Below are 230,686 nucleotides of genomic sequence, written 5' to 3' on the forward strand. Positions count from 1 at the left end.
TGCGGGAACTCGAACGGCAGCTCGTGGCCGTGGATCGCGGTTTCCACCACCAGCGAGGCAGTCAGCTTGTCGCCGAGCACGGCGATGATGCGGCCGATCGGCGGACGGCGGCTGTCCGGTGCCTGGGTCAGTTCGCAGACGACCAGCTGGCCATCGCCCGCGCCGCCGGTCTGGTCCGGCGGTACCTGCACGTTGCGCTGGATGCGCTTGTCATCGGGCACTACGTAATTGATGCCCATCTCGACGCTGAAGCGGCCGATCAGGCGCGTCATGCCGCGCTCGAGCACGCGGGCGATGCTGCCTTCGCGACGGCCGCGGTGGTCAATGCCGGTGACACGTGCCAGCACCTTGTCGCCGTGCATCACCTTGCGCATTTCATACGGCGGCAGGAACAGATCGTCACCGCCCTCGACCGGGCGCAGGAAGCCGAACCCTTCCGGATTGGCAATCACCACGCCGGTGACCAGGTTCAACGTCTGGATGGGCGCGAAGCCGCCGCGGCGGTTCTGCACCAGCTGGCCGTCGCGGACCATGGCGCCGAGCCGGCGCGACAGTGCTTCGGCACGGTCCGGTGCGGTCAGGCCCAGGCGCGCGCCGAGTTCCTCAGCCGTCTGCGGCCCTTCGCAGCGTTCCAGCAGGGCCAGGATGGCCTCGCGGCTGGCAATGGGTTGTTCGTACTTTTCCGCTTCGCGGGACGCATAGGGATCGTCGATCACCTTGCCCGTCGGCGGCAGCTTGCGGCCCGGCGCCGGACCCGGCGGCTCGGCGTTGCGGCGGCCACGTCCTGGAGGCGGTGCACCGCCTTCGGCCAGTGCGGGGAGCCAGCCCGGCAACGGCTTGCCCGGCTTGTTGTTGCGGGCAGTGCCCTGCTTGGTGCCCTTGTTGGGGGCTTCACTGCGGGACTTGCTCCCGCCCTTGCTTGGTTTTTTGGTAGTCATCGCCCTCCATGGTAGCCGCTGTGGGCGTGCAGAACGGGTCAGCGCCCGTCTTTGAACAATCGGGTGAAAAACGTTCACAAAATCGTTGACAGCCTGCGTGTTCATCTTCACAATTGCGCCTCTGGAACGCCCAGATGGCGGAATTGGTAGACGCACTAGTTTCAGGTACTAGCGGGTAAAACCGTGGAGGTTCGAGTCCTCTTCTGGGCACCAACGAAAAAACTCCTCGCTCCGGCGGGGATTTTTTTTGCCTGAAATCCGGCTGCCGCACCCATCCACGCATGGCGTGGATCTACTGAGCACGTTGGACGCAGGAATTTCAGAAGAGTGTTGACACCTCCATCACGGCACCCCATAATTCTCCTCCTCGACGCCCAGGTGGCGGAATTGGTAGACGCACTAGCTTCAGGTGCTAGCGGGGGCAACTTCGTGGAGGTTCGAGTCCTCTCCTGGGCACCATGTCGAGAATGAAAAACACCCGCGAAAGCGGGTTTTTTCTTGTCTGGCGTCCGGCCGGCATCACCACCACGAACGCAGCATCAGCTCCAGGCCCAGCAACAGCAGGAAGCCGAGGAAGCAGGCGCGGAACACCCGCGCGCTGATGCGCTGGCGGATCACCTGCCCCAGCCACATGCCCAGCAGCGCCGGCAGCACCGCCAGCGCACTCAACCCCAGCTGCTGCACGCCAAACGCACCGTTGAGCACCAGTCCGGTGGTCAGCGAGATCGTCGATACGGTGAATGCCAGGCCCAGCGCCTGCACCAGCTCCTCGCGCTGCAACCCCAGCGACTGCAGGTACGGCACCGCCGGCATGACGAACACGCCGGTGGCGCCAGTGACCACGCCGGACACCGCCCCGACCAGCGGCCCCAGCCAGCGCTCGCGCCGCTGCGGTACGCGGAACACCGGCGCCACCAGTGCGTACAGCGCATACACCACCAGCGCCACGCCCAACGCGGCGCGCGAGGCATCACGATCCACCCGTACCAGCAGCGCGGCCGAGCCCAGCGTCACCACCACCACGGCCAGCATCATCGGCCACAGCCGCCGCAGGGTGCGGCCCAGTGATGGCCCGGACAGCAACTGCCAGGCATTGGTGACGAAGGTGGGAATGAACAGCATCGAGGCCGCCGCCACCGGCGACAACGCCCCGCCCAGCAGTCCCATCGCCACCGTCGGCAGGCCCATGCCGGTCACGCCCTTGACCACCCCGGCCAGCACGAACACCACCACCAGCAATCCATAGAAGTATGTCGTCTCGTTCATGCCGCCATTGGAGCCGGCGCCGCAGGCGCGCACAATGCGGTCTTCCCGCCTGCACCTTCGGACCAGCCGAAGGCAGGGCCGAGCGGAGCAAACGACATGCGTCTGGACATTGCCGATCTGCGCCTGTTCCTGGCGGTGGCCGAAGCCGGCAGCATCACCGCCGGCGCGGTGGAGGCGAATCTGGCACTGGGATCGGCCAGCGAACGCCTGCGCGCCATCGAAACCGACGCTGGCACGGCGCTGCTGACCCGTCACCCGCGCGGCATCAGCCTCACCGAAGCGGGTGCCGCACTGGCCCATCACGCGCGATTGATCCTGCAGCAGCAGGCGCAGCTGCGCGGCGAACTGCAGGCGTTCGCCCACGGTGCGCGCGGCACGCTGCACCTGTACGCCAACACCGCGGCATTGACCAACTATCTGCCCGCGCGACTGGCCCCATGGCTGGCAGAGCGCCCTCGCCTGCGCGTGGAACTGCACGAACGCACCAGCAATGAAGTCGTGCGCGCGATCCGTGCCGGCCAGGCAGAGGCCGGCATCATCAGTGATGCCGTTCCCGCCGATGGACTGCGTCGTCATGTCGTAGCCGAAGATCCGCTGATGATGCTGCTGCCGGCCGGCCACCGCTTCGCCGCGCGGCGCTCGCTCGACTTCAGCGATGTGCTGGGCGAGACCTTCGTTGCCCTGGCCGACGGCAATGCGCTGCAGACCTATATTGAAGAGCTGGCGGCAGAGGCCGGACGCACGCTCGACGTGCGCATTCGCATGAAGACCTTTGAAGGCCTGTGCACGATGGTGGGCCATGGCATCGGCGTGGGCATCGCGCCGCGCACGATCGCGCGGCAACATCGGCGGGCCACCGGCATCGTCGCCGTTGCACTCGGCAACGCATGGGCACAACGCCGGCTGTGCGCCGCGTTCGCCGACTGGACATCGCTCTCGCCACCGATGCGCAGCCTGCTGCTGCATCTGGATGTGCACGCGGAAGCCGGTGCAGAAAAAAATGTGTGAAATGGTGTTGACACATATCCAGCCTTCCTGCAAAATTCTCCTCCTGAGTCGCCCAGGTGGCGGAATTGGTAGACGCACTAGCTTCAGGTGCTAGCGGGGGCAACTTCGTGGAGGTTCGAGTCCTCTCCTGGGCACCATGACTCAGACAATGATCAAACCCGCGCAAGCGGGTTTTTTCATGTCCGGCGTTTGCCGGGATCACGCGATTGTGGCGTCCATCCACGCATGGCGTGGATCTACTGGAATTCGCATGCATGCGTGGATGCACTGCAAACAAAAACCCCGCCTTCCGGCGGGGTTTTGTTTTTCAGCGACAGCGATCAATCAGTGCCCGCCACCGGCGGCGGCACCCGCGCCCGCACCGAAGGGCGGCTTGGCCAGCCACAGGAACGAGATGATCGCCAGGAAGATCCAGCCCAGCAGGAAGAAGATGTCGTTGAAGCCCATCTGCGATGCCTGGTGGTTGATCATGTTGTTCAGCACCGCCGCGCCATGTTGCAGGTCGCCCTGCCCCATCGCCGCCACCTGGTCCTGCATGCCCGGCTGATAGGCCGAAATGTGTTCGGTCAGGTCCGCGTGATGCACCTGCGTGCGACGTGCCCACAGCCAGGTGGTCAGCGACGCCGCGAAGCTGCCGCCCAGCGTACGCAGGAAGGTGGCCAGGCCCGAGCCGGCCGCGATCTCACGACCATCCAGGTCCGACAGCAGGATCTGCAGCACCGGCATGAAGAACAGCGCTACGCCGATGCCCATGATCAGCTGCACGCCTGCCACATGGTGGAAGTCCACCTGCAGGTTGAAACCCGAGCGCAGGAAGCTGGTCATCGACAGCACCACGAACGCGATGGTGGCCAGCATGCGCATGTCGAAACGCGATGCGTACTTGCCCACGAACGGGGTCATGATCACCGGCAGGACACCGATCGGGGCTGTTGCCAGACCGGCCCAGATCGCGGTGTAGCCCATGTCGCGCTGCAGCCACTGCGGGATCAGCAGGGCCACGCTGAAGAACGCTGCATAGGCCACCACCATCGCCAGCGTACCAGCGCGGAAGTTGCGGTGCCGGAACAGCTTCAGGTCGACGATCGGGTCCTTGTCGGTCAGCTCCCAGATCAGGAACACGGTCAGCGCCACCACGGCCACGCAGGCCAGTACCACGATCTTCATCGACGAGAACCAGTCTTCGTCGTTGCCCAGGTCGAGTACCAGCTGCAATGCGCCCACGCCGATCACCAGGGTGACCAGGCCGACGTAGTCCATCTTCGGCTTCTCGACGTGCTCGGGGCGACCCTTCAACTGGTTGCCCACTACCAGCGCAGCGAAGATGCCCAGCGGCACGTTGATCAGGAAGATCCATTCCCAGCTGTAGTTGTCGGTGATCCAGCCACCGAGGATCGGCCCGCAGATCGGCGCCACCACGGTGATCATCGCCAGCAGCGCCAGCGCCTGCCCGCGTTTCTCCCGTGGATAGATCGAGACCAGCAGCGACTGGGTGATCGGGTACATCGGGCCGGCGACGAAGCCCTGCAGTGCACGCGACAGCACCAGCATGCCCATGCTCTGGGCCAGGCCGCACAGCAGCGAGGTGATCACAAAGGCCAGCGTGGCCCACACGAACAGCTTGCGCTCGCCGAAGCGACGGCTGAGCCAGCCGGTCAGCGGCAGCGCGATCGCGGTGCTGACCGCGAACGAGGTGATGACCCACGTCGCCTGCTGCGAACTGGCGCCAAGATTACCGGCGATGGTCGGCAGCGAGACGTTGGCGATGGTGGTGTCGAGCACCTGCATGAACGAGGCCATCGCCAGGCCCACGGTGCACAGGGCCACGCTGGGTGGCAGGAAGCCAGCGGCCGCACCCGGCGCCGCCGGTGCGCCCGGAGAGCCGGGCGCAGCTGGAGCTTGTGCGGACATGGCCGACCTCAGCTCGCCTTGGACTGCTGCGGCAGGTTGCCCTGGATGATCGTGTGGATCACCTCATCGGCATCGTGCAGCTGCTTGGCATACACGTCGGTGTCAAACACCGTGCCCTTGGCGGCTGCGCTCGGCAGCACTTCGCCCTTCTGGTCGCGCAGGCTCACCTCGGCCTTCATCGACAGGCCGATGCGCAGCGGGTGTTCGGCCAGCTGCTTGGCATCGATGGCGATGCGCACCGGCACGCGCTGCACGATCTTGATCCAGTTGCCGCTGGCGTTCTGCGCCGGCAGCAGCGAGAACGCCGAGCCGGTGCCCAGGCCCAGGCTGTCGATGCGGCCCTTGTACTTGACGTCGCCGGCATACAGGTCCGACTTCAGCTCCACTTCCTGGCCCAGGCGCATGTGCCGCAGCTGGGTTTCCTTGAAGTTGGCTTCGACCCACATCTGCTCGGTCGGCACCACCGCCATCAGCGCATTGCCCGGCTGCACGCGCTGGCCAACCTGCACCGAACGACGGGCAACATAGCCAGTGACCGGCGCGACGATGCCCGAACGTGCATTGTTGAGGAAGGCCTGGCGCAGCTGCGCGGCGGCAGCCTGCACATCCGGCTGGGTCGCGATCACGGTGTCATCAACCAGTGCGCGGTTGCGCTCGACGGTCTCGCGCGAACCGGCCACGGCCACTTCGGCAGCTGCCAGCTCGTCGCGGGCGTGGGCCAGTTCTTCGTTGGAGATGGCGCCGGTGGCGGCCAGGCCCTTGCGGCGTGCGAAGTCGTCGCGCACGCGCTTCAGGGTCACCTGGCGTGCGTTCAAGTCCGCCTGCGCACCTTCGACGCTGCGGTACAGGCCGCGGGTCTGGCGCACGGTCTTGGCCAGGTTGGCTTCGGCTTGCTGCAGGGCCACCGAGGTATCGGCCGGGTCCAGCTGCACCAGCAGCTGGCCGCGCTCCACGCGCATGCCGTCGTCGGCGTTGATGGCGACCACGGTACCGGCCACCAGCGGGGTGATCTGCACCTGGTTGCCCTGCACGTAGGCGTCGTCGGTCTCTTCGAACCAACGGCCGAACATGAAGTACCACAGCGCCAGTGCCGCCAGCAGCAGCACGACGATCACGAACAGGCCGCGCAACAGCTTGCCGCGGCGGTTGGGGGCGGCAGGGGCCGCAGTGTCTTGGGTCTGGCTCATGGCAGGGGTCTTCAGGAATGCGGGGAATCGGAATGGGAAGCAAGCGGTGCGGCATCAGCGTCACTGGGCTGGAAACCACCGCCGAGCGCCTTGCTCAGGCGCACCGAGGTCTGCAGCTGCTGCGACTGCAGGCCGGCCAGCTGCTGCTGCGACTGCAGCAGGGTGGACTGCGCGGTCAGCACGTCCAGGTAGCTGCCGATGCCGGCGCGATAGCGCTGCTGGGCCAGGTCGAACGCCGCGCGTGCGGTATCCACCGCCTGCTGCTGCGACTGCGCCTGCTGCGCCAGTGAGCGCACCGCGTTGACCTGGTCGGCCACGTCGCGCAGTGCATCGAGCACCGCCTGGTTGTAGTTCGCCACGGCCAGGTCGTACTGCGCATCGGTGTTGGCCAGGTTGGCCCGCAGCTTGCCGCCTTCGAAGATCGGCAGGCTCAGCGCCGGGCCGATGTAGGCGAAGCTGGAACTGCTCTGCAGCAGGTCGCCGACATTCGGTGCGACCACGCCGGCCAGCGCGGTCAGGTTGAGGCTCGGGTAGAACCGGGTCTTGGCGACCTTGATCTGCTTGTCGGCCGCTTCCACCCGCCAGCGCGCGGCGACGATGTCGGGGCGACGGCCGAGCAGTTCACTGGGCACCACGCCCGGCAGCTGCAGAGCCAGCGGGTTCATCGCCCGCGGGCGTTCGATCGACAAGCCGCGGTCCGGGCCCTTGCCGACCAGCGCGGCCAGCGCCGTGCGCCCGGCATCGATGCGCTGCTGCGCCGCCAGCAACTGCTGCTGTGCGGCCGGCACGCGGGCTTCGGCCTGGCGCACCTGCAGGTCGCTGTCGATTCCGGCACTACGACGCTGCCGGGTCAGCTGCAGCGACTTCTGCGAGCGCGCCAGTTCTTCTTCGGCCACGTCGTTGAGCTGCCAGGCGTAGGCCAAGTCGGTATAGGCCTGGGCGATGCCGGTGGACAGGTTCAGGCGCGCGGCCTGGGCCTCGACGGTGGCGGCGTGGGCGCCATCCACGGCAGCCTCCCAGGCGGCGCGCTTGCCGCCCCACAGGTCGATGCCGTAGCTGAAGTCGAACGCGATCTGGCTGCTGCCAGCGTAGTGGCCGCCGATTTCATCGCCAGCCATCGATTCGGGCAGGCGCAGGCCGGTGTAGCCACCGGACACGGAGAGGCTGGGCAGGCGATCGGCGCGCGCGGTGCCGACCTGCGACTGTGCCTGGCGCAGGCGCGCGTCGGCGGCGTCCAGGCTCGGATGGCCGGCCAGGCCTTCGGCGATCAGCGCATCCAGTTGCGCATCGCCCAGTGCCTTCCACCAGTCCTGCGCAGGAAAACCGGCGGCGCTCAGGTCGCTGTCGGCCAGGGTACGTTCGCTGTGCAGGCTGTCCACGTCGAGCACGTGGCCCTGCGGGTCAAGGCCACGGCTGCTTGCGCAGGCGGCCAGCGCCAGGGCCAGCGCCGACAGCAGCAGCGCGCGCGCGGAGCGGCGGAGAGTGGGATGCGGGATCGGGTTCATGGGGTTGTCAGGGAATCGCGGATTCGGGTCAGGAGGGACAGCAGCTGCGTGCGTTCGTCGGCGGACAGATCGCGCAGGGCGTAATCCATCACCGCGTCGCCGCGCAGCTTCAACCGCGCCCACAGCGCGCGGCCTTCATCGGTCAATACGATCTGCAGTGCACGCCGGTCCTGCGCATGCGGCTCACGGCGCACGCAACCGAGCGCTTCCAGCTTGTCCAGCAGGCGGGTGACCGCGCTGGGCACCTGGTCGATGGCCTGGGCCAGCTCGTTGGCCGTGCACGGCGCCATGTTCGAGAGCACCTTCAGCCCGATGTAGTGGGTGAAGCCGATGCCGAGGTCTTCTTCGGCCATGGACGCGTCGAGCTGGCGGACCAGGCCGTCGCGCACCTGGCGCAGCAGCAGGCCGAAGCTGGGGGGAGTGGTTGCAGGACAGATCATGGGGGAGCATTCTCTTCCAAAAAAAATATTTCTCAATGGAAATATTCGATCTGACATCGAATGCTGTGTTGCAGCAGTGGGCTGGATCAGGTGAAGGCGCCACCTTAATGGCGCTCCCAACTGGCCCGGTAGTACAATCCAGCCAATGAATGTCACATTCAAGCCACCCCCAGCCCACATGACGGCGGGCGAACCCGGACCGGCCACCCTGCTGCGTGAAGAAGCGCTGGACTGGTTCGAGCGCAATGACGGCCCGCCGGTCATCGCCTTCCGCTTCGACAGCCCGCAGGGGCTGGCCCGCGAAGTGGACTGGCATCACCACGTTCGCGCGCAGCTGATCTGCGTCGAGCGCGGCCTGCTGACCACCCGCACCTCGCATGGCACCTGGTCGCTGGCGCCCGGTTCGGCGGGCTGGATGCCGCCGGCCGAGCCGCATACGGTCCACATCGATGGCCCCCTGCGCGGCTGGGGCATGGTGCTGGCCGCACCGCTGTGCGCCGAACTGCCCGCCGACCCATGCGTACTGGGCATCTCGCGGTTGGCGCAGGCAGTGGCCGAACGCATCTGCGACTGGCCGCAGGACTACGAAAGCACCAGCGAGCGGCAGCACATCATCAACGTGCTGCTGGACGAGATACGCGCCGCGCCGCGCCAGCGCATGCACCTGCCGATGCCGCGCGACCGGCGCCTGCTGAAGATCGCCTCGCAGCTGCTGGCCGACCCGGCCGATGAGCGCGGCCTGGCGCAGTGGGCGCATTGGGCCGGCCTGTCGCCGCGCAGCCTGACCCGCCATTTCCGCGACGAGACCACCCTCAGCTTCGCGCAATGGCGCCAGCAGGCGCGGTTGGCCGAGGCGCTGCGGCAGCTCAGCGAGGGCCGCAGCGTGGCCGATATCGCCCACGCACTGGGCTTCAGCAGCGCCAGCGCCTTCGTCACCGTGTTCCGGCGACACTTCGGGCTACCGCCCGGACGCTACCTGGCACGGGCCGGCCACGGCCTGGAACCGGGCCTTGACCCTGCACGCGGCTTGGCATCCCCCGCCGCATCCGGATAATCACTGGATTGAGAGCGGCGACCGCCGTCACCGCCTCCCGACATAGGTAACAACGCCGCATGACCGATCTTGCCCGCCCCGTGTTCCACGGTTTCGAACAACTGCCGCTGCGCGAGTACGCCGAACGCGCCTACCTCGACTACTCGATGTACGTGGTCCTGGATCGCGCCCTGCCGTTCATTGGCGACGGCCTGAAGCCCGTGCAGCGCCGCATCATCTATTCGATGAGCGAGCTGGGCCTGAATGCCGCGTCCAAGCCGAAGAAGTCCGCGCGCACCGTCGGTGACGTCATCGGTAAGTACCACCCGCATGGCGACAGCGCGTGCTACGAAGCACTGGTGCTGATGGCACAGCCGTTCTCGTACCGTTATCCGCTGATCGAAGGCCAGGGCAACTTCGGTTCCAGCGACGACCCGAAGTCGTTCGCGGCGATGCGTTACACCGAATCCAAGCTGACCCCGATCGCCGAAGTGCTGCTGGGCGAACTGGGCCAGGGCACCACCGACTGGGCACCGAACTTCGACGGCACCCTGCAGGAACCGACCTGGATGCCGGCACGCCTGCCGCATCTGCTGCTGAACGGCACCACCGGCATCGCCGTGGGCATGGCCACCGATGTGCCGCCGCACAACCTCAACGAGATCGTCAGCGCGCTGCTGCACCTGCTGGACGATCCGGATGCCAGCGTGCGCGACCTGTGCGAGCACGTGAAGGGTCCGGATTATCCGTCCAACGCCGAGATCATCACCCCGGCCAACGACCTGCGGAACATGTACGAGACCGGCAACGGCAGCGTGCGTGCGCGTGCCACCTACATCAAGGAAGCGCACAACGTGGTGGTCACCGCGTTGCCGTTCCAGGTGTCGCCGTCGAAGGTGATCGAGCAGATCGCCGCGCAGATGCGCGCCAAGAAGCTGCCGTGGCTGGAAGACATCCGCGATGAGTCCGACCACGCCAACCCGGTGCGCGTGGTACTGGTGCCGCGCTCGAACCGCGTCGACCCCGAGCAGTTGATGGGGCACCTGTTCGCCACCACCGACATGGAGCGCAGCTACCGCGTCAACCTCAACGTGATCGGGCTGGACGGCCGTCCGCAGGTGAAGAACCTGAAGACGCTGCTCAGCGAATGGCTGGCATTCCGCAGCAGCACCGTCACCCGCCGCCTGCAGCACCGCCTGCAGAAGGTCGAGCGTCGCCTGCACCTGTTGGAAGGCCTGCTGGTGGCGTTCCTCAACCTGGACGAGGTGATCCACATCATCCGTACCGAGGACGAACCGAAGGCGGCGCTGATCGCACGCTTCGGCCTGTCCGAAGACCAGGCCGAGTACATCCTGGAAACCAAGCTGAAGCAGCTGGCCCGCCTGGAAGAAATGAAGATCCGCGGCGAGCAGGACGAACTGGCCAAGGAGCGCGACAAGATCCTCAGCATCCTCGACAGCAAGGCCAAACTGAAGAAGCTGATCCGCGACGAGTTGCAGGCCGATGCCAAGAAGTTCGGTGACGAACGCCGCTCGCCGCTGGTGCAGCGCCAGGCCGCGCAGGCCATCGACGAGACCGAGCTGGTACCGAGCGAGCCGATGACCGTGGTGCTGTCGGAGAAGGGCTGGATCCGTGCCGCCAAGGGCCACGACGTCGATGCGTCCGCCCTGTCCTACCGCGACGGCGACGCCCTGCAGGGCGCAGTGCGTGCGCGCAGCACCCAGCAGGTCGCGTTCCTGGACAGCGAAGGCCGCGCCTACTCCACGCCGGTGCATACCCTTCCCTCGGCACGCGGCAACGGTGAACCGCTGACCGGCCGCTTCTCGCCGGCCTCAGGCACCAGCTTCGTGACCCTGGCCAGCGCCGAACCGGATACCCGCTTCGTGCTGGCCTCGACCCACGGCTATGGCTTCGTCACCCGCTTCGAGAACCTGATCGGTCGCAACAAGGCCGGCAAGGCGATGCTGAACCTGTCGGCGGGTTCGTCGGTACTGACCCCATCGGTGGTGGCCAACGTCGCTACCGACCGCATCGTCGCGGTGACCAGTTCGGGCAACCTGCTGGCGATCGCCGCCAACGACCTGCCGGAACTGGACAAGGGCAAGGGCAACAAGATCATCGAGATCCCCAAGGCCAAGCTCGCCACCGAACGCGTGGTCGCCATCGTGGCAATCAGCCCGGGCCAGACCCTGCAGGTCCGCAGCGGCCAGCGCACCATGGGCCTGAAGTTCAACGAACTCGACGCCTATCTGGGCGCCCGCGCCACCCGTGGCCATCTGCTGCCGCGTGGCTGGCAGAAGGTGGAAGGGTTGTCGGTCGAATGACGGTAGGTGTCAACCTTGGTTGACACGCCTTGCCCGGCAACCGGGAACCCGCCGGGCATGGCCCGGCGCTACCGGGAACGGAGCATCAGACACAAAAAAGCCGGGGCATTCCCCGGCTTCTTTGTTTGTCGGCTGGCGGGCGGTGGAGCAGCTGGCGGGCGAAGGCTGGCTGGCGGTGCTCCGGTGCTGGCGGGCGACGTTGCTTTGCAATCCTGGTAGAGCCGGGCATGACCCGGCGCTACGACAATCGGGGTCAGTGCGCCGGGGCGCCGCTGCCGTCAATCTTGCTCAGCTGGTACAGCTCCAGGCCGATGCGCTTGATCAGGCCCAGCTGCTGCTCCAGCCACCAGGCGTGGTCTTCCTCGGTGTCCTTCAACTGCGCCAGCAGCATGTCGCGGCTCACGTAGTCGCCCTTCTCCTCGCACAGCTTCATGCCGGCGGCGAGGTTGTTGCGCACCGCGTATTCGGTGTCCAGGTCCTTGCGCAGCATCTCCTCCACGGTCTTGCCGGGCTCGGTGGCATGCGGGCGCATGTCCGGGTCGCCGCCCAGGAACAGGATCCGGCGCAGCAGCGCGTCGGCATGCTGGGTCTCCTCTTCCATCTCGTGGTTCAGGCGTTCGTACAGCGCGAACAGGCCCTGGTCCTCGTAGCGGCGGGAGTGGATGAAGTACTGGTCGCGGGCGGCGAGTTCGCCGCGCAGCAGTTCCTTCAGGCAGGCGATGACGTCCGGGTTGCCTTTCATGGGGGGCGCTCCTGTGAATCGATGGCGCCCATGGTGCCCGATCTGGAACTACGGTGATCTAATCGGAATCAGTCGCAGTTGCGCCTGCGGCTACAATCGGCCGACCTGCTCGGAAAGGACCTGCAATGCGTCGTACGTGGCGGTGGATTCTGGGTGCGCTGGTAGCGATCATGCTGCTGGCGGTGCTGGCCCTGTGGTTGCTGCTGCGCGGCAGCCTGGCCGAGCTGGATGGCGAGCACCCGTTGCCCGGGCTGGCCACCCAGCTCACCGTAGAGCGCGATGCGCTGGGGGTGGTCACCATCACCGCCGGCAACAAGGCCGATGCCCTGCGGGCGCTCGGCCGTGTTCACGCGCAGGAACGTTATTTCGAAATGGACCTGATGCGGCGCAGTGCCGCGGGTGAACTGTCCGCGTTGTTCGGGGCGAAGGCGATCGAAGCCGACAAGCGCATGCGCGTGCACCGCCTGCGCGCGCGCACCGAGGCCCATCTGCAGGACGCACTGGGCAGCGACCCTGCGGCCGTGCGCGCCTACGTGGACGGGGTCAACCAGGGCCTGGGCAGCCTGGCGGTGCGGCCATGGGCCTACCTGCTGCTGCGGCAGGCGCCCCGACCGTGGCAGGCCAGCGACAGCGTGCTGGCAGGCTTGGCCATGTACGCCGACCTGCAGGACCCCAGCAACCAGTCCGAACTCGCCTTGGATCGCATCCGCGCGGTGGTGCCACCGGCACTGTATGCGCTGCTGGCGCATGACGGCAGCGAGTGGGATGCGCCGCTGGCCGGCGCTGCCCGTGGCAACGCCCCCCTGCCCGATGCCAGCCAGCTGGACCTGCGCACGCTGAAGGCGGCGACCGGCGCGGCTGCCGAAGATGCTGACGCGGTCGGCAGCAACAATTTCGCCGTGGCCGGCGCGCTGACCGCCGATGGCCGTGCGATCGTCGCCGACGACATGCACCTGGGCCTGCGCGCCCCCAGCCTGTGGTTCCGTGTGCGCCTGCGCTACCCCGATCCACAGGCCGCGGGTGGCCAGGTCGACGTCAGCGGATTCTCGCTGCCGGGCGTGCCGGCGGTGATTGTCGGCAGCAACGGCCACGTGGCCTGGGGCTTCACCAACAGCTACATCGACACTGCCGACTTCCGCACCGAGCCAGCGGACGCTGCAGTGACCGTGCACGAGGAACGGATCGTCGTGGCCGGCGGTGCCGACGTGCGTTTCCCGGTACGCGAAACCGCGTGGGGACCGATCCTGCACACCCACGCCGATGGCAGCGGCGACGCCTTGCGCTGGGTCGCGCAGTTGCCGGGCGCGGTGCGCATGGACTTCGCCGACATGGCACGGGCCGCCGATCTGGACCAGGCCCTGCAGATTGCCGACCACGCCCGCATTCCCGCGCAGAACCTGGTGATCGGCGACCGCAGCGGGCGCATCGCGTGGCGCCTGATCGGCGCGCGGCCTGACCGTGGCCCGGGCTGCACACCGCTGGGCTTCAATGACAATCACCGCAACCCGGGCTGCGCGCCGTGGCCGATCCGCAGCGACGCCGCGCCGAGCCTGGTCGACCCCGCCTCGCATCGGCTGTGGACGGCCAACAGCCGCGTGGTGGACGAGGCGACCCTGGCCACGGTCGGCAATGGTGGCTACGACCTCGGCGCACGCGGACGGCAGATCCGCGACCTGTTGGCCACGCAGGCGCATTTCGACGAGCACGACCTGCTGGCGATCCAGCTCGACGACCGCGCGGTGTTCCTGCAGCGCTGGTGGGTGCTGCTGCACCAGGTGGTCGAGCACAGCGACGATCCGGCACTGAAGCGGTTGGGCACGGCCAGCAGCCATTGGGAGGGTCGCGCCGCGATCGGTTCGGTCAGCTACCGGGTGGTGCGCGAATTCCGCACACAGGTACTCAACACGTTGACCGATGCGCTGCTGGCACCGGCCCGGGCACCGCTGGGCGAGGATTTCCTGGCACCGCGCCTGGCGCAGCTGGAAGGCGTGGCCTGGCCGATGCTGCAGCAGCGCCCCGCCAACCTGCTGCCGCCCGCCTACACGAGCTGGGATGCGCTGCTGGCCGATGCGGCGCGCCGTACCGAAGCGGAGTTGTCGGCGCAGGGGCCGCTGGCGCACCGCAGCTGGGGCGAGCGCAATACTGCAGCAATCTGTCATCCGGTCGCGCGCGCCCTGCCCGCCTTCGCCAGCCGCTGGTTGTGCATGCCGACCGATCCCCTGCCCGGCGACCGTGACATGCCGCGTGTACAGACGCCGGCGTTCGGCGCCTCGCAGCGCATGGTGGTCTCGCCCGGACACGAGGCCGATGGCATCGTGCACATGCCGGGTGGGCAGAGCGGCCATCCGCTGTCGCCGTACTGGGGCGCCGGACATGAGGACTGGGTGCACGGCCGTCCCACCCCGTTCCTGCCCGGCAAGGCGCAGCACACGTTGACGCTGCTACCGGCCAGGTAATTGCTCGCCGGGCATGGCCCGGCGCTACCAGAGCAACGAGCCCGCGCACAGTGGATCCGAACGATATGGTAGCGCCGGGCCATGCCCGGCGGGATTCACCGGGTCAGGCCTTGCGGCGCTCGATCAGGTTCAACAGCGGCCCGGTCATCGCAGTGGTCACCAGTGCCATGATCACCAGCACCGCAAACAGGCGGTCGCCCAGCAGGCCCAGCTCGTAGCCCAGGTTGAGCACGATCAGCTCCATCAACCCGCGGGTGTTCATCAGCGCACCCAACCGCCACGCTTCGCGCGAGGCCATGCCGGTACTGCGCGCCGCGCTCCAGGTGCCCAACAGCTTGCCCACCGTGGCCACGGCGATCACCACCACGCACAACGCGATGTCACTGGTCTGCAACGCGTCGGCGCGCATGCGCAGGCCGGTCATGGCGAAGAACAGCGGCAGCAGCAGCGTCACCGCGAACGGTTCGACCCTGGCCACCAGCAGGTGCCGCAGCTGCGCGTTGGACGACACCGCCACGCCTGCAGCGAAGGCGCCGAACAGCGCATGGATGCCGAGTATTTCGGTGACCAGCGCACTGGCCAGCGACAGCAGCAGGATGCCCAGCAGCCAGCGCCCTTCGCGACCGGGCGCGATGGCCTGGCGGGCGAACCACGGCTTCACCAGGCCCAGCATCAGCGCGATGAACGCCACCACGCACAGCAGGTTGAGGCTGGCTGGCAGCCAGCCGGTGGCCTGCGCTGCCGCCACGATCAACGCCAGCAGGCACCACGCGGTCGCATCGCCCAGCGCCGCGCAGGCGATGGCGGTCTGCCCCAGCGGGGTGTGGGTGATGCCGCGATCAGCGAGGATGCGCAGCAGCACCGGGAAAGCGGTGATGCTCATCGAAATACCGACGAACAGCGCGAACGCGGTAAAGCTCACGCCCTGCGGGCCATGCTGCGGGTACAGCCAGATGGCCAGTGCCACACCGAGTACGAACGGCACCGCGATGCCGGCGTGGCTGACGGTGAAGGCGAAGCGACGACGCCCACGCAGCGCGCCCAGATCCAGTTCGGCGCCGGCCACCAGCAGGAACATCAGCACACCCAGCTGGCTGAGCATGCCCAGCGGCCCGAGCGAAGCGGCCGGGAACAGCGCACCGTGCACCTGCGGCAGCAGGCTGCCCAGCAACAGCGGCCCCATCATCAGGCCGGCGGCCATTTCGCCGATCACGGCCGGCTGGCCGAAACGCTTCAACAGCGCACCGGCGCCCTTGGCGACCAGCAACAGCACCAGCAGCTGCAGCAGGAACAGGCCGAGCGGCGAGGCCAGGTGATGTGCCCAGTCACTGCCGACCACGGCTTCGGCCTTGCTGGCCACCGTCGGCAGCCCGGGGCCCGCATAGCGCGCCAGCAGCAGGCCGGCCAGCAGCGGCACGCCGGCCCACACCAGGTAGCGCCAAGCCCATTTCGTCGGCCTCACGGGACCTCCGGTCTGTACGTCCATGAACATTCCCCAATGTGCAGGGCGCCGATGATACGTCCCTCGCCGCCCATGCGCTGCAGGGCTCGCCGGGCAGGGCCCGGCGCTACCCGTGTGGCTGCCGCTCGGCGTGGCCGATCAGGCCAACGCCTGTTCGTGCACGCCGGCGATGGCGCGGCCCGACGGGTCGGCGGCGGCGGCGAAGCTGGCATCCCAGGCGATCGCTGCCGGCGAGGAACAGGCGATCGACTTGCCGCCCGGCACGGTTTCAGCCGCCGCATGGCTGGGGAAGAACTGCTCGAACAGGTGACGGTAGTAGTACGCCTCCTTGGTCTGCGGCGGGTTGTGCGGGAAGCGCTTGTCGGCCGCAGCCAACACGCGGTCGCTGACCTGTGCTTCGGCGTGCGCCTTCAGGCCATCGATCCAGCCGTAGCCGACGCCATCGCTGAACTGCTCTTTCTGCCGCCACAGGATGCTGTCCGGCAGGTAGCCCTGGAAGGCTTCGCGCAGTACCGCCTTCTCGATGCGGCGACCACCAGAACCGGCGCCGACCATCTTGTGCGCGGCATCGAATCGCATCGCCACGTCGAGGAACTCGCGGTCCAGGAACGGCACGCGCGGCTCCACGCCCCAGGCCATCATCGACTTGTTGGCGCGCAGGCAATCGTAGTTGTGCAGGGCGTCGAGCTTGCGCACCAGTTCCTGGTGGAATTCGCGCGCGTCCGGTGCCTTGTGGAAGTACAGATAGCCGCCGAAGATCTCGTCGCTGCCTTCGCCGGACAGCACCATCTTCACCCCCATCGCCTTGATCCGGCGCGCCAGCAGGAACATCGGCGTGGAGGCGCGGATGGTGGTGACGTCGTAGGTTTCAATATGGCGGATCACCTCCGGCAGCACGTCCAGGCCTTCTTCGAAGGTGTATTCGAAGCCGTGGTGGACCGTGCCCAGTGCTTCGGCGGCCACCGCAGCAGCGGCCAGATCCGGCGAGCCCTTCAGGCCGATGGCGAACGAATGCAGGCGCGGCCACCATGCTTCGCTCTGCCCGCCATCTTCGATGCGACGACGCGCATAACGTGCTGCCACGGCCGCAACCAGCGATGAATCCAGCCCGCCCGACAGCAGCACGCCGTACGGCACGTCACTCATCAACTGGCGTTCGACCGCATGTTCGAAGGCCTGGCGCAGCTCGGCGAGATCGGCCGGACGGCCCTGCACGTCGTCGTACGCGCGCCACGGCTGCTGGTAGTAGCGCACCAGCTCACCGCTGGCGCTGTCGTAGTAATGGCCGGGCGGGAACTGGGCGACGTCGGCGCAGGTATCGACCAACGCCTTCATTTCAGAGGCGACGCGCAACCGCCCCTGCGCATCATGGCCCCAGTACAGCGGCACCACGCCGACCGGGTCGCGCGCGACCAGCACACGACCCGCACTGCGATCCCACAAAGCGAAAGCAAAGATGCCGTTGAGCTGCTCCAGCCACTGCGCCGGCGACCCGCCCTGGCAGTACAGCGCGTTGATCACCTCGCAATCCGAGCCGGTCTGGAAGGCATAGGCCTGGGCAAGTCCGCCCTTGAGCTGCTGGTGGTTGTAGATCTCGCCGTTGACCGCCAGCGCCAGCTGCCCGTCTTCGGACAGCAACGGCTGCGAGCCGCCTGCCGGATCGACGATGGCCAGGCGCTCGTGCACCAGCAGCGCGCCTTCGTCCAGGTACACGCCGCTCCAGTCCGGGCCACGATGACGCTGGCGCTGCGACAGCTCCAGCGCATGGCGGCGCAGGGAAGGAAGATCGTCACCGGCCTGCAGGCCGAAAATACCGAAGATCGAACACATGGGTGGAACTCCTGTTGTGGGGAAGTACACGGGGGGAAGGTGTTCGACCGGCCATCCAGGCCCGGGTGGGGCTGCGCCCGGGCACAAAAAAACCCGCATCGGCCGATGCGGGTTTTCTGGTGTCCGGGCGTATGTTGCTGTCTATCTACCCAGGGCGCAGTCCCGCATCGGCCGCGCACGATTATTCGCACGCAGATTATTGCGGTTGGTGTTGTTGACGGCGGTGGCCAGGCGGATCGACATGGCATCGACCCTACCCCGCTTTCCGGCACGGCGCAACCGTTGCGTTGGCAACCACTCCGCAGAGCGCATAATGGCCCGCCGTGAAACGTGCAATGGAAATGCAACACCGCAACGGACGCAACGCGGCTCTGGCCGCCCTGATCTGCCTGGGCCTGGCCGCCTGCCAGACCCTGCCCCCACCCTCGCTCCTTCCGCCGGCTCAGCAGCAGAGCCTGGAACAACGCGGAACCGACGGCAGCTTCAAGGGGGCCTTTGATACCGCCGAAACCTTCGAGCGCTTCAACGATCCGCGCGCCATTGCCTATTACGAGCGTGCCGCAGCGGTCACCCCCTGGACCTTCCACAACACCAGGGCGGAAGAAGCCCTGGGCCGGATCTGGATCTCCGGCACGCTGCAGTATGCCGACAGCCCCCGCATCAACCCTGCGCCGGTGCTGCGCGCGTCCTGGCGACGGGGCGAACGCGCCTATCTGGCGGCGGCCTACCACGGCAATCCCTATGCGTTCTACGAACTCGCCAAGGCCTATCGCCAGCGTGGCGACGCGCAACAGGCGCTGCGCTGGGACCTGCGCGGAATGATCCATCAGCGCTACCCGAGTTCATCGTCGCGACTGCCGGATGCGGTGGCCGCGCAGGGCGACAGCGTGCATCCGCTGGTTGCGCAGATCCAGCGTCGCGCCGAGCGCGGCGATGCCGAAGCGCAGGTGGACCTGGGCGCGCTGCTGGAGAAGGGCGTGGGACTGCCGTGCGATCCGGCGCGTGCGCTGCAGCTGTACCAGCGCGCCGGCGAGAAGGGCAATGTGTTCGGCCAGTACTTCGCCGGGCTGCTGCTGGGCCGCAGTGCGCCGGGCGTGGAGAAGGACACCGACGCGGCAGCGCGCTGGTTCGCCCGGGCCGACGCGCAGCGCTTCTACATGGCCGCGCCGAGCTACTGGAAAAAAGCAGTCGAACCGCCGTTCTTCATTTTTTCGGAATGACGCGCGCCGCTGCACTCGCCGGGCATGGCCCGGCGCTACCCACGATCATCCGCACGCTCACCCCGGTAGCGCCGGGCCATGCCCGGCGACGCGGATCACACCAGCATCCGCACGCTCACCCCGGTAGCGCCGGGCCATGCCCGGCGACGCGGATCACACCATCATCCGCACGCTCACCCCGGTAGCGCCGGGCCATGCCCGGCGACGCGGATCACACCAGCATCCGCACGCTCACCCGGTAGCGCCGGGCCATGCCCGGCGACGCGGATCACACCAGCATCCGCACGCTCACCCGGTAGCGCCGGGCCATGCCCGGCGACGCGGATCACACCAGCATCCGCACGCTCCCCCCGGTAGCGCCGGGCCATGCCCGGCGACGCGGATCACACCAGCAGGCGTTCGACCAGTCGCTGGTACAGCCCCGGCAGTGCTTCCAGCTCGTCCACGCGCACGTTCTCATCCACCTGGTGGATGCTGGCGTTGACCGGGCCGACTTCGATGCACTGCGCGCCCAGGGGTGCGATGAAGCGCGCATCGGAGGTGCCACCACCGGTGCTCTCTTCCGGTGCGCGACCGGTGTGCTCGGCCAGTACCGCGCGCGCCGCTGCACGCAACGTACCTTCCGGGGTGTAGAACGGCTCGCCACTGCGGTGCCACTTCAGCGTGTACTGCAGGCCATGGCGGTCCAGCAGCGCGGTGATGTCCGCTTCCAGCTTCGCTGCATCCCAGTGCGGGTTGTAGCGGATGTTGAAATCCACCTCCAGTTCACCGGGAATCACGTTGTTGGCACCGGTGCCGGCATGGATGTTGGAGATCTGCAGGCTGGTCGACGGGAAGCTCTCATAGCCCTCGTCCCAGCGCCGTGCGGTCAGTTCAGCGAGCATCGGCGCGGCAAGATGAATCGGATTGCGCGCCTTGTCCGGGTAGGCCACGTGGCCTTGCACGCCCTGCACGCGCAGCTTGGCCGACAGGCTGCCGCGACGTCCCACGCGCAGCAGGTCACCCAGCGTGGCGGTGGAGGACGGCTCGCCGGTGATGCACCAGTCGATGCGCTGGCCACGCTCGGCGAACAGCCGCGCGACATGGCGCACGCCATCGATCGCATCGCCTTCCTCATCGCTGGTCAGCAGCACCGCCAGCGTGCCGGTGTGCTGCGGATGGGCCGCAACGAACTGTTCGGCAGCGATCACGAACGCGGCCACGCTGCCCTTCATGTCGGCGGTGCCGCGACCGTACAGCACGCCATCGCGGATCTGTGGCGCGAACGGATCGCTCTGCCACGCCTCGCGCGGGCCCGGCGGCACCACGTCGGTATGGCCCAGCAGGACCAGCACCGGCGCGCCGCTGCCGTGCGTGGCCCACAGGTTGTCGACCTCGCCCAGCCGCAGGTGCTCACAGGTGAAACCGGCCGCCTGCAGACGCTGGCCGATCAGTTCCTGGCAACCGGCATCGTCCGGGGTCACCGATGGCCGTGCAATCAGATCGCAGGCCAGGTCGAGGACGGCGCTCACGCGCCGCCCACGCCGAAGCGCGCCTTGAAACCGTTGTCGCTGAAACCCTGGCTGACCTTGCCGTCGGCAGTCACCACCAGCGGCCGCTTGATCAACTGCGGGTACTCGCGCAGCAGCAGCTTCCACTCCGCCTCCGAATCGGCGGCCTTGCGGTTGTCGGGCAGCTGCCGCCAGGTGGTGGAGGACCGGTTGACCATCGCTGCCAGGCCACCCAGCTGGGCGGCCCATTCCAGCAGCGTTTCCGGGCTGGGTTTGTTGTCGCGGTAGTCGACGAAGGTGTACGGCACGCCGAAGCGGTCCAGCCACTTGGTCGCCTTCTTGCAGGTATCGCAGTTCTTCAGACCATGGACGGTGGTGCTCATGCGTGCGGCCCCGTCAGTCGGCCAGGCCGCGCAGCAGGTCGTTGACGCTGGTCTTGCTGCGGGTGCGGGCATCGACCTGCTTGACGATCACCGCGCAGTACAGCGAGTGGGTACCGTCCTTGCTCGGCAGCGAGCCGGACACCACCACGCTGTACGGCGGAATGTAGCCGTAGCTGATTTCGCCGGTGGCGCGGTTGTAGATGCGGGTGCTCTGGCTGAGGAACACGCCCATGCCGATCACGCTGTGATGGCCGACGACCACGCCTTCCACCACTTCCGAACGCGCGCCGATGAAGCAATGGTCTTCGATGATGGTCGGGCTGGCCTGCAGCGGCTCGAGCACGCCACCGATGCCGGCACCACCGGACAGGTGGCAATGCTGGCCGATCTGCGCGCAGGAACCGACGGTGGCCCAGGTGTCGACCATGGTGCCTTCGCCGACGTAGGCACCGATGTTGGTGAAGCTCGGCATCAGCACCACGTCCTTGCCGAAATACGTGCCGCGACGGGCGATCGCACCCGGCACCACGCGCACGCCGCCACGGCGGAACTTCGCCTCGTCATAGCCGGCAAAGCGCGATTCGACCTTGTCCCAGAACGGTGCCGGGCGTGCATCGACCACGGCCATGTCGTTGACGCGGAAATACAGCAGCACTGCCTTCTTCAGCCATTCGTTGACCTTCCAGCCACCATGGCCATCGGGTTCGGCGACGCGGAACTCACCGCTTTCCAGGCCGTCGATCACGCGGTTGACCAGCGGCCGGGTCGAGCCTTCCAGTTCGTGCAGGGTCAGCGTGGCGCGGCGCTCGAAGGCGCTTTCGATGCCGAACTTCAGTTCTTCCACGCCCGGCCCGGCCGGCTTGCGCAGCGACTTGCGTGCGATGTTCTCGGCGCGCGCCGCTTCGGCGGTCTTGGCCGGCGCCTTCTTCGCTGCAGCCTTCGGTGCGGCGGCCTTCTTCACCGCTGCGGTCTGGCCCGCCTTCGGCTGTCGCGCAGCCTTCTTCGCAGCCGGGGCGGCGGCAGGGGTCTTTCTGGCCGCTGCGCTCTTGGCGGTCGCGTCAGTCTTCTTTGCGGGCTTGGTGGCCATCAGGTGGGGTCTCCGGCGTTTCGATCAGGGTCCAGGCAGGCCAGCATTGCGTCATGCAGCTGCTGCCGGGCGGATTCAGTCAGGGGGAGGTCGTGTTCGTCACTGATCACGAAGGTGTCTTCGGCGCGTTCGCCGAATGTGGCAATGCGCGCGTCCTGCACGCGCAGTCCCTGGTTGCGCAGCACGAACGCCACGTCGGCCAGCAGGCCGGGGCGATCGGGGGCGACCAGGGCAAAACGGGTCGCGCCGGGTTCATCGCGGAACTCGATGCGCGGGGCGAAACGGAAGTGGCGCAGCTGGCGTGGCACCACCCGGCGCGAGGGACGCAGCCGCGCAAGGTCGCCACTGAGCGCCTCGCGCAGTGCCGCTTCCAGGTTGGCGCTGCTGCCATCGGCAAAGGTGTCGGCCGGGCTCACTTCAAAATTATCGAAAATCGTGTCGGCCGGACCATCCAGCACGCGCGCGCGGTGGATGCCGTAGCCCTTGCGGTCCAGGGTCATCACGATCGCGGCGAACAAGCCGTCACGGTCCGGCGAATGCACGAACACTTCCAGCGCTGGGTCGTCAACGCTGATCCGGCGTACCTTCACCAGCGTCTGGCCCTGCTTGATCGGCACCAGTGCGGCAGCCTGCCAGGCCAACTGTTCCGGGCGCAGGCGGATGAAACCTTCGTCGGGCATCACCGCGAACTGGCGATCGATGGTGGCATCGTCGTAGCCCTGCTCGCGCACCAGTGCTCGCACGCTGTCGCGCGCTTCGGCCACGCGCTCGGCGGCCGGCACCGGATGCTCCAGGCCCTCGCGCAGCGCGCGGCGGGTAGCGAAATACAGATCGGCCAGCAGCCGGTCCTTCCACGCGTTCCACAGCTTCGGGCTGGTGCCGGCGATGTCGGCGCAGGTCAGCAGATACAGGTAATCCAGGCGGTCGCGGCTGCCGACCAGGGTCGCGAAACGATGGATCACCTCCGCATCGGCGATGTCCTGCTTCTGCGCGGTCACCGACATCCGCAGGTGCTGTTCGACCAGCCAGGCCACCAGTTCGGTGTCCGAGCCACTCAGCCCCTGCGCGTGGCAGAACGCCCGTGCGTCGACCGCGCCCAGTTCGGAATGATCGCCGCCGCGCCCCTTGGCGATGTCGTGGAACAGGCCGGCCAGCAGCAGCAGTTCCGGCTTGCGCAGGCGCGGCCAGACTTCGTGGGCTATCGAGAAACGTTCATCGGCGCGACTGCTGGCGAACAGCCCCATGTTGCGCAGGACCATCAGCGTGTGCTGGTCGACGGTGTAGACATGGAACAGGTCGAACTGCATGCGCCCGCTGACCTGGGCGAATGCGGGAATCCACTGCCCGAGCACGCCCAGCCGCGCCATGCGCGAAAGCGTGTCGACCGGGCGCTGGCCACGCAGCAGGGCCATGAACTGTTCGCGCGCATCAGGGTCTGCCTGGTCATAGGCAGGCAGCAACGGCAGCGATTCGGCCAGCGCGCGCGCGGTCAACGAATGCAGGCCACGGATCTGCGGATTGTTCGCCCAGCTGGCGAACAGCGCGAAGACCTGGCCGATGTCAGCATTCGGCCAGTCGGCATCGTTGGCCGCCAGATAGCCACGCCGCAGCGCGAACCCCACCGTCAGCGGCTCAGGCTGTGCCTCGCCATCGAACTGTTCCTCGAAACGCTGCAGCAGACGATCGCTGATCCGCCGCACCACCGAAGCGGCGCGGTAGAAGCCCTGCATCATCTTCTCGACGCCCAGGCTCTCGGCGTCGTCTTCAAAGCCCAGGCGCGCGGCCAGGGTCTTCTGGTAATCGAAGCGCAGGCGCTCTTCCGGGCGTCGCGCCACCAGGTGCAGGCCGAAGCGCAGTCGCGCCAGCACCGCACGTTCGCGCTTGAGTGCCGCCGCCTCGTCAGCGCCCAGGTGGCCCAGGCCGACCAGCGCTTCCAGATCGCGCACGCCAAACGCACGCAGCGCCATCCAGCCCAGCGTGTTGAGATCGCGCAGGCCGCCGGGGCCATCCTTCAGGTCCGGCTCCAGGTTGTCGGCGGTGTCGCCGAAACGCTGGTGGCGGTTGCGCAGCTCCTCCAGCTTGGCCAGGAAGAACGCACGCGGCGGCCACAGTTCGCGGTCATCCACCGCCGCACGCAGCGCGCGCCGCGCCGCCTCATCGGCCATCAGCGGGCGCGCTTCGATCAACGCCGTCAGCACGGTCTGGTCGGCTGCAGCCTCGCTGCACTGCCCGGCCGAACGCACCGCGTGGCTGACCGCCAGGCCACAATCCCACAGCAGCGCGAACAGGCGCGCGAGCGCCTCCTCATGGGCCACCTGCGCCTGCGGATCGCCGAACACCAGCAGGTCGATGTCCGAGCGTGGGAACAGTTCACCACGCCCATAGCCACCGACCGCAAACAGCGACAGGCCACTGTCGGCCGGCAGGCAGCGCTGCCACGCATGGCGGATCAGGTGATCGGCCGCGCGCGCGCGCAATGCCAGCAGGCGCTCGATGTTGTCGCCCTGGTCGAAGCGGCGGTACAGGCGCGTATCGGCCTGCTGCAGCGCATCGCGCGCGGCAGCAGCCCAGTCCGGGTCGTTGAGCGACGCGGCCGGCGTGTCCAGCAGCGAACTCGCCGGCAGCATCGTCAGGAAACCTGCGACTCGCCCGGCGACAGGGTCAGCACGTCCACGCCGGTCTCGGTGACGGCGATCATGTGCTCCCACTGTGCCGACAGCTTGCGGTCCTTGGTCACCACCGTCCAGCCATCGGGCAGCACCTTGTTGTAGCGGGTGCCCTCGTTGATCATCGGCTCGATGGTGAAGGTCATGCCCGGCTGCAGCACCAGGCCCTGGCCCGGACGGCCGTAATGCACCACCTGCGGTTCATCGTGGTAGACCTTGCCGATGCCGTGGCCGCAGTATTCGCGCACCACGCTGAAACGCTCGCTCTCGGCATAGCTCTGGATCGCATGGCCGACGTCGCCCAGGGTTGCGCCCGGACGCACCGCGCGGATGCCGCGCCACATCGCTTCATAGGTGGCGTCGACCAGGCGCTTGGCCATCACCGACGGGGTGCCGACGAAGTACATGCGGCTGGTGTCGCCATGCCAGCCGTCCTTGATGACGGTGACGTCGATATTGATGATGTCGCCATCCTTGAGGACCTTCCCTTCACTGGGAATGCCATGGCAGATGACATTGTTGACCGAGGTGCACACGGTCTTGGGGAAGCCGCGGTAGCCGACGTTGGCCGGAATGGCGCCCTGCACGTTCACGATGTGGTCGTGACAGATGCGGTCCAGTTCCTCGGTCGTGACACCGGGCTTGACGTGGGGGGTGACGATGTCGAGCACTTCGCTGGCCAGGCGGCCGGCGATGCGCATCATCTCGATTTCCTGCGGGGTTTTGATATTCACGCTCATGGCTCCCATTATCGCCGATCCGGCCGCAATCTGAACGAACGCCACCCAACTGGCGATCCGGGCCATGCACGGATCCGGCAAGGAACGTGAAAGCGTGATGACCCACACCCTTTCGATCGCCTGTTTCTCACGGAATACAGACACTTGCGGTGCCTACGCTGGCCCCACTGTCGTCCATATCGGCGCCAAACGCGCCGACTTCGCGCTGTTCAACGGACCTTCGGGTCAGGGAGGTTGTCCATGCGATCCACCGTTCGTCCCCCTTTGGCCTGGGCCCTGGCCCTGCTGGTGGCAGGCCCGGCCGCCGCCGCCGACACCACCACCTTCAACGTCACCCTGGTGGTCACCAAGGCCTGCACCATCACTGCGGCCGCCGCCACCAACGTCGACTTCGGCACCGCCGCCTCCACCACGGCCACCCCCACCCTGGGCCAGGGCACCGTAACCGCACAGTGTTCGGCGCTGACCCCGTACACCATCTCGCTCAACGCCGGTGCCAATGCCGGCACGGCCAATGACGTCACCACGCGGCGGATGAAGAACACCAACGCGGCAGTGACGGCCAACAACTACGTGGGCTACCAGCTCTACCAGGATGCCGCGCATACCCTGGTCTGGGGCGCCACCACAGGCACCAACACCCAGGCCGGTATCGGCACCGGCCTGGCGGTGCCCTACATCGTCTACGGCCAGATCCTCAACCTGAGCACGGCCAACGCTGCGACCGGCAACTACCTGGATACCGTCACCGCCACGATCACCTATTGATGGAGCACGCCCGCATGGCCGGATCCCGCCCGTGGCGCGCCACCGGCGTGGCGCTGCTCGCCTTCAGCCTGCTGCTCGGGGTCACCGGGGTTTCGGCGACCAGCCTGCAGGTCGCACCCACCAGCCTGCAGCTGGAGGCACGCCAGCGCGCCGGCGAACTGTGGTTGACCAACAGCGGCACCTCGCCGGTGAAGCTGCAGGTGCGGGTATTCCGTTGGCTACAGCAGGACGGCAGCGAACAGCTGCTGCCCACCGAGGATCTGCTGGCCACGCCACCGATGCAGGAGCTGGCCGCCGGCCAGCAGCAGCTGGTGCGGGTCATCCGCGCCGTCGCCGAAGCACCGGCTGTGCAGCAGCACTACCGGCTGATCGTTGATGAGGTGCCCGACCTGGCCACGCGCAGCGAAGGCATGCAGTTCGTGCTGCGCTATTCGATCCCGGTGTTCGTGCAGCCCGATCCAGGCAGCCGGCTGGCACCGCAGCTGCATGCCCGCCTGGTCCGGCTGGATGATGGCCGCAACGGCGTGGAAGTAGGCAATTCCGGCAACAGTTACGCGCAGATCGCCGACCTTGCCCTCGGCAGCAGGGAGCGCCCGCGCATCGTCCACCCGGGCCTGCTGGGCTACGTGCTGCCCGGCCAGGTGATGCGCTGGCCACTGGAGCGCACGGCGATCGACGCCGGCAACGACCAGATCACGGCAAAGCTCAATGGCGAGTCGGAACAGACGCCGCTGCCGCCGCCGGCTCGCTGAGGCGCTGATGAGCGCAGCGCTCGGTGCAGCGCTGTACCCGGCGGCTCACGCGGCCGATGTCTCCGGGGTCTCCGCCGATGCCCTGCTGCCGCCACCCACCTCGCTCATGGCCAACCAGACGCTGTACCTGGACGTGACCCTCAACAGCACGCCACGTGGCCTGCTGCCCTTCACCGACAATCGAGGTCGCCTGCAGGCCAGCCCCGAGATCCTGCGCCAGCTCGGCTTCAACGCCAGCGGTGAGGCCCCGGTCTATCTGGACCAGATCAGCGGCGCGGTGGTGCGCTATGACGCGCAGCTGCAGACCCTCGCCCTGGACGTGCCACTGGACCAGTTGACCCTGCCCACCACCGTGATCAGCCGTCCGCAGGTCCACGCTCCCCGCGGCAGCGCCTCGCCCGGCCTCCTGCTCAATTACGACCTGTATGGCAGCCGCGTCGACAGCCTCGGGAACCTGACGCTGAGCTCTGAGCTGCGGGTGTTCGGCGTGGGCGCCGGCACCTTCGAGAACACCGCGGTCAGCCGTCGCTACCAGACCGGCCAGCGCCACTGGCGCAGCGAAAGCGTACGCCTCGATACGCGCTGGACGCTGGACTTCCCGGACAAGGCGCTGACCCTGGAGGTGGGCGATTTCTACAGCGGCTTTGTCGACTGGAGCCGGCCGGTCCGCCTGGGCGGCATCCAGATCGGCCGCAATTACGGGCTGCAGCCGTATCGCGTTCTTACCCCGACCCCCGCCTTTCTCGGCCAGGCGGTGGTGCCATCGACGGTCGAGCTGTATGTGGATGGCCTGCGCCAGTACAGCGGGCAGGTACCGGTCGGGCCGTTCCAGCTGGCGGCGCAACCGGGCATCAGCGGTACCGGCAGCGCACAGGTGGTGGTCACCGACGCCTTCGGCCGCATGCAGACCCTGGATTTCAGCTTCTACGGCACCCAGCAGCTGCTGGCCAACGGCCTGTCGGACTGGTCACTGGGTATTGGCCAGCTGCGCGAGGACTTCGGCGAGCGCTCCTTTGCCTACGACGACCGTACCGTGGCAAGCGCCAGCTGGCGTGGCGGGGTCAGCGACACATTCACCGGCGAAGCACATGCCGAGGGCGGCGGCGGCCTGGCCCAGGCCGGCGTGGGTGGCTGGTGGCTGCTGGGCGGCGCCGGCGTGCTCAATGCCGCCTATGCCCACAGCCGCTACCAGGGCCTGCAGGGCGGACAGTGGGCGCTGGGGTACAGCTGGAACAACCGGCGCTTCAATTTCAACCTGCGCAGCGTGCGCAGCCACGGTGACTACCGCGACCTGGGCGCGCTGCAGGCCAACCTGCCGCCCAGCATCAGCGAGCAGGCTACGGTCGGCCTGGACCTGCTGCGGCTGGGCACGCTCAGCGCCAGCTATCTGCGCCTGCGCTACCCCGATGGCGAGGACAACCGCTATGCCAGCCTGTTCTGGTCCCGCAGCTGGAGCCAGCGCTGGTCGGCCTACCTGTCGGTCAACCAGAACCTGGACAACAGCGATGACCGCAGTGTCTACCTGTCGCTGACCGCGAGCCTGGGCAACAACCGCCAGGCCAGCCTGTCCAGCCAGCGCAACGGTGACAGCCAGAGCTGGGTCGCCGATGTCACCCAGCCGGTGCCGGGTGATGGCAGCGCCGGCGGTATCGGTTGGCGCGCGCAGGTCCGCCACGGCGACGGCGGCAGCGGCGGCCTGGCCGAAGTCGGCATCCTCAACGATGTCGGCCGCTACGCCTTCGGTGCCTCCCGCCAGGCGGGCCTCAACCATGCCTATGGCAGCGCCAGCGGCAGCCTGGTGTGGATGGCCGGGCACACCTTCGCCGCCCGCGAAGTCTCCGATGCCTTCGCGGTGGTCAGCACCAATGGCATCGGCGGTGTGCCGGTGCGGCTTGAGAACCGCCTGATCGGTGCCACCGACGAACGGGGCCTGCTGCTGATCAGCCCGCTGCTGTCCTGGCAGCGCAACCGCGTCTCCATCGACACCCTGGACCTGCCGGCGGACATGCGCGCCGATCGCATCGAGGACTGGGTGACACCCCGCCAGCGCGCCGGTACCCGGTTGACCTTCAACCTGCGCTCGCGGCCTTCGCTGACCCTCACCGTGCAGGACATGGCCGGCCAGCCGCTGGAAGCCGGCAGCGAGGTGCAGCTGGTGGATGGCCGCCAGGCGTCGATTGGTTACGACGGCCTGCTGTACCTGGAAGACGTGGGCGCTGGCACTGTGCTGTACATCACCACCAGCCGTGGCCAGTGCCGCGCGCGGGTACCGGCGTCGCCACAGGTGGTCGCTGCGGGAGCAAGGCCGCGCCCGGCCCCGCTGCAATGCGTGCCGGAGGTGGCGCCATGAGCCTGCGCCTGCTGCTGGCGGGCATGCTGCTGCTTGCCGGGCTGGTGGCCAGCCTGCCGGTCCGCGCCGCGGCCGTATGCACGGCAACCGCAGACGCCCTGCTGCCGTTCGGCAACGTCAACAGCGGCGCGGCCGGCCCGACCTCGGGCACCCTGAACATCACCGTGACCTGCACCACCGCCGCGCTGAGCCTGCTCGCCACCACCGGCGTGCGCGTCTGCGTGGGCATCGGCAGCGGCACTGGCGGCAGCACCACCACGCCGTGGCGAACGATGGTCAACGGCAGCGGCGATACACTCAACTTCCAGCTCTACAACACCTCCAACTACAGCCAGGTGACCGGCCTGGTGCCGCGCGGCGTGCCGCCGGCGCAGGAGCTGACCATGTCCTACAGCGTGCCTTTGCTGACCGGCGGCAGCGGCGCCCAGAGCGTGCAGCTGTTCGCGCAGATCCCGGCCAACCAGGTGCTGGCGTCGGGCAGCTACGGCAGCACCTTCAGTGGCGCCAACGTGGTGCTGACCTGGGCCTGGAACGAGGTGCTGCTGGGCACCGCCAGCGTGCCGGCCACCTGCAACGGCGGCGCGACCGGCACCAACAGCAGCAGTGCCGCCTTCGCCTTCAACACGACCGCCACCGTGCTGCCGCAGTGCGGCAGCTACCTGACCACGGACCTGAACTTCGGCACGGTCACCGGCGGCATTCCCGGCAACATCGACCAGACCGCCACCCTGGCCCTGACCTGCCTGAAGCGCACTGCCTACCAGGTCGGCCTGGACAATGGCCAGAACAATCCGGCCCTGACCACCACCCGGCGCATGCGCACCACCATCGGCGGCAACAACTATTACCTGCCCTATGAGCTGTATCGCGATGCTGCGCGCAGCCAGCGCTGGGGCAACACGCTTGCGCTGGACACGGTCAGCGGCACCGGCACCGGCGGCGCGCAGACGCTGAACATATTCGGGCGCGTGCCCCCTGTGGCCGGACAGCCACCGGCAGGCACCTACAACGACCTGGTACAGGTGACGATCACCTACTGAGGGGAGTCCGCTCTACAGAATCCCCCCTCTCGGCCGATACCGCGCATCAAGTCGACAACACGGTGGATCGCAGGTGGTTCGGGGAGTACTGATCGGGGCGACGGCGATGGCCATTGCCAGCACGGCAGCCTGGGCAGAACCGGTACCTGCTCCGCTGCAGATCCGCTTGGTCGTGGTTGAAGGCTGCGCCGGTCCTGGCGGCGCCCCACGTTGCCCGGTGCCGCAGCAGCACACCGACGGCGGCCACCTGCCGCCCCAGGTCCGTGAGCTGGCTCCGCCAGCGCAGGACGAACAAGGGCATTCACTGCCCGAACCGCGCACCACCTTCTACTGATGCGCCGGCTGCTGCTTCTGCTGGCCGCCGCGCTGCCCCTTCCCGCGCAGGCGCAGGCGCTGGAGCTGGTGCCGACCACCCTGCACCTGCCGGCCGCGCAGGGGCGGACCGAGCTATGGCTGCGCAATCCTGGCCCCGGGCATTGGCGTGGGCAGCTGCAGGTCTGGGCGTGGGACCAGCAGCAGGATGCCGAACACCTGCAGCGCAGCGGGCAGGTACTGGCCAGCCCTACCCTGCTGGACCTGCCGGCCGGCGCCCGCCAGCGCGTCTGGTTGCTGCCGGCCTCACCGGTACCCGTGGTCACCGAACGGGCGTTCCGTATCATCCTGGCACCAGCCGAAGCCGGCATGCCGCGCTATTCGCTGCCACTGTTCCTTGGCGAACAGGCCTCCCCGGCGCGGCCCCGGCTGCAGGTCGAGGTGATGGCCAGCGGATCGCAGCCGATGCTGCGACTGCACAACAGCGGTGCCCGGCACGCACGCCTGAGCGAGCTGAGCTTTGAGAGGGCCGACGGCCGGCGCAGGCTGCTGCTGCCCGGCCTTGCCGGCTACGTGCTGGCGGCCAAGCGACGCCAGTGGCCATTGCCGCCGCGCGCCGATGGCTATGCCGGTGGCCGCTTCCACGCCCGCCTGCAGGACGGCACAGACGTGATTCTGATCCCATCGGTGCCCGCAATTGCGGCGAGCCAGCCAAGCGGGCTATAATTGCCCGGATGTCCTGCCGCCCTGTGTGCGCGGGACGCCGTCCACACCGGACGTCACCGGTGAATCCACACCTGCTGCCCCCATCCGTGCCGGGGTGCTCCGCAAGGAGTTCGGCCACGAAGGCAACAGGGAAGCCCAACCCCGGAACCATCAGCGCTTCCACGCGTCCCGCATACCTATCCCGCGGGCGGAATCGCCGGTTCCCCATCAGGAGTTCTGCAATGCCCCAGGTCACCATGCGTCAGATGCTGGAAGCCGGCGTCCACTTCGGCCACCAGACCCGCTACTGGAACCCGAAAATGGCTCCGTACATCTTCGGCGCCCGCGGCAAGATCCACATCATCAACCTGGAAAAGACCGTCCCGCTGTTCAACGACGCGATGAACTTCATCTCGTCGGTTGCCCAGAAGCGCGGCACCATCCTGTTCCTGGGCACCAAGCGCAGCGCGCGCGAGTCGATCCGCGAAGAAGCCGAGCGTTGCGGCATGCCGTTCATGAACCAGCGCTGGCTGGGCGGCACCCTGACCAACTTCCGTACCGTCAAGCAGTCGGTTGCCCGCCTGAAGGAACTGGAAGCCGGTGAAACCGACGGCACCTTCGAGAAGCTGGTCAAGCACGAAGTGCTGGGCCTGCGTCGCGAGCGCGACAAGCTGGAAGCTTCGCTGGGCGGCATCAAGGACATGAACCGTCTGCCGGACGCGATCTTCGTCATCGACATCGGCCACGAAGACATCGCCATCAAGGAAGCCAAGAAGCTCGGCATCCCGGTGATCGCTGTCGTCGATACCAACTACAACCCGGAACTGGTGGATTACGCGATCCCGGGCAACGACGACGCCATCCGTGCCGTGCAGCTGTACGCGCGCGCCGCTGCTGACGCCGTGCTGGAAGGCAAGGCTGCTGCACCGCACGCTGCCACCGTCCGTGAAGAAGAGTTCGCCGACGCTCCGGCCGAAGAAGGCAAGCCGGCTCGCCGTGCTCCGGCCAAGAAGGCTGCTGCCGACAAGGGCGAAGCCCAGGCCTGATCCAGGCCCTGGTGGGCGCCACGCGCCCACCTTTCCTGTCCGCTGCCGATGGCGCGACGACAGGACACTGTCACACGGGCCGGCCACCATGCCGGCCCAACCCCTTTCTTTCGTGAGGTAATCCCGTGGAAATCACTGCTTCCCTGGTCAAGGAACTGCGCGAGCGCACCGGCGCCGGCATGATGGAATGCAAGAAGGCGCTCACCGAGGCCGGCGGCAACATCGACGCCGCTGCTGAAGCGCTGCGCAAGTCCGGCGCTGCCAAGGCCGACAAGAAGGCTGACCGCGTCGCCGCCGAAGGTCGTCTGGGCCTGGCCCAGGACGGCGGCAAGGCCGTGCTGGTCGAGATCAACTCGGAAACCGACTTCGTCGCCAACGACATCAACTTCAAGAACTTCGTCGATTCCGTCGCTGCCGCTGCCCTGGCATCGGGCGCCGCCGACGTGGAAGCCCTGAAGTCGGCCACCCTGCCGAGCGGCCAGACCGTCGAAGAAACCCGCGCGACTGCCGTGCAGACCCTGGGTGAGAACATCCAGATCCGTCGCCTGGTCAAGCTGGACACCACCGGCAACGTCGGTTCCTACGTCCACACCAACGGCAAGGTCGGCGTGCTGGTCGACCTGATCGGCGGCGACGCCGAACTGGCTCGCGGCCTGGCCATGCACGTGGCTGCGCTGAAGCCGCCGCACAACAAGGCTGCCGATGTGCCGGCCGAGTTCGTGGAAAAGGAAAAGGAAATCGAACTGGCCAAGATGTCCGAGAAGGACAAGTCCAAGCCGGCCGACATCCTGGAAAAGATCATCAGCGGCAAGATCAACAAGATCGTCAGCGAAGTGACCCTGTACGGCCAGAGCTACGTGCTGGACGGCGACAAGACCGTCGAGCAGGTGGTCAAGGCTGCCGGCGCCGACGTCGCAGGCTTCCAGCTGCTGGTCGTTGGCGAAGGCATCGAGAAGGTGGTGGAAGACTACGCCGCCGAAGTTGCCAAGGCGATGCAGGTCTGATTCCAGCCTCACGGCTGCAATGAAACCAGAAGGAGCCGCGGGAAACCGCGGCTCTTTTTTTATGCCGGCGGGCCTGTGGGTGCCCTTCACCTGTGGGTGGCCGAATCTGTGGGTGGCGGAATTTGTGGGTGGCGGAATCTGTGGGTGCGCACCGTTGGTGCGCACACCGTCACCTTTGCGTTGCAGCCGAATCAAGCCGATACTCGGCAAAGGGAAGCTGCAGTCGCATAACAGGAACGAAAGTCGCAGACTGTGATGCATTCCTAGGTATTCTTGTCCTAATGGAATTGAACGACCCGACATGCCTCCCGAGCTGACAGCTGCCCTGGCGCTTTGCCGCAACCTCCCCTCGCCGCCCGGTATTGCCCTGCGCATCATCGAACTGGCCCAGGATCCGGAAGCGGACATCGCAACCGCTGCGGACATCATCGCCATCGACATGGCGTTGAGTGCGCGCATGCTGCGTATCGCCAATTCACCGCTGTATGCCAGCCGGCGCCGGATCGAGAACCTCGGCCAGGCTCTGACCATGCTCGGGCTGAACGCCACGATCAGCCTCGCCCTGGGCTTCACTGTCACCCAGGGCCTGACCGGCAACGGCGGCGCCGACCACGACCTGCGCCAACGCGCCTGGAAGCGCAGCATCCTCAGCGCACTGGCCGCCAGCCAGCTCGGCCAGGCGCGCGGCCTGCGCCGGCTGGAAGAACTGATGCTGGCCGGGCTGCTGCAGGACATGGGAGTGCTGTGCCTGGCCCAGGCCGAATCCGAACGCTACCTGCCGCTGCTGCGCGAGGCGCGCGACAATCCCGACCTGATCGCGCGCGAGCGCCAGGAACTGGGCTGCAGCCACGCCGACGTCGGTGCATGGGTGGCCGAGCAGTGGGGCCTGCCGCGCTACCTGGTGGACAGCATCCGCCACAGCGAAGACGAGGGCACCGCCGAGAATCCGTTCCAGGCCTGCGTGCAGCTGTCTGGCGCGGTCGCCGACATCTGGCTGGATGAAGACGCCGATGCCGCCCGCGAACGCGCCCTGCAGCAGGTCCATGACCGCCTGCAGATGGACAGCGCCCGCTTCGACCAAGTGCTGGCGCGGATCAGCGACGCGTTGCCCGACATCGCCAGCCTGTTCGAGAACGGCCTGAACTCGCCGGCACGCGTGCGCGAGTTGATCGACCACGCCCAGGAGCTGGCCACCCTGCGCAACCTGCGCGAACTGCAGGATGCCGACCAGGCCCGCCGTCGCGCCGATGAATTCGAGGCCCGCGCCAAGCGCCTGGCCGACCAGGCCCATCGCGATGCCCTGACCGGTGTCCTCAACCGCCGCCAGCTCGAAGCCGTGCTGGAACAGGAATTCCTGCGTGCCGGCCGCCATGGCTGGCCATTGTCGGTGGCCTTCATCGACCTGGACGATTTCAAGAAGATCAACGACGCGCACGGCCACCTGACCGGCGACGAGGTGCTGCGGGCCTTTGCCGGCAAACTGCAGGGGCAGCTGCGCAACAGCGACACCGTGGCCCGCTTCGGCGGCGAGGAGTTCGTCGCGCTGCTGCCCAATACCAGCGAATCGGTGGCCCTGGACGTGATCCGCCGGGTGTTGGCGAACATCGTCGCCACCCCGATGGCGGAACTGGAAGGCGGCCCGCTGTTCATCACCTTCTCGGCCGGCGTGGCCACCCAAGGGGGCTACGAGCGCTTTGCCGGCGTGCAGGACCTGCTGCGCGCCGCCGATGACGTGCTCTACCGCTCCAAGAACCTGGGCCGCAACCGGGTCATCGCACGCTCTCCCGGCGAGCTGGGGCATGATGAACTGTCTGCCACGGCTGGCGCCGAGCTGGGCTGAATGGTGCGCCCCGGATGCACGGGGCACGCCGGTATTTTGCGCCGCAGTGCACAAAACGCTTTGGCCGCGCGCCGCTTGCGCGTAGAATCGCCCGCGATTTCCACGCACCCGAGGTCCCTATGTCCAAGCTCGCCTATCGCCGCATCCTGTTGAAACTTTCCGGGGAGGCGCTGATGGGAGATGAGGACTACGGCATCGACCCCAAGATCATCAACCGCCTGGCCCGTGAAGTCGTCGAGGCCCAGCAGGCCGGCGCCGAAGTCGCCCTGGTCATCGGCGGTGGCAACATCTTCCGCGGTGCGGGCCTGGCCGCTGGCGGCATGGACCGCGTCACCGGCGACCAGATGGGCATGCTGGCCACGGTCATCAACGCGCTGGCCATGCAGGATGCACTGGAAAAAGTGGGCGCCAAGGCCCGCGTGATGAGCGCGATCAAGATCAACGACGTGTGCGAGGACTACATCCGTCGACGCGCCATCCGCCATCTGGAAAAGGGCCGCCTGGTGATTTTCGCCGCTGGCGTCGGCAGCCCGTTCTTCACCACCGATTCCGGCGCGGCCCTGCGCGCGATCGAGATCGGCGCCGACCTGCTGCTGAAGGCAACCAAGGTCGATGGCGTGTACGACAAGGATCCGAACAAGTACAGCGACGCTGTCCGCTTCGACAGCCTGAGCTACGACGAAGTGATCCGCCGCGGCCTGGAAGTGATGGATACCGCCGCCTTCGCCCTGGCGCGCGACAGCGACCTGCCGATGCGCGTGTTCGACATGGGCCAGCCGGGCGAGCTGCTGAAGATCCTGCACGGCGAGAACATCGGCACCCTCGTCCAGGGCCGCGACCCGGCCTGAGGCTGAGCGCAAGGCGACCTCCGGGCCGATTCAGGCCCGGCGGCGTCCCGTATTCGCCTATAATCGCCCGATTCCAGTTACATCCAGGACCCTGGCGATGCTCAACGACATCAAGAACAACGCGCAGACGCGCATGGCCAAGAGCATCGACGCTCTTAAGCACACCCTCACTTCGATCCGCACCGGTCGCGCCACACCGGCCCTGCTGGACCGCGTCACGGTCAATGCTTACGGCAACGCCAGCACCCCGCTGAACCAGGTTGCGTCGATCTCCAACGCCGATGCCCACTCCCTGCTGGTCACGCCCTTCGACAAGAGCATGATCAAGGAGATCGAAAAGGGCCTGTACAACATCGAGCTGACCCCGAACACCATCGGCACCTCGATCCGCGTCAACCTGCCGCCGCCGACCGAAGAGCGCCGCAAGGAACTGGCCAAGCAGGTACAGAAGGAAGGCGAAGGCGCCAAGATCGCCATCCGCAACATCCGCCAGGACGCGAACAAGGAAATCGCCAAGCTGCTGAAGGACAAGGCGATCAGCGAAGACGACAAGAAGCGCGGCGAAGACGATATCCAGAAGCTGACCGACAGCAACATCAAGGATGTGGATAAAGTCGTCGCCGACAAGGAAAAGGAACTGATGTCGGTCTGAAGTCGATGCCTTCAGCCCCGCCTCCCCTGCCGGCCGCCCTGCCGCGCCATGTTGCCATCATCATGGATGGCAACGGGCGCTGGGCACAGCTGCGCCGTCGCCCCCGCGTGATCGGCCATCGTGCCGGCGCGCGCGCGGTCAACCGCACCATCGAACGCTGCCTGGAACTGGGCATTCCGGCGCTGACCCTGTTCGCGTTCTCCAGCGAGAACTGGGGCCGGCCGCAGGAAGAAGTCGATGCGTTGATGAAGCTGTTCCTCGGCGCGCTCGACCGCGAAGTGGACGAGCTGCATCGGCGCGGCGTGCGCGTGCGCTTCATCGGCGAACGCGAGCGCTTCGGTGCTGCCCTGGTCAGCCGCATGCAGCTGGCCGAACAGCGCACCGCCGACAACAGGACACTGACCCTGTCGATCGCCGCCAGCTATGGTGGCCGCCAGGACATCGCCCGTGCCGCACGCGCACTGGCCGCTGAAGTGGCCGCCGGCCGCCTGCTGCCCGAGCAGATCGACGAATCCCTGCTGGGGCGACAGGTGGCCCTGGCCGATCTGCCGCCACCGGACCTGTTCATCCGCACCGGCGGCGATACCCGCATCAGCAACTTCCTGCTGTGGCAGCTGGCGTATACCGAGCTGTGGTTCACCGAAGCGCTGTGGCCGGATTTCGACGCCGCGCAGCTGCAGCTGGCGCTGGATGCCTACGCCAGCCGTGAGCGCCGCTTCGGCCTGACCAGCGCCCAGATCGCCGCCCTGGCCACCGAGACGTCCAGCCCATGACCAAGACCCGAGTCCTCGCCGCGCTGATCATGGCGCCGGTCGCCATTGCGGCGATCCTGTTGCTGCCGACGCAATGGCTGGCCGCCGCCGCCGCCGCCGTGCTGCTGATCGGCCTGTGGGAATGGCTGAAGCTGGCCGACATCGAAGACACCCTCGCCCGCACCGTGCTGCTGGTCCTCAACCTGGTGCTGATGGTGCTGCTGGTGTGGGCCGATGCCGGCACCCTTGTGCTGTTCCAGATCGCGACCCTGGTAGGCGTGGCCTGGTGGCTGGGCGCGCTGGTGTGGCTGCGCTTCTTCAACTTCGGCGCACAGCCCGGCAGCCCGGCGCGCATCCTCAAGCTGCTGGCCGGCACCCTGGCCATCGTGCCTGCGTGGGCCGCACTGGTACTGATCCATGCCGGCGGCGACCCGCCCGGGCATCAGGGCCACCTGTGGCTGCTGGCCGCGCTGGCGCTGGTCTGGGCCGCTGATTCGGGCGCCTACTTTGCCGGGCGTCACTTCGGCAAGCACAAGCTGGCACCGCGGATCAGCCCGAACAAGACCTGGGAAGGCCTCGTCGGCGGGCTGATCGCCGGCGTTGCGGTGGCCGTCGGCCTGGGCTGGCTGGCCGGCATCGATGCCGCGCACCTGCCCGGCCTGCTGCTCACTTCGGTGGTGGCGGTATTCGCCTCCGTACTGGGCGACCTGTTCGAAAGCCTGATCAAGCGCCATGCCGGCGCCAAGGATTCAGGCCACCTGATCCCCGGCCACGGCGGCGTGCTCGACCGCGTCGACGGCGTGCTGGCGGCCATCCCGGTGTTCGCACTGGGCAAGGAAATCTTCGGGTTCTGACCATGGATGCTGCTGCAGACCTGCGCCGGGTCGCCGTATTCGGCGCCACCGGCTCGATTGGTGCCTCCACGCTTGACGTGATCGCCCGCCATCCACTGCGGTACCAGGCCACCGTGCTTGCCGCCGGCCGCCAGGTACAGGCGCTGCTGGCCCTGTGCCGGCAGCACCGGCCCGCGCATGCGGTGATCGCCGATGAAACCCTGTATGCCGAACTGCGCGACGGCCTGCGCGACGCCGGCCTGGCCACCCAGGCCCACGCCGGCCATGCCGCGCTGGACCAGCTGGCGGCCAGCGACGCCTGCGACACCGTGGTTGCCGCGATCGTCGGCGCCGCCGGCCTGTCCTCGACCCTGGCCGCCGCTGCGGCCGGCAAGCGCATCCTGCTGGCCAACAAGGAATCGCTGGTACTGGCCGGTGAACTGCTGACCCGCACCGCCGAACGCGCCGGCGCCGAGATCATCCCGATCGACAGCGAACACAGCGCGATCTTCCAGTGCCTGCGCTCACGTGATGCCAGCCTCGACGGTGCCGGGGTGCGCCGCATCCTGCTGACCGCCTCGGGCGGCCCCTTCCGCGGGCGCAGCCGCGCCGAACTGCAGCAGGTCACCCCGGCCCAGGCCGTGGCGCATCCGAAGTGGTCGATGGGGCCGAAGATCTCGGTCGATTCGGCGACGTTGATGAACAAGGGCCTGGAAGTGATCGAGGCCCACCATCTGTTCGGCATCCCCGGCGAGCGCATCGAGGTGCTGGTGCATCCGCAGAGCCTGGTGCATTCGCTGGTGGAGTTCGTTGACGGCTCCACGCTGGCGCAGATGGGCCTGCCGGACATGCGCACCACCCTGGCCGTAGGCCTGGGCTGGCCGCAACGGATCGAATCGGGCGTGTCCGGGCTGGACCTGCTCACCCAGGGCCGGCTGGATTTCGAGGCCCCCGACACCGACGCCTTCCCCTGCCTGGCCCTGGCATGGCAGGCGATGCGCGCCGGCGGCACCGCCCCGGCGGTGCTGAACGCTGCCAATGAAGAGGCTGTTTCAGCGTTTCTTCAGGGCCGCATAGGCTTCCTGACCATTCCGACGCTGGTTGCTAACGCTCTTTCAACACTGCCGACCGAACCAGCCGATACACTTGAGGTTCTGTTGTCCGCCGACGAGCGGGCCCGCCAGCTGACCCTGAACGCCATCGCCGCCACCTGAACAGCGCACCCATCCCGTATGACGCCGCCGCCCGTGTCCGCCAATGTGAACCTGCATGACTGACTTCATCGGATCGGTCTGGTGGATGATCGTCAGCCTTGGGCTGCTGGTCACCTTCCACGAATTCGGGCACTACTGGGTTGGGCGCCTGTGCGGGGTCAAGGTGCTGCGCTTCTCGGTCGGCTTCGGCCGTCCGCTGTGGTCGCGCCGCGACCGCCATGGCACCGAGTTCGCCATCGCCGCCATCCCGCTGGGCGGTTATGTGAAATTCCTCGACGAACGCGAAGTCGAGGTCCATCCGCACGAGCGCGGCCAGGCCTTCAACCACAAGACCGTGTGGCAGCGCATCGCCATCGTCGCGGCCGGCCCGATCGCCAACCTGCTGCTGTGCATCCTGCTGCTGTGGGCGATGTTCGTGATCGGCAAGCAGGACTATTCGGCAACCGTCGGCCGCGCTACCGGCATGGCTGCCACGGCCGGGCTCGGCAGTGGTGACCGCCTGCTGCGCGTGGACGGCCGCGATGTGATCACCCTGGGCGAGGCCAGCATGGCCCTGACCGCGGCGGCGATGGACCGTCGCGATGTGACCCTGGAGGTGCTCGACCCCGCCGACCAGCTGCGCTCGCGCACCCTGCCGCTGTCGCAGCTGCCGGCCGGTTTCGATGAACGCCGGGTTCCGATCCTGGCCGGCGTGTACTGGCGTGCGTGGCTGCAGCCGCCGCTGGTGGACACCATCGTGAAGGGTTCGGCCGCAGAGGGCCACCTGCAGACCGGCGATCTGATCGTGGCGATCGACGGCCAGCGCATCGACAGCGTCGAACAGGCCATCAGCGAAGTGGGCAGCCTCGGCCGCCGCGGTGGCCCGGCGATGATCGAGGTGCTGCGTGGTGGCGAGCGCCTGGCGCTGGAGATCACCCCACGCCAGGGCAAGGACGGCAAGGGCCAGCCCACCTGGCAGATCGGCGCGGGCTTTGCCCAGAGCTACAGCCCCGCCTACGACACCCTGCTCAAGTTCGGCCCGCTGCAGTCGGTCACGGTCGCGGTGCGTGAAACCGGCAGGATGGCCGCCGATTCATTGGCCATGATGGGCCGGATCGTGACCGGCAAAGCCTCGCTGCAGAACGTTTCCGGCCCGGTCACCATTGCCCGGGTCGCCAATATTTCGGCCAAACGTGGCGTGGACTGGTTCATCCAGTTCCTCGCCCTGCTGTCGCTGAGCCTGTGCATCATCAACCTGCTGCCGATCCCCATCTTGGACGGCGGCCACCTGCTGTATTACCTTATCGAGTTGGTCAAGGGCAGCCCGCTGAGCGAGCGTGCCGTCGCCGCCGGCCAATACATCGGCCTGGCGTTGCTGGCCGGGCTGATGGGATTGGCGTTCTACAACGACATCCTCGGCCTGGTCCCGCGATGAACTTTTCCATGTTTTTGCCGTCTACAGCGTCGGCATCCCTTACCAATGAAATCGACCTTCCTACCGGACGTGACATGACGCGACTCCCCAATCGCCGCCTGCTGGCCCTCGCCCTCGCCGCCGTCACCGGCGCTCCCGCCCTGGCCCAGGCAGCCGAGCCCTTCACTGTCAGCGACATCCGCGTCGACGGCCTGCAGCGCATCAGTTCCGGTACGGTGTTCACCTACCTGCCGGTCGAGCGTGGCGAGACGGTTACCGACAGCAAGGTCGGCGAGACCATCCGCGCCCTGTACAAGACCGGCTTCTTCGAAGACGTGCAGCTGGATCGCCAGGGCAGCATCCTGGTGGTGACCGTCAAGGAGCGTCCGGCGATCAACAAGCTGACCGTCACCGGCAATAAGGACATCAAGTCCGACCAGCTGCTCAAGGGCCTGTCCGACATCGGCCTGACCGAGGGCGGCACCTTCGATCGCCTGAGCCTGGATCGCGTGACCCAGGAACTTCGCCGCCAGTACAACGATCGTGGCAAGTACACCGTCGACATCACCCCGACCGTGAGCCCGCTGGACCGCAACCGTGTCGACATCGCCATCGCGATCAAGGAAGGCAAGGCGGCCAAGATCCGCCACGTCAACATCGTCGGCACCGAGAAGTACGACAGCAAGGACATCCTGGAATACTGGGAGTCCAAGGAGCACAACTGGGCGTCGTGGTACCGCCGTGACGACCAGTACTCCAAGGAAAAGCTGTCCGGCGACCTGGAAAAGCTCAACTCCTGGTACCTGGACCGCGGCTATGTCGACTTCAGCATCGACTCGACGCAGGTGTCGATCAGCCCCGACAAGCGCGACATGTTCATCACCGCCGGCGTGACCGAAGGCGACCAGTACAAGATCTCCGAGATCAAGGTCAGCGGCGATACGATCCTGCCGCAGGAAGACGTCGAGCGCATGGTCGTGCAGAAGTCCGGCGACACGTTCTCGCGTGCCCTGCTGGAATTCAGCTCCGACTCGATCACCAACTCGCTGTCCAACATCGGTTATGCCTTCGCCAAGGTGAACCCGATTCCGACCACCAACCGCGCCGAGCAGACCGTGGCGGTCAACATGCAGGTCGTGCCGGGCCCGCGCGTGACGGTCCGCCGCATCATCTTCAAGGGCAATACCCGAACCTCCGATGAGGTGATGCGCCGCGAAATGCGCCAGTTCGAGAACAGCTGGTACTCGCAGGCCGCGATCGACCGTTCCAAGATCCGCCTGCAGCGCCTGGGCTACTTCGAAGCGGTGGACGTGGAAACCCCGCCGGTCAGCGGCAGCAACGACCAGGTCGACGTCGTCTACAACGTCAAGGAAACCACCTCGGGCAGCTTCGTGTTCGGCCTGGGCTATTCGCAGTCCTACGGCATGACCACCTCGGTGCAGCTGTCGCAGAACAACTTCCTGGGCGGCGGCAACCGCGTGTCGGTCGAAGCCTCGCGCAGCAGCTACCTGCAGCGCTACGGCTTCAGCTACACCAACCCGTACTTCACCGATGACGGCGTTTCGCTGGGCTACAACCTGTCCTGGCGCGAACTGGACTACTCCGACTTCAACACCGCGCAGTACAACAGCACCAATGGTTCGGCGCAGGTGGTGTTCGGCGTGCCGATCACCGAGACCGACACCGTCTCGCTGATGTTCGGCATCGACAGCAACCAGATCACCACGTACCCGGGCTCGACCCCGAAGTCGATCATCGATTACATCGATGCCGTCGGCAGCCGCACCTTCCATGCGTGGCGCACCGAGCTGGGCTGGGCCCGCGACTCGCGCAACGACTACTTCATGCCGACCCGCGGTACCTACCAGCGCGTGGGCCTGGAAACCACCCTGCCGGGTTCGACCATCGAGTACTACAAGCTGAACTACCAGATCAGCAAGTACTGGCCGATCATCCCCTCGCTGGTGATCAACACCCGCGCCGAAATCGGCTACGGCGATGCCTACGGCAACGACAAGACCCGCGTGATCGATAATGGCGACGGCACCACCCGCACCGTCACCGCCTCGGGCCTGCCGTTCTACGAGAACTTCTACGCCGGTGGTACCAACTCGGTTCGTGGCTTCGAGGACAACACCCTCGGCCCGCGCGAAGTCACCAGCGGTTACCCGAACGGCCAGCCGCTGGGTGGTTCGCTGAAGACCGTCGGTTCGGTCGAAGCCTACTTCCCGCGCCTGTTCGACAGCCCGTCGGCCCGTGTATCGGCATTCGTCGACTTCGGCAACGTCTACAACGGCACCGACAACTTCAAGGCCAACGAGCTGCGCGTGTCCACCGGTGTAGCCCTGCTGTGGCGCGCCCCGGTCGGCCCGATCTCGATCAGCTATGCGTTCCCGCTGAAGAAGAAGGACGGCGACGAGATCGAGCGTCTGCAATTCACGTTCGGTGGCCAGTTCTGAGGAACGACGTTCCTCAGAACTGATCCACCTCCGGTGAATTGCCCGCGCATTTCACCTATCCCCCGCGCCGTTGGCGCGCCCCCCTTAACAAAGGGGGGCTTTCCACCAGACGGGTCTCAAATCGCCGGGCATTGCCCGGCGTTTTCGTTATTGAAGCGCACGCTGACGCGCGGTGAGCCGAGTATGGCCCGGTTCTGCAGGCGACTGTGGAGGTTGGATCCGCTCGCGCGCGGAAGACTATCCGGCGATGGCGCAGGGGGCTGACCAGGACCGTTGGCGCCATGGATGGCGCCATCGAGCCCCCAGGGATGGGTTTACGGCGTGTCCTGGGCAGCCCCCTGCGCCATCGCCCCACGGATCAGCCAGGCGCCGGCTTTTGCTCCCGCATGACCGCAATGGCGTCACACGTTAAACTCCCGCCGTGAATACTCCTACCTACATCGCCCAGCAACTCGCCGATCAGTTCGGCCTGCAGGTCCATGGCGACCCGAGCACCGCCATCCATGGCGTGGCCACCCTCGCCCATGCCGGTGCCGGCCAGCTGACCTTCCTTGCCAATCCGCGCTACCGCGCCCAGCTGGCCGACAGCCAGGCCGGCATCGTGGTGCTGCGCGCCGAGGATGCCGATGCAGCACCCGGTACGGCCCTGGTTGCCAAGGATCCTTACACCACCTTTGCCAAGATCGGCGCGCTGTTCGACATCGCCCCGACCCGCCCGCCCGGCATCCATCCCAGCGCTGTGATCGATCCGCAGGCGCAGGTCGCCGCCAGCGCCCACGTCGGTCCGTTCGTCACCATCGGCGCACGCAGCGTCATCGGCGAGAACTGCATCATCGGCGCCGGCAGCATCATCGGCGAAGACTGCACCCTCGACAGCGGCTGCGAACTGATCGCCCGCGTCACCCTGGTCACCCGCGTCAAGCTGGGCAAGCGCGTGCGCATCCATCCCGGCGCCGTGCTGGGCGCCGATGGCTTCGGCCTGGCCATGGACGCTGGCAAATGGATCAAGGTGCCGCAGCTTGGCGGCGTGCGCATCGGCGACGACTGCGAGATCGGCGCCAACACCTGTGTCGACCGTGGCGCGCTGGAAGACACCGTGCTGGCCGAGGACGTCCGCCTGGACAACCTGGTGCAGATCGCACACAACGTGCAGATCGGCGCCCACTCGGCCATCGCGGGCTGCACCGGCATCGCCGGCAGCGCCAAGATCGGCCGTTACTGCCTGCTCGGCGGCGCCGTTGGCGTCGTCGGTCATCTTGAAATCTGCGACAAGGTCGTGATCACCGGCAAATCGGTGGTCCGCAACTCCATCACCGAGCCGGGCGAGTATTCCTCCGGCACGCCCCTGACCGACAACCGCACGTGGCGCAAGAATGCCGCGCGCTTCAAGCAGCTCGATGCACTGGCCCGTCGCATCCTGTCTGTGAGCAAGGAGAAAGAATGAGCCACACCCAGACCCTGCCGGACATGGCGCAGATCCAGACGCTGCTTCCGCACCGCTACCCGTTCCTGCTGGTGGACAAGGTGGTGTCGATCGACTACGAGAAGCGCACGATCGTCGCGACCAAGAACGTCAGCATCAACGAGCCGTTCTTCCAGGGCCACTTCCCGGGCCAGCCGATCATGCCCGGCGTGCTGATCATCGAAGCCATGGCCCAGGCCGGCGGCGTGCTGACCCAGTTGACGCTGGGCCGCGATGCACAGTCCAAGCTGTTCTACATGGTCAAGGTCGACAAGGCCCGCTTCACCAAGCAGGTGGTGCCCGGTGATGTGCTGGAGATGCACGTGGAGATCAAGCGCGTGATCCGCAACATGGCCGTGTACGACTGTGTGGCCAAGGTCGACGGCGAAGTCGTCGCCTGCGCCGAGGTGCTGTGCGCCGGCACCCGCGAATGACCCTGGCTGGAGGTCCGAGATGAGCGACAACGCCCCCCTGATCCACCCCACTGCCGTGATCGATCCGTCGGCGCGCCTGGCCGACGATGTGCGCGTGGGCGCGTTCACGATCATCGGGCCGGACGTCGAGATCGGTGCCGGCACCGAGGTCGGTTCGCACTGCAGCATCCACGGCCCGACCCGGATCGGCCGAGACAACCGTTTCATCGGCCATGTCGCGGTCGGTGGCGAACCGCAGGACAAGAAGTACGGCGGTGAACGCACCGAACTGGTGATCGGCGACCGCAACGTGTTCCGCGAATTCGTCACCCTCAACCGTGGCACTGGCGGCGGCGGTGGCATCACCACCATCGGCGATGACAACTGGATGCTGGCCTACACGCACGTGGCCCACGATTGCCACGTCGGCAACTTCTGCGTGTTCTCCAACAACACCACGCTGGCCGGGCACGTGACCGTGGGTGACTACGTGATCATCAGCGGCTTCGCCGGTGCGCATCAGTTCTGCCGCATCGGTGCGCACGCCTTCCTCGGCATGGGCGCGCTGACCAATGGCGACGTCCCGCCGTTCACCATGGTCGGCACCGACTCGCTGGGCCGCCCGCGCGGCATCAACAGCGAGGGCCTGAAGCGTCGCGGCTTCGATCCCGAGCGCATCACCGCCATCAAGCGTGCCTACCGCACGCTGTATGTGGCTGGCCTGCCGCTGGCCGAAGCCAAGGCACAGCTGGCCGAGCAGGCGCGCGACAGTGATGACGTCAAGTCGATGCTGGACTTCATCGAGCACACCGAGAGGCACCTGCTGCGATGAGCAGCGCGACCGGCCAGGCGCCGGCCGGCGCCGAGGTGATTCCGCTGGCCTCGATGGCCGGCAGCGTGCCTGCACACCGGGTGCTCAGCGAGCGCCCGTTACGGATCGCGCTGGTCGCCGGTGAAGCCTCCGGCGACCTGCTCGGCGCAGGCCTGGTGCGCGAACTGAAGGCCCGCTTCCCGCATGCCGAATTCGCCGGCATCGGCGGCGATGCCATGCGCAGCGCCGGCTGCCAGACCTGGCACGATGCCAGCGAACTGGCGGTGATGGGCCTGACCGAAGTCCTGCGCCATCTGCCGCGGCTGCTCAAGCTGCGTTCGGCCTTCCGCCAGCGTGCGCTGGAGTGGCAACCGGACGTATTCATCGGCATCGACGCACCGGACTTCAATCTGGGCATCGAACGCTGGCTGAAACAGCGTGGCGTGCGCACCGTGCACTACGTCAGCCCCTCGGTGTGGGCATGGCGCGAGAAGCGTGCCGAGAAGATCGGCAGCAGCGCCGACCTGGTGCTGTGCCTGTTCCCGATGGAACCGCCGATCTACGCCAAGCACGGCATCGACGCACGCTTCGTCGGCCATCCGATGGCCGATGACATCCCGCTGCACGTCGACCGGGAAGCGGCCCGGATCGAGCTCGGCCTGCCCGCCTCCGCCAAGGTGCTGGCCGTGCTTCCCGGCAGCCGCCTGGGCGAGATATCCAAGCTCGGCGAAGCCTTCTTCGAGGCCGCCTGGCAGGTATCCGAGCGCATTCCCGGCCTGCACGTGGTGGTGCCGGCGGCCAATGCGGCCTGCCGGCGCCTGATTGAAGAGCAGTTGTCACGCTCGGCGCTGCCGGTGGCCTATTCGCACGTGCTGGACGGCCAGGCGCGCAACGCGATGATCGCCGCCGACGTGGTGGTGCTGGCCTCCGGTACCGCCACCCTGGAGGCGATGCTGGTGAAGCGTCCGATGGTGGTCGGCTACCGGGTCAACGAACTGACGTACCGCCTGGTGAAGGCGCTGGGGTTGATCAAGGTCGACCGCTTCGCCCTGCCCAACATCCTGGCCGGCCAGGACCTGGCGCCAGAGCTGATGCAGCACGACTGCACGCCGGAAAAACTGGCCGCCGCCATCCAGCAGTGGTTCGACCACCCGCAGCGGATCGCCGACCTGCAGGGCACCTACGCGCGCCTGCATGAACGGCTGCGCCGCAATGCATCGGCGCGCGCAGCCGATGCCGTTGGCGAGCTGCTGGTGCGCGGCCAGGAAAAGGCATGAGCCGCCGCCACGCGGCAGCCGCCAGCCTGGCCTTGTTCGATGGTGCCGCGGTGATCGACCCCGGCCACCGCATCGCCGGTGTCGACGAAGCCGGACGCGGACCGCTGGCCGGCCCCGTCGCAGTGGCAGCGGTGGTGTTCGACCCGCAGCGGCCACGACTGAACGGCCTGGATGATTCCAAGCAGCTGACCGCGGCCCGCCGCGAGCAGCTGCATGACCGCATCCTCGACCGCGCCCTGGCCTGGCACGTGGTGCTGGTGGACGTGGAAGCCATCGATCGCCTGAACATCTATCAAGCCACCCTGCAGGGCATGCGCGATGTGGTCGCGGCGGTGGCCCACGTGGCCGGCTTCGCCCGCATCGACGGCAACGTGGTGCCCAAGGGGCTGGTGCTGCCGGCGCAGGCGCTGGTCGGCGGCGATGGCATCGACCGCGCGATCATGGCGGCCTCGATCCTGGCCAAGGTTTCGCGCGACCGCTACATGCTGGACCTGCACGCACGCCACCCGCAGTACGGTTTCGACCAGCACAAGGGCTACGGCACCCCGGCGCATCTGGCCGCCCTGCGTGAACACGGCCCGTGCGCGGAGCACCGGCGCAGCTTCGCCCCGGTGCGCGAGTGCCTGGAAGTACCGGCCACCACCGCGATCGCCTGAACGTCCGCCGGGCATGGCCCGGCGCTACCACGGCAACATGAACGCCCCCGGTAACGCCGTGCCATGCCCGGCGGCACTCGCGATATCGCGCACCGTCAAGTCCTTGTCGCAACCCCCTGCCCTCGCTACCCTGACCGGGCACTCCAGCGCTTCCCGACCCCGGCGACGATTCCCGCGTCTGCACCCGGGGCCTGCGCGCTCCAACCTGGTCCGGCATGTCCAACTCCCGCTTCGTACATCTCCACGTCCACACCGAGTTCTCGCTGGCGGACTCCACCATCCGCGTGCCGGCCAAGCCGGACCAGGCTGACCCGAAGAAGGCCAAGCAGGCCAACCTGCTGTCGCGCTCGGTCGAACTGGGCCTGCCTGCGCTGGCGGTGACCGACCTCAACAACCTGTTCGCCCTGGTCAAGTTCTACAAGGCCGCCGAAGGCGTGGGCATCAAGCCCATCGCCGGCGCCGACGTGATGATCGCCGAAGAAGGCCAGGACCCGTGGCGGATGACCCTGCTGTGCCGCGACCGCGAGGGCTACCTGAGCCTGTCGCGGCTGCTGACCCGTGCATGGATGGAAGGCCATCGCCCCGAGGGCGGCGTGGCGGTGCATCCGGACTGGCTGAAGGCCGGCAACGCCAACCTGTTCGCTCTGGCCGGCCGTGAGAGCCTGGCCGGGCGCCTGGCCCTGGACGGCAAGCATGATCTGGCAGAGCAGCAACTGGCCGACTGGCAGCGCGTGTTCGGTGACGGCCTGCACCTGGAGCTGACCCGCACCGGCCGCGATGGCGAAGAGAGCTTCAACCAGTTCGCGCTGATGGCCGCCGGCCAGCGTGGCCTGCCGGTGATCGCCAGCAACGACGTACGCTTCCTGTCACCGTCCGATTTCAGCGCGCACGAAGCACGCGTTTGCATCTCCACCGGCCGCGTGCTGGATGACCCCAAGCGCCCGCGCGAGTACAGCGACCAGCAGTACCTGAAGTCGGCCGAAGAGATGTGCGCGTTGTTCGCCGACATTCCCGATGCGATCGACAACACGCTGGCGCTGGCCGAGCGCTGCAACATCGAGATGCGCCTGGGCACCTACTTCCTGCCCGACTATCCGGTGCCCGACGAGGAGACGCTGGACAGCTGGATCCGCAGCGAGTCGCGCAAGGGCCTGGCCGCACGCCTGGAAAAGAATCCCATCGCGCCCGGCATGACCGCGCAGGATTACAGCGACCGCCTCGAGTTCGAGCTGGACACCATCATCAAGATGGGCTTCCCCGGCTACTTCCTGATCGTGGCCGACTTCATCCAGTGGGGCAAGGCACAGGGCATTCCGATCGGCCCGGGCCGTGGTTCGGGTGCGGGTTCGCTGGTGGCCTGGGCACTGCAGATCACCGATCTGGACCCGCTGCCGTACAACCTGCTGTTCGAGCGCTTCCTCAACCCCGAACGCGTGTCGATGCCCGACTTCGACATCGACTTCTGCATGGACCGCCGCGACGAGGTCATCGACTACGTTGCGCGCAAATATGGCCGCGAGCGGGTCAGCCAGATCATCACCTACGGCACCATGGCGGCCAAGGCGGTGGTGCGCGACTCCGGTCGCGTGCTCGGCTTCCCCTACGGCCTGGTCGACGGCGTCGCCAAGCTGATCCCGAACATCCTCGGCATCTCGCTGAAGGATGCGATGGGTGAGGGCAAGGACAGCGAGATGGCTTCGCCCGAGCTGATCCAGCGCTACCAGAGCGAGGACGACGTCCGCGACCTGATCGACCTGGCACGGCAGCTGGAAGACCTCACCCGCAACGCCGGCAAGCACGCCGGTGGCGTGGTGATCGCGCCCGAGCCGTTGAGCGAGTTCTGCCCGCTGTTCGCCGAACACGATGAAGACGGCCGCGGCAAGAATCCGGTCACCCAGTTCGACAAGAACGACGTTGAAGAAGTCGGCCTGGTGAAGTTCGACTTCCTCGGCCTGCGCACGCTGACGATCATCGACTGGGCGGTGAAGGCGATCAACAAGCGCCACGAGCGCGCCGGCATTCCGCCGGTGGACATCACCCAGCTGCCGCTGGACGATGCGCCCACCTACAAGGACATCTTCGCCTCGGGCAATACCGGTGCGGTGTTCCAGTTCGAATCCTCGGGCATGCGCCGCCTGCTGAAGGACGCCAAGCCCGACCGTTTCGAAGACCTGATCGCGCTGGTGTCGCTGTACCGACCCGGCCCGATGGACCTGATTCCCTCCTTCGTCGACCGCAAGCACGGGCGCGAAGACGTGGAGTATCCCGATCCGCGCACCGAGCGCATCCTGCGCGACACCTACGGCATCATGGTGTACCAGGAGCAGGTGATGCAGATGGCGCAGATCGTCGGCGGCTACTCGCTGGGCGGCGCCGACCTGCTGCGCCGTGCGATGGGCAAGAAGGTGCCGGCGGAAATGGCCAAGCACCGCGAGATCTTCCGCGAAGGTGCGGCCAAGGACGGCGTCGGCGAAGCCAAGGCCGATGCGATCTTCGACCTGATGGAGAAGTTCGCCGGCTACGGCTTCAACAAGTCGCACGCCGCCGCCTACGCGCTGGTGAGTTACCAGACGGCCTGGCTCAAGCGCCATTATCCGGCCGAGTTCATGGCCGCGACGCTGTCTTCGGACATGGACAACACCGAGAAGGTGGTCGGTTTCCTGGACGAGGTGCGCAACCTTGGCCTGACCGTGCTGCCGCCGAAGGTGAACCAGTCCGCCTTCATGTTCGAAGCGGCCACGCCGGACACCATCCAGTACGGCCTGGGAGCGATCAAGGGCGTCGGCCAGGGTGCCTGCGAAGCGGTGGTGGAGGAACGCCTGCGCGGCGGTGACTACACCGATCTGCTCGACTTCTGCACCCGCATCGGTTCGGCCAAGCTCAACCGGCGCACCCTGGAAGCAATGATCAACTGCGGCGCGCTGGATGAGCTGGGCCACAACCGGGCCTCGCTGATGCTGCAGCTGCCGGAAGTGATCAAGGCCACCGAGCAGATGGCGCGCGAGCGTGCGTCCGGCCAGAACTCGCTGTTCGGCGGCCCCGAGCCGGGCGTGCGGGCCATCCACCTGGAGCTGCAGGAAACCGACGAATGGCCGTTGCTGCAGCGCCTCAACGGCGAGCGCGACACGCTGGGCTTCTACCTCAGTGGCCACCCGTTCGACCCGTGGCGCGATGATGTGCGCGATCTGGTCGGTACCGACCTCGGCTCGGTGGAGAAGATCTGGAGCGCCAACAGCAACAGTGGTGGCGGCGAGAAGCGCTGGCGTCCGGAAGTGCAGACCGTGCTTGCCGGCCAGGTGGTCGGCGTGCGCCGCAAGGGCGAGAGCCAGATCTTCATCCAATTGGAAGATGGCCGTGGCCGCGTCGAATGCAGTGCGTTCTCCGATGCCATGGCCGAGTTCGGCCACCTGATGACCAAGGACCGTATCCTGGTAGTCAAGGGCGGCCTGCGCGAAGACGAATTCAATGGCGGCTTCGCACTGCGCATCCGCCAGTGCTGGGACTTCGACGAGGTCTGTGCGAACTACGCCACGCGCCTGTCGCTGCGGCTGGACCTGCGCCATCAGCGGCCGGTGTGGGAGCGCATCGACGCCCTGCTGGACCGCCATCGCCCCGGCCGCACGCCCCTGCGCCTGGACCTGCTGCTGAAGGGCCCCGATGGCGGCATCGCCGGCATGCTCGATGTTTCCGGGCAGAGCGCGGTGCGCGTCGATTCCAGGCTGATGGAGGCGCTGCGCGCCGAACCGGCAGTGCGCACGCTGAAGGTGCGCTACAGCCCGCCATGGGCCAGCTGAGGCTCGCCCCACCCCGTTTCCGCTTTCCCGCTGCATACGTCAAGGACGATTGCCCGTAATGAAGAACCTGCTGTTGCCGATGATGGCCGCGCTCGCGCTGGCCGGCTGCTCCTCCAAGGTCGATTTCGAGATCGACAACCCGACCGATGCGCCGCTGGCGATCAGCATCGATGGCAAGGACCTGCCGGTGGCTGCGCACGCCTCGCGACCGATCAGCCTGGCTGCCGGTGAGCATCACCTGCACACCGACCGCCTGGGCGAGGTGCGCTTCATCGTCTATGCCGACGGCCGCGGCGGCCTGATCAATCCCAGCCTCAGCGAGTACGTGACAGCGCGCGAGATCTATGTGACCGGCGAGGACAAGCTGAAGAACTTCGGTGTCAGCGGCCTGGGCATCGAGCTGGGCGGTGTCGAGTTCAAGGGACCGTTCGAAAAGCACCACGGCCTGTTCATCGACAAGACCTGGACCTTCGGCGTGCGCGAGCCGTTCCCCGAGGAACAGGTGGTTGCGCACGTGGATTCGACCGGTGGCAGGATCAGCACCAAGATCTTCACCGCGCCGGAATTCATCACCTACATCGAGGCCAGCATGGGCGAACCCGGTGCCTACAAGCGCGAGCAGCCCGCCGGCTACGTGGCCCCGGCCTACACGCTGGAACCGGCTCCGGCGCTGCCCGCGCTGGACCCGGCCTTCGAGGCCCATGCCGGTCCGGTGCGCGACCTCTATGCCCGCTGGCTGAAGGCCACCACGGCCAGCGAGCAGAAGGCCCTGCGCAAGGAAGACTTCCAGGCGCAGATGGCCTTCACCCAGGCCACCATGACGCTGGGTGCGAAGCTGCCGGTGGCGGCCAACCAGGCCTACAACGACTTCGTGACGATCCGCAGCACCGAAATGGCCCGCAGCGCGCTGGTCCTGCCCTGAACCGGCGGCCAGCGGCTCGACTGGCGCCGCCGGCCCCCACTGCGCTACCGTCGGCTTCCAGACGAAGGCGTACGGGCCGTTCCTGCGCATTCGGCTAGAATTCCCCTCTTCTTTACACGACGGCTTCCGATGAATCCGAACTACCTCGACTTCGAGCAACCCATCGCCGACCTGGAAGCCAAGATCCAGGAACTGCGCAACGCCAGTGCCGGGCCGGCGGTCAATGTCGAGGCCGAAGTGCATGCGCTGCAGGACAAGCTGCGCGTGCGTACCGCACAGATCTTCCGCAACCTGACCTCGTGGCAGGTGCTGCAGCTGGCCCGCCATCCGTCGCGCCCGTACACCGCCGACTACATCCGCATCATCTGCGATGAGTTCCAGGAACTGGCCGGCGACCGTGCCTTCGCCGACGACAAGGCGATCATGGGCGGCCTGGCCCGCATCAATGGCCGCTCGGTGATGGTCATCGGCCACCAGAAGGGCCGCGACACCAAGGAAAAGATCAAGCGCAACTTCGGCATGCCCAAGCCGGAGGGCTACCGCAAGGCGCTGCGCCTGATGAAGATGGCCGAGCGTTTCGGCCTGCCGGTACTGACCCTGATCGACACCGCCGGCGCCTGGCCAGGCATCGATGCCGAGTCGCGCGGCCAGTCCGAAGCGATCGCGCGCAACCTGATCGAAATGGCCGAGCTGAAGGTGCCGATCATCTGCACCGTGATCGGTGAAGGCGGCTCGGGCGGCGCACTGGCGCTGGGCGTGGGCGATCGTACCGTGATGCTGGAATACGCGGTGTACTCGACCATCACCCCGGAAGGCTGTGCTTCGATCCTGTGGAAGGATGCCGGCAAGGCCAAGGATGCCGCCGAGCAGCTGGGCCTGACCGCCCCGCGCCTGAAGGACCTGGGCCTGGTCGACAAGGTCGTGCGCGAGCCGACCGGCGGCGCCCACCGCAACCCGACGCAGATGGCCAAGCGGTTGAAGGCCGTGCTGCTGAACGAGCTGGACGCGCTGGATGCGCTGTCCACCGAAGAACTGCTGGACCAGCGCTACAAGCGCCTGCGCAGCTACGGCACTTACGAAGCGGCCTGAGCCTCTGCTCGAGGCGTTACTTTTCTTTTTGCGAAAAGAAAAGTAACCAAAAGAAACGCTCCGCCAGCCGCGAGCCGGTGTGCTCTGCACACCGGTTCCCTGCGCTCCTCAGTCCGCCAAGGGGCGGCGCGGAACTCGCTGCGCTCAAACATCCGCGCCTCTACGCCCTTGCCGGACCTCCGGTACTCGGCTCGCTTGAAGGCGGATTGGGAAAGCAGAGCGAAAAGCATCCACGCATGGCGTGGATCTACTGGGTGCAGGTGTGGCGTTTGACGTTGGGTCCGCCTTTTAGCGAGCCGAGCATCGCAGGGGAATCAGGGGCGTAGAGGCGCCGATGTCTGAGCGCAGCGAGTTCGGCGCCGTCCCCTGATTCACCGAGAAGCACAGGGCACCGGTGCGTAGCACCGGCTCGCGACCTGGCGGCGTGTTCTTTGGTTACTTTCTTGCACGAGCAAGAAAGTAACATGTTCGAGAGCTCCAGATCTCAGAACGGCTTGGCCAGCACCAGCCAGACGATCGGGATGAAGGCCAGCAGCGGGATCTCGTTGATCCAGCGCAGCGCGCGCGACGACGGCAGCGCCCTGCCCCTGGCCACGCCCTTCAGCAGCCGCCCGATCCAGATGAAGTACGCCAGCAGCACCACCACCAGGCCCAGCTTGGCGTGCAGCCACCCTGCGCCACCCGGGGCGACCATGGTCGGGAAATCCGGAATCACCTTGTAGCCCAGCCACAGCACCAGGCCGAGCACGAACGCCAGGCCGAACATCGAATGGCCGAAGCGGTACAAGCGCATGCCCATCAGCTGCAGGCGCTCGACCACCGCCGGCTGCCCCGCCGTCTCGGACAGGTTCACCAGGATGCGCGGCAGGTAGAACACCGTGGCCATCCACGCCACCACGAACACGATGTGGAAGGTCTTGACCCAGTAGTAGCTCTGCATGCGCTCGCTCCGGCGGCTGGCGTGGATGTGCGCGTATTGTCGCAGTAGAGCCAGCCCATGGGTGGCTGGCGCGACACATCGACGCATGGCGTGCTGCAACGCCGTACGATAGGCGCCGATTTCACGACTGCACCCAAACGCCATGGACAAGACCTACGATGCCGCCTACTTCCAGCACTGGTACCGGCACGCCGACATCGGCGGCAGCGCGCGCCTGGCGCGCAAGGTCGCCCTCGCCGTGGCGACGGCCGAGTACTACCTGGAACGACCGATCCGCAGCGTGCTGGACATCGGCTGCGGCGAAGGCGCCTGGCGCGCGCCGCTGCTGAAACTGCGTCCGAAGGTCGAATACCTCGGTTTCGACAGCAGCGAATACGCTGTGCGCCGCTACGGCCGGACCCGCAACCTGCACCTGGCCAGCTTCGGCGATTTCGCCTGGCTGCGGCCCTGCGCCCCGGTCGACCTGCTGATCTGTTCGGACGTGATGCATTACGTGCCCAACCGCGAACTGCGCGCGGGCCTGGCCGGGCTGGCCGAGCTGACCGCAGGGGTGGCCTTCCTGGAGACCTTCGCCGCCGAAGATGAATTCGAGGGCGACCACGACGGCTTCCAGTCGCGCCCGGCCCGCTGGTACCGGCGCGAGCTGGCCCGCCAAGGCCTGCAGGCAGTCGGGTCCCACCTCTGGCTGGGGCCAGCACTTGCCACCGAAGCGACTGCGCTGGAACAGGCGGCCCGCTGAATACGGGCAGTGCGTCTGCTTAACGTCCGGGACAGCCGGATGCGCTATGCTGCGCGGCAACATAAGACCATACATATTCGGTCGGCATGCTCTATCAACTGCACGAACTGACCCGCAACCTGCTCGCCCCCTGGGTGCACCAGGCCCAGGCCAACGCCAAGTTCTTCGCCAACCAGGGACACTGGTGGTCGCAGATGCCCGGCGCTGATCGCCTGGCCGCGGTCAATGAGCTGTTCCATCGCATCGGCAAGGATTACGAGAAGCCCGAATGGGGCATCAACGAAATCGAGGTCGAGGGCGAGCGCGTGCCGATCGTGGTGCACGAGGAACTCAGCAAGCCGTTCTGCAAGCTGCTGCGCTTCAAGCGCCACAGCAATGAAGCCGACCAGCTGCACACCATGCTCAACCAGCCGTTCGTGCTGGTGGTGGCGCCGTTGTCGGGCCATCACGCCACGCTGCTGCGCGACACCGTGCGCACGCTGCTGCGCGACCATCGTGTCTATGTGACCGACTGGGTGGACGCGCGCATGGTGCCCGGCAGCGAGGGCGAGTTCGGGCTGGACGACTACATCGCCTACATCCAGGAGTTCATCCGCCATCTCGGCGTGGAGCGCCTGCACGTGGTCAGCGTCTGCCAGCCGACCGTACCGGTGCTGGCCGCGGTTTCATTGATGGCCAGCCGCGGCGAAGCGACACCGCGCACGCTGGTGATGATGGGAGGCCCGATCGATGCGCGCTGCAGCCCGACCGCAGTCAACAACCTGGCCACGCAGAACCCGTTGTCGTGGTTCGAGAACAACGTCATCCACACCGTGCCGGCCAGTTATCCTGGTGCCGGCCGCCGCGTGTATCCCGGTTTCCTGCAGCACGCCGGCTTCCTGTCGATGAATCCCAGCCGCCACTTCAGCTCGCACTGGGATTTCTACACCGACCTGGTGAAGGGCGACCTGGAAGATGCCGACGCGCACCGTCGCTTCTACGACGAGTACAACGCGGTGCTGGACATGCCGGCCAAGTACTACCTGGACACCATCTCCGTGGTGTTCCAGGACTTCCTGCTGCCGCGTGGCGAGTGGGTGGTCAACGGCGAAAAGGTCGACCCGTCGGCAATCCGCGATACCGCGCTGCTGAGCATCGAAGGCGAGCTGGACGATATCGCCGGCCTCGGCCAGACCGAAGCGGCGCAGGCACTGTGCAGCGGTATACCGGCCGAACGCCGTGAACACTTCATCGTAGATGGTGCAGGCCATTACGGCATCTTCAGCGGCCGCCGCTGGCGCGAAGTGGTGTACCCGAAGGTGCGTGACTTCTTCGCCGCGCATGCCGAAGCCCCGGCAGCGAAGGCCACGAAGAAGAAGAGCAACGTCACCCCGCTGCGCCGCAAGGCAGGGTAGCACCATCGCATTCGCGCTGTCGCTCCCACGATGCGCTGCGCGCATCGTGGGCCCCCGCCGCACCATTCATCCAATCCCCCGCCGCTTCGCGGCCGCCCCCTGACTCAGGGGGCTCTGCTCCAGCACGCGTCCGCGCCAAGCGTTCTGGGCCCATGCCCTTACAGGCGCACCAGCAGGTTCTTGGCCAGCATGCCGTGCAGCTTGCCGATGCCGCGTGCCAGGTGCATCGTCAGCAGCAGCAGCAACACGCCCACCGCTGCTACCCCGATCGCCACCAGCGGCGAGGCTGCCATCGGCAGTACGTTCACGTCGTTGATGTAGATGCCGGGGATGTCGCCGCTGAAGATCGCCGCCACCGGTGCCCAGATCAAGCCCAGCGACAGCGACAGCAGGGTCACCGCGATGGTGAAGTAGATGATGCCCAGCGGCAGCATCAGCACGAAATACAGCAGGGTCAGCCAAGTGCGACCATCGGTGAACATGTCGCCGATACGCTGCAGCCAGCTGCGGCTGCGGTCGGTGTACTGCGGCCGGCGCGGCATGCGCTCGCCCAGCAGCGCTTCCACCAGCCGCCCTTCCAGCAACGCCAGTCCACGCACCGAGCCGAAGAACAGCACGGTCAGCGGGACGCCGATGATCAGGATCAACAGGCCCAGCGACAGCGACAGGCCGGTGACCACCCAGGTGAAGAAGAAGATGCCGGTGGCCAGCGACAACAGCATGTAGAACAGCGCGCCGTAGGTGTGCGGATCCGTCACCACACCGAAGAAGCGCGCCAGCAACGAGCGTTGCATGGGTGCTGCCGGCTGCGCCGCCGGTGCAGCACCGCTGGCCTCGGCCGCTGCACGCAGCACTGGGCCGGTGTCGGCCCGCGGCGTGCGCAGCGCGCGGTTCACCGTGAGCTCGGTTTCGCGATAGATCTCCGCCACCTCGTCCGGTGCACCGTAGCTGCCGGCGACGTCGGCGATCACCTCGGCTTCGCTGCGGCCGGGTTGCGCCGCCAGTTCCGAGCGCAGGTATTCCTCGGCGTCGTACAGGGCGTCCTGCACCATCGCCGGATCGGCACCGTCCAGCGCCGCACGCAGCTGCGCCAGGTACTGCGGGATGGTGCTGGGCAGACGGATGCCTGCCAGGTCCAGGTCGTTCATTGCGGTACCCCCTCCAACACGGAATCGACGGAATCACGGGTGTCGCGCCAAGCCTGGCGCCATTGCTGCAGCACCTCCCGGCCACGCGCGTTGATGCGGTAGTAGCGGCGCGGCGGCCCGCTGCTGGACGGCTCCACATGGCTCTCCAGCAGGCCGGCGCCCTCCAGGTTGCGCAGCACCGGGTACAGCGCGCTCTGCTTGCCACTGAGCACGCCCTCGCCCACCCGTTCCAGCTCCTTGGCGATCAGATAGCCGTACAGCGGCTCACCTGCGCGGGCCAGCACTGCCAGCAGGGCCAGTGACACGGTTCCGGCGCTGAGCTCCTTCTGGAACTTCTTCAGGTGGACATCGTCCTCGGACATGACCGGCCCTCCACTACGTTGAAGTCCACAGTAGTGCGAAGTTCGGTATAGCGAATGTGTCGTTAGTCATCCTGCCGGTTGGCGTGGCCGTGCCGCTCGCGCAGAATCGAGGCCTCGTTCATGTTCCGGGGATCCCATGCCGCACCGTCGACGCCTTGCCCTGACCGCCCTCGCCCTGGCCTGCCTGCTGCCTGCAATGGCAAGCGCAGCCACGCCCTACCGCAGCCCGCAGCAGATCCTCGATGCCTCGGCCGCCAGCGACTGGCGCACGCCGGACCCGGCCAACCTGCTGTACATGGACCTGCCTGCCGGGCGGGTGATCATCGAGCTGGCGCCGCAGTTCGCCCCACACCATGTCGCCAACATCCAGACCTTCGCCCACGAGCACTTCTGGGACGGCACCAGCATCTACCGTTCGCAGGACAACTTCGTGGTGCAGTTCGGCGATGCCGACGCCGACGATGCCGCCAAGGCCAAGCCGTTCGGCAGCGCGCAGCGCAAGCTGCCGGCCGAGTTCGACCGCGCCAGCGCCGGCCTGAAGGTGAGCGTGCTGCCCGACCGCGATGGCTGGGCAGCACAGACCGGCTTCGTCGACGGCTTCCCGGTCGGCCAGGACCCGCAGGCCGGCAAGGCTTGGCTGGCGCATTGCTACGGCATGCTGGGTGCGGGCCGCAGCAACGAGGAAGACAGCAGTATCGGTGCAGAACTCTACGTGGTGACTGGCCAGTCGCCGCGCCAGCTGGACCGCAACATCACCCTGGTCGGCCGCGTGCTGAAGGGCATGGAACTGCTCAGTGCGATCCAGCGTGGACCGGCACCGATGGGTTTCTACACCGACCCGAAGCTGCGCACACCGATCGTGTCGATCCGCAGCGCCAGTGACGTGCCCGCGGCCGAGCGCACGCCGATCCAGGTGCTGCGCACGGATTCAAAGACCTTCGCCGATACGGTGGAAGCGCGGCGCAACCGCGTGGATGATTTCTACAAGCGCCCTGCGGGGCATATCGACCTGTGCAATATTCCGGTGCCGGTGCGGTAGGAGGCTGGCTTCCTGCGCGTGGCGCGTGCTGAAGGCGCTTCATCGTTCATGGGCGTCACTTTTCTTTTCGCGCGAAAAGAAAAGTAACCAAAAGAAACGCGCCGCCGGTCGCGAGCCGCCGTGCTTCGCACGTCGGTCCCCTGCGCTTCTCGGCGAATCAGGGGACGGCGCCGAACTCGCTGCGCTCAGACATCGGCACCTCTTCGCCCCTGATTCCCCTGCGATGCTCGGCTCGCTCAAGGCGGACCCAACGTCACAAGCCGCAGCTGCACCCAGTAGATCCACGCCATGCGTGGATGCCTTTGCCGTTGATCGTGACCTTCCATTCCGCCTTGAGCGAGCCGAGCACCGCAGGTCCGGCGAGGGCGAAGAGGCGCCGATGTCCTGTAGAGCCGACTGTTAGTCGGCTGACTTCTGCGCGCCGTCCCTCGACGGACCGAGAAGCGCAGGGTACCGGTGCGCAGCACCGGCTCGCGGCCGGCGGCGTGTTTCTTTGGTTACTTTCTTTGCACGAGCAAAGAAAGTGACGCCTCCCCGCAGGCGCGGGAAAAGGCTGCCGGGCAGCGCCCGGCACTACCCGTGTGTCGGACGACGCTGCGTCGGCGCCCTCAGCCCTTCTGACTCACCGCCACGCTACCCAGAATCAACGCACCGGCAATCAGCATCTGCAGCGTCACCGGCTCGCCCAGGAACAACCAGGCGAACGCAGCACCGAACAACGGAACAAGGTAGGTCACCGTTGACGCACGCGACGGGCCGATGCGGCCGATCAGGCGATAGAACATCAGGAAGGCGAATCCGGTGCAGACCACGCCCAGCGCGATCGCCGCGCCCCAGGCCTTGCCTGGGATCGGACCCTGCGGCAGATGAGTGAGCGCCATCGGCAACAACCACAATGAGGCGCACGACAACGTGGCAGCGGCGGCAGCAGCCGAAGGCAGACCGGTCATGTGCCGCTTCACCAGGTTCACGCCCAAGCCGTACAGCAGCGAGGCGGCGGCACCGGCCAGTACGGCCGTGCCGATGCTCAGCCCCGAGATCTTGGCCGTGGCCAGCACCACCACGCCGGCAAAACCGACCAGCAGCGCGCCGGCACGGCGTACACCGATCTTCTCGCCGAAGAACAGGAAGGCGATCAGTGCGGCAAACAGCACCGTCATCGCATTGCAGATCGCACCGATGGCCGCCGGCGCACGCTCTGCGGCGTAAGCGAACAGCACGAACGGCAACGCCGAATTGACCAGGCCGATCGGCGCCAACCACAACCAGCGGCGCGGTGGGAACTGCGCGCGTGCGCGCCACAGGAACGGCAGCAACACCAGTGCGCCCAGCACCAGCCGTACCTCGACCAGGGCGAACGGCCCGAATGAAGGCACTGCCACCCGCATGAACAGGAACGAGCAGCCCCAGATCGCGCCGAGCAGGGTCAATTCCAGCGGTGTTCGCCAATCACGCTCGGTCGCTTGGGGTATCGCATTCATGTGCTGTGTCCGTTCGTCATCGTGGCGCTGTTCCGGCCACACAGGATCAGCCGCAGACGCCCGCTGCACAAGCGCGTAGTATCGCTGCCAGCCACAAATATGGTTTGAGGCTGGACATGCTGCTACGCCCTTCCCTGCTTCCCGCCCTGGCCGTTTTCGCGGTCGCTGCGCGCCATCAGAACTTCGCCCAGGCCGCGCAGGAACTGCATCTGACCGCCAGCGCGGTCAGCCACCATGTGCGACGCCTGGAAGAGGTGCTGGCCACGCGCCTGTTCCTGCGCCATGCACGCGGGGTACGCCTGACCGCCGAAGGCCGGCAGTTGGCCGATGCCGCCAGCGCCGCGTTCACCGATGTCGCCGCCGTCGCCCACCATCTGCAGCCGGACGCGGACAGCGTGCCGCTGCGGATCGCGACGCTGCGCTCGCTGTCGTACTGCTGGCTGCTGCCACGGCTACCGCGTTTCACCCAGGCCCATCCACACATCCGCATCGAGCTGCACACCGGCAGTGGCCTGGACCGTTACGACGAGAACGGCCCGGAGGTCGGCATCCGCTACGGACTGGGCCAATGGCCCGGACTGCATGCGCAGCACCTGATGGACGACAACCTGTTTCCCGTCGCGTCCCCGGCGCTGCCGGGAGTCGAAGCGCTGCTGGACCCGGCACGCATCGCCGAGCTGCCGCTGCTGAGCGATCTGTCACCACAAGGCTGGCGCGATTGGTTCCGCCATGCCGGCGTGCGTCCGCCGTCACCGTTGCCGGCGATGCACACCTTTGCCGACAGTACCGACGCGATGCGCGCGGCGGTGTACGGCATGGGCGCGGTGCTGGCGCGTACCCACGTCGCCCAGCCGTACCTGCAGCGCCATGAGCTGGTACGCCTGCCTGGCCCTGCACTGAAGGCACGCTATGCCTATTACGTGGTGCATGCCGAAGGGCGGCCGCCCAGCCCCGCCGCACGGCTGTTCATCGACTGGCTGCTGGGCCAGGCAGCGGATGAGCGCACGCCGGTACCGGCGTTGCCGGACAGCCTGCTCGGCCGCCCGAGCACACCCGGCTGACTGCGCCCTCACCCGATCTTTGCCCAGCGCTGGCTAGGCTGCAGGCGAACCCCACAACGTGCTTCCGCCATGGCCCTGCTGCGACTGCGAATTACCGGAACCGAAGATGATGCCCGCGCGATCAGCGACCTGCTGCTCGGCCTGGAAGGCATCGAACACGTCGAAGAGACCGACGACCTGATGCCGCACATGGATGACGATGATTCCAGCTCGGCCGGCCTGTCCGACGACATCGGCCCGGGCACCCACGAACTGGAAGTGGAAGTAGGCAACGAGAGCACCGCGCAGAAAGTGCGCGATGCGGTGCAGGAACTGGCACTGGAACTGGATGTGTTCGTCGAATACGAGACCGACGAAGGCTGAGCGTTCGCCGGGCATGGCCCGGCGCTACCGGAACAGACGGCGCATGGCCGACGCTACCGACGTGCCTCGAGCATCGGGTAGCGCCGGGCCATGCCCGGCGAATACGCGGCGCGGTTCGATCAGGGCTTGCGGCGTCGGCGACGCCACCACGCCCGTACGCCCCAGGCCGCGATCAACGCCAGCACCGCTACCGGCAACAACGCGGCGGCGGCACGGATCAAAAATGCCACGCTGGTGCTGAGGATGCTGCCCGACTCGCTCAACGCTTCGCCGATCTCGCTGCGGCTGCGCTGGCCCGAGGTGGTGTCGAAATGCATCGTCACCAGCTGGGTATCGATGCGCCTGCGCTGCTGGGCGGCATCCCTGGTGGCCTGCTCCACCCCCGCTTCGATCTCCGACAGGCGCGTGGTGATCGCCATCAGATCCTCGATCTTCAGATCGCCGCGGTCCTGGTAGGACAGCAACCGCGCGTGCTCCTTCTCCAGCCGTGCCTTGGTCAGCGCAGTGTCGGCCACCTGCTGGGCCAGGTCCTCGGCACGCGTGTTGCGCGCCTGCAGCGTGCCGCCCTCGCCGGCCAGGCCGATCAACGATTCCACGCCCTTCGGCGCAATGCGTACCTTGACCTCGCCACTGGGCTGTTCGCCACTACGCTGATCCACCTGCAGCACCGCGCACTCACCGAACTTCGCGTTCTGGCACGCCTGCGCGACCTGCTGGATGCGCGGGGCGATCTGCGCTGCTTCCAGCTGCACCTGTACATCGTGCTCATAGGCCAGGAACGCGCCTTCCGGCGAGGCCACGCCCGCTTCGGCGGCACCACCGGCATCGGCGGCCCTTTCACCCTGCTTGGCGCAGGCAGCCAGCGCGAGCAGTAATGCCGGCACGATCATCACGCGCGTCCACACGCGAGGAGCCGTCATCGCGAGGCTCCGTCGAACGAGGTGATCGACAATCCACCCAGCTCGACCTGCGGCAGGCAGCGCACGTTGATCGCCACCATCGGCAGGCCGCTGCGCGGATCCACTGCCTCGCTGTACGGCGCGGTGCCGCACTCACGGCAGTGATGGTGATCGATGTTATGGGTGTTGAACTGGTAGGTCGCCACGTCGGCGATATCGGTGCCCAGCTGGAAGGCCTCGCGCGGGGCGAACCAGAGCAGGCTGCCGCGGCGGCGGCACATCGAGCAGTTGCAGTCGATGACGTCCTTGATGGGGGCGTCGGCCTGCACGGTGAATGCGATCCTGCCGCAATGGCAGCTTCCCTGGTATTCCATGTCCCGCGCTCCGCTGGAGAGTCCTTGTATGCGCCCATGGTAATCCTATGGCACGGGGACAAAGCAGCCCCGGGGGCCTATGCTCGAGGATTGACCCCGTACAGGAATGCCGATGCGCCCGCATCTTCTTGCCCTCGCCCTCGTCGCCGCCCTCGCCGGTTGCCAGCCGGCCGATGCCCCGACCAACGGTTCCACCCCGGCCGCCAGCCAGCAGGCCGGAGATGCGGCGGTCGACGCCGCCTTCGCCGACCTGTCCAAGCGTGCCCTGGATACCTGGATGCAGCTGTCCCCGGTCAGTGCCACCCAGATCGGCGACCACCGCTATGACAGCGAGATCGACGACCTGAGCGCGGCCGGCCAGCAGAAGACCGTGGACGCCTACAAGGGACTGCTGGGCGAGCTGGACAAGATCGAGGTGGCCAAGCTGGGCCGCGAAAACCAGGTGGATGCAGCGATCCTGCGCAACCAGCTGCAGTCGGAAATCTGGAATGCCGAGGTCATGCAGTCCGGCAAGTGGGATCCGCAGCTGTACAACGGCGTTGCCGGCAGCGCGATCTACGGCCTGATGGCACGCGAGTTCGCGCCGCTGCCCGAGCGCCTGAAGGCCGCCACCGCGCGCATGGAGAAACTGCCGGCGATCTTCGCCCAGGCCCGCGAAAACCTGGATCCGGCACGCGTGCCGAAGATCCATGCCGAGACGGTGGCCAAGCAGAACAAGGGCATCCTCAGCATCGTCGATACCTTCATCACCCCGCACATCGGCGAGCTGCCGCAGGCCGACCAGCAGCGCCTGCAGGCCGCCATCGACGGCCTGAAGAAGGCCGTGGACGAACAGCAGACCTGGCTGGACAAGACCCTGGTGCCGAACGCCAAGGGAGACTTCCGCATCGGTGCGGAAAAGTACGACCAGAAGCTCAAGTTCGCGCTGAATTCCTCGCTGTCGCGGCAGGAGATCGGCGAGCGTGCACGCGCCGAACTCAAGCGCGTGCGCGAGGACATGTACGGCATCGCGCAGACCGTGCTGAAGGACAAGCCGGGCGCACCGGAAATGCCGGCGCAGCCGACCGACGAACAGCAGCAGAAGGCGATCGAGGCCGCGCTGGAGCTGGCCTACGCTGACAAGCCGGCGCGCGACAAGGTGGTCGACGACGCCAAGGCCGCACTGGAGCAGTCCACTGCGTTCGTCCGCGAGCACGACCTGATGACCCTGCCCGACGCGCCGGTGGACATCATCCTGATGCCGGAATTCCAGCGTGGCGTGGCCGTGGCCTATTGCGATTCGCCGGGCCCGCTGGACAAGAACCTGAAGACCTTCTATGCGGTTTCGCCGATTCCGGACGACTGGAACGACAAGCAGGTCGATTCGTTCCTGCGCGAATACAACTCGCGCATGATCCACCTGCTGAGTATCCACGAGGGCACCCCGGGCCACTATCTGGAAGGCTGGCATTCGGCCAAGTTCCCCTCCACCCTGCGCGCGGTGCTGCGCTCGGGCCTGTTCGCCGAAGGCTGGGCGGTCTACACCGAGCGCATGATGCAGGAGCAGGGGTACCTCAACAACGACCCGTTGTTCCACCTGGTGCAGCTGAAGTTCTACCTGCGCACGATCTCCAACGCGATCCTCGACCAGGGCGTGCACGTGGACAACTGGGATCGCGAGAAGGCGATGCACCTGATGACCCACGACGCCTTCCAGCAGGAAAGCGAAGCCTCGGGCAAGTGGGTGCGTGCGCAGCTGACCTCGGCTCAGCTGCCGACCTACTTCGTCGGTGCGCAGGAACACTTCGACACCCGCAAGGCCATGCAGGACAAGCTGGGTGACAAGTTCAACCTGAAGGCGTACCACGACCAGATGCTGTCCTACGGCGCACCGCCGGTGCGCTTCGCACGCCAGCTGATGCTGGACCAGCCGATCGAGTGATGGATCGGCTGTGAGGTGAAGGAAAACGGCCCGGGGAGACCCGGGCCGTTTCTTTATCCGTGTGGCACGGCATCCGCGCATGGCGTGGATCTACTGTTGCGCATCCACCATGCGGCGTTTGTCATCGCTCCGCGGCGACAAAGCCACCGGTCTGCCGTGCCCACAAGCGCGCGTACAGTCCACCGGCCTCGATCAGCTCGGCATGGCTGCCGGTCTCGACAATGCGGCCCTGGTCCATCACCACCAGCCGGTCCATGCGCGCGATGGTCGACAGGCGATGGGCGATCGCGATCACCGTCTTGCCGCCCATCAGCTCGTCCAGGTTGTCCTGGATGGCCGCTTCCACTTCCGAGTCCAGTGCCGAGGTCGCCTCGTCCAGCACCAGGATCGGGGCGTCCTTCAGCAGCACACGGGCAATGGCGATGCGCTGGCGCTGGCCACCGGACAGCTTCACCCCGCGCTCGCCGACATGCGCGTCGTAGCCACGACGCCCTTCGCCGTCGACCAGCGTGTCGATGAAGGCCTCCGCGCGCGCCTTGGCCACGGCCGCGCGCAGCTGCGCGTCGGTCGCATCGGGACGGCCGTACAGCAGGTTGTCGCGGATCGAACGGTGCAGCAGCGAGGTGTCCTGGGTGACCACGCCGATCTGCTGGCGCAGGCTTTCCTGGGTGACGTAGGCGATGTCCTGATCATCGATCAGGATGCGACCGCTTTCCAGGTCATACAGCCGCAGCAGTACGTTCACCAGCGTCGACTTGCCGGCACCGGAGGGGCCGACCAGGCCGATCTTCTCGCCCGGCTTCACCACCAGGTCCAGGCCGGCAATCACGCCGCCCTTCTTGCCGTAATGGAAATGGACATCCTGGAAGTGCACACCGCCACGAGTCACCTGCAGCGGCACCGCATCCTCGCGGTCCTGCACGGTCAGCGGCTGGGCGATGGTGGTGATGCCATCCTGCACGGTACCGATGTCTTCGAAGATGCCGTTGATGGTCCACATGATCCAGCCGGACATGTTGTGGATGCGGATCACCAGGCCGGTTGCCAGGGTGATCGCGCCGACGGTGATGTGTCCGCCGTTCCACAGCCACAGTGCCAGGCCACAGGTGCCGGCGATGAGGAAACCATTGACGATGGCGATGGTCAGGTCCATGCCGGTGGTGATCCGGGTCTGCGCGCGGTGCTTGACCGCCAGCTCCTGGATCGAATCGGCGACATAGGCCTGCTCGCGGCCGCCGTGGGCGAACAGCTTCAGCGTGGGAATGTTGGTGTAGCCATCAACGATGCGCCCCATCGCCTTGGAGCGCGCCTCCGAGGCGATCCAGGCCCGTTCCTTCGCGCGCGGCACGAAGTAGATCATGATCACCACGTAGGCCAGCAGCCACAGGATCAGCGGCACCATCAACCGCCAGTCGGCCTGCGCGAACAGGTACAGCGCGGTGCCGGTATAGACCACGATGTACCACAGCGAATCGACCATCTGCACTGCCGACTCGCGCAGCGAGGTGCCGGTCTGCATCACCCGGTTGGCCATGCTGCCGGCGAAGTCGTTCTGGAAGAAGCTCAGGCTTTGCCGCACCACGTAGTTGTGCATCAGCCAGCGCGATCGATTGCTCAGCCCCGGCACGATGGCCTGGTTGACCAGCAGGTTGTGCAGGCCGACCAGGATCGGGCGCGCGATGACGGTGATGAACAGCATCCAGCCGAGCGTATCGGCATGGCGCTGGAAGAAGTCCGCGCCGGGCTGCTCGGCAACCATGTCGACGATGCGACCGAGGAAATCGAACATCGCCACTTCCACCAGCGCCAGCAGCAGGCCGGCGACCAGGGTGGCCAGCAGCACCGGCCACACCGGCCGCAGGTAGTGCAGGTAGAACGGCACCACGGTGCGCGGCGGCATGCGCCCGTCAATGGGCGGAAACACCGGAATCAGGGATTCAAACCAACGGAACATCGCATTCCCTCGCCATCGATAGCCGGCGGAGTATCCCACGCCGCGTGTGTACGCCGGCCGACGATCACCACCGGTTCCGGGTGGCGCCGGGCCATGCCCGGCGGATCGCCTGCAACCGCGCTACGCGCTCGCCGGACGTGGTCCGGCGCTACCCGTCCGCTCGGCCAAACGATAGCGCCGCGCCCGGCGGCGTCATTTCACCGGCGTGAACAGCAGATCCTGGAAATCGAAGCTGAAATCGGTCAGGTCCGAGATCGGCTGCATGCGCACCTCGCGCACTTTTCCATCCGGGTCCAGGCTGAAATTGACGAACGCATCGGCATTGAGCGAGCGGTCGTCCCAGCGCACGATGAAGGTGTCGTGCTGCCAGTGCTCCAGACGGCCGCTCAGCTGCGCGGTCTTTGCAAAGCGCAGGCGCAGGCCCTTGCCTTCCGCCGTCACCACCATGTCGCCATACCAGCGGTCGCGGTAGGTGGCCGCATACCCGGCCAGCGGCAACGACGGCCTGCTGCCCTTGTCACGCTCGGCCTGGTGCCTGGCCCACGCTTCGTCGGCCTTGTCCTGGCCCTTGGCCACGCCCTTGGCATAGGCATCCACCCAGTCGTGCTTTTCACCGCCAAGGTAGGCATCGAGCACGCTCAACGTGATCGCATTGAAGGCGGCCCCCACTTCCTGGTTGGTCAGCACCACCACGCCCAGCTTCTCGCCCGGCACCAGGGTCAGCCGCGAAACCATGCCCGGCCAGCCACCGGTGTGCCAGACCAGCTTCTGCCCGCGGTAGTCGCTCAGACTCCAGCCCTCGCCATAGCCGGCGAAGTTGGCCCGCGCCGGCGCCAGCTCCGGCACGCTCGGCGCCGGGATCGTCTGCGGCGTGATCATCTGCCACATCTGCTGCTGGCTCTTGGCGGTGAACAGCGCAGTGCCATCGGCCAGCTTGCCTTCGGCCAGCTGCACCTGCATCCAGCGTGCCATGTCGTGGGCACTGGAATAGATGCCACCGGCACCGGCATTGTTCGACCAGGTCAACGGTGCAACGGTGCGCAGGTCCTTGAAATCGTACTTGGCGTGGCCGACCGCAGCATTGTCGCCGGCCTTGAGGTGATCGGCGTTGTAGCGCGTGCCGGCCATGCCGACCTTGTCGAAGATGCGTGTCTGCAGGAACTGCTGGTAGCTCATTCCCGAAACGTGCTCGATCACCTGCTGGGCGACTGCATACAGGATGTTGTCGTAGGCATAGCGCTCGCGGAAACCGCCCTTCAGCGGCACCTGGCCGAGGCGCTGCACGACTTCGGCATTGCTGTAGGAGGTGGTCGGCCAGAACAGCAGGTCGCCCGCGCCCAGGCTCAGGCCGCTGCGGTGGGAAAGCAGGTCGCGGATCGTCATCTGCCCGGTCACGAACGGATCGGACATGCGGAACGATGGCAGGTGGTCGATCACCTTGTCGTCCATCTTCAGCTTGCCGTCCTCGGCCAGCAGATTCAGCGAGGTGGCAGTGAAGGCCTTGGTGTTGGAGGCGATGGCGAACAGGGTATCGGCCTCGACCGGCGCCGGCTTGCCCAGCTCACGCACGCCCCAGCCGCGTTCCAGCACCACCTGCCCGTCCTTGACCACGGCCACGGCGATACCGGGCACGTCGAACTGCGCGCGCACGCGCTCCACGGTCGCATCCAGGTCCTGCAGCTGCTGCGGGGTCGCCGCATTGGCCATGGTCGTGCACGCAAGCAGCACGGCTCCTCCGATCCAGGTTTTCATCCAGCACCATCTCCGAACAGGGGTAGCGGCCATGTGCAGGCCGTCACCGGGGGTTCGCGCGATGGTAACGGCCCCGGGTGCAGCCTGCCCTGTGCCATAGGAGGGGTGTCATGGGTGCGAACGGCCAGAGCAGCAACGGCTCCACCATCATTCCGTGCCTGCGTTACCGCGATGCGCTGGCGGCCATCGACTGGCTGCAGCGCGCGTTCGGTTTCCACGCGCAGGCCGTGCATGCCGACGGCGATACGGTGCATCACGCGCAGCTGGTATTCGGCCAGGGCATGATCATGCTCGGATCTGCCAGCAACAGCGGCGAATGGGCCAAGCTGGCGGTGATGCCCGATGAAGTCGGCGGCCGGCAGACCCAGAGTGCCTGCGTGATCGTCACCGATGTCGACGCCCACTATGCCCGGGCCAAGGCTGCCGGTGCGCGCATCGTCATCGACATTGCCGACCAGGCCTACGGTGGACGTGGCTATGCCTGCGCCGACCCGGAAGGCTACCTGTGGTGGTTCGGCAGTTACGATCCATGGCGGGCGGAACACACGCAATGACGGCACGGCAAGCGTCTGCGGCGCCGGTCCGCTGCGGTATCGGCGGCTGGGTGTTCCCGCAATGGCGTGGGGGCGCCTTCTATCCGCCAGGATTGATCCAGCGCGAAGAGCTGGCCTATGCCAGTCGTGCGTTGCGCTGCATCGAGATCAACGGCACCTTCTACCGCACCCCGACAGCGGCCCAGTGCGCGCAATGGGCAGCGCAGACGCCGGAAGGTTTCCGGTTCTCGATGAAGGCCCCGCGTCATCTGGTGCAGCGTCGCGACCTGTCGTCCACGATCGAGGCGGCCAGCGCGTTCCTGCAGGCGGCCGTCGCGCTGGGCGACCGGCTGGGCCCGTTGCTCTGGCAGTTCGACCCGCAGCACCCGGCCGATGCCGCGGCGCTGGATGCCTTCATGGCACAGCTGCCCAGGCAGCTGGATGGAACGGGGTTGCAGCATGCGTTGGAGGTGCGCAACGCCAGCGTCCATGGTCCGGAACTGGTGCAAGCGGCGCGCCGGCATGGCGTGGCCCTGGTGATCGAAGACAGCGACGAATCGCCATTGCATGGCGACATCACCGCGGGCTTCGTCTATGCACGGATCAAACGCAGCCAGGCCCGACTGGCCGAAGGTCTTCCCCAGCCGATGCAGCAGCGCTGGGCCACGCGCGCGCGGTGCTGGGCCCGGGGTGAGGTGGTGGACGACCTGCCCTGCCTGGCCGCACCGTCCCCTGCCGCGCCGCGCGAGGTCTACCTGCTGTGCATCGGCGCCGGCAAGGTGCGCAATCCGGCGGCGGCGATGGCGCTGCAGCGGGTCATCGACGGCGCCAGCGGTCCACTGCCCACAGCAGTGTCCAGCCCAGCACGAACACCCCGCCGACGCGCAGCACGCTGAGGCCGAATGCGCGCGAACCGATCCGCTGTACTTCCAGGAACGGATACGGTGCGCTGCCCAGCCACGAGGCCGTGAGCATCGCCCAGCCCAGGTAGGCCAGCGGCACCAGCAGGACCACACCCAACGCACGCCAGCGCAGGCCACCATGTGGCAGCAGCGCCGCCCAACCGGCCAGATACAGCAGCGGCACCACGTAGTGCAAGCCGGCATCGGCCCACCATTGCAGGCCAGTTGGCTGCCACAGCCCCTGCAGCGCCAGCAGATAGATCAGGCCGGTCACGCCGATGCACAGTGCCAGGGTGGCGGCCACTGTAGGTCGCAGTGCGCGGCCGCTGCAGAGCCAGAGGCAGCCCAGGCACACGGCCAGATTGCTGAGGATGGTGAAGTAGCTGAAGAAGCGCAGGCTCGCCACGCCGGGTCCCAGGCTGGCGCCGATGCCGCGCATCAGCAGGGCAAACTGCAGCAGCAGCGATGCTGCCGCGACCAGCGCGGTCAACAGCGCCCAGCCGCGCAGCAGAAGAAAACGGGCAGCAGGCATGCACGGCTCCTTCGTGGCAACGCCGCGAGCATGCCACAGGCATCGCCGGCCGAGGCGGCTTGCCGCACAATACGCCGATGAGCACACCCGACACCCGCAAAGCGCTTTGGCAGATCCACTTCTGTGTCCTGCTGTGGGGCGTCACCGCCATCCTCGGCAAGTTGATCACCCTGCCGGCGCTGCCGCTGGTGTGGTGGCGGATGCTGCTGGTGGTGGCGATGCTGGCGTTGCTGCCGCGGGTCTGGCGCGGGTTGCGCACCTTGCCGCTGCGGCTGGTCGCCGGCTATGCCGGTATCGGCGCGCTGGTGGCCCTGCATTGGCTGACCTTCTACGGCGCGGTGAAGCTGGCCAATGCCTCGGTTGCCGCCACCTGCATCGCCCTGGCACCGGTGTTCACCTCGATCATCGAGCCCTGGGTGGCCAAGCGTCCCTTCCAGCTGCGCGAACTGGCCTTCGGCCTGGCGGTGCTGCCCGGTGTGGCGCTGGTGGTGGGTGGCGTGCCCGACGGCATGCGCCTGGGCGTGTTGATCGGTGCGCTCTCGGCCCTGCTGGTGGCAGTGTTCGGCTCGCTCAACAAGCGCATGGTCAGCCATGCAGATCCGCTGACGGTCACCGCACTGGAACTTGGCGCCGGCACGCTCACCCTGACCCTGCTGGCACCGCTGATGCCGTACCTGCTGCCGGCGCTGGCCAGCCCGTTGTGGATCGTTCCCGACCTGCACGACGGCATCCTGCTGCTGGTACTGGCTGGCGCCTGCACGCTGCTGCCGTTCGCCCTGGCGCTGGTCGCGCTGCGCCACCTCAGCGCCTACACCGTGCAGCTGGTCACCAACCTGGAACCGGTCTACGCCGTGTTGCTGGCCGTGGTGCTGCTGCGCGAGCAGCATGAAGTCACCCCGTGGTTCTACCTGGGCGTGGCGATCATCGTCGGTGCCGTGTTCCTGCATCCGCTGCTCAACCGCCGCAAGCGCGTGCAGCATCCTGAAATCCTCGGAACATCCGAAGCGCGCAACATCGCCGATTGAGCGCGTCCGCGCACTGCGTGGATCTTCCCGGCACCCGTCTCAGCGCTGCGGCCAATGCCAGGCCGGTGCATCCAGCAGGCCCTGCCCGCTCAGCAGCGTACGCCCGTGTTCCTTGTGCAGGTGCATTGAATGGCACTGTGGTGCCTGTTCCAGCGCGGCAATCAAGCGCGTGGCGTGCGATACCACCCAGACCTGGCTGCGTGCACTGGCGGCGATGATCAACCGTGCAAGCGCCGGCAGCAGGTCCGGATGCAGGCTGGTCTCCGGCTCGTTGAGCACCAGCAGCGGCGGCGGCCGTGGCGTGTGCAGGGCCGCGGCCAGCAACAGGAACCGCAGGGTGCCGTCGGACAATTCGGCCATCGACAGTGGTCGCAGCAGACCGGGCTGGTGGAAGCGCAGCGCGAGCCGGCCATCCAGTTCCTCGAAGCTGACCGTCGCCCCCGGGAATGCATCCTCGATCGTCCGCGCCAGCGCCTGCGGATCACCGATTTCCAGGATCGTCACCCAGGCGGCGGCGAGGTCGCGGCCGTCGTGGTGCAGCACCGGGGTACGGGTCGCCATTGCCGGTTGTCGCGCCGGTGCATCGGCATCGCTGCGGAAGTGGTCGTAGAAGCGCCAACGGCGGATGTACTCGCGCAAGGTGATGGCTTCCGGCATGCGCTGTGGATCGCCCACCTGGGTGAACAGGCTGTCGAACAGCGAAAGACGGTCGTCCACCAGGTCCCAGCCGCGTGCGTGCCGCTGCCTCACCAGCGCACCGCGGCGGTCGACCAGCAGATTGGCGCTGCGCAGGAACGGCCCTGCCCAGATCGCTTCAGCCTTGATCTGCGGGTCCAGCGCGAAAGCTGATCGGCTCGGTGGCGGATAGCCGAGGTCGATGGCGTAGCCGAATTCATCGGTGGCGAAGCCCAGCTTGAGCCCCAACGATTCCTGGCGCGGCCCGCCCTGCAGCGGGATCTCACCGGCCAGCACGCGGCGGTCGATCTTTTCCGGACCGGCCCACAGCGCCGAGCCCAATCCACCCTCCCGCGCCAGTACCGCTGCAACACCGCCCTGCGCGGTTTCCGCCAGCAGGCGCAGCGCGCGGTACAGGCTGGATTTGCCACTGCCGTTGTCGCCGGTGACCACGTTGAGCCGCTGCATCGGCAGCACCAGCGCATGCAGCGATCGGTAATTGGCGATGGCCAGGGTCTGCAGCATGGTCGACGTCCTTGCGGTGACACGTTGAGGGTGCCGTACGGGTATCGCAATGGCTGCGACTGCACGCAAAGGCCCGGGCCATCCACGCATCGCGTGGATCCACCGTAGCCGCGCGGGCGGTCAGGGCGCCACTTCCACCCGGTTGCGGCCGGCGCCCTTGGCCCGGTACAGCGCGGCATCGGCACGGGCCAGGGTCTGGTCAGACGTTTCACCGGGCTGGTGCTGTGCCACACCGATGCTGATGGTCACCGGGAAGCCCAGCGGCAGGTTGGACACGGCTACCCGCAGGAACTCGCATTGCAGTTCGGCGGTACGCAGGTCCGCGTCCGGCATCAGTGCCACGAATTCCTCGCCGCCATAGCGCGCAGCCAGGCCCCCACCGGCGAAGTGCGAGCGCAGCAGCGCCCCCAGTTCGGCCAGCACCCGGTCGCCGGTCGCGTGGCCCTGGAAATCATTGATGTGCTTGAAATGATCGATGTCCAGCAGGGCCACGCAGGTCTGCCGGTCGCGGCCATCGACGGCAATCACCGCCTCGTCCAGCGCCGCTGCCAGTGCCCGCCGGTTGGGCAGGCCGGTCAGGGCGTCGGTACGGCTCTGTTCGGCCAGGTCGGCATTCTGGGCCAGCAGCACATCGTGATACTCCGACAGCAGGCGTTCGTAATCGTTGCGCTCAAGCATGTGCCGCTGGATATCCAGGGCGAAACGGCGCAGCTCCATCACCACCATCACCTGCCGCGACAGCGCGGCCAGCGCTTCGGCCTTGTCGGTCGCCAGCTGCTGCGGCCGCGCGTCGAACACGCACAGGGTTCCCAAGGGCAGGCCGTCGCTGCTGATCAACGGCGCACCGGCATAGAAGCGCACATGCGGGTCGCCGGTCACCACCGGATTGTCGTGGAAGCGGACGTCCTGCAATGCATCCTCAACCACCATGATTTCCTGCGGCTGCAGGATCGCGTGGCCACACATCGACTCGCTGCGCAGGTTCTCGGTCGCGGCGATGCCCTGCATCGACTTGAACCACTGGCGCTCGACGTCGATCAGGGTCACCGCCGCCATGGTCGTGCCACACACCGCCTTGGCGATGGCCACCAGGTCATCGAACGAGCGTTCGCGCTCGGAATCGAGGATCCGGTAGCGGTACAGCGCCTCCAGGCGCAGCGCTTCGTTGGCGGGCTTGTCGGGCTTGATCATGCAGCGTCACGTTCCGGCAGGGCGCCGCAAAGTCTAGCGGATGCGGGCGGCCAATCTGCATTGCGGTAGTGCCGGCCGTTGGTCGGCTCCCTGATGTTCATTGCCAGCACCGTGCAGTTGCCGGCCAGCGGCCGGCACTACCGGTCGTTGCTTACCAATCCTGCTGCTGCGGCAACAGGCCGTGAAGCTCCTGCTCGGTCAGGTTGCGCCACTGGCCCGGCTTCAGTGCACCGATCTTGATGTTGTCGATACGTACGCGGCGCAGCTGGGTCACGCGGTAGCCGAACTCGGCCGCCATCAGCCGGATCTGCCGGTTCAGGCCCTGCTGCAGGGTGATGCGGAAACCGAACTTGGCGATGCGCGAGGTACGGCACGGCAGCGTCATCTGGTCGTGGATGCGCACGCCACGCGCCATGCCGCGCAGGAATTCGTCGGTGACCGGCTTGTTCACTGCCACCAGGTATTCCTTCTGGTGGCCGTTCTCGGCGCGCAGGATCTGGTTGACGATGTCGCCGTTGCTGGTCATCAGGATCAGGCCTTCGGACTCCTTGTCCAGGCGGCCGATCGGGAAGATGCGCTGTTCGTGGCCGACGAAGTCGACGATGTTGCCCTTCACCGTGCTTTCGGTGGTGCAGGTCACGCCCACCGGCTTGTTCAGCACGATGTACACGTGGCGGCGGGCGCCCGGCTTGCGGGCGGTGCGCACGCGCAGGGGCTGGCCGTCGACCAGCACCTTGTCATCCTCGCCGACCACCGCGCCGGTGCCGGCGGCATGGCCATTGACGGTGACCCGGCGGGCGGCGATCAGGCGATCGGCCTCGCGTCGGGAGCAGAAGCCGGTGTCGGCGATGTATTTGTTGAGTCGGCTGGTCATCGCCCCATTATCCGGCATCACCGCCCTTCCCGCCTCATGCCGTGGTCAACGGATCTTCGGTTTCGCCATCGAACACCCGGTTGCGGCCACTGCGCTTGGCCACGTACATGGCGTGATCGGCGCGCCGCAGCAGCGCGGCCAGGTCATCTTCGGCCGGCCGCCACTGTGCCATGCCGATGCTCGCGGTCACCTCCAGAGCGGGCACCTGCAGGTCCCGGCAGGTCTCGGTGATGCGCTGGCGCAGGCGTTCCAGGCGGGTGGCCGCAACCTCACGCGGCATGCCCGGCAACAGCAGCAGGAACTCCTCGCCCCCCATCCGAACCACCTGGTCCTCGCTGCGGACAGCGGCGCGAAGCGCGCGGGCCACGGCCACCAGCACCTGGTCGCCGATCTCGTGGCCATGGCGATCATTGATGTCCTTGAACAGATCGATATCGAGGAAGCCGATCACCAGCGGCCCGCTCTCACGCTCGCCGTCCTGCAGATGCTGGGCCAGCTGCTGCAGGCCGGCACGGCGGTTGGGCAGGCCGGTCAGCATGTCGGTCTCGGCGAGCTGGCGCATTTCATCGCGCTGCTGGCGCAGCCGGCCCAAGCGCAGGTTGAGCGCATAGGCCGCCATCATCAGCAGCCAGGTGACCGCCAGCTGCAAGGCCTCCACCCGGTATTCCATCAACCAGTGCGCGCTGGCGGCGTCGGCCATGATCAGCACCAGCATCGGCGCCAGTGCGGCCAGTCCGGCCAGCGACCAGACATCACCGCGCAACCGGGCCCAGATGCCCATCGCCAACGACAGCGCACAGCCGACGACGAACGTCCCCTGCAGGACCTGCGCGACCACGACCAGTCCATCGCGCTGCAACCACGGCACCAGGGCCGCCAGCGCGAGCAGGGACCACAACACCAGCTGCTGGCCCACGCGCGAACGTGGCAACACGCGGTCGCCGCCGTTCAGGCGCCACAGCGCCGGCAGCACCAGTGCCTGGGTCGCCGCAGTCAGCGCCAGCAGCCACCAGTCACCGCGCCCGCCGACGCGCAGCCAGGGCTCGGGATAGCCGCTGAGGCCGCCCAGGATCGACTGCCACAGCACCAGTACCAGGGTGGCACCGATATACATCAGGAAGCTGCGGTCGCGGGTGGTCAGGTAGGCCATCAGCGCCGACAGCGCCAGCGCGATGGCCACGGCGATGCATGCGGCGCGCACCAGCAGCCGGGCAGTGTCGTTCTGCTGCACCGGGCTGGGCGCACCCAGCTGCAATGTCGGAACCCAGCGCGCCTTCAGCGGCGTCTGCCAGGAAACCAGGAAGGGCTCGTGGCTGCCGGCAGCGGGTACCGCCACCATGCCGATGCCCGCACGGAAGCGCGAATCGCGGGTGCGCGCATCCTGCATGTTGCCGCAGATCTCGCGATCACCGTGCTGCAGCCGCACTTCGCCGGCAAAGATGTTGAAGACATCCAGCGCCTGCGGCTGCCCGGACCAGCCTTCTGGCGGTGCATTCACCCGTGTCTGCTGGCGCGGCCCGGCCAGCATCTCCGGCGTGCACGCGCGATGGGGCGTAGGTTCGGCTGTCGCGGTGCCGACCAGAAGGTAATCGCGGCCGGCGTCGACGCTGCGCGCATGGCCCAGCCACGGCAATGCCAACCACACCAGCAGCAGGACAAGCACCGCCCCTGTTTCCAAACGCACCTGCCTGCCGCCCACGCCACGTCCTGTTCCTGCTTACGTCCGCGCCCACTGCGCGTCGCCCCTGGCGGCATTATCGCAGCGGAATGCACCACCGATGTGTAGACCAAAGTGGCGGGGGTGTTGGCCGGGCTGCCGCCCGGCACCCGCAGAGGCCGGAGCCGAAGCAACAGCGAAAGCGGCTGCCGAGGTGGGCGGGGCGGTATGGGCAGGCAGGACACGCCGTAAACCCATCCATGGGGGCTCGATGGCGCCTTGCTCGTGTGCGCCGTCCTGCGCACACGGCAAGACCGGGGTTGGGCGTCCTGCCCAACCCGCCCGAGGGCATGCCTCGGGCCCATGGCGCCAACGGTCCTGCCTGCCCATACCGCCCCACCCCTGACAGTTCCCGCGCGTAGTAGATCCACGCCATGCGTGGATGGACGTTCATACCGATTTCGAGATCATCGAATGGATTGGATTTCATCCACGCATGGCGTGGATCTACGTGCCGACCAAGGTCGACACCCACCAACAGCAGCCGGAATCTGTCGAAGGCGGGGTGGGTCCGGTTGCGGGGGCGTGAGCGCCATGGATGGCGCGACCGAGCCTACAGGGACGTACTTGCGGCGTCCCCCGAAACCTGACCCACCCCGCCGTCCCACGGAATGCAGCTGTTGCTGTTGCTGTTGCTGTTGCCGCTGAGGTTGCCGGCCAGCGGCCGGCACTACAGCGGGTGCCGGCACAGCCCGGCCGCAGCACCTTCAGCCGGCAGCCGATGGCCCCTGCGTACCGGCCAACCGCATCGGCCGCAGGTCAGCCAGGGTCAGCCGTTCCAGCGGCTGCGGCCGTTCGATGGCATACCCCTGCAGCCCCTGCACGCCCATCCCGGCCAGCGCCTCGGCAATTTCGCTGGTCTCCACCCACTCGGCCACCACCTCCATCTGCAGTTCGCGGCCCAGCTCGCTGATCGCGCGCACGCTGGCACGGCTGACCGGATCGGTGTCCATGTCGCGCACGAACGCACCATCGATCTTCAGAATGTCCGCCGACAGCTGCCGCAGATAACCGAACGAGGACAGGCCCGAGCCGAAATCGTCCAGCGCTACCCGGCAGCCGCGCGCCTTGACCGCGTCGATGAAGGCACGCGCCTGGCTCAGGTTGCCGATGGCCGCTGTTTCGGTGATCTCGAAACAGAGCTTGGACGCCAGCGCGCGGTTGCGCTCCAGCAGGTCGCAGACGAAGGCCAGGAATCCCGGCTCGGCGATCGACTGGGCCGATACATTCACATTGCACAGACCCAGCTGCCGCACGTGCGCCGGGCACACCTGCAGGTGGCGGAACAGCAGGCCGAGCACATGCCGGTCCAGCACCACCGCCATGCCGTAGCGCTCCACGGCGGGCATGAACTGGCCCGGCAGGTGCAGCACGCCGTCACTGTCACGCATGCGCACCAGCACTTCGTAATGCAGGTAGGAAGGATCGCCGACCTTGGCGATGCGCTGCGCATACAACAGCATCCGGTTCTCGGCCATGGCGCGACTGACGCCCTGCAGGCGTTCGGCCTCCAGCCGCCGCTCCTCCAGCGCCAGCCGGTTCTCGTTGAAGCAATGCACGCGGTTGCGACCGGCCTGCTTGGCCGCATAGCACGCGCTGTCGGCCGCGCTCATCAACCAGTTCACGTCCGGCGCCTCGGCCGTCACTTCCACCACGCCGACGCTGCAGCTCAACTGGGGGCTGCCCTCGCTGACCGGGAACGTGGCCTGGCCCAGGTTGCGGATCAGTCGCTGCAGCACCCGCTTGGCTTCATCCTGGTTGGCGCGGGCAAGGAACACCGCGAACTCGTCTGCCCCCAGGCGGCCGACCCAGTCGCCATCACGCACCGCGCCGACCAGGTACTCGGCGAAACTGCGCAGCATCTGGTCGCCGGCCGCGTGGCCGAAGCTGTCGTTGACCAGCTTGAAATGGTCCAGGTTGATGTAGCCCAGGGCATGAGTCCCACCATCGGAGCGGACCTGCAGCAGCGATTTTTCCAGCAGGCGCTCGATCTCGCGACGATTGATCAGTCCGGTCAGTGGGTCATGGCTGGCGTGGTGCTCAATCTCACGTGCCAGGGCATGGTTCTGGCTGACATCCTCGACGATGGCGAACACCGACAGGCGGCCACCGCTGGTGGTGCGCACGCCGGTGCCACTCCAGCGTCCCCACACCAGGCTGCCATCACGACGCCGGAAACGCAGTTCGCCCGGTCGCAGCTGACGTTCCCAGTCGATGCGGCCACTTTCATCGATCACCAGCTCGCCCTCCATCAGCAGCTCGGCCAGCGACATCTGCAGCAGCACGTCCCGACGATGGTCGAGGATGTCGGCCATCGCCTGGTTGGCCTCCACCACCCGGCCGCCGGCATCCAGTTTGAGCATGCCGACGTTGGCCTGGTAGAACGCCGCACGGAAACGGCTTTCATGCTCGGTCAGATCCTTGCCGACCCGGCGCGCCAGGGCCACCGCCATCAGGCTGATCAGCAGCACCGACAAGCCGCCTACGGCGAGGGTTGCGATGCGCACCGCGCGGGCCATGCGCAGCAGGGCCTGCGAGAACGCCTGCGCCTGCCCGCGCAGCTGGTGGTCGATGCCACGCAGCCGCTGCAGGTAGTCATCCACGGCTGCCCCGTCCAACGGTGCTGTGCCATGGCGGCGTTGCAGTTCCTCCGCCAGCGCATGCATGGCCAGCAGGTCCGCGTCGGTCTGCCGCCACAACCAGGTGGCTTCGCGGAAGGCTCCGACGTTGCGCGCATGGCGGAACGAGAAGATCAGCCGGGGGATGTCGGCGCGGGCATTGCCCCCACGCAGAAATCCGGCCCGGGCTGCCGCCTCGTCCGGTTCGGGTTGCTCCAGCGCCATGCGGGCCTGCAGGTCACCCAACGGAACCTGCAGTGCCCGCTGGGCATCCTGCAGATCCTGCAGATGGCCACGCGCCAGGTAACGGCTGAGCGCTGCGGTGGCGTCCTGCTGCCCCCGCGACCAGTAGCCCTGGCCGGCGATCCACGCCGTCGATGCCGCCTGCAGTTCCTGGATCACCGCTGACAGCGCGACCAAGCCGATCGCCATGCCCGTCAACAGCGCAAATCGCAGTCCCAGCCCGCGGGTCATCGGCACCCGTCGGCGCTGCTGGTCCATGCCACTCCTACCCATCCTGGATCCCCCGAATGTGCTGCGGTGACAATCTCCTACGGAACCGCGCCAGCCTAGAACCGCAGATGTGTGGGCCATGCGAAACCGGACCCGGCCGGTGATCGGCAGCGGCGGCCGGGCCGCCCTGGCACCATGCAAACAACAACGCCAGCCCGGAGGCTGGCGTTGTTCGTCTACTTCAGCGCGGCTTAGAAGCTGCGCGGGCCACGTGGCTTGTTGAAGCCATCACGACGCGGCGGACGGCTGTCGCGGTCGCCGCCGGGGCCACCCGGACCGCTGCGACGCGGAGCTCCCGGGCCACCCGGACCGCCCGGACCACGCTTGTCGAAGCGCGGCTTGAACGGACGCGGCGCCGGATTGATCTCTTCACCGGCCGCCAACGGGCGCATCTGCAGCTGCTGGCCGGACACCCAGACCTTCTGCAGGTGGGTCAGCACGTCCGACGGCATCTGTGCCGGCAGATCCAGCAGCGAGAAATCGTCGTGGATGTCGATACGGCCGATGAAACGGCTTTCCAGGCCGGCTTCATTGGCGATGGCGCCGACGATGTTGGCCGGCTTCACGCCATGCTGGTGGCCGACCGAAATGCGGTACGTCTCCATGCCCTGCTCCGGTGCACCGCGCGGCGGCACGTCACGGCGCGGGCGCTGCTCGAAGCCACCCTCGGCATCGTCACGACGCGGGCCACGCTCGAAGCGCGGGCCGCGCTCGTTGCGGTCGCCACGTTCCGGGCGCTCAGTGCGCTCGAAACGCTCGCGCGGCGCACGCTCTTCGCGCGGCGCGCGCACCGGCGGCTGCAGCAGGAACGGGGTATCGCCCTGCATCATCTTGGCCAGTGCAGCGGCCACTTCGATGGCCGGCACGTTCTGCTCGGACTCGAAACGCTCCAGCAGCTGGCGGTAGAAGTCCAGGCCGCCCTGGCCCAGGGTCTCGGTGATGCGCGAGGTGAACTTGTTGATGCGGGTGTCGTTGACCGCTTCCACGCTCGGCAGCTGCATTTCCTCGATCGGCTGGCGGGTCGCACGCTCGATCTGGCGCAGCATGCCCTTTTCGCGCGGGGTGGCGAACAGGATCGCTTCACCGCTGCGGCCGGCACGCCCGGTACGGCCGATGCGGTGCACGTAGCTTTCGGTGTCGTACGGAATGTCGTAGTTCAGCACGTGGCTGATGCGTTCCACGTCCAGGCCACGAGCGGCCACGTCGGTGGCGACCAGGATGTCCAGCTTGCCTTCCTTCAGCATGGCGATGGTGCGCTCACGCTGGGCCTGCTGCATGTCACCGTTGATGGCGGCAGCGGCCAGGCCACGGGCCTGCAGCTTGCTGGCCAGTTCCTCGGTACCGGCCTTGGTGCGCGCGAAGACGATCATCGCGTCGAACGGCTCGACTTCGAGGATGCGGGTCAACGCGTCCAGCTTGTGCATGCCGCTCACCCACCAGTAACGCTGGCGGATGTTGGCCGAGGTGGTGGTCTTGTTCGCGATGGTGACTTCGACCGGGTCCTTCAGGTAGGTCTGCGCGATACGGCGGATGGCCGGCGGCATGGTGGCCGAGAAAAGTGCCACCTGGCGCTTCTCCGGCAGCTTCTTCAGCACCGCTTCGACGTCGTCGATGAAGCCCATGCGCAGCATTTCATCAGCTTCGTCCAGCACCAGCGTCTTCAGCTCAGACAGGTCCAGCGTGCTGCGGTTCAGATGGTCGATGACGCGGCCGGGGGTACCGACCACGATGTGCACGCCGCGGCGCAGGGCCGACAGCTGCTGGCCGTACGGCTGGCCGCCGTACACCGGCAGCACGCGGAAGCCGGGGATCTTCGAGGAATAGGACTGGAACGCTTCGGCAACCTGGATGGCCAGCTCGCGGGTCGGGGCCAGCACCAGGGCCTGCGGCTTGATCTGCTGCAGGTCGATGTTGGACAGTACCGGCAGCGCGAAGGCCGCAGTCTTGCCGGTACCGGTCTGGGCCTGGCCCAGCACGTCGCGGCCTTCCAGCATCGCCGGGATGGTGGCAGCCTGGATCGGCGACGGCGTTTCGTAGCCGATGGCAGTGACGGCCTGCATGACAGAATCGGACAGGCCGAGCTGCGCGAACTGCAGCTGCGCTTGGGTTTCTTGGGACATGGGGAACTCCGAAGGCACTGCCACGAGCATGGCAGGCGAAAAAAAAGGGGGCTTCCGCGCTTTGGGCGCCCTTCTTATCGCGTGCCCTGGCGCTGCTCGGTTGGAGCTGAGGTTTTACTCGCTCAGAGCGGAATGATACCGCACTGTGCCTGAACAAGGTGTACAGGAAACCGCCGGCACGCCGTTACGGCCCGCCGTGGCGCACAATAGGTGCCCATTTTACCGCCGCGGGCCCTGTCCTGCAGCGCCTGCCCCAGGAAACCCCGTTCCATGCAGATCCTCGAATTCGACCTCGACGGCGATTACGTCGAACTCAAGCAGTTGCTGAAGCTGGCCGACCTGGTCACCAGCGGCGGCGAAGCCAAGATGGTCATCAGCGAAGGCCTGGTGCTGGTCGATGGCGAGGTCGAGCTGCGCAAGGCCTGCAAGATCCGCGCAGGCCAGGTGGTCGAGTTCAACGACAGCCAGATCCGCGTCCTGGCCGCCGCGTAAGTCACCGCGTGGCCGTCAGGCCACGCGCTGGGTCAGGTGGGCGGCAATCAACTGCCGGAACGGTGCCACCCCCTGCGCCACCCGCAACCCGGCCGCCCGCAACAGGCGCGCCGGACGGCGGTCGTCGGTATACAGGCTGGCAATCGCATTGGTCGCTTCATACAGCGGCCGCGCCGCCAGCCGATGCCCGCGCTGGTAGCGGCCCAGCATGCCGGCCGCGGCGATGTCCGCTCCACGCCGCTGCTGCTCGGCGATGCCCTGCGCCAGCCGCTGCGCGCTGGCCAGGCCCAGGTTGAAACCATGTGCGGTGACCGGGTGCATGCCCACTGCGGCATCACCGATCAGTGCCGAACGTTCGCCGACAAAGCGGTGCGCATACACCCCGACCAAGGGATAGGCCTGTGGCGTGGCCACCGGCTGCATGCGTCCCAGGCGGTGTTCGAAGAAGCCGCTGATGGCCTCCCCGAACGCGACCTCATCCATCGCCAGCAGCGCTTCGATCTGCCGCGGCGGCAGGGTGATCACCGCCGATGCCTGGCCTTCGTTGAGCGGCAGCAGCGCCATCGTGCGGCCATAGCCGAACCACTCCCACGCTGTGTGGTGGTGATCGCGCTCGACCTGCATCCTGCAGACCAGCATCGATTTGCCGAAGTCACGCATCTGCGCACCGATGCCGAGCATGCGGCGGGTGCCGGAGAAGCGACTGTCGGCACATACCAGCAGCTGCGCATGCAGCTCGCTGCCATCGTCCAGGCGCACCACGTGACCCTGGCTGTCGGCGCGTACCGCCTGCACCTTGCGGCCATCGAACAGGTCCAGCCCATCCTGGCCCTGCACCGCCTGCCAGGCCGCCCGGCGGATCAGATGGTTGGGCACCAGCCAGCCCAACGGCTGGCCATCGACCTGGCTGCTGGCGAAGGTCAGCGCGAACGGCGACCCGCCGTTCAGCACCCGCGCGTCGCGCAGCTCGGCAATCTCGGTCTCGGGCAGGCGTTGCCACAGGCCAAGCTGTTCCAGGCTCTGCCGCGAGGCATGGGTCAAGGCGATTTCGCGGCCGTCGAAGGCCGCCTCGGCCAGGGCCTGGCGCGGCTGTGCCTCGACCAGCCCCACCTGCAGGCCGGTGCTGGCCAGCGCGCGCGCAAAGCACAGCCCGGCCGGTCCGGCGCCGACCACCACCACGTCCATCCTGCGCATGCGCGCCTCCTGCCGTTGATCCAGTCGCGGCCAGCATAGCGCTGCGTGCCTGACCGGCCTTGATCTGGATCAGCTGCGCGTCACAGCAGCGCGAACACCATCGCCAGGATCGCCACGATCGACACCAGCCAGACCAGGCTGCGCACATAGGGCACGCCGGCTGCGTACAGCGGCAGGTAGACAACACGTGCCCAGAAGTAGACCTGCGCCGCCAGCGCGGTGGTGTCGCTGCCACGCCCTGCCAGCACCACCGCAATCGCAGCGGCGGCGAAGAACGGGAAGGTCTCGAAGAAGTTGGATTGCGCCCGCTGCAGTCGTCCAGCCAGGGGACTCAGCGGCTTGGACGAGTCGTCACGTGCGGAGGCGTTCCATTTCATCCCGCGCTCGCGGGTGACCACGGTGGAGGCGGCAAAGATGTAGACGAAACCCAGCAGCATCGCCCACGCCAGCATCGTCAGTTCGGTGGCCATCGTCGATCTCCGTCAGGGGCTGGATGCGCGCAGGCTGTAGCCGGCCAGGCGCCAGGTCTGGTCTTCGTCGAAGCGGAACGACACCAGCTCGCGTACCGGCTGCGCGCTGTTGGCGAAACGGGTCGGGAAGCTGACGTTGATGTACAGGCCCTCGGGCACGGCAGCACCTGCAGCGTATTTCACGCGGGTGATGGTCGGCTGGCCACGCCCGGCCAGCGCGCCAAGACGCGTGCGGTCTGCCGCAAGCTGGCTGACGAAGGCCGCCTTGGGCACTGCGCGGCGGGCAACCGCCGAGGCGCCGTCCCACAACTCACCGGCCCGATTGGCGTCGACCAGTTGCGCGGCCTTCAATGCGGCACTGCCCATTTCCGCGTCCTGTTTCTGCACCTGCGCCTGCTGGGCCGGGCTCAGCACCGGCGTGGCAGCGGTCGCCGGCTTCGCGGCCGTCGGTGCGCTCGGCGCGGGGCGAGCCGGGGCCGGTGCGGGCGTGGCCGGCGCCGGCGTTTGCGCCAGTGCAGCCAGGGGCAACAGGGACAGCAGCAGGAGCACGCGCTTCATGGACACCGCCGGATCGATGGAAAGAACCGCAGTCTACGCCAGCGCAGTGAGTGGACCGTCAGCGCGCCTGGACGCTGCCTTCCACCGCACCCGCCTCGGCCTGCGCCCCCGGTGCCGCCGATGCCGCGGGCAGCTGCTCGGCCACCGGCGGCTGCTCCGGCGGTGCCGGGGGCAGCGTAGCCACGTCGATCTCCGACAGCGGGCTTTCCTCCGGGCACACCGGGTCGGGGAAGCCGAAGCGCTGCTTCAGCGACTGGCCACAGCTGTTGATCGATTCCATGTCGGCACCGTCGCGCTTGCACTGCTGGTCGAACGCCACCAGGAACGCATCCTTGCGCTGCACGAAGTCGTCGCCGCAAGCACGCATCTGCTTGATCCGCTCCAGGTCGTCCTGCACGGCGTTGGTCCCGTCCAGGCCGTACTGGCGAAGCTCTTCGGCCGTCAGCAGGCGCAGGCTGCGGTTGGGCACGGTCATCATCAGGTCGGCCACACCCACCGCCACACCATTGCGCTGCAGGTAGTCCTTCACGTTGTCATAGACCTCGTGCAGCTCCCGGTTGAGCTCTGCGCGCGAAGTGGCCTTGGAACTGATGCGCATCATGCGGTGGATGCCGACCTTGCCGGTCAACAACCGGTTGTCGCCGGCAGCCAGCACGAACACGCAGGCGCTGTGGCAGATCGAGCCCTCGCGCACCCAGATGGTCCAGCCGGATTCGCCGATGCTGTCGCCGGCAACGATGGCCGATTCCACCTGGCCACCGCTGGAATCCAGATCCAGGATGCGCTTGTGGATCTGCAGCTCGTCGGCGACCACGGCCAGCCGCCACATCATCTCGGCAAACCCGGGGTTGATCTTGCCGTTGTAGCGCACGCGCAGCAGGCCACGCTCGGCGCATGGCGCCAGCGCCTGCTTCAGCTGTTCGCGCTGCAGGCCTTCCAGCTCAACACCATCACCGCCGTCGCCGGCGTAATCGGTGGTGCAGCTGACCCAGGCCTTGCCGTTTTCCAGCTGCGCCTGCGGCCAGGGCCGATCAGCCCGGCTGCGCGCCTGTGCCGGCGGTGGCGGCGCATCGGCGGCATTGATCGACACCATGTTTTCGCCATCGCTGGCCGGAGCCCGCGTGGCTTTGTCGGCAGCGGTGACGTTGCCCGGGTTCTCCAACTGGCTGCAGCCCGCCAGGGCCAGGCACAACAGGGGCAACCAGCGGAGTTTGGCGGACATCGGGCAACCGGATTCAGACAGGCAAGAACCACAGTCTACCCGTCCACGACGCGCATTCAGCGCCCGCCACTGAACCTGTTCTGACCCTCTGATCCTGTCATTTCCTGTCCCAGCGACATCCGACATCCCACACAACATTGCGTGGATCCACCATGTCGACCAAGGTCGACACCCACCAACAGCAGCGGGAACCTGTCGAAGGCGGGGTGGGTCCGGTTGCAGGGGTGTCCGCGGCATGGATGCCGCGGCCAAGCTTACAGGGACGTACTTGCAGCGTCCCCTGCAACCGGACCCACCCCGCCATCCCACGGCTAGCCCGCTGTTGCTGTTGCTGTTGCTGTTGCCCTTGCTGCTGCCCTGGCTTGAAGGCCTCTGCGGGTGCCGGGCGCAGCCCGGCCAGGCCCCTCCAGCATCCATGTCCGAATATGGCGAGTACTACCGCCCGCAGGCGCCTAGACTGGCGCCATGGATACCGCACTCGCCCTCGACACTGCCGCCTGCGATCGCGCCCGCCTGGCCCGTGATGCACGCTTCGACGGCGTATTCTTCACCGCCGTGCGCAGCACCGGCATCTACTGCCGGCCGGTGTGCCCGGCGCCGCCACCGAAGCCACGCAACATCACCTATTTCCCCACGGCAGCGGCCGCTGCGTCCGCCGGCTATCGCCCCTGCCTGCGCTGTCGCCCCGAGCTGGCCCCGCTGGCACAACAGGCGCTGGCCGGACAGGCCGTGCAGCGTGCCCTGGCGCTGATCCATGCCGGCTTCCTGCAGGACCAGCCGGTGGCCGAGCTGGCAGGAAAGATCGGCCTCAGCGCACGCCAGCTGCAACGCCTGTTCGTCGAACGGCTGGGCGCAACGCCAGGGCAGATCCACGCAACCCATCGCCTGCTGCTGGCCAAGCAGCTGCTGACCGAAACCACGCTGCCGGTGACCGACGTGGCACTGGCCGCTGGTTACAACAGCCTGCGCCGCTTCAATACGGCATTCCTGCAGGGCTGCGGCATGGCGCCTACCGTACTGCGCCGCCAACACCATCCCCTGGCCGCCGACGATGGCGGGCTGGTGCTGCGCCTGGGCTATCGACCGCCGCTGGATTTCCCCCGCATGCTGGCCTTCCTGCGCAAGCGCAGCCTGCCCGGCATCGAACTGATCGGGGAAGACAGTTACCAGCGCGTGTTGGGCACAGCCGAGCGCCCCGCCCTGCTGCGCGTCACCGCCGACCCGAAGCGGCCCGAGCTGCGCCTGCAACTGGGCGCGGTCGACCCACGCCTGATTCCGGACATCGTGCGCCGCGTGCGCCGCGTGTTCGACCTGGACGCCGACCTGCAGCAGGTGCACGCAGCGCTGGGCGACGAACCGCTGTTGGCGCGCGGCATCGCCGAGCGCCCCGGCCTGCGCGTGCCAGGCGGATGGGACGGCTTCGAGGTGGGCGTGCGCGCGGTACTGGGCCAGCAGGTCAGCGTGGCCGCGGCCACCACGTTCGCGCGTCGGCTGGTCGATGCCTACGGTGCGCACCTGCCCGGCATGCCGTCCGAATTCGACCGTCAGTTTCCAGCGCCGGACGCACTGGCCGACGCGCCGCTGGAATCGATCGGCCTGCCACGCAGCCGCGCCGCCACCGTGCGCGCCCTCGCCGCAGCCTGCGCCAGCGGCCAGCTGGACTTCGGGCCGGGGCAGGCACTGGAGGAATTCGTCGCCCGCTGCGTGGCCCTGCCCGGCATCGGCCCGTGGACGGCGCAGTACATTGCCCTGCGCGGGCTGGGCCAGCCTGATGCCTTCCCCGCCGGTGACCTGGTGCTGCAGCAGGTGCTGGGCCACGCACAGGGCCAGCGCCTCAGCGAACGTGCCACCGAGGCCCGTTCGCAATCATGGCGCCCGTGGCGCGCCTATGCCGTGCTGCATCTGTGGCACCTGTCCGGCACGTTCGTTGGAGAACCCTCATGAACCTGTTGTTCGATCGCTTCGATACACCGATCGGTGAACTGACCATCGCCGGGGATGAGAATGGCCTGGCCCACGTCCTGTTCCCGGAAAACCGCCATCCTGCGCGCGGTCGCGAGCACTGGCATTACGCGCCCGGCGCATTGCCGGAGGCGCGCGAACAGTTGCTGCAGTACCTGCACGGTGAGCGCAGCGGTTTCGACCTGGTGCTGGCACCGCATGGCACGCCGTTCCAGCTGCGCGTCTGGGATGCGCTGGCGTTGATTCCCTTCGGCCAGACCTGGAGCTACCTGCAGCTGGCGCAGCAGTTGGGCCAGCCGACGGCGACCCGTGCGGTCGGCGCGGCCAACGGCCGCAATCCGTTGCCGATCGTGCTGCCGTGCCATCGCGTGATCGGCAGCAACGGTACGTTGACCGGCTTCGGTGGTGGCCTGGAAACCAAGGCAGCGTTGTTGCGGCTGGAGCAGCGACAGGCACCGCTGTTTGCATGAGGGTTGGAGGCAGGGCTGCGCCCTGCACCCGCTACAAGCCAGAGCAACATCAACGTCGACATCAACGTCCAAAGCGGGCTATCCGTGGGTCGGCGGGTTCCCGGTTACGTTTTGATTCGTTCCGGTAGATCCACGCCATGCGTGGATGGAAGCATCCGTAATCTGTCTGGAGAAGAGCCCCCTTGTTGTTCAAGGGGGCGCGCCAAAGGCGCGGGGATAAGGTGAAATGCGCGGACACGCCAGCACGCCAACGGCGGGATGGCGTGTTCAAAGGGGCGCGCCAAAGGCGCGGGGAAGGTGAAATGCGTGGACACGCCAGCGCGCCACAGGCGCGATGGCGTGTCTTGGGTACGTCATTGCTGCGGATTATCATGGCCGGATGACTTCCGTACGCCTGACCTGCACGCTGGCGCTGCTGCTGCCCCTGGCCGCATGCACCACCACGCCTTCGCCTTCGACAACCATCGCTGCGCCTGCCGCGGAGGCGAATACGCCGCCCGCCAGCCCGCCGAAGCTGCTGCTGATCTCCATCGACGGCCTGCGCGCTGATGCTCTGGATCGCGGCCTCACCCCGAACCTTCAGCGGATCATCGACGGTGGTGTGCGTGCGCGCTGGATGACGCCCTCCTATCCCTCGCTCACCTTCCCCAACCACTACACACTGGTCACCGGCCTGCGTCCGGACCACCACGGCATCATCAACAACAGCATGGACGATGCCGCGCTCGGTCGCTTCGCGCTGCACGACCGCACTGCGGTGACCACCAGCGGATGGTGGGGCGGCGAACCGATCTGGGTCGGTGCCGAGAAGGTCGGTGTACGCACCGCCACCACCTCATGGCCGGGCAGCGAAGCCGAGATCCAGGGCACACGGCCCAGCCAGTGGCGCATTTACGATGCCAAGGAACCGCTGGAGCAGCGTGCGCAGACGGTGCTCGACTGGCTGTCGCAGACCGATGCCGATGCGCCGCGCCTGACCACGCTGTACATGGAGCACGTGGACAAGGCCGGCCACAACTTTGGCCCCGAATCCAGGCAGTACACCGAGGCCATCGTGCATGCCGACCGGATCATCGGCCAGGTGCTCGATGGCCTGCAGCAGCACGCCCTGGCCGACAGCACCAACGTGATCGTGGTCTCCGATCACGGCATGGCGTCGGTACCGGAGGGCCAGGTGATCGCCCTCGAATCGATGGTTGACCCTGCCATCGCGCGCAACGTCAGCGCAGGCCAGTCGGTCGGCTTCGCGCCGGTGGTGGGACGCGAAGCAGAGGCCGAGCGTGCCCTGCTCGGTCGCCACGCACACTACGAATGCTGGAAGAAGGAGAATCTGCCGGCCCGCTGGCATTACGGCACCCATCCGCGCGTGCCGGCCATCGTCTGCCAGATGGATGAAGGCTGGGACGCGCTGACGCGCGAGAAGATCGCCAAGCGCGAGCACGCCGATCGCGGCTCACATGGCTACGACAACGCGTTGCCGTCGATGCGCGCGGTGTTCGTCGCCCGTGGCCCTTCATTCCGGCAAGGCCTGGTGATCGACGGTTTCGACAATGTCGACGTCTACCCGCTGCTGGCACACCTGCTGCAGGTGCCGGAAGCGGCCAACGATGGCAACGCGCAGACGCTGCAGAAAACCCTGCGCTGATCGTGGCGCCATGCCCTGGCCATGGTCAAAAAAAAACGCGGCGCCGAGCGCCGCGTTTTTCTTTGGACCGGTCGGTCGGCGGATCAGCCGACCTTGGCCACTGCCTTCTTGGCCACAGCCTTCTTCGCCGGAGCCTTGGCCACGGTCTTCTTGGCAACCGGGGCGGCGGCGCCTACGGCGACCTTGCTCGCGGTGTGCGAACGGGCGTTGCCGTAGCTGGCGTTGTAGCGCTTGCCCTTGGCGGTCTTGCGGTCACCCTTACCCATGTCTTCAACTCCTCAAATGTGAAATCTGGTTACCCCGTACTGACACGGGTTCGGCGGGGCCGCCTTGCTGGGCGCCCCCGCGCACGATCGGAAAGCCTACCACGGAGCGCCTAGTGCGCGCAGCTGGCGTCATGCACGTGGCCGTGGTTCAGGCGCAGGTTGACCAGGTGCGCGATGCCGACCAGCAGGCCGCCCAGGGTCATCACCACCGCATGCGGCACCGCGTTGTGGTGCAGCGGGTCGTACAGCACGCCGGCCCACAACGCGACCAGGCCGGGAATCAGGAACGCCAGCGCACGCAGCGCCCCATGCCGCCGATAGCCCCAGACCAGGCTGAACAAGCCCAGCAGGGTCACGAACACCACCAGCGCCTTCTCCACGCCATCGCTGAGCCAGAAGGACAGGCCAAGCGACGGGGCCGCTGCCAACAACAGTGGAATGACCGCGCAGTGCACCGCGCAAAGCATCGAACCGGTGGCGCCGAAGCGATCGAGCAGGTGGCGCAGGCGTGAGGGCAAAGGCATGACTTCCAGCAGGGCGACGAATCGTTATGGAATAATATAACATCGTTTCCCGACCCGCACGGTTCCCCTCCCCCTGTCCCGCCGACGGGATTCGTGCGCCACCCGATTGATACAATGTAACAAAGGACCGCCCATGCCCACCCGTCACCCTCGCCTCAAGCCGCATTCCCTGGCCTTGGCGCTTGCTGCGCTGCTGCCCTCCGTCGCCTTTGCGGCCTCCGACGATGATTCGCATCGTGACCGCCACCTGACCGAGCTGTCCTCGGTGCAGGTCACGGCATCGCCGCTGCAGGGTGATGCCGAATCGCTGGCGCGCCCGGTCGAAGTGCTGTCCGGTGAGCGCCTCGATGAGCAGAAGGCCGGCACCCTCGGTGACACCGTCGCCAAGCTGCCCGGAGTGCAGAGCACCTTCTTCGGCCCCGGCGTCGGCCGCCCGATCATCCGTGGCCAGGAAGGTCCGCGCGTGGCCGTGCTGTCCAACGGCATGGGCAACATGGACGCCTCCACCGTCAGCGCCGACCATGCCACCAGCATCGAGCCGTTCCTGGCCGACCAGATCGAAGTACTGAAAGGCCCGGCTACCCTGCTGTTCGGCAGCGGCGCGATCGGCGGTGCGGTGAACGTGGTCGATGGGCGCATTGCGCGCGAACTGCCGGATCGTCCGCTCAGCGGCCGTGCCGAGCTGCGTGGCAATTCGGTCAACGACGAACGCAGCGGCATGTTCCGCCTGGACGGCGTAAGCGGCAATGTCGTGCTGCACGTGGATGGCCTGGTGCGCAATGGCGATGATTTCCGCATTCCCGGCTACGCGGTGATCGACGGCCTGGAAGACCACCACGATGACCACGACCACGCGGGCGAGGAAGGCGAAGAGCCGCGTCGCGGCCGCCTGGACAACAGTTCCATCCGCACCCGCGCCGGTGGCGTCGGCGCCACCTGGCTGGGCGAAGGCGGCTACTTCGGCGCCTCGGCCAGCACCTACCGCACCAACTACGGCATCCCCAACGGCGCCCACGTGCATGCCGACGGCGATGGCCACGACCATGATCACGACCACGACCATGGCGAGGAGGAGGAAGGTGAAGAGCACGACGTGCGCATCGACATGGTGCAGAACCGTTTCGAGACCAAGGCCGGCATCTACAACCCGGCATCGTTCCTGAAGAACGTCAACGCGCGCGTGGCCTACACCGACTACGAACACGTGGAGCTGGAAGCCGGCACGCCGTCCACCCGCTTCACCAACCGCGGCATCGAAGGCCGCCTGGAAGCGGTGCAGCAGCAGATCGGCGGCTGGGACGGCGCCTTCGGCCTGCAGTTCGGCAACAGCGATTTCGGCGCCAAGGGCGAAGAAGCGTTCGTGCCCGATACCGGAACCAAGAACATCGGCCTGTTCGTTCTTCAGGAAAAGCAGTTCGGCCCGTTCAAGCTGGAACTGGGCGGTCGCCACGACCAGGTCAAGCTGGACCCGACCGGCGACTACCGCCGCCGCAAGTTCGACGCCACCAACCTGTCTGCCGCCGGCATCTGGAAGCTCAACGATGCGGTCGACCTGCGCATCGGCGTGGACAGCTCCGAGCGTGCACCGACCAACGAGGAGCTGTACGCCGCCGGTGCGCACATCGCCACCCGTTCGCTGGAAATCGGTGATGCCAACCTGAAGACCGAGCGCGGCCAACGCATCGAACTGGGCATCCACACCCACAGCGAGCGCCTGGACTTCTCCGCCGCGATCTACCAGACCAGGTTCAAGGACTTCATCTACCTGGCCGACACCGGCATCACCGAGAGCCTGCCGGTGCGCACCTGGACCCAGCAGGACGCGGTGTTCAAGGGCGCCGAAGCCGAAGCGCTGGTGCACCTGTTCGAAGGCGGCGCCGGCGATTGGGACCTGCGCGTGTTCGGCGACTACGTGCAGGCCAAGCTGGACGGCAACGGCAGCCGCACCCTGGACATCGCCGTGCCGCACGGTGACCACAACCACAACTACAGCGTGGAACTGGCCAACACCGGTTACCTGCCGCGCATCGCCCCGGCCCGTGTCGGCGCCGACCTGCGCTGGGCGAAGGATGGCTGGCGTGCCTCGGTGGGCGCGGTGCGTTACAGCCGGCAGAAGGACGTTGCGCAGAACGAGGAGCCGAGCAACGGCTACACCCTGGTCGATGCGCACCTGGCCTACCGCTGGGACCGCAGCGACAGCAACAGCTACGAGTTGTTCCTGGATGGCAGCAACCTGACCAACCGCGAAGTGCGTCCGCATACCTCGCTGCTGAAGGATTACTCGCCGCTGCCGGGTCGTGGTGTCGCCTTCGGGATCCGCGCGTTCTTCTGATGAGGCATCCACGCATGGCGTGGATCTACTGACGTGCATCCACGCAGGGCGTGGATCTACTGAAGTGCATCCGCTCGTGGTGTGGATCTACTGACTTTGACGGCAGCACGCTGTCGTTCTCTCCCGGGGGGCCAGGTTGGCCCCCCGTCTTTTTTGATGACCTCGATCGATCATCACGCATCCGTCACAAAGATGTGCGTACGACAACAAGCGGACAATCCCGTCGCCATCTGTCTCTCGCCATCCGGACATTTGTGTCCGAAAATGAAGCCATGACCACCCAACGTGCCGATGCCGCTGCCCGCCGAGCCCTCATCCTCGATGCTGCCGACCATGTGTTCGGCCAACACGGCGTCACCGCGCCGCTGGACCTGGTGGTCGAGCGTGCCGAAGTCGGCCGCGCCACCCTGTATCGCAATTTCCCTGACCGCACCGCGCTGATCCAGGCGCTGCTGCAGCGCACGGTCGACCGCATCCGCCGCCAGGTCGAGCAGCTTGGCGACCGCGACGACGCCCTGTTCGAGGTGTTCGAAGGCATGGCCCAGCGCATCGTCGATTCGCCGGCTCTGGCCGACTACTGGCGCGCGGTCGATTCGGACGTGCCGGCCATGCGCACCGCACGCGAGACCGTGCGCGACCTGCTGGAAGCCCCCATCGCCCGCGCCAAGGCTGCTGGGCTGTGCCGGCCCGACCTGGAGAAGACGGATATTTCACTGATCTCGGGCATGCTGGGCGCGGCCCTGCGCGGCAAGACCCGCGATGAGCGCGCCCAGCTCGCCGGGCGTGCCCTGCAGCTGCTGCGCGGGGGACTCCAGGGAGCAGCCAGCGGGGAACGCTGATGGTGCAGCCGTACCTCAAGCCGGTTCCGGATTGGGAGGAGCACGAGAAGCCGACCATGCCCGGTTCGGCATCGATGCCTTGGCACCCGCCTTACCGGCGTGCAGCCTATGCACTGGTGTCGCTGCTGGTGGCCATCACCGGTGGCCTCGGCAATGCGCTGGTAACGGCCAACCTGCCCTTCCTGCAGGGGCAACTGGCGCTCACCCCCACCCAGGGCAGCTGGCTGGTGGCTGCCTACGCCATGGTCAACGTGACCGCCAACCTGCTGGCCTTCAAGTTCCGCCAGCAGTACGGCATCCGCCTGTTTGCCGAGATCGGCCTGGGGCTGTATGCGGCGCTGGCGGTGCTGCACCTGTTCGTCGGCAGTTTCGAGACCACCATGCTGACCCGCGCCGCCAGCGGTTTCGCCGGCGCGGCCTGTTCGACGCTGGGGACGCTGTACATGCTGCAGGCGCTGCCACGGCGATTCACCGGCAACCTGCTGGTGATCGGCGTTGGCCTGTCGCAGCTGGCGGTGCCGATTGCCTGGATCGTCTCGCCCGGCCTGGTCGATACCGGCCAGTGGCACCAGCTGTATTCGTTCGAAGCAGGACTGGCGCTGTGCGCGTTTGCCGCCGTGGTCGTGCTGAAGCTGCCGCCGGGCATCCAGGTCAAGGCCTTCGAACCGCTGGATTTCCTCACCTTCGCCCTGCTCGCGCCTGCCGTCGCCCTGCTGGTGGTGGTGCTGGCCCAGGGCTACACGCGCTGGTGGTTGAACACGCCGTGGCTGGGCTGGGCGCTGATCGCCTCCATCGTGCTGACCACCACCGCACTGATCATCGAACACTACCGGCGCAACCCGCTGCTGCAGATCCGTTGGCTGTCGACCCTGCCGGTGATGCACTTCATCGTCGGCGCCTTCCTGATCCGCTTCCTGACCACTGAACAGTCCTACGGCGTGGTCAACCTGATGCGCACGCTGGGCATGGGACCGGACCAGATGCGGCCGCTGTTCGTGGTGATCCTGGCCGGCGTGGTCACCGGCATCGCCGGTGCGTCACTGACCTTCGGCCCGAAGCGCCTGATTGCGCAGTTGCTGATGGCGATCCTGCTGCTGGGTGCCGCCGCGTTCTTCGACCAGCACCGCACCAGCCTGGATCGCCCGCACGACTTCTACATCAGCCAGTTCCTGGCGTCGGTGGGCGCCGGCATGTTCATGGGCCCGCTGATCATGCTCGGCATTTCCGCCGCGTTGAAACAAGGCGTGGACCACATGATCACCTTCCTGGTGACATTGTCGATCACGCAGACGCTGGGCGGACTGGCCGGCTCGGCCGTGCTGGGAACATTCCAGCTGCATCGCGAGCAGCTGTATTCCAGCGCGCTGACCAGCCAGCTCGATCCAGCCGACCCGGTGGTGGCACAGCGCCTGCGCATCCAGCAACAGCTGTACGCAGCGCAGATCACCGACCCGGTGCTGCGCAGTGCCCAGGGCAGCGCGCAGCTGGCGCAGACCACCCGCCGCGAAGCCAACGTGCGAGGCTTCAACGATGTGTTCACCCTGAGCGGCTGGCTGGCAATCGGTTTCCTGTGCTGGTTGCTGCTGCTGTCGCTGCGTACCGCGGTACGCAAACAGTGGCGCAGGCGCCATCCTTCCTCCCCCGCTGCGGCTGCGACCGCGGCACCGCGCTGAGTCCACCGTCATGCCTCCCGTCCCGCCCCGTCCAGACGACACCGACGCTGCCGAGAACGTCACCCCGCCGCCACCCACCGACGCGGCACCGGCGGCGACGCCGGCCGCGCCCGCCGCCGCGCCGAAGTACCTCAAGCCGAGTTCGCGCAGCGTGGTGGTGATGGTGGTGGTGGCCCTGCTGGGCATCGCGCTGATCCTGCGCGCCTGGCACCTGTGGCCGTTCACCAGCAGCGTGATGGTGACCGACAACGCCTACGTGCGCGGTCAGATCACGGTGATGGCGCCGCAGGTGAACGGCTATGTGACCGACGTGCTGGTGAAGGACTTCCAGCACGTGAAGCAGGGCGAGCCGCTGCTGCGCATCGACGACCGCATCTACGCGCAGCGGGTGGCGCAGGCGCAGGCCACGCTGGACAGCGCGCGCGCGGCCCTGGCCAATTCGGACCAGTCGCAGGCGCAGAACCGCGCGCAGATTGCTGCGGCGCGGGCCACGCTGTCGGCCGGCCAGGCCGAGCTGCAGCGCTCGCGCAACGAGGCAAAGCGCTACGAGGAACTGGCGGCGCAGCAGCTGGTGTCCATCAACGACCGCGACAAGTTCCGCACCAGCCAGGCCTCGGCGCAGGCCAGCGTGCAGCAGTCGCAGGCGCAGATCCGCATCGCCGAAGAAACCCTGGTCTCGACCCAGGTCTCGCGCAAGAGCCTGGAAGCGCAGGTGGAAAGCGCGCAGGCACAGCTTGAGCTGGCCCGCATCGACCTGGCCAATACGGTGATCCATGCGCCGCGCGATGGGCAGATCAGCGAAGCCAGCGTGCGCGTGGGACAGTACGTAGCCGCCGGTTCGCAGCTGCTGTTCCTGGTGCCCGACGCATTGTGGGTGGTGGCCAACTACAAGGAAGGCCAGACCTGGCAGATGAAGATCGGGCAGCCCGCCTCGTTCTCGGTGGATGCGTTCCAGGGCCAGGTGCTGCGCGGACGCGTGGAGCAGATCGCGCCGGCCACCGGATCGGAGTTCAGCGTGCTGCGCCCGGACAACGCCAGCGGCAATTTCACCAAGGTGGTGCAGCGGCTGCCGGTGCGGATCTCGATCAACGGGAACCAGGAACTGGCGGCGCGGTTGCGGCCGGGCATGTCGGTGATCGTGCGGGTGGATACCGCGTCCAAGCCGATGGACTAGGGCGCCGGCCCGGTGGAGTCGAGCCGTGCTCCATGCTCGGCTGCATTGTTATGAAATGGGGTCAGATCCCGAGGAAGCCGGCCAGCGGCCGGCACTACCCTCGCATCAACCTGCGCAACGGGCGCAGAGTCCGTGTACTTCCAATGTCTGTGCCTGCGGTTGGAAGCCGAGCTCCTTGGCCCGCTTTTCCAGCTGGGTCACGATCTCGCGGTCTTCCAGTTCCACCGCGCTGTGGCAGCTGTTGCAGATCAGGAACGGCACCGAATGGGCCGCACTGCTGGGGTGGTGGCAGGCCACGAAGGCATTGACCGATTCCAGCTTGTGCACGAAGCCATTGGCCATGAGGAAGTCGAGCGCGCGGTACACGGTGGGCGGGGCGTCAGCGCCCACACCCTTGCCGTTGCGCACCCACTCCAGCAGCTCGTAGGCCTTGACCGGCTTGCCGGCCTCGGCGATCAGCTTGAGCACGTTGGCGCGGATGGGGGTCAGGCGCAGCCCGCGCTCGCGCGAGACACGCTCGACCACCGCCACGAAATCCGACGCGTCGTGGACATGGTGGTGCGGGGCCGTACAGGCGGTTTTGGCGGACATGCGCGTTCTCCAGTTCGGGCGTGGGCCGCAGGGCTCAGGCCGTTGCTACCTTGGTGATGGCCACATCGATGCGTTTCAAGGCCTGCTCGCGGCCGGCCAGGTACACGGTATGGGAAATGTCAGGGCTGACCTGGGTGCCGGTGATGGCCACGCGCAGCGGCTGGGCGACCTTGCCCATGCCCATTTCCAGCGCGGCGGCGGCATCGTGCAGGGCCACGCCAACGGCCTCGGCGGTCCACTCCGGCAGGGCTGCCAGCAGCTCGCGGGCCTTGCCCAGCGGCAGTTCCGCACCGGCCTTGAAGTGCTTGGCCACGGCCGCTTCATCGTATTCGTTCAGCGGCTGGTACCAGACCACGGCCTTCTCGGCCATTTCCTTCAGGGTCTGCACGCGCTCGCGCAGGGCGATCACCACGTCCACCGGCGCCGGGCCAGCGGCCACGTCCAGGCCCAGCTTCTGCAGCTGGTAGACCAGGTGCGGCACGATCGCGGCCGGCTCCTCGGTCTTCAGGAAGTGCTGGTTGACCCAGCCCAGCTTGGCCATGTCCAGGCGCGAGGCCTTGGAATTGCAGTCCTTCACATCGAACAGGTCGATCAGTTCCTGGCGGCTGAACAGTTCCTGGTCACCGTGCGACCAGCCCAGCCGGGCCAGGTAGCTCAGCAGCGCATCAGGCAGGTAGCCGGCGTCCTTGTACTGCATCACGTCGGCCGCGCCGGTGCGCTTGGACAGCTTGGCGCCCTGCTCGTCCAGGATCATCGGCATGTGGCCGAACTTCGGCACCGGTGCGCCGATGCCTTCGTACAGGTTGATCTGGCGCGGGGTGTTGTTGATGTGGTCGTCGCCACGGATGACTTCGGAGATCTTCATGTCCCAGTCGTCCACCACCACCGCGAAGTTGTAGGTGGGGTAGCCGTCTGGACGGAAGATGACCATGTCATCCAGCTCGCTGTTGGCGATCTCGATGCGGCCCTTGATGAGATCATCGAACACCACCGTGCCTTCAAGCGGGTTCTTGAAGCGGATGACGCGGTTCGGGTCGTCCCTGTACGGCAGGCCCTGCTCGCGGGCAGCGCCGTTGTAGCGCGGCTTTTCCTGCCTGGCCATCGCGGCCTCGCGCATGGCGTCCAGCTCTTCGCGGGTCTCGTAGGCGTAGTACGCCTTGCCGTCGGCGATCAGCTGCTCGGCCACTTCCTTGTACCGGGCGACGCGCTCGGTCTGGTAGAACGGGCCTTCGTCGTAGTCCAGGCCCAGCCACTCCATCGCCTCCAGGATCGCATCGATCGCACCCTGGGTGCTGCGTTCACGGTCGGTGTCCTCGATGCGCAGCACGAACTCGCCGCCACGATGGCGGGCCTCCAGCCAGCAGTACAGCGCGGTGCGGGCGCCACCGATATGCAGGTAGCCGGTGGGACTGGGGGCGAAGCGGGTGCGGCAGGTCATGGAGGGCTCGAGGAACGGGTATCCCCCGATTTTACCAGCCCTCCGCCCCCTGCGGAAAAAGGGGACGGAGGGGGGCAAGTCACTATTGCCGCGCTCCCGGGAGAACGCCGATGCAGCGGAGGGGAAACACGACTTGATCCCCTCCGTCCCTTCTTCAGGGCTCGGGCTTGCGCGGGAACGGCTGCTCGCGCATGGCAGCGTGGTAGGCGAAGGAGGCAACGATGGCGGCAGCCTGCTTCAGGTCTTCCGGTTCGGCGTGGTCCCAGGTGTCCAGGTGGCTGTGGTGGACGTTGCTGAAATAGTCCAGCTTGTCCTGGATGAACTGGAAGCCCGGCAGGCCGATGCGGTCAAAGCTGATGTGGTCGGTGCTGCCGGTGTTGCGGGTGGCCACGGTGGTTGCACCCACGTCATGGAACGGGGCGAGCCAGGCTTCGAAGATCGGCATCGCCGCCAGGTTTTCCTGTGCGTAGATGCCACGGAAGCGGCCCGAGCCGTTGTCCATGTTGAAATAGACCTGGAACTTGCCGTAGTCGCGGGTCTTCTGCAGGGCACCGGTCGGTTCGCGCAGCGAGGCCGGCAGCGCCTTCTGCGCCGGGTCGGTGGGCTCGGGGAATCGACCGAAGTGCTTGGCCACGTAAGCCTGCGAACCGATCAGCCCCTGTTCCTCGCCACTCCACAGCGCAACCCGGATGGTGCGCTTGGGCTTGGCGCCGCTGGCCTTGAGGATGCGCATGGCCTCCATCATCACCGCCACGCCGGCGGCGTTGTCGGCCGCGCCGGTGCCGCTGTGCCAGGAATCCAGGTGCGCGCCGATCATCACCACCTCGTCCGGCCTGCTGCTGCCACGGATCTCGGCCAGGGTGTTGTAGCCGGGCTGGTCGGCCTCGTCGGTGAAGCGTGCGGCCACATCCACGCGCAGGCGCACGCTCTGCTTGGCTTCCAGCGCGCGTACCAGCGGATTGAAGTGCTCGGCGATCATCGCCAGTTCGGGAATGCCGACCGCTTCACCGGCCTTGCGCGAGCCGCCACCGGCCACGCGGATGATGCCGTTGTCCCAGCTGCTGATGCTGATCGAGGCCAGCGCGCCTTCTTCAACGAAGAATGCGTTGACCTTCGCCGCCAGCGCCTGCTTCTCCTGGTATTCCTTCACCCGCTTTGCGCGATCGGCGGCCACGTCCTTGTCCTTGGGCAGGGTGAATTCCTGCAGGCCTTCCAGCGAGGTGGCGTCGTGCCGGTGCGAATCGGCGTCGGTGCCGCGCTTGTATTCGCGTGCCTCACCCAGCAGCAGGATCTTTCCACGCAGCTTGCCGCGATATTTCTCGATGTCCTCGGGCTTCTTGATGTCCACCTGCAGCAGGTCGCCCTCGACCGGGCCGTTGGTGCCCGGCGTCCACGCCTTGGGCAGCGCATGCAGTGGCTGCACGCGATCGCCCAGCATCTCGACGCTGGCCGAGGTGAATTCCCAGCCACGGCCGAATTCGTCGAAGGCTTCGTCATGGACATTGTCCAGCTTCCATTCGCTGAACTTGCCGCGGGTCCAGGCGTTGGCACGCCCCATCGCCGGCGAATTGGTCAGGCGCGGCCCGATGCGTTCGGTGAGGTAGCTGAAGGTATCCATCACCTGCGACTTGTGGAACGCCTGCTGGCGGATCTTGCCGACCATGTCCAGGTCCACCGGCTCGCGCTGCTGCGCCACCGCATTGCCCCCCATCGCCAGCGCTACTGCCAGCACGCCCCACTTCAGCCCGCTCCACGTCAACACGCCGCACCCCTGCCTTTCGGCTCGATCATCATCCGCTCGAGTCTAGCCAGCCGCGGCGCCCGGCCCCCGTCCCATCGGTCATGGGCATCTGGTAGATCCACGCCATGCGTGGATGGCGCCTTCCCACCGAAGAGCGGTGCGGACCAAGGTCCGCACCCACCAGAGGCCCCGTAGAACCACGCCACGCGTGGATGGGCCTTCCGCTGTCACCCCTTCCACCCCAGCCACAGCTGCGCGCGTTCGGGCAACAGCAGCAGCCAGTGCCGCTGGTCGATGCTGCTGCATCCAAACACCGCCGCATGTTCTGGCCAGTCTGCCGGCAGCCCATCGATGCCGATCTCCGACAATGCCCCCGCCCCGGCCTTCCATGGCCGGTAACGGGGCACCTTGCCGGCGAGCGCGCCGCGTCCGTGCCGCGCCTCCCGCAACCAGTCCAGCCCGCGCCGCTGCAATCCTTCGCAGGTGACGGCGGCCAGCTGGAAGCGGACCAGGCCGGGCGCGATCCGTGCCCCCGGCAAGGCCGCCAGTACCCCATGGGCCTGCAGCAGTGCATCCACCTCCAACAGCGCGGGAATGCCCTGTCGTGCCCGTTGCTGCAATCCTTGGCGCCAGCCCATGGCGTGCTCCTTACTTCTGTTCGGCCAGGGCGTACCAGTCAACTCGACGGGTCACCCACATCGCCAGCGCGAGGATCACGAACAGCAGCAGCGAGCCCATCAGCAGTGCATTGTTTTCCGAGACCAGCAGCCCATACAGCGCGCCGTACAGCACCGTCAGCATCGCGGCGAAGCCCAGGCCCCGCTTCCAGTGACCCAGCACATTGGCCAGGTACACCGCCTGCAGGCTGATGCAGGCCAGCGCGGAAACCAGGTAGGCCTGCCAGAAGGCGATGTGCTCGGACAGGCTGATCAGCAGCAGGAAGAAGATCGCCAGCGCCAGGCCGACCATCAGGTACTGCAGCGGATGGATGCGCAGCGACTTGATCAGTTCGAACAGGATGAAACCAACGAACGTCAGCACCACGAACAGCACGCCGTACTTGGAAGCGCGGTCGGCCTGGGTATAGGTATCGACCGGGTCGACCAGCGAAACCTGCACCGCCTGCGCATCCAGGTCATCGCCCTCGCGCAGTCGCTGCTGTGCGTCCGATGCCAGCGAGGACACGGCCCAGCGTGCATCGAAGCCCTGTGCATCCACACGCCGCTCGTTCGGCAGGAACGCACCGGCAAACGACGGGTGCGGCCAGCTGGACCGCAGCGCGATCTGGTTGTCATCGCCCACCGGCACCACCGACAGCGAGCGGCTGCCATCGAGCTGCAGTTCCAGTTCCACGCTGCTGGCGGCCAGGATGCCTCCGGTGCGGGCGATGCCGGCGATCGGTGCATGCAGCCCACGGCCCAGTGCGGATGCGCCGGCCACGCCCGGCAGCAGCTTGACCTGCTGTCCATCAACCCGCAGGTTCGGCGTACCAACCAGGCCACGCGCATCGGACACGCCCAGCGCGATGTAGGCCTCGCCATAGGTCATGCCATCGTGCTCCGGGTAGTCGTCCTCGCTGAAGGTCGCCTTGAGCTGGCCATTCCAGCTGTACACCGGCACCTTGAACAGGCCGACCGAGCGCTGGCTGGGCAGCAGCTCGCCACTGATCTGCAGGGTGGCCGGCGGCTGCAACCAGTAACCCTGGGTGGTCTGCAGCTCGGTCTTCTTGTTGCCCTGCGCATCGACCACTTCCACCTGCTCGCGCTTGGACCACGGCACCACGCGCACCGGCCCGACCACGCGCTGGGTACCGGCACGGCTTTCGGCCACCCGCGAGTAGGCCTCTTCGCGATAGGCGCTGCGCTCGGTGATGACGCTGCGGATCAGGAACAGCGGGATCAGCAGCAGCAGGATCAGGCCGCCGACAATGGCGAACCGCAGCAGCATCTTCAGGGATTTCATCGTCCGTCCTCGTTGGAGAGGACTGCAGGATGGACGGCTGCCGTGAGCAGGGTTTGTGGCGAATTTGAAGCGGGTGTGAAGTCAGCGCCGCAGACGCTGGCCCGGTATCGCCAGCGGCAGCCACAGGCTGGCCACGGTGCCGCCGCCTTCGCGCGGCTGCAGGCTGGCGCGGCCGTCATGCAGGCGCACCACTTCCTGCACGAAGGGCAGGCCGAGGCCGGAACTGCGGCGGCCAGTGCCGGGCCGGGCCAGCGAATAGAAGCGTTCGAACACGCGCTCGCGTGCGTAATCGGGAATGCCCGCGCCACGGTCGGCAACCTGCAGGCGTACGCCCTGCCCGTCCAGTTGGGCATCCAGTCGCACCTGTGCTCCGGGCGGCGAGAACGCAATGGCGTTGTCGATCAGGTTGTGCAGCGCTTGCCGCAGCAGATAGCCATCGCCCTGCACGCGCAGGTCGGGCACCTGCTCGATATGCAGCTGGACACCTGCGGCCTGCGCGCGCACCTGCGCCGCCGCCGCGGCTTCCTGCAGCAGCACCGGCAAGGCGATCGGATCACGGGTCTGCAACCAGCCGTGCTGCTCGACCTCGGCCAGCGCCAGCAGCTTGTCGATGGTTTCGGTCAGCCGTTCCTGCTGGTCGACGATGCTGCGTGCGAAATGCGCACGGTCGGCGTCGGCCATCGGCTCCTGCAGCAGTTCGGCGGCACCGCGGATCGCCGCCAACGGGCTTTTCATCTCGTGGGTCAGCGATTGCACGTACTGCTCGACGTACGCTTTGCCTTCCAGCTTGCGCCGCATGGTCTCCAGCGCCTGGCCAAGATCGCCGATCTCGTCACTGCGCCGCTTCGGCGGCGGCACCGGTTCACCGGCGCTGACCGCACGCGCATAGCGGCTGAGCTGGCCCAGGCCGTTGGTCAGCCACATCGTCACCAGCACGCCCACCAGCGCCGACAGGCCGATCAGCCACGCACCGCGCTCGATGATGGCGCGCTGGCTGGCGGCGATGAACGGATCGATGCTGCGGTTGGGCTGGGCCAGGCTGAGCACACCGATCAGCGTGCTGCCGTCGACCGGGTCGTACACCGGCGCGGCCACGTGCATCACCGTGTTGCTGTCATCGCCCGGCGTTTCCGGGCTGGAGCGCGCACCGTATTCGCCGCGCAGGGTGCGATAGACATCGTTCCAGCGCGAATTGTCGCGGCCCACGTCGCGGCCCAGCGAATCGTAGATCACGATGCCCTTGGCGTCGGTGATCGTCACCCGGTAGTCCAGCGCACGCTTGGGAAAGCGCCAGACCATCGCCTTCAGGTCGCGCTGCCGGGCCTTGGCCAGGTTGCGGGTGAAGGTGCCATTGCGGATGGTGCCGGCCTTGACGTCGGCGGCGGCCATTTCTGCCAGCACGTTGGCCGCATCCACCAGGGTCGATTCCATCGCCTGGCGCACGCCCGGCTTCACTTCGTTGACGAACACGCGCATCACGAAGAACGCGGCGATGCCCACGATCAGGAAGAACCCCAGGAACAGCTTCAGGACCAGACGCACGCCTCAGACCTCCAGGGCGTAGCCGAGGCCGCGATGGGTGCGGATCGGCTCACCGCTGGCGCCGGCCGCACGCAGCTTGGCGCGCAGTGTCTTGACGTGGGTGTCGACGGTGCGGTCGGCGCTGTCGGCGGCGCTGTCCCAGCCACGGTCCATCAACTGGGCACGGCTGAGGATCGCGCCGGGGCGCTGCAGCAGCGCCTCCAGCAACGCATATTCGTAGCGGGTCAGGTCCAGCGCATGGCCCTGGAAGCGGATGCGGCGGCCATCGCGATCGATGGCGAAGGCACCGTGTTCCTGCCAGCCGTCCTCGACGGACGGCGCCACCGCAGCGGGGGTGGCACGCCGCAGCCGGGCGCGTACCCGCGCCACCAGCTCGCGCGGCGAGAACGGCTTGGCCATGTAGTCGTCCGCCCCCAGCTCCAGGCCCAGTACGCGGTCGAGTTCGTCGTTGCGGGCGGTCAGGAAGATCACCGGCACCTCCGCCACCGGCCCCGGCAGGGCCCGCAGCCGGCGGCAGACCTCGAAACCACTGAGGTCCGGCAGGCCGACATCCAGCACCACCAGGTCGATATCGCCGGCCTGCAGCTGCTGCAGCGCCTGCCCGCCCAGCAGGCAATGGCTGGCAGCGTAGCCTTCGCTGCGCAGCGCATAGAGCACGGTTTCGGCGATGGCCGCTTCGTCTTCGACCACCAGGACATGGGTAACAGGGGCTGTCATGGCGCGCAGCATAGCCGCTGCGGCCCTTGCCCCGTACACTGCCGCCCATGAACTATCGCCACGCCTTCCACGCCGGCAACCACGCCGATGTCCTCAAGCACATCGTGCAGCTGGCCCTGATCGACAGCTTCAAGCGCAAGGACAGCCCGTTCTTCGTGCTCGACACCCACGGCGGTGCCGGCCGTTACCTGCTGGCCAGCGAAGAAAGCCGCAAGACCCTGGAAGTCGAATCCGGGGTCATGCGGCTGATGGCCCAGCCCAAGCTGCCCGAGGTGGTCGAGCGCTACCTCAAGGCGGTGCAGGCCGACAATCCGGTCGGCGCGATGATCGCCTACCCCGGCTCGCCGCTGCTCAGCGCGCAGGCCATGCGCCCGCAGGACCGCATGGCGGTGTGCGAGCTGCAGGAGGATGAGGCCGCTTCGCTGAAGACCCTGTTCGCCCATGACAGCCGCGTCGGCGTGCACCCCGGTGACGGCTATGCGCTGCTGCGCTCGCTGCTGCCGCCCAAGGCCAACGGTGCCAAGATCGGCCGCGGCCTGGTCCTGATCGACCCGCCCTACGAAGCCCAGGACGCCGAGTACCAGGCGATCCTTGCCGCGCTGGCCGAGACCCTGGCGCGCTGGCCGCAGGCCACCTGTGCGGTCTGGTTCCCGATCAAGCAGCGCCGCACCATCCTGCATTTCCTGCGCAAGGCCACCGCACTGCCGGTGAAGTCGGCGATGACCATCGAGTTCCTGGTCCGCCCGGACGACTCCCCGCTGCGCCTCAACGGCAGCGGCATGCTGGTGCTCAATGCCCCCTGGCAGTTCGACCGTGTGGTCGGCCCGGCGCTGCCGGCCCTGCGCCAGCATCTGGGCGAGCCCGGTGCCAGCACCCGCCTGGACTGGCTGAAGACGGCCGAATAAGGGCCTTCACGAGGCTGTACGACCGTGAGCCTTTCGTTCACGGAATGCAGCCCCGGTGATGACACAATCGATGGACCACCAAGGAATCACCCGGTATGGCCACTCGCAACCGCATGCCGCCCTGGCATGAGATCTTCAAGGCTCCCAGCGGCCACGAGCTGCTGATCCGCCCCATCCGCCCCGAAGATGGCGCGCCGCTGCAGGCCGCCTTCAGCCTGTTCGGGCCGGAAGAAATCCGCGACCGTTTCCTGCAATCGGTGACCGAGCTGTCACCGGAAACGACCCAGCGCCTGACCCATCCCAACCCGAAGACCGAGATCACCCTGGTCGCCGCCGAGTCGCTGCCGGCCGGTGAGGCCGTGGTCGGCGCGGTGGCCCGTGCCTCGATCATCCCCGGTACCCGCGAAGCCGAGTACGCGATCCTGATCAGCCGCTTCCTGATCGGCCAGGGCCTGGGCCGCCAGCTGATGCGCAAGCTGGTGAAATGGGGCCGCGGCAAGTACCTGGACCGCCTGTATGGCGATGTCGCCGCCGAGAACGAGCCGATGAAGCAGCTGGCCGCCTCGCTGGGCTTCAAGCCGGTCCCCCATCCGAACGGGGCCGAAGGCCTGGTGCGGATGGTGCTGGAACTGGACAACTGACGGCAGCGCCGGGCCCTGCCCGGCGATGTTGATCCGGCCGCTGCGCTCGCCGGGCATGGCCCGGCGCTACCCCGGTCACGTAACGATCATGGGCCAGGCGGGGGCTTCTGCTAAAATCCGCGGTTCATGTCGCGTACTCAATACCCCGCCCCGCCGCTGCCACGTGCCGGCCAGCTTCGCGCCTGGTGGCGCGCCCCCGCCTCGCCCACTGCCCTGGCCTGGTACCTGGCCCAGGCAGCGCGCACGCATGACGCGCCGCTGCTGGTGGTGGCCCGTGACAACCACGGTGCCAACCAGATCGAAGCGGATCTGCATACCCTGCTGGGAGGCGACCCGAGCCTGCCGGTGGTGGCGTTCCCGGACTGGGAGACGCTGCCCTACGATCGCTTCAGCCCGCACCCGGACATCATTTCGCAGCGCCTGTCGGCCCTGCATCGCCTGCCCACGCTGAAGCGCGGCCTGGTGGTGGTGCCGGTGCAGACCCTGCTGCAGCAGCTGGCTCCCCGCAGCTATGTCATCGGCGGCAGCTTCAATCTTGAAGTCGGCCAGCGCCTGGACCTGGAAGCGGAGAAGCGTCGCCTCGAAAGCGCCGGCTACCGCAACGTGCCGCAGGTGATGGACCCGGGTGATTTCGCCGTGCGTGGCGGCCTGCTTGACGTCTACCCGATGGGCGCCGACGAGCCGCTGCGGGTGGAACTGCTGGACGAGGACATCGATTCGATCCGTGCGTTCGATCCGGAAAGCCAGCGCTCGCTGGACAAGGTCGAGGCGGTGCACATGCTGCCCGGCCGCGAAGTACCGATGGACGACGCCAGCATCGCCCGGGTGCTGGCGACCCTGCGCGAGCGCTTCGACGTCGATACCCGGCGCAGCTCGCTGTACCAGGACCTGAAATCGGGCCTGGCCCCGGCCGGCATCGAGTACTACCTGCCGCTGTTCTTCGAGCGCACCGCCACCCTGTTCGACTACCTGCCTGCCGGCAGCCTGCCGGTCGTCTGCGTGGGCGCCGCTGAAGCGGCAGAGACGTTCTGGACGCAGACCGGCGAGCGCTACGAGCAACGTCGCCATGATGTAGAACGACCGCTGCTGCCACCGTCGGCGCTGTACCTGTCGCCGGACCTGCTGCGCGAGCGTTTGAACGACGCACCGCGCATCGAGGTATGGGCTGCCGATCACGCCCGCATCGCCGAAGCGCATGCGCTGGGCGACCAGCCGTTGCCGCCGCTGCCGGTGGCCGCGCGCGAGGCACCGGCCGGTGACGCGCTGAAGTCCTTCCTTGGCCATTACCCTGGCCGCGTGCTGATCGCTGCCGATTCGCCCGGCCGCCGCGAGGCCCTGCTGGAAGTGCTGCAGGCCGCCGAGCTGAAGCCACCGGTGGTGGCCGACCTGCTGTCCTTCCTGTCCAGCGACGAACGCTTCGCCATTGCCGTGGCGCCGCTGGAAGACGGCTTCGCTCTGGATGCGCCGCACATCGCGGTGCTGACCGAACGCCAGCTGTTCCCCGAGCGCGCCGGCAGCACCCGCCGCACGCGCCGCGCCGGACGAGAGCCGGAAGCGATCATCCGCGATCTGGGCGAACTGACCGAAGGCGCGCCGATCGTGCACGAGGACCATGGCGTCGGCCGCTACCGCGGACTGATCGCGATGGACGTCGGCGGCATGCCCGGCGAGTTCCTCGAAATCGAGTACGCCAAGGGCGACCGCCTGTACGTGCCGGTCGCACAGCTGCACCTGATCAGCCGCTATTCCGGCGCGTCCGCCGAAACCGCGCCACTGCATTCGCTGGGCGGCGAGCAGTGGAGCAAGGCCAAGCGCAAGGCCGCCGAGAAGGTGCGCGATGTAGCCGCCGAGCTGCTGGAGATCCAGGCCCGCCGCCAGGCGCGTGCCGGACTGGCACTGCAGGTGGACCGCGCGATGTACGAGCCGTTCGCCGCCGGTTTCCCGTTCGAGGAAACCCCGGACCAGCTGGCTGCCATCGACGCCACCCTGCGTGACCTGGCCAGCAGCCAGCCGATGGACCGTGTGGTCTGCGGCGACGTGGGCTTCGGCAAGACCGAAGTCGCCGTGCGCGCCGCGTTCGCTGCGGCCAGTGCCGGCAAGCAGGTGGCGGTGCTGGTACCGACCACGCTGCTGGCCGAGCAGCATTACCGCAATTTCCGCGACCGCTTCGCCGACTATCCGATGAAGGTCGAAGTATTGTCGCGCTTCAAGAGCACCAAGGAGATCAAGGCCGAGCTGGAGAGGGTCGCCGCCGGCACCATCGACGTCATCGTCGGTACCCATCGCCTGTTGCAGCCGGACGTGAAGTTCAAGGACCTGGGCATGGTCGTCGTCGACGAGGAGCAGCGCTTCGGCGTGCGCCAGAAGGAGGCGCTGAAGGCACTGCGCGCCAACGTGCACCTGCTGACCCTGACCGCCACGCCGATCCCGCGCACGCTGAACATGGCCATGGCCGGCCTGCGCGACCTGTCGATCATCGCCACCCCGCCGCCGAACCGGCTGGCGGTGCAGACCTTCATCACCCAGTGGGACAACGCGCTGCTGCGCGAAGCCTTCCAACGCGAGCTGGCACGCGGTGGCCAGCTGTATTTCCTGCACAACGACGTGGAGAGCATCGGCCGCATGCAGCGCGAGCTGTCCGAGCTGGTGCCCGAAGCGCGCATCGGCATCGCCCATGGGCAGATGCCCGAGCGCGAGCTGGAAAAGGTGATGCTGGACTTCCAGAAGCAGCGCTTCAACGTGCTGCTGTCGACCACGATCATCGAATCGGGCATCGACATCCCCAACGCCAACACCATCATCATCAACCGTGCCGACCGCTTCGGCCTGGCCCAGCTGCACCAGCTGCGTGGCCGCGTCGGTCGATCGCACCACCGCGCCTATGCCTACCTGGTCGTACCCGACCGTCGCTCGATCACGCCGGATGCGGAAAAGCGCCTGGAAGCGATCGCCTCGATGGACGAACTGGGTGCCGGCTTCACCCTGGCCACCCACGATCTGGAAATCCGCGGCGCCGGCGAACTGCTGGGCGAGGACCAGAGCGGGCAGATGGCCGAAGTGGGCTTCAGCCTGTACACCGAGCTGCTGGAACGCGCAGTGCGCAGCATCAGGCAGGGCCATCTGCCCGACATCGATGCCGGCGAAGAAGCGCGGGGCGCCGAGGTCGAGCTGCACGTGCCGGCGCTGATTCCGGATGACTACCTGCCGGATGTGCACACCCGCCTGACGCTGTACAAGCGCATTTCCAGCGCGCGCGACAGCGATGCGCTGCGCGAACTGCAGGTGGAGATGATCGACCGCTTCGGCCTGCTGCCGGATGCGGCCAAGAACCTGTTCGCCATTGCCGAGCTGAAGCTGCAGGCCAACACGCTGGGCATCCGCAAGCTGGACCTGGGCGAGAACGGCGGCCGCATCGTGTTCGAATCCAAGCCGAACATCGACCCGATGGCGGTGATCCAGCTGATCCAGAAACAACCGAACCTGTATGCCATGGATGGTCCGGACAAGCTGCGCGTCAAGCATCCGCTGCCGCTGCCCGAAGACCGCTTCAATGCCGCGCGGGCACTGCTGTTGACCCTGGCCCTGCGCTGATCGATCTGCAGGGTGCCGGTCCGCCGCGGGCGGCAGGCCGGCACCCCTTACGTTTCCTGTGCCCGCGACAAGGAGTGTTGCCGTGAATCGTTTCGCCCCCCTTCTGCTCGCCACCAGCCTGGGCCTGCTTGCGGCCTGCCACAGCGGCATGAGCAACCGCGATTACCTGCATGAGAATGTCGCCAGCTGGAACGGCACGGTCAGCATGGTCGAGCAATGGACCAACGGCCCGAACGGCGAGTCCTTCCATGCGTCGCTGCAGGACGGCAAGAGCATGCAGCAGCATCGCTTCGGCCTGAAGAACGCGCACAAGGAAATCGCCGACCGGCGGGTCTTCGTTCAACAGTTCACCCATGGCAAGGACGCCGATGCACTGCACCAGAACCTGCTCGATTCCCTGAAGAGCACCGAACACATGTTCGCCGTGATGGAACAGCTGGCCGCCCTCCCCGATGGCTACAGCGAAGAACAGGTCGCCCCGCTGCTGCAGACGCTGGATGAGGCCGTGACCAGAATGGACGAAGACATGCAGACCCTGAGCGACGCGCAGGACGCCTTCGCCAAAGCCCACCGCATCCACCTGCAGACCACCGGCTGATCCGCGCAGCCCCGGTTGCGATGCGGCCGGGGCCAAATGCTGCGTGCGACTGAACGCACAGCCCCACGCGGGACCGTCGATGCCCCCCGCGTGACACCGATGCGGGTACCCTATGCGCCGCCCCGGCCCGCTCTCGCGGGCCTTTCCGTTTTCTGCGCAGCTTCGCCGCGCCGCCAGTTCCGATGCCCCAGCCCAGACCTCCCGACCTCCTGCACGCGCAGGCCTGCCTGATCGACGCCCTGTCGATGTCGCTGCAGATGCGTGATGCCTATACCCGCCACCACTGTGACCGCGTGAGCCTTCTTGCGCAGCACCTTGCCCTGCATTGCGACCTGGATGAGGAGGCCTGCGCGCAGGTCGGCCTGGCTGCGCGCTTCCACGACATCGGCAAGATCGGCATCCCCGACGAGGTACTGCTGAGCCCGCGCCGGCACAGCGACGAAGAGCGCGCGATCATGCGCGAGCACCCGGTGCGCGGCGAGCACATTTTCCTGGCCACCGGCCGCAGTGATGCCGCGCCGGTCGCGCGACTGATCCGCGCCCATCATGAAGCGTTCGATGGCAGCGGCTATCCCGATGGCCTGCACGGCGAGGCCATTCCGCTCGGCGCCCGCATCGTCACCATTGCCGATGCCTACGATGCAATGACCAGCGTGCGCCCTTACCGCGCGGCGATGGAGCACGAGACGGTGCTGCGGATCCTCGATGAGCAGGCCGGTGGCCTGATCGATCCCTACGTGCTGCAGCGCTTCCACGGCATGCTCAGGAACGAGCCGGCGCTGGCCTGAGCCTTCACCGGCTGGACGGCGCCTCGCTTGCGCAGCCGCGGCGATCCCCGCAAGCTGAGGGTCGGCCGCAGACGGCCCTGCTGACGAGGAGCATCACCCATGAAAGGAAACACCCGTATCGCCGCACCGCTGGGCCTGTTGCTGTTGGCCCTGGCGCCATTCGCGCAGGCCCAGCAGGATGGCACCGCGCCAGCCGCCGCATGCCTGTCGCGCAACCAGGTCACCGCTGGCACCTCACCTGCCACCCTGATGAATGCCCTGCCCCGCTGCGAGCAGGATGGACGCATGCAGGACGCCATCGATCTCTACAACATCGCCGGCGTGTTCGCCCATTTCGATCGCCAGCGCGTCGCAGACGAGACAGGACACGCTGCCTACCACGCGCTGAAGGCGGTGGCCGGTTCGGCCATGGGCGAGGAGAATCGCGGCCGCTTCGACAGCGCATTGAAGGCGCAGCTGAGCCCCGACAAGGCGCCAGCCTACGTCGCTGGCATCTGCACCTTCAGCAAGCGCATGGGGCCGCCCTCGTACACCCCGACCTACATGCTGGCCCATGGCATGTCCAATTTCACCGGCAAGGGCGGTGGCCTGGTGCCAGGCTTCGACCCGGCCAGCGCATGGCAGGCCACATTGTCGCAGTACCTGAAATGCCCGGGCTGATCTGCCGCCTGTTCTAGCCGACTGCAACGAGAAGGCCCGGCATTCGCCGGGCCTTCTGCTTCACGCGTTACCGGCGGTCGCTTACCAGATCACCACGCGCTTGTCGTCCGCACGCACCATCGCATCACCGGCCTTGCACTGGAACGCGGCGGCATAGGACGGCATGTTCGACGGCGCGCCGTTGGCACGGAAGTTCGCCGGTGCATGCGGATCGGTGTTCAGGCGCACGCGCAGCTCACCGTCGGTGAAGTTGCGACGCCACACGGTGGCCCAGTTCATGAAGAAGCGCTGGTCCTGGCTGTGACCATCCACCTCGACGTTCGCCTTCGGGTTCTCCTTCAGCGCCATCTGCAGGGCATCGTAGGCCACGGTCAGGCCACCCAGATCACCGATGTTCTCGCCCAGGGTCAGCTTGCCCTTCACGAACACGCCCGGCACCGATTCATAGCCGTCGAACTGCGCGACCAGCTGGTCGGTACGTTCGGTGAAGGCCTTGCGGTCGCTGTCGGTCCACCAGTTGTCGAAGTTGCCGTTGGCGGCGAACTGGCTGCCCGAGTCGTCGTAGCCGTGCATCATCTCGTGGCCGATGACCGCACCGATGCCACCGTAGTTCAGCGCCGGATCGGCCTTGGCATCGAAGAACGGTGCCTGCAGGATCGCCGCCGGGAACACGATCTCGTTCTTGGTGGCGTTGTAGTAGGCATTGACGGTCTGCGGGGTCATGCCCCACTCGGTCTTGTCCACCGGCTTGCCGATCTTGTCCAGCATGTAGCGGTAGTTGAACGCACGCGCTGCCTGCATGTTGCCCAGGTAGCTGTCACCGTTGGTCTGCAGGCCCGTCCACTCACGCCACTTGTCCGGGTAACCGATCTTCGGGGTGAAGCTGGCCCACTTTTCCAGTGCCTTCTTCCTGGTTTCCTCGCCCATCCACGGCAGCTGCTCCAGGCGCGCCTTCAGCGCCACCGACAGGTTCTGCACCAGGTGCTGCATGGCCTCCTTCGATTCGGCCGGGAACACCGCGTCCACGTACAGCTGGCCGAGGGCTTCGCCCATGCCGCCGTTCACCGACTCCAGCACGCGCTTCCAGCGCGGCTGCATTTCCTGCTGGCCGCGCAGGGTCTTGCCGTAGAACTCGAAGTTGGCCTTCTCGAACTGGCTGCTCAGGTACGGCGAGGCGTCGTCGATGGTGTGGAAGCGCAGGTAGGACTGCCAGGTGGCGGCCGGCACGTCGGCCAGCATCTTGTCCATTTCGCTGAAGAAGCCCGGCTGGGCCAGCGAGAACTTCTGCGCGGCCGGCACCTTCAGGGTGTCAAACAGCGCGGTCCAGCTGAAGTTCGGGGTCAGCTTGTCCGCGTCGGCGGCGCTGAGCGGGTTGTAGCGCTTGGCCGGGTCACGCATTTCGATGCGCGACATCGAGGCCTTGGCCAGGCGGGTCTCGAACGCCATCACCGCCTTGGCCTGTTCGGCAGCCTGCGCCGCGTCCACGCCGGACAGCGTCAGCACCTGCGCGATGTAGGCCACGTAGGCGTCGCGGATCCTGGCCTGCGCGTCGTCGAAGTAATAGCCCTTCTCCGGCAGGCCCAGGCCGCCCTGGCCGACGTAGGCAATGACGTTGGCCGAATCCTTGTAATCGGCATTGGCGAACAGCGAGAACAGCACGCCCTGGCCCTGCGCCTGGCTGTCGTGCAGGTACTGGGTGATGGCGGCGGTGTCGTTCAGCGCGCCGATCTTGTCCAGCGTCGGCTGCAGCGGCGCCAGGCCGGCGGCCTCGATCTTCGCTTCGTCGTTGCCGGTCTTCCAGATGTCACCGATCTTGGCTTCCACCGAGCCGGCCTTGGCCTGGCTGGCGGCGGCCTGCTGCACCAGCGCGTGCTGCACTTCCAGCGAGCGCTCGCGCAGGATTTCGAAGCTGCCCCAGGTGGTCTGGTCGCCCGGCACCGGGTTGGCTTTGAGCCACTTGCTGTTGACGAAGCCGTTGAGGTCGGTACACGCGGCGATGGACGGATCCAGATCGGCGCTGTTGAGGCTGATCAGCGCGGTCTTGATCTGCGACTGGTCGAACGCCGGCTTGGCGGCGTCGGCAGCGGGAGCGGTCTCGTTCTTGCCGCAGGCGGCGAGCGAAGCAGCGATGGCGATGGTCAGGCCCAGCGGGACCAGATTGCGGACGTTCATGGCATGTCTCCAACGGCGAATCGTCCAGCGTAGCCGCTGCGGCGATGGTGGGGACCGGCCAAAGGTCACGCCGCAGGCTCCACAGCTGTTGGATTTCGCCTTTGGGGTTTTCCGCTATCGTGCTTGCTAACATCGCCCCAATCGGATCTACCGCAAAAATCATAAAAAATGGAGAAGATATGCCTTACGAACTAAAGGATCGTTTGGTGGTAGGTGTCGCATCTAGTGCAATGTTCGACTTGAGCGAGTCGGATAGGGTCTTTCGAAACGAGGGGGAGGAAGCCTATCGCACATATCAAGAGCAGCACAGGAACGATGCACTCCAGCCGGGAATGGCTTTCTCCTTCATCCGACGCCTTCTCTCTCTCAATGACCTAAGTCCCGCCCCCCACGCTCCGCTGGTCGAAGTCGTCCTTCTATCTCGTAATGATCCAGATACGGGACTTCGGGTGATGAATTCAATTGCCCACCACAACTTGAGCATCTCTCGCGCAATTTTTCAGCAAGGCCTTTCGCCCTACGCATATGTGCCTGCGCTCAACATATCCCTATTCCTATCAGGCAATCAGAGCGATGTTCTCGAAGCGATTGCACTTGGACTGCCGGCCGGATATGTAATGGATTCAAAGAAAATTGACGACCCAAGCGACACAACACTTCGCATTGCCTTCGACTTCGATGGAGTTCTTGCTGACGACTCATCCGAAACCGTGATGCAGAATGGAAACCTTGCGCAATTCCACACTCACGAGACAGCCAATGTCATGGAACCTCACGGTGGCGGCCCACTAAAGCAGTTCCTCCTCAAGATCTCAACAATCCAGAAGGCCGAGGAGCTGAAAAGGAAGTCGGACCCAACATACAAAAATAGGCTTCGTGTCTCCATCGTCACCGCCCGAAATGCTCCATCGCATGAGCGCGCAATCAACACACTGAAGAGTTGGGGCGTAATTGTAAACGACGCATTCTTCTTGGGTGGAATTGAAAAACGCTTGATCCTCGAAGTCCTCAAGCCTCATATATTTTTCGACGATCAATCACTGCACCTTGCCGCAGCAAGCCAAGCCGCACCATCTGTACACATTCCCTTCGGAATAACGAACAAACCGAAGACGACATCGCCACAGACGGAAGAGCTAGCGGCGACCGGTCAATAAATTGGATCACCCAAGAGAACCTCACATGCAACAGGCAAAACCGACCTGCTTTGTGATTCAGACTTTCGATGGGAACGTCTACGACCGAAGATATAGAGAGACCATACGCCCGGCACTTCTTCTTGCAGAAGTGGAGCCTCAAAGAGCAGATGAAATCCTTGGTCTAAATCCGATAATTGAAAAAATTGAAAGCGCAATCGCCAGCGCATCCATCTGTATCGCCGAAGTTTCCGAAGACAACCCCAACGTCTGGCTAGAACTCGGTTACGCACTAGCCCTCAATCGACCTGTTGTCATACTCTGTGAAAAAGGAAAGCGCCCCAGGCTTCCTTTTGATGTTCAACATCGACCTGTTGTCTTTTACCGAACTGACTCCAGAAGCGGCTACGAAGAACTGGAAGCCAATCTTGTCAAACTCATTCAACACGAATTGCGCAACGAGCAACGATCACAGCTTGCGCCAACGTTGAATCCCAACATCGCGAACAACACAGACCTTGATGCAAATGAGATCGCGGTCTTGTCCTTGGCGTTTGCATTCTGGCCCACCGAAATCGGAAGCATCAGCCACTGGGAACTGGATAGAAAGCTCTCAAGCGCCGGCTTAACTGAGGTGGGCATCGCCCTCGGCGTCGCGACACTGACCGAAAAGAGTTTCCTAATTTCCCGGAGCCTTGTTGAGGAGGATTCAAACGGGCAAACATACCCCGTCAAGCACTACCAAATAACTCCTGAAGGCATCCAATGGATGAAGCTTCACAAGGATCTTCTTGTTACCCGCAGAGAACCCATTCGTCCCAGCACCCGCTTCATTGAAGACGATGATATTCCGTTTTGACTAGCTTCTTCGGTCTTGAAACTCCAAGTCTTAGAAAGGCCGGCTTGCGCCGGCCCTTCGTTCTTACTTGGCCTTGCCCTGGTTGGCCACGGCTTCGGCGGCCTTGCGTGCCGCTTCCGGATCACCCAGGTAACGGAACGACTTCACGGTGAGGTCATCGTTCAACTCGAACAGCAGCGGAATGCCGGTCGGGATGTTCAGCTCGAGGATTTCCTCGCGCGAGACGTTGTTGAGGTACTTGTACAGCGCGCGCAGCGAGTTGCCGTGGGCGGTGACCAGCACGGTCTTGCCATCCTTCAACTGCGGCGCGATGGCGTCGTGCCAGTACGGCAGCACGCGGTCGAGCGTCGTGGCCAGCGATTCGGTGCCCGGCAGCGCGTTGCGATCCAGCCCGGCATAGCGGCGGTCGTGGATCGGGTGGCCCGGATCTTCCAGGTCCATCGCCGGCGGCGGGATGTCGTACGAACGGCGCCACACCTTGACCTGGTCTTCGCCGTGCTTGGCGGCGGTCTCGGCCTTGTCCAGGCCCTGCAGGCCGCCGTAGTGGCGCTCGTTGAGGCGCCAGGACTTGTTCACCGGCAGCCAGTCCTGCTCCAGCTCGGCCAACGCACCCTGCAGGGTGTGGATGGCGCGCTTGAGCACGGAGGTGTGGGCGACGTCGAACTGCAGGCCTTCCTCGCGCATCAGGCGGCCAGCGGCAGCCGCTTCCCGGCGCCCCTGCTCGGTCAGGTCGACATCGACCCAGCCGGTGAAGCGGTTGTCCAGGTTCCACTGGCTCTGGCCATGGCGCAACAGTACGAGTTTACGGGTCACTGCAGGGTCTCCAACGCGAGGAAAGGCAGGCGGCCATTGTAGCCCCGGCGCCCGCTCACCGCGCCGTGGCGGTGTGGATGTCATCCTGTGGCCGATGAATGCACTGATCGACCCCGGGCGCTGGGAAGGCAGCGTCAGCGCCGCCCGCGAACAGCAGAAGCAGCTGGCGACCCGCGTGCAGCGGCAGGACCGGCTGCCCGCTACCGTGCGCTGGCTGGCCGGGCTGGATGTCGGCTTCGAGGAAGACGGCGCAATCACCCGCGCTGCGGCCGTGTTGCTCGACGCGGACACCCTGCAGCCGGTGGCGCAGAAGATCGCCCGCATCCCCACCGTGATGCCCTATATACCGGGCCTGCTCAGCTTCCGCGAACTGCCGGCGCTGCTGGCTGCGTTGGCGTTGCTGCCGCGCGCACCGGACCTGGTGTTCGTCGATGGCCATGGCATCAGCCATCCGCGCCGGCTGGGCATTGCCGCACACCTGGGCGTGGTGACCGACGTGCCGAGCATCGGCGTGGCCAAATCGAAGCTGGTGGGCCGCTTCATCGAGCCCGACCCTGAGGCCGGCGCGCACACGCCGTTGCTGGACGGCGGCGAGCAGCTCGGCTGGGTACTGCGCAGCAAGCTGCGCTGCAAGCCGCTGTTCGTCGCCGGCGGGCATCGGGTCAGTGCCGATACCGCGCTGGCCTGGGTGCAGCGCACGCTGCGCGGCTATCGCCTGCCCGAGCCGACCCGGCTGGCGGATCGGCTGGCCTCGCGGCGCGACGAACAGAGGTAGCGCCGGGCACCGGCCGCCACACCCGCTTCAGCGATGCACGTGACCGCGATGGCCCTGCGCATCGGCAGCGGCATGATCGTGCCCGGCGTGATCGTCGTCCTTGCCCGCCGACGGCTGGCCACAGGCTTCGCCGCAGTGGTCGGCTTCGATCTGCAGGGTCACGTGTTCGATACCGAAATCATCGTGCAGGCGATCACCGAGCTCGCGCCGCAGGCGGTCGGCGTCGTCGCCTTCGCGCATCACGATGTGCGCGGTCAGTGCCGGCGTGCTGGACGCCAGCGCCCATACGTGCAGGTCATGCACGTCCAGCACTGCGTCGTGGTCGGACAGGCGGTCGCGGACCCTGGCCACGTCCATGCCTTTGGGCACGCCTTCCAGCAGCACGTTGATGGCTTCGCGCATCAGCACATACGTGCGCGGCAGTACCCACAATCCGATCAGCACGGCCAGGATCGGGTCGATCGGCCTCCAGCCGGTCCATTGGATCAGCAGTGCGCCGGTGATCACCGCCACCGAGCCGAGCATGTCGGCCCACACTTCCAGGTAGGCGCCCTTCACGTTGAGGCTTTCACCGCTGCCGGCCTGCAGCAGGCGCATGGAGATCATGTTGATCACCAGGCCGACCGCTGCAATCACCAGCATGCCGGTGGAGGCGATCTCCTGCGGCTGGCGGAAACGACCGATGGCTTCCCACAGGATGTAGCCGGCAACCACGAACAGCATTGCGCCGTTGATCATCGCGCCCAGTGCTTCAAGACGGGCATAACCGTAGGTGCGGCGCGCATCCGGCGGGCGCCGGCTCAGCCGCACGGCCACCAGCGCGATCATCAGCGCCAGGGTGTCGGTAGCCATGTGCGCGGCATCGGACAGCAGTGCCAGACTGTTGGTCCAGAACGCACCGACCACCTCCACGACGAGGAAGGTGGAGGTCAGGCCGAGCGCCCACCACAGGGGTTTCTCGTGGCGGATCTCGGATGGCAGGTGATCGTGGTCGTGACCCATGGCAACAGCTCCTTAGCGATGGGAGTCAGGCTACGCCGGCGGGTGTCGGGAAACTATCACGGTGTTTATAACATTGCAGGCCACCGATACCTTCGCCGGGCATGGCCCGGCGCTACCGGGTAGCGCCAGGCCATGCCTGGCGGGTGTAGCCGAACAGCAGCCGCGCGCGGTCAGAAGCCGAAACGCAGGCTGGCCCAGTACGCGCGGCCGGGCTCGTTGTAGGTCGCCGCACCGGCGTCACTGCTGTTGGCCTCGCGGAACAGGCGCTTGTCGGCCAGGTTGTTGACGCCGAAGCCCACGCTGACCATGTCGGTCACCTTGTAGCGCGCGCTCACGCCCCAGACGTTGTACGCGCCGCGGGTCTGCAGCACGGTGGACGCATCGCAGTTGGCGGTGCAGCGCGGATCGTTGTTGATGTTGGCCGTGGCCGGTTCCTGCTTGCCGTAGAAGGTGCCGGTCAGCAGCAGCGACAGCTGCTCGGTGGCCTGCCAGTCCAGCATGGTGTTGACGGTGTACTTGGGAATCACCGACAGCGGCTGGCCGGTGCTCTTGTTTTCGTTCTCCACCATGTAGGTGAAGTTGTTGCTCCACTTCAGGCGGTCGCCCTGCTCGCCCAGCAGCGGGATCACCAGGTTGCCCTCGAGCCCCTGCACGATGGCCTTGGGTGCATTCTCCCAGCGGAAGATGCGGCCCTTGCGGTCGGCCGTCAGCCCGATCTGGGTGTAACCGGCCTGGATCTTGTCCTTGTAGTCATTGTGGAAATAGGTCAACGAGGCCTGCCAGCCGCTCTGCGGTGCCCACTCCACGCCCAGTTCCTTGTTAAGGCTGGTCTCTGCCCTGAGATCCGCATTGCCCTGCATGTAGCAACCGGCGCCCAGGCTCGGCAACGCGTTCGGGCAGCCGTTGCCACGGGTGTAATACAGATAGTCCGGGTTGGACTGGTACAGGTTCGGCGCCTTGAAGGCGCGTGCGATGCCGCCCTTGACCACCCAGTCACTGTTGAGCCGGAACTGCGCGTTGAGGCTCGGACTGGTGTTGTTGCCGAACTGGCTGTGATGGTCGAAACGCAGGCCCGGGGTCACGATCCAGCGTTCACCGAGATAGATGTTGTCTTCCACGTAGACGGCGGTGGTCTGCGCATCGGACTTGCCGCGTGCACGATCGGCCGAAAGGCCCGGAATGCCGCCACCGCTGCTGCTGGACTGGCTCATCGAATAGGGATCGGTCAGCCGGCTGTCGAGGTACTCGAAGCCCAGCGTCCACACGTTCTCGGCACCGCCGAGAGTGGTCGGGAAGCTGACCTCGCCGTCCAGCTGGTAGTTGCGCAGGCGCGAGGTCGACCAGTCGGCGCCATTGAAGCTGCCTTCCGGGCCGCCGGCCAGGCCTTCGTTGATGCGCGAATTGTTGACCCCTTCCACCGCTGCCGTCAGCCGCGAGCTGACATCGCCCCAGCGTCCGCGATGGGTGATCGCGCCGGTGGTGCGATACATGCGGTTGGTCTCGGCCTGCTGCTCGGCCAGCGCGGCCAGGTCGACACCGGTGGAGGTACCAGTGGTACTGACCGCACGATCGCCGGCATAGATGTTGCCCTGGCGGCTGGTGCCGGCCTCGAACTCGACCACCTGGTTGGCGGTCACGTCCCAACGCAGCAGCGCGTTGACGTCGCGGTTCTTGACGCCTTCGCGGCCCGCCGGCGGTACCGCATTGGCACCGGTGGCGAAGTCGCGGTTGAGATCCAGCGAATCGGCATCGGTCTTGTTGAGGTTGCCGTACAACCGGAACGACAGCGTGTCGGTCATCGGCCCGCTCAGCTGCAGGCCGAGGCGCTCGCTGCCGCCCTCGGCACTGTGTTCGGGCACCAGGCCGTACAGGTCAACCGCACCGGTCAGGTCGCCGGTCGGGCGCTTGGTGATGATGTTGACCACGCCACCGGAGGCACCCGAGCCATAGCGTGCCGCTGCCGGGCCGCGCAGCACTTCGATGCGTTCGATCATTTCCGCCGGCACCCAGTTGGTATCGCCGCGCGTGTTGCGCTCGCCACTGCGGCCCATGCGCACCGCGTCGCGTGCACCCACGCGCTTGCCGTCGATCAGGATCAGGGTGTTTTCCGGCCCCATGCCGCGCAGATCGATCTGCCGGTTGTTGCCGTACTGGCCCGATGCACTGTTGCCGGTCAGATTGACGCCGGGCATCGTCCGCAGCAGTTCGGCGATGTCGTTGACCGGCGGCCGCTTGGCGATGTCCTCGGCGGTGATGGTGGAAGTGCCCAGCGCCTGCCGCGCGATCTGCGAGGCAGTGACATGCACGGTGTCGATATCGGTGGCATCGGTTTCCGCATGGGCGGTGACGGCAGCGGTGGCCAGCAGTGCAGCGACGGCAAGCGCCAGCGGGCGCGGTGAGAGAGTGTTTGCAGGCATGTTCTGAACCTTCTGGCAGGGCAACGGAAGCCTCTGGCATAGGGCACGAGGCGGCGACGGGGGAGGCGGAACGATCACTGCGGGATGCCTGCAGGTCGGTTCCTGCCGTCATTTTTTCATAAATGCGATTGATTCTCAAATGCGTCAACGCATTGCGGCATCGGCCGGCGTGTGCTTCATCCGCGTTTTTCGGCCTGCATGGCGCTTAAACTGGCCGGCTTCCCTGCCATCAACCGTCGACAGCTGCGGCCGATACCGTGGTCTGTTGTGCGCCGTTAGAGATCGACGTGGATACACCCCAACTGGACGAAGCCAGCCAACCGCTGGCTCAGGCCTGGCAGCAGTGTCTGCTGCTGGCCGGCCCCGCCGCCGCCGCGCTGCTGCATGCCGTGGCCGCCGATGCACCGCCGACGCTGGCGCAGCGCTTCTACGAAGTGCTGCTGCAGGACACGCGTGCGCGCCGCTTCCTGTCCCACGAACAGGTCAAGCAGCGCCTGCAACCAGCGATGCAGCGTTGGTTGGCCCAGCTGCTGACCACCGATGCGGATGGCATTGCCGCTACCGTCGCCGCACAACGGGTGATCGGCGATGTGCACGCACGGGTCGGTATTCCGGTGGACCTGGTGGCCCGGGGTGCGCGCGTACTCAAGCACGAGCTGTTCATCCGCCTGCGCGCCGATGCCGCTGACAACGACACCGCCTTCGCCGCCATCGATTGCCTCAGCGCGATCATGGACATCGCCATGGAAGGCATGACGCTGGCCTATACGCACGCCCGTGAGCGCTCTTCGCGCACCGATGCGGCGTACCGGCTGTTCTCGCTGGTGCAGAACGTCAGCACCGAGCGCGAGCGCCAGCGCGCCCTGCTGCTGGATTGGGAAAACAGCCTGCTGTACACCCTCGCCGGCCATGCGACCGGGACCGACAACGCCAGTCTGGCAAGCTCCGAGTTCGGCCTGTGGTTCACCCACAAGGGCATTCCCAGCTTCGGCGAAAGCAGCGAGACGCAGCAGGTGGGCCAGCTGATGGCACGCATCGACAGCCGCCTGCAGCGCGCCACCGATGAAGATCCGGCACGGCGGCTGACCGCCCTGCCGATGATCCGCGAAGACCTGGCCACCATCCGCAACCTGATGACCCTGTTGTTCGAACGCATCGGTGAACTGGATGCGGGCAGCGATGCGTTGACCAACCTGCTCAACCGGCGCTTCCTGCCGACCGTGCTGCGCCGGGAGATCGAGTTGTCCACGCGCAACCACACGCCGTTCTCGTTGTTGCTGCTGGACCTGGACCATTTCAAGGCGATCAACGATGGCCACGGTCATGACGCCGGCGACCGCGCGCTGCAGCACGTTGCCGCCCTGCTCGGCCAGCAGACCCGTGGCAGCGACTACCTGTTCCGCTACGGCGGCGAGGAGTTCGTGGTGGTGCTGGTGGCGGCAAGCGAGTCGCAGGCGGAGGTGATTGCCGAAAGCCTGCGCCGGCAGATCGCGCAGTCGCCGATCACCCTGCCCAACGGACAGACGCTGGGCCTGACCGCGAGCATCGGCGTGGCCGGACACGATGGTCATCCCGATTACGAGCGGCTGATGGCGCGTGCCGACGCAGCGATGTATGCCGCCAAGCGACAGGGCCGCAACCGGGTGGTGGTGGCCGACGACGCACTGCCGGAAGCTCCGGGACGACGCGCGCTGCAACGTTGAGCCTGCAGCGCGCGTGACGTGGCGTCGGACGGTCTCGACGCTACGCAGCGTCCTTGCGCGGTATGCGCCACGTCGCCCACCACGTCAGTGCGACCAGCGCGATGCCCGCGCCCAGCGCGCACACCGCCGGCCACCCATAGCGCGCCTGCGTCCAGGTGCCTGCCGCAGCCCCCACACCGCTGCCCACGGCATAGAACAGCATGTACAGCGCCACCAGGCGTCCATGCTGTTCGGCCGGTGCACGCAGCAGCAGGGCCTGGTTGGACACATGCAACGCCTGCCCGCCCAGATCCAGCACCACTACGCCCAGCAGCAACAGGGCCAGCGAATGCGGCAGGCCCAGCAACGGCACCCAGGCGACCAGCATCAGCAGCAGTGCCCCCAGGCTCACCCGGAGGGCAAGGCCACGATCCATCCAATGCCCGACCCGCGCTGCCAGTAGTGCGCCGATGATGCCGGCCAGGCCCAGCGCGCCGATGGCAGCGGTCGACCAGTTCAACGGCGGCGCCGACAACGGCAGTGGCACTGCGGCCCAGAACACGTTGAGACCGGCAAACAGGAACAATGCCAGCGGCCCGCGTTCGCGCAGCGCGCGATCCTGCCGCAGCATATCGGCCATCGAACGCAGCAGGTTGCGCCACGACGGCGGCATTGCGGGCACCGGCACGTGCGGCAGGCGCTGCCACAGCAGCAGTGCCAGCGCCGCCATCAGCAATGCCGACAGCAGGTACACCGCGCGCCATCCCGCTACGGCGGCTACCGCACCTGAGACCACGCGCGCCGATAGGAGGCCGATGAACACGCCGCCCTGGACCATGCCGACCACCCGCCCGCGGTGCTCCGGTGCAGCGAGGTTGGCGGCGTAGGCGATCAGACCCTGGGTGAGCGCGGTACCCAGCAGACCCGCCAGCAGCATGCCCGACAGCAACCACGCGGTACTGCGGGCGGCGGCCAGCCATAGCAGCGCCACCACCAATGCCAGCAGTTGCATCCGCAGCAACCGACGGCGATCGCCACGGTCGGCCAACGGCAGCAGCCCGAGCAGGGCCAGCACGCTGCCGGCCTGGGTGGCAGCCAGCACTGCACCGGCCACGGCGGCATCCAGGGCGAAATCGTGGGCCAGGCGCTCCAGCAGCGGCTGCGCGAAATAGACATTGGCCACGCTGGCACCGGCAGCAATGGCGAGCAGGCCCAACACGGGGCGGGACAGCGAAGGCATCATCAGTGTGGTTGCATTTTGAAACCAGATGCACGGTAGCGCCACTGGTTTTAAACTGCAACTACAATCGAGGGAGTCCGCCATGCACGCCAACAGCCCCTGCCCCGTGGCCCGCAGCGCCGATCTGCTCGGCGACCGCTGGGCGTTGCTGGTCATCCGCGATGCCTTCGATGGCGTCAGTCGCTTTGGCGATTTCCAGCGCAGCCTGGGCGCGGCGCGCAACATCCTCAGCGACCGCCTGCGGCGCCTGGTCGAGGCGGGGCTGCTGGTGCAGCAGCCCGCCGCCGATGGCAGCGCCTACCACGACTATGTGCTGACCGCGGCCGGCCAGGACCTGTTTCCGCTGCTGGTGGCCCTGCGCCAATGGGGAGAACGGCATTGCTTCGCTGCTGGCGAAGCGCACTCGCAACTGATCGAATCCAGCAGCCGCCGGACACTGCCCTACATGCAACCCCATGGCCGTGACGGCCAGCCCGTGCGCGCCGCCGATACCCGCGTGCGCAAGCTCAAGGGGGAAGGCGGCCGGGCCTGATCCGCCCGTTCGCGCACACCGGTGGCGTCCGTGGGCGGTTAGCATCGCTCGTCTCCTGCCGCTGGATGCCGCCGATGCCGAACCACGCCCGAACCCTGTCGATCCTGCTGCCACTGGTCCTGCTGCTGGCCGCACCACTGGCCTCTGCCCGCGACGTGGCAGCACCTGCAGAGCACGTGGACAGCGACGGCCCTTACCTGTTCCGTGAGGGCGCGCAGCTGAAAGCGCAGTGGATCTGCCAGGACCAGGTGGAAACCCATAGCGTGCAGGCCGGCACCGATGGCACGGAGGTTGCCGCGCGCTGCGGCTACCCGCATGCGGTGCATGTGCTGCCGCCGAACGCGCCGTCGGCATCGGTGCTGCCGGCCGTGCCGCGCATCGTCGCCGTGTCCGACATCCACGGCCAGTACGAGCTGCTGGTCCGCCTGTTGCGCGCCAACCGGGTGATCGACACGCAGGACCGCTGGGCACTGGGCACGGATACGCTGGTGATCGCCGGCGACGTGTTCGATCGCGGCCCGCAGGTGACCGAAGCGTTCTGGCTGCTGTATGGCCTGCAGCAGCAGGCGGCCGCCGCCGGTGGCGCGGTGCATTTCGTGCTCGGCAACCACGAGACCATGGTGCTGTACGACGACCTGCGTTACGTCAATCCGAAGTACCTGCGCAGCGCGCAGCTGCTCGGTCGCAGCTACCCGCAGCTGTATGCTGCCGACTCGGTGATCGGCCAGTGGCTGCGCACGCGGCCGGTGCTGCTGCAGATCGGCGATACCCTGTTCCTGCACGGCGGCATCTCGCCCGAAGCGGTGCAGATGGCATTGCACCCGGCCCACACCAATGCCGCCTACCAGGCCTCGCTGGGCATTCCCAAGGCCGAGGTGAAGGCAGACCCCGCCACCGCACCGTTGTACGACGGCAAGACCAGCCCGATCTGGTACCGCGGCTACTTTGACGGGCGCCTGGACAGCCAGGGCGTACAGGCGGTGCTCGACCGTCTCCAGCTCAAGCGCATCGTGGTCGGCCACACCTCGATGCCACACGTCAGCAGCTTCCACGACGGCCGCGTGATTGCCATCGACAGCAGCATCAAGAATGGCGAGAACGGCGAACTGCTGTTCATCGAGGACGGCAAGCTCAGCCGTGGCCTGCTGGACGGAACGCGGGTGCCGCTGGCCAAGGGCGAGCCCGGCCTGCAGGACTGAACGAAGGGCCAGCGCCGGGTGTGCCGGGGGCCCCCACGCCTGCCACCTCCACCCCGTTTGCCGCTACCCTCGGCAGCCGAGAGGCCCGCCCTGTCCAGCGGGCGGCCCATCCGCCCCCAGGAGCCCCGCGCATGCGTGTACTCATCGCAGAAGACGACCCGGACATCGCCTCTGGCCTGTGCGCCTCGATGCGCCGACAGGGCCACGTGGTCGACCACGTGGACAATGGCGCGCATGCCGATGCGGCCCTGAACTCCACCCAGTACGCGCTGCTGGTGCTGGACCTGGGCCTGCCCCAGCTGGATGGCCGCGACGTGCTGCAGCGGCTGCGCCAGCGCGGCGATGGCTTGGCCGTACTGGTGGTCACCGCACGCGATGGCCTGGCCGAGCGCGTGCGCGTGCTCGACCTGGGAGCCGACGACTATCTGGTCAAGCCCTTCGCGCTGGACGAATTCGAAGCACGCGTGCGTGCACAGCTGCGCCGAGTCACCAGCAACGGCAACCCCGACCTGCGCATCGGCCGGCTGCGCCTGGACCTGACCGGCCACCGCGTATGGATAGACGAGCAGACACTGGAACTGACTGCGCGCGAATTCGGCCTGCTGTCCGCCCTGGCGGTGCGCGCCGAGCGCATCGTCTCGCGCGCGCAGCTGGTGGAGGCCCTGTGCGACTGGGGCCAGGACCTGACCGACAACGGCCTGGACATCGCCCTGCACCGTCTGCGCCGCAAGCTGCAACCGGGCGGCATGGGCATCCGCACGGTGCGCGGGCTGGGCTACATGCTGGAAGACGCCAGCGCGTGATCAGCGGACCGCCCAGCCTGCGCCGGCGCCTGCTCGCCTTCCTGGCGCTGCCGATGCTGGGCCTGCTGACCTTCAACACGCTGCTGGCCTACTACATCGCGCTGGACTACTCCAACCGCATCCACGACCGCAACCTGACCGACGACACCGTATCGTTCGCACAGATGCTCAGCACGATGCCGGTCAGCAGCGACCTGTCTCCGCAGGCACGTTTTCTGATCGAGTACGACCCCGACGGTCATCGCTACTTCAACGTCGACAGCAGCCGCCTGGGCACCATCGCCGGCAATGCGGATTTCAGCGCCTATGCGCCCTCGCAGGACTGCAGCGGCATCCACCCGGCGCTGTACGAGGGTGAATTGAACGGCCAGCAGGTGCGCATGTCGACGGTCTGCACGCAGGCGATGAACGATCCACAGGACCAGCTGGCGGTGACCGTGGCCGAAAGCATGGCCGACCGCCGCCAGCGCGCACGCGAAATCCTGATGATCGTCATTCCGCTGATGGCCATGCTGGCGCTGGGAATGGCCGCGCTGGTCTGGTTCGGCGTCACCCACGGCCTGCGTATCCTGACCCCGCTGACCTCGCGCCTGGCCCAGCGCCGCGGCGAGCTGGCACCGATTTCCGATGCCGACGTGCCCGAGGAAATCCAGCCCCTGATCAGCACCATCGATGGCCTGTTCGCGCGGCAGGCGGAAATGATCACGCTGCAGAACCGCTTCATTGCCGACGCCGCCCACCAGTTGCGCTCGCCGCTGGCGGGCATGGCACTGCACGTGGACCAGGCACTGGCGCACGGCGATCCAGAGACCGTGCGCGAAGCGCTGCAGAACATCCGCCGGCTCAACCAGCGCACTGCACGCGTCAGCACCCAGCTGCTGGCGTTGAGCCGGGCACAGACCGTGCCGGAGACGGTGGAGGCGCTGGATGTATCCGAGCTGGTGCCGCAATGGGTGGGCATGCGCGTGCCCGAAGCGATCCGCGATGGCATCGACCTGGGCTACCTGGGTCCGCAGCAGCCGGTGCGGATACTGGGCAACGGCGCACTGCTGCACGAGGCGCTGGACAATCTGATCGACAACGCCCTGCGCTACGCCGGCGCGGATGCGACCGTCACCGTCGGCGTGCAGGCCCTGGACGACAACGATGTCGAGCTGTACGTCGAAGACAATGGCCCGGGCGTGCCCGAGGACGTGATGTCGCGGCTGGGGGAGCGCTTCTTCCGTGCGCCCGGCACTGCCGCCAGCGGCACCGGCCTGGGCCTGGCCATCGCCCATGAGGCCGTCGAGCACCTGGGCGGACGCCTGGGCTACCTCAACCGTCCCGGCGGTGGCCTGAAGGTGTCCATCACCATACCGTTGCTGAAGGGCCCTTGATCCAGACGGACCGTTGAAAGGTTGCCGAAAATCGCGCTTGCGATGCTGACCTTCCCGACTGCCGCGCTGGAGCCGACTGGTGCCTGCATCCCATGAGTTCTTTCTTCCCGGTGGCCCGCAGGGTGTCCTGCTGATCCATGGCCTGACCGGCACGCCCGCCGAAATGCGCATGCTGGGTAAAGGGCTGAACAACGCGGGCTTCAGCGTGCATGGCGTGCAGCTGCCGGGTCACTGCGGCAGCGTCGAAGACCTGCTGCAGACCCGCTGGGAACAGTGGTACCAGGGCGTTGAAGATGCGGCGGCGGACCTGCGTGGCAAGGTCGACCAGCTGTTCGTCGGCGGCCTGTCGATGGGGGCGGTACTGGCGCTGGCGCTGGCCGCGCGGCGGCCGGACTGGGTCTCCGGCGTAGGGGTGTACGGCGCCACCTTCCGCTACGACGGCTGGAACATTCCGGCGGTCGCACGCTTCTCGTTCCTGCTGCCGTGGTTCAAGCGCCTGGGCATCGGCCGCGACCGCATGTTCATGGAAGAGCCGCCGTACGGCCTGCGCGACGAGCGCCTGCGTGCGCAGGTCAGCGCCGCCATGCTCTCTGGTGACAGTGCCGCTGCCGGCCTGCCAGGCAACCCGTGGCATGCCTTGGCCGAAATGCGTGCGCTGAGCACCTGGACGCGCCGTCACCTGCATCAGGTCACGGCACCCTGCCTGGTGATGCATGCCCGCGAGGACGACGTGGCCAGCATGGGCAATGCCGAGCTGGTGATCTCGCGCGTCAGCGGACCGACCGAACTGGTGGTGCTGGAAGACAGTTACCACATGATCACCATCGATCGCGAACGGCGCGAGGTGATCCGCCGCAGCGCGCGCTTCTTCAGCGACATCGGCGAACGTGCGGGCGTGCTGCAGGCGGTCGCCTGAGATGGGATCGCTTGCGACCCTGCTGTGGTTGGTCAACGTGGTGCTCGATACCGGCGGCCAGTTGGCCTTCAAGGCTGCCGCCAGCGACCCGCAGGATGGCGAAGGCCTGCAGCGCTGGAAACACATGTTCGGCCGTCCCTGGCTGTGGCTGGGCATCGCCTGCTACGTGCTTGAATTCGTCGCCTGGATCGCCTTCCTGTCGCTGGTGCCGTTGTCGCAGGGCGTGCTGCTCGGCTCGATCAACATCGTCGCGCTGATGGTGGCCGGCCGCATCCTGTTCCGCGAGCGGCTGACGCCGTTGCGGGTGACCGGCATGCTGCTGGTCAGCGCCGGCGTTGCCGTGGTCGGAGCCGGAACATGAGGCGGCTGTACCTGGTCGGCTTCCCGCTGCTGATGGCCTTCGACACCCTGGCCCAGCTGTGCTTCAAGTATGCCGGCGACGCCGCGCTGCCGGTCGAGGCCAACAGCGCATGGCTGCTGCGCGTGCTGTCACAGCCTTGGGTGTACGGCGCGATGCTCGGTTACGTCGGCGCGTTCTTCACCTGGATGAGCCTGCTGCGGCACGCGCCGATCGGCCCTGCGTTCGCGGCCTCGCACCTGGAAGTGATCAGCGTGCTGCTGCTGTCGGCGTGGCTGCTGCACGAACCGTTGACGCTGCATCACCTGATCGGTGCGGTGCTGATCGTGGCCGGCATCATCTGCCTGGGCCGTGCCGAGGCGGATGATCCGCATGCTGTTACCGAAGCGGCCCCGTGAGCCTGCTGTCGCGCGAGTTGCCTCCCACCGCTGGCCTGCCCCTGCAGGCCAGCGATTTCCTTCCCGGCGGCGGCGACCTGTGCACGATTCTCGCCGGGCAGCTGGGCACGCCGCCGCTGCAGCTGACCTGCTCGGGCACCCATGCCCTGCTGATTGCCCTGCGCACCCTACGCAGGCGCGCGCCGCAGCGCGATACGGTGATCCTGCCGGCCTACACCTGTCCGCTGGTACCGATTGCCGTGCACAGCCTCGGCCTGCGCATACACCTGTGCGATACCCGCCGCGACCATTTCGATTTCGACCCGGTGGCGCTGCACGCCGCAGCCGATGCGCGCACGCTGGCGATCGTGCCCACGCATCTGGGTGGGCGCATCGCCGATGTTGATCGCGCATGTGCCATTGCGCACCGCGTCGGTGCGTGGGTGATCGAGGACGCTGCACAGGCACTGGGGGCACGCGTGGCCGGTAACAGCGTCGGCCTGCGCGGCGATATCGGCTTCTTCAGCCTGGCCGCCGGCAAGGGCCTGAGCCTGCATGAGGGCGGCCTGCTGCTGACACGTGATGAAGAACTGCGTGCGGCATTGATCGAGCAGGCCGCAGGACACACGCCCTTCAACCCGCGCTGGGAGCTGACCCGCAGCCTGCAGCTGCTGGGCCTGGCGGCCTGCTACCGCCCTTCCCTGCTGTCGCTGGTGTATGGAAATCCGCTGCGGCGTGCCCTGCGTCGCGGCGATCTGGAAGCTGCGGTGGGTGATGTGTTTTCGTTGGCAATCCCGCAGCATCGCGTCAGCCGCTGGCGGCAGAACGTCGGGGCACACGCTGCACAGCGCCTGCCCGCCTTCCTGCAGGCCGCCCGCCAGCGCGCACTGCAGCTGCGCGTGCAGCTGGAATCGCTGCCTGCCGTTGAAGTGGTGGACGGGATGCCTGGCACCCTTGGCACCTGGCCGATGCTGATGCTGCTGCTGCCCAGCGAACGTGCGCGTGACAAAGCGCTTTCATCGCTGTGGCAGCGCGGCCTGGGTGTCAGCCGCATGTTCATCCACGCCCTGCCGGACTACGCCTATCTGCGTGGCGTCGTCGCGGACGCGGACGTACCCAATGCCCGCGACTTCGCCGCCCGCTCCCTGACCGTGGGCAACAGCCCCTGGCTGACCCACGAAGACAGCTGCGAGATCGTGAAGGTACTGGCTGGCCAGTAGAGGCTGAAGGCGAGCAAAGCCTGCTTCGCGCTCACTGTCTGAACGTTTCCCGAGTGCCTCCGTTCGGGCTTTCAGGTGGAAAGGAACGAGAAAGACGGCCTGCCTACATTGGCCCCGTCGCCGGCATCGTGCCAAGGCCTCTCTTCATCGACGGAGCTGCCCATGCAATGGAGCATCCTGTGTGACTTCGATGGCACCATCAGCCTCGAGGACGTCATCGATTCACTGCTGGAAAACTTCGGCCAGCCCGGTTGGCAGCAGCTGGAAGACCAGTGGCGCTCAGGCGAGATCGGTTCGCGTGAATGCATGCAGGGCCAGGTCCGCCTGCTGAAGCTGGATCCGGCCACCCTCGATGCACACCTGGACCAGGTACGGATCGATCCGGGCTTCGCCGCTTTCGTCAAACGCGCGCAGGCGTTGGGCCTGCCACTGCGCATCGTCAGCGACGGCCTGGACTACGCAATCCATCGCATCCTCGCCAACCACGGCCTGCCGCCGCTGCCTGTGGTGGCCAACCACCTGCGCTGGTGTAACGACCATTGGCAGCTTGAATCTCCGTACCAAGCCGAAGGCTGCCGCAGCGGCACCTGCAAGTGCACCTGCGCGGCGCAGGCGCGTGCAGACGAAGCTCCCCGCGTGCTGATGATCGGCGATGGCGCCTCGGATTTCTGCGTGTCCGAACACGCCGATTTCGTATTCGCCAAGCGCCGCCTGATTGCCCATTGCACCGACGCCGGCATTCCCCACGCCGCCATCGACACCTTCCACGACGCTACTGCGCTGCTGCCGCGCCTGCTCGACGGCAGCCTGCTTCAGCCCTCGCTTCCGCGGCTGCTCGCCACCGCCTGATCGCTGCGCCCGTTGCTTCCTTTGAATGCCCTCTCCGGAACCGAACCGATGAATATTTTTGACAAGAACGCCGATGCCGCCATCACCGATGCGCAGCTGCTGGCAGACGAAGCCCGCTACAGCTCCTTCGGCGACACCGTGCACTACGTTGATCCGCCGAAGATCTTCCAGCGCTGCGAAGGCAGCTACATGTTCGATGCCGCCGGCACCCCGTACCTCGATCTGCAGATGTGGTACTCGGCGTGCAACTTCGGTTACGCCAACCAGCGCCTGAACAATGCGCTGAAGGACCAGATCGACACCCTGCCGCAGGTCGCCAGCCAGTATCTGCACCCCACGCGCGTGCAGCTGGCCAAGACCATCGCGGTGGACATGCACGAGAAGTTCGGCCTCGATGGCCGGGTGCATTTCAACGTCGGTGGTGCGCAGGCGGTGGAGGATTCGCTGAAGATCGTCCGCAACGCGCGCAACGGCAAGAGCCTGATGTTCGCCTTCGAAGGCGGCTACCACGGCCGCACCCTCGGCGCCTCGTCGATCACCTCCAGCTACCGCTACCGCCGCCGCTACGGCCATTTCGGCGAACGCGCGATGTTCATCCCGTTCCCGTATCCGTTCCGTCGCCCGAAGGGCATGACCCCGGACGAGTACTCCGACCACTGCGTGCACCAGTTCGAGCGCCTGTTCGAAAGCGAGTACAACGGCGTGTGGGATCCCAAGGTCGGCCAGGCCGAGTACGCCGCGTTCTACGTCGAGCCGATCCAGGGCACCGGCGGCTACGTCATTCCGCCGCGCAATTTCTTCAAGGGCCTCAAGCGCGTGCTGGACAAGTACGGCATCCTGATGGTCGTCGACGAGATCCAGATGGGCTTCTGGCGCACCGGCAAGCTGTGGTCCATCGAGCACTTCGGCGTCACCCCCGACGTGCTGGTGTTCGGCAAGGCGCTGACCAACGGCCTCAACCCGTTGTCGGGCCTGTGGGCGCGCGAAGAGCTGATCAACCCGACCGTGTTCCCGCCGGGCTCCACCCACTCCACCTTCAACTCCAATCCGCTGGGCACGCGCCTGGGCCTGGAAGTACTGAAGCTGGGCAAGGAGATGGACTACGAGCGCACCGTGCCGGAGAAGGGCGCCTACTTCCTCGACGGCCTGCGCGGCCTGCAGAAGCGCCATCCCGAAATCGGCGATGTCGACGGCCTCGGCCTGGCACTGCGCGCGGAAATCTGCGCCGCCGATGGCTTCACCCCGAACCGTGAACTGCTGGATCGCATGGTCGACATCGGCCTGGCCGGCGACCTGCTGCACGACGGCAAGCGCATGGGCCTCGTGCTCGATGTGGGTGGCTGGTACAAGAACGTGATCACCTTCGCGCCCTCGTTGAACATCAGCTACGAAGAGATCGACCTGGCGATCACCCTGCTGGACCAGCTGCTGACCAAGGCCAAGGGCTGAGCGGGAATGCGCTGCCGGTTCCCGTGCCCCGCATGGACATGATCCCGCGTGTATCCAGCACCGCGCTGGAACCGGCCGCGCTGCTGGAGGGCTTCCTGGCCCACCCGCCCCTGGGGTTCGATGCCAGCCGCCTGCCCAGCGGCCTGCCCAGTTTCCGTGCGCCATTGGATCTGACCACAACCCTGGACGATGCACTGCGCTCGCGCCTGCTGGGGCTGCCGCTGTCGCGCCTGTGGCGGCCGTGGCTGACCTGGCAGACGCGGTTCATCGGTGCCACCAGCACCGAGTACACACCGCTGCCGGGGCATGTTTCTGCGGCAGCACTGGCCGACGACGTGCTGCGCCATGGCGTCGGTGACAGCCGGCTGCTGGTGGTCAAGGATCTGGCGATCGATTCGCCCTTGCTGGACGATGCCGCCAACGCACACAGCCACGCCTTCCTGCAGGCGCTGGAAGCACGCGGTTTCATCCCGCTGGAAGGCATGCCGCTGGCATGGGTGGCGATCGATTTCGATTGCATCGACGCCTATCTGGCACGCCTGTCCGCAGCGCGTCGCAAGAACATCCGGCGCAAGCTGCGCTCACGCAGCAACCTGCAGATCGACTGCATCGCCACCGGTGACCCGGCCCTTGCCGAACCGCGGCTGCAGGCCGAACTGCTTGCGCTGTACCTGCAGGTGTATGCACAGAGCGCCGTGCATTTCGACCGGCTCGACCTTCCCTTCTTCCAGCACCTGCTGGCAGACACGCAGGGTCAGGGACGTTTGTTCCTTTACCGCCACAACGGCGAGCTGATCGGCTGGAACCTGTGCTACGTGCACGCCGGCAAGCTGGTGGACAAGTACATCGGCCTGTCCTACCCGCAGTCGCGCGACCACAACCTGTACTCGGTCAGCTGGATGCACAACCTGGAATACGCGTTGCAGCACGGCCTCAGCCACTACGTTGCCGGCTGGACCGATTCACGCATCAAGGCCGAACTGGGTGCCCGCTTCACCTCCACCGTACACGCGGTGCATGCGCGTTCGCCGCTGCTGCGCGCCGTCCTGCGCAGGCTGGCCCCGCACCTGCAGGCTGAGCCGGATGGAGGCGGCTGACGGATGCAACTGCGTCCGCCGCTGATCTTCGACCTCGACGGAGGCGTCCTGCCATTGCCGCAGGCACGCACGCTTGCGCTGCAGCACTGGCATGACCCGCTGCGCTTTGCCTGCCGCAACGCCACGCTGTCACGCTTCGCCACTGAAGTTCTTCGGCCGCTGCCGGCACAGCTCGGCACGGTCATGCTCGGCAGCGGCGACTTCCACCATCTCAGCCTGCCGCTGCTGCAGCACCTGCACACGCGTGCCCCGTTCCAGCTGGTGGTGCTGGACAACCATCCGGACAACATGCGCTTTCCCTTCGGCATGCACTGCGGTTCGTGGGTCAATGCTGCCGCCGCATTGCCACAGGTATCGCATGTACATGTGCTGGGCATCACCTCCGCCGATATCGGCCTGGGCCATGCGTGGGAGAACCACTGGCGGCCGCTGCTGGGGCGGCGGCTGACCTACTGGTGCATGGATGTGGATGTGGGCTGGGCCAGTCGCGTGGGCATGGCAGCTGCCTTCCGCCGCTTCGACCATCCCGAGGCCCTGGTCGCCGCGTTCGCCGCCGAACAGGCGCAGGCCCCTCAACCGACCTACCTGTCGATCGACAAGGACGTGTTCGCTGAAGATGTCGCGCGCAGCAACTGGGACCAGGGCCGCTTCCAGCTTGAACACGCACTGATGGTGATCGAGGCCCTGCGCACCGGTGGACTGGTGGGCAGCGACATCACCGGAGAGGTGTCACTTGCCAACTACCAGAGCCGTTTCAAGCGCTGGTTGTCATCGCTGGATGGGCAGCCCGACATCAGCGCCGATGATCTTCCGGCATGGCAGCAGCAGCACCAGCAGGTGAACCGCGAACTGCTGGCGGCGATGGCCGCCGTTCCGACGGCCTGCTGAGCGGGGGTAGTGCCGGCCCCTGGCCGGCAGCTGCACCACGATCTGCCAACCAAGGTTGGCACCTGCCAGACCCAGGCAGAGTCGGTAGTGCCGGCCGCTGGCCGGCAACCTCATTGTTCCCGGGCTCACGAGGATGCCGGCCAGCGGCCGGCACTACACTGGACGTCTGCCCCAGGAGCCCTCGCCATGCCCCAGACCGTCATCCCGCAGCTGCGCATGCGCCATGCCGATACCAGCCTGCCTTTCTACGTGCAGGGCCTGGGCTTCATCGTCGACTGGGAGCACCGCTTCGAACCCGGCTTCCCGCTGTTCGCCCAGCTCACCCGCGAAGGCCAGACGATCTTCCTGACCGAACACAGCGGCGATTGCGAGGTGGGCGGTGCGGTGTATTTCATCGTCACCGACGTCGATGGCCTGCACCGCGCGTTCAGCGCTGCGGGAGTACCCATCGAGCAGCCGCCACACGATACCGACTGGGGAAGCCGCGAGATGCTGATCGTCGACCCGGATGGCAACCGCCTGCGCTTCGCCACCGACGCTGGCTGAATGCCACGCGCTTGAGCGGGAATATACGCTTCGTATACGCTTCATATATTCCCAATCGAGAACGTCCATGGGCATCGTCAACATCGATGACACCCTGCACGACCAGCTGCGTCGTGCCTGCACCGTCTCCAACCGCTCGATCAACGCCCAGGCCACGTTCTGGATCCGGGTCGGCATGCTGTGCGAGATGAACCCGACCCTGAGCTTCCAGGACGTCGTCGCCAGTGAACTGCGCGCCGCCGGTGTGCAGCCGCAGCTGCTTGCCCCCGGCCGGGCCTGAGCCGATGGCCATGATCAAGCGCCCCGACGAGATCGACCGCCTCGCCGAGTCCGGACGACTGCTGGCGCAGGTCTTCGCCATGCTCGACGCCCTGCCCCTGCAGGGCCGCAGCACGCTGGAGATCAACGACATCGTCGAGCGGATGATCGTCGACGAGCTGCAGGCACGGCCTGCCAGCAAGGGGCAGTACGGGTTCCCGTACGTGCTCAACGCCTCGATCGACAACGTCATCTGCCACGGCATGCCGTCGGCCGATGACGTGCTGCGCATGGGCCAGATCGTCAACCTCGACATCACCCTGGAGAAGAACGGCTACATCGCCGATTCCAGCACCACGTATGTTGTGGGTGATGCCGACTACGCCGCGCGCAAGCTGGTGCAGGTGACCTACCAGGCCATGTGGAAAGGCATCGCCGCTGTGCGGCCCGGCGCGCGCCTGGGCGATATCGGCCACGCCATCGCCCGCCACGCCCGCAGCCACGGCTACAGCGTGGTCAAGGAGTACTGCGGCCACGGTATCGGCCAGGAGATGCACGAGGAGCCGCAGATCCTGCATTACGGCCATGCCGGCACCGGCATGGAGCTGCAGGAAGGCATGGTGTTCACCATCGAGCCGATGCTCAACCAGGGCAAGCCTGCCATCCGCCAGCAGCCGGACGAATGGCCGGTGTACACCCGCGACGGCAAGCTGTCGGCGCAGTTCGAGCACACCGTGGCCGTGACCGGCAGCGGCGTGCGCGTGCTGACCCTGCGCCCTGGTGAAACCCCGTTGTGCGCGGTGGATGCGGCCTAGAGCGGGCGCAGCAGCAACAGCAGCGCAAGGCACAGCATGAAGGCCGCCACGCCTGCATCCAGCAACCGCCATGCGGCCGCGTTGCGGAACACCGGCTGCAGCAACCGTGCGCCGAACCCCAGCCCGCAGAACCAGAGCGCGCTGGCCACGCAGGCGCCCGCTGCGAACGCCCAGCGCAGGTCACCCGGGTAGCGCGTGGACAGGCTGCCCAGCAGCACCATCGTATCCAGGTACACGTGCGGGTTGAGCAGGGTGAACGCCAGGCAGGCCAGCAGTACCTGCCGCCGGCTGCCACCACTGGCATCGGCCGCGGCCAGCGCGCTGCCACCGCGCCACGCGCGCAGCCCGGCCTGCAGCCCACAGCACAGCAGGAAGGCGGCCCCGCCGAAGCGCAGCACCTGCAACAGCAACGGCCACTGCAGCACCAGCGCCCCCATGCCGCCAACGCCGGCCAGGATCAGCGCGGTGTCCGCGCCCATGCAGGCCAGTACCACCATGCCCACGTAGCGGCGCTGCAGCCCCTGCCGCAGCACGAAGGCGTTCTGCGCGCCGATGGCGATGATCAGGCCAGCACCTGCAAACAGACCGGCCAGGGCCGCAGCAATCCACATCCGACGCTCTCCACCTTGAAAAGAGGCGCAGGGTGCGACCAACGGATCCGTTAAGGCCAGCTGGTTTTTCTTTATCCTGTGCAGAAAAACTGAAGAGGCACCGCGTGGACCTGGTACATCCGCAGTTGAGCGCCTTCACCGCCGTGCTCGAAGAAGGCAGCTTCGAGGCCGCCGCACGCCGCCTGTCGATCAGCCCCTCGGCGTTGTCGCAACGGATCAAGGCGCTTGAAGACCGGCTGGGCCAGGTGCTGGTGGTGCGCCAGGCGCCGTGCCGGCCTACCGCTGCCGGCGAAGTGCTGCTGCGGCGGGTGCGGCCGATGCAGGCACTGCAGGCCGAAGCGCTTGCCGAACTGCTGCCGGAACGCGGCAGCGATGCCACCCGCACGCCGATTCCGCTGGCGGTCAACGACGATTCGCTGGACACCTGGTTCGTCGCCGCCATCGCCGAGCTGCACCAGCGCCACGGCTACCTGTTCGACCTGCGCATGGACGACCAGGACCACACCCTGGAACTGCTGCGCACCGGCAGCGTGCTTGGCGCGGTCACCGCCGAACGCAGACCGCTGAAGGGTTGCAACGTGCATCCGCTGGGCGCGATGCGCTACCGCGCCATCGCCTCACCGGCATTTGCGCGCCGCCACTTCAGCGCGGGCATGCAGGCCGAAGCATTGGCCTCGGCGCCGATGATCGTGTTCAACCGCAAGGATGAACTGCAATGGCGTTTCCTGCGCAGGCTCACCCGCGCGCGAATCCAGCCGCCCGTACACTACCTGCCCTCCTCCACCGGCTTCGTCGATGCTGCCGCGCGTGGGCTGGGCTGGTGCCTGGCGCCGGAGGCCCTGGTCACGCCAGCGGCAGAGGCCGGGCAGATAGTGGTGCTGGAACCGCGTCGCTGGCTCGACGTACCCTTGTTCTGGCAGCATGCCGCCGTGCGTTCGAGCACCTTGCAGCACATCACCCACGCGCTGCGTACCGCCGCGGGCAATACCCTACGTTGAAAAGAGCATGATCCAGACCACCGCAGACCCCGGCTTCACGCGCGGACCACTACCGTTTGCCCACTTCTTCACTACAGGAACGGCATGCGCCTGAGCTGCCCACGGACAAGGATGCATCGCGCGCTCGGCGCTGCCGGCCTGGCCTTGCTGGCCAGCCTGCCGCTGGCTGCAGCGGCACAGACCAGCGCGCCTCCCGCACTGGAATGGGAACAGGCGCGGCAGCGTCTGGAACAGGTCTCCGACGCGCTGGCCGCTGCTGATGCCGGCGTGCGCAACAAGGAAGAACTGCACGAGGCCACTCGCCTGCTGCGCCTGCCGGAGATCACCGGCGAAGTGCGGCGCCTGCAGTTCCAGAAGACACTGACCCTGCCGCTGGGCTCGCTGGCGCCGGTGGCCGAAGCCTTTGGCATCGACTCACCGCTGTCGTTCACCGAGCGCGACTGGCGCACACGGCCGGTGGTCACTGCGGTGCTGCCGCTGTACACCGGCGGCCTGATTCCGGCCGCGCAGCGTGCTGCCGGCGCGGCCAGCGAACAGGCCAGCGCCGAGCGCGAAGCGCAGCGGCAGTCGCTGACCGTGCAACTGGCCCAGGCCTACTTCGGTCAGCGCTTGGCCGAACAGGCAGTGATCGTGCGCCGCGACGTGCGCGATGGCTTGAACCGCCACCTGTCCGATGCCGAGAAACTGGAACGCGAGGGCTTCGCCACGCGTGCGCAGCGCCTGCAGGCCACCGTCGCCCGCGACAAGGCCGAGCGCGAGTACCAGAAGACCCTCAATGATCTGGCCACGCTGAAGGCTGCGCTGGCCACGCTGTTGCGCAGTGGCGGCGATGTGCAGCCGCTGTCGCCGCTGTTCGTGCAGCGCGCGCCGCTGGAACCGGTCGCCACCTTCGAGCGCACCGCGCAGGCACGGCAGCCGCAGATCGCCCGCCTGCGGGCGATCGTGGCGCAGGCCGAACAGGGCGTGCGCGTGCAGCAGGCCAAGCTGAAGCCAACGGTATTCCTGTTCGGCCAGTACGACTTCCGGCGCCGCGACGAAATGCTGACCGATCCGGACTGGGCGTTCGGCATCGGCCTGAAGTACACCTTCCTGTCGCCGAACTCACGGCCGGCACAGATCAGTGCAGCACGCGCGCAGCAGGAACAGGCCGAGGCCGGCCTGCGCGAGGCCGAGAACCAGGTCGCGCTGGGTGTGCGCAAGGCCTGGAACGAGCTGGAAACCGCACGCCAGCAGTTCGTGCTGCTGGACAGCAGCATCGCCCAGGCCGACGAGAACCTGCGCCTGCAGGAGCTGGCCTTCCGCGAAGGCCAGGCCACCTCGCTGGACGTGATCGACGCGCGGCTCGGTCTCGGTGGTGCCCGCGTCGAACGTGCGCAGGCCGCCTACCAATACGATATCGCCTTGGCACAACTGCTCGAGGTGAGTGGACAGATGGACCGCTTTGAAGACCATCGGCGGCGTGCAGACGAGGTAATTGATCATGAGTGATGTGTTGCACGACGAAGCAACGACGCCCCCGGGCAAGCGCCGGCTGGGGCCGATTCTGCTGGTGGTGCTGCTGGTGGCGGTGGTGCTGGGCCTGTGGCTGGCCTGGCGCAGCCCCGCCGACCAGATCCAGGGCATGGCCGACGCCGATACCCTCAACGTGTCCGCCAAGATCACCGCGCGCGTGGCCGAACTGAAGGTCCGCGAGGGCGATCGCGTGCAGGCCGGGCAGGTGCTGTTCCTGCTCGACAGCCCCGAAGTGGCAGCCAAGGAACAGCAAGCGCACGGCGCACTGGCTGCGGCGCAGGCGGTGGCCGACAAGGCTGCCGAAGGCGCACGCAGCGAAGACATCCGCGCAGCCGAAGCCAACTGGAAGCGCGCCGAGGCCGGTGCCACGCTTGCCGATGCCACCTACCGGCGCGTGCAGAACCTGTTCAACGAAGGGGTGATGACCCGGCAGAAGCGCGATGAAGCGGCGGCCCAGGCCACCAGCTCGCGCGAACTGGCCCGCGCCGCCCGCGCCCAGTACGACATGGCGTTGACCGGCGCGCGCGAACAGGACAAGCGTGCCGCGCAGGGCCAGGTGCAGCAGGCCCAGGGCGCGGTGGCGGAAGTCAACGCCGCGCGCGTTGAAGTGGAAGGCCGCGCGCCGGTGGCCGGCGAGATCAACAAGCGCATGGCCGACCCGGGCGAACTGGTGCCAGCCGGCTACCCGGTGTTCACCCTGGTCGACATCGACCGCATGTGGGTGTCGATGAACCTGCGCGAATCGCAGATGCAGGGCCTGAAGGTCGGCAGCAAGCTGCAGGGCAGCGTGCCGGCACTCGGCAAGGACGGTGAGTTCGAGGTCTACTTCATCAATCCCGCGGGCGACTACGCCACCTGGCGCACCACCCGCCAGTCATCGGGCTATGACGTGCGCAGCTTCGAAGTGCGGGTGCGCCCGGTACGCCGCATCGAGGGCTTCCGCCCCGGCATGAGCGTGCTGTTCGCATGGCCGCAGCACTGAACACCAGCCGCAGCAGCTTCGGCAGCTCATGGCAGCGCGAACTGCGCCGGTTGCGCAGCAACCGTGCGGACCTTGCACTGGTCACCGTGCTGCCGCTGTTGATGCTGGTGGTGATGGCCTGGATGTTCTCCGCATCGGTGATGCGCGATGTGCCGATTGCCGTGGTCGACCTTGACCACAGCAGCGACAGCCGCCTGCTGCTGCGCATGCTCGACGCCAGCCCCGGCGTGCGCATCGCCCGCCAACCGGCCGATATGGAGGAGGCGCGCACGCAGCTGCGCCGGCTGGAGGTGTTCGCGGTGGTGCTGGTGCCGCGCGATGTGACCCGCCAGGCGCTGCGCGGCCGGCAGGGTACGGTGTTTTCCTATTACAACGCCACGTACATGACCACCGGCCAGTCCGCCGCTCGGGATATCGGCGACGCGGTATCGGCATGGAACGCGCGGTTGCTGCGCGAACGCATCGGCCTGCAGGTCGGGCCGGGCAAGTTGCGTGCCGCCCCCATCGCGGTGCAGTCGGACATCCTCTTCAATCCGGCGCGCAGCTACGAACTGTTCCTGCTGCCACTGATCTTCCCGGCGGTACTGTCGCTGGTACTGGCGCTGGCCGTGGCCGGCAGCCTCGGCCGTGAGATCCGCGACGGTACCCTGCCCGCCTGGCTGGGCCATGCACCATGGTCGGCCATTGCCGGCAAGGTGCTGCCCTACGTGCTGCTGTTCTCGTTGTACGGCGCGCTGGGCGCGGCCTACCTGGCCTGGCTGCGTGGCGACGGCATCGCTGGCAGCGTGCTTCTTCTGCTGCTCGCACAGCCGCTGTTCTACCTGGCCACCGCGGCCTATGCCCTGTTCTTCGTTGGCGTTACCCGTGACATGGGCACGGCCCTGTCCGCCGTGGGCCTGAGCATCGGCACCGCGCTGGCGTTCTCCAGCGCCACGTTCCCGGTGATCGACGCACCGTTGTTCACCCGCGTCTGGCACCTGCTGCTGCCGCTCAGCGCCTACATCAAGCTGCAGACCCAGCAGCAGTTCATCGGCTCGCCGTTGGCGGTGTCGCTATGGCCGCTGGCCACGCTGCTGCTGATGATCGCGGTTGCTGGCGGCATCGGCGGCTGGCGCCTGCTGGCGTTCGCGCGCACGCCGCAGGCCGCGCAGCCGGCCGGGGCGGGCGCATGAGCCGGATCTGGCACAGCCTGCGACAGACCCTGTTGGCCGTGCTCTGCGACCGCTATGCGATCGTGGTGATGGTCGGCGCGGTGATTCTGTACTCGTTCTTCTACCCCGCCGCCTATCGCCATCAGGTGGCCGGCAACCTGCCCGTGCTGGTGGTCGATGAAGACCACAGCGCGACCAGCCGCGAGCTGCTGCGCAAGCTCGATTCGCTGCGCGTGGCCCATGTGGTCGGGCAACCGGCCGACCTGCAGGAAGCGCGCGCACAGCTGGAGGCGGGCCAGGCCGAAGGTATCGTGCTGATCCCGGCCAACCTGGAACGCGACATCCTGCGCGGGCATCCGGCCAAACTGGTGCTGCTCGGCAACGGCGCCTACCTCGGCCGCGCCAGCTGGGTGCTGGGCAGCGTGGCCGATGCACTGGGTGCGTTCGGCCGTGAGGCGGCGGTCACCCAGGCCGCGTTCATGGGCGCGCCACAGGCACCACCGGTCACCCTCGTGCAGCGGCCCTTGTTCAACACGCAGGAAGGCTATGGCAGCGCGATCGTGCCCGGCGTGGCCGAACTGATCGTGCACCAGACGCTGCTGATGGGCATCGGCGTGCTGCTCGGCGGTCGCCGGCTGGTGCTGGGCCGGCGCCTGCAGTTCGACCTGCCCACCCTGACCGGCATGGCCCTTGGCTTCGGCCTGATCGGGCTGTTCGGGCTGTTCTGGTACGCCGGCTTCACCGCCTGGGTGCAGGACTATCCGCGTGGCGGCAACCCGCTCGGCCAGCTACTCGGCGGCACCCTGTTCATCGCTGCCACGGTGGCGTTCGGCCTGTTCCTCGGCAGCTTCTTCCGCACCCGCGAACGCGCCTTCCAGTACATCATCGCCACCTCGATCCCGCTGTTCTTCCTGGCCAGCCTGTCGTGGCCGGCGGTGATGACCCCGCGCCCGCTGGTGTGGCTGGCGCAGCTGCTGCCGACCACCTCCGGCATCAACCTGATGGTGCGCCTGAACCAGATGGACGCCAGCCTGGCCGAGGTCAGCCACGAACTGATCACCCTGGCCGTGCTGCTGGCGCTGTACGGCGCCCTCGCCCTCTGGCGCCTGCACAGCCCAAAGGGGACGGAGGGGATTAAGTCGTAGCTGGCACGGAGAGGGAAAAAAAGCGACTTAATCCCCTCCGTCCCCTTTTACGGGTCTGGCGCGTACCAGAACGGGATGCTGTACTCGCGACGACGGCTGGGGCCGCGTTCGCCGCCGTCCACGTTCCAGACCAGTCGCAGGTCATGCCGGCCCGGCTTCAGGTCCGCCATCGGCAGATAGCCCACCAGCCCGCGCATGTCCAGGTCGCGGCGTTCCATCGGCACGAAATCGTGCAGGTCGACCTTGCCGCCGTCGAGCTGCACCGTCCACAGCGTGGCCATGCAGTTCACCGCTGCTGTCGCGGCCAGTGCGCCGTGCGCTTCGTTGCTTGCACCACCGGCGCAGCGCTGTCGCGCCACCGGGTTGTCACGCTGCGGGCGATGGGGAATGAACAGGCGCAAGCGCGATGCACTGATGGTATCGGCCGGAATCATCGGATAAGGCAGCAACTGGTCGTGCGCCGAGCGCAGCGATTCGTAGTGCGCGCCCAGCATGCCGTGGTTCACTGCCTCCTCGGTCAGCACGCTGTAGCGGTTGAACAGCGAGAACGTCATCGAGCCATAGACCTGCAGGGCGGCGAGCACCATCGCCAGCATCACCGCCGAAATATAGATCACCGTGAACGAGCGGCCGCGCAGGTTGCTCTGCAGGGTCCACTGCATGGTCTGCAGCAGGCGCAGCATGGGTACCCGCTGCAGGCCAGCCAGCACCGACTGCAGTCGCTTCTCCTGCCGTGCCGTGTCCAGGCCCCGCGCGCGACGCCGCGCGATCGACTTTTCCAGCAGCATCGGCACCATCGCCAGACCGAGCAGACAGAGCATCAACACCGCAACGATTCCCAGCGTGATGCGATCGACATCGCCGAAGGCGGCGCCGATGGCCATCGCCACGCCCAGCGAGACAATGGCCACCACCAGCGTGCCGGCCAGGGTCTGCACGCACAGCAGCGTGGTCGAGAACAGCATGGTGGCAAGCCGGTCCGCGCGTTCAATGGTGCCGTCGAGGCCGCCGTCGCGCTGCTGCAGGAACGCGCGTGAGAACGGCCCCAGCATCGTCAACCGGTCCCAGTCGATACCGTTGGGGAAGTGCGATTTCAGGCCGATCAGGCCGATCCAGTAACCGCGCACGGCCAAGTGGATGATCAAGGCCACCGCCAGCACGTAGCACATGCCGACGCCGATGCTGAAGGCGAACCACAGCGCCTGGAAATAGACACCTTCGGTATGCAGGCTGCTGCGCGCCCACGCGTCGAACAGGTAGCCCGGCACGGCGAGCAGTGCGAAGGCGAGCAGGCCGGAAATGAACAGCTCCAGCTCGTCGGTGCGGTCACGCACGCGGGAGTAGCTGGCTGTCGTGCGAGGCATTGCATCAGCAACATCGGACGGTTCCCGACGGTCTACAGCGCTCGACTTGTTCACTGGCGATTCATCCCTGGAGGTCGGCGCAGTATAGGCATGCGCCCTGCCCCACGGAACCGGTCCGGAAACGGAGAACGCCAGCTCAGGGCCGGCGTTCGGGGTACAGCAGTGTGGAAGGGGTTAGCGCATGGAGGGATCAGCGATAGACGCGCTCACAACGGCGCTCGACCACGCGGTCACCGGTCTTCTGCTGATGGTTGCCCTGGATCTGCCGCCCAGCTGCACCGCCCGCCACGGCACCGGCGACAGTCGCCAGCTTCTTGCCGTTGCCGCCGCCTACCTGGTTGCCCAGCAGGCCACCGACCACGGCGCCCGTAGCGGTACCGGTGATGCGGTTGGGATCGCGGGTATTGCGCTGCACTTCCACGTTCTTGCAGACCACGCGGCTGCCATCGTTGAACTTGCGCCCTTCATCACGCGGGCCGTAATTCTGTGCGCCAGCAACGGACGAGGCCGCCAGCAGGGTGCCCAGCACCATCAGTCGGGTCGAGGTCTTCATGGCCATCTCCTGTGCTCCGGTATGGCGCAAGTGTCTGCCTGCACGTGGCAAATGCAGGTGAAATCCACGTCTCCAGGCGCTCAGCGGCCATCATCGGTTCAGGAACAAAAATGCGCCCATCGCGACCAGCCTCGCGATGGGCGCCGTCTCCCACCCGGCTTAGAACTCTTCCCACCCACCCGTGTTGGCAGCGAGCGACGGGGCATTCCGGAGAGGCACCCCGGTCACGCGACGCACTGGCGGCACGCTCGCAGCGACCGCAGCGAGCATCGGCCGGACCGCTGCTGCCGCCACCGTCGCACCGGTGCGGAACACCGACACCGCCTCGGCCAGCAGGTTGGCCTGTTCTTCCATTGACCGCGCAGCAGCGCTGGCCTCTTCCACCAGCGCAGCGTTCTGCTGGGTGGTTTCGTCCATCTGCATCACCGTCTGGTTGACCTGCTCGATGCCCGAGCTCTGCTCCTGCGAGGCTGCAGAGATCTCCGCCATGATGTCGGTCACCCGCTGCACCGAGGCGACAATCTCGCCCATCGTCGTGCCGGCCTGACGCACCAGCGCCGAGCCGTCGGACACCTTGCCCACCGACTCCTCGATCAGGCCCTTGATCTCCTTGGCCGCTCCCGCCGAGCGCTGTGCCAAGGTGCGCACCTCGCTGGCCACCACCGCAAAACCCCTGCCCTGCTCACCCGCACGTGCCGCTTCCACGGCGGCGTTGAGCGCCAGGATGTTGGTCTGGAAGGCGATGCCATCGATCACGCTGATGATCTCGGCGATCTTCTTCGACGACGCTTCGATGGCGCTCATGGTGGTCACTACCTGCCCCACCACTTCGCCGCCCTGCGAGGCCACCCCATGCGCACCGATCGCCAGCTGGTTGGCCTGGCGCGCGTGTTCGGCGTTCTGCTTCACCGTGGAGGTCAGCTCCTCCATCGACGCTGCCGTTTCTTCCAGGTTGGCCGCCTGCTGCTCGGTACGCCGCGACAGATCGGTATTGCCCGAGGCAATCTCCCCCGCCGCCAGATTGATGCTGGATGCACTGGTCTGGATGCGGCCGACGATCTTGGTCAACTGCTCGACGGTGGCATTGCAGTCGTCCCGCATGCGGGCGAACACGCCGTGGAAGTCACCCTGCATGCGTACGGTCAGATCGCCGCGCGAGATCGCCTGCAACAGACTCGACACCTGCACCAAGTTCTCGTCGGTGGTCTGCATCAACCGGTTCAGCCCGGTCACCATCTCGCCGAAATCATGCTCAAAGCGCGTTTCGTCGCCACGCAGGCTGAAGTCGCCTGCGGCCGCGGCTGTGGCCAGACGGCGGATCTCGCCGTTGATGGCCGACAGACTCGATTTGGTCTCGTCCATCGCCTGGGTGATCGCCGCCTTCTCGCCCGGCAGGCGATCCATGTCCACCGACAGGTCGCCGCGCGCGTAGTGCTTCATCACCTCGATCAGGCGGTTCTGCACGTGCACGTGCGAACCCACCAGCGCGTTGGTGTCATGCACCATGCGCCCGTAATCGCCGGGGAAGGCGTTCTCGTCCATGCGATAACCCAGGCTGCCATCATCGTGCTGCCGCGCCATCTCGCCCTGCGCGGCCATCACCGCCTGCAGCTGCCCCTGCATGCGCTGCATGGACTTCAGCAACTGGGTCACCTCGTCGTTGCCCGAAGCATCGATGACGTTGTCCAGGCGGCCGTTGGCGATGCCATCGGCCAACTTCACCGCGCCCGCCAAGGGGCGGGTCAGGCTGCGGGTGATCGCCCACGCAGCCAGTGCGCCGAGAATCAGGCTGAGCACACCGAAGGCGATGGACAGGGTTCCCGTCCACGCTTCCGTGGCGCGGTATTCCTCACGGCTGCGTTCGGTCAGGGTCTCTTGGTGCCGCAGCAGGCTGGAGATCGCTCCATTCCAGGCGGTGGCCAGACCGTGCTCGGCCAACAGCTCGGTAGCTGCACCGTCGTAGTCGCCCGCCTTCATCCGCTCGTGCAATTGTTGAGTGGAGACGTCGGTGGCCTTGCGTGCCGCCGCGATCTGCGCCACCAGCGTATCGCCGGTGGCATCGCGGGGAATCTTGACGTACTTGTCCCAGATACCGTCGTAGGTGCGGCTCAGTTCCTGCGCCCGCTGGTAATCCTTGTCGAACTCCTCGCCGCGCTTGATCACCATCAGGCGACGATGCATCAGCACCGCGTTGTTGGTATCGAGCATGTCGTTCAACATCCGCATCTTGACCATGTTCACGCCCACCACTTTCTCGAACTGGGCGGACTTCAGATGGTTTCCGTACAGCACCAGGCCGACGATGGCCAGGATGAACAGCAACAGCAGACCGAAGCCGGCGGAAAGCCGGGATCCCACACGGAGGTTGCGTAAGGCGAGCATCTCAATTCCCTTGATCGTGGCCCTATATCGGTGGCGGCACGACCCTGGGGAAACTTTAAGTACATTTATTAAAACAACGCCTCATTAACATAAATGCGTTCAAGCGGATTTTCTTTCTTTGCTGCCTGCTGATTGCCCCCCCGCAGCCCCGCATCGTCCAGCAATGAAGGCGGGTTGGGAACGTATCACCCCGATGAATAAGTCGCGCGCTCTTTGGCAGCGCAACGCTATAGTCGGCGCATGACCGTATTCCTGCAGATCGAAGGCACCGCCATTGTTGATATCCCCAGCCTCTATGCGGAAATCAACCGGGTATTCATGGCCGGCGAAGCCTGGCAGCTCGGGCCCAGTCTCGATGGGCTGGACGATCTGCTGTACGGCGGTTATGGCGCGCTGGCCGGGCACGAAACCGCCACGCTGGTCTGGCGCGACATCGACCGCAGCCGAGAGGCACTGGGATTGGAGGCCACGCGCGCGTGGCTGGAAGACAAGCTGCGGCAGCCGGGTACGTTCAATGCCGAAACCATCGGCCGCCAGCTGGACGCCCTGCAACGTGGCGAGGGGCAGACCTACTTCGACATCGTGATGGATATCTTCGCCAGCCACCCGGACATCACCCTGGTACAGGCCTGAGGCTGCCACGCCTGCTGCCGACGCCCATCAAGGAACGTGGCAACAGGTACCACATGCACAGCAGGAGCTTGCACCACAGCACTTGAGCGACTGTCCGCTGCCATCCTGGCACTTCGCTGCACAACATCCCTTATCGCGAGCGGTTGCCATCGGCGAGGCGATGGCACAGGCAGTCGCCCTGCCATCTCCTCCCAAGGGCGACGCCTCCACCGAATAGTCCAGCACCTGGACGTCGACCTGTCCCCCGCCCAGCCCACGCTTGCGGACACCCAGCGGCCGCCCCTCCAGTGCCGCCGCCTGCACCATCGCCGGAGAGATCGTCAATGCGCCCTCCTGCAGCAGCGTCCCGTCCTGCCACAGGCTCCACTGCAGGTCTGCACCCGCTTCGCCGGCGATTGCCTCCGCTTCGGCAATGTCGACCACCAGGCTATAGCGTTGCCCATGCCTGCCCTCCAGCGCGACGGTCGCCGTGCGCCCCTGCCGCACGCTCAGCCGGGGCGAGAACGCGGGGACCCCGTCGTGCAGCACCCGCAACGCAAGGTGGTGCAGGTCATTCGACGGCGCCGCCTCTGCCGCCAGGGAAAGACCCGCGGTGCAGGCCAGAAATATCGCAAGCAACACCCGAAGGAACATGCATGACTCCGTTTGACCGCCCGATTGCGGCGATCCACCCTCCGCCGGAAATCCCTCCGAAAGCTGTGACCCATAACGCGGATTCACCCAGCACCAGCAGGCTGGCGCCGGCAACGACCGTTTCACTCGCAATCGCCCATCGCCCGAGCCTCCCGCACAACCATTGAAAGTCGCACGCGCCACCGCAGCTGTTCACCTGCGACACGTGCCACGCCCCCGGCAAAAGCGTCCCCCCTGCCCCGACCAGTTACCATGGACAGCCCTGTACCGGCTCCGCCCCGCTGCCCTCCGGCGCGAGCGGACGCCCCTGATCCACGAGTCCCATGTCCAAAGACAAGTCCGCCGAACACACCCCGCTGATGAAGCAAAACGGCTAAAAGAAGATCGTAATCACCAAGAACCTTGTGCCGCAAGGATCTTCGGCATCACCCGCGAGACCCATGCTCCGACGCAACATCGCCGCAACTGGTCTTTGACCAATAACTGAACGCCAGATAGCGAAATGATGTCGCTCTGAGCGACAAAACGGGTGCTTAGCTGTTAGGCTGATGTCGTCATCGCGGGGAGCAACAATCCGTGCCATGGTGTGAGTGGGCGACCACTCGAGGGCGAATAGCCCAAAACACCCCGAGCGACGCGTCAGCGGCCGGCCACGGCCGGGACCATCGGGAAGGGTCAGGTGGCTGCGGCAACGGCTCGCAGCCATAGATTGGAGGAGGGTAGTAACTGGCGTTCCCCATTCTCGATGTAGCAACGGAGCCTTTCCAATCCCGGAAAGGTGCATCGAGGACACCAACATGGTCTCACCTGTTGACAGGAAAGATGACAAGCGCCAGCTGCTGCTGAAATGGTTCAAACGAGTTTTTGGTGGTCCTTGGTTGTTCCGTCTCTTGATGGTCGTGTGGAAGTTGTATGACCACTTTGACCGCTAAGCACGGCGCAGGACATTCGGACTCTAAGACTCATCAGTAGCACCCTCCTTTTTATCTACACATGCAGGAAGAGAGGAAATGCTTCACAAAGCTTTAAAGACGGTCCGCGAGGTTCACCGAATGCAACAAGGTGAGCTGGCGGAGCGCCTGGGCATATCACGCTCTCATCTATCTGAGATCGAGTCAGGAAAGAAGGCTGCGTCAGTCGAGCTTCTACACAAGTTCGCAGAAGTATTCGATGTGCCGCCTTCAACGTTCCTAAGCTTCGCCGAAGCCCTTGAAGGCTCCTCGGAGCGACGTCAGAAGAACGCCAAGAGGCTGATGAAAATCTTGGAATGGACACTGGATTCTAACGATGACGCTCCCCCGGAAAAGCGCTAACCGCTATGACATCACGTCGTCCGCGTTCTTTCGGCTACCGACCTTAAAAGCACTCGCGCGTGTGCTTCAATGGGATGGAACCCCAAGCGCCCTGCGAGCACTGTGCAAACGGCCCGATAACTTCAGCGAGTTCTACCAAACTCATCGTCGGACCGGTAAAAAACGTCTAATTCAGGCTCCAAACGCGGTCGTTAAGCCGCTTCAGAAGCGACTTAACGTACTGCTCAAGCAGATCTGCGTTCCGGACTATCTGCACTCTGGTATCCCGAAGCGCTCTCACCTCACCAATTCCGAATGCCACATGCTTGCGGAAGGCGCAACGGTGACTGTGGATGTCTCCGATTTCTACCCTAGCATCACGCGTCAACGCGTCTTCAAGCTTTTCAGAAACGTATTCCAATGCCCTGGGGATATTGCTGATGCGATGGCCGACTTGGTCTGCTACAACGGAAAGCTAGCGACCGGCTCCCCTGCCAGTGTACTGCTGTCATTTTGGGCCTGCCGTGACATGTTCGACCTGATCGCCAAGCGTGTTGCGGACCAAGGAGGCATGTTCTCGCTCTATGTGGATGACGTTGCAATCACAGGCAACACCATCGGACACGGTGACGTTCGGTGGCTGGATCGTGTCCTAAGAAGGTTCGGCTTTGCCTCGAAAGTGGAGAAAGCAAAAGTCTTTAGGAAGGCGAGCGCCAAAGTGGTTACCGGACGAGCCTTTCGCGATGGGATCAGCAGGGCGCCCAACAGGAAACACAAGGAGATGCACGAGTCTCGAACTCTGGTTAAAGGCACCAGTGCCAGTACCAAGGTCAAACGCGGGTTGGTTGGCCAACTTGAGAACATTGGCAATCTGGACCAGCAGCGCGGCAAGGCCCTGAAAGCGGAAGCTCAGAAGCTACGAAGCACTCTCCCTCCCGCACGACGCCGTCGCCGATCGGCCGCTCTGCCGACCGCTATTTCCGCGGCAGAAAAAGCATAAAGGAAAGCGCGCGGGAACGTCAAAATATCACCGTGTCCCGGAGGGTTGGCACGAAAGTCACGATACCGTAAAAGGTCCAGCAGGTCGTGGACATCTTTTTCCAGCGCCGCAGGTGGCGGAGAAGCTGCGTGAGCGCTCTCCCTCCCGCCACAGGCTCTGGGTGTTTCTGGAAGCACCCACTTTCAGACTAAGACGGGCCTAATGCCACCCCAGCAAAGCGCTCAGCTTCTCTGTCCGACGATGGACACGCGCGAGGCGCCGGTTACAGTCCAAGGCTTGACTAAGACGATGCGGCGGCACAGCCACCTCTACAAGAGGGCAGGAATCGGCTTGCTGGCCACGGCAATACGTTGAGTCCGACAAGGCGACCTGTTCGCTTGCGTTGATCCCCGGCCCTGAGACACCCGCGAAGGTCATGCAACGGGCTAACGCCGCGTTCGGGCCGGACTTGGTGGGGCGCGTCTGGTCGGCCAAGCGAGTGGGAGACCCGCCAACTTATGGCTTGGATCAAGCCGTGGAAAGCAATCGATCCAGGCTCTCGAAGACCACGCCGTTCGCCGGGCAAGTGCCCCCTCCCCCTCCTAGAGGAAGAATTCACCATCTTCAAAATCTGTGGAGGTTATTGCTCATGCGGCGTTCCGATTCAACTGAGTGTGGCCTCCACGCGACAGGGCAGCATACCGTCAGCACCAGATGCCAGCCAGGTGAAATGTTGATCAAAATGCGCCAATATCACTTCAGATCCCGCGTAGCAAAGGTTAGGTGTGACGTGCCAGATTTCGTAGATCCGACACCTGCAATGGAATCATTTCAAAAGGTGCTCCGCGATGGGCTACAGGTGCAGCAAGGTCGTGTGGACCCTAATGTCTCCTTCTATTCCGACAGGGAAACTGGCGCACCAAGGTTCGTGTATACGTATCTGGAATCCGGAGAGCTGAACGCCTACCTCTGCTTAACCCCCTATGAGTATGAGAACGGTTCGCCGGTCTTTGCCGCGGGCTACGCCGTCCCGGTGAAGCACCGGGGCAAGGGGTTGGCGAAGAAGATTTTCGCAGCAGGCATTGAAGAGCTTAGAAACGGGCTAAGAGGTCATCCGCCCTTCTTTGTTGAGGCAATCATCGACCTAGACAACGTTGCTTCGCAGCATGTTGCGTCAGCTGTCCTGGCGGTTGAGCCAAAGCGCGTCACAGATCAAGCCTCGGGAAAGCCAGCCTTCCAATATCTCCGCAAATACGAAACAGGGAGCGATAGGGGATGATCGCTTCTTCTGTGCGATTCGGCGACGGCGCCCCACGACTCGGCATAGCTATTCGAGAAGTTGCCTCGAAGGCGCCGCACAACTTTGTCACGCGCAGCAGGAGCCGGGCGGAAATTGGTCGATTGGCCTAGCGCCCGGCCCTGTCTTCGGCGATTCCAAGTAGCCCGTCAAAATAGGTCCAACATGCCCGCCTCCCCACTCCGTGCCTTTCGCCTGCTCCGAGCGTTTGGTGCCCTTGAGTTCGCATTGAAACAAGTCCCCGAGTTCACCGGCGCTTACTCAAACGGATCCGCCAAGGTGAATTGGCAAGGCGTAGACGCTGCACTCGAAGTGATGCAACCAGAGCTACTCACGTCGACGGTGTCTGAGGCGACCAAGCAGAAGATCCTGGGCGGGAACCGGGATCGTCCCATGGTCCAGATGGTGATCGTGCACGGAGGCCACAACATCGCCTCCTTCCGGGCCGAAGCCCTGAGCGCGTCAGACCCGAGGGCGCTGATGCAAGCCGCCCGCCGGGTTCGTAACAACCTCTTTCACGGAGGGAAGGAAGATCCACTTGAAGAGGCGTTTCCGGGCGATGACAACGAGTGGATATCGGCCGCAACCGATGTCGCCCGGGGCGTTCTTGATCTGGTCGTGAATGGAAGGCTCCGGCCCCTGCCCTGAGCAGGATTGGCTCGAAGCGACATCCCAGGGGTCAGTTCAACTCAGCCAATCGCGTCTGGTAGGCCTGCTCTATACAGGCTTGGTCGGCACATATATCCCGTACTGTCCTGCGCCACCGTCCTTGACTCGCCGTAACCTGGCCCGGGTCCATCGAGCGGGTCCGGAAGACACCAAACGCCTCTGCAGTTTGCTTGTCCAACCGGGCCAGGTCCGGATCGGCACAGATCATTTGCTCTACGGCCGACGACGCATTCCCACAGTCAAAGCTGGGCCCAGTCGAAGCGCCATCCGCCAGCGGCTCGTCCGAGTTGGGCTCTTGGTAATCGTCCGCCTTCGTCGACACCGCTGAATCATAAGCAGGATCAACGTCCACTGCCTGTGACTCTTCCACTGGGGCCGCAGCTGCGGGAGCCATGGCTTGTGTTTGGCTCCGGACATTGGAGCTGATAGCCGCTCCGATGCCAATAAGATCTCCAGGAAGCACCTGGACCTCGGCCAAGTGTTGTCCATTGACCGCCTGAGAGGTGTATTCAAGCCGTAGCTTGTAAACGTCCTGCCCAGGGTTGTTGAATGGCGCGGCCAGGTCAGCTTCGCAACTGTAGCGGCTGATCTTCTCATCAAAGCTCGTCGGATGAGCCAAAGAGATGGGAAGAACACTGCGAAGCTGCTCTGCGCTCAAGTTGGCAGCAGCACTTGCCGCCCCCAGCTCCCGCTGGATGATGCTGCGAACCAGGTCCAGGGTCATCTCATCGCCGCACTCCGGCGCTCCGGCCTCCCCGCATCCTACGAGCGCAGGAAGCAAGAACGCACTGCTTAGAACCATTTTTTTCATTGACATCCTGTCCTCGTCGCAAAGGTTGGGCAACTCCCTCTTATGCGGCTATCGACCCCGTTGCGAATTTCTTTAGAGAGCTAACTTGGGGCCATCGTCATCCAACGCCGGCGGAGTCAGCCCCGCTTGTGGGGCCGACTGCGCGACTGCAGGTGACTTTCCAGGGACCGCTTCCCCGCCAGCAAGTTCTTTTCGACTAAGTAGCAATTGTGTGCGCAATTCCCTGCTGAGTGCCCTTGCCAATTCTCCCTTAACTGGTTGGCTACGAGTACACACCAACCGAGGACGCACATTGCTAGATCCACGAACCCAAATCGCCGCGCTACTTCTGAGCGGCAGCTTCAATCCCACCGTCCATCGCACTCGCGAAGAGCGCTTGGGAAACATCCAAGCCGCTCTGGAGCTCGCGGAGCACGTCCTGGGCAGGTCTTCAGGAAAAAGCCCGATCCAACCCATCGATGCTCAGTTGACCGACGACGGGCACACACCAACGACGGAGGAACCATGACTGATCCACAAACCCGAATCGCCGCGCTGGTTTTAAGCGGCACCATCGAACGAGCGGCTCAGCGTACACAGCAGGAGCGCTCAGAAGATGTTCGAGTGGCCTTGGAGGTCGCCGCCGAGGTTTTGCGCCAGCGCGCAGGCGGAAACCCAGTCGACCTCATTCATGACAGGCCTCACCTTCAGCCACGGCCCGCTCCTACAACCAAGGAACGCGTCGAGGTAAAAGAGGATCTGGCTCCGTTGGACCAACTGCTCGCGGATCGGCGGGGAATCAGGCCCTCGGCCAAGCCGCCAACGACCAAACGGCCAACGCTTCATTGAACTTCCCAAGCCCCCCGCCACAGCGGGGGCTCTTCATTGCTGTCAGTGAAGCCTTGGCCGAGGCGTGGCCTGCGGCGTGGATACAGTCAGCTTTGCGGGGTCTCCCGTTTCGTGAAGCGGATCCTCCAACTGATCCAGGGCTACCCTGCTGCCGGCTTCCAACTCTGCCACGGCGGCTGACAGCTGATTCGCACAGGCCTCTTCCTGACCGTCCTCGATCTTTGTACGAGCTTTTCTCAGGGCATCCAAACGCTGCTCGATTGCGGCCAAGCGACGTCCGCGACGCCGGGCCCAAGCCACCAGTGCAGCGCCTGTCGGCCGGGGCTGCTGTTCGATGAAGTCCTCCAACGACCGCTCCGCGCGCGTCAGAAGCGATGCAGCCCGTCGTTCTGCCTCCACCCGTCGCAGCCACTCCGTCGCTCGTCGCCTCACGGCGGTCAAGCCCCTTAGCGCTCGGTGGATATCCTTGCGCACCCTTGTCGCCACGCTCCCGTTGCCAATGGCCAAGTCCAGGCGACCTAGAAGCAGGCGCGTGGACCGAAGCGCGCCCTCGAGACCGGCCGCCACCACGTCACGCCAAAGTCCCCACGCGCTCTCCATCAGGGATCGCAGCGATGGTTCGGGTGCATCGGGAAGAGTGCGAATGGCCAGAGCTCCTCGCCGACCGAATCCCTTTACGTCCTCGATGTAGCTTTCACCCGATTTCGCCCCTAGCTCGACACGGTTCGGCGGCATCGATGCATGTCCGCGAGCACGATCTGTATCCGTCGCTGCCCTCTCAAACCGTATCGCTGCCTGATGCACAGCACCCTGGTTTTCCGCAACGATGTTGGCCAGAACCTTCCCGACATCGGTCTCCACTCCCCGCCGTTCGAGCGCTGAGGCCTGCTGGCCCAAGTGGATCGTTGGGCGCCTCCCGAGAACCGCAGCTTCGGCGAAGTCGCCACGCTCGAGCGCGTCCTCCGCTTGCGCTTCCAAACTTCGATGATCGACGGACACTGGGATCTCGGCAGCGGCCAAGTGCTGGTTTGTCAGCTGGGCCACCATCGCCCGGAGCCACTCCACTTCGCTGCGCCCCGAGGGGCCACCGTCGAGCTCGCGCGTTTTGTCCGCAAGGCCTTCGGCATCCAAGCGCCGGGTGGTGGCGAGGATGTGTACGTGCCAATTGAGCCCGTCGTTGCTGCCCGGCGAGTGGATGCTCGCTTGTGCTGCAAAGCCGTAGCGTTCAACCAATGCCCGGGCGATGTCCGCCGTCAAAGCCGAGCGCTGAGGCCCATCCAGCTCGTGCGGCAGCGCGATCTCAAACTCGCGGGCCACGGTCGCGTCTTTTCGCTTCTCTGCCGCCTCGGCCGCTTGCCAGAGCTTGGCGGCGTCCAGCGACCAGTCGGGCGCCTTCAAGGGCACCACCCAGCGACTCTCGACCACACCGCCTCTGCGAGAGTAATCGTGCCGCGCTCCCGTGCGCTCATCTACGAGCGACAAGCCCGCGCGGTAGGCCGCGGCGGCAACGGCCGAATGGCCTTTGGCCCGGGAGAAGGTTTTGACGCGGGTGTGGTAGATCGCCATGCAGAGAGCTCCAGTTCTTTGAGCTCTTTATGCCTTTGAATTTGCCGTTGGCAAGTCGCAAAGCGGCTTGGGGTTCAAGGGGCGAAGCACTTTGCGCACGCATCACTTGTGATGCCTAAGTGCGCTTTTCGCTCTTTGCATTTGCATCTTTCTTTTCTGATTTTCTGAATTGCATCAAGTGCGAAAGCGATGCGCCATAAATAGGTTGACGGATGAGAAATCATTGCTTCACTGAGGGAGACTTCACTAGGAGAAGATCATGTCATCCACCAATCACTACCGCGATCAGATCCAACGGGCCACCCATCGGCTGGCCCAGCTTCAAGCCAGGGAGCTTCTGGCGCATCAGCGGCAGGATGCCCGGGAGAAGGCCATCAAGCGCCGCGACGATGCCAAGCGCAGACGACAAGTGGCCGAACTCGTTTTCCTGGCCGGGGCCCAGAACCTGCCAGACAACGAGATCGTCGCAGCCCTGCAGCGGCACATGCTTGCGGTGAACGAAACACGGCTCTCACCACCCCACTGATCATCCCAGCTCACTCGTACGGCCATCAACGTCAAGGCTTGGGGCAGGCACGCCAGTGCCCTGGACGCCAATACTGAATGGGCGAATCCTGGCCATCCCAGAGCCTCGCCCCGTCCTGGCTATGCGCGTCTCACGTGGGGTTGGCGAGCTACAATGCCCCAAAAGGAAGCGCCAAAGGCAGGGGGCCACATGGCGAGAAGGAAGCAAACCGCAGGCGGCTGGATCGTCGCAATCCTGGTCGTCATAGCATTGGTGCCAAAGGAAGTCTGGATCGGTTTGGGGATCGTCCTTGCGGTGGCCGCCGCCGTTTGGCTCTGGGCCAAGTGGCAGGCGATGCGCCCGAAAAAGACACCCTCTCCCGCCAAGCCGGTCCCCGCTCCAGAGCCGACCTTGGCGGAGTTGATCAAGGCATCCGCTCTTCCATCTGGGCAGGCGGCACAGAGACAGCCCCGCGCAGAAGCTGCCCAACCGGCGAGACCCGCGAATATTGAATCGGGCACGTCCTCGGGATCGGTCGGCGCTGCGGTGTCAGAAGATGCGCGCCCGCTCGGCTCTGAGGGGCGCTCGGCGCTGCCTGCGGCGCAGGCCCCGAGCAAAGCGCCCCCGGAGACTCTTTCGCCGCCCCGTCCTGGCAATTTGGAAGAGGCCAAAGCCGCGGTGAGCATGCGCCTTGCCATCGAGTCCGCCGCACGGGTGCTGACGGCCGTGGGCTCCGCAAACCCTTCTACCCCCTACCCCTACCAACCTGACGAGGAACGCATTGAGCGCGCGCGCCCGGGCAACCTCGCTGCGGCGAAACTTGCCGTGACCCAGCGCTTGGCCGCGACTTCGCAAGATGAGCTGGTCGAGCCGCTGATCCAGTTCGCCACAAACGCGGACACAGCCTCGGGAGAAACCTTGACGGGCACCATAGATGGGCGAGCGCACTCGGACTCAAGAGCCGCGGAGCAGACTAACCCTCCCCACACGAACGGAACCCGCGACGCAGGTGCAATGACGCCGCCGCCCCCGCTTCCATCGCGGGCTTCGCCTCCCTCCCTGCCCGATGAGCTCCGGCGGGTGGCCATCGACGCCGGAACGCCGGCAAAGCAATTCACGGTACCCCGCCCCCCCGAGGGCTGGGACAAGACCCGCTGGCTCGGCGCCCAGGACGAGATCGAGATCGCGGGCATTGTTATCCGGGGCGGCCTGTTCTACACAGGTCCGCGGCTGACCACCCCTGGCACGCGTGAGAACGAGCCCAGCTTGGTCAATGGCGTTCTTGCCGTTGGGCGATACGGGGATTACCGGTCCACGACGCGCTACTGGGGAGGCTACGCAGATTTTGAACCCGCTGAACGCCACGCCTATCTGAAGTGGCTCGCTTCGGACCGTACCGATCCCGGCTGCGCAATCCAGTATGTTCGATTGTTCCTGTTTGGATTGGAGCGTCGCATCTTGCTGGATTCGGTGAGCGATCCGGATTCCAAGCAAGACTGGCCCGCTATCAAGGCGATGCTCCGCCGTTTGTCGTCTGCTTATGCCGCCGTGCTTCCGAATGTCCACGGTCATGTCAACAGCCTGCTCGACTGGATGGCTCTGACCGAAGCAGGCGAACAGCTTTACAACGCGCCGCTTCCCGCGTTCGAACGAACTTACGAACTGCCTTTCTACATCCGCTTGGCCCTGGGGCAATGCTCCTTGGATCGAGTCCCCGTGCCCGCCGCGCTGGCCACGGCCTGGGTGCGGCTCAATCCAGAGATTCCGCTGCGAACCGCCGCAACGCGTTGTGCGGAAGAGTTCGATCGCCTTTTCGCTCTGCGGTATCAAGAGACGTTCGGCCCTGGAATGGTGCTGCCAAAAAACCGCACCAAGCTGAAGTTCACACGCCGCCCCTTTAACCCGGCCTTGGACCGGACTGATGCCGGCACCAAGACTTTCGGTAACATTCCCGATGTCACCGCATTGCGAGCGCCCCTAAAGGCGCTGCAGGAACTTGTTTCTCAGTGCACGGAGGACCTCGGAGCCTTCAGCCGGCTCGTGGGCAAGAACCCCGAGGCCCGCCAATCCATTGAGGGCACCTTGCTGCTTCCGTCAGAGATCTGGCCGCTGGCCACGCGGACCGCATTGGCCGAAGTCGCTTCGGATGTTCAAACCGCCAATTTGTCGATCAAGCTGACCGACCTATTGGAAAGGCTTGGGGCAGTCGGAACCACCTTGGGCAAGGACAAAATTCGGGAACTCGCACGAGCACTGGAGCAGTCCAAGGTCGGCATGGAACCCAATGTGCTCGAAGGCGCGCGGGTGCCTGGCGAGAACGACCCGATCGTTCTCTTCCCCCTGCTTCCCGACCAAACCCATCGAACCGACGCTCAGGCCTATCAAACGGCCCAGTTGACCCTGCAACTCGCCTCGACGGTCGCTCAGTCTGATGGCACGTTCAGCACCCACGAACTTCAGCACCTTTCACGCGAAATCGAAAGCTGGACGCATCTGAGCGAGGGTGACCGACGGCGTCTGCGCGCGCACCTTGATCTCTTGGCGATGGCACCGCTTTCCTTGCCTACGCTGCGCAAGAAGCTGGATCCGCTCAGCGGGGACATAAAGGACGCCATCGCCGGGTCCATGGCCACGCTCGCCCAAGTCGACGGGATGGTCTCCCCAGAGGAGGTCCGGTTCTTGGAGCGCGTCTACAAAGCGCTGGGCGTGGATCCCGCTCGTGTGTTCAGCGACATCCATGCACCACGCCCGTCCAAAGCCCCCAGCGCATTGCCCAAGGCTGCGTCTGGCGCATTCCAACTCGATCCCGACCGGATCGCTGCTCTTCAGCGGGACACAGCCCAAGTCTCCGCATTGCTCGCCAACATTTTCACCGACGAGGAAGCGACTGCCCCTGATCTTGCGCCGGCGGAAGCGGTGAGTGCCGAGGTGGAGAGTGCTGGTCAGTTGCTCGGGCTTGATCAGGCACACAGCGCATTGCTGAGGCTAATGCTGTCGCGCCCCGTCTGGACCCGTGCGGAACTGGAAGATGGCGCGGCAGACATGGAGCTGATGCTCGACGGCGCGCTTGAACAAATCAACGATGCGTCGTTCGACGCTTACGACATCCCATTCTCCGACGGCGACGACCCGTTGGAGATCAACCCCGAATTCATTGAGAAGATCGAGCAATGAGCAGCCCAATCCGTTCCAGGGACCGCGACGCGGTGATCCAGTCGCTGCGCGCCGGCGTCGTTCCACGCGCCGGTCAGCATTTGATCCAGGTCGGGCGCGCCCGTGAAGTGCAAACCCTGGTCAGTGACATCGATCGGCTCGCCGATGGCGGCTCGTCCTTCCGCCTGGTGGTGGGTGAGTACGGCGCAGGCAAGACCTTTTTCTTGAACCTCGTTCGCGCCATTGCAATGGAGCGGAAGCTCGTCGTGGCCAGCGCGGATCTGAATCCCGACAGGCGGTTGCATGCTTCAGGGGGGCAGGCCCGGTCGCTCTACGCGGAGCTCATGCGGAACTTGGCCACTCGGACCAAGCCCGACGGAGGCGCCCTGCCCGGGGTGGTCGAGAAGTTCATTTCGACCGCAGTGGCCGAGTCCAAGTCGCAAGGCGTATCCACCGAGCAGGTCATTCGCGCGAAGCTCGAGCAGCTGAGCGAACTGGTGAACGGCTATGACTTTGCCGACGTGATCGCCGCTTACTGGAGAGGGTTCGAGCAAGGCAACGAGCAGCTCAAGTCCGATGCCATTCGTTGGTTGCGTGGCGAATTTGCCACCCGGACGGATGCGCGTGCAGCGCTGGGCGTCCGGACCATCGTGGACGACGCATCGGTCTACGACCAGCTCAAGCTCATGGGCCGCTTTGTTCGGCTGGCGGGCTATAGCGGCCTGCTGGTGTGCCTGGACGAACTGGTCAACCTCTACAAGTTGGCCAACGCCCAGGCCCGGAATGCAAACTACGAGCAGCTCCTGCGCATGCTCAACGACTCCCTGCAGGGCACTGCGGTTGGCCTTGGTTTTGTTCTGGGCGGCACCCCGGATTTCCTGATGGATACCCGCCGCGGCGTCTATAGCTATGAAGCTCTTCAGAGCCGCCTGGCTCAGAATACCTTTGCCACCAACGGACTGGTGGACTTCAGCGGTCCTGTGGTTCGACTATCGAGCCTGACAGCCGAAGATTTCTACGTCCTGCTCACCAAGATTCGCCATGTCTACGCTGCCGGCGACGCGGGCAAGTATCTCTTGCCCGACGATGCCATTCACCAGTTCATGACCCACTGCGCCAATCGAATCGGCGATAGCTTCTTCCGCACGCCGCGCACGACGATCACCGCATTCATCAACCTCTTGGCCGTCTTGGAGCAGAACCCGGGCGTGGACTGGCAGGACCTGATTGGATCGGTCGAGGTGGCAGCTGACCACGGGGGCGACGGCGAACTGGTCGTGCAAGAGGACGACGAGCTAGCATCGTTCAGGCTCTAACGATGACTGCCTCCAGCGCCTTCCAATCGCTGCACCCTCGAATCCAGCGCTACCTCTGGACCGAACAATGGGAGGCGCTGCGTGAGGTCCAGGAATTGGCGATCCCCCTCGTCCTGAGCGCCGACCGGGACGTGATCATCGCCGCCAGCACCGCTTCGGGAAAAACCGAGGCAGCTTTTCTTCCTGCGCTCACGCACCTTTTGAACACCGACGAGGAGGGCCTGATTGTCTACATAAGTCCTCTAAAGGCGCTCATCAACGACCAGTTTGAACGGCTGCAGCGGCTTTGCGAGGACCTTGAAGTCCCCGTGTGGCCTTGGCACGGAGACATATCGGGCTCCACCAAACAGCGATTCTTTAAGCACCCCCGTGGCGTGCTCCTGATCACGCCGGAGTCCTTGGAGGCGATGCTCTGCAACCGCGGGACATCCGTTGCGGCAGCGTTCTCAAAGCTCCTCTACGTTGTCGTGGACGAACTCCATGCGTTCATTGGAAGCGAGCGCGGGAAGCAGCTTCAATCGTTGATGCACCGGATGGACGTGCTATTACGGCGGCGGACTCCCCGCCTGGGCCTGTCGGCAACCCTGGGTGACTTTTCGAGCGCCGGGGCCTTCCTACGCCCGGGTGTTGGAGCTGCCCCCGCGTTGGTCAACGCCTCATCAGCCGGAAATGATCTCCAACTGATCATCAAAGGCTACGAACAACCCGCACCTGACGCCGGGTCCGACGAGAATCCCGCGGCTCCCGCTGCGGTGGCCGAGCACCTCTACCGGGTGCTTTCAGGGACGAACAACCTGATCTTCCCCAATAGCCGAAGGGAGGTTGAACGCTACACGCACCTCCTCAACCTGCTGAGCGAGCAGGACGGCCGGCCGAGAGAGTTCTGGCCACACCATGGGAGCCTGTCCAAGGAAATACGCTCGGACACGGAAGCGGCCCTGAAACAAAAGGGTCGTCCAGCGAGCGCAATTTGCACGAACACCCTGGAACTGGGCATCGATATCGGAGCGGTGAAGAGCATCGCGCAAATTGGCCCACCACCTTCCGTGGCTAGCCTTCGCCAACGCCTTGGTCGCTCCGGGCGCCGCCGTGGAGAGCCAGCGGTGTTGCGCGGCTACGTTATCGAGGACTCAATCGACGCTGAGTCGACGTTGAAGACAAGGCTTCGACTGGACACAGTTCAGTCCACTGCTTGCGTGCTGCTATTGCTGGAGAGGTGGTTTGAACCGCCTTCGGTCAACGGCCTACACCTTTCAACGCTCGTCCAGCAGTTGCTTTCTTCCATTGCCCAGTACGGCGGACTCAAGGCAGCCCAAGCCTATCAGCTGCTCTGCGCAGATCAGGGACCGTTCCACGGGCTGTCCCAAGACGCGTTCGCAGAGTTGCTTCGCCACCTTGGCCAAGAACAGTTGCTAATTCAAGATGGCTCCGGCTTGCTGCTCCACGGCCCGGTCGGCGACAAGTTGGTCAACCACTACACCTTCTACGCCGCTTTCAGCGTCGACGAAGAGTTCCGGATCGTGGCCGGCGGCAAGGCACTAGGCACGCTCCCCGTTTCCCAACTGCTGACCGTCGGACAGCGAATCTTGTTTGGCGGCCGCACTTGGCTCGTCGAGCAGATCGACGACGCCCAAAAGACGATCTACGTGGCTGCAGCGAAAGGCGGCACCCCGCCTCTTTTCAATGGAACGGGGGGGCAGGTCCACACCCAGGTCCGTCAAAAGATGCGTGGGCTGTATCAGCAAGAGATCAAACCAGACTTCTTGGACCCCACTGCCTCTCGCTTCCTGCAGGAGGCGCAGAGCGCCTACCGCCAATTGAGCCTCGACGGAAAGGTTCTCTTCGACCAGGGCAGCGATGCCCTGATGCTGACGTGGCTGGGAGACTCCGCAAATGAAGCCATCGCCTGCCTTTTGAACGCTCAGGGATTCACTTCTCAGGCAGGTAGGCTGGGCGTGGAAATTTCCAAGGGGGCTAGGGGTCTCGATGATGTGATCAAGGTGCTCGGGCGGGTGGCGAAGATGCCGTTGCCATCGCCAGAGACGCTTCTTCACTCTGCAAACAACCTGGTCACGCAGAAGTGGGACGGCCTCCTTCCTCCACGCCTTTTGAGACGCTCCTATGCATCGTTAAAGCTGGACCTGGAAGAGGCTACCGCTTGGCTCGCACGCAGGTTCGGCTAGTGTTCCAGTTCTAACGAAGCTTCCGCATTGGCGCCTACTCGCCACCCACGCGCCTTTTCCGTTGTTAGGCCGGCACAGAGATTAGGTTGTGGAGTCATCTGATGACCTACGACTCGACCTTCTTGTCTCAAAGAATTTTTCGCCACGCTCAATCCGCGCTATCTGGCGCTGAAGATACGAATCTCCCTTGCGAATGCGAACGATCATACCCAACGGAAAGATCACGCAACCGTAGATCGCAAGAGCTCCAATTGTGACAACCACACCCAACCAGTGAAGCCCGCCGGTCGCATAGGCCAATGGCGCAACCATCGCAGCAATTGCCAGGAAGCAGAAGCACCACAGAAGCTGGGTCAGCAAGAATTGCACGAGATTCGACTTATCCAAAGCCAGGTGTTGGACCTTCCTCAGCTCGGCCCTGTTCATAGCAAGTCCTAACTTCTCATTCCAAAAACCAGCCTTGGCATAGGCCCATTTCGCCAGTGACGTAACGATGCTCGAGATGACAAAAACAGCGAGCCCCTGTGCCAGCCAATTTTCCATAGTTCGTCTCATTCATACAGTGTGGGTGGACTATGGGCACACGATCGTCCGGGTCAGAGCTCGATCCGAGCAATGCTTGGCCGCAACTATGCCAGCCGCCAGCGTCCCTATCTGCGGCTGCAAGGAGCCTTTAGCATCGTTGGAAGTCGATGCCCACTTCTAACAGAGCGGCGGGTAACGGAGAAAATTTAGTACCTTGGAGGATGACCCTAGGAACCGGACGCTGAAAAGGCTGCGTCTCCTCTAGGGCACCGCAGCCCAATGCCACGCCCATCGCTGCACTTACCTAGCAGTTCGAGCGTCCGCACGCGCGCATTTTTCACCGCATCAGTGGTGTGCATCGCGTCCGTGGCGCTGAGCACTCTCTCCCGACCCTCAGCGGCTACCGGAAGGTCTCGGACCCCCTAATGACATCTTTCGCCCTGAGGGATCGCCGCGCAGCTCTGGGGCGGTGAGAGTCCTACCGCTGGCCGCCAGCGGCGCGAAGAGGATCGCAATCACTAACAATGGACAGATCCGTTGCGCCACAGCTCCGCCTCCAAGGTGAGTTCTCAGCCCTCAATTCTCCGCAACGTTCATCAGCCGTACAGAACTAACATAACAACTCAAATGGCGCTGTTAGCTTATAGAAATTAAACAGTACACAAATGACTGCGAAAATCCGCAAGACTATCCATCGCAACTCTTTGATTTAAAAGCGATGTAATCGTCGTCTTGCGCAGTAACGCATTTGCACGTTTAGGCCTTACAACCACCACCACGGGGAAAGCCTAAGGCAGAAACAGAAGACATCTTTTTCTATTGACGATTTTTCAGCCTGTTTTATCCGTACTTCCATCGAAACGATGGAAGCCAGAAATGCCCCTGAAGAAACTTCTACACCCCCTGCAATCCTACGTGGACGATCCCAGGGACTCATTGCAGATGACAGACATCCGCATCGGAAGGGTTCGTATCGGAAAGCTCGTGGTCACCGGCCGGGAGGCCGCGGTCCACGCTCAGGACATCTTCAACACCGTCTGTGAGCGCACCAGGCGGCCGCGCTCTACGAAGAACGGCACGCGCTACCCCGAGCCACTGCCTGTAGCGACACCTGGTCGGTCGCTTTCGGTGGAGATTGATGACTACCTCCGAAATCGCGGCGACTACAGCTGCCTGGCCAAAGAGACGGTCGAAGCGACCGCACGCACTCTACGATTGCTGCTGCTGACGTGCGGTGACATTCCCGTCTCGCGCATCGACCACGCCCATATCTACAGGGTTTGGGACTTGATTCGCTGGCTACCGGACCGGTTCCTATCCGACCCGGCATACCGGGGCTTCACTTACAACCAGGCAGTGGAGTGCGGCAAGCAACTGAGCGTCGCGCCCCCAGCTCCGGCCACTCTTGAGAAGCACCGTCGGTTCCTGTCGACGTTCTTCAAGAAGCTCGAAAAATCCAAGGCCATCGTTGCGTCCCCCATGGTCGCCTTCGACGAAATCAAGAAGGACTTGGTCGTGGATCCCGACAAGCCTGAGCGCCTGTTCGACGATGCCGAACTCAAGCGCATCTTCGCTCACGAAACGTACATTCCATGGGCGCTCAAGTATCCTCATCGATGGTGGCTCCCCATCCTCGGTCTCTGCACGGGGGCGCGCATCAATGAGATCGCCCAGCTCAAACTGGCGGATGTGGTGCAAGAGGCCAGCGTTTGGTGCATCCGTATCCAGAAGACCGTCGATCCCGACCTTGGGCATAAGACCCGCGATCGGAGCCGGCAGCGCCTGAAAGGAAAGTCAGCCATTCGAACCCTCCCCATCCCTTCCCCAGTGCTCGAGGCGGGCTTCCTGGATTTTGTGGAGGATATCCGGGCATGTGGCCACCCCCGGCTGTTCCCCCACCTGACCGCCGGCGTGAACCGCAAGACAGGCGAATCGAACCAGCGCTACAGCCAAGCCGCCCTCAACCAGTTCAGCACCTACCTGAAGAGCCTGGGTTTTGGGAAGGGGATTGGGCTGCACGCCTTTCGGCACACCATCGCCACGGAGCTCCATCACAAGGGAATTCCAGACGAGGACATTGCGTTGCTGACCGGCCACAGCGTCAGCAAGAAGGTGCCAGTGCTCCATGAGGCCTACTTCCACAAGAAGCCGGAACTCGCCCGAAGGAAGCAAATCGACCTTCTAAGCCGCTACGCGCCGCCGGTGGAGCTGCCGATCTACCGAAGGGGACAGTTTGCGAAACAACTAAGCGACCCAGGCAAGTTCTACCCGTAGTTCGACAGCTGGCGCCTGGGCCTTATCGAATTTTGAAGGAGGGCTGGGCTCCCCTGCGAGCGGTCGCATCGGATTTCATTTGGAATTACCCTAAAGCCCTCACCGCTCGGACCTAACAGATGACCATCGATGTCAGCGGCCTGTCGGCCAAAGAACTCAAAGCCCTGATCACTCTGGCAGAAAAGCAGCAAACCAAGGTGCTGACTCGGCCCAAAGCTGCTGCCATGCGAGCCAAGATCAACCAATACGTCAAAGATCATGGTTACACGATAGAGGAGCTTTACGGAGCGGTTTCAACGGCCTCTTCCGAGACCTCCAAGAAGCGCACTGGCCGCAAACCCGCGAAGTCCGCCGGCAGCAAGGTCGCCCCTAAGTACCGCAATCCGGCCAATCCCAGCGAAACGTGGTCCGGCCGTGGCCGCCAACCGAGGTGGCTGGCGGCTCTGGTCCAGGCCGGGAAGACGCCCAGCGAGTTCCTGATCGAGTAGTCCAAAGCGCTGGCCAAAGCTCGAAGGCGACACAAGGCCCAGCCCTTTGTCAGTGCACGCACGGGCGCATGGGAAGCTCTGAGATCCTTTGCCAGGGACCGCAGATGCGCTCTGGCGAAGGCACTGATCGGTCTCCCCCAACATTTCAGGACAGGACATGCGCCCACTCGCAGGCGTGCTGAAGGTGGAGTTCCTCGACAGGGTGGGTCAGCGGTGGACCAAGTGCCCACTGAGACGACGCTTGGAGTTGCTTCAGGCCCTGTCAGCGCTGTTTGACCAGTTTCACCGGATGGGCTTGGCCGACCCTCATTTCTCCAGACTTTTGGCTCGGGGTTCTTACGCGGAACACCACCAAAGGCTCGCGGAGATGCTCTTGGCAAAGTACCTTTGGGACAATGGCTTCTCGTTGACCAGCGCTCCTGTTGGACCGGACTTCAAAGCGACCAAGAACGGCCATTCGGTGTGGATCGAATTGGTTACTCCCGAACCCGAGGGGATTGACCCCCACTGGCTGAGCGAGTCCCACAAAGAAGGCGTGTGGACCTACCCGCACGAAGCGATCGCACTGCGCTACACCAGCGCACTGAAGGCAAAGCACCAGAAGCTCGTGGGGGATTTGGGGAAGAGCGCCGGCTATTTAGCCAAAGGTATCGTGTCGCCAGGCGAGAGCTACGTTGTCGCAATCAACCAGCATCTCCTGCAGGGCGTCCCTCGTTCGCTCAATGGGATTAGCCAAGCACCTGTGGCTGGCGAGGTGGTCTATGCGATTGGACCGCAGCAGCTGCATCTAAGCCGTTCCACCGGACAGGTGCTCCATTCAGACCACGCCCACCGACCTTCGCTGAGCAAAGCCGGCGGGACGGTGGGCGTGCCTGCGGACAGCTTCCTCAATCCAGCATACGATCCCATCTCTGCAGTTTGGGCTCTTGACCTTCAGGAGGCAGCACTACTCTCTCACAGCGCGCCTCGCTTTCCCGCTGTTCATTTGTCCGCAGTGATCCACAACGAAAGGGCCACCTCCAGAGTGCCGCCCCACTTGCTGCCTGCTCAGGAAGAATGGATCGGAAGGACGACGGCCTCTTCCATAGAGTTGTGTCGACTCTAGTAATCGAGAACCGGCTTGTTGTGCTCGGAAATGAAAAGAATGGCTCGGCTAAACGAATCACTCTCTGCTTGCTGAAGGAACCAGGATGTTCGACATCCCGCGCAACATGAAACTGCTTCATCAAGGCGAAGAGGAACTTCATGAGCGCTCCATTGCTCTGATCGCATCCCATCGAGATCTTTCAGATCACCTGGCCTTGGTAGAGCGGGCCATGGACGTTCTGGACGTGCTCCGCCAGCACCACCAAGCCAATGATGACGAGCGTACCGTGAGCCACCTCGCAATACGCTGTTTCAATCACTTTGCTGGGTCATGGAAGTTGACGGCCTCGGGCTACTACCAAGCGGCTGCACTCCTTCTCCGAGACGTTGTTGAAACCACCTACTTGATCAACGCCTTCCACATCGACCCTACCCACATTGCCATGTGGCGTACGGCTGACCGCAAGACGAAGAAGGTACTCTTCGCTCCCGCAGCGGTTAGGAAGCGCTTGGACGCGGACATGGGAGTCGCACGCAGTCGGCGGGAACAGATCTATGCCACGTTTTCCAGCCTAGCTGGACACCCCTCGGTCGAAGGGTTTGCGATGCTTCGACCCATGGGGATGGACGCGCACAACGGACCATTTCTCGATTTAACGGCGCTGCGCGCACTTTTGGAAGAGCTAGGCAAGCTAGCGGCCCAAACCGGACATGCGTTCTGTGCCTTCCTTGACTTGTCCAATCCTGCCGCCGCGCAAGTTGCACACCGATTTATCGCGCTTGCCATGGACTATTCAGGACTCTATCTAGGCCACTCTTACACCGACGAGGAACGCTCAGAGGTCGATCGACTGTACTCAGAAATCGCTGAGACCTGACCACGCCTGTTCCAATCTGGCAGGACACGACTTCCCGCCCATGCGGACCATCTGGCTCCCCGCGTGCTCCAGTGGTCTGGTCCGTCCTACCTACGGAAGCTTGGCTTCTCCAGCCAAGGGAAGAAGGTCCAGTTTTTAAATAACGCCGAGGTCTTTCACCACGGCTTGGCCCTGTTGCAGAAAACCTAGCAACAACCGTCCCCCGGCCACTCGCCTGCCCGCCCTTTCGTTGAGCCACTGCGCCTGCCGCCGGCCCGCCTCAAACAAGGCCGGCGTGGCCATTGAGGGTGGCCAGTCCTGCAAGGGCTCACCAGGCGACGAAAGTTGCCCCGTGATCGGCTGGACCACTGCGGGCACGTCCGCGTCGTGTTTGGCATAGGCCGTGGCCATCATGCGGCCGCTTTTGGGAGACCATCCGCCCAGCACCAGCTCCGTGGTGCAGTATTCTGCCGGCAAGCCCGCTTCAGCCACGGCTTTGGCGTAGTTCGGCCAAAGCTGGTCGATGACCCGCCCCAGCTCCGCCGTCAGCTGTTCCAGGGTGAAGTCCGCTCGAAAACTAGCTTCCAGGCAGAGTTGATAGATCCGCAGGAAGAACTGAGCGGAACCCCGGGTCGCCAGCAAGATCTGGTGTTGAGGAATGAGCAGCACCTTCGCCCCCGCGGACGCTTGGCCGCTTAGGGCGTCCTCCGCCCAAGTATCCACTGTCACGACCATCTGGTCAGCGCTCAGCAAAACGTTGAGGATGCTCATGGGTAAAGTCTGGCGGCCTGCCCCCCACTATCCAATCTTCCCCCCACACCTGTCGAGCCCTCCTATGGAACTTTCCCTAGAACAGTTGGCCGCGCGCCTTGAGGCATGCGAGGTCGACCTAGAAGCCCACCGCGGCTACATCAAGGCACTGGAATACGGGCTGCGGGCGGTCATCGCCAGCCATCCAAACCCGCAAATTCTTTCACCTGTATGGGGGATGACATTAGCTGGAGCTTCGGACGTCCACGCTGGGAAAGAGGGATATGTGTTCACCAGTGCCATCCAGCAGGCCCTCAGCGCCTTGACTGCTGAGTTGAGGGCGGATGCGGTCGCGCCGAGATAAGGATTGTCAGTGGAAAATCGTCGGCGTGGAACGACAGATACCAATGAATGGAGCGAAAGTTGCGAATAGCAATGTGCCGGATCCGAGGCATGCACAATTTCCAATCATTTTTCTAACGAATCAGTTGGCGCGGCACTCAAACGGCGAGACCATTCCGCTACATGACGGCTGTGGAGCGTGACGGCCAACTGAGTCGACGCATGGTCATGCAGTGAAATGCTCCACTGCTTCTTTGACAGCCTCCAAAATAGACGCTATGCCGGGTATCAGGGCACCTACGATGGCGATCAGACTGGTCAAGAGGATCTTCAGAAGATTCAATCCTCGCTTCGAGTCTCGCCGGAGATCTCTTGCTCTACGCGTCAAGTGATCGGCCTGACCATTGCCTCCGTTGCCGCGCCGCCATCGCCCAAGAACTTCCTCCAGAACTCTACTGATCACCCCGGTCTCCGACTTCACGAGACCGACTCCCGTCTTCCAGTCCGAATCCTTTTCCGCATTCGTGTCGAGGGCAGCCTCAATCCGCTCGATCCTTTCATGGTTCGCGAGCCCTTGGAAAGCCTCTCCCTGCCATCCGTGGACCTGACTAAAGGCTGCCCTCATTGGATCGTCCTTGAGAAGATATTCGCTTATGCTGTGCGCCGTTTTCAATGCGGCTCTGAGGTCATCACTAAAAGCTGTCATATCGATCCTTGACTACGTTAAATGGGCTTAGGTGTGTGCTCTTGGTAAATTCAGGTTGTGGGCAATGGAGGATAGGAAGCCAAATGTATCACCGGCTTACGTAGAAAACACACCTCAATGACTCAGCTGTATGTACCGGGGTTGCGAGCTAAAGATATGTCCGATCGAGCCGATATCGCGCCCTAGGGGGCGCTATCGACCTCAATCGAACGGAGCAAAGGAAATGCGTAAAACTCTCATCTTCGGCAACGGATTGGGAATGGCACTTGACCCCGGCCTTTTTAGCTTGGATGACGCCATCGGCCGTGCCTGGGACGGAGTGGGGATCTTCGACCAAGAAACGCGTGCGCTGGTCAGATGCTGCTTGGTCGATGATGGAGACACCGAGCGCCCTCACGGTGAGGATGATTTGGACGCTCTTCAGTTGGTGGTCTCATCCTGTGACTTCCTGGATCGGATGAGCCGTGGCGGCGCTCACTGGCTCAGTCAACATGGCCAGCGCTTCCCTGCGGCAGTGCGCAAGTTTCTTTACCAGACGGCGCTCCAATTTCATCAGCGTGAGGTTGTCCTGCCAATCGAGTTCGTTGGGCCATTGGCTACCTTCCTTCACCAGACTCAGTCACACGTTGCAACGCTCAACTACGACAATCTGCTGTATCAGCGAATGATTGAGGCGCATGTCTTGGACGGCTATGGCGGCGCCCTAGTAGACGGAATGCTTTCGAACGGCTTCGCTCCCGAGAACCTTGAGCGCAAGTGGGGGCGAACGTTCGGCTACTACCTTCATCTTCATGGATCGCCGCTCTTTGTCGATCAAGACGATACCGTGCGAAAGCTGACTCAAGGCGAGCTTGGCGGCGACGACGACGTAGTCGGATCCCACATTGTGCTAACGCACGTCAAGCATAAGCCCACGGTCATCGCAGCGTCCCCCCTGCTGCAGAGTTATTGGGAACACCTCGAGCTCGCCTTGGCAGAGTCCGAAGAGGTCATCTTGTTTGGCTACTCGGGGCTGGACACCCACCTCAACGAGCTGCTCGAGCGGCGTTCCCCGAAGAGCGTTCGGGTTGTCGAGTGGGTGGGGGCTGGCGCGCAAGATGCGCGCGAGAACTTCTGGAGAAAGGCGCTCGGTAAGGATCCAGTCCTTAACCAGATGGATAGTATCTTGGCGTTTACGGAATGGGCTTGACGAGGGCAACTTGCGAGAGCTGCCCCCTCCCATCGCGCCCCGGACCACCGCAAGTAGCAGGAGCAATCTGAGCAACCGTTATGTGCACCGATGCACCGATCGCGACCGTCAAATCAGGGCTTAGGGACGACTGTGAGAACTACCGGATGACGCTGATCGAGCATCTAGGGACGTAGGCGGCCATCGTCGCCGGCGTCTTTCGCAAACCGCCGAAAAGGGGGCATTTGCCCCCCCCCTTGACGGTTCTCACAAGCTCCCGGCCCGCTCTACAGGCTGGTGGCGCGCCACACGCGCCCGATCAACCCGCCCACCAGTGGCGCAATCGGGAAGACGGTGTAGAGGGCGGCCAACGCCAGCGGCGGGACAGACACGAAGAAGTTGCGTTCCGACTCGATCAGGCCAGGGTAGAAGATCCCCACCCCGATGCTTCCGATCTGCACGGCCACCACAACCAACGTGCCCATCAATGCCCCCTTCCAAAAGCCCCCACGCTTCGGTTCCAGGAAGGGGTTGGCCGCCCTGGCTGCCCTAACGCGCGCCGCCCGCCAGTTCAGCACGTAAAGCAGCAGGAGAAACGCCAGCACGCCAACGCCAGCCGAGAACGCCGCCACAGCCTGCCAGGCAAGCCCCAGCTCTCCAGAAATTTCTGCGCCGCCTGCGAAGGCGAGCAGGCCAGCGCCTCCAAGAAGGACCGTTGCGGGTGCGAGCAGGCCCCACTGCATATGGGGCGTGGTTGAGTGAGAGCGGGCATGGGCATTCATGGAACCTCCAAATGAGCGAGACCTTGGGCGGGTTGCAGGGGCCGGTTAAGGCTTTTTCTGTGCGTCGATGAGCACCCACTGCCCCGCCCGCTTCTCAAACACCAGGTCTGCCTGTGCTGGCACGGGCGCCGGAGCCTCCTTCAGCTGACGCCCTCCCTGGAAACCAATCACATCGAGGGTGCCGCCCGTGACGCACGTCGTTCGCTCGGGCCCGCTCTGATTGCAGTCGGCGTTCAAGTCCTCCCAGCCACGCACTTCCACGCGCTGCCCAAGTTCGGCCACCAGGTTCGCGTTCAAATACTGCTCGTAGCCCTTTGCAACCTGCTCTACCGACGGTCCGTGCTCCGCCTTACCGCACGCGATCAAGGCAACAGCTGCTACCGCAGCGACCACCATTCCACGCTTCATGCACCTTCTCCCTGGTCGTTTGCAACGTCTACTTCGATCGTTTCGTTCCGGTAGCCCAAGCTCACTTTCTCGACCGTGACGTCCATCTTGGGTTCCGTGCCGTCGATCCAGACCCGGTTGACCGAAAAGACCACGCGGTCGCCTTGGAACGAGCGGCCTTGCCGCGCGAGATTGGCCGCTTCAGCCGGGTCCATCCGAATCAGCAACCGGTAGCGTCCCGCGTTCGGCGGACTGGACACGCCCGTCGGCGTCTTGCGGATCCAGGGGACGAAGTTCTTTCCGGTGACACTCAAGCCAGCAAGCGAGATCTGCGGCATCGGAACGAACACTTCCATGACGCCCCGATCCGCGTTGTAGCTGACCCCACCGAGCGCCTTGAAGTTCGGGCGGACGGCATATCGTCGGATCCCCTTAAATCGCTCCAGCCGGGCGTCGAAAGCAGGCCCGAAGCGCTGCTCGATCACCGCCGCTGACGGCTCCGCCTCTTTGCTGCCCGTCGTCCTCTTTGCGGCCACCCAAGCCTGCCGCAAGCACCACTGCCGCTTTTCCGATCGCAACCGATAGGAGGAATGGGCCATGGCCAGCAGGGCCATGTCGCACATGTCGATCCCTTGCGCCCCGGTGGAGGACAGCCCTTCGCGCAGGTGCTGAGCGCCCTCGAGGGTCTCCCCGTCCAGGTCCCAGTAGATGCCGGCCGGCTCGGCGTACTGGGGGTGGGACACCTTGGCCTGCGAGCCGGACTTTCCTGAAAGGACCCCGCCGATCTGCCGAAGCAGGCCCGATGCGGGCGTGGATTGGGCGCTGGCGCCCGTCGATACGGCCAGCGCGAGCGCGCCAGCCAGAACTGCCCCGTTCTTCATACAGCCCCTCGTTCCTTTGGATGGACTTGCCACAAACTTACGTCACACGTAGAGTCTACCCGTGACGTAGGGCTTGGGTCATCATCGGTGCATGCCTGCAATGCATCCGTTCAGCCTGTGACTACGCCGACAACTCCGCGAGCGATCGTGGCGGCGCGACTGCGCCAAGCCAGGATCCTTCGAGGCTTTAGCCAGCGCGAAGTGGGGGTCAGGATGGGCCTGGACAAAGACACCGCATCGGCTCGCATCAGTCGCTACGAGAGCGAATCGATGACGGTGAGCCTGGAAGCACTGTTCGAGCTGGCGCAGGCACTGGACGTGCCACCGGCTTACCTGTTGGCAACGACGCCGGCGATGGCCGACGCCATTTTGGCGCTGGGGGTTCAAAGCGAGGCCCAGCAAGCCAAGCTGTCTAAAGCCCTCGCAGGGCTCGCCGCGCTCCCCCCGGTGAAGCGGAAGCACGCCATTGAGGGCCTGTTGGCGAGTTTCGAATAGGCAATTGCAATAGTTCTCCCGGGCGGCCATTGAGCCTCGGAAGGCACGGCGCCCGGTCTCTCGCATCAAATCTCCAGTGCACAAAGCCCACAACGCCCGGGTTAAAAGCAGCCCTCCATAGCCGGTGTACTGCCGAGGAGTTACGATAATGCCCTTCTGGTTGGATTCCTCACGAATAAGCTTATCTCCTCCCCGCGCTTCTCGGCGACGCAGCCACCAAAATCCTTAATAAATCCTAAACTGGACTCCACCTCGTGGCCCACACTCTTTGTCGAGAATACACTCGCATTGGGTTTAAGGACCTCAGCCTTTCGCACGGAATCGGCATTCGCCCTGTGCGAGACTGATGCAACCAAAATGCGACCCTGCAAGCAGGGGCAGCGCAACGCCTGCGCTCTTACAGCTTGACCGAATCTTGGTTCAGAGGCGGTCACTTGCGATTTTTCATTCCTGAGCGCATTCTCGCACCCAGGAATCCGATTAGCATTCGCATGGAGCCAAGAAAAATGCATAACGTGCAGGTCGCCTTTCAAGGCGGCGGAGCGAAGTTGGTCAACTTGCTGGCGGCGGCACAAGCCTTGGAAGAAGCCCATAACAGGGGCGAGATAAATATCACCCGCGTTGCAGGAACGTCTGCCGGTTCAATTGCCGCTTGCATTCTTGCTTCCGGCGTCGGCGTCGCTAACGCACGTGCCAGTCTCAGAACCGACTCGATGCGCGTAGTGGCAGACCAACTCTCCGCAGGTCACTGGCTCCCGGCCGCCCTCTGGTCGATGTATCGCGGCAAGCCACTGAAGTCCCTTGCCCCTCTTAGGACTTGGCTTAGCTTGTTGCTGGGCCGCAACGCTCCATCAAACAAGACCATTAAGGAAGTCTGCGCCATGCGCGGGGGCGACCCCATTAAGCTATTCATAGTTTCGTCCGACATAGAGAACCGCAACAGCCACGTAGCGGCGGACTCCGACCTAGTTCTAGGGGCCATTGAATCTTCATGCGGAATCCCTTTCGCTTTTCGCACATGGAAGAATCAAGGCTACAGCAAAGTGGACGGCGGCCTGTGCGCCAACCTTCCTGTCGATTTCCTCCGTGACGACGAAAGCCAATACGGGAGCGTCTTGGCGGTTTCGTTCGAACGACCAACGCATGCTTCTCATGACAATCTTAAGAGTTATGTCCTCGCGTTAATCGACACAGCCATATCCTCCGGCGAGGACCGGGCGCGCGACTCGCTACCGGCACCAAATGTCTTTTCAATAAACACCCAACTCAGCACATTCGACTTCAGATCAGCGTTCGAAAGCGGACTCGCCGCTCAATACGACGTGGTCCATTTGCACGCCGAGAAATGGATATCAAACTTCGTCCAAATTAAAAAGAAAGAATCGCTAGTCCTCGCGCACGATCCTTGGCAGGACCAATCCGTTGCCTCGAAGCAGTTTCTATCCAGCATGGGAAGCTACTTCACAGCTCTTTCCCTAAATAGCCCAATCCACTACCGCCTGGCACGGCTAGAGATCTACGCACCATCACTGTCATTTGAAATAAATTCCATCACTGGAAACAATGACAGAATAAGGATGATCATTAGATTCGCGACGGACTCGCAACCGATCCATATGCTTTCCCTGTCTGTAGCAAATGTCGACGAACACAGTGTATTAGATGCAACCAGCCTTGATTGCCGAGTTCGTGACTCGACCGGCAGTCCCGTTGAAGCAACCCTGATCCCAATGTCATTGGCTAAGGATCGATTGGAGCGCAACGTGGCCGTCTGCTTTCACTCGCCATTACCTGAAAACACGGGTGACTATGAGTTAACTTACACGATCCGCGGATCTCAACTGCTGCGCCCTCTTCAGTCCGACAAGGAGGACATGATCGCCTACTTCCCTCGAGGCCCGATTGCATCCACAACCGTTGATAAGGTTGAACTTATCGCAGTTGTGCCCAAAGGTTACCCGGTTCGGTTTGACTTCGCGGGCGAGGGGAGAAATCACCGAAATCTCAAGCACGACGAACTTCCGCATGAAGCATACGCATTGCACGATGTGGACATGTTTGGCTGCGTGGCACATGATGTGCCCCGCAGCAGCGACCCCAAAGACCTCTGGCGTCTAACGATGACAGCCTTGGATCGAGCCCCAGTCAGCGCCCCTTGACATGCGCCAGGCAGGAAGGCATACTTGCGAAGAGATTAATCCAGCGGGAGACGAATATGCGTATCATCGTTAAGGTCTAAGCTTTCTGATTCTTGCTGTAGATGACAAAGCCGCTTTCGAGCGGCTTTGTTTTTTTTGACTACCTGAAAAGCTTATCTCTAGCGAAGCGAAGAAGAAAGTAACATGGCTAAGCAGTGGTTGGATTGCGTCGATTCAGTTAGATAAGCCAATTATTAACTAGATTTTTGCTAGGAGTCCGGCAAGTGTGCGGAACTTGACCGTAGTTGCCAGCCGATTACGCAAGTTTCCAATGAATATCGAACTTGTCCAGTATGTTTTTGACCGGCCCTGCGGCCCCTACTAGCGGCAATCGCGGCCGATCACACCCCCGCCTCACCCAGCCTTGAGACGATTGCGCAGCGGACCAATTGGAACCAGCAACGCGCTCAACCATTGTCTCGCGCTTCGATCTTGCGCAGGTAGACAGCGTCACTGTGAGTCCCAGACATGTGAAGTTAAACTTTGCGAATGCGCCACGGGTCCGCAGAGCTTCTCCACCGCTGTAAAATCGCGACTATAGGTCGAATGGTGCTCATTATCGAGCTCATGCACGACGATCTGCACACGGAGTTCGGATGCTATTCCAGCCTCTTGGAGCTGCTGAACAAAACTGTTTCTGAGTGAATGGAACCCTCGCCTGGCTGGCTCCCAGCCCTTCCCCATCTCGGCCAAGTGTCGACTAAGTCCTTTGGTGATCCAGTTTCCCTGCCCGTTCACGACGGTGGCCTTGGCAGCTGGGAATAGCCCCGTTTCACCGGCTTTACGCTTGACAACGACCCAATCCAGGAAGCCCTTCTTGAGGAGCTCAGGATGGAGACGGACCGTGCGAAGGCTGACCTGGTTTTCACTTTCTGGTGCTCGCCGTCGTCTGAGATACTGAGGCACGGAGTGCCGTCCTCCTGGAACACGTCTCGGCCCAGCAACTGACCGACCTCTGACGCCTCGCCCCCCGTATAGAGCCCAAGGAGGGAGGCCCAGCGGGCCGCCTCGGACAGCTTGGCAAGCGTCTCGGCGCAAACAGAGCCTGGATCTGGGCTCTGTCGTAGGCCTTAAACCCCAGCTTTTTCCGCGCCCGCTTCTCGCGCTGGGAGTAGCTGACGTGGGCGGAAGGTTCGATAGCAACGCATTAGCGCCTGCCCGAGGACAGAATCTTGAAACGCAGAAAACTGGCAAAATCGTAGTCACCAATGTCCGTGGCCTTTTCCTCCGGCTCCCCCTCTTCGACGCCCGCCCCCGCAGCAATCAGTGCCTCGGCGACCTGACATTTCACCTCGAAATCGAGCTCCAAGTCACGGGCCAGCCAGACCAAGGGCGGCTGATCCTCATCGTCGTCTGTGTAGGTATACGCATCGGGGTCCAGGCCGGTAGCTAAGAGCGCCGTCACCAGTTCGACATCCCCCATCACGCAGGCGTTGTGCAGTTGGGGATACATCAGTGACCGCCCACGCTCCTGCAGGCCTTCTGGCAGCGCCTTCACCGCGTCCAGCATCTCATCGAAGCGCTCACGGAAGGCCTCACTGCCCCCATAGAGGTCGTCGAAGCCCATGGCCGCTGCAATGCTTTTGTTCACATCTTTTCCCCCTGAGTTTGTAGGACCATCACCTATCCAAGCAGGTGCTACACGCTGCGACATCCGCTAGAACCAACTGCGCGCTGTCTGTAAAACATGCCCGTAGTCGCCTCCCCCGGGCTCGTCTGCCGCGTCACGACACTTCTTCGTCTCGGGCAAAAGGCCGCACGGACACACGCATCGCATCCCCTAGCGCCCAACGAGCCTCCAGATCGCTGGCTCGCTGAGCGGCTTGGGCTTCGCAGAGTTCATGCATCGCCACCTGCAACACCTTTTCGTAAGCGGCGTGGTAGGGCTCACGCGTCTCCCCGTTGACCCAAGGCGCCTGCAATGCAGCTTCAACCGTGGCATCCCACACTTCACCCCGTTCAAGCGCACCGCTAAGCACTTGGTCGCTCACCACCAGGACATGCCCAGCCACCCGGCCATCCACCAGCACCCACTCGTGAGACAACCCGGCTATGTCATCGAGCGTGGCCAGCGTTGCGATGCGGCCCAACTTCTTCTGCAGCCGGCTTGCGTCGTCCCGGGCCTGCCGCAGGGCCAACTCGATTTCGAGCTCGCGGACCCGTTGCTGGGCCGCGTCCAGTTCGTCGATCAGGCGACGCTCTTTGACACTGCGCCCCACGCGCGAGGCCTGCCAAGCAACGAGTTCGGTGTAAGGGTAACGGACGTGCTCGTTGGCCCCTCCAGCAGCGCGGCCGGCCCCTTTCACGAAGGGCGGCCCAGCAGGAGGCGTTCGACGGCGCCACTCCCCAAGCGTGTCGAAGTGCACCCCGAGGTAACGAGCCGCCGCCTTGGAGCTGATCGTCGGAGGCGGCAAGCCTGCGGCCGCTTTGTTCAGTTCAGCATCCAGGGCCACAGAGCGCTGCTCCAGGTAGTCCTCTTCTTTGCGCTGGCATTCCATTGGGTCGCTCCTTACTGGCCGTCACGCCGGTTTCTTGCTGAGAAAATGGAGACTGGGGCATCGCCGGACTCGTCCAGCCGAGGCTTGTCCGTCCCCTTCAAGCGATTCCAAACACGTGGACTCGTGGCCACCATGTGCTCTTCAACCCGGCCCATGGCCTCTCGGAGCTTGGACCACTCCTGCTCGGTGTAACGTTCCGAGACAGCGGCCATTCGATCCTCACCTCGCCCCAGAGTTCTGTGGTGGAGCAGTTGGGAAACGATTCGACTTTCGCCGAACAGAAGGGCCGCGTAGCGACCAAGCGTGCGGCGCAGATCGTGGATGGTCAGGCCGATGTCGACTTCTGCCCGCAGATCAAGCAACCCCGCGTCCCGGCGCACGTTTGCCACGATGCTTTTGCTGTCCGAGTAGTGCCCCGTCCTGCTTCGATCCGATCGAGCGGGGAAAACGAACATGGTTTTGGCCAGCGCGCGGCGTGCCCTCTCCACCTCTTTTTCCAGCCGATCCAGCAGATCCCGGCATGCACGCCTGGCTCGAGCGGCGCCAAACACTTCTTCCGCGTCCACTAGGTCCTGCTTGAGCTTGGTTTCGTCCGCGCGTTCGTCGTAACGCCGCTGCAAGATCTTCCCAGCAAAGTAGGCGACCGGCAGGTAGCGCTCCTCGCCATTCTTGGTATCAAACAAGTAAACCTGAGAGCCCGCTCGCCTCGTGTAAGGGTTGACCTCATCCGGCCCGGCCAACCAGACCCAGGACACCTCCGACTGGCGCAGCTCGCCCGGGGAGCACCGGTCAAACCAGCGCAGGGGAGCGGCCTCGCCGCGGCGGGTGCCCCACAGCAAGGTCAGCAGCAAGTAGTCCGCGCCAGTGGCGTTCAAGCCGCCCTGCTCGTCCCGCCTGGCCAAGATCACCTTCAGGACCGTAGGCAGCGTCTCGTCCCCCAACGGATTGCGCACTTCCGCGCGCTCGTAGTGCCGGCGCAGCGCTTGCGAGTCCCGCAGCATGTCGTCGTCGTGGATGACCTGGAACGGGTTGTAGCGCAGCACCGGTTCCCGCTGCTGCTGAGCGGCCGCTTTGCGTTCCCGCTTCAGCACCAGGTCGACCGCCCTCTTCGCGTCTGTGAACGCGTGCTCGGTCGACGCCAAACCGGCCGCTTTGACTCGCTGGATGTGCTTCCCGGTCACGCCCAACGCTTCGAGCTGTTGCGTGGAGAGCTCGGCCCAATCCGGCTGATCAGCCAGCGCTTGGCGCATCGGGGTGGGGATCCGGTTGGAGCGCACCATGGACGATCGCCGCAAGCTGTCGAACGCACGGTGGATGTCCTTGTCCAACAGCTGAAGGATCGGTTTGTCCGCCAGCCCGACTTCCGGCCGAGCGAACCGCGCCAAGCTGTCTTGGATCGCCCGGATGCTGGCGGGCTTGGCTTTCTTGTTGCGGACGCGCTTCTGCAGGTCCTCAACGTAGGCCGCAAAGCAATCCGCCAGCGTGAGCCCCTTCAGCTCCACCAGCTGCTCGGCTCGGGCCTCTTCCTTCGAAGGATGCTCGCCCGTTTCTCGAACCACGGCCAACTTCCGCCGCGCCAGCTCGTAGGCTTGCTCCGGGCCGATGTCGGTGACGCTGCCCAGGGAGAAGCGACGAACCCCGGCCGGGCCTCGGACCACGACTTCGTAAGTGGTGCGGGTGGTGCCCACGTAGAAGCCAAAGCCCGTCGGCGCCCCCTGATTGCCGTCCAGGACGCGGTAAGGCTTCCCGGCATCTTCGGGGAGTCGAGGCGCGATGACCACCCTTCCCTGCTTGCCTTCGACCGGGCCTTTGGCCACGCTCAATTCGCAGATTTGCCGGTAGGTCAGCTTAAACTTGGTGCCTCGGCGACGCGGGGCCTCTGCCTGCGCCGCAACAACCGTATCCATGGTCGATCCGCCGTCTGTCCGTCGCAACATCGATTTGATCCTCTTTGAGTGACTGGCGCAACCGCGGCGCAACGAAGAACCCCGTTACTTGCCGCAAGTGCCCTGGATTGATCGCTACAACCCGTAGGAAGCTCTCTTGCAAACCACTGATTCAAAAGCGAAACCGTCTGCATCGAAGGCCAGTGCAGAGCACACGCCCCTCATGAAGCAGTTCTTCGCAGCCAAGTCCGACTACCCGGACCTGCTGCTGTTCTTCCGCATGGGCGACTTCTACGAGCTGTTCTACGACGACGCGCGCAAGGCCGCGCGCCTGCTCGACATCACCCTGACCCAGCGTGGCAGCTCCGGTGGTGCACCGATTCCGATGGCCGGCGTGCCGGTGCACGCCTACGAGGGCTATCTGGCACGACTGGTCGCGCTGGGCGAATCGGTGGCGATCTGCGAACAGATCGGCGACCCGGCACTGGCCAAGGGGCTGGTCGAACGCAAGGTGGTGCGCATCGTCACCCCCGGCACGGTCACCGACGAAGCGCTGCTGGACGAGCGTCGCGACACCCTGCTGATGGCCCTGTCGCGCAACAAGAGCGGCTATGGCCTGGCCTGGGCCGACCTGGCCGGCGGCCGTTTCCTGGTCAACGAAGTGGACACCGATGACGCGCTGGAAGCCGAACTCGCGCGCCTGGAGCCGGCCGAACTGCTGGTGCCGGATGAGGAGAACTGGCCGGAGTTCCTGCGCCAGCGCAGCGGCGTGCGTCGCCGCGCACCCTGGCTGTTCGACGCCGACAGTGGCCGCCGCCAGCTGCTGAACTTCTTCAAGCTGCATGACCTGAGCGGCTTCGGCATCGACGACAAGCCGCGCGCCACGGCCGCTGCCGGCGCCCTGCTTGGCTATGTCGAGGAAACCCAGAAGCAGCGCCTGCCGCACCTGACCTCCATCTCGATGGAAACCGCCGGCGAAGCGATCGCGATGAACGCGGCAACGCGGCGCCATCTGGAGCTGGACACCCGCGTCGACGGCGATACCCGCAATACCCTGCTCGGCGTGCTCGACAGCACGGTGACGCCGATGGGCGGCCGCCTGCTGCGCCGCTGGCTGCATCGGCCGCTGCGCCTGCGCGAGGTGCTGGTGCAGCGCCACCACGCGGTGGAAACACTGATCGACCGTGGTGCGGACGCAGATATCCGCGAACAGTTCCGCCGCCTCGGCGACCTGGAACGCATCCTCACCCGCGTTGCCCTGCGCTCGGCACGGCCGCGCGACTTCTCCACCCTACGCGATGGCCTCGGCCTGCTGCCGGCCGTACGCGAGGTGCTGGCACCGCTGGATTCACCGCGCCTGCAGACCCTGCACGCCGCGCTCGGCGAACACGACGAATGCGCCCACCTGCTGGCCAGCGCGATCGCCGACATGCCGCCGCTCAAGCTCAGCGACGGTGGCGTGCTGGCCGATGGCTTCGACGCCGAGCTGGATGAGCTGCGCCGCCTGTCGACCCACGCCGACCAGTTCCTGGTCGACCTGGAACAGCGCGAGCGCGAGAGCAGCGGCATCGCCACCCTGAAGGTCGGCTACAACCGTGTGCACGGCTACTACATCGAAATCAGCAAGGGCCAGTCCGACCGTGCGCCGGTGCACTACACCCGCCGGCAGACACTGACCAACGCCGAGCGCTACATCACCGAAGAGCTGAAGGCATTCGAGGACAAGGTGCTATCCGCGCGTGACCGTTCGCTGTCGCGCGAGAAGTACCTGTACGAGCAGCTGCTGGACACGCTGGGCACGCAGCTGGAGCCACTCAAGCAGTGCGCCGCCGCGCTCAGCGAACTGGATGTGCTGGCGGCCTTCGCCGAGCGTGCGCAGGCGCTGGACTGGGCGCGCCCGGAGCTGCAGGCCGAGCCGTGCCTGAACATCGAGCGCGGTCGCCACCCGGTGGTCGAAGCCGTGCGCGACCAGCCGTTCGAGCCCAACGACCTGGACCTGCACCCGGACCGTCGCATGCTGGTCATCACCGGCCCGAACATGGGCGGTAAATCGACCTACATGCGGCAGAACGCGCTGATCGTGCTGCTGGCCCACATCGGCAGCTTCGTGCCGGCCAGCCGCGCGTTGATCGGCCCGATCGACCGCATCCTGACCCGCATCGGCGCAGGCGACGACCTTGCCCGCGGGCAGTCGACCTTCATGGTCGAGATGGCCGAAACCAGCTACATCCTGCATCACGCCACCGCGCATTCGCTGGTGCTGATGGACGAGATCGGCCGCGGCACGTCCACCTACGACGGCCTGGCCCTGGCCGACGCGGTAGCGCGCCACCTCGCCTACGAAAATCGCTGTTACACGCTGTTTGCGACCCATTACTTCGAACTGACCGCGCTGGCCGACGAACAGCACGAAGGCGGCCGCAGCGGCATCGCCAACGTGCACCTGGATGCCGTCGAGCACGGCGAGGCGCTGGTGTTCATGCATGCGGTGAAGGACGGCCCGGCCAACCGCAGCTTCGGCCTGCAGGTGGCCGCACTGGCCGGCCTGCCGCGTGCCACCGTGGCCCAGGCGCGCCGTCGCCTGGCGGAACTGGAGCAGCGCGGCGGCGAGAGTCACGCTGCCGAGGTTGCGCCGCAGGCGCTGGATGCACCGCAGCAGTTCGGTCTGTTCGCCGCACCGCCGAACAAGGCCCAGGAGGCCCTGGCGGCGATCGATCCGGATGAGCTGACACCGAAGCAGGCCCTGGAAGCGTTGTACCGGTTGAAGGCGTTGCTGTAGTTACATCAGATGAACCGTTCTTAATGCATGGCAGGCTGCAAACCTGCCATAGGCATGCCTGCACTCGCTTCATACAACGCCCGCTCGCCTCCGACACTGATTCCTTTAACCACCTACGACCACCTTCGGGATGCCCGCCCTCCTCATCTCCCAATCCACCACTGTCTTGGCAGAAACCCAGCGGAACTAGTACATTTTCGCTGGGTAGTTCTTCAGTTCCAAGTTCTGGGACAGCCACTGGACACCTTCAAGCAATCCTAGTCTGGATGACTCCAGATTGCTGCTATACCAGCGAATCCTCACGCCATACTGCGGCTTACCTGGCTGGGCATTCAATGCACCCATCAATCCTTCAGTCTTCATGTTCCAGGCTTCAATGCTTTGCGCCAGCTCGAGCATTTGCTGGGATGCCGGAACGTCAAACAGACCACTACGCCCGGCATCTCTTAAAACTTCCGCGCGCAGGTGAAGAATTCTCAGATCGATTACTTCCGAATTTTCCAGTTCAACCGTCGCGCTACTCGGCTCAAGCAGGTGCGCACGAATTCCGGAGATCTCAGCGGAAAGCAGCGCGTGATATCTGGCCCTGTCTGCGTCCTGTTTGAAAGACTCTTGATAGTTGAAGAGTGCCATTGCCGTGGAGACACCAATCAGAATCGAGGCAACGGTCGCACATGCGGTGTGGAACCAAGGCAGGATTTCCGGACGCTTCCACTTGTACAACGCGCACGAATAACCGAAAAGAATCGCAATTCCGGCGATTAGCGTTAGGTACTTCATGTGCTCCCTGCTCAGTTTGTTTGCCTACAATTCCAAATTTACTGCTGTACAGACTGGTCACTGACAATCACGTTGTCGATTACGATCTGCACCAGTTCATCATAGGCTCGAACATTTATGCTGGACAAGCAGAATGCCATAGGATGACCGCGACAAATTCCCGTCAGTTTGGCTTATCCGCGGCGCCGCCGAACAAGCCCAGGAGGCCTTGACGGCGATCGATCCGGACGAGCTGACCCCGAAGCAGGCCATGGAAGCGCTGTACTCGCTGAAGGCGCTGCTGGAGCCGCGTCCGCCAGCAGGACGGAGCCAAACACGGGCTCGGCTGCCTTCGCATTTCCGTAGTACACACGGCGTTATGCTCGGGCGGTTCGTCCTTCACAGACCGGAGACCGCCATGAACACCGAATCCCTTGCTGCATCCCTCTTCCAGCAGCTGCAGCAGGGCCAAGGCCTGCAGCAGGTCTCGCAGCAGCTCGGCCTGGACAGCAGCCAGGCTACCCAGGCCGTCGGCAGCGCGCTGCCGCTGCTGCTCGGCGCGATGGGCCAGAACGCCAGCGAACCGCAGGGTGCGCAGTCCCTCCTCAATGCCCTGCAGCGCGACCACCTCGGCGCGGGTAGCGGTGCCGGCGGATTCGACATCGGCAGCATCCTCGGCGCGGTGATGGGCGGTGGCGGCGGCAACGCCACCAACGGTGCCGGCATCCTCGGCCACGTGTTCGGCGGGCAGACCTCGCAGGCGGCCGAAGTGCTGGGCCAGAAGACCGGCCTGGACAGCGGCAGATCCAGCCAGCTGTTGGCGATCCTGGCCCCCATCGTCATGTCGTTCCTGGCCCAGCGGTTTGCCCAGAGCGGCAACGCCGGCCAGCTCAGCCAGGCCCTGGGCCAGGAAGCACAGCAGTCCGGCGGCGGCATCGGCAGCCTGCTCGGCGGTGCGCTCGACCAGGACGGCGATGGCCAGTTCGGCGCCAGCGATCTGTTCAAGCTCGGCGCGGGCCTGCTCAAGCGCTGATCGCGCACAACGATGCAAGCGCCGCCCACCATAGGCATCCACTATCGCATCGGTTGAATCAATCGAATTTACCCATGGTTAGGCGATGCCTATGGTGGGTAAGCGATCTGATTCCCTCATTCGCCAGCCCACAGGTAGAGACCCATGAAAAGCGAAGCGAAGTGCCCGTTCAACCATGCCGTCGTCGGTGATGCGACGACCAACCGCGACTGGTGGCCGAACCAGCTGCGCGTGGACCTGCTCAACCAGCACTCCACGCGCTCCAATCCCCTTGATGCGGGCTTCGACTATGCCAAGGCTTTCAACGGGCTGGACTACAGCGCCCTGAAGGCCGACCTGAAGGCGTTGATGACCGACTCGCAGGACTGGTGGCCAGCCGACTTCGGCCACTACGGCGGGCTGTTCATCCGCATGGCCTGGCACAGTGCCGGCACCTACCGCATCGGTGACGGCCGTGGTGGCGGTGGTCGTGGCCAGCAACGCTTCGCTCCGCTCAACAGCTGGCCCGACAACGTCAGCCTGGACAAGGCACGCCGCCTGCTGTGGCCGATCAAGCAGAAATATGGCCAGGCCATTTCCTGGGCCGACCTGCTGATCCTGACCGGCAACGTCGCACTGGAATCGATGGGCTTCAAGACGCTCGGCTTTGCCGGCGGCCGTCCCGATACCTGGGAGCCGGACCAGGACGTGTACTGGGGCCGCGAGACCACCTGGCTCGGTGGCGACGTGCGCTACAAGCACGGCTCGGAGGGCGTGGAAGAGGGCCACGGCGTGCTGGTGTCCGATGACGATGCTGACGGCGACGTGCACTCGCGCAAACTGGAAAACCCGCTGGCTGCCGTACAGATGGGCCTGATCTATGTGAACCCGGAAGGCCCGGATGGCAATCCCGATCCGGTGCTGGCCGCGCATGACATCCGCGACACTTTCGGCCGCATGGCGATGGACGATGAGGAAACCGTCGCCCTGATCGCCGGTGGCCACAGTTTCGGCAAGACCCATGGTGCCGGCCCGGCCGACCACGTCGGCAAGGAACCGGAAGCAGCGGGCCTGGAAAGCCAGGGCCTGGGCTGGGCCAACAGCTTCGGCAGCGGCAAGGGCGGCGACACCATCACCAGCGGCCTGGAAGTCACCTGGACCCGCACCCCCGCGCAGTGGAGCCACGACTTCTTCGAGATCCTGTTCGGCAACGAATGGGAGCTGAGCAAGAGCCCGGCCGGCGCGCACCAGTGGGTCGCCAAGAATGCGGACGCAGTGATTCCCGATGCGCACGATCCGTCGAAGAAGCACCGCCCGACCATGCTGACCACCGACCTGTCGCTGCGCATGGACCCGGCCTACGAAAAGATCTCGCGGAAATTCCTTGCTGATCCGCAGGCCTTCGCCGATGCCTTCGCCCGCGCCTGGTTCAAGCTGACCCATCGCGACATGGGCCCACGTGCGCGCTATCTCGGCCCAGAGATTCCGGCCGAGGAATTCATCTGGCAGGACCCGGTGCCGGAAGCCAGGCACCCGTTGATCGACGCCAAGGACATCACCGCGCTGAAGCAGAAGATCGCAGCGACCGGCCTGAGCGTGGCCGAGCTGGTGTCCACCGCGTGGGCCTCGGCCTCGACCTTCCGCGGTTCGGACAAGCGCGGTGGCGCCAATGGTGCACGCGTGCGCCTGGCACCGCAGAAGGACTGGGCGGTGAACCAGCCGCAGCAGCTTGCCAAGGTGCTGGCCGCGCTGGAAAAGGTCCAGGCCGAGTTCAACGGCGCGGGCAGCAAGCAGGTGTCGCTGGCCGACCTGATCGTGCTGGCCGGTGGCGTCGGCATCGAGCAGGCAGCGAAGGCCGGCGGCCATGACCTGAGCGTGCCGTTCACTCCGGGCCGCACCGATGCCAGCCAGGAACAGACCGACGTCGAATCGTTCGCGGTGCTGGAACCGGCTGCCGATGGTTTCCGCAACTACCTCAAGGGCGCATACAGCGTGCCGGGTGAGGCGCTGCTGATCGACAAGGCTCAGCTGCTGACCCTCACCGCACCGGAAATGACCGCCCTGGTCGGTGGCCTGCGCGTGCTCGGCGCCAATGCTGACGGCGGCAGGCACGGCGTGTTCACCAGCCGTCCCGGCACGCTGAGCAACGACTTCTTCGTCAACCTGCTGGACATGGGCACCACCTGGAAGGCGACCGGTCGCGAAAGCTATGAAGGCCTCGGCCGCAGCGATGGCGCTGCGCGCTGGACCGGCACCCGTGCCGACCTTGTGTTCGGCTCCAACGCCGTGCTGCGCGCCCTGGCCGAGGTTTACGCCAGCGCCGATGGCGAGAAGAAGTTCGTGCAGGATTTCATCGCCGCCTGGACCCGGGTGATGGAGCTGGATCGCTACGACCTGCACGGTTGATCGGATATGCCAGGTGCCAACCTTGGTTGGCACCTGGCACAACGCCCACCGAGGTGGGCGACTACCAGCGCCCGGGCGGCGCCGTCACAGGGCGTCGATATCACCCAATGCACGGATCAACCGGCGTGCGCGCTTGTCCGGCTTGTGCTCCGGTGCCTGGTAGCCATCACGCGCGGCAATGCGCAGCGCACGCTGTTCGGCGCGGCGGGCCTTGGAGGCTTCGCTCTCGGCATACAACTGCTGCGCCACCGGCGCCGGACCGCGCTGGTCGCTCAGGCCCATCACCTGGATCTCGAAGTGTTCTTCACCGCGATCGACCAGCAGCTGCTCTCCCACGCGTACTGCGCGCGAGGATTTCGGACGCTGCCCGGCCACGGATACCTTGCCGGTCTCGATCGCCTGTTTGGCCAGGCTGCGGGTCTTGAAGAAGCGGGCCGCCCACAACCAGATGTCCAGACGGACGCTGGGCGCCAACGGGGAAAGCTCGGACATCGGTGGGGACTACTCCGTTCGCTTGTTCAGGGGGCGCGGATTGTCGGGGTCGGTGCGGCAGCCGCTGCCCCCGATCAATGCCGGCGTGCCGGCCGCCAGATCCTGGCGCTGGCTGCCGACCAGGCACTCGGGGCGGTCGGTCGGCCGCACCTGGGTATCACCCAGCCGGTCACCCGACGAACATGCGGCCAGTGCCGCTGCGATCAAGGCCGCCACGATCATCCGCATCGCCTGTTGTGGTTGATGCATTGCCACATCCTGCAAACCGGCTTGATGCTAGTGTGCGCCTCCCGGCAATCGATCACCACTCCATGGCCAAAGCGCCGCTTGACCTGACCTCCGGCCCGATCGGCCGCAACCTGCTGCTGTTCGCGCTGCCGATCCTGGCAGGCAACATCGCGCAGTCGCTGAACGGCTCGGTGAATGCGGTATGGGTGGGGCGCTTCCTTGGCGAAGCGGCACTGACCGCGACCGCGAACGCCAACAACATCATGTTCTTCCTGATCGGTTCGGTGTTCGGCTTCGGCATGGCCTCGACCATCCTGATCGGCCAGGCCATCGGTGCGCGCGACATCGCCCAGGCACGACGCGTGGTCGGCACCAGCGCCACGTTCTTCATCGGCCTGTCAGTCATCATCGCCATCGCCGGCTGGTTCCTGGCCCACCCGCTGCTGGCGGCGATGGGCACGCCTGCCGCCTCGCTGCCGTTGGCCGAGGCCTACCTGCGCATCATCTTCCTGGCGATGCCGACGCTGTACGCCTTCGCCTTCCTCAGTGCGGCGCTGCGCGGTGCCGGTGATTCGCGCACGCCGTTCCGCTTCCTGCTGGTCTCGGTGGTGCTGGACATCGCCCTGAACCCGGTGCTGATCTTCGGCATGGGGCCGTTCCCGGAACTGGGCATCGCCGGCTCGGCCTGGGCCACGCTGGTGTCGCAGACGCTGTCGCTGGCCGGCCTGCTGCTGTACATGCGGCACAAGCGGCACACGCTGTGGCTGGGCCGCGCCGACATGCACCTGTTCAAGCTGGACATGACCATCCTGCGTGCGCTGGTGGTCAAGGGCGTGCCGATGGGCCTGCAGATGGTGCTGATCTCGCTGTCGGTGATCATGCTGATGACCATGGTCAACCAGTACGGCACTGACACCGGCGCAGCCTACGGTGCATCGCTGCAGCTGTGGAACTACGTGCAGATGCCGGCGATGGCGATCGGTGCGGCGTGTTCGTCGATGGCCGCGCAGAATGTCGGTGCGCAGCGCTGGGATCGCGTGCGCGGTACCGCACGCCAGGGCATCGCGTTCAACTTCCTGCTGACCGGCGCGTTGATCCTGCCGCTGGTGCTGCTGGACCAGTATTCGCTGGCCTTGTTCCTGCCGCAGGGCAGCGAGTCGCTGCAGATCGCGCGGCACCTGAACCACATCGTGATCGGTTCGTTCCTGTTCTTCGGCGTCAGCTTCGTGATCTCCGGCGTGGTGCGCTCCACCGGCGCGGTGCTGCCGCCGCTGCTGATCCTGGCCGCGTCGCTGTGGGGCGTGCGCGTGCCGTTCGCCGAATTCCTGCAGCCGTACTGGGGTGCCGATGCGATCTGGTGGAGTTTCCCGGCCGGCTCGCTGGTGTCGATGCTGCTGTCGCTGGCGTATTACCGCTGGGGTGGCTGGCGCAAGGCGAAGATGATCAGTACACCGGTGCATGCCGAAGAACTCGCCACGCCCTCGGAGATTCCCGCCTGTCCGCCTTCGCCGGTGGCCGACCCGGATGCGGCGCTGGAAACCATTCCACCGCGTTGAACATGCACCGGTAGTGCCGGCCGCTGGCCGGCAATTCCATGGACGTCGCAAACATCGCGCAGTTGCCGGCCAGCGGCCGCACTACCGCTTTTTCTTTTCCGCGTTGTGCCTGGCGGCGGCGCGCAGCAGTGCTTTCAGCGCCGTAGCATTGGGCATGCCGCCTTCGTGGATGTCGATCGCGCGGCGTGTGCCGCCTTCCAGGCTGGCATTGAACAGACGCTTCGGGTCCGGCAACGCGGCGCCGTGGGCGAAGGTCAGCTTCACCGCCTGCTTGTAGGTTTCGCCGGTGCACAGGATGCCGTTGTGCTCCCACACCGGTGTGCCGCGCCATTTCCAGGTTTCCTCCACGTCCGGCAGCGCCTCGTGGATCAGCGCGCGCACGCGGGCGAGGATGTCGCCGCGCCAATCAGCGAGCTCGGCGATGCGGGCGTCAATCAGGGCGGCAGCGGGGAGAGCGGCATCTGCGGGATCGGACTTCTGCGTGGCCATCGCGTGGTCTCGTTCGGGGAAAGAACCTGGGGGATTACATGCGTTCGCCAGGCAGCCGGCTGGCCTGCCGCACCCAGTGGAGGAACCGCGCCTCGTCCAGCGGCTCGTCCTCAAGGATGTGCAGGTAGCGCGTGTCGACGCTCTTGGACGGTTCAGGCGGAACAGGCTGCAACAGCGCGCCGCGGAAGAACGCGACTTTGATGTAGCGGGTGAAGCAATGGAAGCTGAGGAACCAGCCCTCACCGGCGGCGATGCCGTACATCGGCGAGTTCCATTTCACTGCTTTGTGCACGCCGGGCGCGGCCTGTTCGATCAGTGCATCAAGACGTGCACCGACAGCACGCTTCCAGTCCGGCATGGCGGCGATGTAGGCCTGCACGGGCGCATCGCCCTCGCCCTTGGCGATCTGCGGGTTACCGCCGGACAGCAGCTTCGGCGCGGCACTGCTGGCAGGTCGCTTGGCGGGCATCGCAGGGGCCATGAGGGTCGAAGGCCCGAGCGTACGCCGCCGCCCGGCAGCGGTCACGGCGCACTGCGCCATGGCCTCAGAGGCTGCTGCGGAACTGCCGCCAGGTGGGCAGCTTGCGGGCGCCGCGCAGGAACCACATCAGGGTGGCCATCACCAGGCCGAACATCACGCCTGCCACCACCCCGGCAAGCAGCAGCAGTTCCAGCGCCGGGGCCCTGCCCTGCCACAACAGCAGCCACATCAGTACCGTCCAGAACACGCCAAACAGCAGGCCCTGCAGCAGCGTATTGGTCAGGAAACCGGCCAGTACCGGCGGCGGCAGCGCGACACCCAGCCGCCACAGCATGCGGTGCAGCAAGGGGGCCGCTTCCCTCCGTGGCACCCCGGAACGGTCCAGGAAGCGCAGCGCCACCTGGATGTCCGCCGGGTATCGATGGTCGCTCTCATCCATCCACTGAAACTAACGAGGCGGCAGCACAAACGCAAACGGCCGCCCGAAGGCGGCCGTCGCGGCAACAACCGAAGTTGTTTATCAGCCCTTGGTTGCCAGACGGGCAGCCTTGGCGGCGGCAGCAGCAGCCAGATCTTCCTTGATGCGGGCAGCCTTGCCTTCCAGGCCACGCAGGTAGTACAGCTTGCCGGCGCGGACCTTACCACGACGCTTCACTTCGACCGAGTCGATGATGGCGCTGTGGGTCTGGAACACGCGCTCGACGCCGTAGCCGTGCGAGATCTTGCGCACGGTGAACGAGGAGTTCAGGCCGCCGTTCTTGGTCGCGATGACAACGCCTTCATAGGCCTGCACGCGCTCGCGGGTACCTTCCTTCACCTTCACGTTGACGACAATGGTGTCGCCCTGGCTGAACTGCGGCAGTTCGCGGGTGATCTGGGCGGATTCGAATTCCGCGACGATGGACTTGTTCAGCTTGCTCATGGGTTACACCGATTCATTGTTCGGGTGGGCGTGTCATTCGACAGCGTGGGCTCATGCAGTCACCGGACTGTGCTGCACGTTTGTTTTTGGGTACTGCGCACCGGCCGGGGCCGGCGTAATTGGCCATGATAGCCGATAAAGCAGGGCTGGCGCTAGACCTTGCCCTTTTCCGCCGGGACCTGGCGGGCCAGGGCCAGCAGCTTGCGGTCGGCCTTGCCCAGCGCCTGTTCATCCAGCAGGTCCGGGCGCCGCTGTGCGGTACGGATCAACGACTGCTGCCGGCGCCAGGCGGCGATGGCGGCATGGTTGCCCGAGCGCAGCACGTCCGGCACGTCCCCCAGCGGATGCTGGGCCGGCTGGCTGTAATGCGGGCAGTCGAGCAGGCCGAGGTCGCCCTCGAAACTGTCCTGCGCCGCCGATTCGGCGTCATTCAAGGCGCCTTCCTGCAGCCGGGCCACCGCGTCGATGATGACCGCCGCCCCCAGCTCGCCGCCGGACAGCACATAGTCGCCGAGGGAAATCTCCTCGTCGACATTGGCGGCCAGGAAGCGCTCGTCGATGCCCTCATAGCGGCCGCAGAGCAGGACCATGCGCGGCAATGCCGCCAGTTCCCGCACCTTGGCCTGGGTCAACGGCGCGCCCTGCGGGCTGAGATGGATCACCCGCGCAGGCGTCGGATCGGCCTCGCGGATCGCCTGCAGGCAGGCCTGCAACGGCTCGATCAGCATCACCATGCCCGGGCCACCGCCGAACGGACGATCGTCCACCCGGCGGTAGTTGCCCTCGGCGTAGTCACGGGGATTCCAGCCATGCAGGCTGAACAACCCCTTTTCCTGCGCACGGCCGACCACACCCAGTCCAGCGGACTGGGCGAGGAAATCGGGGAACAGGGTGATGACGTCGAAACGCATGCTCACACTCAGAACTCGGGATCCCAGTCGACCACGACCAGATTGGCCTCGAAGTCGACCGAGGTGATGAAATCCGGCAGCACGAACGGAATCATCCGTTCGCGATCGCCGCGCACGACCATCACATCGTTGGCGCCGGTACTGAACAGGTGCGAGACCTGGCCGAGGGCAACGCCTTCGACGGTCTTCACATCCAGGCCTTCCAGATCGACCCAGTAATACTCGTCGGCATTGGGCGGCGGCAGCGCACTGCGGGCCACGAAGACCTCGGTGCCATGCATCGCCTCAACCGTGTCGCGATCCTCGATGCCCGGGAAACGGGCCACCAGGTGCTTGCCGGTATCCCGGCCACGGGCGCCTTCAAGCGTCGATTCCTGCCCGTTGGGGCTGCGCAGGATCCACGGTTGGTAACGGAAAATAGCGGAACGCGGCTCGGTCCAGGACTCGAGCTTTATTTCGCCGCGCACACCAAAAGCGCCGACAATCCTGCCAAGCAGGATGCGGCGCTCGTTATCTTTCATCTGCGTTCAATCAGATGGGCCGCACCAGGGCGCGGCCCGTCAGGATCAGGCCGCAGCGGCCTGGGACTTGCTCGCTTCCTTGATCAGGTTGCGAACTTTCTCGGTCGGCTGGGCGCCGTTCTTGACCCAATGGTCAACGCGGGCCAGGTCCAGCTCGATGCGCTTCTCGCCACCCTGTGCAACCGGGTTGTAGAAGCCGACGCGCTCGATGTTGCGGCCGTCGCGGGCGCTGCGGACGTCGGTGACGATGATGTGGTAGAACGGACGCTTCTTGGCGCCGCCGCGGGTCAGTCGAATCTTGACCATGGTGGTTTTTTCCTATTGCCCAGTCGCCAGGATGGCGCGGTAAGCGGGCGATTATAGCGGCAGAGTCCGGCCGAGCCAACCCCGCAAAAAAAAACGGGCCTGTCCGGTAGCGCCGGGCCATGCCCGGCGGCTTTCATTCAGCAACGTGATGGATTCAGCGGCTGATCCCGCGTCCGGCCAATGCCAAAGGCGTCACGCGGCGCCCAACGCAGGCAGCGCGACACGATCCGTGTCGAACACGTCGACCTCGTGACGTTGCAGCAGATCATCAAATGCGTCCGCGCCAATCTGCTCGATCAGGCGCCGCTTCCGGAGCGTTGAGTGTCGTCAGGATATCGACCGAACGCTGGCGACGGTCATCGTAAAAGGCCTGGACCTTGGGCCGTGCGTCGCCGCCCATGATCTTCATCGCGTGCATCGCTACCGCGCGATGCTGCTCGGTGACTGTGCCCATACGGATTGGAACTCCTGCTGTGCTGTGCTGTGCTGTGAAAGCATCCGCCGGGCATGGCCCGGCGCTACCCACCATGGGTCTCCACGATAGGGCCGGGGCATGCCCGGCGAGCATCCTCCAACGCACCTTGTTCAGGAAAGCGACTGCCAGGGCACCCGGGCCAACACCGCCCTGCCCTGTTCGGCCAGGGCCTGCGAACCCGGCAGCGCCTGACCATTGATGGCATCCAGCGCCCACACCCCGCTGGCGTTGCAGGCGAAAGCCGCCCGCATGCCGGCCAGCTCATCCAGCAGCAACGGCCGGGTCTGCTGCCGCCCCACCCAGCCTGCCTGCAGCAGCGCTTCAGCAGTACCCCGCAACGCCGGTGCCTGGGGCCAGATCAGGTGTTCACCGTCATGCACGGCCAGGTTCCAGGTGGTGCCCTCGCTGATCTGCCCGTCGGCAGTGACGAACAGCGCATCGTCGAAACCCGCTGCCAACGCCGCACGGCGCTGGGCGAACAGGCCAAACGTACCGACATGCTTGATCTGCGGCAGCTCTCGCTGCCATGTCGCGCTGCGTACGCGTTTCGGCGCGGTCAGCGCGACCGGCACGGAGACGGCAACCAGTACATCCACCGGCACGCTTGCCAGCGGCGCGCGGAAATCGAAACGGCGCGAGAACACGGTGACCCGCATCGATGCGTCGACCTGGCCGGCCTGTTGCAGCGCCTGCGCCATCCACGCCTGCACCTGCGCGATATCGAGCCCGCTGCCGAACAGTTCCTGCGTTGCCTTGGCCAGCCGCTGCAGATGCAGATCAAGACCCTGCACCGCGTTGCCGCGCACCTGCAACGAGGTGAAGTGGCCGTAGTTGGTCAGCGCCGGCAGCAGGTCTTCGGCCCGCGCCGTTGCGCCGTTGCAGGTCACCGTCATCGCAGCAGCGCCTGCGCCTGTTCCCACATGCCACGCAGCACGTCAGCGGCCGGCGCTGCAGGTGCCATCCACGCCGACTGCCCGGCCCAGGCCTGCATCGCAGCAAGCCGGTTTTCCTGCGTGGCCTGCTTGCGCATCGGTCCGGTCAGGCCACGCTGCACCGGGTACGGGCGCGGCGCGGGTGCGCCCTCGGCAGCAGCTGCACGCACGTAGGCAGTCGCCAGGCCGCGGCCAAGGCGCCCACTGAACGCGCGCGTCGGCCAGGTGTCTTCGGGTTCGCTGCGGGCCAATGCATCGGCCCATGCCGGCGCCACCGCTGCTTCGGGTGTGCGCAGGAAGGCCGTGCCGATCTGCACGGCGCTGGCCCCGAGCATCAAGGCAGCAGCAATGCCGCGACCGTCGCCGATGCCGCCCGCAGCGATCACCGGAATATCCAGGTTGTCCGCCAGCCGCGGCAGCAGTGCGAACAGGCCGACCAGCTGCTGCTCTGCACGCATCGGATCGAAGGCGCCGCGATGGCCGCCGGCTTCGGCGCCCTGCGCGACCACCGCGTCAGCACCCGCGTCCTGCGCAGCGCGCGCTTCGGCCAGCGTCGTAGCGCAGGCGATCCAGGCGATGCCCGCATCCTTCAACTGCTGCACATGACGCGGCGACAGCACGCCCATGATGGTCGAGGCCACCGCCGGCCGTGCCGCCAGCAGCGCACTGAACTGCTCCTCGAAATCGGCAGGCGTGGCATCCGCTGCGCTGGCCGCAACCTCCGGCCCCCACTGGCCCAGGAACGCACGCGTGGCGGCCTCGGCGGCCACATCGCGCACCGGCGCGGGATCGGGCAACCACAGGTTCACCTGCGCCGGCCCGCTGGACGCTGCACGGAAGTCCTGCATCCAGCGACCGATATCCGCCGCCGGCGACAACACGGCCCCCATCGCGCCCATGCTGCCGGCGTTGGCCAGCGCGGCGGAAAGCGGAACCGGACAGGCGCCGGCCATCGGTGCCAGCAGGATCGGCAGCTGCAATGAAAAACGCCGACAGAAATCGTCGGCGCGTTCGAGAATCGGCGAAAGGCTCACGCGACGCACCTGTGGGAGGAGTCGCTGCCAGCATACGCCAGACACTGTGGACGGGAGCGTCGCCCCGGGCGATGCGCTCCCGCCTGGCTCAGCGTGCAGACACCGCGTAGGTGCGGACCAGCTGGCTGTCCATTTCTTCGTTGAACTTGAACGTCACGTAGCGCGCGTCATCAGCGGCGAACTCTTCCTCGGCGCTGGCGCGACCGATCTCGGTGCCCTCGGCATCCAGCGCACGCGCCACCAGCTTGCCCTTGAACGCCTTGTCGGCCACCACGTACACCGCCGCGTCCTTGGAGCCCATGCCACGGCTCTTGCCGAGGGTGACGGTGAGGCCCTGCGCGGCCAGGCCCGGATCGGCCTGCAGCGTCACGTTCATGCGCTTGTCCACGCCCTCGCCCAGCCCGGCGACGAAATCGGCAGCGGTACCACTGATGGCGCTACCGGCCTTCTGCGACACGGAGGTGTCGTCCTTGCAGGCAACCAGCCCGAGGGCCAGCGCGATCACCGCGATCGACTTGTTCATGCACATTCCTTTGATTGATTCCGCGGGTTGTTCAAGCGTTCGATACAGCGCGCGCTCAGCGGAACGGCATGCCACGGCCGCCCATGGCGCCCATCATGCCCTTCATGCTGCGCATCATGCCCTTCATGCCGCCGCCGGCCATCTTGCTCATCATCTTTTCCATCTGCATGTACTGCTTCATGAGCTTGTTGACGTCGGCCGGGGTCACGCCCGAGCCCTTGGCGATGCGGGCGCGACGCGAGCCATTGAGCAGGTTCGGGTTGCGCCGTTCCTTCTTGGTCATCGAGCCGATGATGGCGATCATGCGCGGCACTTCCTTGCCCTGGCTGACCTGCTGCTTGAGGTGCTCGGGAATCTGGCCCAGGCCCGGCAGCTTGTCCATCAGGCCGCCGATGCCGCCCATGTTCTGCATCTGCTCGAGCTGGTCGCGCATGTCGTTCAGATCGAACTTCTTGCCCTTGGCGACCTTCTCGGCCAGCTTCTGCGCCTTGTCCTTGTCGACCTGCTGCTCGACCTGCTCGACCAGCGACAGCACGTCGCCCATGTCGAGGATGCGGCTGGCGATACGGTCCGGGTGGAACACGTCCAGGCCTTCCGGCTTTTCACTGACACCGACGAACTTGATCGGCTTGCCGGTGATGTAGCGCACGCTCAGCGCGGCGCCGCCACGGGCGTCACCGTCGGTCTTGGTCAGGACCACGCCGGTCAGCGGCAGCGCATCACCGAAGGCCTTGGCGGTATTGGCCGCGTCCTGGCCGGTCATGGCATCGACCACGAACAGCGTTTCAGCCGGGTTGACCGCAGCGTGCAGGGCCTTGATCTCGGCCATCATCGCTTCGTCGATGGCCAGGCGGCCGGCGGTATCAACCAGCAGCACGTCGACGAACGACTTGCGCGCGTCATCGATGGCGGCGCGGACGATGGCCTCCGGCTTCTGCTCGGCGCTGGACGGGAAGAACAACACGCCCACCTGCTCGGCCAGCGTCTTCAGCTGCTCTATCGCCGCCGGACGGTAGACGTCGGCCGAGACCACCATCACCTTCTTCTTGCGCTTTTCCTTCAGGTGCTTGGCCAGCTTGCCGACCGTGGTGGTCTTGCCGGCGCCCTGCAGGCCCGCCATCAGGATGATGGCCGGCGCGGGAACGTTGAGGTTCAGGTCGCTGGCTTCGGCGCCCATCACCGCGGTCAGCTCGTCGCGCACGACCTTGATCAGGGCCTGACCCGGGGTCAGCGACTTCAGCACTTCCTGGCCGACCGCACGCACCTTGATGCGTTCGATCAGGGCCTGCACCACCGGCAGCGCGACGTCGGCTTCAAGCAGCGCGATGCGGACCTCGCGGGTCGCCTCGCGGATGTTCTCTTCGGTCAGGCGGCCACGGCCGCGCAGGCGCTCGATGGTGCCGGAAAGGCGCTGGGTCAGGGACTCGAACATGCGGCGCAACCTGTCTGAAAGCGGGGGACAATAAGGCCCACAGTATAACGGGTCCATCGCGCTCCCCGGACTGCGACGCCACGCCCGTCGCCAGCACCGCGGGGGTATGCGAAACTTCAACGATGACAATCGTTCTCATCGCCGTCCTGCTCTACCTGGCCGCCAGCGCCCTGCTGGTGCGCGCCCTTGGTCGCAACGACGGGGTGACCTCGCCCGCGTGGCTGTGGCCTGCGCTGCCGGCGATGCTGCTGCATGGCGGTTACCACGTGCTGGTGGCGATGCGCACGACCGGCGGCCCGGACATGCACTTCTTCGCCGCGTTGTCGCTGGTCGGCCTGGGAATGGCCTGGCTGACCTCGCTGGTGGGCGCGCGCGGGCGCATGTCCACCCTCGGCGTGGTGGTGTTCCCGCTGGCCGCGCTGCTGCTGGTGGTCTACCACGGCTACGGCCATGAACCGAGCAAGGTGCTGGGCTGGCGCCTGGCCAGCCACGCCTGGCTGGCCCTGCTGGCCTACGCCACGCTGAGCATCGCCGCGCTGCTGGCGATCATGCTGTGGCTGCAGGAGCGTGCGCTGCGGCGCCGTGAATTCCGTCCGTGGCTGCGTGCGCTGCCGCCGATGGCCGATCTGGAATCGCTGCTGTTCAGGGTGATCACCGTCGGCTTCGCCCTGCTGACCCTGACCCTGGTTACCGGCGTGCTGTTCGTCGACGACCTGCTGGCGCAGAAGCTGGTGCACAAGACGGTGCTGAGCGTGCTGTCGTGGATCGTGTTCGGCGTGCTGCTGATCGGCCGCCGCCGCTATGGCTGGCGCGGCACCAAGGCGGTGCATTGGACGCTGACGGCGATGCTGTTGCTGCTGCTGGCGTTCTTCGGCAGCCAGTTCGTGATCGAGCTGGTGTTCGGGCATTCGCGCTAGAGGCATGCCGACCAACGGTCGGCACCCACCCCAACATCACCTGGTCGTGCCGCCGGCCGGCAATCGGAGCACGGTAGATCCACGCCATGCGTGGATGCCCCGGATGCTCAGTGCAGCGGTTGGGCCAGGATCCTGCGCACCGAGCGACCACTGTTGGTGAGGATGTCGTCGACCTGCCAGCAGCCCTCCCCTTTGCGCACCATCGGCACGCGGGTCACGTAGGCCTTGCCCCAGACCGGATAGCGCATTTCGACCTGGCCGGCCGTGGCCGAGGCCTGCTTCCAGCTGTAGCGCACCGGGCTGTCGATCTCCCCGTCCTGCGCGTCCAGCCACGGATCGGAATCGAGCGTGCAGATGCCCTCTTCGCGCACCTGGCAGGCACGCTCGCCGTGCAGCGCCTTGGCAAACGCCGCACTGACCAGTGCCTGCGGCGGCTCCAGCAGGTCGCCCTTGCCGGTGGTCGCTTCGAAGAAGGCGCGCGCCACGTCAGCCGGTTGCTGGCAGGCCGGCGCGGCCTGCACGGTGGGGACCAGCAGCAGGCCGATGATCACCCACATCCTTGTCTTTCGCATATCCAGTTCCTTGACGGTGGAAGGACGCCGGGCATGGCCCGGCGCTACCCATGCGTGTTGCCCGGTAGTGCCGGGCCATGCCCGGCGAACGCGCATCGCGGCAGGGATTACAACCCGTACCGTTCGATCGCGTCCAGATGCGGCTGGCGGTCCTGGTCGCAGGCCTCGGCCAGGCGCAGCCAGCAGTGTGGATGTGCCCACTCCGCCGTGGCCTGCTGCAGGAAGCGGTGCAGCGCCAGCGGCGCATGGTCCTGCGGCTGGGCAACGGTGAACAACAGGCCCGGCAACGTCCCGTCTTCCACGTCCGGATCGGTCACGGTGTAGTCCGCACGGCTGTGCGCCCATACCTTCCAGCCCTGTGCCTCGGCCGCTTCGACGAAGTCATTCCATGCCTCCTCGCCCGGGTGCGCGCCGTCGACCAGCCAGCTGCGCGCGAAACCACCCCGCTCCAGCACATGCACCTGCGCATAGGTCGGAATGAAGTGCTCGCGCTCCGCTTCGTCCTCTGGTGCGGGGTGTACCAGGCCGGCGTCGAACACCACCCAGTCCCCCACCTGCTGCGCGCGGTTGGCCGGTGCGTTCTCGACGATGCGCGCGGTCACCGGGCCGCTGCGGCGGGCGTAGTACTCCATCGGCTCGCCGCCTTCTTCGCTGCGGATGATCACCCAGCCCCAGGGCTCTTCGACCACGCCCTGCTGGCTGGACAGTTCCATGCCGATTGCTGCCGCCGAGCGGCGCACCGCATCCCAGTCGCGCGCCGCACTGGCCGCACTCATATGGTCCCAATGCGCGGCACTGGGCTCTTCCAGCAGTTCCACCAGCTGCGCATAGCAGGCCTTCGCTTCGCTGAAGCGGCCGGTCTCCATGTACATGCGGGCAAGCGTCCCGCGTGCGCCGTTCGAGCCTGGCGACAACGCCAGCAATGCCTGCGCGGCCTGTTCCAGTGCAGGCCAGTCGGACGCGCGCCGTGCACGCTGCACCTCGCACCAGTGCGCGAACACCGGCACGCTGTCGCGGTAGGTCGCGGCCAGCCTGCGCAGGCCATCATCATCGCCCTGCTCGGCCAGCCAACGCATCAGCGTGTAGGCCGCCGCGCCGTCTTCCTGCGCGTGGCCGCGCACGAAGTCCCACAGCAGCGCCTGCGCTTCCGTCTTCGCGCCACACGCGTGCAGCGCCGAGGCGGCGACCTCGGCCAGCGCGCCGTCGTCCGGCCGCTCGGCGTGCGCCTGCAGCAGCCACTGCGCTTCGCGCTCGGGATCGCGCGACTGGTTCTGTTCGCCCTGCGCTTCCAACCACGCCAGCAGCTCAGCGGCAGGCACCGGCAGCGGCGCCATCTGCGGCAGCGCTTCGATGCGTGCCGCCAGACCGGCCACCAGCGCGGCAGCGCCGCGGTCCTGGCGCAGCTGCGCCAGATGGGTGCGGGCCAGACCCAGCTGGCGCTGCGCCACCCAGCGTGCACCGCGCTGCAGGGCCAGCTCCAGGCTCAACGCGGCGATCTCGATCACCAGGCGATGCGCGCCGACAGCGGCGAAGTGCTCGATGATCGTGTTGAAGCGCGTTCCCAGATCCCAGGTGTTGCGGGCGGCATCACGGCTGCACAGTGTCGAAGCGGTATTGGCCCACAACCGCCAGTGATTCGGCGTCAGCTCGCTCCAGGGCACCAGCTGCTGCAGCGCCTCTTCATCGCGCCCCAGCTGGGCCAGTGCCCAGGCCTTGGACAGCCGGCGCGGCACCGTGCAGTTGGCAGGCTCGTATTCGCCCGCAGCGGCCACTTCGGCTTCGCGCTTCTCGATCAGCACCAGCGCTTCCTGCGCACGGCCGCTGGCGAGCAGGATCTTGATCTGCATTTCAGGGATGCTGTCGAACACTTCCTTGCCGCGCGCCTGGATCGCCGCCGCCTGCACCTGCAGGTAATCCAGCGCGTCCTGGCCGCGGCCGTCGTCCAGCAGCGCGTCGGCCTTCTCGCAGCTCAGGCACTGGAAGCAGGCCCAGCTCGGGTCGATGCGGCCCAGCGTCTCGTCGCAGACCTCGATGCGTTCGGGCACCCAGCCCGGACCATCGATGTTGCCGTAGCAGGCAGCAAGATCCTGGGTGACGCAGATCGACTGCGGGCAGTCCAGGGTATCGGCACGGTGTGCGCGCTCGAACAGCGCTACCGACTCGCCCAGCGCGCTTTCACCTTCCACGCGGTTGCCGACGCGGTTGCGCAGCGCCCAATGGCCGACATAGACGTCGACCCAGGGGTTGTCCAGCGCCTTGCCCAGCGCGCGCGCTTCGGGCAGCAGTGCATCGACGCGGTCGACCTGCAGTTCACTGACTTCATCGGCAAGGCGGGTCAGCAGGTGGGCGTTCTGCGCCTGGCCTGCCTGCCGCAGGTCTTCCTGCAGTTTTTCGACCCAGTTCCAGATATCCATGGGGGTAATGCTCCTGTCTAGCGAAGGCTGGATGAGAGGGAGTAGCGGTGCTCAGCGCAGCATCTGCTGCAGGGCACCGGCAATATCGATAAATGCACCATTGAGATCGGGGCCCGGCGTCGCCGCGCTCTGCTGCAGCGGCCGGCCCTGTGCGGACACGATGATCTTCAGCGAGCGCAGCAGGCGCGCGGCCGCCCCGGCCTGCGGGTGGCCCTCGCGCTGGGCCTGCAGCAACGCCTGCACCGCTGGATTGTCCAGGTTGAGGTACAGCCGCGACGGCGCACGCGCCTCGATGCGCGCGGTGAACTGGCGCGCCAGCCGCAGCGCCGCCATCGATACGCGCTTGTCGTTCTCGTCGTCTTCCAGGCGCTGTTTCAGTTCGGCTTCGCGGTCGGGCACCACCACCACCGGCAGCGCCTCGGGGCTGAACCGCGCCGGCAGCAGCTGTTCGCCATCGCCCAGGTGTTCGCGCAGCCAGGCCAACTGCGTATCGTCAAGGCTGTCGTCGGTGCGGAACAGTGCGCGGTTGCCCTGCTCGGTACCCAGTTCGACCAGGCGCAGGCCCTTGGCCTGGGCCCAGCGCCGCAGGAACGGCACCACCGCGTAGCGATGACCATGCGCGACCGGCACGCCCATCGCGCGGAACAGCATTTCCTCGAAGCCACCACCGTTGTCGAGGATCACATGCACTGCGCCGCGCGCCGGCAACGCGCTGGCCGGCAGGTCACCCTGCGAGGTCGGCACGCGCACGTGTTCCAGCAGCAGGTCGAACAGGCGCTCATCGCACAGCGCTGCGCCCAGCAGGGCCTCGTTGTGGCGGCTGAGCACGCGTCGCCAGGCTTCGGGCTGCTGCCGGGCGACGTCGGCCAGGCCATCGATCAGCGCTTCCAGCAGGGCGTGCTGCACGGCGCGATAGTGGTCATCGCGCTGCAGGTCCTCGCGGCTGGCGGTCGGGGTCAGCTTCGACGATTCGATCACCCCGCCGATGAAACCGGCCCAAGGCGGCAGCAGGTCGCGTGCATCGTCGTCCAGCAGCATGCCGCGCACGAACACCGACAGGTTGCGGTTGTCGCTGGTGCCGTAGGTGGCACCGTCCTGCACCCAGAGCATGCCGACGGCGTCGCTGCTGCCATCGGGCTGCAGCGGCATCGTCACGATGGGCTCGAAATCGTGTTCGAAACGGGCCGCGAACTGCTGCGCCTGGCGGCGTGCCTGCACCGGATGCAGGGCGACGTCACCCTGCCCGCGCCACGGCGGCGGTTCGGGATTGATCGCGGCGGCCGCCGCACCGATGAAGATCGGCTCGGACAGCAGCGCGCAGTAGCGGCCCAGCACCTCGTACAGGCGCGCTTCGTTGGCCAGCGGCAGGAAGTCCGGATGCAGCTCCAGCTCGACCTCGGTGCCGATCGCGCGCGCCGGCACTTCGCTGACGGTGTACTGCTCGGCGTTGCTGGACACGTACAGGTGGCCCAGCTGCGGCGCCTGGTAGGAGGTGGTGCGCACGCTGACACGGCGCGCCAGTACGAAGGCCGACAGGAAACCCAGGCCGAACATGCCGATCAGGCCTTCATCGTCCTGGCCGTCCTGGCGCAGGCCCCGGGTGTAACCGACACCGACCGTGGCCAGGTAATCGTGGATTTCCTGCCGGGTCAGGCCGGCACCGGTATCGGTGATGCGCAGCACGCCGGCGGCGACATCGACCTGCACGTCGATGCGCGACACACTCTGGATGCCGGGCTGCTCGATACGGCGACGGATGATCGAATCGTGCGCGTTCTGCACAAGCTCGCGCAGCGCCACCATCGGCGTGGAATACAGGTGCTTGCCCAGCACCGTCATCAGTCCATTGAGATCGACCCCGGCGCGGCGGATTTCGGCGGCGGGGGTGCTGAACATCGGGTCCTGCATGTAAACGATTACTCCTTGCCACGGAAAGGCGCCAGGGGGCGCCTTCGTCGAGCCGGGAAAACTAGCACAGGCTGGCTGACCGCTGCTGTGCCGTCGGCCGCATCTGCAGGTCCGAGCACGGACCCGCCCCCGGTCACGCCGCGTCGATGGCCTCGGACAGGCGTTCGACCGCGATCACTTCCATGCCCTTCACCGAGCCGCCCTTGGGGGCATTGGCCTTGGGCACGATGGCGCGCTTGAAACCGTGGGTCGCCGCCTCGCGCAGGCGGTCCTCGCCGTTGGGCACCGGTCGGATCTCACCGGACAGGCCGACTTCGCCGAACGCGATGGTCTTCTCGGCCAACGGACGGTCCTGCAGCGAGGACAGCACCGCCAGCAGCACCGGCAGGTCGGCGGCGGTCTCCTGCACGCGGATGCCGCCGACCACGTTGACGAACACGTCCTGGTCGCCGACCAGCACGCCGCCATGCCGATGCAGCACCGCCAGCAGCATGGCCAGGCGGTTCTGCTCCAGCCCCACCGCCACGCGGCGCGGATTGGACAGCGGCGAGGCGTCGACCAGCGCCTGCACTTCCACCAGCAGCGGCCGGGTGCCCTCGCGGGTAACCATCACGCAGCTGCCCGGCTGGTGCGTGCTGGCACCGGAAAGGAAGATCGCCGACGGATTGGAGACCTCCTTCAGGCCCTTGTCGCCCATCGCGAACACGCCCAGCTCATTGACCGCACCAAAGCGGTTCTTGAACGCGCGCAGCAGGCGGAAGCGGCTGCCGCTCTCACCTTCGAAATACAGCACGGCATCGACCATGTGCTCCAGCACGCGCGGGCCGGCGATGCCGCCTTCCTTGGTCACATGGCCGACCAGGAACACGGCGGTTCCGGTTTCCTTGGCGAAACGCACCAGCCGTGCGGCACTCTCGCGCACCTGACTGACCGAACCGGGCGCGGCGGTCAGCGTCTCGGTCCAGAGCGTCTGTACCGAGTCGGCCACGATCAGCCGCGGCCCACTCTTGGTGGCGTGCTGCAGGATGGATTCGACACCGGTCTCGGCCAGCGCGTTGACGCCCTCCAGCGGCAGCTCCAGCCGATGCGCGCGGCCGGCGACCTGGGCCAGTGATTCTTCACCCGTGACGTAGAGCACCGGCAGGACCGCGGCCATCTTCGCCACCGCCTGCAGCAGCAGAGTGGATTTGCCGATGCCCGGATCACCACCGACCAGCACCACCGCGCCCTCGACCAGGCCGCCGCCGAGCACGCGGTCGAATTCGCCGATGCCGGTGCTGACCCGGTTGTGTTCGGTCTGCGCCACGTCCTTCAGTGCGGTGATCTTCGGCGGGTCGATCTTGCCCGCCCAGCCGGCACGGCGCGACGCCGGCGCCTTGGCCGCCGCAGCGCTCTCAAGGACGATTTCCGACAGCGAGTTCCAGGCATTGCACTCGGTGCACTGGCCTTGCCACTTGCTGTATTCGGCGCCGCATTCATTGCAGACATACGCGGTGCGGGCTTTGGCCATCGGAGATTTCCTGCAGGGGCAACGAGCGTGGCAGGATAGCCGAGCCGGGTCGCAGCTGCTGCGACCACTCAAGTCCCACCCGTCGGTGCCGATAGCGGTGGCGGGCGTGCGCCTTGCGGGCGCCCCTCCCTCCTCCTCTGGATTCAACATGACTGGTAGTTACAGTCAGAGCCTGGTCGCCATCTCGTTGCTGGTGGCCATGCTGGCATCGTATACCGCGCTGGATATGGCCGGCCGCCTGGCCACGGCCCAGGGCCGGGTCGCCCGCTGGTGGCTGGCCGGCGGTGCCGCCGCGATGGGCCTGGGCATCTGGTCGATGCACTTCATCGCGATGCTGGCCTTCAAGCTGCCGGTTCCGGTCGGTTACGACCTGGCGATCACCCTGTATTCGCTGGCGGTGTCGATCGGCGCGTCGGCCTATGCGCTGTGGCTGGTGTCGCGCCCCAGCCTGCCGTTGCAGTGGCTGGCCGCGGGTGCGGTGCTGATGGGACTGGGTATCGCCGCCATGCACTACCTGGGCATGGCCGCCATGCGCATGCAGCCCGGTATCGATTACCACCCCGGCTGGTTTGCCGCGTCGATCGCAGTGGCCATCGCTGCCGCCGGTGCAGCGTTGTGGATTGCCTTCCGGCTGCGCGTGGAACAGCGCAACACGGTGCGCCTGCGGATGCTGGCGTCGCTGGTGATGGGCCTGGCCATCGTCGGCATGCACTACACCGGCATGGCCGCCGCGCGCTTCCCGCCAGGCAGCGTCTGCGGCGCGATCGGCAGCGGCGGCATCGATCCCCGCTGGCTGGCAGTGCTGGTGATCGTGACCACCCTGGCCACGCTCGGCATCGCCCTGGTGGCCTCGCTGTTCGACCGCCAGATGCGCGTGCGCACCGGCCTGCTGGCCGATTCCCTGGCGCACGCCAACGACAAGCTGATCCAGGCCGCACTGCACGACCCGCTGACCCAGCTGCCGAACCGCATGCTGCTGCAGGATCGCATCGAGCAGGCCATCGAGAAGGCGCAACGCCGCCAGCAGTCGGTGGCGGTGATGTTCTGCGACCTGGATGGCTTCAAGGCCGTCAACGATGCCTATGGCCACCAGCTGGGTGACCGCCTGCTGGTCGCGGTGGCCCAGCGCCTGGGCGCGCAGCTGCGCCCGCAGGACACCCTCGCCCGCCTCGGCGGCGACGAGTTCGTGATCGTGCTGGCCATCGATACGCCTGACGATGCGGTGGTGGTCGCCGAGCGGGTGATCGCCGCGGCCGGTGAACCGTTCGTGCTGGACGCGGCCGAGCTGCAGGTCACCGCCAGCCTGGGCATTGCCCTGTATCCGGACGATGCCAGCGACGAACGCGAGTTGATGGCACATGCCGATGCGGCGATGTACCACACCAAGGAAACCGGCCGGAACGGCTACACCTTCTTCATTCCCTCGATGCAGCTCAGTGCCAACCGCCAGCTGCGGCTGCTGCAGGACCTGCGCAAGGCGATCGCGCGCAACGAGCTGCTGCTGCACTACCAGCCGAAATTCCCGGCGGCCGATGCACCGGCCACCGGCGCCGAGGCGCTGCTGCGCTGGCAGCACCCGGAACTGGGCCTGCTGGCGCCGGACGTATTCATTCCCATCGCCGAGCGCAGCGGCCTGATCCTGCCGATCGGCGACTGGGTGCTGGACCAGGCCTGCGCACAGCTGCGCGCCTGGCATGACAGCGGATACAGCGACTGGACGATGGCGGTGAACCTGTCGCCGCTGCAGTTCGCCTCGCCGGCCCTGCTGGAGAGCGTGCGTTCGGTACTGGAACGGCATCGCATCGACCCGGCGCGGCTGACTTTGGAGATCACCGAAACCACGGCGATGAAGGACGTCGAGGCCAGCCTGGCCATTCTCAACGACCTGACCGCGATGGGCGTGCACATCGCCATCGATGATTTCGGTACCGGTTATTCCAGCCTGCTGTACCTCAAGCGCATGCCGGCCACCGAACTGAAGATCGATCGTGCGTTCGTGCATGACCTTGAACGCAATGACGAGGATTCGGCCATCGTGTCCTCGATCATCGCGCTGGGCCGTACCCTGCAGCTGCAGGTGGTGGCCGAGGGCGTGGAGACCCAGGCCCAGCGCGACTACCTGAGCGAGCTGGGCTGCGACCAGCTGCAGGGTTACCACCTGGGGCGGCCGATGGAGGCCGAGGAATTCCTGCGCAAGGTGGGGTGAGAGGCAACCGCATCCACGCATGGCGAGGATCTACTGCATCCTCCGGGTGCATTGAGCGGCAACCGCATCCACGCATGGCGTGGATCTACTGCTTCCTCCGGTGCATTGAACGCGACAACCGCATCCACGCATGGCGTGGATCTACTGCATACCCCGGATGCATTGAGCGGCAACCGCATCCACGCAACAAACAGAAAGGCCGCCCGGGGGCGGCCTTTCTGCGTGGCAACGTCGCGAAGACGTCAGTGCATCATGTGCACGTTCATGTTGTGCATGACCCACAGGGTACCGACCACGATGATGCCGATCACCACCACGGTGAAGGCCGCAGCGTTGACGTTCCAGCGGCTCTCCGACGAGCGGTCCAGGTGCAGGAAGAACACCAGGTGGACCAGCATCTGCAGCACCGCGGTGATGGCGATCACCACACCGTTGACGGTACGCGAGAAATCACCCGACATCACCATGTAGAACGGGATGACGGTCAGCACCACCGCCAGCACGAAGCCGATCAGGTACGACTTCACGGTGCCGTGGCTTTCGCCGCCGGCGGCGTGGTCGTGTGCATGGTTGTCATGTGCCATTACAGCGCTCCATTGAGGTAGACGACGGAGAACACGCCGATCCAGATCAGGTCCAGGAAGTGCCAGAACAGGCTCAGGCACGCCATGCGGGTCTTGTTGGTCGGGGTCAGGCCGTACTTCTTCAGCTGCACGAACATCACCAGCAGCCACAGCAGGCCGGCGCTGACGTGCAGGCCGTGGGTACCGACCAGGGCGAAGAACGCCGACAGGAACGCACTGCGGTCCGGACCGTAGCCCTGATGGATCAGGTGCTGGAATTCATAGACTTCCATGCACATGAAGCCGAAGCCCAGCAGCCAGGTGATGCCCAGCCACAGGAACATCTGGCCGACCTGCTTGCGGTGCATGGAGATCATGCCCAGGCCGAAGGTCAGCGACGAGGTCAGCAACAGCGCGGTTTCCCACGCCACGAACGGCAGCTCGAACAGATCCTTCGCGCCGGGGCCGCCATCGGTGCCGCCGGCCAGCACCACGTAGGTGGCAAACAGCGAGGCGAAGATGAGGCAGTCGCTCATCAGGTACACCCAGAAACCGAAGACGGTATTGCCGCCGGTGTCGTGGTGCTCGTGGTCGTCATGGCCATGGGCCGCCGCGTGTGCGGCGTGCCCGTGGCTCAGGGTCGAGGTATTGGTGCTCATGCCTTCAGCTCCGACTTCACCAGGCCCTGGGCTTCCAGGTGCTTGCGGTGTTCGTTCTCGATGCGTTCCACCTCGGCAGCCGGGACCCAGTAGTCCACGTCCTGGTCGAAGGTGCGGTAGATGAACGTGGCGATCATGCCGACGAAGCCGATGATGGCCAGCCACCAGATGTGCCAGATCATCGCAAAGCCGAACACCAGGCTGAAGGCGCCGATGACAACGCCGGTGCCGGTGTTGCGCGGCATGTGGATGTCGGTGTACTTGGCCGGCTTCGGCCAGGCTTCACCACGCTGCTTGCGCTCCCAGAAATCGTCCAGCTCGGTGACGTCCGGCAGGGTGCCGAAGTTGTAGAAGGCCGGCGGCGAAGAGGTTTCCCACTCCAGCGTACGGGCATCCCACGGGTCGCCGGTCAGGTCGGCGGTCTTCTTGCGGTCGCGGATCGACACGGCCACCTGGATGATCTGGCACAGGATGCCGGCACCCACGATGAAGGCGCCCACAGCGGCCACCAGCAGGAACGGCTCGTAGGCCGGGTTGACGGTGCTCTGCAGACGACGGGTCATGCCCATGAAGCCCAGCACGTACATCGGCATGAAGGTCACATAGAAGCCGATGAACCAGCACCAGAACGCGCACTTGCCCCAGAACTCGTTGAGGCGGAAGCCGAACATCTTCGGCCACCAGTAGGTGATGCCGGCGAACATGCCGAACACCACGCCGCCGATGATGACGTTGTGGAAGTGGGCGATCAGGAACAGGCTGTTGTGCAGCACGAAGTCGATGGCCGGGATCGCCAGCATCACGCCGGTCATGCCGCCGATGGTGAAGGTGACCATGAAGCCGATGGTCCACAGCACGGGCGTGGTGAACTGCACGCGACCGCGGAACATGGTGAACAGCCAGTTGAAGATCTTCACGCCGGTGGGGATGGAGATGATCATCGTCGTGATGCCGAAGAAGGCATTGACGTTGGCACCCGAGCCCATGGTGAAGAAGTGGTGCAGCCACACGATGAACGACAGCACGCCGATGCAGGCGGTGGCGTAGACCATGCCCTTGTAGCCGAACAGGGCCTTGCGCGAGAAGGTCGCGATGACCTCGGAGAACACGCCGAAGGCCGGCAGCACCAGGATATAGACTTCCGGGTGGCCCCAGATCCAGATCAGGTTGATGTACAGCATGGCGTTGCCGCCACCGTCATTGGTGAAGAAGTGCGTACCCAGGTAACGGTCCAGGGTCAGCAGCACCAGGGTGATGGTCAGCACCGGGAAGGCGGCGACGATCAGCACGTTGGTCACCAGAGCGGTCCAGGTGAAGACCGGCATCTGCATGAGCTTCATGCTCGGGGTGCGCATCTTGAGGATGGTGATGAAGAAGTTGATACCACTCAACGTGGTACCCAGACCCGCCACCTGTAGTCCCCATATGTAGTAGTCCATACCTACATTGTTGCTGTACTCGATGCCCGACAGTGGCGGGAACGCCAGCCAGCCGGTAGCGGCGAATTCACCGATCCACAGCGACAGCATGATCAGCACCGCACCGGACACGAACAGCCAGAAGCTGAGCGAGTTCACGAACGGGAACGCGACGTCGCGCGCACCGATCTGCAGCGGCACGGCCAGGTTCATCAGGCCGGTAATCAGCGGCATCGCCACGAAGAAGATCATGATCACGCCGTGGGCGGTGAAGATCTGGTCGTAGTGGTGCGGCGGCAGGTAACCCTCGGACCCGCCGACGGCGATGGCCTGCTGGGTACGCATCATGATCGCGTCGGAGAAACCGCGCAGCAGCATGACGAAGGCGACGATGATGTACATCACGCCGATCTTCTTGTGATCCACCGAGGTGAACCACTCCTTCCACAGATAGCCCCACAGCTTGAACTTGGTGATCAGGGCCATCACGCCCAGGCCACCCAGCACCGCACCGACCAGGGTGGTCAGCACGATTGGATCGTGGGGGATCGACTCAAGAGAGAGTTTTCCCAACATGTTCATTCTCCCGAACCCATGTGGCCTTCATGGCCAGCGTGTTCGTGTTCTTCGGTGGCATCCAGGTTCTTCCCGGATTCCTTGGCATCATGCGCGTCGCTCGGGGCGTGCCCCTCGTGCGCTTCATGGCTGGACGCATCGGCAGCAGCCGCACCCGCATGGGCATGCTTCATGCCGTAGTGCTTGTTGTCGCCCATGTGCTTGGCGATGACCCAGTCGAACAGGTTGTCTTCAACCTTGCCGAAGTAGGTGACCGGGTACCACTCGGAATTCTTCGCCTCGCCCAGCGCCTTGAACGAGGCCTTGTCCAGGCTCTGCTCGCCGGCACGGACCTGGTCCAGCCACTGGCGGTACTGCGCATCGGTGACCGAGTAGGCAGTGAAATGCATCTTGGCGAAGCCTGCACCGCTGTAGTGCGAGGACATGCCCGGGAATTCACCCAGCTCGTTGGCGATCAGGTGGAGCTTGGTCTCCATCGCCGCCATCGAATAGATCATGCTGCCCAGGTGCGGGATGAAGAACGCATTCATCACCGTATCGGAGGTGATCTCGAAGTTCAGCGGGGTGTTGACCGGGAACTTGATCTCGTTGACGACCGCGACCTTCTCTTCCGGATAGATGAACAGCCACTTCCAGTCCAGCGAGATCGCCTGGATGGTGACCGGCTTGACGTCCGATTCCAGGGGCTTGTACGGATCCAGCGCGTGCGAGGACCGCCAGGTCAGCACCGCCAGGACCAGCACGATCATGCAGGGGATCGACCACACCACCACCTCGATCGCCGTCGAGTGGGACCACTTCGGCTCGTAGCGGGCCTTGGTGTTGGAGGCGCGATACTTCCACGCGAAGGTCAGGGTCATGATGATGACCGGGATGACGACCAGCAGCATGAGCACGGTGGCCGTGATCAGCAGTGTCTTTTCATCCTGGCCGATCTGGCCCTTCGGACTGAGGATGGCCACGGCATCGCAGCCGGTGAGCATCACCAGCAATGCGAGCAGCAGGCCCGGGCGCAACCAGCGCCCAAGGGTTTTCAACGGAATCATCGGTCGATCCAATTGCGAGGGAATGCCGTTCCCCGTCCTGCCCGCACCGGCCAAAGCCGGGCCCACCCGTCCAGAAGACAGGCAGGTGAGGTGGGGTCGAGTCAGCCTTTCAATTTTAGGCCGTCACCCACCATTTAAGAAAGGCATTGACAATGATCAGGCGCAGGAAAGGCCCGGATCTGGATGCGACACGTTGTCGCACCGCGCCATTGCGGCAGGCAGAACGCACGGGAACGGCAGCGCAGCATCGGCCACGAGGCCGACGAGGCCCCTCGTTCGGCACAGTCGACTGAACATGTTCAGCCACGCTCTGCCCCAATGTCGGGCGAGGTTGGCGGTGTTGTCGCGATCGACGCGGGCTGGCGGCGAGTGCGGGGGCTGCGCCGCAGAAGCGCTGCATGACGCATCCAGCTGCCCGGCGCGCTGCGCGCCCCGGGAAACGCCTTGAAGGGCGGGCGTTTCGGGGCAACCGCGCGCATGCCAAAATAGGCGGGAAGCGTAGGACATCACTGACCGCACCTGCTCCACAAGTGGCAGCAGCGGCGGGGATGTGCACACCATGGCATGCCACTGAAAACGAGTGGCCGGGTCGGCAAACCCGATTACTGCTGGTTGTTTACGCTTGTCAGCCGGCGCCACCTCTGCGTGGCGCCGGCTGGCAATCCGTTCGCGTTCCATGGCGGGCGGTGCGTGGGGGTGCGTGCTTGCATGCGCCCGCCGGGTTCCAGCAGTAACCGGTTTTTGCCGCCACGCATCGTCCGCCACCTCTCCCGGTGGCGCTGCTGTCTGTCCTGCACGGAGCACTGCCATGCACGCATCGGAATATCTTGAACTGAATGCCCGCCATGACCCGGCCAATGCCGAGAGCCTGGGCGAGCCTGGAGCGGACCCCACCGCCTTCGTCTCCACGCTGCGCAGCATCCAGGCCGGCGCCGCCGCCGATGGGCGCCCGTGGCCGGAAACCTACCTGCGGCCAGGGCGCCGCATGGCGCTGGCCGACGCCGACTGCGCGCTGGCCGGCCTGACCGTGGTGCAGGAGATGCTGTTGGCGGCCGAACGCACCCGGCAGAACGGCCCTTCCCACGAATACGTGGGCGAGCGCGCGATGGAGGGCATGATGATGGCCTGCCTGGCCCTTACCGCCCAGGTCACCGCCTGCCTGCACGTGCGCAGCTAGTGTTCGGCCGGTTCGGCAGGCGGGCGTTGGCGTGGGCCGCCTTGTTGATGATCGTGGCACTGGGCCCGCTAGTCGCGCACAGCTATCGGCCGGAGGCCCGCATCAACGTCACGACCTATCGGGAGTTTTCCGATCTGGAGTTTCTGCAGCTGCAGGAGGATCTGCGCGTGCAGTTGCAGCGGGAAAGCGTGGCGGGGATGGCGGAACTCAACATGGTCAGCGCGGCGACGTATTTCGAGATCCGCCAGGATGCCGAGCCCGTCATTCTGGTGGACAACTCGGCAGGGCGTTTGCTGGTGATCGCGTTCGGGCAATAGCGCGGGTTGGTTCTGGGATCGCCTCCGGTCAAGCTGCGTGGGCCGGATCATTCCAAGGTCTGCGGTGTTCCCGCGCTGCCCGCCATGGGCTGTCACTACTGAAAAGGCGGGTCAGCGGTCGTGCCGTCCAAACAATAAAGCCCCGACCAAGGCCGGGGCATTCATGCAACGGGTGGCGGAAACGGGAGTCGAACCTACGAGCAGCTGCTTATGACTCCAGATCAACGACTCCTCAGTTACTGGGTGCATGAGTTTGATCAGCGATAGAGCCGACGAAATCGATGATCTCTTCGATCTCGTCGCCTCGTTGATTAGGCTCATCGTCAGTTCCCAAGCCGGTCTCCGAGAACTCTTGCAGCAATATGTCGATCAGCAACTCGCGGTGGTGCTCGGCAAGGTGTTCGACGCCGCCTTCAGGCAACTGAAATCTGCGCTTCGCTGCGATTTCGACCAACAGCGAATGCAGACGGGAGGAGATATGCAGCGTCATTTCACTTCACCTTAGGGTCTATCAACCCATTGGGTATTCATAGCACAGGAATGGCCGGCTGCGGTTTCCAGGTCAGGAACGGCACTAGGACCTAAGCGCCTGAGAAGCCGCTGGGGCGAGTGGGTCGCGCGGCTCGAAAATCCTGGGCTGCCAGCCATGGGCTGGCACTACTGGAGGACCACGCGTTCCGCCGGGCATGGCCCGGCGCTACCAGAGCACAAAAAAGCCCCGGCCAAGGCCGGGGCTTTTGCTGAAACTGGTGCCGGAAATAGGAATCGAACCTACGACCTACGCATTACGAACCCAGCCTAGCACTGCCTAGATTGGACGCCAAGACGCTACCGCCACGATCAAAGCGCACCCGGCGCGTGCTGGGCCAGCGAACTCTAAGCGCGGTGTAAGCCCCCGGAACAACCACGACCGAATTCCTATTCATGGTGAAAGAGAGGTCGATAACACTGACTGACACCTGAATGATACAGTTACCTTCCCAAGGGCGATTAGCAATGGAGGCGACGTGGTCATTGACTCGGACGAAGCAGCTTGGCGGCTCTTGGAGAGGCTAATGTCAGGGGCACCCGCCAGCCCTCCCAAATTCAGGGTATGGCCGGTACTAGACATAAAGCTCAGTGGCGAGGACTACGAGTCCTCGCTCAATTCCGGCCAAATGTCCGCACTGGTTGATCTCAAAGACGTATTCGGGCGCGCGTACTCAGTCGTGGCTCACGGTGCATATGACATGCGCCGCCTGAAGGCGGAGGAGGACGAACAGCTTCAGTTCACTACAAAAGTGAAAAAGGGCTCTTCAATTCTAGAAACCGACTTTACCCCCCTGGTCAAAGCGTTTTCAAGTGCCGTCGGCTCGAATCCAGAGCTTTCTTTAATCGCAGCCCTTGTATTGGGGCTAACGCTCGTTTCAAGGCCCGTAATTCTAAAACACTATGAGAACAGAGCTAAGCAGCTTGAGATAGAGGATAAGAAGCTACTACTTGCCTCTATCAGACCACAGCAAGGGGACAAAGAGAAGCTTGAACTCTTAGACCGAGCAGTGAGGAAACTGACCTCTCGGTATCCACAATTCTCTCAGGTAGTCCCCGACGCCCGAAGTGCATTCTGGAGATTTGCTGCCTCCTCAGTCGATGCCGAAAGTCTAACCATTGACGGCCTTGTTCTTAGCCAAGAGGACTTGGAGCTCTTGGCAAACAAGAGATCAAGAAGAATTGGTGACAAACAGACGATTCATGAGACCTGCACCGTAAAATATGTTCGAAAGAACGGTGCGCATTACATGGTCGGACTGCAGGGCAAGAACATCTCGCTGAGCGCGAAGTTCATGAAGCCTCAACTCTCAGACACCAAGATTACCAAGCTCTTCAAGCACATGGCGAACGAGGAAAAGATTGAGGTAGAGCTCGAGGTACGAGTCGTAGACAAGGCCAACCTCTCCGGACGATTGATAAAATTCAAGCTCAAAGCGTGAACTATTTCAAAAGCGGCCAGCGGGAATTAATCAAATGATCAACATCGTCCTCGACACCAACGTATACAGAAAGAATCCATTTCGTTCCGACCTACCATTCCAGGCTTTGGCGCGACTAGCTAAAGCCGGCCTAGTGAAGGTCTATCTCCCCTACCTAGTCGAGCGCGAATTTCAAACCTATCGTCGATCCCTGTGCCAGAAAGACATCAGCAGCGCAGAATCCGCACTAAGCTCCCTATTGAAAAAGGAACTGTCACCGACAAGCAAAGCTCTAGTAGAAGCTACGCTCAGCGACATCAAGGAGTACGGGCAGTCGGTACTTGATGACGCAGAGCAGTCCCTACTGATGTGGGCGAATGAGATTGGCGCCATACGACAAGAACTAACATTTGAGCAGTCAAAAAGTGCTCTGGAAGCATATTTCCAAGGCAGCGCCCCCTTGACAGAACCTAAGAAGCGCAACGACATACCGGACTCATTCATATATCAGGCAGTTAAAGCCATACCTGCCACTTCACCTCTCGTCGTGATCAGTGAGGATGGCAAGCTCGCCGACGCCATGTCCCTAATCGAACACGCGAGCACGTTCACTAGTCTGGCCGCATTTATTGAGAAAGAATCGACACAAGCACTGATCGTCGACTTAGACGTGACGGACAAGCTTCCTCAGATTATTTCAATAATTGAACAGCACCAAGCGGAAACCAATGATATCTCATCAGCGATCGAAGGAAAGATCGGGGATAGTTTGGTCAACATCACGATCCACTCTAGCCGGATACCCGATGACAACAACGAAGCTACAGTAAGCGGTTACAACGACGCGGAGGATATTGAGCTTCACTTCGATGACGCGAGCTACTTTGGCAACGGGGAAATCGGCCTCCCATTCAGCCTTTCTTTGTGGGTTTCCGCATACTTCTATATATACAAACCGGACTACTACGCGATGGACTTTGAGTTCAGCGTAACAGACCACAGCGACCATTATTTCCAAGCTGAGGACGAGTTCTTCCTCTCGGTGTCAGGAACCGCAAGGATCTCGGTTCCAATGCCTATCCTTCTCGCTTTAGACGCTGACGAGATCGCAGGTGCGCTCGAAGTGACAATCGATTCTGTCGAGCAGGTCGAGGTCAATTAACGCGTTTGCCAGTGACCATTAGGCAGTGTTCTAGCTGAGTCTAGCAGTACTGATGCAGTTACTCATGGCACCACAGATGGTCAGGCGTCCTTTTGGATCAACGACTTAGCCAACCCCAACTGGCAACCAGGGTGCCGATAAGTGCCTTGTAAGCCAAGTAGCCGTCACTTTGAGCCGATTCGGGCCCGTGAAGCCCCATGGAAAGCCAGGTTGGACTCACACCTACTTTCAAGGCGGACAGCGGCTTGCGGTGTACGCGCCTCGAGACCGAACCTACGTGTAGTACCTCTCATTGACGTTACGGTTGCAGGCGAGACACTTTCGATATGCACCAAAACGCCCAGGACGCTCCCGTCCCAGTAAGCCACCGCATTCGCAAACCAAAGCGCTGCGCCCTTGATCCCAGCGCCAAAGCCTTAGAGTAGCGACAAGTGCAAGGATGACCGATACCGCGATAGCCAACGCAGGGAGCCATCGCGCCATCGCATACACCCCTGTAAGCACCGGACTCTCCCGGAGCATTCCCAACGGCAGCATCAGCAGCAACCCCAGCGCCAAGGCCCCAAGTGCGGGCGCATACATCCTTACCATCATCCACGTCCAACGATCCATGTAGCCGTCCCGCTGATTGTTTTATGCATCCTTGAGCATATCGGTCGCAGGGGATGAGACTTGAAAGGAACACATTCTTTACCGCCCGTACAAGGTCGAAGACCACCGTACGCTTCATACATAGCCACCACGTCACGCGGTTGCAGGCAGGAGCTCGTACACCCTTGTAGAGCTTGAACGGCGCTACGCGCAAAGCGGCTCATGAATGTCTACGGAAGTCTCGCCGGTCCACTCCTCCGAATTCGCGGATCACTCTCAGGACTCCGCATCCGTTGACACTCGATGGAAGTTGACATTCAAGAGCTTGATGAGCGCCTTCGTCTCCTTACCAGGTGCTCTGGTACATATGAGGACCGCATCGCCGGTGGGCACATGTCGCAGCGCTAACTGCTCCGCCCGAAGAATCGCCCTGTATTTGACGCACTGGTAGACACCTCGCATCAACTCAGATTCTGAGCATTTGCTCGTCTTTACCTCCACCGCCAGGCGCTGCCTGCCATTATCAAACAGAACGTCAAGGCGGTCGCCGCTGCTCACCAGCTTCTCGTTCTCGCCCATCTTAAACAAGCCGTAGTCGACTAGTTCCTGCGGATTTTCCCTCACCCAACGCTTGAGCGCTTGATGCTCGCGACTCTCTGGACCTCCCCCTTGCTGGACCTTGGGCAACGGGATCGGCTGGTCGTTCGCATCCACTGGCTTGGCACCCGATCTTGGAGTGAGCATGTTCGCACCGAGCGCCTCCGCTACTTTCTTCCAATCGGGGTAGGTAAATACGTCCTCCATGGCTTGACGAAGGTGTGCCCGCTTTTCCTCTTCAGTGCTCCACTTCTTGCCTTCAAAGTAGGCGGGAGAGATGGTGATCGCGCCATCGCCAGGGTGCCAGGTTTGCTTGTTCACCACGATCACATGGAGCGGAGGGATCGGCGTTTCCCACTGGCCACTTAGCCACTCGATCGCTTGTGCTACGCCGCCGGCAACGGTCCCGTAGAGATCCTTCCGGGGCTTTATGGCGTGGCCGAACTGGTCATGCAGCTCTTGCGCCAGATCGCTGTAGGTATGGGGCTCTCCCTCTTGGGCCCACCGGATCAGTATAGGTAAGGCGTCCGGGATAACCTGCCCCCGCCAGTGGGTTGAAGCGAATGGGGCTTTCGACCAGTCAAAGGGTTCCATTCGGCGCTCCTTGCACGCGTTGGAGCGTCTGAGCATAACGAGCGAATATGCCAAGGAAAAGATGGCAAGTCCCAGCCGGCCCGCGAGCCTTTGTCACGGGCTGAGGGCAGCGCACCGACTCCGGCGGCGGCCATTGCGCGTTGCTTGAACTCAGGCTATAAAGCGAATGCCGGTCGCTAAAGCGCCGGTGCTGTGCCCGTATGCCAAAAGGCTCCGGGTGCCCGAGGTTCTCCTATAGGAGGCACGGGAATCGTATTCTGATTCCGGAGCCCCTATGAGCAAGAAACGCCTCAGATCCCTTCGCGCCGCCAAATTTGAATCACAGTCCGGTCGCTGTTTCTATTGCGATCTGCCGATGTGGCTATGGTGTCCCAGTGAGTTGGGCCTCCGCCCGCGCTCAGCTGCCCCGTTCCAATGCACGGCAGAGCACTTAGTGCCGAAGCAAGACGGAGGAAAGGACACGGCCAGCAACGTGGTGGCCGCCCATGCCTGCTGTAACCATCGCCGCCATCAGCGGCCAGGCCACGCACCCTCGTCAGAATCCTTCCGCGCACTGGTGCAACGGCGCGTTACCCGTGGAAAATGGTGGTCCTCATTACCGCCAGGGATTGAACGTGCTCCTGTATGACCTCATCAAGCTCCATGAGTGCTCGTTTGACCCCAAGCTGACCAAGGTCCATTTGGCGCGCTACAACGACGTAGACCATCCCATGGATGTCTACAAGCGTGGAGGCTTCGAGGAATGGCAGCGGTGGCAAAACGGCAACAACTTCAGCCGGCCGATGGTGTTGAGCCTTATCCAAGACGATTCCGCCACCCGCTGGATGTTCGCGGGCCTCTTTCGTCAAGTCGGCTTCACGGTCCACGACGACAAGCCCAAGGGCGGCTATTACTACAACCTGGAGCGCGTCCCGTCTACCGAACCCCTTGAAGGACGCCTGTTCTGCTCCAGCGCCTACAAGAAACGTCCGTCCTATCTGACCGGCGAATACCTCATCGGGGATTTGATGGTCACAGAGTTGCTGCGCGAGCGGATCAGCATCGGTCCATTTCCGGGCTACAAGCGTGTGGACATCAGCAAGCAGGATCTGAATCTGTTGGTTAAGCAAGGCACGGAGTCCTGGAAAACCGCTTTGTCAGCGGTCAAAGGCATCTATCTCATCACGGACACGAAGACCGGCAAGCTCTATGTCGGCAAGGCCGACGGCGAGCAAGGCATTTGGGGACGATGGGAGTGCTATGCCAACACCGGTCACGGCCACAATGCGGCGCTGGTTCAAGAGCTTGGGATCAAGGCCACCGACCGGCAGGATGACCTTCACTTCTCATTGCTTGAGATCATGGATATACAGTCTGGCCCTAGCGAAATCGACAGGCGCGAATCGCACTGGAAAACGGTACTAATGACTCGGAGCTACGGCTACAACCGCAACTAGTCCGTTTCCCTTTGGGATGCGATTCGACGCAGTGCTCGAGTGAGGCCGTTCAAGCTTCCATGTAAGCTTGAATGAAGCCAAGTGATCAGGACCAACGCGCCCTATTCGCGCGGACACGAAGCACCCGCAACGGGCGACGTGGACGCCCGCTCCAATGATCAGCTCGCAGCGAATCCTTGGCCAATCAATAGGTTCCGGACGCGCACAAACAAAAAGCCCCGGCCAAGGCCGGGGCTTTTGCTGAAACTGGTGCCGGAAATAGGAATCGAACCTACGACCTACGCATTACGAATGCGCCGCTCTACCAACTGAGCTATTCCGGCGAAGCTGGCAATTTTACGGTCGCCCTGCCCCTGCGGTCAATCCGGTCGTGACGATTGCCGTCAAACGCCCACCCGCCCGGCCCCTCAACCCGCCGCTACCCGGTTGCCGCACTCCCGCCCCGCCGCGAAATCGGCCAGGTTGCCCAGCGTGATCGCCGAGATCTCCTGCAGCGCCTCCACGGTGAAGAAGCCCTGGTGGCCGGTCACCAGCACGTTGGGGAAGGTCATCAGGCGCTGGAACGCCTCATCGTCGATGATCTCGCCGGACAGGTCCTGGAAGAACAGCGCGCTTTCCTGCTCGTAGACGTCGATGGCCAGGTGGCCCAGCCGGCGCGACTTCAGCGCGCGGATCACCGCTTGGGTATCGACCAGGCCGCCACGCGAGGTGTTGACCAGCATCGCGCCGGGCTTCATCCGCGCCAGCGAGGCGTCGTCGATCAGGTGCTGGGTATCCGGGGTCAACGGGCAATGCAGCGAGACAATGTCCGAGCGCGAGAGCAGCTCGTCCAGTTCAACCATTGTGCCGATCCCGGTGAACGCCGGCGAGGGATACGGATCGTGCCCCAGCACGGTGCAGCCCATGCCGCGGAAGATGCGCGCGGTGGCCAACCCGATCTTGCCAGTACCGACGATGCCCACGGTCTTGCCATGCAGGGTGCGGCCGAGCAGGCCATCCAGCATGAAGTTGCCCTCGCGCACGCGGTTGTAGGCGCGATGGGTGTGCCGGTTGAGGGTCATCACCAGCGCCAGAGCGTGCTCGGCCACCGCTTCCGGCGAGTAGGCCGGCACGCGGGCGACGAACAGGCCGAGCGCATTCGCGCTGGCCAGGTCCACATTGTTGAAGCCGGCACAGCGCAGCAGCACCGCGCGTACGCCCAGCGCATGGAGGGCCTGCAGCACCGGTGCATCGAGCCTGTCGTTGACGAACACGCAGACGGCGGCGCAGTCCTGTGCCAGCGCGGCGGTGTGCACGTCCAGCGCCGCGTCGAAGTACACGAACTGGAAATCCTGCCCTGCCCCCTCGCGCTGGTTGGCTTCCTCGAGAAAGCGGCGGTCGTAGGGACGGGCACTGAAAACGGCGATCTGCATGGCAAGGCCTGCGCGGAAATCCGCCACGACCATAGCGCACCCGCACCCCGATGGGGATGGCACCGGCGGCGCGACGGCCGCCGGTGCCGGTACTGCCTTAGAACGTATAGCCCAGGCCCAGCATCACGCCGTTCTGCAGCTGGCCGTCGCGACGCTCGCCCACGTAGTCGACCATCACCGACAGGCGATCGGTGGCGCGGCTGGTCACGCCCAGGTTCCAGGCCAGCACCTGCTCGCCCACGGTCTGGCTGCTGGCACCGAACACCAGGTCCGGCGCAGCGGCGAAGCCGGTGCTGTAACGGGCCTGGGTGTCGCCCAGTTCCTTCTGCCAGACAACGCGCGCGCGCGGGGTGATGCGCTCGCCGTTGTTGCCTTCGAAGGTCTTGAACACCTGCAGGCCCGCACCGACGCGGATGCTTTCCAGGCTGTCACCACGCCCCACCAGTGCACCGGCCCCCTGCCCTTCGTTGAAACGGGTGGCCGAGGTGCGCGCGTAATCGACCACCGGCAGCAGCGGCTGGATCACCACGCCCTTGGCAGTGGTGAACGAGAAGCCGTGCTCCAGCCGGGCCGAGATCGCATCGTTGTTGTACTTCGCACGCAACGGAGCCTGCAGGCCATCGATGCCGTCGATGCTGCGGCGGGTGTCGTGGCGCAGGTCGGTGTAGCGCACCGAGGCCGACAGGTAACCCCGCGAGTAGGTGGCATCCAGGTAACCGCCCACATCCAGCGCACGCACGTCGCCGGTGAAACCGGAACCATCGCGGCCCTTGGTCGACATGTCCGCCGCGGCAACGCTGACGCCCAGCGTCACCCGGTCATCGGCCAGCTGCGTATCGGCACCGAGCACGATGCCGCCGACGGTATGGCTCAGGCCGGCCACGCCGCCCTCGCCATCGATGCGGCCGTGGCTGCCGAAACCGCGGCCCCAGAGGCCATGGCTGCGCGCCGCTTCGCCGCCGAAGTTGGTGCTGCCACCGCCCGCCCCCGCCGGCTCCACCAGATGCAGCGCCAACTGGTTGAACAGGCTGCCATTGGCCATGCCCGGCTGTGCCGACGCCGCCTGCGCGGCCTGTGCGGCCAAGCCACCGGCATCTCCGCTGCCGCTGCGCCGTGCGGCCTGGTGCTGCTGCACCACGCTGCCGATGCTGCCGACCAGCGCGTTGTCGGCCAGGCGCAGGCTGGCATGGCCATCACCACGCAGTGCACCGGCCTGCTGGGCGATCACATCGCGGTCAGCGAACTGCAGCGCCCCCAGCAGCGGCTTCAGCCCGGCATCCTGGCGCTGGCCGGCAGTGGCCAGTGCTCGGCCGAGTCCATCGTTGCCATTGTTGCCAGTGAGCTGCGCGAGCTGGTCGAAGCCGGGGTTTGCGGTCAGCGACAGGCCTTCGGCGGTCTGGTTGATGTTGAAGCTCAGCAGCGAATTGTGGCGCGGCCGGAACACCTCGCCGTCGGTGATGCTGGCCGTATAGCCGGTGTCACCCAAGCGCACCGCAGCGGTGAAACCGCCCTGGTAGATCGGGCCGCTCACCAGCTCACGCTGGTAGTTGCCGGCGTAGAAACCCTGCGCCACGTTCAGTTCAAGATGAGCGCCCGGCGAGATGACCAGCGCACCCTCGTTGGCGCCGCCGTCGTAGAAGTCGCCCACACGCAGGCGCCCGGCCTGGGAGCCGCCGGCTTCAGTCACGTCGAACAGCACCTTGCCGCCCGGCATGATGTTGACGTAGCCGTGGGTGACCAGATCACCACCACGCGGCATCAGGGTGCCGTACACGCGCAGGCGGTTGAAGCCATCCTCGCGGTACGACGGGCCGGTGGCATCGAGCAGTGCGCTCGAGTCGGTGGCAACCGAGGCGATGTCGCCGTGACCGACCACCATGCCGGCCGCCAGCACGCGCAGCTCCGGCGTGCGCAGGGCACCGCCTTCCAGGGCGATGGTGCCGTTCTCCACCAGCATGAAATCGGCGCCGGTGGTTTCGGCGGTGCGCCAGGTGCCGCCCTTGGCGACGCGGATCACGCCAGCCGAATTGCCCAGCGTGGAGGCGTCCAGTTCATCCAGGCGCAGCTGGCCCAGAAGGAGCTGCTGTGTACCCGGATCGTTGAGGTAATCCTGCACCGAAGCCGGGCCGATGCCGTTCGGGCCGGCGCCGGAGCGGTTGTAGATGTTCACCGCATAGTTGATGTACGTGGTGGCGAAGTCGGTATCGTTCCAGCGCGCGAAGTCGTCATCGACGAACGCCTGCAGCTGGCGCGCAGTGCGCAGGTAGCCTGGATTGATGTCGCCGCTGACATTGCCGGTGACCGTCAGGGTATCGCCCGGATCGCGGTAACCGGCGGCGGTGATGATGTTGTTGCTGTAGATGTCCTGGCCGGGGAAGGTCTCCAGCCTGCGGCCGCTGCCATCGGGATCGAAGCTGACCGAAGCGCCGGTGGTCCGGGCCGGGTCGCGGAACACCAGCAGGCCGTTGGGCTGCACCACCTCGTACATGGCCTTGTGCAGCAGGCCGGCATCCATGCCGCCGCCGTAGTTGCCGGTGTAGATCTCGGTCATCCGCGGCGACGGCGTGTAGATCACCTTGCCACTGTTGCTGGCAGCGTGGATCTGCACCGAGTCGACCAGCGGCAGGTCGCCGGCCAGGTAACGTTCGACGCCACCGGACTGCATGATCGAGCAGGACGAGATGCAGTGGCCGGACACGATGGTGTTCAGGCCGTTGGTGCGGATCACTCCCTGCAGCCACTCACCCGCGATCAGCGCGCCACCATTGGAGGTGCGCAGCACGACTTCGCGGATCGGGCGGCCTTCGGCCTGCGCTTTGGCCAGCAGCGCCGGCAGCGCAACGACGTCGGCGACGGTGACACCGCCACTCAGCACGACGCGATCGCCCTGCACGTGATAATTCATTGCCATGACGTCATCCATCTGGCCCAGGGTCGCGATACCCACCAGGCCTGCCAGGGCGATGCTCAACTTCGAATGCTTCATTGCGTTCTCTCTCTCCGCCCGCACCACGCGGGTCGAAAGCAGAACGCAGCAGCGGGCTCGACGCCCCCAGTCGACGGCGAGAAAAAACATGAATGCATTCACAATGGAAATGCGGGAGAAACGTGGGCTTCCCCATCCGGTCACCGTCGCGTAAAACTCGGTGACGCGTCCGTCATCGTCGTCCGAGGCCCTCCCCTGTCCGCGCCCTCCCCTTTGCTCCGTCCTGCGCCGGATCTGCCCGGGGTTCCGGATGCCTTCATCGCATTCGTGTGCGAGGAACGCGCGCCGCTGTGCGCTTTCCTGCGCGCCCGCGGTGTCGGCCCCGAGGATGCCGAGGACATCGCCCAGGACTGCATGGAGCGCCTGATCCGCTACCGCGCGCATGGCACCGAGGAGCTGCGGCTGCTGCTGTACCGCATCGCCCGCAACCGCCTGGCAGACCGCGGGCGCTCGCCACAATCGCGCAACCACCTGTCGCTCACCGAACGCGACGGCAACGAAGAAGCCGCCAGTGCTTCTCCTGATCCGCTGCGTCAGGCAGAATCCGGGCAGATGCTCGCCCTGCTGCGCCAGGCACTGTTCAAGCTGCCCGAACGTGCCCGCGAGGTGTATCTGCTCAACCGCATCACCGGGATGAGCTATACACAGATCGCCCGGCATTGCGGCATCACCGCCAAGACCGTGGAAAAACACATTGCCCGTGCATTGCAGGGCCTGCGCAAGGAGCTGGGCCCCGATCCTCTCCACAATGATGGAGATGCCGAATGATCCGCAACGACAACAGGGATGACACGTTGCTTTTTGAACACGCAAGCGCCTGGGTAGCCCGGCTGGACGCCCCCGACTGCAGCGCCGAGGAACGGCAGTCCTTCGAGGACTGGCTGGCCGAGGATCCGGCACATGTCAGCGCGTGGGTACAGGCCGAGAAACTGCACCAGCGCAGCGCCGGCCTGGCCAGCGACCCGTGGCTGCGCACCGCCGCCGCGCGTGCGTCACGCCGGCCGCAGCGGCGTTGGCTGCCCGGTGTCGCCGCCGCTGCAGGCGTGTGCCTGGCCGTTGGCCTGGGCTGGATGCTGTACACCGATGGCAATCCCACACCGCTGACCTACGCCAACGCCAGCCTGCTGCCGCAGCAGCGCACCCTGGCCGATGGCAGCATCGCCACGCTCGACGCCGGCACCACGCTGACCGCACGCTTCGGCTGGCGCAAGCGCGAACTGGCGCTGGAACACGGTCGCATCCAGCTGCAGGTCGAACCGTCATCGCGCTCGCTGCGGGTGCAGGCCGGCGGCAGTTCGATCCGCGACATCGGCACCACCTTCCAGGTTGAACGCCTGGCTGACGGCCGGGTCGAGGTCGCGCTGCTGGAAGGCGTGGTGGAAGTCACCAGTGGCAGCGCGCAGCACACGCTCTCACCGGGCCAGCAGCTGCAGGTCCTGGCCTCCGGCAAGATCCAACCGGGCCCGCAGCTGTCCTCGACCGCCGCCGCCGAGGCCTGGCCACAGGGCCGGCTGGTGTTCGACGGCACGCCTCTGGCCACCGTGGTCGAACGCATGAACCGCTATGGCACCACGCCACTGGTGGTCGCCGACCCGGACATCGCCGACCTCGCGGTCAGCGGCACCTTCCGCGCAGGCGATGCGCATGAACTGCTTTCCGCCCTGGAACTGGGGTGGTCCATTGCTGGCCAGCCGCGCTCGGATGGCGCGCTGGAACTGCGCCGCACCTACTGAGGCGGCGGCCGATGCCGGCGCCGGGTGTGCTTCGTTGGGACGTGCTGCGCTGGGACGTGCTGCGCTGGGGTCTGCTGCAGGCCCTGCTGTGCGTTGTGCTGGTGCCCGGTGTGGCGGCAACGGCGGCGTCAGCAGAAGCCGTCACCCAGGTCGAGTACCGTATCGCTCCCGGCGCCCTGCCGCCGGCCCTGCAGCAATGGGCACGCCAGAGTGGCATTGCCCTGGTGTTCGACGCACGTGAGCTGACCGGCCTGCGTACCGGCGGCGTCGCCGGCTCGCTGGCGCCGGCCGCCGCACTGAAGCAGCTGGTCGCCGGCATGCCGGTGAACATCCTGCAGACCCCCAGCGGCGGATTCGTGGTGCGCCGGCACGCTGCCCCACCCGCAGTGGTCGCGCAGCCGGTACGGCGGCCACCGCCGCCCGCACCCGCCAAGCCGGTGCAGGTGGAACTGGCGCCGATCCATGTCACCGGCAGCCGCTTGCCGCGCACCTCCGTGCAGACCACGCTGCCGGTAACGGTGATCGATCGCGAGGACATCCTGCGCAGCGGCTACGGCACGCTGTTCGACCTGTTGCGCCACCTGCCCGGCATGAACGGCCATCCGCCATTGAGCACCTCGCGCAGCGGGGACTCGCTGTACCTGCCGGTCGGCGCGGCCGCCACCACCAGCCTGGACGGCATGGGCCCGCGCGCAACCCTGTTCCTGGTCAACGGCCGGCGCCTGCCGCGGTATCCGATGGTGTCGCTGGAAGAAGGCGGGCTGACCGATCTGGGAGGCATTCCGCTCAGCTTCGTCGAGCGCATCGAGCTGGTGCGTGGCGGTGCTTCGGCCATCTACGGCGCCGATGCGATGTCCGGCGTGGTCAACATCATTCTGCGTGACCAGGCCGAGGGACCGGAAGCCACGCTGCAATCGGGTGCCAGCAGCCGCGGTGATGGCGATCAGTACCGGCTGCAGGCGGCCACGGGCGGCGTGCGCGAAGGCGGCGACCGCTGGTTCGCCGGCATCGATCTGCATCGCCTGCAGCATGTGGCCGGTGACCAGCGCGACTGGCATGCGGAAACCTCGCTGTACCCGATCGGGCTGATCATGCCCAACGGTGATTACTACCCGGCCACGCAGTGCCATCCGCCATTGCAGCGCGAAGACGACGGCTGCTGGTTCGACAGCGCGCGCCCGCGCTCGCTGCAACCGGCGTCGGAAACGCTGTCCGGCTACCTGCGTTATCGCCACGAGCGCGGTGACGGACGCTACGCCTACGTGGAAGCACGCGCCAGCCACAACCGCCAGCGTTTCGAGCTGGGCCCGACCGCCGTTGCCCTCAATTTCAGCCGTGGCGCGATCCTCAACGTGGTCCTGCAGGAAGGCGGCGAGGTGCGCCCGCGCGTGCATGCCACCGAAGGCGACATCAGTTTCGGCATGGGCCGTGAGCGCGCCGGCCGCAGTTGGGATGCAGGCCTCAGCGCGCAGCGCAGCCAGGTGGACCTGCGCACCGAAGGCACCGTGCGCAGCGAACGCCTGCTGGAAGCCACGCGAACGCTGGATTTTCTGCCGGGCTTTTCCACCCTGCCACCGGGGCTGGCAGAGGAGCTGTTCCCGGCCATCCACAACCGCGGGCGTACCGAGCAGCTGCAGGGTTGGTGGGGCATGCAGCGCACGTTGATGACACTGCCCGGCGGACCAGCGCAACTGGCCACCGGTATCGATCTGCGCCGCGAGCGCTGGACCTCGCTGCCCGATCCGCTGCTGGGCAAGGGCGAACTGGCGCTTGGACTGCCGATGGAGCAACGCCGGCTGTCGCGGCAGAGCAACGCCGCTTACGCCGAAGTGGGCCTGCCGTTTGCGCCGGCACTGCGCCTGGACGTGGCCGCGCGACTGGACCACGATGGCGATGACACTGCGTTTTCGCCGCGTGCCGGCCTACGCTGGAGCCCGAGCCCGCACTGGTCGTTCCTGCTGGCCAGTGGCCGCGGCTACCGCGCCCCCAGCATCTTCGAGCGCCGGCGGCCGCCGGGCTACTTCGGCCTGTATGGCCTGCCCGCATCGGAGTCCCTGCCGCCGTGCGCGCGCCCGATGCGCGATGGCGGCTGCGCGGTGGAAGTGGAGGTGGTGGAGAACGATGGGCTGAAAGCCGAGACGTCGCGCAGCCACTCGCTGGCCGCCAGCTGGACACCCAACGATGCGTTCTCGCTGTCACTGACCCACAACATCGTCGAACTGCGCAACGAGATCCTCGCCCTGCAACCCAGCGATGCACTGTGGAATCCCGGCACCTGGGAACTGGATGAGCAGGGTCGCCTGCGTGATCTTCGCCTGTCATTCGACAACATCGGCCGCACCACCTCGCGCAACTGGGTGCTGCGCGGCGAGTACCGGGTGGATACCGGCCGCAACGGGCAGTGGCTGTTCTCGCTGGATGCGTTGAAACAGCAGGAGCTGCGTCGTGATCGCGGCCATGGCGAATCGGTGGACCTGCGCGGGCATGCCACGCCGGCGAACGCGGGCATCCTCAACGTGCAGTGGCAGAACCCGTCCTGGGACATCGCCCTGCGGGGCAACCGCGTCGGCCGCACCCGCGCATGGCTGGCCGGTGAAGCGTGCGCGCAGGAGCAGCATGACCAGGGCCGTTGCATGAACCCGGCGCAGCTGCGCTGGAACCTGCATCTGGCGCGGCGGCTGAGCCCGCGCGTGATTGCCGCACTGGACGTGCACAACCTGCTTGATGCGCGGCCGGTGAACCACCTGGTCGGCAGCGGCGGGCAGATGCCCGGGCTGGACGATCCACTCGGGCGCTACTTCCTGCTGACCCTGCAGTTCCGCTGAGCGTAGTACCCTACGCCGCCTGTTCCACGGCGTCGAAGGCGAGTCATGAAAGCCTACCTCTGGTTCCTGGGCGCGCTCATGCTGTTCTTCGCGCTGCCCTTCCCCTGCCTGCTCTACTTCGGCACCAGCTGGCCGCTGGAAGCGGGCGACCGCAGCGCGCCTTGGCTGGCACTGACCCTGCTGGCGACGTCGCTGACCCTGTGGCTGGTGCTGCTGTACGCCTTCCTGCATTACCTGCTGCTGGCGCCACCCCGTGCGTTGCAACGTGTGCGCGGCATCCTGGCCGACGGCACGCCACGCAGCGCACGCATCGAGCAGGCCGAACAGACCGGCGTGCAGGTGCGCGGCTTCGCGCAGTGGCGGCTGCAGCTGGCCTTCGACAATCTGTCCGGCACGCCGATCACCGAAACGCTGGTCGTGGTCGACAGCAAGCCACAGCTGCAGCGCTTCACCGTGGGCAACCCGCTGGAGGTGCTGCTCAGCCGCACGCCCGGCCCCGCGCCCAACCTGATGCTGGCAGGATCGCAACCGGAACTGGACCGCACCAGCCTGTGGCGCCGCGGCATCGGCGGCCTGATCGGCATTGTCGTGGTCGCTGCCGCGTACGTCATGGCCTATCGCCTGCAGAGCGATGGACTGGGCTGGACGTTCCTGGGCTTCGGCCATCCGCTGCTGGTCTGCCCGCTGGTGCTGTGCGGCTACCTGATCGGCCTGCGTCTGCTGGCGCGCCTGCTGGCCGGCACACTGCAGATCGACGCGCGCGGCGAAGCGCTCAAGTACCGTGGTATCGGCGCCGAAGCGCAGGTGCTCGACGTGCGCCAGACCGGCACCTACGTCAACGAACAACCACAGGTCGAGTTCAAGCTGGAGTATCTCGACCGCGAGGGCAACCTGCAGCAGGCCAGCGTGCGCCGCTTCGTTGCGCTGCTCGAACTGGCCAACATCCCGCGCGGGCAGGTCGACATCCTCTACGACCCGGATGATCGCCGCAGCGTGCGCATGGAGCACGCGTGAAGCGGCCCGTGTCCACGCCGCTGGTGTTCGCCGGGGTGGTGCTGGCCCTGGCCGGTGCCGCCACGGCGGGCGGCGCATTGCAGACCGTCAACGCGACCCTGCGCGGCGCCGCATCGACCGTGCCTGCGGATGCGATGCAACAAGACCCATGGGAACAACCGTTGCGCACGTCGGCCATCGCAACGCCACGGGCGGCGCCCGAACCGATGCAGGTGCCCGGGCGCGCGCGGCCGAACCTGCTGCTCGACGCCGAGCGCCTGCAGGCTGCACGGCAGGCGCTGGAGGCGATGCCCGGACTGGCCGGCGAACGCCTGGTTGTTTTCCACAGCATCCACTTCCATGACGACGGCCGCATCGACATCGACCTGGTCGATCCACAGCAGCCGGGCCACGTGGATAGTTATCACTACCAACGTGGACAATGGCGCAAGGGCGATGCGGTGAATCCGCAGCA

General features: G+C 65.5%; 200 protein-coding genes, 4 tRNA genes and 2 pseudogenes (2 of these 206 running past the window's edge). 113 read left to right on the plus strand and 93 right to left on the minus strand.

Translation table 11 applies throughout. The features are described 5' to 3' along the window. On the minus strand, positions 1-938 hold the start of the coding sequence (gene rnr, locus K5K93_RS05805; protein ID WP_222390108.1) for a ribonuclease R. Its footprint begins 1,522 nt before the window's first position; only the first 938 of its 2,460 coding nucleotides appear in the window; its start codon is at positions 936-938; its stop codon lies off the left edge, out of view. A gap of 128 nt (positions 939-1,066) precedes the next feature. Between rnr and K5K93_RS05810 the strand changes: the two genes are divergently transcribed. Together K5K93_RS05810 and K5K93_RS05815 are read left to right on the plus strand one after the other, a co-directional pair. Continuing rightward, positions 1,067-1,151 (plus strand) — tRNA-Leu (locus K5K93_RS05810). A 159-nt stretch (positions 1,152-1,310) separates the two neighbouring features. After that, positions 1,311-1,397, plus strand: a tRNA-Leu gene (locus K5K93_RS05815). A 60-nt stretch (positions 1,398-1,457) separates the two neighbouring features. On the opposite strand, the gene K5K93_RS05820 is transcribed toward K5K93_RS05815, so the two are convergent. Continuing rightward, on the minus strand, positions 1,458-2,204 hold the full coding sequence (locus K5K93_RS05820; protein ID WP_025877620.1) for a sulfite exporter TauE/SafE family protein: 747 nt from the start codon (positions 2,202-2,204) through the stop codon (positions 1,458-1,460). Positions 2,205-2,300: 96 nt separating this feature from the next. On the opposite strand from K5K93_RS05820, the gene K5K93_RS05825 reads away from it, so the two are divergent. After that, positions 2,301-3,212, plus strand: a complete 912-nt coding sequence (locus K5K93_RS05825) for a LysR substrate-binding domain-containing protein (RefSeq protein WP_093817771.1) — start codon at positions 2,301-2,303, stop codon at positions 3,210-3,212. Between the two features lie 50 nt (positions 3,213-3,262). Next, a tRNA-Leu gene (locus tag K5K93_RS05830) sits at positions 3,263-3,349 on the plus strand. Positions 3,350-3,536: 187 nt separating this feature from the next. Here K5K93_RS05830 and emrB read toward each other — a convergent pair. Genes emrB through emrR form a run of 4 tightly spaced genes read right to left on the minus strand, consistent with a single transcriptional unit; the run spans position 3,537 to position 8,255 of the window. Next, complete coding sequence (gene emrB, locus K5K93_RS05835) at positions 3,537-5,123, minus strand: multidrug efflux MFS transporter permease subunit EmrB (protein ID WP_025877622.1); 1,587 nt, start codon at positions 5,121-5,123, stop codon at positions 3,537-3,539. 8 nt (positions 5,124-5,131) lie between these two features. Further along, positions 5,132-6,310: a multidrug efflux MFS transporter periplasmic adaptor subunit EmrA gene (gene emrA / locus K5K93_RS05840; protein ID WP_222390109.1), complete on the minus strand. Its 1,179-nt coding sequence runs from the start codon at positions 6,308-6,310 to the stop codon at positions 5,132-5,134. An 11-nt stretch (positions 6,311-6,321) separates the two neighbouring features. Continuing rightward, positions 6,322-7,815: a multidrug efflux transporter outer membrane subunit EmrC gene (gene emrC / locus K5K93_RS05845; protein WP_222390110.1), complete on the minus strand. Its 1,494-nt coding sequence runs from the start codon at positions 7,813-7,815 to the stop codon at positions 6,322-6,324. After that, positions 7,812-8,255, minus strand: a complete 444-nt coding sequence (gene emrR / locus K5K93_RS05850) for a multidrug efflux system transcriptional regulator EmrR (protein WP_025877626.1) — start codon at positions 8,253-8,255, stop codon at positions 7,812-7,814. The genes emrC and emrR overlap by 4 nt, the downstream gene beginning before the upstream one ends. A gap of 178 nt (positions 8,256-8,433) precedes the next feature. On the opposite strand from emrR, the gene K5K93_RS05855 reads away from it, so the two are divergent. Together K5K93_RS05855 and parC are read left to right on the plus strand one after the other, a co-directional pair. Beyond that, a complete protein-coding gene (locus K5K93_RS05855; protein WP_222390111.1) occupies positions 8,434-9,309 on the plus strand; it encodes a helix-turn-helix transcriptional regulator in 876 nt (291 codons plus the stop codon). A 59-nt stretch (positions 9,310-9,368) separates the two neighbouring features. Further along, entirely contained in the window at positions 9,369-11,612 is a 2,244-nt protein-coding gene (gene parC, locus K5K93_RS05860) for a DNA topoisomerase IV subunit A (protein WP_222390112.1), read from the plus strand. Between the two features lie 253 nt (positions 11,613-11,865). On the opposite strand, the gene bfr is transcribed toward parC, so the two are convergent. Beyond that, entirely contained in the window at positions 11,866-12,354 is a 489-nt protein-coding gene (gene bfr, locus K5K93_RS05865) for a bacterioferritin (protein WP_025877631.1), read from the minus strand. Between the two features lie 125 nt (positions 12,355-12,479). Here bfr and K5K93_RS05870 point away from each other — a divergent pair, with 125 nt between their 5' ends. After that, positions 12,480-14,810: a penicillin acylase family protein gene (locus K5K93_RS05870; RefSeq protein WP_222390113.1), complete on the plus strand. Its 2,331-nt coding sequence runs from the start codon at positions 12,480-12,482 to the stop codon at positions 14,808-14,810. A gap of 103 nt (positions 14,811-14,913) precedes the next feature. Here K5K93_RS05870 and K5K93_RS05875 read toward each other — a convergent pair whose 3' ends face one another. Both K5K93_RS05875 and asnB read right to left on the minus strand, forming a co-directional pair. Then, positions 14,914-16,302, minus strand: a complete 1,389-nt coding sequence (locus K5K93_RS05875) for a cation:proton antiporter (protein ID WP_222390114.1) — start codon at positions 16,300-16,302, stop codon at positions 14,914-14,916. 108 nt (positions 16,303-16,410) lie between these two features. Next, positions 16,411-18,102 carry an asparagine synthase B gene (asnB, locus tag K5K93_RS05880; protein WP_222390117.1) on the minus strand — a complete coding sequence of 564 codons (1,692 nt, stop codon included), beginning with the start codon at positions 18,100-18,102 and terminating at the stop codon, positions 16,411-16,413. A 341-nt stretch (positions 18,103-18,443) separates the two neighbouring features. Between asnB and K5K93_RS05885 the strand changes: the two genes are divergently transcribed. Then, positions 18,444-19,322, plus strand: a complete 879-nt coding sequence (locus K5K93_RS05885) for a sel1 repeat family protein (protein WP_222390994.1) — start codon at positions 18,444-18,446, stop codon at positions 19,320-19,322. 383 nt (positions 19,323-19,705) lie between these two features. Here K5K93_RS05885 and dapE read toward each other — a convergent pair whose 3' ends face one another. The 5 genes from dapE to map (K5K93_RS05910) are packed head-to-tail and all read right to left on the minus strand — an operon-like array spanning position 19,706 to position 25,688. After that, positions 19,706-20,833, minus strand: coding sequence for a succinyl-diaminopimelate desuccinylase (gene dapE / locus K5K93_RS05890; protein ID WP_222390119.1), 1,128 nt, complete (start codon positions 20,831-20,833; stop codon positions 19,706-19,708). Continuing rightward, positions 20,830-21,195: an arsenate reductase gene (locus tag K5K93_RS05895; RefSeq protein WP_080149330.1), complete on the minus strand. Its 366-nt coding sequence runs from the start codon at positions 21,193-21,195 to the stop codon at positions 20,830-20,832. Before K5K93_RS05895 ends, dapE begins: the two co-directional genes overlap by 4 nt. 13 nt (positions 21,196-21,208) lie before the next feature. Then, positions 21,209-22,282, minus strand: a complete 1,074-nt coding sequence (gene dapD / locus K5K93_RS05900; protein WP_093817763.1) for a 2,3,4,5-tetrahydropyridine-2,6-dicarboxylate N-succinyltransferase — start codon at positions 22,280-22,282, stop codon at positions 21,209-21,211. Further along, positions 22,282-24,909 carry a [protein-PII] uridylyltransferase gene (locus tag K5K93_RS05905; protein WP_222390120.1) on the minus strand — a complete coding sequence of 876 codons (2,628 nt, stop codon included), beginning with the start codon at positions 24,907-24,909 and terminating at the stop codon, positions 22,282-22,284. The genes dapD and K5K93_RS05905 overlap by 1 nt, the downstream gene beginning before the upstream one ends. A 2-nt stretch (positions 24,910-24,911) precedes the next feature. Continuing rightward, entirely contained in the window at positions 24,912-25,688 is a 777-nt protein-coding gene (map, locus tag K5K93_RS05910) for a type I methionyl aminopeptidase (RefSeq protein ID WP_205420742.1), read from the minus strand. Positions 25,689-25,928: 240 nt separating this feature from the next. On the opposite strand from map (K5K93_RS05910), the gene K5K93_RS05915 reads away from it, so the two are divergent. The 23 genes from K5K93_RS05915 to K5K93_RS06025 all read left to right on the plus strand — a co-directional run bounded on the left by K5K93_RS05915 (position 25,929) and on the right by K5K93_RS06025 (position 54,080). Continuing rightward, positions 25,929-26,456: a spore coat U domain-containing protein gene (locus K5K93_RS05915; RefSeq protein ID WP_222390122.1), complete on the plus strand. Its 528-nt coding sequence runs from the start codon at positions 25,929-25,931 to the stop codon at positions 26,454-26,456. Continuing rightward, positions 26,456-27,208: a molecular chaperone gene (locus K5K93_RS05920; protein ID WP_222390124.1), complete on the plus strand. Its 753-nt coding sequence runs from the start codon at positions 26,456-26,458 to the stop codon at positions 27,206-27,208. Before K5K93_RS05915 ends, K5K93_RS05920 begins: the two co-directional genes overlap by 1 nt. Positions 27,209-27,215: 7 nt before the next feature. Further along, positions 27,216-29,558, plus strand: coding sequence for a fimbria/pilus outer membrane usher protein (locus tag K5K93_RS05925; protein WP_222390126.1), 2,343 nt, complete (start codon positions 27,216-27,218; stop codon positions 29,556-29,558). 2 nt (positions 29,559-29,560) lie between these two features. Continuing rightward, complete coding sequence (locus K5K93_RS05930) at positions 29,561-30,598, plus strand: spore coat U domain-containing protein (RefSeq protein ID WP_222390995.1); 1,038 nt, start codon at positions 29,561-29,563, stop codon at positions 30,596-30,598. A gap of 333 nt (positions 30,599-30,931) precedes the next feature. Then, positions 30,932-31,636 (plus strand): molecular chaperone, encoded by a 705-nt coding sequence (locus K5K93_RS05935; protein WP_222390128.1) that lies wholly within the window; start codon positions 30,932-30,934, stop codon positions 31,634-31,636. Positions 31,637-31,857: 221 nt separating this feature from the next. Then, complete coding sequence (rpsB, locus tag K5K93_RS05940; RefSeq protein WP_093817755.1) at positions 31,858-32,661, plus strand: 30S ribosomal protein S2; 804 nt, start codon at positions 31,858-31,860, stop codon at positions 32,659-32,661. A 125-nt stretch (positions 32,662-32,786) separates the two neighbouring features. Next, positions 32,787-33,665, plus strand: a complete 879-nt coding sequence (gene tsf / locus K5K93_RS05945) for a translation elongation factor Ts (protein WP_093817754.1) — start codon at positions 32,787-32,789, stop codon at positions 33,663-33,665. A gap of 301 nt (positions 33,666-33,966) precedes the next feature. Beyond that, entirely contained in the window at positions 33,967-35,505 is a 1,539-nt protein-coding gene (locus K5K93_RS05950; RefSeq protein WP_093817753.1) for a GGDEF domain-containing protein, read from the plus strand. A gap of 119 nt (positions 35,506-35,624) precedes the next feature. Continuing rightward, positions 35,625-36,353, plus strand: a complete 729-nt coding sequence (gene pyrH / locus K5K93_RS05955; protein WP_025877663.1) for a UMP kinase — start codon at positions 35,625-35,627, stop codon at positions 36,351-36,353. A 97-nt stretch (positions 36,354-36,450) separates the two neighbouring features. After that, entirely contained in the window at positions 36,451-37,005 is a 555-nt protein-coding gene (gene frr, locus K5K93_RS05960; RefSeq protein WP_049465365.1) for a ribosome recycling factor, read from the plus strand. A 5-nt stretch (positions 37,006-37,010) separates the two neighbouring features. Further along, the gene (gene uppS / locus K5K93_RS05965; RefSeq protein WP_093817752.1) at positions 37,011-37,778 is read left to right on the plus strand and encodes a polyprenyl diphosphate synthase; all 768 of its coding nucleotides are present in this window, start codon (positions 37,011-37,013) and stop codon (positions 37,776-37,778) included. Next, positions 37,775-38,611 carry a phosphatidate cytidylyltransferase gene (locus K5K93_RS05970; RefSeq protein ID WP_222390130.1) on the plus strand — a complete coding sequence of 279 codons (837 nt, stop codon included), beginning with the start codon at positions 37,775-37,777 and terminating at the stop codon, positions 38,609-38,611. The genes uppS and K5K93_RS05970 overlap by 4 nt, the downstream gene beginning before the upstream one ends. Before the next feature lie 2 nt (positions 38,612-38,613). Continuing rightward, the gene (locus tag K5K93_RS05975; protein WP_222390131.1) at positions 38,614-39,804 is read left to right on the plus strand and encodes a 1-deoxy-D-xylulose-5-phosphate reductoisomerase; all 1,191 of its coding nucleotides are present in this window, start codon (positions 38,614-38,616) and stop codon (positions 39,802-39,804) included. A gap of 55 nt (positions 39,805-39,859) precedes the next feature. After that, positions 39,860-41,218 (plus strand): RIP metalloprotease RseP, encoded by a 1,359-nt coding sequence (gene rseP, locus K5K93_RS05980; RefSeq protein ID WP_093817749.1) that lies wholly within the window; start codon positions 39,860-39,862, stop codon positions 41,216-41,218. 74 nt (positions 41,219-41,292) lie between these two features. After that, complete coding sequence (gene bamA, locus K5K93_RS05985) at positions 41,293-43,656, plus strand: outer membrane protein assembly factor BamA (protein ID WP_093817748.1); 2,364 nt, start codon at positions 41,293-41,295, stop codon at positions 43,654-43,656. 421 nt (positions 43,657-44,077) lie between these two features. Continuing rightward, positions 44,078-45,100, plus strand: a complete 1,023-nt coding sequence (gene lpxD, locus K5K93_RS05990) for a UDP-3-O-(3-hydroxymyristoyl)glucosamine N-acyltransferase (protein ID WP_222390132.1) — start codon at positions 44,078-44,080, stop codon at positions 45,098-45,100. Further along, complete coding sequence (fabZ, locus tag K5K93_RS05995; protein WP_025877675.1) at positions 45,097-45,552, plus strand: 3-hydroxyacyl-ACP dehydratase FabZ; 456 nt, start codon at positions 45,097-45,099, stop codon at positions 45,550-45,552. Before lpxD ends, fabZ begins: the two co-directional genes overlap by 4 nt. A gap of 19 nt (positions 45,553-45,571) precedes the next feature. Then, positions 45,572-46,363, plus strand: coding sequence for an acyl-ACP--UDP-N-acetylglucosamine O-acyltransferase (lpxA, locus tag K5K93_RS06000; protein WP_222390133.1), 792 nt, complete (start codon positions 45,572-45,574; stop codon positions 46,361-46,363). A gap of 53 nt (positions 46,364-46,416) precedes the next feature. After that, complete coding sequence (gene lpxB / locus K5K93_RS06005; protein WP_223482669.1) at positions 46,417-47,619, plus strand: lipid-A-disaccharide synthase; 1,203 nt, start codon at positions 46,417-46,419, stop codon at positions 47,617-47,619. Then, a complete protein-coding gene (locus tag K5K93_RS06010; protein WP_093817745.1) occupies positions 47,616-48,275 on the plus strand; it encodes a ribonuclease HII in 660 nt (219 codons plus the stop codon). The genes lpxB and K5K93_RS06010 overlap by 4 nt, the downstream gene beginning before the upstream one ends. Positions 48,276-48,490: 215 nt before the next feature. Further along, the gene (gene dnaE, locus K5K93_RS06015; protein ID WP_222390134.1) at positions 48,491-52,069 is read left to right on the plus strand and encodes a DNA polymerase III subunit alpha; all 3,579 of its coding nucleotides are present in this window, start codon (positions 48,491-48,493) and stop codon (positions 52,067-52,069) included. Between the two features lie 58 nt (positions 52,070-52,127). Further along, a complete protein-coding gene (locus tag K5K93_RS06020) occupies positions 52,128-52,991 on the plus strand; it encodes a hypothetical protein (RefSeq protein ID WP_222390135.1) in 864 nt (287 codons plus the stop codon). 129 nt (positions 52,992-53,120) lie between these two features. Beyond that, a complete protein-coding gene (locus K5K93_RS06025) occupies positions 53,121-54,080 on the plus strand; it encodes an acetyl-CoA carboxylase carboxyltransferase subunit alpha (protein ID WP_208082245.1) in 960 nt (319 codons plus the stop codon). A gap of 484 nt (positions 54,081-54,564) precedes the next feature. Here the strand turns inward: K5K93_RS06025 and K5K93_RS06030 are convergent, their stop codons facing one another. Further along, entirely contained in the window at positions 54,565-55,020 is a 456-nt protein-coding gene (locus K5K93_RS06030) for a CopD family protein (RefSeq protein WP_099844244.1), read from the minus strand. Positions 55,021-55,162: 142 nt separating this feature from the next. On the opposite strand from K5K93_RS06030, the gene K5K93_RS06035 reads away from it, so the two are divergent. Both K5K93_RS06035 and phaZ read left to right on the plus strand, forming a co-directional pair. Further along, positions 55,163-55,759 carry a class I SAM-dependent methyltransferase gene (locus K5K93_RS06035; RefSeq protein ID WP_222390136.1) on the plus strand — a complete coding sequence of 199 codons (597 nt, stop codon included), beginning with the start codon at positions 55,163-55,165 and terminating at the stop codon, positions 55,757-55,759. 86 nt (positions 55,760-55,845) lie between these two features. Continuing rightward, positions 55,846-57,153, plus strand: a complete 1,308-nt coding sequence (phaZ, locus tag K5K93_RS06040) for a polyhydroxyalkanoate depolymerase (protein ID WP_222390138.1) — start codon at positions 55,846-55,848, stop codon at positions 57,151-57,153. A gap of 158 nt (positions 57,154-57,311) precedes the next feature. Here the strand turns inward: phaZ and K5K93_RS06045 are convergent, their stop codons facing one another. Both K5K93_RS06045 and K5K93_RS06050 read right to left on the minus strand, forming a co-directional pair. Further along, positions 57,312-58,301, minus strand: coding sequence for a sensor domain-containing protein (locus tag K5K93_RS06045; protein WP_093817739.1), 990 nt, complete (start codon positions 58,299-58,301; stop codon positions 57,312-57,314). Next, entirely contained in the window at positions 58,298-58,663 is a 366-nt protein-coding gene (locus tag K5K93_RS06050) for a PadR family transcriptional regulator (RefSeq protein ID WP_032975774.1), read from the minus strand. The genes K5K93_RS06045 and K5K93_RS06050 overlap by 4 nt, the downstream gene beginning before the upstream one ends. Positions 58,664-58,799: 136 nt before the next feature. Here K5K93_RS06050 and K5K93_RS06055 point away from each other — a divergent pair, with 136 nt between their 5' ends. Then, the gene (locus tag K5K93_RS06055) at positions 58,800-59,702 is read left to right on the plus strand and encodes a peptidylprolyl isomerase (protein WP_222390140.1); all 903 of its coding nucleotides are present in this window, start codon (positions 58,800-58,802) and stop codon (positions 59,700-59,702) included. A gap of 608 nt (positions 59,703-60,310) precedes the next feature. On the opposite strand, the gene K5K93_RS06060 is transcribed toward K5K93_RS06055, so the two are convergent. Continuing rightward, the gene (locus K5K93_RS06060; protein ID WP_025877696.1) at positions 60,311-61,183 is read right to left on the minus strand and encodes a DMT family transporter; all 873 of its coding nucleotides are present in this window, start codon (positions 61,181-61,183) and stop codon (positions 60,311-60,313) included. A 116-nt stretch (positions 61,184-61,299) separates the two neighbouring features. On the opposite strand from K5K93_RS06060, the gene K5K93_RS06065 reads away from it, so the two are divergent. Together K5K93_RS06065 and K5K93_RS06070 are read left to right on the plus strand one after the other, a co-directional pair. Then, complete coding sequence (locus K5K93_RS06065) at positions 61,300-62,244, plus strand: LysR substrate-binding domain-containing protein (protein ID WP_222390142.1); 945 nt, start codon at positions 61,300-61,302, stop codon at positions 62,242-62,244. A 69-nt stretch (positions 62,245-62,313) separates the two neighbouring features. Further along, positions 62,314-62,607 carry a hypothetical protein gene (locus K5K93_RS06070; protein ID WP_025877698.1) on the plus strand — a complete coding sequence of 98 codons (294 nt, stop codon included), beginning with the start codon at positions 62,314-62,316 and terminating at the stop codon, positions 62,605-62,607. 119 nt (positions 62,608-62,726) lie between these two features. On the opposite strand, the gene K5K93_RS06075 is transcribed toward K5K93_RS06070, so the two are convergent. Continuing rightward, positions 62,727-63,527: a DUF4349 domain-containing protein gene (locus K5K93_RS06075; protein ID WP_222390144.1), complete on the minus strand. Its 801-nt coding sequence runs from the start codon at positions 63,525-63,527 to the stop codon at positions 62,727-62,729. Then, positions 63,524-63,880: a GFA family protein gene (locus K5K93_RS06080; RefSeq protein WP_093817734.1), complete on the minus strand. Its 357-nt coding sequence runs from the start codon at positions 63,878-63,880 to the stop codon at positions 63,524-63,526. Before K5K93_RS06080 ends, K5K93_RS06075 begins: the two co-directional genes overlap by 4 nt. Before the next feature lie 112 nt (positions 63,881-63,992). On the opposite strand from K5K93_RS06080, the gene K5K93_RS06085 reads away from it, so the two are divergent. Beyond that, positions 63,993-65,801 carry a DUF885 domain-containing protein gene (locus tag K5K93_RS06085; RefSeq protein WP_025877701.1) on the plus strand — a complete coding sequence of 603 codons (1,809 nt, stop codon included), beginning with the start codon at positions 63,993-63,995 and terminating at the stop codon, positions 65,799-65,801. Between the two features lie 121 nt (positions 65,802-65,922). Here the strand turns inward: K5K93_RS06085 and smrA are convergent, their stop codons facing one another. Both smrA and K5K93_RS06095 read right to left on the minus strand, forming a co-directional pair. Continuing rightward, positions 65,923-67,755: a multidrug efflux ABC transporter SmrA gene (gene smrA, locus K5K93_RS06090; RefSeq protein WP_093817733.1), complete on the minus strand. Its 1,833-nt coding sequence runs from the start codon at positions 67,753-67,755 to the stop codon at positions 65,923-65,925. Between the two features lie 192 nt (positions 67,756-67,947). Then, positions 67,948-69,507 (minus strand): serine hydrolase, encoded by a 1,560-nt coding sequence (locus K5K93_RS06095; RefSeq protein WP_093817732.1) that lies wholly within the window; start codon positions 69,505-69,507, stop codon positions 67,948-67,950. Between the two features lie 110 nt (positions 69,508-69,617). On the opposite strand from K5K93_RS06095, the gene K5K93_RS06100 reads away from it, so the two are divergent. After that, positions 69,618-70,061 carry a VOC family protein gene (locus tag K5K93_RS06100; protein ID WP_033830702.1) on the plus strand — a complete coding sequence of 148 codons (444 nt, stop codon included), beginning with the start codon at positions 69,618-69,620 and terminating at the stop codon, positions 70,059-70,061. Beyond that, on the plus strand, positions 70,058-70,936 hold the full coding sequence (locus tag K5K93_RS06105; protein ID WP_222390146.1) for a DUF72 domain-containing protein: 879 nt from the start codon (positions 70,058-70,060) through the stop codon (positions 70,934-70,936). Before K5K93_RS06100 ends, K5K93_RS06105 begins: the two co-directional genes overlap by 4 nt. Here the strand turns inward: K5K93_RS06105 and K5K93_RS06110 are convergent. Then, on the minus strand, positions 70,857-71,474 hold the full coding sequence (locus K5K93_RS06110) for a Pr6Pr family membrane protein (protein WP_093817729.1): 618 nt from the start codon (positions 71,472-71,474) through the stop codon (positions 70,857-70,859). The genes K5K93_RS06105 and K5K93_RS06110 overlap by 80 nt on opposite strands. Before the next feature lie 77 nt (positions 71,475-71,551). On the opposite strand from K5K93_RS06110, the gene K5K93_RS06115 reads away from it, so the two are divergent. Then, positions 71,552-72,499: a DMT family transporter gene (locus K5K93_RS06115; protein WP_093817728.1), complete on the plus strand. Its 948-nt coding sequence runs from the start codon at positions 71,552-71,554 to the stop codon at positions 72,497-72,499. A gap of 39 nt (positions 72,500-72,538) precedes the next feature. Here K5K93_RS06115 and K5K93_RS06120 read toward each other — a convergent pair whose 3' ends face one another. The 4 genes from K5K93_RS06120 to K5K93_RS06135 form a co-directional block, all read right to left on the minus strand. Continuing rightward, positions 72,539-73,699, minus strand: coding sequence for an AAA family ATPase (locus K5K93_RS06120; protein WP_222390148.1), 1,161 nt, complete (start codon positions 73,697-73,699; stop codon positions 72,539-72,541). Between the two features lie 120 nt (positions 73,700-73,819). Next, positions 73,820-74,890 carry a sensor domain-containing diguanylate cyclase gene (locus K5K93_RS06125; protein ID WP_059063565.1) on the minus strand — a complete coding sequence of 357 codons (1,071 nt, stop codon included), beginning with the start codon at positions 74,888-74,890 and terminating at the stop codon, positions 73,820-73,822. A gap of 151 nt (positions 74,891-75,041) precedes the next feature. Next, a complete protein-coding gene (locus K5K93_RS06130; protein ID WP_093817726.1) occupies positions 75,042-75,764 on the minus strand; it encodes a pseudouridine synthase in 723 nt (240 codons plus the stop codon). Between the two features lie 34 nt (positions 75,765-75,798). Next, positions 75,799-77,463, minus strand: a complete 1,665-nt coding sequence (locus K5K93_RS06135) for a GGDEF domain-containing protein (protein ID WP_222390152.1) — start codon at positions 77,461-77,463, stop codon at positions 75,799-75,801. Positions 77,464-77,863: 400 nt separating this feature from the next. Between K5K93_RS06135 and K5K93_RS06140 the strand changes: the two genes are divergently transcribed. After that, positions 77,864-78,010 (plus strand): hypothetical protein, encoded by a 147-nt coding sequence (locus tag K5K93_RS06140; RefSeq protein WP_222390154.1) that lies wholly within the window; start codon positions 77,864-77,866, stop codon positions 78,008-78,010. A 178-nt stretch (positions 78,011-78,188) separates the two neighbouring features. Here K5K93_RS06140 and K5K93_RS06145 read toward each other — a convergent pair whose 3' ends face one another. Continuing rightward, positions 78,189-80,615 (minus strand): EAL domain-containing protein, encoded by a 2,427-nt coding sequence (locus K5K93_RS06145; RefSeq protein ID WP_222390156.1) that lies wholly within the window; start codon positions 80,613-80,615, stop codon positions 78,189-78,191. A 188-nt stretch (positions 80,616-80,803) separates the two neighbouring features. Then, positions 80,804-82,732 carry a DEAD/DEAH box helicase gene (locus K5K93_RS06150; protein ID WP_093817723.1) on the minus strand — a complete coding sequence of 643 codons (1,929 nt, stop codon included), beginning with the start codon at positions 82,730-82,732 and terminating at the stop codon, positions 80,804-80,806. Between the two features lie 270 nt (positions 82,733-83,002). Between K5K93_RS06150 and K5K93_RS06155 the strand changes: the two genes are divergently transcribed. Next, positions 83,003-83,224 carry an RNA-binding S4 domain-containing protein gene (locus tag K5K93_RS06155; RefSeq protein ID WP_025877723.1) on the plus strand — a complete coding sequence of 74 codons (222 nt, stop codon included), beginning with the start codon at positions 83,003-83,005 and terminating at the stop codon, positions 83,222-83,224. 15 nt (positions 83,225-83,239) lie between these two features. Here the strand turns inward: K5K93_RS06155 and ubiM are convergent, their stop codons facing one another. The 4 genes from ubiM to K5K93_RS06175 form a co-directional block, all read right to left on the minus strand. Next, complete coding sequence (ubiM, locus tag K5K93_RS06160) at positions 83,240-84,418, minus strand: 5-demethoxyubiquinol-8 5-hydroxylase UbiM (protein WP_222390158.1); 1,179 nt, start codon at positions 84,416-84,418, stop codon at positions 83,240-83,242. A gap of 80 nt (positions 84,419-84,498) precedes the next feature. Continuing rightward, positions 84,499-84,888: an MAPEG family protein gene (locus K5K93_RS06165; RefSeq protein WP_025877726.1), complete on the minus strand. Its 390-nt coding sequence runs from the start codon at positions 84,886-84,888 to the stop codon at positions 84,499-84,501. A 12-nt stretch (positions 84,889-84,900) separates the two neighbouring features. Continuing rightward, positions 84,901-85,446, minus strand: coding sequence for a DUF4019 domain-containing protein (locus tag K5K93_RS06170; RefSeq protein ID WP_222390160.1), 546 nt, complete (start codon positions 85,444-85,446; stop codon positions 84,901-84,903). A gap of 58 nt (positions 85,447-85,504) precedes the next feature. After that, complete coding sequence (locus K5K93_RS06175; protein WP_222390162.1) at positions 85,505-86,668, minus strand: hypothetical protein; 1,164 nt, start codon at positions 86,666-86,668, stop codon at positions 85,505-85,507. 465 nt (positions 86,669-87,133) lie between these two features. On the opposite strand from K5K93_RS06175, the gene K5K93_RS06180 reads away from it, so the two are divergent. The 3 genes from K5K93_RS06180 (at position 87,134) to K5K93_RS06190 (ending at position 90,745) form a co-directional block, all read left to right on the plus strand. After that, positions 87,134-88,612, plus strand: coding sequence for a DNA-3-methyladenine glycosylase 2 (locus tag K5K93_RS06180; protein WP_222390164.1), 1,479 nt, complete (start codon positions 87,134-87,136; stop codon positions 88,610-88,612). Beyond that, positions 88,609-89,100: a methylated-DNA--[protein]-cysteine S-methyltransferase gene (locus K5K93_RS06185; RefSeq protein WP_222390166.1), complete on the plus strand. Its 492-nt coding sequence runs from the start codon at positions 88,609-88,611 to the stop codon at positions 89,098-89,100. Before K5K93_RS06180 ends, K5K93_RS06185 begins: the two co-directional genes overlap by 4 nt. A 379-nt stretch (positions 89,101-89,479) precedes the next feature. After that, positions 89,480-90,745, plus strand: a complete 1,266-nt coding sequence (locus tag K5K93_RS06190; RefSeq protein ID WP_222390167.1) for an ectonucleotide pyrophosphatase/phosphodiesterase — start codon at positions 89,480-89,482, stop codon at positions 90,743-90,745. Between the two features lie 83 nt (positions 90,746-90,828). Here K5K93_RS06190 and K5K93_RS06195 read toward each other — a convergent pair whose 3' ends face one another. Together K5K93_RS06195 and K5K93_RS06200 are read right to left on the minus strand one after the other, a co-directional pair. Then, positions 90,829-91,011: a 30S ribosomal protein THX gene (locus K5K93_RS06195; RefSeq protein WP_222390169.1), complete on the minus strand. Its 183-nt coding sequence runs from the start codon at positions 91,009-91,011 to the stop codon at positions 90,829-90,831. Positions 91,012-91,121: 110 nt separating this feature from the next. Beyond that, positions 91,122-91,535 (minus strand): MerC domain-containing protein, encoded by a 414-nt coding sequence (locus K5K93_RS06200; protein WP_025879338.1) that lies wholly within the window; start codon positions 91,533-91,535, stop codon positions 91,122-91,124. Positions 91,536-91,668: 133 nt separating this feature from the next. Between K5K93_RS06200 and K5K93_RS06205 the strand changes: the two genes are divergently transcribed. The 4 genes from K5K93_RS06205 to K5K93_RS06220 all read left to right on the plus strand — a co-directional run bounded on the left by K5K93_RS06205 (position 91,669) and on the right by K5K93_RS06220 (position 97,553). Next, a complete protein-coding gene (locus K5K93_RS06205) occupies positions 91,669-93,867 on the plus strand; it encodes a TonB-dependent receptor (RefSeq protein WP_222390170.1) in 2,199 nt (732 codons plus the stop codon). A 272-nt stretch (positions 93,868-94,139) separates the two neighbouring features. Then, positions 94,140-94,706 (plus strand): TetR/AcrR family transcriptional regulator, encoded by a 567-nt coding sequence (locus tag K5K93_RS06210; RefSeq protein ID WP_025879336.1) that lies wholly within the window; start codon positions 94,140-94,142, stop codon positions 94,704-94,706. After that, on the plus strand, positions 94,706-96,379 hold the full coding sequence (locus K5K93_RS06215; RefSeq protein WP_222390171.1) for an MFS transporter: 1,674 nt from the start codon (positions 94,706-94,708) through the stop codon (positions 96,377-96,379). Before K5K93_RS06210 ends, K5K93_RS06215 begins: the two co-directional genes overlap by 1 nt. Before the next feature lie 10 nt (positions 96,380-96,389). Next, positions 96,390-97,553, plus strand: a complete 1,164-nt coding sequence (locus K5K93_RS06220) for an HlyD family secretion protein (protein ID WP_222390172.1) — start codon at positions 96,390-96,392, stop codon at positions 97,551-97,553. A gap of 105 nt (positions 97,554-97,658) precedes the next feature. On the opposite strand, the gene K5K93_RS06225 is transcribed toward K5K93_RS06220, so the two are convergent. The 7 genes from K5K93_RS06225 to creB form a co-directional block, all read right to left on the minus strand. Continuing rightward, positions 97,659-98,144, minus strand: coding sequence for a Fur family transcriptional regulator (locus K5K93_RS06225; protein WP_025879333.1), 486 nt, complete (start codon positions 98,142-98,144; stop codon positions 97,659-97,661). Positions 98,145-98,178: 34 nt separating this feature from the next. Next, positions 98,179-99,582, minus strand: coding sequence for a glutamate--tRNA ligase (gene gltX, locus K5K93_RS06230; protein ID WP_033830686.1), 1,404 nt, complete (start codon positions 99,580-99,582; stop codon positions 98,179-98,181). Positions 99,583-99,736: 154 nt separating this feature from the next. Then, complete coding sequence (locus K5K93_RS06235) at positions 99,737-101,293, minus strand: M20/M25/M40 family metallo-hydrolase (protein ID WP_051562478.1); 1,557 nt, start codon at positions 101,291-101,293, stop codon at positions 99,737-99,739. Between the two features lie 257 nt (positions 101,294-101,550). Continuing rightward, the gene (locus K5K93_RS06240; protein WP_080149363.1) at positions 101,551-101,961 is read right to left on the minus strand and encodes a hypothetical protein; all 411 of its coding nucleotides are present in this window, start codon (positions 101,959-101,961) and stop codon (positions 101,551-101,553) included. A 10-nt stretch (positions 101,962-101,971) separates the two neighbouring features. After that, positions 101,972-103,285 carry a cell envelope integrity protein CreD gene (creD, locus tag K5K93_RS06245; protein ID WP_222390173.1) on the minus strand — a complete coding sequence of 438 codons (1,314 nt, stop codon included), beginning with the start codon at positions 103,283-103,285 and terminating at the stop codon, positions 101,972-101,974. Positions 103,286-103,366: 81 nt separating this feature from the next. Continuing rightward, positions 103,367-104,827 carry a two-component system sensor histidine kinase CreC gene (gene creC / locus K5K93_RS06250; protein ID WP_222390174.1) on the minus strand — a complete coding sequence of 487 codons (1,461 nt, stop codon included), beginning with the start codon at positions 104,825-104,827 and terminating at the stop codon, positions 103,367-103,369. Between the two features lie 3 nt (positions 104,828-104,830). Then, positions 104,831-105,556: a two-component system response regulator CreB gene (gene creB / locus K5K93_RS06255; protein ID WP_222390175.1), complete on the minus strand. Its 726-nt coding sequence runs from the start codon at positions 105,554-105,556 to the stop codon at positions 104,831-104,833. 35 nt (positions 105,557-105,591) lie between these two features. Between creB and rlmJ the strand changes: the two genes are divergently transcribed. The 6 genes from rlmJ to K5K93_RS06285 all read left to right on the plus strand — a co-directional run bounded on the left by rlmJ (position 105,592) and on the right by K5K93_RS06285 (position 112,727). Beyond that, entirely contained in the window at positions 105,592-106,449 is an 858-nt protein-coding gene (gene rlmJ / locus K5K93_RS06260; RefSeq protein ID WP_093817710.1) for a 23S rRNA (adenine(2030)-N(6))-methyltransferase RlmJ, read from the plus strand. A 95-nt stretch (positions 106,450-106,544) separates the two neighbouring features. Next, entirely contained in the window at positions 106,545-107,090 is a 546-nt protein-coding gene (locus K5K93_RS06265) for a GNAT family N-acetyltransferase (RefSeq protein ID WP_025879325.1), read from the plus strand. Positions 107,091-107,216: 126 nt separating this feature from the next. Further along, positions 107,217-110,681 (plus strand): transcription-repair coupling factor, encoded by a 3,465-nt coding sequence (gene mfd / locus K5K93_RS06270; RefSeq protein WP_222390177.1) that lies wholly within the window; start codon positions 107,217-107,219, stop codon positions 110,679-110,681. A gap of 82 nt (positions 110,682-110,763) precedes the next feature. Continuing rightward, on the plus strand, positions 110,764-111,279 hold the full coding sequence (locus tag K5K93_RS06275; RefSeq protein WP_093817708.1) for a hypothetical protein: 516 nt from the start codon (positions 110,764-110,766) through the stop codon (positions 111,277-111,279). 182 nt (positions 111,280-111,461) lie between these two features. Continuing rightward, on the plus strand, positions 111,462-112,067 hold the full coding sequence (locus K5K93_RS06280; RefSeq protein WP_222390179.1) for an HD domain-containing phosphohydrolase: 606 nt from the start codon (positions 111,462-111,464) through the stop codon (positions 112,065-112,067). Between the two features lie 99 nt (positions 112,068-112,166). After that, positions 112,167-112,727, plus strand: a complete 561-nt coding sequence (locus K5K93_RS06285; protein WP_222390180.1) for a hypothetical protein — start codon at positions 112,167-112,169, stop codon at positions 112,725-112,727. Between the two features lie 81 nt (positions 112,728-112,808). Here the strand turns inward: K5K93_RS06285 and K5K93_RS06290 are convergent, their stop codons facing one another. Next, complete coding sequence (locus K5K93_RS06290; RefSeq protein ID WP_222390181.1) at positions 112,809-114,899, minus strand: M13 family metallopeptidase; 2,091 nt, start codon at positions 114,897-114,899, stop codon at positions 112,809-112,811. A gap of 179 nt (positions 114,900-115,078) precedes the next feature. Between K5K93_RS06290 and K5K93_RS06295 the strand changes: the two genes are divergently transcribed. Continuing rightward, positions 115,079-116,056, plus strand: a complete 978-nt coding sequence (locus tag K5K93_RS06295; RefSeq protein WP_081794552.1) for a 5'-nucleotidase — start codon at positions 115,079-115,081, stop codon at positions 116,054-116,056. A 25-nt stretch (positions 116,057-116,081) separates the two neighbouring features. After that, on the plus strand, positions 116,082-116,894 hold the full coding sequence (locus K5K93_RS06300; protein ID WP_222390182.1) for a nucleotide-binding protein: 813 nt from the start codon (positions 116,082-116,084) through the stop codon (positions 116,892-116,894). 63 nt (positions 116,895-116,957) lie between these two features. Here the strand turns inward: K5K93_RS06300 and gpmA are convergent, their stop codons facing one another. Next, on the minus strand, positions 116,958-117,707 hold the full coding sequence (gene gpmA, locus K5K93_RS06305) for a 2,3-diphosphoglycerate-dependent phosphoglycerate mutase (RefSeq protein ID WP_004150217.1): 750 nt from the start codon (positions 117,705-117,707) through the stop codon (positions 116,958-116,960). Between the two features lie 94 nt (positions 117,708-117,801). Here gpmA and nfi point away from each other — a divergent pair, with 94 nt between their 5' ends. After that, positions 117,802-118,482: a deoxyribonuclease V gene (gene nfi, locus K5K93_RS06310; protein WP_222390183.1), complete on the plus strand. Its 681-nt coding sequence runs from the start codon at positions 117,802-117,804 to the stop codon at positions 118,480-118,482. Between the two features lie 27 nt (positions 118,483-118,509). Here the strand turns inward: nfi and K5K93_RS06315 are convergent, their stop codons facing one another. Together K5K93_RS06315 and K5K93_RS06320 are read right to left on the minus strand one after the other, a co-directional pair. After that, entirely contained in the window at positions 118,510-119,484 is a 975-nt protein-coding gene (locus K5K93_RS06315) for a cation diffusion facilitator family transporter (protein WP_093817703.1), read from the minus strand. Positions 119,485-119,654: 170 nt separating this feature from the next. Next, a complete protein-coding gene (locus tag K5K93_RS06320) occupies positions 119,655-121,901 on the minus strand; it encodes a TonB-dependent siderophore receptor (protein WP_222390185.1) in 2,247 nt (748 codons plus the stop codon). Positions 121,902-122,188: 287 nt separating this feature from the next. Between K5K93_RS06320 and K5K93_RS06325 the strand changes: the two genes are divergently transcribed. Beyond that, positions 122,189-123,604 carry a GGDEF domain-containing protein gene (locus K5K93_RS06325; protein WP_093817701.1) on the plus strand — a complete coding sequence of 472 codons (1,416 nt, stop codon included), beginning with the start codon at positions 122,189-122,191 and terminating at the stop codon, positions 123,602-123,604. A 40-nt stretch (positions 123,605-123,644) separates the two neighbouring features. Here K5K93_RS06325 and K5K93_RS06330 read toward each other — a convergent pair whose 3' ends face one another. Beyond that, complete coding sequence (locus K5K93_RS06330; protein ID WP_222390186.1) at positions 123,645-124,826, minus strand: MFS transporter; 1,182 nt, start codon at positions 124,824-124,826, stop codon at positions 123,645-123,647. A 79-nt stretch (positions 124,827-124,905) separates the two neighbouring features. On the opposite strand from K5K93_RS06330, the gene K5K93_RS06335 reads away from it, so the two are divergent. The 15 genes from K5K93_RS06335 (at position 124,906) to map (K5K93_RS06405) (ending at position 137,506) form a co-directional block, all read left to right on the plus strand. Continuing rightward, positions 124,906-125,355, plus strand: coding sequence for a helix-turn-helix domain-containing protein (locus K5K93_RS06335; protein WP_222390188.1), 450 nt, complete (start codon positions 124,906-124,908; stop codon positions 125,353-125,355). Between the two features lie 74 nt (positions 125,356-125,429). Beyond that, positions 125,430-126,554 carry a metallophosphoesterase gene (locus K5K93_RS06340; RefSeq protein WP_222390191.1) on the plus strand — a complete coding sequence of 375 codons (1,125 nt, stop codon included), beginning with the start codon at positions 125,430-125,432 and terminating at the stop codon, positions 126,552-126,554. A gap of 131 nt (positions 126,555-126,685) precedes the next feature. Continuing rightward, positions 126,686-127,357: a response regulator gene (locus tag K5K93_RS06345; RefSeq protein WP_025873777.1), complete on the plus strand. Its 672-nt coding sequence runs from the start codon at positions 126,686-126,688 to the stop codon at positions 127,355-127,357. Beyond that, positions 127,354-128,733 carry a sensor histidine kinase gene (locus K5K93_RS06350; RefSeq protein ID WP_222390194.1) on the plus strand — a complete coding sequence of 460 codons (1,380 nt, stop codon included), beginning with the start codon at positions 127,354-127,356 and terminating at the stop codon, positions 128,731-128,733. The genes K5K93_RS06345 and K5K93_RS06350 overlap by 4 nt, the downstream gene beginning before the upstream one ends. A gap of 79 nt (positions 128,734-128,812) precedes the next feature. Next, on the plus strand, positions 128,813-129,649 hold the full coding sequence (locus tag K5K93_RS06355; protein ID WP_025873779.1) for an alpha/beta fold hydrolase: 837 nt from the start codon (positions 128,813-128,815) through the stop codon (positions 129,647-129,649). A gap of 1 nt (position 129,650) precedes the next feature. Further along, positions 129,651-130,010, plus strand: a complete 360-nt coding sequence (locus K5K93_RS06360; RefSeq protein WP_025873780.1) for an EamA family transporter — start codon at positions 129,651-129,653, stop codon at positions 130,008-130,010. Then, positions 130,007-130,405, plus strand: coding sequence for a DMT family transporter (locus tag K5K93_RS06365; RefSeq protein WP_025873781.1), 399 nt, complete (start codon positions 130,007-130,009; stop codon positions 130,403-130,405). The genes K5K93_RS06360 and K5K93_RS06365 overlap by 4 nt, the downstream gene beginning before the upstream one ends. Then, a complete protein-coding gene (locus K5K93_RS06370; protein ID WP_222390196.1) occupies positions 130,402-131,604 on the plus strand; it encodes a DegT/DnrJ/EryC1/StrS family aminotransferase in 1,203 nt (400 codons plus the stop codon). Before K5K93_RS06365 ends, K5K93_RS06370 begins: the two co-directional genes overlap by 4 nt. 162 nt (positions 131,605-131,766) lie before the next feature. Then, a complete protein-coding gene (locus K5K93_RS06375) occupies positions 131,767-132,453 on the plus strand; it encodes an MtnX-like HAD-IB family phosphatase (RefSeq protein ID WP_033830674.1) in 687 nt (228 codons plus the stop codon). 48 nt (positions 132,454-132,501) lie between these two features. Then, positions 132,502-133,902, plus strand: coding sequence for an aminotransferase class III-fold pyridoxal phosphate-dependent enzyme (locus K5K93_RS06380; protein WP_222390198.1), 1,401 nt, complete (start codon positions 132,502-132,504; stop codon positions 133,900-133,902). Positions 133,903-133,934: 32 nt separating this feature from the next. After that, positions 133,935-134,999: a GNAT family N-acetyltransferase gene (locus K5K93_RS06385; RefSeq protein WP_222390200.1), complete on the plus strand. Its 1,065-nt coding sequence runs from the start codon at positions 133,935-133,937 to the stop codon at positions 134,997-134,999. Between the two features lie 3 nt (positions 135,000-135,002). Next, positions 135,003-135,887 (plus strand): arginase family protein, encoded by an 885-nt coding sequence (locus tag K5K93_RS06390; RefSeq protein WP_222390201.1) that lies wholly within the window; start codon positions 135,003-135,005, stop codon positions 135,885-135,887. Positions 135,888-136,073: 186 nt separating this feature from the next. Next, complete coding sequence (locus tag K5K93_RS06395) at positions 136,074-136,433, plus strand: VOC family protein (RefSeq protein WP_093817690.1); 360 nt, start codon at positions 136,074-136,076, stop codon at positions 136,431-136,433. Between the two features lie 67 nt (positions 136,434-136,500). Beyond that, positions 136,501-136,713, plus strand: coding sequence for a ParD-like family protein (locus K5K93_RS06400; protein ID WP_025873788.1), 213 nt, complete (start codon positions 136,501-136,503; stop codon positions 136,711-136,713). A 10-nt stretch (positions 136,714-136,723) separates the two neighbouring features. Next, entirely contained in the window at positions 136,724-137,506 is a 783-nt protein-coding gene (gene map / locus K5K93_RS06405; RefSeq protein WP_222390202.1) for a type I methionyl aminopeptidase, read from the plus strand. Here the strand turns inward: map (K5K93_RS06405) and K5K93_RS06410 are convergent. Continuing rightward, positions 137,503-138,117, minus strand: coding sequence for a LysE/ArgO family amino acid transporter (locus K5K93_RS06410; RefSeq protein WP_222390203.1), 615 nt, complete (start codon positions 138,115-138,117; stop codon positions 137,503-137,505). The two genes, map (K5K93_RS06405) and K5K93_RS06410, sit on opposite strands and share 4 nt — an antisense overlap. A 104-nt stretch (positions 138,118-138,221) precedes the next feature. Here K5K93_RS06410 and K5K93_RS06415 point away from each other — a divergent pair, with 104 nt between their 5' ends. The 5 genes from K5K93_RS06415 to K5K93_RS06435 all read left to right on the plus strand — a co-directional run bounded on the left by K5K93_RS06415 (position 138,222) and on the right by K5K93_RS06435 (position 143,905). Beyond that, positions 138,222-139,115 carry a LysR family transcriptional regulator ArgP gene (locus K5K93_RS06415; RefSeq protein ID WP_208081981.1) on the plus strand — a complete coding sequence of 298 codons (894 nt, stop codon included), beginning with the start codon at positions 138,222-138,224 and terminating at the stop codon, positions 139,113-139,115. A 111-nt stretch (positions 139,116-139,226) separates the two neighbouring features. Continuing rightward, complete coding sequence (locus K5K93_RS06420; protein ID WP_222390204.1) at positions 139,227-140,603, plus strand: TolC family protein; 1,377 nt, start codon at positions 139,227-139,229, stop codon at positions 140,601-140,603. Next, the gene (locus tag K5K93_RS06425; protein WP_025873793.1) at positions 140,596-141,609 is read left to right on the plus strand and encodes an efflux RND transporter periplasmic adaptor subunit; all 1,014 of its coding nucleotides are present in this window, start codon (positions 140,596-140,598) and stop codon (positions 141,607-141,609) included. Before K5K93_RS06420 ends, K5K93_RS06425 begins: the two co-directional genes overlap by 8 nt. After that, positions 141,594-142,781 (plus strand): ABC transporter permease, encoded by a 1,188-nt coding sequence (locus K5K93_RS06430; protein WP_093817684.1) that lies wholly within the window; start codon positions 141,594-141,596, stop codon positions 142,779-142,781. Before K5K93_RS06425 ends, K5K93_RS06430 begins: the two co-directional genes overlap by 16 nt. After that, entirely contained in the window at positions 142,778-143,905 is a 1,128-nt protein-coding gene (locus tag K5K93_RS06435; protein ID WP_222390205.1) for an ABC transporter permease, read from the plus strand. Before K5K93_RS06430 ends, K5K93_RS06435 begins: the two co-directional genes overlap by 4 nt. A gap of 47 nt (positions 143,906-143,952) precedes the next feature. On the opposite strand, the gene K5K93_RS06440 is transcribed toward K5K93_RS06435, so the two are convergent. From K5K93_RS06440 to K5K93_RS06450, 3 genes are all read right to left on the minus strand, one after another. Continuing rightward, positions 143,953-145,269, minus strand: coding sequence for a hypothetical protein (locus K5K93_RS06440; protein ID WP_222390206.1), 1,317 nt, complete (start codon positions 145,267-145,269; stop codon positions 143,953-143,955). Between the two features lie 190 nt (positions 145,270-145,459). Continuing rightward, a complete protein-coding gene (locus K5K93_RS06445; RefSeq protein ID WP_025873797.1) occupies positions 145,460-145,828 on the minus strand; it encodes a glycine zipper 2TM domain-containing protein in 369 nt (122 codons plus the stop codon). 153 nt (positions 145,829-145,981) lie between these two features. Continuing rightward, entirely contained in the window at positions 145,982-148,204 is a 2,223-nt protein-coding gene (locus K5K93_RS06450; protein WP_222390210.1) for a methyl-accepting chemotaxis protein, read from the minus strand. Between the two features lie 240 nt (positions 148,205-148,444). Here K5K93_RS06450 and K5K93_RS06455 point away from each other — a divergent pair, with 240 nt between their 5' ends. Next, positions 148,445-148,837, plus strand: a complete 393-nt coding sequence (locus tag K5K93_RS06455; protein WP_222390212.1) for a ribonuclease inhibitor — start codon at positions 148,445-148,447, stop codon at positions 148,835-148,837. Between the two features lie 27 nt (positions 148,838-148,864). Here K5K93_RS06455 and K5K93_RS06460 read toward each other — a convergent pair whose 3' ends face one another. Continuing rightward, the gene (locus tag K5K93_RS06460; RefSeq protein ID WP_093817680.1) at positions 148,865-149,470 is read right to left on the minus strand and encodes a hypothetical protein; all 606 of its coding nucleotides are present in this window, start codon (positions 149,468-149,470) and stop codon (positions 148,865-148,867) included. Between the two features lie 1,010 nt (positions 149,471-150,480). Here K5K93_RS06460 and K5K93_RS06465 point away from each other — a divergent pair. The 4 genes from K5K93_RS06465 to K5K93_RS06480 all read left to right on the plus strand — a co-directional run bounded on the left by K5K93_RS06465 (position 150,481) and on the right by K5K93_RS06480 (position 153,686). Further along, positions 150,481-150,783: a helix-turn-helix transcriptional regulator gene (locus K5K93_RS06465; RefSeq protein WP_205404849.1), complete on the plus strand. Its 303-nt coding sequence runs from the start codon at positions 150,481-150,483 to the stop codon at positions 150,781-150,783. Next, positions 150,758-151,762: a reverse transcriptase family protein gene (locus K5K93_RS06470; RefSeq protein ID WP_222390215.1), complete on the plus strand. Its 1,005-nt coding sequence runs from the start codon at positions 150,758-150,760 to the stop codon at positions 151,760-151,762. The genes K5K93_RS06465 and K5K93_RS06470 overlap by 26 nt, the downstream gene beginning before the upstream one ends. Before the next feature lie 709 nt (positions 151,763-152,471). Then, complete coding sequence (locus K5K93_RS06475; protein WP_155761152.1) at positions 152,472-153,020, plus strand: GNAT family N-acetyltransferase; 549 nt, start codon at positions 152,472-152,474, stop codon at positions 153,018-153,020. Positions 153,021-153,266: 246 nt separating this feature from the next. Then, positions 153,267-153,686: a hypothetical protein gene (locus K5K93_RS06480; protein ID WP_261311939.1), complete on the plus strand. Its 420-nt coding sequence runs from the start codon at positions 153,267-153,269 to the stop codon at positions 153,684-153,686. A 31-nt stretch (positions 153,687-153,717) separates the two neighbouring features. Here the strand turns inward: K5K93_RS06480 and K5K93_RS06485 are convergent, their stop codons facing one another. From K5K93_RS06485 to mobQ, 3 genes are all read right to left on the minus strand, one after another. Next, on the minus strand, positions 153,718-154,431 hold the full coding sequence (locus K5K93_RS06485; protein WP_222390220.1) for a hypothetical protein: 714 nt from the start codon (positions 154,429-154,431) through the stop codon (positions 153,718-153,720). Positions 154,432-155,106: 675 nt separating this feature from the next. After that, positions 155,107-155,343, minus strand: coding sequence for a hypothetical protein (locus K5K93_RS06490; RefSeq protein ID WP_222390222.1), 237 nt, complete (start codon positions 155,341-155,343; stop codon positions 155,107-155,109). 45 nt (positions 155,344-155,388) lie between these two features. Next, positions 155,389-156,912, minus strand: coding sequence for a MobQ family relaxase (mobQ, locus tag K5K93_RS06495; protein ID WP_222390224.1), 1,524 nt, complete (start codon positions 156,910-156,912; stop codon positions 155,389-155,391). A 259-nt stretch (positions 156,913-157,171) separates the two neighbouring features. On the opposite strand from mobQ, the gene K5K93_RS06500 reads away from it, so the two are divergent. The 4 genes from K5K93_RS06500 to K5K93_RS06515 all read left to right on the plus strand — a co-directional run bounded on the left by K5K93_RS06500 (position 157,172) and on the right by K5K93_RS06515 (position 164,069). After that, the gene (locus tag K5K93_RS06500) at positions 157,172-157,438 is read left to right on the plus strand and encodes a hypothetical protein (RefSeq protein ID WP_019659219.1); all 267 of its coding nucleotides are present in this window, start codon (positions 157,172-157,174) and stop codon (positions 157,436-157,438) included. 189 nt (positions 157,439-157,627) lie between these two features. After that, entirely contained in the window at positions 157,628-160,591 is a 2,964-nt protein-coding gene (locus K5K93_RS06505; protein ID WP_222390226.1) for a TerB N-terminal domain-containing protein, read from the plus strand. Then, complete coding sequence (locus tag K5K93_RS06510) at positions 160,588-161,886, plus strand: ATP-binding protein (protein ID WP_126559378.1); 1,299 nt, start codon at positions 160,588-160,590, stop codon at positions 161,884-161,886. The genes K5K93_RS06505 and K5K93_RS06510 overlap by 4 nt, the downstream gene beginning before the upstream one ends. A 2-nt stretch (positions 161,887-161,888) precedes the next feature. Then, positions 161,889-164,069 (plus strand): DEAD/DEAH box helicase, encoded by a 2,181-nt coding sequence (locus K5K93_RS06515; protein WP_222390228.1) that lies wholly within the window; start codon positions 161,889-161,891, stop codon positions 164,067-164,069. A gap of 81 nt (positions 164,070-164,150) precedes the next feature. Here K5K93_RS06515 and K5K93_RS06520 read toward each other — a convergent pair whose 3' ends face one another. After that, complete coding sequence (locus K5K93_RS06520) at positions 164,151-164,612, minus strand: hypothetical protein (protein ID WP_222390230.1); 462 nt, start codon at positions 164,610-164,612, stop codon at positions 164,151-164,153. Between the two features lie 858 nt (positions 164,613-165,470). Between K5K93_RS06520 and K5K93_RS06525 the strand changes: the two genes are divergently transcribed. From K5K93_RS06525 to K5K93_RS06540, 4 genes are all read left to right on the plus strand, one after another. Further along, positions 165,471-166,868: a site-specific integrase gene (locus K5K93_RS06525; protein WP_222390232.1), complete on the plus strand. Its 1,398-nt coding sequence runs from the start codon at positions 165,471-165,473 to the stop codon at positions 166,866-166,868. Positions 166,869-166,987: 119 nt separating this feature from the next. After that, complete coding sequence (locus tag K5K93_RS06530) at positions 166,988-167,356, plus strand: H-NS histone family protein (protein WP_222390233.1); 369 nt, start codon at positions 166,988-166,990, stop codon at positions 167,354-167,356. Positions 167,357-167,513: 157 nt separating this feature from the next. After that, positions 167,514-168,461 (plus strand): hypothetical protein, encoded by a 948-nt coding sequence (locus tag K5K93_RS06535; RefSeq protein WP_222390235.1) that lies wholly within the window; start codon positions 167,514-167,516, stop codon positions 168,459-168,461. Positions 168,462-168,546: 85 nt separating this feature from the next. Next, positions 168,547-169,320: a hypothetical protein gene (locus K5K93_RS06540; RefSeq protein WP_222390238.1), complete on the plus strand. Its 774-nt coding sequence runs from the start codon at positions 168,547-168,549 to the stop codon at positions 169,318-169,320. Positions 169,321-169,455: 135 nt separating this feature from the next. On the opposite strand, the gene K5K93_RS06545 is transcribed toward K5K93_RS06540, so the two are convergent. Continuing rightward, positions 169,456-170,070, minus strand: coding sequence for a hypothetical protein (locus tag K5K93_RS06545; protein ID WP_222390241.1), 615 nt, complete (start codon positions 170,068-170,070; stop codon positions 169,456-169,458). 64 nt (positions 170,071-170,134) lie between these two features. Here K5K93_RS06545 and K5K93_RS06550 point away from each other — a divergent pair, with 64 nt between their 5' ends. Beyond that, positions 170,135-170,413 (plus strand): hypothetical protein, encoded by a 279-nt coding sequence (locus tag K5K93_RS06550; RefSeq protein WP_222390243.1) that lies wholly within the window; start codon positions 170,135-170,137, stop codon positions 170,411-170,413. A 204-nt stretch (positions 170,414-170,617) separates the two neighbouring features. Here the strand turns inward: K5K93_RS06550 and K5K93_RS06555 are convergent, their stop codons facing one another. Beyond that, positions 170,618-171,097, minus strand: a complete 480-nt coding sequence (locus K5K93_RS06555; protein ID WP_222390246.1) for a hypothetical protein — start codon at positions 171,095-171,097, stop codon at positions 170,618-170,620. 223 nt (positions 171,098-171,320) lie between these two features. Between K5K93_RS06555 and K5K93_RS06560 the strand changes: the two genes are divergently transcribed. Further along, positions 171,321-172,286 carry an SIR2 family protein gene (locus K5K93_RS06560; RefSeq protein WP_261311940.1) on the plus strand — a complete coding sequence of 322 codons (966 nt, stop codon included), beginning with the start codon at positions 171,321-171,323 and terminating at the stop codon, positions 172,284-172,286. A 266-nt stretch (positions 172,287-172,552) separates the two neighbouring features. On the opposite strand, the gene K5K93_RS06565 is transcribed toward K5K93_RS06560, so the two are convergent. The 3 genes from K5K93_RS06565 to K5K93_RS06575 are packed head-to-tail and all read right to left on the minus strand — an operon-like array spanning position 172,553 to position 174,315. Next, on the minus strand, positions 172,553-173,047 hold the full coding sequence (locus K5K93_RS06565; protein ID WP_261311941.1) for an ABC transporter permease: 495 nt from the start codon (positions 173,045-173,047) through the stop codon (positions 172,553-172,555). 45 nt (positions 173,048-173,092) lie between these two features. Continuing rightward, positions 173,093-173,455, minus strand: coding sequence for a hypothetical protein (locus tag K5K93_RS06570; protein ID WP_222390249.1), 363 nt, complete (start codon positions 173,453-173,455; stop codon positions 173,093-173,095). After that, entirely contained in the window at positions 173,452-174,315 is an 864-nt protein-coding gene (locus tag K5K93_RS06575; RefSeq protein WP_222390251.1) for a hypothetical protein, read from the minus strand. Before K5K93_RS06575 ends, K5K93_RS06570 begins: the two co-directional genes overlap by 4 nt. Positions 174,316-174,516: 201 nt before the next feature. Between K5K93_RS06575 and K5K93_RS06580 the strand changes: the two genes are divergently transcribed. After that, the gene (locus K5K93_RS06580; protein WP_261311966.1) at positions 174,517-174,810 is read left to right on the plus strand and encodes a helix-turn-helix transcriptional regulator; all 294 of its coding nucleotides are present in this window, start codon (positions 174,517-174,519) and stop codon (positions 174,808-174,810) included. Positions 174,811-175,316: 506 nt separating this feature from the next. Next, entirely contained in the window at positions 175,317-176,969 is a 1,653-nt protein-coding gene (locus tag K5K93_RS06585; protein WP_222390253.1) for a patatin-like phospholipase family protein, read from the plus strand. Positions 176,970-177,458: 489 nt separating this feature from the next. Here K5K93_RS06585 and K5K93_RS20265 read toward each other — a convergent pair. The 4 genes and pseudogenes from K5K93_RS20265 to K5K93_RS06600 all read right to left on the minus strand — a co-directional run. Further along, a pseudogene (locus tag K5K93_RS20265) lies at positions 177,459-178,131 on the minus strand (integrase); the annotation flags it as partial. 24 nt (positions 178,132-178,155) lie between these two features. Next, entirely contained in the window at positions 178,156-178,575 is a 420-nt protein-coding gene (locus K5K93_RS06590; protein ID WP_261311942.1) for a hypothetical protein, read from the minus strand. A gap of 157 nt (positions 178,576-178,732) precedes the next feature. Further along, complete coding sequence (locus K5K93_RS06595; protein WP_222390255.1) at positions 178,733-179,506, minus strand: nucleotide-binding protein; 774 nt, start codon at positions 179,504-179,506, stop codon at positions 178,733-178,735. Positions 179,507-179,517: 11 nt separating this feature from the next. Then, positions 179,518-181,413 carry an integrase gene (locus K5K93_RS06600; protein ID WP_261311943.1) on the minus strand — a complete coding sequence of 632 codons (1,896 nt, stop codon included), beginning with the start codon at positions 181,411-181,413 and terminating at the stop codon, positions 179,518-179,520. A 202-nt stretch (positions 181,414-181,615) separates the two neighbouring features. Here K5K93_RS06600 and mutS point away from each other — a divergent pair, with 202 nt between their 5' ends. Continuing rightward, positions 181,616-184,171, plus strand: coding sequence for a DNA mismatch repair protein MutS (mutS, locus tag K5K93_RS06605; protein ID WP_222390257.1), 2,556 nt, complete (start codon positions 181,616-181,618; stop codon positions 184,169-184,171). 186 nt (positions 184,172-184,357) lie between these two features. On the opposite strand, the gene K5K93_RS06610 is transcribed toward mutS, so the two are convergent. Further along, positions 184,358-184,951, minus strand: a complete 594-nt coding sequence (locus tag K5K93_RS06610) for a hypothetical protein (RefSeq protein WP_222390259.1) — start codon at positions 184,949-184,951, stop codon at positions 184,358-184,360. 397 nt (positions 184,952-185,348) lie between these two features. Here K5K93_RS06610 and K5K93_RS06615 point away from each other — a divergent pair, with 397 nt between their 5' ends. Both K5K93_RS06615 and katG read left to right on the plus strand, forming a co-directional pair. After that, the gene (locus K5K93_RS06615) at positions 185,349-185,963 is read left to right on the plus strand and encodes a DUF937 domain-containing protein (protein WP_222390260.1); all 615 of its coding nucleotides are present in this window, start codon (positions 185,349-185,351) and stop codon (positions 185,961-185,963) included. A gap of 144 nt (positions 185,964-186,107) precedes the next feature. After that, on the plus strand, positions 186,108-188,348 hold the full coding sequence (gene katG / locus K5K93_RS06620; RefSeq protein WP_222390261.1) for a catalase/peroxidase HPI: 2,241 nt from the start codon (positions 186,108-186,110) through the stop codon (positions 188,346-188,348). A gap of 84 nt (positions 188,349-188,432) precedes the next feature. Here katG and K5K93_RS06625 read toward each other — a convergent pair whose 3' ends face one another. Next, positions 188,433-188,840, minus strand: a complete 408-nt coding sequence (locus K5K93_RS06625; RefSeq protein WP_222390262.1) for an RNA-binding S4 domain-containing protein — start codon at positions 188,838-188,840, stop codon at positions 188,433-188,435. A 9-nt stretch (positions 188,841-188,849) separates the two neighbouring features. Then, a complete protein-coding gene (locus K5K93_RS06630; RefSeq protein WP_025873813.1) occupies positions 188,850-189,089 on the minus strand; it encodes a hypothetical protein in 240 nt (79 codons plus the stop codon). Positions 189,090-189,151: 62 nt separating this feature from the next. Between K5K93_RS06630 and K5K93_RS06635 the strand changes: the two genes are divergently transcribed. Continuing rightward, positions 189,152-190,624, plus strand: a complete 1,473-nt coding sequence (locus K5K93_RS06635; protein WP_025873814.1) for an MATE family efflux transporter — start codon at positions 189,152-189,154, stop codon at positions 190,622-190,624. A gap of 81 nt (positions 190,625-190,705) precedes the next feature. On the opposite strand, the gene K5K93_RS06640 is transcribed toward K5K93_RS06635, so the two are convergent. The 12 genes from K5K93_RS06640 to ffh form a co-directional block, all read right to left on the minus strand. Further along, the gene (locus tag K5K93_RS06640) at positions 190,706-191,113 is read right to left on the minus strand and encodes a DUF1801 domain-containing protein (RefSeq protein ID WP_093817675.1); all 408 of its coding nucleotides are present in this window, start codon (positions 191,111-191,113) and stop codon (positions 190,706-190,708) included. 34 nt (positions 191,114-191,147) lie between these two features. Next, positions 191,148-191,582, minus strand: coding sequence for a DUF1801 domain-containing protein (locus K5K93_RS06645; protein WP_222390263.1), 435 nt, complete (start codon positions 191,580-191,582; stop codon positions 191,148-191,150). Between the two features lie 76 nt (positions 191,583-191,658). Next, a complete protein-coding gene (locus K5K93_RS06650) occupies positions 191,659-192,033 on the minus strand; it encodes a DUF6404 family protein (RefSeq protein WP_222390264.1) in 375 nt (124 codons plus the stop codon). Positions 192,034-192,114: 81 nt separating this feature from the next. Further along, positions 192,115-192,516, minus strand: a complete 402-nt coding sequence (gene rplS, locus K5K93_RS06655) for a 50S ribosomal protein L19 (RefSeq protein WP_025873818.1) — start codon at positions 192,514-192,516, stop codon at positions 192,115-192,117. A gap of 152 nt (positions 192,517-192,668) precedes the next feature. Continuing rightward, entirely contained in the window at positions 192,669-193,427 is a 759-nt protein-coding gene (gene trmD / locus K5K93_RS06660; protein ID WP_025873819.1) for a tRNA (guanosine(37)-N1)-methyltransferase TrmD, read from the minus strand. Between the two features lie 8 nt (positions 193,428-193,435). Then, entirely contained in the window at positions 193,436-193,948 is a 513-nt protein-coding gene (rimM, locus tag K5K93_RS06665) for a ribosome maturation factor RimM (RefSeq protein WP_049470186.1), read from the minus strand. Positions 193,949-193,993: 45 nt separating this feature from the next. Beyond that, the gene (gene rpsP, locus K5K93_RS06670) at positions 193,994-194,254 is read right to left on the minus strand and encodes a 30S ribosomal protein S16 (RefSeq protein WP_025873821.1); all 261 of its coding nucleotides are present in this window, start codon (positions 194,252-194,254) and stop codon (positions 193,994-193,996) included. 268 nt (positions 194,255-194,522) lie between these two features. Continuing rightward, positions 194,523-194,708, minus strand: coding sequence for a hypothetical protein (locus K5K93_RS06675; RefSeq protein ID WP_261311944.1), 186 nt, complete (start codon positions 194,706-194,708; stop codon positions 194,523-194,525). Between the two features lie 131 nt (positions 194,709-194,839). Next, a complete protein-coding gene (locus tag K5K93_RS06680; protein ID WP_222390265.1) occupies positions 194,840-195,622 on the minus strand; it encodes an aminotransferase class IV family protein in 783 nt (260 codons plus the stop codon). Next, positions 195,619-196,695 (minus strand): nitronate monooxygenase, encoded by a 1,077-nt coding sequence (locus K5K93_RS06685; protein WP_099842140.1) that lies wholly within the window; start codon positions 196,693-196,695, stop codon positions 195,619-195,621. Before K5K93_RS06685 ends, K5K93_RS06680 begins: the two co-directional genes overlap by 4 nt. Before the next feature lie 88 nt (positions 196,696-196,783). Beyond that, a complete protein-coding gene (locus K5K93_RS06690; protein ID WP_222390266.1) occupies positions 196,784-197,218 on the minus strand; it encodes a hypothetical protein in 435 nt (144 codons plus the stop codon). Positions 197,219-197,273: 55 nt separating this feature from the next. Continuing rightward, a complete protein-coding gene (gene ffh, locus K5K93_RS06695; RefSeq protein WP_099821058.1) occupies positions 197,274-198,650 on the minus strand; it encodes a signal recognition particle protein in 1,377 nt (458 codons plus the stop codon). Positions 198,651-198,772: 122 nt separating this feature from the next. Here ffh and ccsA point away from each other — a divergent pair, with 122 nt between their 5' ends. Then, positions 198,773-199,567, plus strand: coding sequence for a cytochrome c biogenesis protein CcsA (gene ccsA / locus K5K93_RS06700; RefSeq protein WP_025873825.1), 795 nt, complete (start codon positions 198,773-198,775; stop codon positions 199,565-199,567). A 107-nt stretch (positions 199,568-199,674) separates the two neighbouring features. Here ccsA and K5K93_RS06705 read toward each other — a convergent pair whose 3' ends face one another. The 4 genes from K5K93_RS06705 to radA form a co-directional block, all read right to left on the minus strand. Further along, positions 199,675-200,139: a YbjP/YqhG family protein gene (locus K5K93_RS06705; RefSeq protein WP_222390267.1), complete on the minus strand. Its 465-nt coding sequence runs from the start codon at positions 200,137-200,139 to the stop codon at positions 199,675-199,677. 107 nt (positions 200,140-200,246) lie between these two features. After that, complete coding sequence (locus tag K5K93_RS06710; RefSeq protein WP_222390269.1) at positions 200,247-202,553, minus strand: tetratricopeptide repeat protein; 2,307 nt, start codon at positions 202,551-202,553, stop codon at positions 200,247-200,249. 51 nt (positions 202,554-202,604) lie between these two features. After that, complete coding sequence (locus tag K5K93_RS06715) at positions 202,605-204,461, minus strand: ATP-binding protein (protein ID WP_222390271.1); 1,857 nt, start codon at positions 204,459-204,461, stop codon at positions 202,605-202,607. Positions 204,462-204,594: 133 nt separating this feature from the next. Next, positions 204,595-205,971, minus strand: coding sequence for a DNA repair protein RadA (gene radA / locus K5K93_RS06720; RefSeq protein WP_025873829.1), 1,377 nt, complete (start codon positions 205,969-205,971; stop codon positions 204,595-204,597). Between the two features lie 148 nt (positions 205,972-206,119). Here radA and K5K93_RS06725 point away from each other — a divergent pair, with 148 nt between their 5' ends. Continuing rightward, entirely contained in the window at positions 206,120-208,177 is a 2,058-nt protein-coding gene (locus K5K93_RS06725; RefSeq protein WP_222390273.1) for a bifunctional diguanylate cyclase/phosphodiesterase, read from the plus strand. A 242-nt stretch (positions 208,178-208,419) separates the two neighbouring features. Here K5K93_RS06725 and cyoD read toward each other — a convergent pair whose 3' ends face one another. The 4 genes from cyoD to cyoA are packed head-to-tail and all read right to left on the minus strand — an operon-like array spanning position 208,420 to position 212,439. After that, positions 208,420-208,761 carry a cytochrome o ubiquinol oxidase subunit IV gene (gene cyoD, locus K5K93_RS06730; protein WP_025873831.1) on the minus strand — a complete coding sequence of 114 codons (342 nt, stop codon included), beginning with the start codon at positions 208,759-208,761 and terminating at the stop codon, positions 208,420-208,422. Beyond that, positions 208,761-209,399 (minus strand): cytochrome o ubiquinol oxidase subunit III, encoded by a 639-nt coding sequence (cyoC, locus tag K5K93_RS06735; protein ID WP_025873832.1) that lies wholly within the window; start codon positions 209,397-209,399, stop codon positions 208,761-208,763. Before cyoC ends, cyoD begins: the two co-directional genes overlap by 1 nt. Next, positions 209,396-211,393, minus strand: a complete 1,998-nt coding sequence (cyoB, locus tag K5K93_RS06740; RefSeq protein ID WP_093817877.1) for a cytochrome o ubiquinol oxidase subunit I — start codon at positions 211,391-211,393, stop codon at positions 209,396-209,398. Before cyoB ends, cyoC begins: the two co-directional genes overlap by 4 nt. Positions 211,394-211,395: 2 nt before the next feature. After that, entirely contained in the window at positions 211,396-212,439 is a 1,044-nt protein-coding gene (gene cyoA / locus K5K93_RS06745; RefSeq protein ID WP_093817661.1) for a ubiquinol oxidase subunit II, read from the minus strand. Between the two features lie 808 nt (positions 212,440-213,247). On the opposite strand from cyoA, the gene K5K93_RS06750 reads away from it, so the two are divergent. After that, the gene (locus K5K93_RS06750; RefSeq protein WP_222390275.1) at positions 213,248-213,616 is read left to right on the plus strand and encodes a hypothetical protein; all 369 of its coding nucleotides are present in this window, start codon (positions 213,248-213,250) and stop codon (positions 213,614-213,616) included. Further along, positions 213,616-213,933: a hypothetical protein gene (locus K5K93_RS06755; protein WP_222390277.1), complete on the plus strand. Its 318-nt coding sequence runs from the start codon at positions 213,616-213,618 to the stop codon at positions 213,931-213,933. The genes K5K93_RS06750 and K5K93_RS06755 overlap by 1 nt, the downstream gene beginning before the upstream one ends. A gap of 232 nt (positions 213,934-214,165) precedes the next feature. Here the strand turns inward: K5K93_RS06755 and K5K93_RS06760 are convergent, their stop codons facing one another. After that, positions 214,166-214,423 (minus strand): hypothetical protein, encoded by a 258-nt coding sequence (locus K5K93_RS06760; protein ID WP_222390279.1) that lies wholly within the window; start codon positions 214,421-214,423, stop codon positions 214,166-214,168. A gap of 517 nt (positions 214,424-214,940) precedes the next feature. Here K5K93_RS06760 and K5K93_RS06765 point away from each other — a divergent pair. Both K5K93_RS06765 and K5K93_RS06770 read left to right on the plus strand, forming a co-directional pair. Further along, positions 214,941-215,903 (plus strand): hypothetical protein, encoded by a 963-nt coding sequence (locus K5K93_RS06765; protein WP_222390281.1) that lies wholly within the window; start codon positions 214,941-214,943, stop codon positions 215,901-215,903. 34 nt (positions 215,904-215,937) lie between these two features. Continuing rightward, positions 215,938-217,044, plus strand: a complete 1,107-nt coding sequence (locus K5K93_RS06770) for a PIN domain-containing protein (protein WP_222390283.1) — start codon at positions 215,938-215,940, stop codon at positions 217,042-217,044. 867 nt (positions 217,045-217,911) lie between these two features. Here K5K93_RS06770 and K5K93_RS06775 read toward each other — a convergent pair. Further along, on the minus strand, positions 217,912-218,826 hold the full coding sequence (locus K5K93_RS06775; protein WP_222390285.1) for a hypothetical protein: 915 nt from the start codon (positions 218,824-218,826) through the stop codon (positions 217,912-217,914). A 355-nt stretch (positions 218,827-219,181) separates the two neighbouring features. Here K5K93_RS06775 and K5K93_RS20270 point away from each other — a divergent pair. Continuing rightward, positions 219,182-219,294 (plus strand): annotated as a pseudogene (locus K5K93_RS20270) (hypothetical protein); the annotation flags it as partial. A gap of 17 nt (positions 219,295-219,311) precedes the next feature. Continuing rightward, positions 219,312-220,262, plus strand: coding sequence for a GIY-YIG nuclease family protein (locus tag K5K93_RS06785; protein WP_261311990.1), 951 nt, complete (start codon positions 219,312-219,314; stop codon positions 220,260-220,262). Positions 220,263-220,509: 247 nt separating this feature from the next. Here the strand turns inward: K5K93_RS06785 and K5K93_RS06790 are convergent. The 3 genes from K5K93_RS06790 to K5K93_RS06800 form a co-directional block, all read right to left on the minus strand. Then, a tRNA-Thr gene (locus tag K5K93_RS06790) sits at positions 220,510-220,585 on the minus strand. Positions 220,586-220,669: 84 nt separating this feature from the next. After that, entirely contained in the window at positions 220,670-221,674 is a 1,005-nt protein-coding gene (locus tag K5K93_RS06795) for a 2-hydroxyacid dehydrogenase (protein WP_222390291.1), read from the minus strand. Between the two features lie 97 nt (positions 221,675-221,771). Next, positions 221,772-224,660, minus strand: a complete 2,889-nt coding sequence (locus K5K93_RS06800; RefSeq protein WP_222390292.1) for an autotransporter outer membrane beta-barrel domain-containing protein — start codon at positions 224,658-224,660, stop codon at positions 221,772-221,774. 267 nt (positions 224,661-224,927) lie between these two features. Between K5K93_RS06800 and K5K93_RS06805 the strand changes: the two genes are divergently transcribed. The 5 genes in view from K5K93_RS06805 to K5K93_RS06825 are tightly spaced (at most 45 nt apart) and all read left to right on the plus strand, a layout consistent with a single transcriptional unit that may run on beyond the window. Then, positions 224,928-225,428 carry a sigma-70 family RNA polymerase sigma factor gene (locus K5K93_RS06805; RefSeq protein ID WP_222390294.1) on the plus strand — a complete coding sequence of 167 codons (501 nt, stop codon included), beginning with the start codon at positions 224,928-224,930 and terminating at the stop codon, positions 225,426-225,428. After that, positions 225,425-226,393 (plus strand): FecR domain-containing protein, encoded by a 969-nt coding sequence (locus K5K93_RS06810; RefSeq protein WP_222390296.1) that lies wholly within the window; start codon positions 225,425-225,427, stop codon positions 226,391-226,393. The genes K5K93_RS06805 and K5K93_RS06810 overlap by 4 nt, the downstream gene beginning before the upstream one ends. Positions 226,394-226,419: 26 nt before the next feature. Then, positions 226,420-229,218 carry a TonB-dependent receptor gene (locus tag K5K93_RS06815; protein WP_261311945.1) on the plus strand — a complete coding sequence of 933 codons (2,799 nt, stop codon included), beginning with the start codon at positions 226,420-226,422 and terminating at the stop codon, positions 229,216-229,218. A gap of 45 nt (positions 229,219-229,263) precedes the next feature. Continuing rightward, complete coding sequence (locus tag K5K93_RS06820; RefSeq protein WP_222390300.1) at positions 229,264-230,232, plus strand: hypothetical protein; 969 nt, start codon at positions 229,264-229,266, stop codon at positions 230,230-230,232. Further along, positions 230,229-230,686, plus strand: partial view of a hypothetical protein gene (locus K5K93_RS06825; protein ID WP_222390302.1) — the 5' portion only. It continues 247 nt past the right edge of the window; the window shows 458 of its 705 coding nt (coding positions 1-458); it begins with the start codon at positions 230,229-230,231; its stop codon lies beyond the right edge, outside the window. Before K5K93_RS06820 ends, K5K93_RS06825 begins: the two co-directional genes overlap by 4 nt.

Origin of the sequence: Stenotrophomonas sp. DR822, from assembly GCF_019793815.1 — a bacterium.
GTDB classification, from domain to species: domain Bacteria; phylum Pseudomonadota; class Gammaproteobacteria; order Xanthomonadales; family Xanthomonadaceae; genus Stenotrophomonas; species Stenotrophomonas indicatrix.

Coding starts and splice junctions, on each gene's coding strand:
- K5K93_RS06715 (WP_222390271.1), bottom strand. CDS start 204,461: ATGCAGGACCCGATGTTCAGCACCCCCGCCGCCGAAATCCGCCGCGCC.
- emrC (WP_222390110.1), bottom strand. CDS start 7,815: ATGAACCCGATCCCGCATCCCACTCTCCGCCGCTCCGCGCGCGCGCTG.
- K5K93_RS06570 (WP_222390249.1), bottom strand. CDS start 173,455: ATGAAGCGTGGAATGGTGGTCGCTGCGGTAGCAGCTGTTGCCTTGATC.
- rpsP (WP_025873821.1), bottom strand. CDS start 194,254: ATGGTCAAGATTCGACTGACCCGCGGCGGCGCCAAGAAGCGTCCGTTC.
- K5K93_RS06560 (WP_261311940.1), top strand. CDS start 171,321: ATGCGTAAAACTCTCATCTTCGGCAACGGATTGGGAATGGCACTTGAC.
- K5K93_RS06540 (WP_222390238.1), top strand. CDS start 168,547: ATGTTCGACATCCCGCGCAACATGAAACTGCTTCATCAAGGCGAAGAG.
- K5K93_RS06675 (WP_261311944.1), bottom strand. CDS start 194,708: ATGGGCACAGTCACCGAGCAGCATCGCGCGGTAGCGATGCACGCGATG.
- K5K93_RS06725 (WP_222390273.1), top strand. CDS start 206,120: ATGACTGGTAGTTACAGTCAGAGCCTGGTCGCCATCTCGTTGCTGGTG.
- K5K93_RS06575 (WP_222390251.1), bottom strand. CDS start 174,315: ATGAAGAACGGGGCAGTTCTGGCTGGCGCGCTCGCGCTGGCCGTATCG.
- K5K93_RS06030 (WP_099844244.1), bottom strand. CDS start 55,020: ATGCAGAGCTACTACTGGGTCAAGACCTTCCACATCGTGTTCGTGGTG.
- K5K93_RS06080 (WP_093817734.1), bottom strand. CDS start 63,880: ATGGAATACCAGGGAAGCTGCCATTGCGGCAGGATCGCATTCACCGTG.
- K5K93_RS06100 (WP_033830702.1), top strand. CDS start 69,618: ATGGGTGCGAACGGCCAGAGCAGCAACGGCTCCACCATCATTCCGTGC.
- bamA (WP_093817748.1), top strand. CDS start 41,293: ATGACGCGACTCCCCAATCGCCGCCTGCTGGCCCTCGCCCTCGCCGCC.
- lpxA (WP_222390133.1), top strand. CDS start 45,572: ATGAGCGACAACGCCCCCCTGATCCACCCCACTGCCGTGATCGATCCG.
- asnB (WP_222390117.1), bottom strand. CDS start 18,102: ATGTGTTCGATCTTCGGTATTTTCGGCCTGCAGGCCGGTGACGATCTT.
- K5K93_RS06430 (WP_093817684.1), top strand. CDS start 141,594: ATGGCCGCAGCACTGAACACCAGCCGCAGCAGCTTCGGCAGCTCATGG.
- K5K93_RS06445 (WP_025873797.1), bottom strand. CDS start 145,828: ATGGCCATGAAGACCTCGACCCGACTGATGGTGCTGGGCACCCTGCTG.
- K5K93_RS06610 (WP_222390259.1), bottom strand. CDS start 184,951: ATGAAGTACCTAACGCTAATCGCCGGAATTGCGATTCTTTTCGGTTAT.
- K5K93_RS06375 (WP_033830674.1), top strand. CDS start 131,767: ATGCAATGGAGCATCCTGTGTGACTTCGATGGCACCATCAGCCTCGAG.
- K5K93_RS06150 (WP_093817723.1), bottom strand. CDS start 82,732: ATGTCCCAAGAAACCCAAGCGCAGCTGCAGTTCGCGCAGCTCGGCCTG.
- K5K93_RS06190 (WP_222390167.1), top strand. CDS start 89,480: ATGACTTCCGTACGCCTGACCTGCACGCTGGCGCTGCTGCTGCCCCTG.
- K5K93_RS06490 (WP_222390222.1), bottom strand. CDS start 155,343: ATGAAGCGTTGGCCGTTTGGTCGTTGGCGGCTTGGCCGAGGGCCTGAT.
- K5K93_RS06470 (WP_222390215.1), top strand. CDS start 150,758: ATGACGCTCCCCCGGAAAAGCGCTAACCGCTATGACATCACGTCGTCC.
- K5K93_RS06120 (WP_222390148.1), bottom strand. CDS start 73,699: ATGCTGCAGACCCTGGCCATCGCCAATTACCGATCGCTGCATGCGCTG.
- K5K93_RS06290 (WP_222390181.1), bottom strand. CDS start 114,899: ATGAACGTCCGCAATCTGGTCCCGCTGGGCCTGACCATCGCCATCGCT.
- bfr (WP_025877631.1), bottom strand. CDS start 12,354: ATGAAAGGCAACCCGGACGTCATCGCCTGCCTGAAGGAACTGCTGCGC.
- K5K93_RS05855 (WP_222390111.1), top strand. CDS start 8,434: ATGACGGCGGGCGAACCCGGACCGGCCACCCTGCTGCGTGAAGAAGCG.
- K5K93_RS06070 (WP_025877698.1), top strand. CDS start 62,314: ATGGCCCTGCTGCGACTGCGAATTACCGGAACCGAAGATGATGCCCGC.
- emrR (WP_025877626.1), bottom strand. CDS start 8,255: ATGATCTGTCCTGCAACCACTCCCCCCAGCTTCGGCCTGCTGCTGCGC.
- K5K93_RS06810 (WP_222390296.1), top strand. CDS start 225,425: ATGATCCGCAACGACAACAGGGATGACACGTTGCTTTTTGAACACGCA.
- katG (WP_222390261.1), top strand. CDS start 186,108: ATGAAAAGCGAAGCGAAGTGCCCGTTCAACCATGCCGTCGTCGGTGAT.
- K5K93_RS06455 (WP_222390212.1), top strand. CDS start 148,445: ATGACCGTATTCCTGCAGATCGAAGGCACCGCCATTGTTGATATCCCC.
- K5K93_RS06115 (WP_093817728.1), top strand. CDS start 71,552: ATGAGCACACCCGACACCCGCAAAGCGCTTTGGCAGATCCACTTCTGT.
- phaZ (WP_222390138.1), top strand. CDS start 55,846: ATGCTCTATCAACTGCACGAACTGACCCGCAACCTGCTCGCCCCCTGG.
- K5K93_RS06585 (WP_222390253.1), top strand. CDS start 175,317: ATGCATAACGTGCAGGTCGCCTTTCAAGGCGGCGGAGCGAAGTTGGTC.
- K5K93_RS06485 (WP_222390220.1), bottom strand. CDS start 154,431: ATGACCCTGGACCTGGTTCGCAGCATCATCCAGCGGGAGCTGGGGGCG.
- K5K93_RS06750 (WP_222390275.1), top strand. CDS start 213,248: ATGCACGCATCGGAATATCTTGAACTGAATGCCCGCCATGACCCGGCC.
- K5K93_RS06285 (WP_222390180.1), top strand. CDS start 112,167: ATGAAAGGAAACACCCGTATCGCCGCACCGCTGGGCCTGTTGCTGTTG.
- K5K93_RS06110 (WP_093817729.1), bottom strand. CDS start 71,474: ATGCCTGCTGCCCGTTTTCTTCTGCTGCGCGGCTGGGCGCTGTTGACC.
- K5K93_RS06155 (WP_025877723.1), top strand. CDS start 83,003: ATGCAGATCCTCGAATTCGACCTCGACGGCGATTACGTCGAACTCAAG.
- K5K93_RS06025 (WP_208082245.1), top strand. CDS start 53,121: ATGAATCCGAACTACCTCGACTTCGAGCAACCCATCGCCGACCTGGAA.
- K5K93_RS06060 (WP_025877696.1), bottom strand. CDS start 61,183: ATGAATGCGATACCCCAAGCGACCGAGCGTGATTGGCGAACACCGCTG.
- ffh (WP_099821058.1), bottom strand. CDS start 198,650: ATGTTCGAGTCCCTGACCCAGCGCCTTTCCGGCACCATCGAGCGCCTG.
- K5K93_RS06760 (WP_222390279.1), bottom strand. CDS start 214,423: ATGACGCTGCATATCTCCTCCCGTCTGCATTCGCTGTTGGTCGAAATC.
- K5K93_RS05950 (WP_093817753.1), top strand. CDS start 33,967: ATGCCTCCCGAGCTGACAGCTGCCCTGGCGCTTTGCCGCAACCTCCCC.
- K5K93_RS06550 (WP_222390243.1), top strand. CDS start 170,135: ATGGAACTTTCCCTAGAACAGTTGGCCGCGCGCCTTGAGGCATGCGAG.
- frr (WP_049465365.1), top strand. CDS start 36,451: ATGCTCAACGACATCAAGAACAACGCGCAGACGCGCATGGCCAAGAGC.
- K5K93_RS06095 (WP_093817732.1), bottom strand. CDS start 69,507: ATGAAAACCTGGATCGGAGGAGCCGTGCTGCTTGCGTGCACGACCATG.
- K5K93_RS06340 (WP_222390191.1), top strand. CDS start 125,430: ATGCCGAACCACGCCCGAACCCTGTCGATCCTGCTGCCACTGGTCCTG.
- dapD (WP_093817763.1), bottom strand. CDS start 22,282: ATGGCCACCAAGCCCGCAAAGAAGACTGACGCGACCGCCAAGAGCGCA.
- creD (WP_222390173.1), bottom strand. CDS start 103,285: ATGAAATCCCTGAAGATGCTGCTGCGGTTCGCCATTGTCGGCGGCCTG.
- K5K93_RS06795 (WP_222390291.1), bottom strand. CDS start 221,674: ATGCAGATCGCCGTTTTCAGTGCCCGTCCCTACGACCGCCGCTTTCTC.
- K5K93_RS06635 (WP_025873814.1), top strand. CDS start 189,152: ATGGCCAAAGCGCCGCTTGACCTGACCTCCGGCCCGATCGGCCGCAAC.
- K5K93_RS06130 (WP_093817726.1), bottom strand. CDS start 75,764: ATGACCAGCCGACTCAACAAATACATCGCCGACACCGGCTTCTGCTCC.
- K5K93_RS06400 (WP_025873788.1), top strand. CDS start 136,501: ATGGGCATCGTCAACATCGATGACACCCTGCACGACCAGCTGCGTCGT.
- K5K93_RS06680 (WP_222390265.1), bottom strand. CDS start 195,622: ATGACGGTGACCTGCAACGGCGCAACGGCGCGGGCCGAAGACCTGCTG.
- gltX (WP_033830686.1), bottom strand. CDS start 99,582: ATGACCTGCCGCACCCGCTTCGCCCCCAGTCCCACCGGCTACCTGCAT.
- K5K93_RS06295 (WP_081794552.1), top strand. CDS start 115,079: ATGCCTTACGAACTAAAGGATCGTTTGGTGGTAGGTGTCGCATCTAGT.
- K5K93_RS06690 (WP_222390266.1), bottom strand. CDS start 197,218: ATGAACAAGTCGATCGCGGTGATCGCGCTGGCCCTCGGGCTGGTTGCC.
- K5K93_RS06215 (WP_222390171.1), top strand. CDS start 94,706: ATGGTGCAGCCGTACCTCAAGCCGGTTCCGGATTGGGAGGAGCACGAG.
- K5K93_RS06770 (WP_222390283.1), top strand. CDS start 215,938: ATGATCAACATCGTCCTCGACACCAACGTATACAGAAAGAATCCATTT.
- mfd (WP_222390177.1), top strand. CDS start 107,217: ATGTCGCGTACTCAATACCCCGCCCCGCCGCTGCCACGTGCCGGCCAG.
- K5K93_RS06535 (WP_222390235.1), top strand. CDS start 167,514: ATGCGCCCACTCGCAGGCGTGCTGAAGGTGGAGTTCCTCGACAGGGTG.
- K5K93_RS05885 (WP_222390994.1), top strand. CDS start 18,444: ATGCAACACCGCAACGGACGCAACGCGGCTCTGGCCGCCCTGATCTGC.
- K5K93_RS06565 (WP_261311941.1), bottom strand. CDS start 173,047: ATGAATGCCCATGCCCGCTCTCACTCAACCACGCCCCATATGCAGTGG.
- K5K93_RS05905 (WP_222390120.1), bottom strand. CDS start 24,909: ATGCTGCCGGCGAGTTCGCTGCTGGACACGCCGGCCGCGTCGCTCAAC.
- K5K93_RS05915 (WP_222390122.1), top strand. CDS start 25,929: ATGCGATCCACCGTTCGTCCCCCTTTGGCCTGGGCCCTGGCCCTGCTG.
- K5K93_RS06630 (WP_025873813.1), bottom strand. CDS start 189,089: ATGCATCAACCACAACAGGCGATGCGGATGATCGTGGCGGCCTTGATC.
- K5K93_RS06240 (WP_080149363.1), bottom strand. CDS start 101,961: ATGGGCTGGCGCCAAGGATTGCAGCAACGGGCACGACAGGGCATTCCC.
- K5K93_RS06225 (WP_025879333.1), bottom strand. CDS start 98,144: ATGTCCGCCAAAACCGCCTGTACGGCCCCGCACCACCATGTCCACGAC.
- K5K93_RS06435 (WP_222390205.1), top strand. CDS start 142,778: ATGAGCCGGATCTGGCACAGCCTGCGACAGACCCTGTTGGCCGTGCTC.
- K5K93_RS06065 (WP_222390142.1), top strand. CDS start 61,300: ATGCTGCTACGCCCTTCCCTGCTTCCCGCCCTGGCCGTTTTCGCGGTC.
- K5K93_RS05870 (WP_222390113.1), top strand. CDS start 12,480: ATGCGTCGTACGTGGCGGTGGATTCTGGGTGCGCTGGTAGCGATCATG.
- K5K93_RS06425 (WP_025873793.1), top strand. CDS start 140,596: ATGAGTGATGTGTTGCACGACGAAGCAACGACGCCCCCGGGCAAGCGC.
- K5K93_RS06035 (WP_222390136.1), top strand. CDS start 55,163: ATGGACAAGACCTACGATGCCGCCTACTTCCAGCACTGGTACCGGCAC.
- K5K93_RS06020 (WP_222390135.1), top strand. CDS start 52,128: ATGAAGAACCTGCTGTTGCCGATGATGGCCGCGCTCGCGCTGGCCGGC.
- rplS (WP_025873818.1), bottom strand. CDS start 192,516: ATGAGCAAGCTGAACAAGTCCATCGTCGCGGAATTCGAATCCGCCCAG.
- radA (WP_025873829.1), bottom strand. CDS start 205,971: ATGGCCAAAGCCCGCACCGCGTATGTCTGCAATGAATGCGGCGCCGAA.
- K5K93_RS06180 (WP_222390164.1), top strand. CDS start 87,134: ATGGATACCGCACTCGCCCTCGACACTGCCGCCTGCGATCGCGCCCGC.
- nfi (WP_222390183.1), top strand. CDS start 117,802: ATGAATGCACTGATCGACCCCGGGCGCTGGGAAGGCAGCGTCAGCGCC.
- pyrH (WP_025877663.1), top strand. CDS start 35,625: ATGTCCAAGCTCGCCTATCGCCGCATCCTGTTGAAACTTTCCGGGGAG.
- K5K93_RS06820 (WP_222390300.1), top strand. CDS start 229,264: ATGAAAGCCTACCTCTGGTTCCTGGGCGCGCTCATGCTGTTCTTCGCG.
- K5K93_RS06625 (WP_222390262.1), bottom strand. CDS start 188,840: ATGTCCGAGCTTTCCCCGTTGGCGCCCAGCGTCCGTCTGGACATCTGG.
- K5K93_RS06645 (WP_222390263.1), bottom strand. CDS start 191,582: ATGCCCGCCAAGCGACCTGCCAGCAGTGCCGCGCCGAAGCTGCTGTCC.
- K5K93_RS05920 (WP_222390124.1), top strand. CDS start 26,456: ATGGAGCACGCCCGCATGGCCGGATCCCGCCCGTGGCGCGCCACCGGC.
- cyoB (WP_093817877.1), bottom strand. CDS start 211,393: ATGTTGGGAAAACTCTCTCTTGAGTCGATCCCCCACGATCCAATCGTG.
- dnaE (WP_222390134.1), top strand. CDS start 48,491: ATGTCCAACTCCCGCTTCGTACATCTCCACGTCCACACCGAGTTCTCG.
- K5K93_RS05875 (WP_222390114.1), bottom strand. CDS start 16,302: ATGTTCATGGACGTACAGACCGGAGGTCCCGTGAGGCCGACGAAATGG.
- K5K93_RS06210 (WP_025879336.1), top strand. CDS start 94,140: ATGACCACCCAACGTGCCGATGCCGCTGCCCGCCGAGCCCTCATCCTC.
- lpxB (WP_223482669.1), top strand. CDS start 46,417: ATGGCCGGCAGCGTGCCTGCACACCGGGTGCTCAGCGAGCGCCCGTTA.
- map (WP_222390202.1), top strand. CDS start 136,724: ATGATCAAGCGCCCCGACGAGATCGACCGCCTCGCCGAGTCCGGACGA.
- K5K93_RS06410 (WP_222390203.1), bottom strand. CDS start 138,117: ATGTGGATTGCTGCGGCCCTGGCCGGTCTGTTTGCAGGTGCTGGCCTG.
- K5K93_RS06395 (WP_093817690.1), top strand. CDS start 136,074: ATGCCCCAGACCGTCATCCCGCAGCTGCGCATGCGCCATGCCGATACC.
- K5K93_RS06465 (WP_205404849.1), top strand. CDS start 150,481: ATGCTTCACAAAGCTTTAAAGACGGTCCGCGAGGTTCACCGAATGCAA.
- cyoA (WP_093817661.1), bottom strand. CDS start 212,439: ATGATTCCGTTGAAAACCCTTGGGCGCTGGTTGCGCCCGGGCCTGCTG.
- K5K93_RS06475 (WP_155761152.1), top strand. CDS start 152,472: ATGTTGATCAAAATGCGCCAATATCACTTCAGATCCCGCGTAGCAAAG.
- mutS (WP_222390257.1), top strand. CDS start 181,616: ATGAAGCAGTTCTTCGCAGCCAAGTCCGACTACCCGGACCTGCTGCTG.
- K5K93_RS06450 (WP_222390210.1), bottom strand. CDS start 148,204: ATGCTCGCCTTACGCAACCTCCGTGTGGGATCCCGGCTTTCCGCCGGC.
- K5K93_RS06185 (WP_222390166.1), top strand. CDS start 88,609: ATGAACCTGTTGTTCGATCGCTTCGATACACCGATCGGTGAACTGACC.
- K5K93_RS06125 (WP_059063565.1), bottom strand. CDS start 74,890: ATGATCAAGCCCGACAAGCCCGCCAACGAAGCGCTGCGCCTGGAGGCG.
- trmD (WP_025873819.1), bottom strand. CDS start 193,427: ATGCGTTTCGACGTCATCACCCTGTTCCCCGATTTCCTCGCCCAGTCC.
- K5K93_RS06365 (WP_025873781.1), top strand. CDS start 130,007: ATGAGGCGGCTGTACCTGGTCGGCTTCCCGCTGCTGATGGCCTTCGAC.
- K5K93_RS06140 (WP_222390154.1), top strand. CDS start 77,864: ATGGACGTTCATACCGATTTCGAGATCATCGAATGGATTGGATTTCAT.
- uppS (WP_093817752.1), top strand. CDS start 37,011: ATGCCTTCAGCCCCGCCTCCCCTGCCGGCCGCCCTGCCGCGCCATGTT.
- K5K93_RS06315 (WP_093817703.1), bottom strand. CDS start 119,484: ATGGGTCACGACCACGATCACCTGCCATCCGAGATCCGCCACGAGAAA.
- K5K93_RS06220 (WP_222390172.1), top strand. CDS start 96,390: ATGCCTCCCGTCCCGCCCCGTCCAGACGACACCGACGCTGCCGAGAAC.
- ubiM (WP_222390158.1), bottom strand. CDS start 84,418: ATGCGCAGGATGGACGTGGTGGTGGTCGGCGCCGGACCGGCCGGGCTG.
- K5K93_RS06505 (WP_222390226.1), top strand. CDS start 157,628: ATGGCGAGAAGGAAGCAAACCGCAGGCGGCTGGATCGTCGCAATCCTG.
- parC (WP_222390112.1), top strand. CDS start 9,369: ATGACCGATCTTGCCCGCCCCGTGTTCCACGGTTTCGAACAACTGCCG.
- K5K93_RS05825 (WP_093817771.1), top strand. CDS start 2,301: ATGCGTCTGGACATTGCCGATCTGCGCCTGTTCCTGGCGGTGGCCGAA.
- rlmJ (WP_093817710.1), top strand. CDS start 105,592: ATGAACTATCGCCACGCCTTCCACGCCGGCAACCACGCCGATGTCCTC.
- K5K93_RS06010 (WP_093817745.1), top strand. CDS start 47,616: ATGAGCCGCCGCCACGCGGCAGCCGCCAGCCTGGCCTTGTTCGATGGT.
- K5K93_RS06440 (WP_222390206.1), bottom strand. CDS start 145,269: ATGCCTCGCACGACAGCCAGCTACTCCCGCGTGCGTGACCGCACCGAC.
- K5K93_RS06420 (WP_222390204.1), top strand. CDS start 139,227: ATGCATCGCGCGCTCGGCGCTGCCGGCCTGGCCTTGCTGGCCAGCCTG.
- K5K93_RS06380 (WP_222390198.1), top strand. CDS start 132,502: ATGAATATTTTTGACAAGAACGCCGATGCCGCCATCACCGATGCGCAG.
- emrB (WP_025877622.1), bottom strand. CDS start 5,123: ATGTCCGCACAAGCTCCAGCTGCGCCCGGCTCTCCGGGCGCACCGGCG.
- K5K93_RS06785 (WP_261311990.1), top strand. CDS start 219,312: ATGCCTGCTGTAACCATCGCCGCCATCAGCGGCCAGGCCACGCACCCT.
- K5K93_RS06710 (WP_222390269.1), bottom strand. CDS start 202,553: ATGGATATCTGGAACTGGGTCGAAAAACTGCAGGAAGACCTGCGGCAG.
- K5K93_RS06800 (WP_222390292.1), bottom strand. CDS start 224,660: ATGAAGCATTCGAAGTTGAGCATCGCCCTGGCAGGCCTGGTGGGTATC.
- K5K93_RS06460 (WP_093817680.1), bottom strand. CDS start 149,470: ATGTTCCTTCGGGTGTTGCTTGCGATATTTCTGGCCTGCACCGCGGGT.
- K5K93_RS06165 (WP_025877726.1), bottom strand. CDS start 84,888: ATGGCCACCGAACTGACGATGCTGGCGTGGGCGATGCTGCTGGGTTTC.
- K5K93_RS06280 (WP_222390179.1), top strand. CDS start 111,462: ATGCCCCAGCCCAGACCTCCCGACCTCCTGCACGCGCAGGCCTGCCTG.
- cyoD (WP_025873831.1), bottom strand. CDS start 208,761: ATGGCACATGACAACCATGCACACGACCACGCCGCCGGCGGCGAAAGC.
- K5K93_RS06200 (WP_025879338.1), bottom strand. CDS start 91,535: ATGCCTTTGCCCTCACGCCTGCGCCACCTGCTCGATCGCTTCGGCGCC.
- K5K93_RS06320 (WP_222390185.1), bottom strand. CDS start 121,901: ATGCCTGCAAACACTCTCTCACCGCGCCCGCTGGCGCTTGCCGTCGCT.
- K5K93_RS06055 (WP_222390140.1), top strand. CDS start 58,800: ATGCCGCACCGTCGACGCCTTGCCCTGACCGCCCTCGCCCTGGCCTGC.
- K5K93_RS06525 (WP_222390232.1), top strand. CDS start 165,471: ATGCCCCTGAAGAAACTTCTACACCCCCTGCAATCCTACGTGGACGAT.
- rseP (WP_093817749.1), top strand. CDS start 39,860: ATGACTGACTTCATCGGATCGGTCTGGTGGATGATCGTCAGCCTTGGG.
- K5K93_RS06530 (WP_222390233.1), top strand. CDS start 166,988: ATGACCATCGATGTCAGCGGCCTGTCGGCCAAAGAACTCAAAGCCCTG.
- K5K93_RS05895 (WP_080149330.1), bottom strand. CDS start 21,195: ATGAGCACCACCGTCCATGGTCTGAAGAACTGCGATACCTGCAAGAAG.
- K5K93_RS06235 (WP_051562478.1), bottom strand. CDS start 101,293: ATGGGGGGCAATGCGGTGGCGCAGCAGCGCGAGCCGGTGGACCTGGAC.
- K5K93_RS06105 (WP_222390146.1), top strand. CDS start 70,058: ATGACGGCACGGCAAGCGTCTGCGGCGCCGGTCCGCTGCGGTATCGGC.
- mobQ (WP_222390224.1), bottom strand. CDS start 156,912: ATGGCGATCTACCACACCCGCGTCAAAACCTTCTCCCGGGCCAAAGGC.
- K5K93_RS06360 (WP_025873780.1), top strand. CDS start 129,651: ATGGGATCGCTTGCGACCCTGCTGTGGTTGGTCAACGTGGTGCTCGAT.
- K5K93_RS06590 (WP_261311942.1), bottom strand. CDS start 178,575: ATGGGCTTCGACGACCTCTATGGGGGCAGTGAGGCCTTCCGTGAGCGC.
- K5K93_RS06300 (WP_222390182.1), top strand. CDS start 116,082: ATGCAACAGGCAAAACCGACCTGCTTTGTGATTCAGACTTTCGATGGG.
- fabZ (WP_025877675.1), top strand. CDS start 45,097: ATGAGCCACACCCAGACCCTGCCGGACATGGCGCAGATCCAGACGCTG.
- K5K93_RS06085 (WP_025877701.1), top strand. CDS start 63,993: ATGCGCCCGCATCTTCTTGCCCTCGCCCTCGTCGCCGCCCTCGCCGGT.
- rpsB (WP_093817755.1), top strand. CDS start 31,858: ATGCCCCAGGTCACCATGCGTCAGATGCTGGAAGCCGGCGTCCACTTC.
- K5K93_RS06595 (WP_222390255.1), bottom strand. CDS start 179,506: ATGGAATGCCAGCGCAAAGAAGAGGACTACCTGGAGCAGCGCTCTGTG.
- K5K93_RS05970 (WP_222390130.1), top strand. CDS start 37,775: ATGACCAAGACCCGAGTCCTCGCCGCGCTGATCATGGCGCCGGTCGCC.
- K5K93_RS06775 (WP_222390285.1), bottom strand. CDS start 218,826: ATGGAACCCTTTGACTGGTCGAAAGCCCCATTCGCTTCAACCCACTGG.
- K5K93_RS05820 (WP_025877620.1), bottom strand. CDS start 2,204: ATGAACGAGACGACATACTTCTATGGATTGCTGGTGGTGGTGTTCGTG.
- rimM (WP_049470186.1), bottom strand. CDS start 193,948: ATGAAAGATAACGAGCGCCGCATCCTGCTTGGCAGGATTGTCGGCGCT.
- smrA (WP_093817733.1), bottom strand. CDS start 67,755: ATGTTCCGTTGGTTTGAATCCCTGATTCCGGTGTTTCCGCCCATTGAC.
- K5K93_RS05935 (WP_222390128.1), top strand. CDS start 30,932: ATGCGCCGGCTGCTGCTTCTGCTGGCCGCCGCGCTGCCCCTTCCCGCG.
- K5K93_RS06265 (WP_025879325.1), top strand. CDS start 106,545: ATGGCCACTCGCAACCGCATGCCGCCCTGGCATGAGATCTTCAAGGCT.
- K5K93_RS06510 (WP_126559378.1), top strand. CDS start 160,588: ATGAGCAGCCCAATCCGTTCCAGGGACCGCGACGCGGTGATCCAGTCG.
- emrA (WP_222390109.1), bottom strand. CDS start 6,310: ATGAGCCAGACCCAAGACACTGCGGCCCCTGCCGCCCCCAACCGCCGC.
- K5K93_RS06520 (WP_222390230.1), bottom strand. CDS start 164,612: ATGGAAAATTGGCTGGCACAGGGGCTCGCTGTTTTTGTCATCTCGAGC.
- K5K93_RS06050 (WP_032975774.1), bottom strand. CDS start 58,663: ATGTCCGAGGACGATGTCCACCTGAAGAAGTTCCAGAAGGAGCTCAGC.
- K5K93_RS06545 (WP_222390241.1), bottom strand. CDS start 170,070: ATGAGCATCCTCAACGTTTTGCTGAGCGCTGACCAGATGGTCGTGACA.
- K5K93_RS06555 (WP_222390246.1), bottom strand. CDS start 171,097: ATGACAGCTTTTAGTGATGACCTCAGAGCCGCATTGAAAACGGCGCAC.
- K5K93_RS06345 (WP_025873777.1), top strand. CDS start 126,686: ATGCGTGTACTCATCGCAGAAGACGACCCGGACATCGCCTCTGGCCTG.
- cyoC (WP_025873832.1), bottom strand. CDS start 209,399: ATGAGCACCAATACCTCGACCCTGAGCCACGGGCACGCCGCACACGCG.
- K5K93_RS06335 (WP_222390188.1), top strand. CDS start 124,906: ATGCACGCCAACAGCCCCTGCCCCGTGGCCCGCAGCGCCGATCTGCTC.
- K5K93_RS06145 (WP_222390156.1), bottom strand. CDS start 80,615: ATGGGTAGGAGTGGCATGGACCAGCAGCGCCGACGGGTGCCGATGACC.
- K5K93_RS06045 (WP_093817739.1), bottom strand. CDS start 58,301: ATGAACGACCTGGACCTGGCAGGCATCCGTCTGCCCAGCACCATCCCG.
- K5K93_RS06390 (WP_222390201.1), top strand. CDS start 135,003: ATGCAACTGCGTCCGCCGCTGATCTTCGACCTCGACGGAGGCGTCCTG.
- K5K93_RS06175 (WP_222390162.1), bottom strand. CDS start 86,668: ATGTCCGCCAAACTCCGCTGGTTGCCCCTGTTGTGCCTGGCCCTGGCG.
- K5K93_RS06170 (WP_222390160.1), bottom strand. CDS start 85,446: ATGAAGCGCGTGCTCCTGCTGCTGTCCCTGTTGCCCCTGGCTGCACTG.
- map (WP_205420742.1), bottom strand. CDS start 25,688: ATGAGCGTGAATATCAAAACCCCGCAGGAAATCGAGATGATGCGCATC.
- creB (WP_222390175.1), bottom strand. CDS start 105,556: ATGCTGCGCGCCATGACAGCCCCTGTTACCCATGTCCTGGTGGTCGAA.
- K5K93_RS06705 (WP_222390267.1), bottom strand. CDS start 200,139: ATGCGAAAGACAAGGATGTGGGTGATCATCGGCCTGCTGCTGGTCCCC.
- K5K93_RS06195 (WP_222390169.1), bottom strand. CDS start 91,011: ATGGGTAAGGGTGACCGCAAGACCGCCAAGGGCAAGCGCTACAACGCC.
- K5K93_RS06330 (WP_222390186.1), bottom strand. CDS start 124,826: ATGATGCCTTCGCTGTCCCGCCCCGTGTTGGGCCTGCTCGCCATTGCT.
- K5K93_RS05925 (WP_222390126.1), top strand. CDS start 27,216: ATGAGCGCAGCGCTCGGTGCAGCGCTGTACCCGGCGGCTCACGCGGCC.
- K5K93_RS06385 (WP_222390200.1), top strand. CDS start 133,935: ATGGACATGATCCCGCGTGTATCCAGCACCGCGCTGGAACCGGCCGCG.
- K5K93_RS06205 (WP_222390170.1), top strand. CDS start 91,669: ATGCCCACCCGTCACCCTCGCCTCAAGCCGCATTCCCTGGCCTTGGCG.
- K5K93_RS06600 (WP_261311943.1), bottom strand. CDS start 181,413: ATGGATACGGTTGTTGCGGCGCAGGCAGAGGCCCCGCGTCGCCGAGGC.
- K5K93_RS06650 (WP_222390264.1), bottom strand. CDS start 192,033: ATGGATGAGAGCGACCATCGATACCCGGCGGACATCCAGGTGGCGCTG.
- K5K93_RS06075 (WP_222390144.1), bottom strand. CDS start 63,527: ATGACGGCTCCTCGCGTGTGGACGCGCGTGATGATCGTGCCGGCATTA.
- K5K93_RS06615 (WP_222390260.1), top strand. CDS start 185,349: ATGAACACCGAATCCCTTGCTGCATCCCTCTTCCAGCAGCTGCAGCAG.
- K5K93_RS06640 (WP_093817675.1), bottom strand. CDS start 191,113: ATGGCCACGCAGAAGTCCGATCCCGCAGATGCCGCTCTCCCCGCTGCC.
- ccsA (WP_025873825.1), top strand. CDS start 198,773: ATGACAATCGTTCTCATCGCCGTCCTGCTCTACCTGGCCGCCAGCGCC.
- K5K93_RS05975 (WP_222390131.1), top strand. CDS start 38,614: ATGGATGCTGCTGCAGACCTGCGCCGGGTCGCCGTATTCGGCGCCACC.
- K5K93_RS06515 (WP_222390228.1), top strand. CDS start 161,889: ATGACTGCCTCCAGCGCCTTCCAATCGCTGCACCCTCGAATCCAGCGC.
- K5K93_RS06500 (WP_019659219.1), top strand. CDS start 157,172: ATGTCATCCACCAATCACTACCGCGATCAGATCCAACGGGCCACCCAT.